This is a genomic window from Geodermatophilus sp. SYSU D00684, assembly GCF_054050455.1.
Map to the genome: position 1 here is coordinate 1 of NZ_JBJGZI010000007.1, position 183,473 is coordinate 183,473.

Sequence of the window (183,473 nt, forward strand, 5' to 3'; positions counted from 1 at the left end):
ACACCCGCCCCCCCCACCCCCCCCCCCACCCCCCCCCCCCCCCCCCCCCCCCCCCCCCCCCCCCCCCCCCCGCCCCCCCCCCCCCCCCCCCCCCCCCCCCCCCCCCACGACTCCGACCTCATCAACCGGGGGCTGGCCGCCGGGCTCGGCTACCGCGGCACCTTCGGGCACGAGGCGGAGGAGTCGCTGGACGACCTGCGGGCGACGTTCACCCGCAAGGCGCACACCGCCGCCATGGAGCGGGCGCTCACCGCCCTGCTCCGCGCCGACCCGGCGGCCGACGTCCGGGCGGTCGCCCTCGGCGACCTCCCGGCCGACGCCGCGGCCGCCCTGCGCCGCCGGCGGGCGGCCCTCGGCCTGCCCGTCGACGACGCCGCCCCGGTGCTGCTGCGCGAGGACGGCACCCGCCTGGGCCCCGACGACGCGCCGACGGTGCTGCGCCGGGCCCGCTCGGTGCGGATCTCCGTCGACGGCAACGCGCACTTCTGCCGCGGCCTGCTCACCACCCGCTACCCCGGCTCCGAGGCCGACCAGACCCCCCGTCCCGACGAGCGTCCGCTCATCCCCCTGGAGGTGCTGCCATGAAGGCCGTCCGCGTCGTCGGCTACCACGAGCCGCTGCAGATGGACGACGTCCCGAAGCCCGAGGTGACCGGCCCGCACGACGTCGTCGTGCGGATCGGCGGGGCCGGGGTGTGCCGGACCGACATCCACATCCTCGAGGGGCAGTGGGCGGAGAAGTCGCAGGTCACGCTGCCGTACACGATCGGCCACGAGAACGCCGGCTGGGTCGACGCGGTGGGGGACGCGGTGACCAACGTGGCCGTCGGGGACAAGGTGATCCTGCACCCGCTGGTCACCTGCGGGCTGTGCCGCGCCTGCCGCGCCGGGGACGACGTGCACTGCGAGGACTCCCGGTTCCCCGGCATCGACACCGACGGCGGGTACGCCGAGTACCTCAAGACCTCGGCGCGCAGCTGCGTGAAGATCGACGAGTCGCTGGAGCCGGCCGACGTCGCCGCGCTCGCCGACGCCGGCCTGACCGCCTACCACGCCGCGGCGAAGGCGGCCCGCCGGCTGCGCCCCGGCGACCGGTGCGTGATCATCGGCGCCGGGGGGCTGGGGCACATCGGCATCCAGGTGATGGTCGCCCTCTCGCCGGCCGAGCTGATCGTCGTCGACCGGAACCCCGAGGCGCTGAAGCTGGCGCAGTCGGTCGGGGCCGACCACACCGTGCACGCCGACGGCGGCCAGGTGGAGCAGGTCCTGTCGCTCACCGGCGTGGCCGGCGCGGAGGTCGTCATCGACTTCGTCGGCGAGGGCGGCTCCACCGCCGAGGGGCTGGCGATGACCCGGCGGGCCGGCGACTACCTGGTGGTCGGCTACGGCGAGAACATCGACGTGCCGACCATCGACCTCATCTCCAGCGAGATCAACATCCTGGGCAACCTGGTCGGCAGCTACAACGACCTGGTCGAGCTCATGGCGCTGGCCGCGCAGCAGAAGGTCACGCTGCACACCCAGCGGTACGCGCTGGACGACTTCCAGACCGCGATCGACGACCTGTCGGCCGGACGGGTACGGGGACGCGCGATCCTCGTGCCGTGAGCGGGCGCGGCCCCCGGCCCGCCCCGGCCGGGGGCCGCGTCCCCACCCGGCGTCCTACCGCCCGGCGTCCTGCCTCTCGATGTCCATCCGCTGCACGAGGTCGCCGGTGAACCGGTAGACGTGGCGCACCGTCTCGCGGGAGAGCAGCGCGCCGCCCGGGTCGCGCACCGTCACGGCCACGGTGACCGCGACCGAGCCGTCCGGGCGCTCCTCGACGCCGGTCGGCCGCACCAGCGGGCGGATCTGCGCCCACTGCCGCTCCCAGTACTCCCGCACGCCGTCGTGGCCGTGCACCCGGCCGCCCTCCCAGCCGTTGGGCCAGTCGACGTCGGGGGCCATGGCGGCCACCACCGCGTCGAGGTCGCGGGCGGTGAAGGCCCGGTAGAGGGAGCGCAGCAGGGCGGGGCGGTCCGGGGTGGTCACGGGGAGCGACGGTGGCACACCGGCCCTCCCTCCGGGGGCAGCGCGCGAACGCGCGATGCTGGTCGTCCGCCCACCCGACAGGAGTGACCATGACGCTCGCCGCCCCGCGGCCCCCCGCCACCGGCTCGGACGACGCCGCGCTGCGCGAGATCGAGCAGCGCGTGCTGTGGCTGGCCACGGCGATCGTCGACCACGCCAACCGGGTGCGCCCCGACCCGAGCGGGCTCAAGGTGGGTGGGCACCAGGCGTCCAGCGCCTCGATGGTCACGATCATGACCGCGCTGTGGCTGGAGCAGCTGGCCGCCGACGACCGGGTGAGCGTCAAGCCGCACGCCAGCCCGGTGCTGCACGCGCTGGAGTTCCTGCTCGGGCAGCTGGACGCCTCGTGGCTGACCACGCTGCGCGCGTTCGGCGGGCTGCAGTCCTACCCGTCGCGGCTGAAGGACCCGGTCCCGGCGGACTACTCGACCGGCTCGGTCGGCATCGGCGCCACCGCGCCGGTCTGGGGCGCGCTGGCCCGCCGCTACGTCAACACCCAGTTCGGCGCCGGCGGCACCGGCCGGCAGTGGTCGCTGGTGGGCGACGCCGAGCTGGACGAGGGCGCCGTGTGGGAGGCGGTGCTCGACCCGATGGTCGCCGAGCTCGGCGAGGTGAACTGGATCGTCGACCTCAACCGGCAGTCGCTGGACCGCGTCGTCCCGACCATGGGCGCCACCCGGCTGCAGGGCATGTTCACCGCCGCCGGCTGGCAGGTGCTCACCGTCAAGTACGGCGCGCTGCTGGAGGAGCTGTTCACCCGGCCCGGCGGGCCCGCGCTGCGCGACCGCATCGACGGGATGAGCAACGCCGAGTACCAGCGGCTGCTGCGCCGCACGCCGGCGGAGGTCCGCCGCGAGCTGCCCGGGGACGGGCCCGGCGCGGCCGCGATCGCCGAGCTGGTCGCCGGGGTGCCCGACGCCGACCTGGTCGCCGCGGTGCGCAACCTCGGCGGGCACGACCTCACCGCGCTGCGGCAGGCGTTCGCGCAGATCGACGACACCCGCCCCACCGTGGTCATCGCCTACACGCTCAAGGGCTACGGGCTGGCCACCGAGGGCCACCCGCAGAACCACTCCGCGCTGCTCACCGAGGCCCAGCTGCACGAGCTGGCCGCCCGGGTCGGCGTCGACCCGGCGCAGCCGTGGGCCGCGTTCCCGGCCGGCGGCCGCCCCGCCGGGCTGCTCGCCGCCGCGGCCGCCCGGCTGGCCCGGCCGCCGGTCGACGACGCCGTCGTCCCGCCCGTGCCGGCCGACCTGGGCCGCACCCCGTCGGGCACCGCCACCACGCAGGCGGCGCTCGGCCGCACGCTGCTCGACCTCAACCGCGCCGCCCCGGAGGTGGGCCGGCGGGTGGTCACGGTCAGCCCCGACGTGTCCAGCTCGACCAACCTCGGCGGCTGGGTGAACAAGGTCGGCGTCTGGTCGCACGAGGACCGCCGCGACTGGTTCGCCGACGACGCCGAGACGATCCTGCACTGGCGGGAGAAGCCCTCGGGTCAGCACGTGGAGCTCGGCATCGCCGAGACCAACCTGGTCGGCGCCATCGGCGAGCTCGGCGCCACCTGGTCCCGGTGGGGGCAGCCGCTGCTGCCGGTCGGCGTCCTCTACGACCCGTTCGTCGAGCGGGCGCTGGAGCCGTGGTCGTTCACCATCTACGCGGGCGGGCAGTCGCTGCTGGTCGGCACGCCGTCGGGGGTGACCCTGGCGCCCGAGGGCGGGGCGCACCAGTCGGTCACCACGCCGTCGATCGGGCTGGAGCAGCCCGGCTGCCTGTCCTACGAGCCGGCGTTCGCCCTGGACACCGAGTGGTGCCTGCTCGCCGTGCTCGGCCAGATGGGCCGCCCCGGCGGCCAGTCGGCGTACGTGCGGCTGTCCACCCGGCCGGTGGACCAGGCGCTGGCCGCGGTGCCCGCCGACCCGGCCGCCCGGGAGCGGCGCCGCCGGCAGGTGGTGGCCGGGGCCTATCCGCTGCGCCGGGTGCCGCGCCCGGCGGTGACGCTGGCCGCGATGGGCGCCGTCGTCCCCGAGGCGCTGGCCGCCGCCGAGCGGCTGGACGGGCTCGGGTTCCCCGCCGACGTCGTCGTGGTGACCAGCCCCGGGCTGCTGTTCCGCGCGGTGCAGGCCCGCCGCGGGCTGGACGACGCCGCGCCGTGGGTGCTCGACGGCGCGTTCCCCGCCGACCGGGCCACGCCGCTGGTCACCGTGCTCGACGGGCACCCGCACACCCTGGCGTTCCTCGCCGGGGTCCGCGGGGTGCCGGCGGCGCACCTGGGCGTCACCCGGTTCGGCCAGAGCGGCGACCTCGACAGCGTGTACCGCCACCACGGCCTCGACGTCGACTCCCTGGTCGGCGCGGCGCTCGACCTCGTGGACTGACGGTGCGCGCGTTCGTCGTCACCGGGCCGGGCGAGGGCGGGGTCACCGAGGTCGCGGAGCCGGTCGCGGCGCCGGGGGAGGTGGTCGTCGATGTCGAGCGGGTCGGCGTGTGCGGCACCGACGTCGAGTTCTGGACCGGCGAGATGGCCTACCTGCACCAGGGCCACGCCGCCTACCCGGTGCGGCTGGGCCACGAGTGGGCCGGCACGGTCGCCGCGGTGGGGGAGGGGGTCGACCCCGGCTGGGTGGGCCGGCGGGTCACCGGCGACACCATGCTCGGCGACGGCACCTGCCGGCGCTGCCGGCGCGGGCAGCAGCACGTGTGCGCGCAGCGGCAGGAGGTCGGGATCCGCGGCGGGCGGCCCGGCGCGCTCGCCGAGCGGCTGGCGGTGCCGGCGCGCTGCCTGCACGCGCTGCCCGGCGCGGTCGACGCCGCCCTCGGCGCGCTGGTCGAGCCCGGCGGCAACGCGCTGCGCGCGGCCCGCGCCACCGCGGCCGGGCCCGGCGACCGGGTGCTGGTGGTCGGGCCGGGCACGATCGGCCTGCTGACGGCGATGTTCGTCCGCGCGGCCGGCGCGGAGGTCCACCTGCTGGGCGTCACACCGGGGTCCCTGGCCTTCGCCCGCGCCCTCGGGTTCGCCGCCGCCGGCACCGTGCCCGGCGGGCCGTTCGACGCCGTCGTCGACGCCTCCACCGACGCCGGCGCCCCTGCCCGGGCGCTGGACCTGGTCGAGCCCGCCGGCCGGGTGGTCTACGTCGGCTTGGCCGGGCGCCCCAGCGCCGTCGACACCCGGGCTCTGGTGCTCGGCGACGTCACCGCCGTCGGCGTCCTCTCCGCCTCGCCCGGGCTCGCCGACACCGTCGCCGCCTACGCCGCCGGCACCGTCGACCCGCGGCCGCTGGTGGCCGCCACCGTGGGGCTCGCGCAGGTCGGCGAGGTGCTCGCCGGGCGGCGGCCGGAGGGGTCCGGGCCCGGCCCCAAGATCCAGGTCGACATGACGTCCTGACGACCGGGGTGCCGCGCGCAGCGGCGGGACCCGTGTGTGGGAGCGTTCCGCGTGTGATCGGACACGAGGACCTCGCCGTGCGGACGCTGGGTCCGTGCCGCATCGACTCGCCGCTGGCGGAGCGGCTGGCCGCGCGGGAGACCACGCAGCACTCGGTGGAGGAGGACGACCGGATCCTCTTCGACGACACCCTGTCGATGGCCGGCACCCGGGGCGTGCCGGTCGACCGGCTGCCCAGCCTGGAGCCGGGCGGCCCGCGCAAGCGCATCTACTTCGACCCGGCCAAGACCCGGGTCGGCATCGTCACCTGCGGCGGGCTGTGCCCCGGCCTCAACGACGTCATCCGCGGGCTGGTCCTCGAGCTGTGCCGCCACTACGGCGTGCGCCGGATCGTCGGGTTCCGCAACGGCTACCGCGGCTTCATCCCGCACTACGGCGAGGACGTCGTCGACCTCACGCCCGAGGTGGTGCAGCACATCGACGACGAGGGCGGCACCATCCTCGGCACCTCCCGCGGCATGCAGGACCCCGAGGAGATCGTCGACGCCCTGGAGCGGCTGGCGATCAACGTGCTGTTCGTCATCGGCGGCGACGGCACGATCCGCGGGGCGATGGAGGTCGTGCGGGTCGTCGAGGAGCGCGGCCTGAAGATCGCCGTCGTCGGGGTGCCCAAGACCATCGACAACGACATCCCCTACATCGACCAGAGCTTCGGCTTCCAGACGGCGATGTCGGAGGCCACCAAGTCGATCCACGCCGCCAGCGTGGAGGCCCGGTCGGCGCCCGGCGGCGTCGGCCTGGTCAAGCTCATGGGCCGGCACTCCGGCTTCATCGCCTGCTACTCGACGCTGGCCAAGGACGACGCCGACTACGTGCTCATCCCCGAGGTGCCGTTCGCGCTGCACGGCGAGCACGGCTTCCTCGAGCACCTGCGCCGCCGGGTGGAGGAGCGCGGGCACGCCGTCGTCGTGGTGGCCGAGGGCGCCGGGCAGGAGCACATCGAGGAGCACGAGCCCGGCCGCGACGCGTCGGGCAACGTCCGGCTCGGCGACATCGGGCGGCTGCTGCGCCGGCTGATCACCGAGCACCTCGACGACGCGAAGGTCGAGAACAACGTCCGCTACTTCGACCCCAGCTACGCCATCCGCAGCGTGCCGGCCAACCCCTACGACAGCGCCTACTGCCTGCGGCTGGCGCACGCCGCCGTGCACGCGGCGATGGCCGGGCGCACGGAGGTGATCGTGGCGCGCCGCCGGCGGCGGTTCGTGCACCTCCCGATGTCCCTGGCGGTCAGCCGGCGCAACCACGTCGACCCGCTGGGCGACCTGTGGATGTCGGTGCTGGAGGCCACCGGGCAGCCGGTGCGCTTCGCGTAGGAGCTCACCCGCCCGGGTGGGATCCCGGCATCCGGCTCCCCGCCGCCCCCGCGTCTGCCGATGGACCCGTGTCAGGTGCAGCTCACCAGCGACACGAGGGACGGCATGGACACGACGGGACGCTCGACGACGCGACGGGGCCGCCTCGCGCGGGGACTCGCGGCCACCGCGGTCGGGGCGGTCGTCGCCCTGACCCCCGGGGTCGCCGGGGCGGCGCCGGACCGCTCGGACCCGCCGGACGTGGTGCCCCTGGTGGACTGCGTCGTCCGGCACGCCGACGGCAGCTGGACAGCGGTGTTCGGCTACGACAACCGCACCGGCGAGACGGTGGACATCCCGGTCGGCCCGGCCAACCAGGTGACGCCGGCCCCGCTGGGGGAGCCGCAGCCGACGACCTTCGAGCCCGGGGTGCGTCACGCCGTGTTCTCCGTGACCGTCGAGAACGGCGGCGGGCCGATGTGGCACCTGGGCAGCACGAACCTGGCCGCCCGGAAGGCCGACGCGGAGTGCCCGCCCTCGACGCAGATGCCGGCCGAGGGCAACGGCACCGGGCTCGCGATCGGCGTCGCCGTGGCCGGCGGGGTCGGCGCGGTGCTGCTGCGGCGGGCCCGCCGCCGCGCCGCCTGACCGGCGGCCTCGTCCGCGCCGGGTGACGAGCCCGGGACGCGACCCGCGGATGCTGGGCGGCGGGACCGAAGGGACGCGGTGGTGCGATGGACCGCACGGTCGGCCGGACCCGGTCCGGCGCGCCGGAGAGCTACACCTGGCCGCTGCTCACCGGCGTGCTGGTCATCCTGCTGCAGGTGCTGATCCCCGCCCGGTACCGGGTGGGCCCGCCGCTGCTCGTCCCGCTGGTGGAGGGGGCCGCGCTGCTGGTGCTGGTGGCCGTCGCGGCCCGGCCCGGTCCGGTGCCCCGCGGCGCCCGGTCGCTGGTGCTCGTGCTGTTCGGCACCCTCGTGGTCGCCAACGCCGCCGCGGCCGCCCGGCTGGTGGTCCTCGTGCTCGGCGACGGCGAGGTCGACCACGTCCCGCTCACCGCCGACCGGCTGCTGATCGCGGCGGGGCTGGTCCTGCTGGTCAACGTGGTCACGTTCGCCCTGCTCTACTGGCAGCTCGACGGCGGCGGGCCGGCCGGCCGGGTCGCGGAGCCGCGGCCCTACCCCGACTTCCAGTTCCCCCAGACCGGCGCGCCCGGCCTCGCGGCACCGGGGTGGCGTCCCCGCTTCGGTGACCACCTGTACGTGGCCTTCACCAACCTCGTCGCCCTCAGCCCGACCGACACGCTGCCGCTGACGCTGCGGGTGAAGGGCCTGATGGCGCTGCAGTCGACGATCTCCCTCGGCGTCCTCGTGGTGGTGCTCGCCCGGGTGGTCAACATCCTGCCCGGCTGACCGCCCCGTTCCGCGGCCGTCGCCGCCGGGCCAGGATCGACCCGCGCCCGGCGCCGCCGGGTGCGGGGAGGAGACCGCCATGGCCAACCACGTGTACCGGCTCACCGAGGTCGTCGGCAGCAGCCCGACCGGCGTCGACGACGCGATCCGCACCGCGATCGGCAAGGCGTCCCAGACCATCCGGCACGTCGAGTGGTTCGAGGTCCAGGAGGTGCGCGGCCAGGTCGTCGACGGCGACGTCGCGCACGTCCAGGTGACGCTGAAGGTGGGGTTCCGCGTCGAGGACTGACCGCCACGGTGGCCGGGTGCGGGGCGGTGGGACACTGGGGACGTCGGCCGGCGCGGGCCGTCGTGCCCCTGCTCCCTGCCCGAGAGACCTGCCGTGACCCTCCCTGCCCCTGACGCCCGGACCGACCTGCGCGCGGTGCTCTTCGACATGGACGGCACGCTGGTGGAGTCCGAGCAGCACTGGGGACACGCCCTGTTCGCCCTCGCCCGGCGCCTGGGCGGCGAGCTCAGCGCCCCCGCCCGCGAGGCCACCGTCGGCACCAGCATGGCGACGTCGATGCGGATCCTGCAGGCCGACCTCGGGATCGAGCGCACCCCCGGGGAGACGAGCGCCGACGTCGCCTGGGTGGAGGAGACCGTCGCCGGCCTGCTCGCCACCGACCTGCACTGGCGGCCCGGCGCGCGCGAGCTGCTGGCCGAGGTGCGCGCCGCCGCGCTGCCCACGGCCCTGGTGACGACGACGTCGCGCCGCCTGGCCGACGTGGTCATCGCGCACATCGGGCGCGCGTTCCCGGACGTGCCGCCGTTCGACCTCACCGTGTGCGGCGACGAGGTGCCCGCCCGCAAGCCCGACCCGGCGCCCTACCTGCAGGCCGCCGCCGCGCTCGGCGTGGACCCGGCCGACTGCGTCGTGGTCGAGGACTCCGCGGTCGGGGTGGCCGCCGGGCTGGCCGCGGGCGCCACCGTCCTCGGCGTGCCCGCGCTGCAGCCGCTGGAGCCCGCGCCGGGCCTGGTGCTGCGCGACACGCTGGCCGGCGTCGGGCTTGCCGACCTGGAGGCGCTGCTGCTCGGGCGGGACGCCGCGCCGCGCGGCTGACCCCTCAGCCGGCCGGCACGACCTCCCGGCCGCGGGAGACCACCAGCCGCACCCGCTCCAGCGCCGTCACGTCGACGGTGGGGTCGCCGTCGACCAGCAGCAGGTCGGCGTCCAGGCCGGGCGCCAGCCGCCCGGTGCGCCCGCCGAGACCGCAGGCGGCGGCCGCCGCGGAGGTCGCCGTCGCCAGCGCCTCCGGGGCCGGCACCCCGCCGCCGGCGAGCGAGGCGACCGCCCGCGGCAGCAGCCCGTGCGGCTTGCCGGGGCCGATGCCGGCGTCGACGCCGCTGACGATCCGGACGCCCGCGCGGTGCATGCGGGCGGCGTCGGCGGCGCGCGCCGGGTCGGTGATGTCCATCCGGGCGAGGAGTTCCTGGATCCGCGGCGGCGGCACCACGCCGTCGGCCAGGCCCAGCGTCGGGCAGACGGCGGTGCCCGCGCGGGCGAGCTGCGCGGCCAGCGCCGGTGGGACGCCCCAGCCGGTGGCGGTCTGGCACGAGCAGTGCTCGATGCCGTCGACGCCGGCGGCCAGCACCTGCCGGACGGCGCTCAGCGCGTGCGCGTGCGCGGTGACCGGCAGGCCCAGCCGGTGCGCCTCGTCGACGACGGCGCGCACCTCGGCGGTGCTGAACTGGCAGGCGGCCATGTCGGTGCCCGGGGTCATGACGCCCCCGCTGGCCATGAGCTTGACGACGTCCGCGCCCCGCTCGGCGCGCTCGCGGACCGCGGCCCGCAGCGCCTCGACGCCCCGGACGACGCCGCCCATGCCCGCGCAGTGGCCGGCGGGGGAGGTGAGCGGCGGGCCGGAGGCGACCACGGTGGGGCCGTCGGCCGGCGCCCGCTCGACGACCGCCCAGCCGACGTCGCCGAGGTCGCGCACCGCGGTCACCCCGGCGGCCAGGTGCTGCTGCAGGGCGGCGGCCACGATCGCGTCCACCTGTGCCGGCTCCAGTTCCGGGAGCTGGTCCAGGGCGCGGGGGCCGTTGTCGCCGCACAGGTGGACGTGCGTGTCGACCAGCCCGGGCAGCAGCGTCGTCCCGGGCAGCGCGGTGACGGGGACGCCGTCGGGCGGGGCGGTCCCGGCGGGCTCGACGGCGACGATCCGGCCGTCGTCGACCAGCACCAGGGCCCCGCCGCGCCGCACCCGCTCGCCGTCGAAGGCCCGGTCGGCCCGGTAGCCGCGCATACCGGTCCTCCCAGGGATGGCGGGGGAGCCGACGCTAGGACCGGCCGCGCCGCCGGGTCGACGGGGACCGGCGCGTCTCGCTCGTCCCCCCTCCGTGACACCGACCGTTATCCCCAACTACCGCGCCGACGTGGTCGGCCGGGGGCGAGCAAGAGGGGGAGCACCTGCCGGGGGACCGGCCGGCGCCGCGGACCGGTGATCACGGGGCCGCGGTGGGGACACGCCGGACGGCGACGGCGCGTCGCCACTGCGGCTCCATGATCGTTCCGGGCGTGCGTCCGCCGGGACGGGGGAGCGGGCGCCGGGGGCGTCAGTCGCGGTCGACGATCGGCAGCGTCGCCCACCCGGCGCGGGCGGCGGCCTCGGCGGGGAACGGAGGGGGAGTGCCGCCGAAGGAGGGGCACAGCGCCTGGTGGTCGCACCAGTCGCACAGCCGCGTGCGGTTGGGCCGGAAGTCACCGGTGGCCACCGCCCGCTCGATCGCCGCCCAGATCGCCAGCAGCGTCCGCTCGAAGCGGACCAGCTCGGCCTCCTCGGGGGCGTAGGTCAGCGCGTCGCCGTCGCCGAGGTAGATGAGCTTGAGCTGGGAGGCCACCACGCCGCGGGTGCGCCACAGCACCAGCGCGTAGAACTTCATCTGGAACAGGGCCTTGGACTCGAACGCCTCGCGCGGCATCGAGCCGGTCTTGTAGTCGACCACCCGCAGCGCGCCGTTGCGGGCGACGTCGAGCCGGTCGACGTACCCGCGCAGCAGCAGCCCGTCGGGCAGGGTCACCTCGACCAGCTGCTCGCGGCCCTCCGGCTGGATGCGGGTGGGGTCCTCGAGCCGGAAATAGGTCTCCACCAGCTTCCCGGCCGAGTCCAGCCAGCTCTCCAGCGACGGCGGCTGCTGCCCCTCCTCGCCGGCGGTGAACAGCGCCTCGACCTCGGGGTCGGCGCGCAGCTCGTCCCACGCCGGCGCCACCAGCCCGCGGGCCGCCTCGACGGTCCGCTCGGCCGGCGGCAGGTCGTACAGCCGCTCCAGGACCGCGTGCACCAGCGTGCCGCGCACCGCCGCGGCGCTCTTCTTCTCCGGCAGCCGGTCGATGGTGCGGAACCGGTAGAGCAGCGGGCAGGTCTTGAAGTCCGCCGCCCGGCTGGGCGACAGCGAGGGCCGGCGCGGGGCCCTGCCCCCGTCGGGAGCCTGCTCGCCGCCGTCGGACGCCGTGTCGGGGATGACCGTGCCGCTGCGCGCCGGGTCCTGCGCCACTGCCGTCATGCACCCGACGCTACGTCGCCCCGCCGACAGTTCCGAGTGCCCGCGCCGGACGGACCCGTCCCGCCGCTCGCCTAGGCTGGCCGCCCGTGGAACCGCAGCCCGAGCCCAGCCAGAACGCGCCGAGCGCCGCCCCCGCCGGCGAACCGGTCCCCGCGGACGTGGACACGGAGGCGGACGCGGTGCAGCCGGCCGCCGTCGCCGCCCGCGTGCCGGGCGCCTTCGCCGTCGGCGACCGCGTGCAGCTCACCGACCCCAAGGGCCGGCTGCACACCGTCGTCCTCGAGCCCGGCAAGCAGTTCCACACCCACCGCGGCGCCATCGCCCACGACGACCTCATCGGCGCGCCGGAGGGCTCGGTCGTGCACTCCACGGCCAACACCGGCTACCTGGCGTTCCGGCCCCTGCTGGCCGACTTCGTGCTGTCCATGCCGCGCGGCGCGCAGGTCATCTACCCCAAGGACGCCGCGCAGATCGTCGGCAGCGGCGACATCGGGCCCGGCATGCGGGTCCTCGAGGCCGGCGCCGGCTCCGGCGCGCTCACCTGCTCGCTGCTGCGCGCCGTCGGGGCGTCGGGCCGGGTCACCAGCTACGAGCGGCGCGAGGACTTCGCCGACGTCGCCCGCGGCAACGTGGCCGCCTTCTTCGGCGGGGTGCCGGACACCTGGGACCTGCGCCTGGGCGACCTCGCCGACCACCCCGCGGACGAGGTCGTCGACCGGGTGGTCCTGGACATGCTCGAGCCGTGGGCGGTGCTGCCCACCGTGGCCGCGGCGCTGCGGCCCGGCGGCGTCCTCGTCGGCTACGTCGCGACGGTCACCCAGCTGTCCACCTACGTCGAGGCCCTGCGCGCGCAGGGCGTGTGGACCGAGCCCTACGCCTGGGAGTCGCTGGTCCGCCCGTGGCACGCCGTCGGCCTCGCCGTCCGCCCCGAGCACCGCATGGTCGCGCACACCGCGTTCCTCGTCACGGCCCGCCGGCTGGCCGAGGGCGTCGTCGCGCCGGTCCGCCAGCGGCGTCCCCAGAAGTAGCCCTGCAGGGGGGAGCCGGCCTCCGGCGAGCGTCGGGCACGGTGTCGGCAGGCGTGTATAGATTTGCCTCCTGGCTCCCCCCGATGTGCGGAGGTGCGCGATGGGCCCCGGTCCTGTCAGCGGTCCCGACGAGTTCCGAGCGCGGCGCGAACGTGACGTCTCCGCCCTGCTCTCCCAGATCTCCTACCTCGAGGAGGAGATCGCTCTCCTGCGCCGCAAGGTGGCCGACAGCCCCCGGCAGGTGCGGGCGCTCGAGGAGCGGATCGCCGAGGCGGAGGGCCGCGCGGCTTTCCTGTCCGAGCGCAACGACAAGCTCGCCGGCACCCTGCGCGACGCCCGCGAGCAGCTGCTCACGCTCAAGGAGGAGATCGACCGGCTCGGCCAGCCGCCGTCGGGCTACGGGGTCTACCTCGGGCAGCACGAGGACGGCACGGTCGACGTCTTCACCGGCGGCCGCAAGCTGCGCGTCTCGGTGTCCCCGGCCGTCGAGGCCGAGGAGCTGCGCCCCGGCCAGGAGGTCATGCTCAACGAGGCGATGAACGTCGTCGAGGCGCTCGGCTTCGAGAAGCAGGGCGACGTCGTCATGCTCAAGGAGCTGCTGGAGCCGATCGACGGCGTCACGCCGCGGGCCCTGGTCATCGGCCACACCGACGAGGAGCGGGTGGTCTACCTGGCCGACTCGCTCACCGACCAGCCGCTGCGGGTCGGCGACTCGCTGCTGCTGGAGTCGCGGTCGGGCTACGTGTACGAGCGGATCCCCAAGAGCGAGGTCGAGGAGCTCGTCCTCGAGGAGGTCCCCGACATCGACTACTCCGACATCGGCGGCCTGGCCCGGCAGATCGAGCAGATCCGCGACGCCGTCGAGTTGCCGTTCCTGCACGCGGACCTGTTCCGCGAGTACCAGCTGCGCCCGCCGAAGGGCATCCTGCTCTACGGCCCGCCCGGCTGCGGCAAGACGCTCATCGCCAAGGCGGTGGCGAACTCGCTGGCCAAGAAGGTCTCCGCGGTGAAGGGGGAGGGGCAGGCCAGGTCCTACTTCCTCAACATCAAGGGCCCGGAGCTGCTCAACAAGTACGTGGGCGAGACCGAGCGGCACATCCGGCTGGTGTTCCAGCGGGCCCGGGAGAAGGCCAGCGAGGGCACCCCGGTCATCGTGTTCTTCGACGAGATGGACTCGATCTTCCGCACCCGCGGGTCGGGCGTGTCCTCCGACGTCGAGTCGACGATCGTCCCGCAGCTGCTCAGCGAGATCGACGGCGTCGAGGGCCTGGAGAACGTCATCGTCATCGGCGCCTCCAACCGCGAGGACATGATCGACCCGGCGATCCTGCGGCCCGGCCGGCTGGACGTGAAGATCAAGATCGAGCGGCCCGACGCCGAGGCCGCGCGCGACATCTTCAGCAAGTACCTGACCCCGACGCTGCCCATCCACGCCGACGACCTCGCCGAGAACGGCGGCAGCACCGAGGCCACCATCCAGGCGATGATCCAGCGCACCGTCGAGCGGATGTACACCGAGAGCGAGGAGAACCGCTTCCTCGAGGTCACCTACGCCAACGGTGACAAGGAGGTCCTCTACTTCAAGGACTTCAACTCCGGCGCCATGCTGCAGAACATCGTCGACCGGGCCAAGAAGATGGCCATCAAGGAGAACCTGGAGACGGGGACGGCGGGCCTGCGGGTCGGCCACCTGATGCAGGCCTGCGTCGACGAGTTCAAGGAGAACGAGGACCTGCCCAACACCACCAACCCCGACGACTGGGCGCGGATCTCGGGCAAGAAGGGCGAGCGGATCGTCTACATCCGCACGCTCATCAGCGGCAAGGGCAACGACTCCGGCCGCGCGATCGACACCGCCACCAACACCGGCCAGTACCTCTAGGCCGGCCCGGCCCCCGCCGGCCCGGCTCCCGCCCCGGGTGCCGGGCCACCGGCGCGGTCAGCCCAGCCGGCCGGCCAGCGCGCGCAGGTGCGCCCCGCCGGCGGTCTCGTAGGCGGCGCCCGGCACCGTGCGCACCGGATAGGGCCGGTCCAGCGGCGGCCGCGGGCCGACGTCGACGTGGACGACGTCGTGGCCCAGGCCGTGCAGGTGGTCGGCCATCGCGTAGTCGGTGGCCGAGTCCCCGACGGTGTGCCAGGCCCGGGGGAGCGGTCCGTCGGCCCCCAGCAGCTCGAGCGCGCGGCGGGCCCCCAGCGCCTTGCCCGAGTGCACCGACTCGACGTCGGTCGCGATCACCGACGGGTCGATCCGCCACGGCGTCCGGCCGTCGGCGTCGGGGTGGGCGCGGTCGCCGAGCCGCACGCCGAGCCCCGCGGTCACCAGGCCGGCGAGCAGGTCGGCGTCGAAGGCCCGCTGCCGCTCGGCGTAGACGGCGGCCGGGACGTCGGTGCGCGCCTCCACCGTGGCCATCGTCCGCTTGGTGTCGTCGACGAACATCGCGTCGCCGTAGCCGTCGCCCACCAGGTCGGCGAGCAGGGCCCGGCACACGGCGGGGACGGCGAGGGCGGGGTCGACGTGCACCTCGCCCGCCCCGTCCGGGCCGGCCGACGTCCAGACGCCGCCCTTCTCGCAGACCGCGTGCAGCCGGGCCCCGCCGGGCAGGCCGGCCGCGGCCAGCGGCGCCAGGACGCGCTCGCCGACGAACGCCGCCGACCGGCCGGTGTTGAGCACCACGGGGACGCCCGCGGCCAGCAGGGCGCGCAGGTCCGCCAGCAGCGCCGGGGCGACCGTGCGGGTCGCGGGGCTCGCGACCGGGCCGTCGACGTCGAGCAGCAGGCCGAGGGGTGGCGGGGTCACCCGGTCATCCTCGCGGCCGGCGACCGCGGCCTAGGCTCGGGGCATGAGCGTGCGGCGGGTCATGGGCACCGAGGTCGAGTACGGCATCTCGGTGCCCGGGCAGCCCACCGCCAACCCGACCACCCTGTCCAGCCAGGTGGTCAACGCCTGGGCGGTCGCCGACGCCCCGACCCGCCGCCGCCCGCGCTGGGACTTCGAGGAGGAGTCGCCGCTGCGCGACGCCCGCGGCTTCGACCTGTCCCCGGCGCAGGCGCTGGACCACACCGACCTCGACGAGGACTCGGGGATGGCCAACGTCATCCTCACCAACGGCGCCCGGCTCTACGTCGACCACGCGCACCCGGAGTACTCCACGCCGGAGGTCACCAACCCGCGCGACGTCGTCCTCTGGGACAAGGCGGGGGAGCGGGTCATGGCCGAGGCGGCCCGGCGGGCCGCCCGCATCCCCGGCACCCAGCCGATCCAGCTGTACAAGAACAACACCGACGGCAAGGGCGCCAGCTACGGCGCGCACGAGAACTACCTGATGGACCGGCGGACGCCGTTCATCGACATCATCCGCGGGCTGATCCCGTTCTTCGTGACCCGGCAGGTGTTCGCCGGCGCCGGCCGGGTCGGCATCGGCACCGAGGGCCGCACCCAGGGCTTCCAGATCTCCTCCCGGGCGGACTTCTTCGAGGTCGAGGTGGGCCTGGAGACGACGCTCAAGCGGCCGATCATCAACACCCGCGACGAGCCGCACGCCAACCCCGACGAGTACCGCCGGCTGCACGTGATCATCGGCGACGCCAACCTCGCCGAGCTGTCGACCTACCTCAAGGTCGGGACGACGTCGCTGGTGCTGGCGATGATCGAGGCGCGGGCGCTGCGCGAGGACCTCTCGCTGGAGGAGCCGGTCGCCACGCTGCAGGCGGTCAGCCACGACCCGTCGCTGGCCACCCAGGTGCGGCTGCGCGACGGGCGGCGGATGGCCGCGCTGGACCTGCAGCGCGTCTACCTCGACCACGCCGAGCGCTTCGTCGACCGGAACGGGGAGGCCGACGAGCAGACCACCGACGTGCTGCGCCGCTGGGCGGAGGTCCTCGACGACCTCGCCACCGACCCGATGCGCCTGGCCGACCGGCTGGACTGGCCGGCCAAGCTCCGGCTGCTGGAGGGCTACCGGTCCCGCGACGGGCTGTCCTGGGGCGACTCGCGGCTGCAGCTGGTGGACCTGCAGTACTCCGACGTCCGCCCGGAGAAGGGGCTCTACCACCGGCTGGTGGCCCGCGGCTCGATGCAGCGGCTGCTCGCCGACGACGAGGTGACCCGGGCGATGGTCACCCCGCCGGCCGACACCCGCGCCTTCTTCCGCGGCGAGTGCCTGCGGCGGTTCCCCGCCCAGGTGGCCGCGGCGTCGTGGGACTCGGTGGTGTTCGACCTCGGCCGGGAGAACCTGGTGCGCATCCCGACGATGGAGCCGCTGCGCGGCACCCGCGACCACGTGGGTCTGCTGTTCGAGTCCACGGCGAGCGCCCAGGAGCTGGTCGACACCATCACCGGCGCCTAGTGGCCTCCCCGGTCGAGGTCGCGCGGGCGCTGGCCGGGGACCTGCTCGCGCCCGCGGCCGCCGCCGTCGACGCCACCGGCGTCCTGCCGCGCGGCCACCTCGACGCGCTCGCCACGGCCGGGCTGTACGGCCTGGTCGGGCCCGCGGACGCCGGCGGCCTGGACGGCGACGGCGCGACGCTGGCGGCCGTGGTCGAGGAGCTCGCGGCCGGCGACCTCGCGACCGCGTTCGTCTGGCTGCAGCACCACGGCGTCGTCGGCCGGCTGGCCGCCTCCGGGGCGCACCCGGAGCTGCTGGCCGACCTGTGCGCCGGGCGCCGGCGGGCCGGGATCGCGCTGCAGGCCGCGACCCGCCCGGACGCGGCGCCGGTGACGCTGCGCCGGGACGGCGGCGACCTCGTGCTCGACGGCGCGGTGCCGTGGGTGACCGGCTGGGGGCTGGTCGACGTGCTGCTGGTGGCCGCCCGCGACGGCGACGACGTCGCGTTCGTGCTCGCCGACGCGGTGGAGGGGCCGACGCTCGCGGCGGTGCCGCAGTCGCTGGTGGCGGTGCAGGCCAGCGCCACGGTGGAGCTGCACCTGCGCGGCCACCGGGTGCCCGCCACCCGGCTGCTGGGCGCGACCCCGCTGGCCCAGGTCCGCGCGGGCGACGCGGCCGGGCTGCGGCTCAACGGCTCGCTGGCGCTGGGGCTGGTCCTCCGGTGCGCCCGGCTGCTCGGCCCCTCACCCCTGGACGACGACCTGGCCGACGCGCGCGCCCGGCTCGACGCGGCCGGGCCGGGGGCGCTGCCCGAGGCGCGGGCCGCCGCCGCGGCCCTGGCGCACCGGGCGGCGGCGGCCCTGGTGGTGGCGACGGGCAGCGGCGCCGCGCGCGCCGGCTCGGTCGCCGAGCGGACGGCGCGCGAGGCGGTGTTCCTGCTCGTGTTCGGCTCGCGCCCGGCGATCCGCGCGTCGCTGCTGGCGCGGCTGGGCGCGGCCCGCTGAGGCCGCCGGGTGTCGGTACCTGCGGGTAGTTTCGGCGGCAGCACGCACTCGGCGCGCACCAGGGGAGGGCACATGGCCACCAGGGACACCGGCGGGCAGCAGCGGACCACGCGCACGCGCGAGGAGGCCGACGAGGTCGAGGCCTCGGTCGACACCGAGGTCGCCGAGCGGCACAAGGAGATGTCCGAGGACGTCGACGCCATTCTGGACGAGATCGACGACGTGCTCGAGGAGAACGCAGAGGAATTTGTGCGCAGTTATGTGCAAAAGGGGGGCCAGTAGACCATTCTCCCGACAGCACTTCTCGTGCAGTAAACAATACCAAGTATTGTCGGGATCGTGGTGAGGAGCGGCCGGTCGGGGAGTTCTCCTCCGACCGGTCGCGCTCGGACGGCCCGAGCTCCTACTGCCGCGTGCACGCTCGCCGTCGCCTCCTCCGCGCCACGGACGCGCGCCGGGGGCCGCCGAAGAGCAGGCACAGACGCGAGATCGCCGTGCCGGACGGCCACACGTGGTGTCCTGAGTGCGGCTCGGTGAAGCCGATCGACGACTTCGTGCGCAGCCGGAGTCAGCCCTCGGGGCGCCACCCTTACTGCAAGCCCTGCCACAACGCCCGCGGCAAGGCGTCGAAGGAGAAGGTCGGCGGGTCACGGACCCATCACCTCAAGAGGCGCTACGGCATCACGGCCGCCGAGGCCGACGTCATGCTCGTTCAGCAGGACGGCCTGTGCGCGATCTGCCGTCGGGCAGCGGCCCAGCACGTGGACCACGACCACGTCACCGGTGCGGTGCGGGCGCTGCTGTGTTTCAGCTGCAACGGTGGTCTCGGACAGTTCAAGGTCGACCCGGAGGTGCTGCGCGCGGCCGCCCGCTACGTCCTCCACCACCGCGCACTGCAGGCCGCTCCGTCGGTGACACCGCAGGCCGGGGAGTGAGCGGTCGGGTCCCCGTCGTCGACCAGCAGCCCGACCGCGGCGAACAGCAGCACCGCGGCTGCCTCCGCGGCGCCGGCGAGCGGGACCGCCACCCCGCCCGGCCGGCTCGCCGGCGCCCGGCCCGCCGCCGGCTCCGCGACGAGCACGAGCAGCGCCCCCGCCCCGGCCAGCGCCCGGCCGCGACGCCGGTCCGGCACCCGCGGTACCACCGGCGCCGGGGGTGTCAGGCGAGCAGGACGCCGGCGGCCACGGCGGCGGCCGAGCCGACGAGGGTCAGCCCGCCGATGGTGCGCTCGCCCCCGTCCCGGCGCACGGGCCCGGGCGCGGGGACCTCGGGCGGCGTGGGGAGGTCCCAGGCGTCGCACACCGCCGGCGGCAGCAGCGCGTCCCGCCGGTGCCGGTCGACGAGCAGCCGGCGCGCCTCCGGCAGGCCGTCCAGCCGCGACCAGGGCACCACCAGGTGCCGGCCGCCGTCGGTGAGCCCGACGCTGACGATCCGGTCCACGTCCACGTCCCGGCCGGCGGACACCGCCGTCAGCCGGGCGAGGTCGACCCCCTGCTCGCCGAGCAGGGTCCGCCCGACCAGCACCGTCCCCTCCAGCCGCAGCCGGCCGGCCTGGTCCTGCCGGACCCGCGACCAGAGGGACCGGGCGGCCAGGAGCCCGGCCAGGACCGCCCCGGCCGCCGTCCACCCGGCCTCGCCCTCGAGCGCCGCGCGGGCCGAGGCCGCGCACAGCCCGCACAGCAGGGCGACCAGCACCCCGGTCACGGCCAGGGCGGCGCGGCGGCGCGCCGCCGGCACCGGGGGCACGTGCGGTGCTCTCCCCGCCTCCTGCAGGTGCGGTCCTTCGGTCACGCCAGCTCCCCTCCGGTCGATCGAGGCCGGCGCACCGTAGACCCCGCGGTCGCGGCGGACCAGGCCCGCCCGCGTCCCGGGTGGCCTGGCAGTCGCGCCGGTAGGGTCGGCGACGAGCCGCCGCGGCACGTCCGCGGCACGTCGACGGCACGTTGAGGAGCACCCCGGGAGGGGCGCGGGAAGGGGAGACGGGTTGACCCAGTCGCACACCGGCCGGAGCGGCTTCCCGCCCGCCTACCTGGACCGGGTGGGCTCCTCGTTCACCGACTTCCTCGCCCAGGCCGCGCCCGACCTGCTGCCCGGGCGGCGCCCCGTGCCGTCGGTGCACGCCGGCGACCTCACCCCGCACGGCACCACGATCGTCTCCGTCACCTACGACGGCGGCGTGCTCATGGGCGGCGACCGCCGGGCCACCATGGGCAACCTGATCTCCAGCCGCGACATCGAGAAGGTGTACCCGGCCGACTCCTGGTCGGTGATCGGCATCGCCGGCGCCGCGGGCATCGCGATCGAGATGGTCCGGCTCTACCAGGTGGAGCTCGAGCACTACGAGAAGATCGAGGGGCTGACCCTCAGCCTCGACGGCAAGGCCAACCGGCTGGCCCAGATGATCCGCGGCAACCTCGGCGCCGCGCTGCAGGGCCTGGCCGTCGTCCCGCTGTTCGCCGGCTTCGACCTCGACGCCGCGCCCGGCACCAGCCCGGGCCGGATCTTCAGCTACGACGTCACCGGCGGGAACTACGAGGAGCGCGGCTACGCCGCCGTCGGCTCCGGCTCGCTGTTCGCCCGGAACTCGCTGAAGAAGACCTGGCGGCCGGGGATGAGCGACGACGACGCCACCCGCAGCCTGGTCGAGGCGCTCTACGACGCCGCCGACGACGACTCGGCCACCGGCGGCCCCGACCCGGTGCGCCGGCTGTACCCGATCGTGTACCGCGTCGACGCCGAGGGCGCGGTCCGCCTGACCGACGACGAGGTCTCCTCCGTCGCGAAGACCATCGTCGACGAGCGGGCCGCCGCCGAGGGGCAGGGCTGAGTGCCATGACCATGCCGTACTACGCCTCGCCCGAGCAGCTCATGCGCGACCGCTCGGAGTACGCCCGCAAGGGCATCTCCCGCGGCCGCAGCGTCGCCGTCCTCACCTACGCCGACGGCGTGCTGTTCATCGCCGAGAACCCCAGCTCCACGCTGCACAAGGTGGGCGAGATCTACGACCGGATCGGCTTCGCCGCGGTCGGCCGGTACAGCGAGTTCGAGAGCCTGCGGGTGGCCGGGGTGCGCCTGGCCGACGTCCGCGGCTACTCCTACAACCGCCGCGACGTCACCGGCCGGGTCATCGCCAACGCCTACGCGCAGACCCTCGGGGCGATCTTCACCGAGCAGATGAAGCCCTACGAGGTGGAGCTCTGCGTCGCCGAGGTCGGCGAGACCGCCGAGCAGGACCAGCTGTACCGGCTGACCTTCGACGGGTCGGTCGTCGACGAGCCGGACTTCGTGGTCATGGGCGGGCAGGCCGAGGCCGTCACCGCCCGGCTGCGGGAGGACTTCCGCCCCGGCCTGGCGCTGCGGGACGCGCTGATGGTCGGCGTCCGGGCGCTGTCGGCGTCCAGCCCGGCGATGTCGGGCAACGGCGCGGGCGGCCTGCTGCCGGCCGGGCAGCTCGAGGTCGCCGTCCTGGACCGCCGCCGGCCCAAGCGGGCCTTCCGCCGGGTGGTCGGCGCGGCGCTGGGCACCCTGCTCGGCGACCGCAGCGCCGGCGAGGCCGCCCCCGAGGGCACCACGCACGCGCACGTCCCGAGCGCGGCGATGCCGGGCACCCCGGCCGGTCTCGGTGACCCCTCGGCGCCGGACACCGCGGGCGGCACGGGCGGGTCGGGTGAGGGCAGCGGCCCCCAGCCGGGCCCGGCCGACGGGGTCGGCGGCGGCACCGACGGGGGCAGCTGAGCGGCGTCGTCGAAGGGACGCCCGGGAACCGGCCGGAGTCGCATCCGGCGCCTAGGCTCGGTCCGTGGACCGACGGATCTTCGGGATCGAGACCGAGTACGGCGTCACGTGCACCTTCCGGGGGCAGCGGCGGCTGTCCCCGGACGAGGTGGCCCGCTACCTGTTCCGGCGGGTCGTGTCGTGGGGGCGCAGCTCCAACGTGTTCCTGCGCAACGGCTCGCGGCTGTACCTCGACGTCGGCAGCCACCCCGAGTACGCCACCGCCGAGTGCGACGACCTGACCGAGCTCGTCGTCCACGACAAGGCCGGCGAGCGGATCCTCGAGGGCCTGCTGGTCGACGCGGAGCAGCGGCTGGCCGAGGAGGGCGTCACCGGTGACATCTACCTGTTCAAGAACAACACCGACTCGGCGGGCAACAGCTACGGCTGCCACGAGAACTACTGCGTCGGCCGGCACGGGGAGTTCTCCCGGCTGGCCGACGTGCTCATCCCGTTCCTGGTCAGCCGGCAGCTGATCGTCGGCGCGGGCAAGGTGCTGCAGACCCCGCGCGGGGCGATCTACTGCGTCAGCCAGCGCGCCGAGCACATCTGGGAGGGCGTGTCCTCGGCGACCACCCGCTCGCGGCCGATCATCAACACCCGCGACGAGCCGCACGCCGACGCCGAGCGGTACCGGCGGCTGCACGTGATCGTCGGCGACTCGAACATGAACGAGACGACGACGCTGCTCAAGGTCACCATCACCGACCTGGTGCTGCGGATGATCGAGGCCGGCGTGCCGATCCGGGACATGGCGCTGGAGAACCCGATCCGCGCGATCCGGGAGATCAGCCACGACGTCACCGGCCGCCGCAAGGTGCGCCTGGCCAACGGCCGGGAGATGAGCGCGCTGGAGATCCAGGGCGAGTACCACTCCCGCGCCGCGGAGTTCGTCGACCGGGAGGGCTTCGGCCCGGTGCACCGGCAGATGCTGGAGCTGTGGGGGCGGGTGCTCAAGGCCGTCGACACCGAGGACCTCTCGCTCATCGACCGGGAGATCGACTGGGCCACCAAGCTGTCGCTGATCGAGCGGTACCGCGGCAAGCGGGGCCTGTCGCTGTCCTCGCCGCGGGTGGCGCAGATGGACCTGGCCTACCACGACATCTCCCGCCGGCGCGGGCTGTACTACCTGCTCGAGCGCAACGGCCAGGTGGAGCGGGTGGCGCACGAGCCGCGGGTGTTCGAGGCCAAGAACGTGCCGCCGCAGACCACCCGGGCCAAGCTGCGCGGGGAGTTCATCCGCAAGGCCCAGGAGAAGCGGCGGGACTTCACCGTCGACTGGGTGCACCTCAAGCTCAACGACCAGGCCCAGCGCACCGTGCTGTGCAAGGACCCGTTCAAGAGCGTCGACGAGCGCGTGGAGAAGCTCATCGCGTCCATGTAGTCCGCGCATCTCCGCGGATGCGCACCGTGCACATCCGCGGAGATGCGCGCGGGTCAGTCGGGCAGGGGCACCCGGACGGCGGCGTAGCGGCCGGCGGCCGCGGCGGCGAGGAAGTAGGCGCGCTCCTCGGGCCAGCCGCGGCCCATCGTCGACAGCGTCACCGGCGACAGCTGCAGCGCCTCGTCCAGCCCCTCGACGTCGACCCACACCACCCGGTTGCGCTCGGGCTGCCCGGCCAGGTCCTCCTCCACCTGCCGGCCGAGCTCCGAGCCCAGCCCGCGCGGGGCCACCAGCGTCACCCCCGCCAGGGCCACCCGCCCGAACGCGGTCAGCGAGTGGTGGGAGACGCCGCGGTGGCGGGGGCGCGGGTCGGCGTCGGAGATCCGCAGCGCGCCGATCGGCTCGCCGCCGAGCACGCTGACGGCGTTGCACGCCTCCCCGGCCGCGACCCCGGAGAAGCCCCACGGGGTGCCGGTGCCCAGGTTGCCCGGCCCCTGGGTGACCACGGCGACGTCCGCGCCGAGCACGTGCCGCGCGGCGAGCAGCCCGGTGTGCAGGGTGACCGCCTCCAGGTCGCCGCCGAAGGCCTGCCCGACGGTGACCACCCCGGCCAGCGACGGCGCCAGGGTGTGCAGCGTCCGGGAGAACCCGGCCACCAGCGCGCCGCCGTCGGTCATCACGTAGGCGACCTTCAGGTCGGGGTCGGTGGCGAACAGGCCGATGAGCACGGCCGGCAGCGCCGAGTGCAGGTCGGCGACGACGACCGGCATCCCGCCCAGGTCCTCGGCCGCGGCGATGGTGTCGTGGTGCTCGGTGCCCTGCTCGTCCACGCCCTGCACGCTCACCTGCAGCGGGGTGTAGCGGGCCTTGACCAGGTGACCGGGGCCGGTGGGGTCCGGCGGCAGCCGGTCGGGCACGGCGACGACGAGCGCGTACCCGCCGGTGCCCAGCCGCTGCGCCCACGCGGTGGTGTTGAGCAGCACCTCGTCGCCGACCTCGGGCACCCCCACCAGCGACGGGTGCGCCAGCGAGCGCACCGCGCCGTCGCCGGGCACCTCCACGGTGAGTTCCAGCGCGTCGCGCCAGCTCCTCCCCGTCGCGGTCACCGTGCCGCGTCGCCACCGGATCCGTTGCTCAGTCGTCCGTTCCCCCACGGGGCGAGCGTAAGGACCCCGGTGCCCCCCGCGCCCCCCGTGGCCCCCTGCAGGGGCCCGCTGCGAGCATGCGAGCAGCGGGGGGCAGGGGGTCCTTTGTCTAGGGTGGGGATGTGTCGGCGAAGCGGGCGGAGCGGCTGGTCAACCTGGTCATCGCGCTGCTGGGCACCCGCCAGTACGTGACGGCGGCGCGGATCCGGGCGACCGTCCCCGGCTACGAGCCCGACGACGGCACCGCCCGCGCCGACGAGGCGTTCAAGCGGATGTTCGAGCGGGACAAGGCCGACCTGCGCGAGATGGGCATCCCGCTGGAGACCGGCCGCACCAGCGTCTTCGACACCGAGGACGGCTACCGCATCGCCCGCGCCGACTACGAGCTGCCCGAGATCACCCTCACCGGCGAGGAGGCCGCCGCGGTCGGCCTGGCGCTGCGGCTGTGGGAGTCCGCGCAGCTGGCCGGGGCCGCGCACAGCGCGCTGGTGAAGCTGCGCGCCGCCGGGGTCGACGTCGACCCGACCCGGCTGCCGATCCAGCCGCGGCTGGACTCCGACGAGCCGGCGTTCGAGCCCTGCTACGCCGCCGCCCGCGACCGCCGGGTGCTGCAGTTCGACTACCGCCGTCCCGACGAGGACGCCCCGGCCCGCCGGCACGTGCAGCCCTGGGGCGTGGTCGCCTGGCACGGCCGCTGGTACCTGGTGGGCCTGGACCTGGACCGGCAGGCGCCGCGGGTGTTCCGGCTGTCCCGGGTGGTCGGCACCCCGAGGGCGACGGGGCCGGAGAACGCGTTCGAGCCGCCGCCGGACCTCGACCTCGCCGGGATCGTCGCCGGCCAGTTCGGCCGGGGCGAGGAGCAGCTGGTGATCGTGCGCGCCCGCCCGGGCACCGCGGTCGGGCTGCGCCGCTGGGCCACCCCGCTGGGCGCCGGCCCGGACGGCGAGGACCGGCTGCAGCTGCGCACCACCGAGCCGGGGCGGCTGGCCGACCAGCTGGCCGCCTACGGGCCCGACGTCGTCGTGGAGTCCCCGGCGGCGGTCCGCGACGCGGTGGTCGAGCGGCTGACCCGCCTGGCCGCGATGGGGGAGCGATGACGAGCCCGGCCACCAACGAGCGGATGACGCGGCTGCTCTCGCTCGTCCCCTACCTCACCGCCCGGCCCGAGGGCGTGCCGCTGGCAGAGGTGGCCCGCGACTTCGGCGTGCCCGAGCGGCAGCTGCGCCGCGACCTCGAGCTGCTGTGGATGTGCGGCCTGCCCGGCTACGGCCCCGGCGACCTCATCGACCTGTCCTTCGAGGGCGACCGGGTGCGGGTCACCTTCACCGCCGGGATGGTCCGCCCGCTGCGGCTGACCACCGACGAGGCGGTCGCGCTGGTGGTGGCGCTGCGCACGCTGCTGGACCTGCCCGGGCTGGCCGAGCAGGAGGCGGTGAGCCGGGCGCTGGCCAAGGTGTCGGCCGCCGCCGGGCACGCCGCCGAGCGGGTCACCCCGGTGGCGCTCAGCGTCGACGCCCGCGAGCAGGCGCTCACCGTCGTCCGGCAGGGGCTCGAGCGCGGCCGGGCGCTGCACCTGCACTACTACGTGCCCACCCGGGACGAGCGCACCGAGCGGACCGTCGACCCGATGCGGCTGCTGCTGGTCGACGGCCGCTGGTACCTGGAGGCGTGGTCGCGGGAGGTGGCCGGGGTGCGGCTGTTCCGGCTGGACCGCATCGACGACGTCGAGGTGCTCGAGGAGCCGGCCGCCCCGCCGCCGCAGGCCGCGCCGCGGGACGTGGAGTCCGGCCTGTACCAGCCGGCGCCCGGCGCGCCGGTGGTGCGGCTGCGGCTGGCCCGCACCGCCCGCTGGGTGGCCGAGTACTACCCGGTGGAGGACGTCCGCGAGGTCGAGGACCCGCCGGGCGGGCTGGCGGTCGCGCTGCGCACCCACGACCTGGCCTGGGCGCGGCGGCTGGTCGCCTCCCTGGGCGGCGCGGCCACGGTCGACGAGCCGGCCGGGCTCGCCGCGGCGGTCGCCGCCGACGCGCGCGCCGCGCTCGCCCGGTACGGCGCCTGACCGCGGGCGCCTAGGCTCGCGGCGTGCTGCTCGTCGTGTGGATCGCCGCTGTGGTCGTGTCGCTGGTCGTCCTCGGCGCGATCGGGTACGGCCTGCTCGGGGCGTTCGCGCGGCTGCGCCGGGAGCTGGAGGCCGCCGAGCGGGAGGTGCGGCCGGTGCTGGAGCAGGCCGCGGCCACCGCCGCCCGCGCCGCCGCGCTGCAGGCCGGTGAACGGCCCGCGGACGGCCGCTGAACCGACGGCGACCGTCCGCCGGGCACCCCGGGGACGAACGCCTCCCGGCGTAGCATCGGCTCCGCCCCCCGCGACCTGGAGGACGCATGAACCTCGGCCCGCTCGAGATCGGCCTGATCATCCTGGCCGTCCTGCTGCTGTTCGGCTACAAGAAGCTCCCCGACGCGTCGCGCTCGCTGGGCCGCTCGCTGCGCATCTTCAAGGGCGAGATGAAGGGCATGAAGGACGACGACCGCGCCGCGGCCCCGTCCGCGCCGACGCCGGCCGCGCTCGACGCCGCCGACCGGGACCGGCGCGCCCAGCTCGAGGCCGAGGCGGCCGCCGCCGAGGCCCGCGCCGCCGAGCTGCGGGCGCGCGCCGCACAGCCCGGCGCCGCCGACGCACGCTGACCGCTCCAAGGGCAGGAACGTGAGCGGTCCCTCCCTGCGCCGCCGGCGGCGGGCCCCGCGGGACCCCGAGGCGACGATGACCCTCGTCGCGCACCTCACCGAGCTGCGCAACCGCGTCGCCAAGGCCCTGCTGGCGCTCGCGCTGGGCACCGTCGCGGGCTTCCTCTGGTACGACCACGGGCTGCTGACCTTCCTCAGCGAGCCCTACTGCTCGCTGCCGGCCGACCTGCGCTTCCAGGGCGACGAGAGCTGCTCGCTGGTGGTCCTCGACGTCTTCGGCGGCGTGCTGCTGCGGCTGAAGATCGGCCTGATCGCCGGGGCGGTGCTGTCCAGCCCGTTCTGGCTCTGGCAGCTGTGGGCGTTCATCACCCCGGGGCTCAAGCGCAACGAGAAGCGCTATGCGATCGCCTTCGTCGCGGTCTCCACGACGCTGTTCGCCCTCGGCGCGGTGCTGGCCTACGTCACCCTCTACAAGGGCCTGGAGCTGCTGCTGGAGCTCGCCGGTGACGAGGTGGCCTTCCAGCTCACCGCGCCGGACTACCTGGGCTTCGTGATCAGCCTGCTGGTCGCCTTCGGGCTGAGCTTCGAGCTGCCGCTGATCGCGGTGGCGCTGAACCTGGTCGGCGTCCTCTCGCACGCCGCGCTGGCGCGCAGCCGGCGGTGGATCTTCTTCCTGACCATCGTGTTCGCCGCGTTCGTCACGCCCACCCAGGACCCGTTCACCATGCTGGCCATGGCGCTGCCGATGGTGGTGCTGTTCGAGCTGGCCATCCAGGTCGCCCGCCTCGTGGACCGGCGGCGGGCCCGCCGGGAGGCCGTGGAGCACTTCCACGACGTGCCCGACGACGAGGCGTCCCCGCTGGACGCGCGGCCCTCCGACCTCGACGCCGGCCCGACCCGGCGCGAGGACCTGCTGCCCGGCGCCCCGGCGGACACCTACCGCGGCTGAGCCGCCCGGGGCCCGGCCGCGGCCAGGGCCTCGACCAGGACCGCCCGCGGGGGCGCCGGCGGGGGGCCGCCGGCGCCGGGGGCGGGGCGCCCGGGCCGCCAGCCGCGGGCGAGCAGCCCGGCCACCCGCGGGTGCACCGCGGCCAGCGCCGCCGGCGGGTCGACCAGCTGGGCGTGCCGCAGCACGGCCCGGCCCACCTCCGGGTCGGCGCCGGCGGCGGCGAACACCAGCCAGCCGGGCAGCGGCGCCCCGTCGCCGGCCGGTCCGGACGGCGGGCCGGCGCCCCACCCGGCGCCGTCGCGGGCGGCCCGCCACATCCGGGCGCGGGCGAGGTCGGTGCGGCAGCCGTCGTCGAACCACTCGCGCAGCTCGCCCTGCACCCAGGCGTCCACCTGCGCGCGCCAGGAGCGGGCGTCCCCGGGCGCCTCGGCGACGGCCCCGGCCAGGCGCAGCGCGTGCGCCACCGCCAGCGCCGAGCCGCGGCCGAAGTGCGGGTTGCTGGTGCTGACGGCGTCGGCCAGCGGGTGCAGCCCCAGCGGCGCGTCGCCGGTGAGCACCCGGAAGGTGCTGCGCAGGCCGCCCATGACCCGCACCGGCGACACCGGGACGGCGCGGGCGGGGTCGGTCCACCGCGCGGCCAGCGGCACCGCCCGGGTGACCGCCTCGAAGCCGGGCAGCTCCTGCGAGCGGGCCAGCTGCGGGTCGTCGGGCAGCCGGGTCAGGCAGACGGTGAACGTGCCGGCGTCGTGCGGGAAGACGAGCACCGCGTACCCGTCGCCCTCGGCCACCGAGACCACGCCCCGCTCGACCGGCGCGAACTCCGCGCCGGGCAGCAGCCGGTAGCGGCGGGAGACGTACACCTCGTCGGCCGGCACGTCGACGGTGTCGCCCACCCACGGGCGGGACAGCCGCCCGCGGCGGCCGGTGGCGTCGACGACCAGGCCGGCGGGGAGCACGCCGCCGCCGGCCAGCCGGACGCCGGAGACCGCGCCACCGGCCACCTCCACGTGCTCGACCCCGGCGCGCCACCGGGTGACGCCCGGCTCGGCGTCGGCGGTGCGCTGCAGCACCCACTCCAGCGTGCTGCGCCGGCACCACAGGGCGGTGAGCCCGTCGGGCAGCCGCACCGGCTCGGCGCCGTGCGCGACCAGCGCGTCGAGCACGTCGGGCAGGCCGGCGGCGAGCTCGGCGTGCAGCCGGGCGAGGAAGGCGTGCGGCTGGTGGAACTGCGCCACCCCGCGGCGCGGCCAGTCCGCCGCGGCGCCGACGTCGCCGGGCGGCTGCGCGCCGTCCCGGTCCACCAGTTGCACCCGGTGGCCCTGGCGGGCCAGCGCGACGGCTGCGGTCAGGCCCGAGATCCCGGCCCCTGCGACGACGACCTGCACGGCGACCTCCGCACGACTCGACGGGGCCAGCGGGGTCGTCCGCGGGAAGGTGTTGCTGGGCAACCGACTGGCGGCGTCATCGAGCCACCGGCGGCGCGGCCGTGTCAAGGTCACCGGGGTCCGAACCCGACCTCCGACCAGGGCGGTCTCCACCGCAGGGAGGGTGCGGCGGCCCCCCGGGGACGCGCCGGGCCGTAGCGTGGGCCGCCGCTCGCCGGAGGTCCAGGGGAGGAGACCGGGTGGACGTCGCCGTCCTCGTCAGCGCCGCTGCCGGGCGGGGCCGCGCCCGCACCGTGTCCGCGGCCGCGCTCGACGCGCTGCGCCGCGGCGGGCTCACGCCCACGGTGCTCCCGGCCGGCACCCGCGCCGAGGCCGAGCGGGCCGCGGCCGGCGCGGTGGCGGCCGGCACCGGCGCCGTCGTCGCGATCGGCGGGGACGGCGCCGTGCACGCCGCGCTGCAGGCGGTCGCCGGCACCGGCACGCCGCTGGCCGTCGTCCCGGCCGGGACCGGCAACGACCTGGCGCTCGCCCTCGGGGTGCCGCCCGAGCCGGTGACCGCGGCCACCGCGGCCGCCGCCGACCTGCGCTCGGGCGCCGTCCGGGTCCTGGACGCCGGCCGCACCGCCGGGCGCTGGTGGGCCACCGTGCTGTGCTGCGGCTTCGACTCCGCGGTCACCGACCGGGCCAACCGGCTGCGCTGGCCGCGCGGGCCGCGCCGCTACGACGTCGCGATCCTCGCCGAGCTGGCCCGGCTGCGGCCCCGCGCGGTCACCCTGACCCTCGACGGGGAGGCGCGGACGCTGCCGGTCACGCTGGTCGCCGTCGGCAACACCGCCTGGTACGGCGGCGGCATGCGGGTCTGCCCGGCCGCCGACCCCGCCGACGGCCGGGTCGACGTCACCGTGGTGGGGCCGGTGTCCCGCCGGGAGCTGGTGCGCACCCGCCCGCGGCTGACCGAGGGCACGCACGTCGACCACCCCGCCGTCACGGTGCACCGCGCCGCGCGGGTGGAGCTCGCCGGCACGGGGCTGACCACCTACGCCGACGGCGAGCCGGTGGCGGCACTGCCGGTGCGCGCCGAGGCCGTGCCCGGCGCGCTGCGGATCGTGGGCTCCGGGCGACCCGCCTGAGCGGGTCGCCACCCCGCAGGGCTCCCGCGGCCGCGGCCACGTGCCAGGGCCACGGCCGTCCTCACCCTCCGTGGCCGGGGTCTCAGGATCTCCGGGGATATATACCGGGGATCTTGACGCTGGGTGACATCGCCGGCCCCCGACCTGCCGGGAGGGCGCGGTGGCCGGGCCATATCCCGCCGCTCCGGAGCACGTGCTCGACCGTTATCCCCAACTCGGGGACCGTTCGACCGGTGCGACGGGCCCCGGGGGAGGGGCAACGACGCGGGGAGGCCCCGTCCGGGCTGAGCGCCGTCCGGGAAGCGCCTAACGTGGGGGCATGTCCAGCCCCGCCGAGCGGTACGCGGCTGCCCGGCGGCGCAGCGCGCACCCCACCCTCGCCGACTTCACCGCCGAGCTCGGCTTCTCCCTGGACCCGTTCCAGGTGGAGGCCTGCGAGGCGCTCGACGAGGGCGCCGGGGTGCTGGTGTGCGCGCCCACCGGGGCCGGCAAGACCGTCGTCGGCGAGTTCGCCGTGCACAAGGCGCTGGCCGAGGGGCGCAAGGCCTTCTACACGACGCCGATCAAGGCGCTGTCCAACCAGAAGTACAACGACCTGGTCGACCGCTACGGCGAGGCGAAGGTCGGGCTGCTCACCGGGGACAACGCGATCAACGGCGACGCCCCCGTGGTGGTGATGACCACCGAGGTGCTGCGCAACATGCTCTACGCGGAGTCCCCGGCCATCGCCGGCCTCGGCTACGTGGTCATGGACGAGGTGCACTACCTCGCCGACCGGTTCCGCGGCGCGGTGTGGGAGGAGGTGATCATCCACCTCCCGGCGTCGGTCACCCTGGTGTCGCTGTCGGCGACGGTGAGCAACGCCGAGGAGTTCGCCGACTGGCTGGTCACCGTCCGCGGGCACACCCGGGTCGTCGTCAGCGAGGTCCGGCCGATCCCGCTGTGGCAGCACATGCTGGTCGGCAACCGGGTGTTCGACCTGTTCAGCCTGCGCCCGGCGGCGCACGCCGCCGAGCAGGGGGACGACCCGCGCGGGCAGTCCACCCGCGACCGGGGCGCCAGCGTCGTCGACCCCGAGCTGGTCCGGTACGTGCGCGAGCACGAGCGGCGGCTGGACACCTGGGGCGGCGGCAACGGCGGCTCGCGCCGGGACCGGGACTGGCACAAGCCGCGGTACCGGCCGCCGGCCCGCCCGGAGGTGGTGGAGCGGCTCGACCGCGCCGGGCTGCTGCCGGCCATCACCTTCGTGTTCAGCCGCAACGGCTGCGACCAGGCCGTGCACCAGTGCCTGATGGCCGGGCTGCGGCTCACCGACGAGGCCGAGCGCGCCGAGATCGCCCGGATCGTCGACGAGCGCACCGGCAGCCTGCCCGACGAGGACCTGCACGTCCTCGGCTTCTGGGAGTGGCGCGAGGGCCTGCTCGCCGGGCTCGCCGCCCACCACGCGGGCCTGGTGCCGGCGTTCAAGGAGACCGTCGAGGAGTGCTTCGTCCGCGGCCTGGTCAAGGCCGTGTTCGCCACCGAGACCCTGGCGCTGGGCATCAACATGCCCGCCCGCACCGTGGTGCTCGAGCGGCTGGTCAAGTGGAACGGCGAGGCGCACGTCGACGTCACGCCGGGGGAGTACACCCAGCTCACCGGGCGGGCCGGGCGGCGCGGCATCGACGTCGAGGGGCACGCCGTCGTCGTCTGGGCGCCGGGCATGGACCCCTCCGTCGTCGCCGGGCTGGCCAGCACCCGCACCTACCCGCTGCGGTCGTCGTTCCGGCCCAGCTACAACATGGCGGTCAACCTGGTCGGCTCCTACGGCCGGGCCCGCGCCCGCGAGCTGCTGGCCTCCTCCTTCGCCCAGTTCCAGGCCGACCGCTCGGTCGTCGGCCTGGCCCGGCAGGCCGCCCGCTCCGAGCGGGACGCGGAGGAGTTCGCCGCCGAGATGGCCAGCGAGGGCGGCGACGTGCTCGCCTACGCCCGGCTGCGGCGGGAGATCGCCGACCGGGAGAAGGAGCTGTCCCGCGACTCGCAGGCCAAGCGGCGCATGGAGGCCGCCGACGCGCTGGCCGCGCTGCGCCCGGGCGACGTCATCCGGGTGCCCTCGGGCCGCCGGCAGGGCCTGGCCGTCGTCCTCGACCCCGGCGTCACCGACCTGTCCGACCCCCGCCCGCTGGTGCTCACCGAGGACAAGTGGGCCGGCCGGCTGGCCAGCGTGGACTTCCCGACGCCGGTCACCGCGCTGGCCCGGGTGCGGGTGCCGAAGAACTTCAACCACCGCAGCCCGCACGCCCGCCGCGACCTGGCCTCCACGCTGCGCACCGCGCGGCTGGAGAACGACCTCGGCGCCCGGCGGGTCAAGCAGCGCTCGGCCGCCGCCGACGACCCGGTGCTGCACGACCTGCGCCGCGCGGTGCGCAACCACCCGGTGCACGCGCTGCCCGACCGGGAGGAGCGGGTGCGCTTCGCCGAGCGCTACCTGCGCGCGGTCGCCGACGCCGAGGCCACCCACCGGAAGATGGCCGAGCGCACCGGCTCGCTGACCCGGCAGTTCGACCGCACCTGCGACGTCCTCGAGGAGCTGGGCTACCTGGTGCCCGAGGCGGTGCCGCTGGTGCCGGCCGACACCGAGGAGCCCACCCCCGTCGACGACGCCCCGCGGGTCACCGAGGAGGGCCGGCGGCTGGCGCGGATCTGGTCGGAGGCCGACCTGCTCGTCGCCGAGTGCCTGCGCGCCGGCGTGTGGCGCGGGCTCACCCCGGCGGAGCTGGCCGCGGCGGTGTCCACGCTGGTGTTCGAGGCCCGGCGGGAGCTGCCCGGCCAGCCGGCGGTGCCCGCGGGGAAGGTGGCCGGGGCGATCGCCGAGATGCGCCGGATCCGCGCGCGGCTGCAGGACGTCGAGCTCGACCGGGGCCTGCCCGCCAGCCGCGACCTGGACCTCGGCTTCGCCTGGGCGGCCTACCGCTGGGCCGACGGGCAGGCGCTGGACCGGGTGCTGGCCGGCGCCGAGCAGGCAGGCACCGAGCTGTCCGGCGGCGACTTCGTCCGTTGGGCGCGGCAGCTGGTGGACCTGCTCGACCAGCTGGCGAAGGTCGCCGACGAGTCCGTGGCCGGCGTCGCGCGGGCCGCGGTGGGGCTGGTGCGGCGCGGGGTGGTCGCCGTGGCGGTCAGCGGCTGAGGTCGCCGCTCCCCGGGCGGGCGGCCGCGCCGCGGACGGGCTGTCAACGGGCCTCCGTGGTGCACAATCTCCCCCGCTCCGGTGACGGACGGTCATCGGAGCGCGGGAACACGACACGGCCCCCGCGGGGCCGCACCGAACGGGAGCGACGATGACCAACCCACCGCAGGGTGGCCAGCCGGGGCAGTACGGGCAGCCGGGGCAGTACGGCCAGCAGCCGGGACAGCCGGGCCCGTACGGGCAGCCCGGCCAGTACGGCCAGCCGGGTGGGCAGTACGGGCAGCCCGCCGCGCAACCCGGGCAGTACGGCCAGCAGCCGGGCCCGTACGGGCAGCCCGGCCAGTACGGGCAACCGGGGCAGTACGGGCAGCCCGGCTACGGCCAGCCGGGCCAGCAGCCCGGCGGCTACGGGCAGCCGGGGCAGTACGGGCAGCAGCCGGGCCAGTACGGCCAGCCCGGCTTCGGGCAGCAGCCGAAGAAGTCCCGGACCGGGCTGGTCATCGGCCTGGTCGCGCTCGCCGTCGTGGTGATCGCCGCGGCGATCGTCCTGCCGATCGTGCTCGGCAAGGACGTGCTCGACGGCGCGCAGGCCGAGAGCGACATCGCGCAGCAGTTCGAGGAGACCTTCGGCATCGCGATCGACGTCTCCTGCGACGACGAGATGGTCGTGGAGGACGGCGCCACCTACGAGTGCACCGGCACCACCGACGACGGCGAGGACGTGACCCTGCAGGTCGCCATCACCGACGCGGACGAGGCCGCCTACACCTGGGAGGTCGCCTCCTGACCGGAGGCCGCTGACCCGGAGGCCGCTGACCCGGGGCCGCGGAGCCCGGGCCGGCCGGCGCCCCGCTCAGTCGAGGGCGTCGGCCGGCCAGCCCAGGGCGGCGCCCAGCCGGCCGAGCGAGGACCGCAACCCGTGCGCGTCGGCCAGCGCGGCCAGCGCCGCGGCGTCGGCCGGCCGGGACGGCAGCGCCCCCTCCACCGGCGGCAGGTCCACGTCGCGGGCCACGGCCACCACCACCGGCGCGGCGTCCAGGTACTCCCCGCCGGCCTGCAGCTTCTCCAGCACGCCGCGGGTGAGCGGCGCCCTCGGCACCGCGGTGCGGGCCGCGGCGGCGCGGATGCCGGCCAGGTCGCCGAACTCGGTGACCAGCGCCGCCGCCGTCTTCGCGCCGATGCCCGCCACGCCGGGCAGGCCGTCGCTGGGGTCCCCGCGCAGCACCGCGAAGTCGGCGTAGGCCCGCCCGGGGATGCCGTACTTCGCCGCCACCGCCGCCTCGTCGACCACCTCGATGTCGGCGATGCCGCGCGCGGTGTACAGCACCCGGACGCCGCGGGCGTCGTCGACCAGCTGGAACAGGTCCCGGTCGCCGGTGACGACGTCGACCGGCCCGCGCGCGCGGGTGGCCAGCGTGCCGATCACGTCGTCGGCCTCGTAGCCGGGCGCGCCGACCCGGGCGATGCCCGCCGCGGCCAGCACGTCCACCAGCACCGGCACCTGCGGCGACAGCTCGTCGGGCGTCTCCTCCCCGCCCTCGGGCGAGAGCCGGTGCGCCTTGTACGACGGCAGCGCCTCGACCCGGAACGCCGGGCGCCAGTCGTCGTCCCAGCAGGCGACCAGCCGGGTCGGGGCGTGCGCGGTGAGCAGCCGGGCGGTCATGTCCAGGAACCCGCGGACGGCGTTGACCGGGCGGCCGTCGGGTGAGGTCACGCTGGTCGGGACGCCGTAGAAGGCCCGGAAGTAGAGGCTCGCGGCGTCGAGCAGCATCGTGGTCACGGGCGGACCGTAGCCGCCGGGGACGACGGGCCGGGGAAACCGGCGCGGGCCCGGCCCGGTCGCGGGGTTAGTGTCCGGGCGTGGCAAGCAGCACGGGGGCCCTCGTCAGCACCGACCGCGTGCACGCGGCGCGCGCCGTCGCCGGGGAGCTCGGCGTCGACGTCCTGGTCCTCACCCCGGGCTCGGACCTGCGCTACCTGTCCGGCTACCACGCCCACGCGATGGAGCGGCTGACCGCGCTGGTGGTCCCGCGCCGCGGGGAGCCGCTGCTGGTCGTCCCGCGGCTGGAGGCGCCGATGGTCGGCGCCTCGCCGGCCGGCGCGCTCGGCCTGGAGCTGCACGCCTGGGACGAGACCGACGACCCGTTCGCCGTCGTCGCCCGGGAGGTGACCGCCCGGCTGGGCGCCGCCCCGACCCGGGTCGCGGTGGGGGCGCGCACCTGGGCCGAGCACGCCCTCGGCGTGCACCGGGCGCTGCCCGGCTCGACCCTGGAGCTGGCCACCCCGGTGCTGGACCGGCTGCGGATGGTGAAGACCCCGGCCGAGGTGGAGGAGCTGGCCCGTGCCGGCGCGGCCATCGACCGGGTGCACGCCCGGATGGGGGAGTGGCTGCGGGTGGGGCGCACCGAGGCCGCGGTCGGCGCGGACGTCGCCGCGGCGATCCTCGCCGAGGGGCACGTGGGCGTGGACTTCACCATCGTCGGCTCCGGCCCCAACGGCGCCAGCCCGCACCACGAGCTCTCCGACCGGGTGGTGCAGGCGGGCGACCTGGTCGTCGTCGACATCGGCGGGGAGACCGCCACCGGCTACCGGTCGGACTGCACCCGCACCTACGTCGTCGGCGGGGAGCCCGGCGCCGAGGTGGCCGAGTGGTACGCGGTCCTGAAGGACGCGCAGGAGGCCGCCGTCGCCGCCGTCCGGCCCGGGGTGACCGCCGAGCAGGTCGACGCGGCCGCCCGCGACCGGATCGCCGCCGCCGGGTGGGGCGAGCACTTCATCCACCGCACCGGGCACGGCATCGGCCTGGACACCCACGAGGCGCCCTACATCGTCGCGGGCAACGACCTGCCGCTGGAGGCCGGGATGGCGTTCTCCGTGGAGCCGGGCATCTACCTGGCCGGCCGCTGCGGCGCGCGGATCGAGGACATCGTGGTCTGCACCGACGACGGCGTCCGCACGCTGAACGAGGGCACCCGTGAGCTCGTCGTCCTCCCCGGCTGACCCGGCCTCCGACGTCGACCGGGCGCTGCTGGCCGCCCTGGTGCGGGACGGGCGGGCCAGCTACACCGAGCTCGCCGAGCGGGTCGGGCTGTCGGTGTCGGCGGTGCACCAGCGGGTGCGCCGGCTCGAGCAGCGCGGGCTGATCACCGGGTACCGGGCGCGGATCGACGCGCGCCGGGTCGGCCTAGGGCTGACCGCGTTCGTCTCGATCACCCCGCTGGACCAGGCCCAGGCCGACGACGCCCCGGCCAAGCTCACCCACCTCGACGCGATCGAGGCCTGCTACTCGGTCGCGGGCATCGAGAGCTACCTGCTCAAGGTGCGGGTGGCCTCGCCCGAGGCGCTGGAGGCGCTGCTGCGGGAGATCCGCACGACGGCGAACGTGAGCACCCGCACCACCGTCGTGCTGTCCACCTTCTACGAGGACCGTCCGCCCGTCTGAGCCCGGAGGACCGGCGTGCCCGACGCCCTGGCCCGCGGGGTGGGGGACCACCTGCCCGGCACGCTGCTGGCGCTGCTCGCGGCGACGCTGTTCGGGCTGGGCTCGGTGCTGCAGCACGAGGCGGCGGTCCGCGCCACCACCGGCGGGCGGCTGCGGATGCGGGAGATGGTGCGCCAGCGCACCTGGCTGCTCGGCCAGGCGGCCACCACCAGCGGCACCGTCGCCCAGGTGGCGGCGCTGGCCCTGGCCCCGGTGGCGATCGTGCAGCCGCTGCTGGCCGGCGCGCTGGTGGCGGCGCTGGCGGTGCGCACCGTCCGCACCGGGCACCCGCCGTCCCGGACCGAGTGGGCCGGAGCGACGCTGACCGTGGGCGGGCTCGTGGTCTTCGTGGTCGCCGCCCGCCCGGGCCGGGGCTCCGGGGACCCGCCGCCGGCCGCGGCCGCCGTGGTGGCCGTCGTGCTGGTGGTGCTGGCCGTCGCGCTCACCGCCCGGCTGCGCGGCGGCAGCGGCGCGGCGCTGGCCTGCGGGGTCACCGGCGGCCTGGCCGCCGGGGTGGCCGCGGTGCTGGTCTCGGCCGGGCTCGCGGTGCTCTCGGCCGACGGGGTGGCCGGCGCGCTCGCCCGGCCCGAGCCGTGGGGCGCGGTGGTGGCCTCGGTGGCCTCCCAGGTGGGCGCGCAGCAGGCCTACGGCCGCGGGGCGCTGTCCTGGTCGCTGCCGGCGCTGGTGGTGTTCGACCCGCTGACGGCGGTGCCGTCGGCCCGGCTGCTGCTCGGGGAGCACCTGGAGCCCGGGCGCGCCGCGGTGTGGGGACCGGCCGCGCTGGTCGCCGTCGTCGGGGTCGTCCTGCTCACCCGCAGCAGCGGGCCGCCGCGGGAGACGGCACCCGCCGTCGGGCCTTGACCACGCACGCCGTTCGACCGTTATCCCCAACATTACGCCGCGACCACCGATAGGGCCCCGCGGAGGGGAGGAGCCGCGACGACGGCGGTGCGACTGGACAACTCCTCGAACACGTGTTCGCATCGGGTGGTGAGGTGGGACGCCCGGCGCCTCGACGCCGACGACGAGACGCTGCTGCCGGGCATGCCGAGTCTGCGCGGGCTGCTGCGCAGCGTGGAGGTGCCCGAGTTCCCGGGTGTGACGATGCACGAGGTGCTGTGCCGATCGGCCCTCAACGCGGTGCCGGAGGGCTCGCGGGTGCCGTTCTCGTACACGATCAACCCGTACCGGGGTTGCCTCCATGCGTGCACCTACTGCTTCGCCCGCTCGACGCACGAGTGGCTGGACCTGGACGCCGGCCGCGACTTCGACACGCAGATCGTCGTCAAGACCAACCTGGTCGAGGTGCTGCGCCGGGAGCTCGCCCGGCCGTCCTGGAGGCGCGAGCACGTGGCGCTGGGCACCAACACCGACCCCTACCAGCGGGCCGAGGGCCGGTACCGGCTGATGCCCGGCGTCATCCGCGCGCTGGCCGACTCCGGCACGCCGTTCTCGATCCTCACCAAGGGCACGCTGGCCCGCCGCGACCTGCCGCTGCTGGCCGACGCCGCCCGCGACGTCCCGGTGGGCTTCGGCGTCTCGATGGCCATCTGGGACGACGACCTGCACGCGAGCCTCGAGCCGGGGGTCCCCTCGCCGCGGGCCCGGCTGGACCTGGTGCGGGCGGTCACCGACGCCGGGCTGCCGTGCGGGGTGTTCCTCGCCCCGGTGCTGCCGGGGCTCACCGACCGCCTCGCCGACCTCGACGCCGCCCTCGGGGCGATCGCCGCCGCCGGCGCCACCGGGGTGACCGTGGTGCCGCTGCACCTGCGCCCCGGGGCCCGCGAGTGGTTCTCCGCCTGGCTGGCGCGCGAGCACCCCTCCCTGGTGGGGCGCTACCGGCAGCTCTACCGCGGCGGGGCGTACGTGCCGCCCGAGTACCGGGCCTGGCTGGCCGGACGGGTCGCGCCGCTGCTGCGCCGGCACGGCCTCGACGGCCGGTCCGGCGGCGCGGTCCGGGGCGCGGAGGCGCCCTCCGGCGTCCCCGGGGACGCCGAGGCCGCCTTCCCCGCGGGCAGCCTGCCCCCGGCCCGTGACCCCGCCGCCCCGCGGGGCCGGGCGTCCCGGGCGCGGCGGTCCCGGGACGACGCCGTGCCGGGCCAGCTGGCGCTGATCTAGAAATGGCCAGGCAAGCCTCCCCTGACCATTGGGTGCCGCAACGACATGGCCGCGGGGAAGGGCAGCCTCTCCTCACCGCGCGCCGCTGACGTGCGGGTTCTCAGGCCAGGCTGACCTGAGAGAATGGTCGGGAAACGACACGCGGAATGCATTCCGGGGTCGAACCCGACGCCATTCTGCGGCACACTGGGGCCAGCAGATCCGTCCGAGCCCGGAGGACCAGAGATGACCGCCGTCGTGCCCCCCGTCGCCGAGTGCACCGTCACCGGCTGCTCCTACAACGACCACCAGCACGGCTGCCACGCCTTCGCGATCACCGTGAGCAGCCACAACGGCAGTGCCGACTGCGGCACCTTCATCCCGCTCACCGTCCGCGGCGGCCTGCCCCGGGCCGAGGCGCTGGTGGGTGCGTGCCAGCGGACCGACTGCGTGCACAACGACGCCCTCGAGTGCCGCGCCGAGGGCATCCGGGTGGGCTTCGACCACGACACCGCCACCTGCATGACCTACTCGCGGGCCTGACGAGCCCCGCGGTACCCCTCCACGTCGACGGCCCGGGCCTCCGCCCGGGCCGTCGCGGCGTTCGGTGGAGGGGCGGTCAGGCGGGGGGTGGAGCCGCGGCCTTGTTGGCGCGGGCGGCCCGCTCGGCCCGGACCGCGCCCCGGGCGGCCACCGGCTCGGCGCCGGCGGCCAGGGCCAGCCGGCGGTAGGAGTCGTAGGACAGCGTCTCGTAGACGGCGGCCAGCGCCTCGGCCCGCTGGCGGCGCGCGCCGGTCGTGGTGGCGCGCAGGTACAGCGCGGTGCGCACGGCGTGCTTGGCGAACGTCACCTGCAGCGCCTGGCTGGACAGCCGGCCGCCCACGTGGGAGGCGAAGCCCGGGCCGCGGCGCAGCGCGGGCAGCACCCACGGGCTGTCGGCCAGCGCGGGGAAGCGGTCGCGCACCGCCTCCCAGGCGTGCCACGCGGTCAGCGCCCCGGGGACCGACCACGCGCCGTCGTCGGTGCTGACCACCAGGCGGCGGGCGGTGGCGCGCACCTGGTCGCGGCGCAGATCGCGGAAGGTGCCCACCGGGGCCGGCCAGCGCAGCGCGATCGCGCACCACACGACCGTGCGCAGGTGCTCGGGCTGCTCGCTGCGCACCTCGGTGAGCGGCCGCAGGTCCAGCGTCCGCGGATCGGGCTCCGGCGTGGGGGGCACCGGCAGGGGGACCCCGCCGTACCGGGCCACCTTGCTGTACAGGGTGACGGTGGCGGGCTTCCAGCCGCGGGCCGCCGCGACGTCGTCCATCCCGCCCTCGGCCAGCTCGTCGGGTCCGAGGCCCAGCTCGAGGGCGGCGTCGATCAGCCGGCGCCACTGCACCGCGTAGCCCTCCGGGGGCTCCAGCCGGGCCCAGGCCTGCGCCGCGGGCGGTGACGGCATCTCCGGGAGCGGCCCCTGCCAGCCCTTCGCCATGCCTCCACCATACCCGTTATCCCCAACTAACTATACATCTTTCCAGGAAGACCCCGAACCCTCAGCAATGCCGGGAGGGGAGCTCCAGGGTCGGTCGAGCCCGTCGAGGGGTCGCCGCCGGGGAGCGCCGCTCGGGACAGGCCGCGACGGCTCGGCGGGCCGGGCGCCCACCGGGGGGAGCGCTCCCCCGGCTGGGCGCCCGGGAGGGACGCTGTTCCGTCACGGACCGGCCGGGGCGGGCGCGGGGCCCTCAGGCGTCCCCGGCGGTCAGCAGGTGCGCCCGCACGTCGCCCTTGAGCGCCTTGCCCACCTTGGAACGCGGCAGGTCGGCCCAGACCAGGACGTCCTGGGGTGCCTTGACGCCGCCGATGCGGGCGCGGACGAACGCGCGGACGGCGGCGGGGTCCAGCGCCTCCCCGGCCCGCGGCTGGACGACGGCGACCACCCGCTCGCCCCACTTCTCGTCGGGCACGCCGACCACCGCGCAGTCCTGCACCGCCGGGTGGGCCAGGACCGCCTGCTCGACCTCGGCCGAGTATACGTTGAAGCCGCCGCTGATGATCATGTCCTTGGCGCGGTCGACGAGGTACAGCCAGCCGTCGGCGTCGAGGTAGCCGACGTCGCCGGTGTGGTGCCAGCCGAACCGGCTCGCCTCGGCGGTGGCCCGCGGGTCCCGGTGGTAGCCGTCCATGACCAGCGAGCCCCGGACGACGACCTCGCCGCGCTCGCCGGCGGGCAGCAGCCGCCCGTCGTCGGCCATGACCGCCACGGTGGTGAGCGGGGTGGGCCGGCCGGCGGAGGCGAACCGCTCCCGGGCGGGGGAGCCGTCGGGGTGCAGGTGCTCGGCCGGCGCCATCGTCGAGATCATCATCGGCGCCTCGGACCGGCCGTACAGCTGCCCGAGGACGGGGCCGATCCGCCGGATCGCCTCCTCGAGGCGGTCGGAGGACGTGGGCGCGGCGCCGTACCAGAGGCGCTGCAGGGCGGAGAGGTCCGTGCCGTCGAGGTGGGGGTGGGCCAGCAGCGGGTAGACCAGCGTCGGCGGCAGGAAGGCGTGGGTGACCCGGTGCCGCTGGGCGAGGGCGAGGAACTGCCCCAGGTCCGGCGCCGGCATGACGACGACCTCGCCGCCGAGGGCCATCACCGGGAAGCACAGCACCCCGGCGGCGTGGGTGAGCGGCGGGAGCGCCAGGTAGGTGGGCCGGCCGGTGAACGGACAGCTCATCAGCGTCAGCGCCGTCATGGTCTCGAGGTTGCGGTCGGTCAGGCGCACGCCCTTGGGCCGGCCGGTGGTGCCGCCGGTGCCGACCAGCATCACCAGCCCGCCGGGCGGCTCGGCGTCGCCGGCCTCCGGCGCCCCGGCCAGCCAGCCGGCCAGCGCCGGGTCGCCGCCGCCGTCGCCGTCGCCGTCGAGGCAGACCAGGGTGGTCAGCCGCGGCAGGCGGTCGCGGATCGCGGCCACCAGCGGCGCGAAGGAGCGCTGGTAGAGCAGCGCGGTGCAGCCGAACAGGTCGAGCAGCTCGCGGTTCTCCGCGGCCTCGTTGCGGGGGTTGACCGGGCACCACACCGCGCCGGCGCGGGCGATGCCGAAGACGGCGGCGAACGCGGTGGGGTCGTTGGCCGACAGGACCGCCACGGGGTCACCGGGTCGCACGCCGGAGCGGGCCAGCGCCCCGGCGACCCGCCGGCTGAACCGCTGCACCTCCCCGTAGCTCAGCGACCCGTCCGGGCCGGTCAGGCACGGCGCGTCCGGGCCGAGGGAGGCGCCCTTGTCCAGATAGGCGGTGAGGCTCACCGATCCGCCCGCCCCTGGCCCGCGCCGCCGGAGACCCTGGCTTCGGTCATGCGGGGACCGTGCCCGAACCGGGTGCCCGGTGCCCGCCCTGCGGCGGCGTCGCCCCGCCCCCAGGATGTGCCGGTGCGCACGGTGGGTGTCGAGGAGGAGCTGCTGGTCGTCGACCCCGCGGGGACGCCGGTGCCGCGCGGTCCCGAGGCGCTGGCGGTGGCCGCCCGCCGCGGGGAGGGGGAGACCCCGGAGCAGCACGAGAGCGCGGCGCGGGCGGACGACGAGGGCTCCCCGGGGCACCTGGTGCCCGAGCTCAAGCGGGAGCAGGTGGAGCTGGGCACCCGGGTGTGCACCGGGCTGGCCGGGGTGGAGCGGGAGCTGCGGTACTGGCGCGGGCGCGCCGACGCCGCCGCCCGGGCGGTCGGGACGCGGGTGGCGGCGCTGGCGACCTCACCGGTCGGCGTCGCGCCGGAGACGACGCCCGGCGAGCGCTACGCGGAGATGACCGACACCTTCGGCCTCATCGCCCGCGACCAGCTCACCTGCGGCTGCCACGTGCACGTGTCGGTGGACGGCGACGAGGAGGGCGTGGCCGTCCTCGACCGGATCCGGGTGTGGCTGCCGGTGCTCACCGCGCTGACCGCCAACTCGCCGTTCTGGCTGGGCGCCGACTCCGGGTACGCCAGCTTCCGGTCCCAGGCGTGGAACCGCTGGCCCTCGGCGGGCCCCACCGAGCCGTTCGGGAACCCGGCGACCTACCACCGGGTGGTCGCCGAGCTGGTCGCGACCCGCACGATCGTCGACGCCGGGATGGTCTACTTCGACGCCCGGCTGTCGCGGACCTGGCCCACGGTCGAGGTGCGCTGCGCCGACGTCGCGCTGCGGGTCGAGGACGCGGTGACCCACGCCGGGTTGGTGCGCGCGCTGGTGGACACCGCCGCCCGCGAGTGGCGCGCGGGCGTCCCCGCGCCGCGGGTGCGCACCGAGCTGCTGCGGGTGGCCGCCTGGCGGGCCGGACGCTCGGGCACCACCGGCGACCTGGTGCACCCGCGCACCGGGGCGCCGGCGCCGGCCGCCGCGGTGGTCGCGGCGCTGCTGGAGCACGTCGGCCCGGCGCTGGACGCCGCCGGCGACCGGCAGCGGGTCGCCGACGGCGTGGCGGCGGTGCTGGAGCGCGGCACCGGCGCGGACCTGCAGCGCCGCGTGCACGCCGACACGGGGGACCTGACCGCCGTCGTCCGCGCGGCGGTGCAGCTCACCACCGGCGGCTGACCGTCCAGGGAGGGCGGATATCGTCCCGCCATGTACACCGCGAGCTGGCACGACGTCGTGCGGCGCGATCTGTTCGGACCGTCCCCCGACCGGCGGGACCGTCCCTACCGGTTCGTCGTGCGGCTGGCGCTGGTGGTCTTCCGGCTGCTGCGGCTGCAGTTCGACGTGCGCGGCTCCGAGCACGTGCCGACGTCGGGCGGCGCGGTGGTCTGCAGCAACCACGTCAGCTTCCTGGACTTCACCTTCCTCGGCCTGGCCGCGCTGCCGCGGCACCGGCTGGTCCGGTTCATGGCCAAGGCCTCGGTGTTCGCGCACTGGTTCGCCGGGCCGTTCATGCGGGCCATGCGGCACATCCCGGTCGACCGCAAGGCCGGCGCGGCCGCGTTCGACGCCGCGGTGCGGGCGCTCAAGGACGGCGAGGTCGTCGGCGTCTTCCCCGAGGCGACGATCAGCCAGAGCTTCACCGTCAAGGACCTCAAGGCCGGCGCCGCCCGGATGGCCCTCGACGCCGGGGTGCCGATCGTCCCGGCCGCGGTGTGGGGCGGGCACCGGGTGGCCACCAAGAAGCACCCCGTGGACCTCACCCGCGGCCGCGCGGTGACCGTGCTGCTCGGCGAGCCGGTCGTCCCCCTGCCCGGCGAGCAGCCCGCCGAGCTGCTGGCCCGCACCCGCGCGGCGATGGAGGCGCTGCTCGACGAGGCGCAGCGCACCTATCCGCAGCAGCCCGCGGGCCCCGAGGACCTGTGGTGGGTGCCGGCGCACCTGGGCGGGACCGCGCCCACCCTGGAGGAGGCCATGGCCCGCGACGCGCAGGACGCCGCCGGGCAGCGGGTGAAGGCGCGGACCTCGCGCCGCGCGCGGCTGGCCCGCCGCCTCCGGCGCCGCGGCTGAGGGCCCGCTACTCCACCACCACCGGCGCCATCAGCCGGAACGCCTCCAGCTCGACGTCGTACCAGCGGCGCAGCCGGCCCAGCGGCTCCATGCCCAGGCGCCGGCACACCGCCAGCGAGGCGGCGTTGCCGGGCCGCACGACGGCGTAGACCTCCGGCACCCCCGCGCCGAAGGCGTGGTCGACCACCGCCCGCGCGGCCTCGGTGGCGTAGCCGTGGCCCCAGCAGTCCGGGTGCAGGTGCCAGCCCACCTCGACCTCCCCGACGCCGTCGGGCAGCGGCTTGAGCAGCACCGTGCCGGCCACCACCGGCTCCGGCCCGCGCACCTCCACCGCCCAGCAGCCGTGCACCGGGTCCGCGCGCCGGATCTCCGCCCACCGGGCCACCAGCTCCACCGGGCCCACCGACGGCGGGCCGCCCAGCCAGCGGGTGACCTCCTCGCGCCGGTAGATGTCGGTGAGCCGGGCCAGGTCGGCACGGCCGGTGGTCCACGGGCGCAGCCGCAGCCGCTCGGTGAGCAGCTCCCCGTCGGGCACCGTCATCGCGACTGCCTACCCGGCGCGTCCCGCGCTACCCGCGGACCCGGCGCCGTTGCGCCCCGGGCGCGCCGTCATGCTCAGGGGCCGTGACGTCCCCGACCGACCTGCTGCTCACCGACGTGACCGTCGGCGACCGTCCCGGCCGCGCCGTGCACGTCGTCGACGGGCGGATCGCCTGGACCGGCGCGGCCGCCGACGCGCCGCGGGCCGGCCGGGTGCTGGCCGGGGAGGGTGCGCTGCTCACCCCGGCGTTCGTGGACGCGCACGTGCACGCCACCGCGACCGGTCTGGCGCTCACCGGTCTCGACCTCCACTCGAGGTCGAGCCTCGCCGCGGTGGTGGCCGCGGTCGCCGAGGCGGTGCGCGGCGCGCCGCCGGGCATCCTGCTGGGCACCGGCTGGGACGAGACCGGCTGGCCCGAGGGGCGGGGGCTCACCCGCGCCGACCTCGACGCCGTCGTCGGGGACCGGCCGGCCTACCTGGCCCGCGTCGACGTGCACTCGGCGACGGTCTCCACCGCGCTGCTCGACCTCGTACCCGGCGTCCGCGACCTGCCCGGCTTCTCACCCGATGGGCAGCTGCGGCTGGACGCCCACCACGCCGCCCGGCAGGCCGCCTACGGGGCGGTGACGGCGCCGCAGCGGGCCGCCGCGCAGGCCGCGACGCTCGCCGAGGCGGCGCGGCTGGGCATCGGCAGCCTGCACGAGATGGCCGGGCCGGAGGTGTCCAGCGCCGCGGACCTGCGCGCGCTGCTGGACCTGGCCCGGCAGCGGCCGGGGCCGCGGGTGACCGGCTACTGGGGGGAGCTGGCCGAGCGCGGCGGGCTGGACCTGGTGCGCGAGCTGGGCCTGGCCGGCGCCGGCGGCGACCTGTTCTGCGACGGCGCGTTCGGCTCGCACACCGCCGCGCTGCACGCCCCCTACGCCGACCGGCCGGGCACCGCCGGGGCGCTGCGGTTCGCCACCGCCTCCCTGGTCGACCACGTGCGCGCCTGCACCGCCGCCGGGATCCAGGCCGGCTTCCACTGCATCGGCGACGCCGCCGTCGACCAGGTGCTGGACGCGGTCGGGACGGTGGTGGCCGAGCTCGGGCTGCCGGCCGTGCGGGCCTGCCGGCACCGACTGGAGCACGTGGAGATGGCGGGCCCGGAGGCGGTCGAGCGGATGCGGGCGTGGGGGATGGTGGCCAGCGTCCAGCCCGCCTTCGACGCCGCCTGGGGCGGCCCGGCGGGCATGTACGCCGAGCGGCTGGGCGCCGGGCGGGCCGCCGGGTGCAATCCGTTCGCCGACCTCGCCGACGCCGGGGTCCCCCTGGCGCTGGGCAGCGACGCCCCGGTGACGCCGATGGACCCCTGGGGCGGCGTGCACGCGGCCGTCGACCACCGCACCGCCGGCGCCGGGCTGCGCCCCTTCGACGCCTTCGACGCGGCCACCCACGGCGGCTGGCACGCCGTCCGCGCCGAGACCGCCGCCGGGCCGCTGGCGCCCGGCGCGCCCGCCGACCTCGCGCTGTGGGCCACCGACGCCGGCCTGTCCGGGGTGCTCGACCGGCGGGAGCGGCCGGCCTGCCGGCGGCTGCTGGTGGCAGGGCGGCCGCTGCCGTCGCTGTAACCACCGGGTGCGGGGACGGCACGGACGGGCGACCCCGCGCAGGTCGCGTCCCGGGGGACGGGGCGCGGGGTGGGATGCTCGTGGGTGGACCACGACCGTGGTCCGCGCGCCGTCCACTCGCGGGCGGCGTGCAGCCGGACGCCCGGGCGCTGCCCGCGGCAGGACGTCGCGGGGAGGTCGTGGGTGCCGCCAGCAGCCGTGACGCAGGAGCGGGACACCGGCTCCGGCGCGCCCGCGGGAGCCGGCCGGCGCCGGGCCCGCCGCCTGCCGTGGCGCACCGCGCTCGCCGCCGCCGGCGGCCTGGCGATGCTGCTGGCCTTCCCCGGCTGGTCGCTGCCCCCGCTGGCGGTGCTCGGCCCCGCGGCGCTGGCGCTGGCCGTGCGCGGGCAGCGGCCCCGGTCCGGCGCGTGGCTGGGCCTGGTGTGCGGCCTGGCGTTCTTCGTGCCGCTGCTGTCGTGGACCGGCACCTTCGTCGGCGCGTTCCCCTGGCTGGCGCTGGCGGTCTCCCAGGCGCTGTTCCTCGCGCTGCTCGGCGCGGCCGGCGCGGCGGTGTCCGGCCTGCGGCTGTGGCCGCTGTGGACCGCGGCGCTGTGGGTGGCCGACGAGGCGCTGCGCGGCCGGCTGCCGCTCGGCGGCTTCCCCTGGGGCCGGCTGGGGCTGAGCCAGACCGACGGCGCGTTCCTCTCCCTCGCCGCCTACGGCGGGGTGCCGCTGGTGTCCTTCGCCGTCGCGCTCACCGGCACCCTGCTGGCCGCGGCGCTGCTCGCGCTGGCCCGGGCCTGGCGCGCGGCCGGCGAGGGTGCGGCCCGCGGGCCGGCGCTGCGCACCGCGGCCGCGCTGGTCGCCGCCGTCCTCGCCGTCCCGCTGCTCGGCGCGCTGGCCTGGACGCCGCTGCCCGGCCCCTCGCTCACCGACGGCGGTCCCACCCGGACCGTCGCCGTCATCCAGGGCGACGTCCCCGAGGCCGGGCTGGAGTTCAACGCCCGCCGCCGGGCGGTGCTGGACAACCACGTGCAGCAGACGGTGCAGCTGGCCGCCGCCGTCGCGGCCGGGGACCGGGCGCAGCCGGACCTGGTCGTCTGGCCGGAGAACAGCTCCGACATCGACCCCTACCGCAACGCCGACGCCGCCCGGCAGATCAGCCGCGCCGCCGAGACGATCGGCGCGCCGATCCTGGTCGGCGCGGTGGTCGAGGGGCCGGGCCGGTACCTGAGCAACACCGGCATCGTGTGGGACCCCGAGACCGGGCCCGGCGACACCTACGTCAAGCGGCACCCCGTCCCGCTGGCCGAGTACGTGCCGGCGCGGGCGTTCTTCCGCTTCTTCAGCGACAAGGTGGACCTGGTCCGCCGCGACTTCACCCACGGCACCGAGGTCGGGGTGCTCGACGTCGGCGGCGCGCCGGTGGGCGACGTCATCTGCTTCGAGGTGGTCTACGACTCCCTCGTCGCCGACACCGTGGAGGCCGGCGCCGGGATGCTCGTCGTGCAGACCAACAACGCCACCTTCGGCTACACCGACGAGAGCGAGCAGCAGCTGGCCGCCAGCCGGCTGCGCGCGGTCGAGTTCGGCCGCACCGTCGTCGTCGCGGCCACCAGCGGCATCTCCGCCGTCGTGGCGCCCGACGGGTCGCTGGCCCGCCGCTCGGAGCTGTTCACCGCCGCGGTGTTCGTCGAGGACGTCGCCCAGCGCGACTCCACCACCGTCGCCGAGCGCCTGGGCGCGGCCCCCGAGTGGGGACTGGCGGCCCTGGGCGCCGGCGCGGTGCTCGCGGTCGCCGCCCCGGCGCTGCGCCGCCGGCAGCGGGCCCGCCGGGCCGCCCGGTGAGCGCGGCGCGGGTCCTCGTCGTCGTCCCCACCTACGACGAGGTGGAGAACCTCGAGCCGATCCTCGACCGGCTGCACGCCGCCGTCCCCACCGCGCACGCCCTGGTCGTCGACGACGGCTCGCCCGACGGCACCGGCGAGCTGGCCGAGAAGCTCGCCGCGCGGGACGACCGGGTGCACGTGCTGCGGCGCGCCGAGAAGGCGGGCCTGGGCCCGGCCTACGTCGCCGGCTTCCGCTGGGGCCGGGAGCGCGGCTACGACGTCCTGGTGGAGATGGACGCCGACGGCTCCCACCACCCCGAGCAGCTGCCGCTGCTGCTGGCCGCCCTCGACGCCGCCGACCTCGCGCTGGGCTCGCGCTACGTGCCCGGTGGCCGCGTCGAGGACTGGCCGCGCCGGCGGCTGCTGCTGTCCCGGCTGGGCAACGTCTACACCCGCCGCGCGCTGCGGCTGCCGCTGGCCGACGCCACCGGCGGGTTCCGCGCCGTCCGCGGGGAGCTGGTGGACCGGCTGCCCTTCGACGAGGTGGCCAGCCAGGGCTACTGCTTCCAGGTCGACTGGGCCTGGCGCGCCTGGCGGGAGGGCGCCCGGGTGGTGGAGGTGCCGATCACCTTCAGCGAACGCGAGTTCGGCAGGAGCAAGATGACGCCCTCGATCGTTGGAGAGGCGTTGGCACGGGTCACCCTCTGGGGCCTGCAGGACCGGCTGGCCGACCGCCTGCCGGGCCGGGTCCCACCGCCCGTGCCGGGACGGGTCCGCGACCGCGGGCGGTCCAGCGAGGTCCGGTAGGCGGACCCGGGCCGCCCGCGGGCCGGGCCGGGGAGTGCCGTGGGACACCGGGTACGGGTGCTGGCGGGGCTGTGGGCCCTCGCCGAGGTCGTCGTCTTCGCGCTGGTCGCCGCGTGGATCGGCGTGGGCTGGACGCTGCTGGCCGCGCTGGCCACCACCGTCCTGGGCTGGGGACTGCTGGCCCGGCAGGGGACCCGGGCGCTGGACGAGCTGCGCGCCCGCGCCCGGGAGCACCGCGCGCCGGGCACCGCGGCCACCGACGCCGGGCTGGTCGCCGTGGGCGGCGCGCTGATGGTGCTGCCGGGCTTCCTCGGCGACGTCGTCGGCCTGCTGTGCCTGCTGCCGCCCACCCGGCCGCTGGTGCGCGCCGTGGTGGGCCGCGGGCTGGCCGCGCGGCTAGGCCTGTCCGCGCCGGTGCGGGTGCGCAGCACCCGGGTGCCCGGCCCGGTGCACGCCCGGCCCGGCGGCGGGGTGCGGGTCATCGAGGGCGAGGTGGTCGAGGGCCCGGTCACCCAGGACCCGGTCGCCGGGGCCGACGTCCCCGGGCGGCGGGTGCCCCGCTAGTCCCGGCGGCGGGGCCGGAAGCGCAGGCAGGTGCGCTCGCCCACCCGCTCGACGTCGATCACCTCGAGCCGGCCGGGGGCGACGCCGTCGAGGGCGCGCAGGCCGCCGCCGAGCAGCACCGGCACGACGTCGACGCGCAGCTCGTCGCACAGGCCGGCGTCGAGCAGCTGGCGGTTGAGGTCCGCGCCGCCGACGACGGTGACCGCCTTGTCGCCGGCGAGCTCGCGGGCGGTGTCCACCGCCTCGCGGAGGTCGCCGCAGAAGGTGACCCACAGCCGGTCGTTGCGCCGCGGCGGGGTCGCCGGCGGGTGCGTGGTCAGGACGACGATCGGCACCTGGTACTCGTAGTCGTCGGCGTAGGAGTCGGGATCGGGCGCGCCGTCGTAGGTGCGCCGGCCCATGAGCACCGCGCCGGTCTCGGCCTGGGACGCCGCCAGGTACCGCTCGCCGGCCGGGGTGCCGAGGTCGGCGTAGAGCATGCCGAAGTCCCCGTCGGGGTCGGCGGTGTAGCCGTCCAGGGACATGGTCATGCCGGCGATCAGGTGCGCCACGGGTCCTCCTCCGGTCGGGTCCTGCGGGGCAGACCGGGGGAGGGGCGGGAACTCATCGGTCCCCGGACGCGCAACGGCCCCGGTGGGGAGTCCCACCGGGGCCGCAGACGTGACCGGAACGGCCCGCCTCCCGGGGTCCGCCGCGAGTCCGCGAGCGGTGGGAGGCGGGTCCTGCCTCAGCTGGCGCGGGTCCGCCGGCCGCGCAGCACCTCGAGGCGCTCGGCGAGGACCTCCTCGAGGTCCTCCACGGAGCGGCGCTCGAGCAGCATGTCCCAGTGCGTCCGCGGCGGCTTGACCTTCTTGGGCGCCGGCTCGGAGCCGCCGACCAGCTTGGCCGAGGAGCCGTCGAACTTGCACTCCCAGGTGTCGGGCACCTCGGCGTCGTCCGCGAAGGGAACGGTGAACTGGTGACCCGAGGTGCACCTGTACTCGACGTACTGCCGCTCGATCGGCGCGGTGTTCCGCTCGGTCTCGTAGCTCACGCTGCCCAGTCGGCTGCCCCGCAGGGAACGCTCGCCCATGGCACACCGTCCTCTCGTGCTGGTGGTGTCGGTCAGGACTCCTCGTCGCGGCAGGGGGTACCCACTGCGGGAGGGTGTCGAAAGAGACCAACGGCGGATTTCGCGGAGAGATTCCGCTGAGTCGGTTCCCCATCATCGCATGGGGTGGTATTGGGCCGTGCGCGGCCCCCTCGGCCGGGGGAGACCGGCCGGCTCAGGGCAGGGCGAGCTGCCCGGGGCCCGCCGCGGTCGGGCCCAGCTGGCCGAGCACGTGGTGCCGCCGGCACAGCACCTGGTAGTGCACCTCCGGGCCGGGCTCGGGATCGGGATCGGGTGCCGGGGTGGGCGCGGTGTCGGCGACGACGACGGTGGCGCCCTCGCGGACCATCTGCCCGTCGACGACCCGGGCGTTGAGCAACCCGGGCAGCCCGCACCAGCACAGCACCTCGACCTGGATCCGCTGCACGTCGTCGGCGACCTCCAGCAGCCGCTGGGTGCCCGGGAACAGCCGGGCGCGGAAGTCGGTGGTCAGCCCGAAGGCGTAGACGTCGACGTGCGAGGCGTCGACGAGCTCGGCGAGCTGGTCCACCTGCCCGGGGGTGAGGAACTGCGCCTCGTCGACGATCAGGTAGTCCACCCGCCGCCCGTCGGCCCAGTGGCTGCGCACCAGGAGCAGCAGGTCGGTGCCCGGGTCCACCTCGACGGCGTCGCGGCACAGCCCCACCCGGGAGCTGATCCGCGGCTGCGCCGACCGGTCGCCCTGGGTGAGCAGCAGCCCCGAGCGGCCCTGCCGGCTCTGGTTGTGGTCGACCTGCAGCGCCAGCGTGGACTTCCCGCAGTCCATCGGCCCGTGGAAGAACCGCAGGTGCGCCGGGGCGGGGGCGCGCCGCCGGTCCCCGGCCGCCGGGACCGCCACCAGCGGGGCGGACGGGTCGCTCACAGCCGCTCCGGCGGGGTGTTGCCCGCGGCCTGCACGGCCCGGCGCATCGGCAGCCGCAGCAGCAGCAGGAACCCGGCGACGAAGAACACCACCAGGCTGATGATCGCGTACCGGTAGGAGCCGGTGAGCTGGTAGGTCAGGCCGAACGCCAGCGGCCCCAGCCAGCTGGTCCCGCGGTCGCTGATCTCGTAGAAGCTGTAGTACTCCGCCTCCCGGCCGGCCGGGATGAGGTGGCTGAACAGCGACCGGGACAGCGCCTGCGTGCCGCCCTGCACCAGCCCGATCACCGCGGCCAGCGCGTAGAACTGCGCGACCGCGCCCTCCTGCAGCCAGTACGCCGCCACCAGCACCGCCGTCCAGGCGACCAGGCAGCCCAGCACGGTCCGCTTGGCGCCGTAGCGGGCGGCCACCCGGCCCAGGCCCAGCGCCCCGAACACCGCGACCACCTGGACCATGAGGATCGCGCCGGTGAGCACCGACTGGGACAGCCCCAGCTCCTCGCTGGCGTAGGTCGCCGACAGCGAGATGACCGTCTGCACGCCGTCGTTGAACAGCAGGTACGCGCCGAGGAACCACAGCGTGAGCGGGAACGCCCGCATCCCGCGCAGCGTGGCGGCCAGCTGCCGGAAGCCGCTGGTGGCGCCGCCGTGCCCGGCCACCGGCGGCCGGTCGCGCAGCAGCGAGACGGTGACCAGGGTGAACAGCCCCCACCACAGCCCCGACGTCGCCAGGCAGATGCGCACCGCCTCGCCGGTGGTCAGCCCCAGGGACTCCGCGCCGAGGAACAGCCCCAGGTGCACGGCCAGCAGCAGCGCCCCGCCGACGTACCCGAACGCCCACCCGCGGCTGGACACCGCGTCGCGCTCGTCGGGGCCGGCGAGGTCGGGCAGCCACGAGTAGTAGACGACCGTCGCCGCGCCGAACGCCACGTTGGCGACGACGAACAGCGCCGCGCCCAGCAGGTAGCGGCCGTCGGCGACGAAGAACAGGCAGGTCGCGGCCAGCGCCCCGAGCAGCGCCAGCCCGCCGAGCAGCTGCCGCTTGCGCCCGGTGCGGTCGGCGACGGCGCCGGTGAGCGGCAGCACCACGACCTGCAGGACCACCGAGAACGACAGCACGTAGGAGAACCAGCTGCCCGGCGGGATGGACAGGCCGAGGAAGGGCAGCCGGCCGTCGGCGCCGGCGGCGTCCTCGGCGACGGTGGTCAGGTACGGGCCCAGGAAGACCGTGGTGACGCTGGTGTTGAACACCGACATCGCCCAGTCGTAGGAGTACCAGCCGAAGCGCTCGCGGCGCAGGGCGCGGTCGACGGGCTGCGCGGCGTCGACGTGGGGGGCGGTCACGGGCGCAGGGTGCCAGCCCGGCGCGACCCGTTCCAGCACCGGGCGGTCACGGGATGCCTCGTCACGGGATGTCCGGGGGGACGACGCCGCCGGGGAACGCCGCGGCGCCGTTGGTCGGGCGGGTGGGGTCCGGGTGCAGCGGCCGGCCGGCCGCGCGCAGCGGCACCAGCCCGCGGGTGATCGCCGCGGCGATCCGCATCCGCGCCCGGTTGGCGTCGCCCACCCGGCCCAGGCGCAGGTCCTCCAGGTACACCGGCGGGCCGACGTGCACCCGCAGCACCGGCCGCTGCACCAGCGAGCGGGCCAAGGTGCGCAGCTTCCCCCAGTCGTTGCCGTACTGCAGCACCTCCTGCGCGCCCCACTGGCTGACCGGGATCACCGGCACCCCGACGCCGAGCGCCAGCCGGGCCATCCCGGTGCGGCCGCGCTCGGGCCACCCGTCGGGCGCCAGCCCGACCCGCCCCTCGGGATAGGCGACGACGTGCCCGCCGTGCACCAGCGCCACCTCGGTGACCCGCACCGCGTGCCGGGCGACCTCGGTGCCGCGCTCCACCCGGATGCCGCCGGCCCGCTCGAGCAGCGGCCCCACCACCGGCGCGGAGATGATCCCGCCGGTGGCCATGATCCGCGGCACCACGCCCAGCCGGTGCAGCGCGACCGCGATCACGAACGGGTCGAAGTCGCCGACGTGGTTGGCCGCCAGCAGCAGCGGCCCGCGGCGCAGCTCCTCGGGGATGCACCCGGTGACCTCCACCCGGCCGAACAGGTCGACCAGCCAGGAGAACCGGCGCAGCAGGAGCAGCCACACGTCCCACGGCGGCGCGGCGGCGATGGCCAGCTCGCGGGCGAACCACTCGGGGTCGCCGTCGTGCAGCACCGCCTCGAGGTGGTCGGGCAGCGGCGGCGGGGCCGGCCGCCACTCCCGCAGGGCCGTGGTCAGCCGCTCGAGCGGTCCGGTCACCGGCCCACCCACTGGCCGCGCGCCTCGAGGATCTCCTTCAGCATGGCCGGGCGGTCGGTCATGATGCCGTCCACGCCGAGGTCGAGCATCGTCCTCGCCTCCTCCGCGGTGTCCACCGTCCACACGTGGACCTGCAGGCCGCGGGCGTGCGCGGCGGCGAGGAACCGCTCGTCGACCAGCGCCCGGCCGCCGAGCTGCAGCGGCACCTGGGCGCAGCCGGCCTGCATGCGCACCAGCCCGGCCGCGCGGGGGGAGTAGGACGACAGCCGCAGCGCCGCCACGCCCCGCGGGCCCAGCGACGTGCACACCGTGGGGCCGAGCAGCCGCCGGGCGGCGGCGACGCGGGCGTCGGAGAACGAGGCGAGGCAGACCCGGTCCAGGACGTCCATCCGGCGCAGCACCCGCACCAGCGGCGCGAGCACCCCGGCGGCCTTGATGTCGAGGTTGAACCGGACGTCGGGCCAGGCGCCGAGCAGGTCCTCCAGCCGCAGGATCGGCTCCCGGCCGCCGATGCGGGCGGCCGCGACCTCGGCCCACGGCAGCTGCTCGATCCGGCCGGTGCGGTCGGTGACCCGGTCCAGCGCCGGGTCGTGGAAGACGACGACGACGCCGTCGGCGGTCACCCGGACGTCGGTCTCGATGTACCGGTAACCCATCTTCACGCAGGCCTCGAAGGCCGGCATGGAGTTCTCCAGGTGCTCGATCGCCCCGCCGCGGTGCGCCATCGCCACCGGCGCCGGCGCGTCGAGGAAGGCGAACCGGGCAGCAGGCACGGGCGACACGCTAACCGGCGGCTCCGACGCGCTCACCAGCCCCTTCTCCCGGCGGGTCGGGCGTGTCCGCCGGGACTGTCGGTGGCGCCGTCTAGCGTGCCCGGCGTGGGCAAGCAGCACGCCGACCGCGTGGTCGGGACCGACGGGACGGCAGGGAAGGCGGACACGACGACGGGACGGCAGGGGAGCGGCACCGAACGGCGCTGCGGCTGGTGCCGGCGGGTGCTGCCGCAGGCGGGCTCGGTCGGCCGCCCGCGGATGTACTGCGGCCAGGCCTGCCGGCAGCGCGCGTACGAGCAGCGCACGGCGGTCGCCAAGGCCGGCCTCTCCGACGACGTCGTCCTGGTGCGCCGCGCCGAGCTCGACGGGCTGCAGGACCGGCTGTTCCAGCTGCGCTGCGCGCTCGAGGACGTCCAGACGCTGCTCGGCGAGCGGCACACCAAGGCCGAGCTCCAGCGGTCGCTGGCCGACCTGGTGCACTCCACGGGCCGGCTCGACAAGCTCTGGGTCTCCGAGCGCGCCGCCGGCTGATCCCGCGTCGCGGGCCGGTCCGTCAGCGGCGGGTCAGTCCGGGTCCTGGGTGTCGTCGTCCTGGTCCTCGGGCGCTTCCTGGTCCGGGTTGCTGTTGTCCGGCAGGTTGTCCTGCGACTCGTCGGCCGGGTCGTTGCCGCCGGTGTTCTCGCTGTCGTCGGTGGTGCCGTCGTTCTGGGTGTCACCGGCCGCGTTGCAGCCGGTGAGCGTCGCGCCGCCTCCGAACAGCGCCAGCGCGGTCATGAGGGCGGCGATCGGGCGGCGGAGTTCCATGTCCTCGACCCTAAGCAGGCACCGCGCCGGGCGCCCGTCGAAGCCGCCGACACCACCGGCATAACGTCACTGTGACGGAATGACGGTGGTGTCGCCGGGTGGGGCGGGAGGGGACCCCGGTCCGAGCGGGGTCCGGATCGGCCGTCGACCAGGACCCGGACGATCACCGGGGACATCGACGGACGCGGCCGGACCGGGTCCCACGGGTGATCGGCCGACGGGTGGTCGACACGTGGCCGGGCGGCGACGGGTGTCGCGGAGTCGTGCGCAAGGTCCGGATCGAGGAACCGGTGGAAACGCGTGGGCACAGCCGGCACGACGTCGCGTGCGCCGACGACACGAGCACGACGACACGAGCACGACGACACGAGCACGACGACACGAGCACGACGACACGAGCACGACGACACGAGCAGCCCGTTGACAACCGGTCACCGACGGGCGGACCGGACACCCGGCTCATGGCGGCCTCCGGGCGTCCCGACAACCCCTCCCGGGCTCCAGGAGCTCCCGCCGATAATGCACATTATGTCAACTAAGGTGGAGCGGACCCGCTCCCCGGGCACCTGATCAGGTCGCCGGACTCAGGCGGACCCGCGGGTCGACCGCCGCCGCGACGACGTCGGCGACCGCGTTCGCCACGATCACCGCACCGATGACGACCGTGGTGAGCCCGACCAGCAGCGCCCGGTCGTGTGCCTCGATCGCGCTTAGGATCGCCGCCCCGACGCCGGGCATGCCGAACACGCCCTCGACCACGATCAGCCCCACGACCAGCTGGCCCAGGTTCGCCGCCACGAACATCACCACCGGCGTCAGCGCCGGCCGCAGCGCGTGCACGCCGACCACCCGGGACGGCGACAGCCCGCGGCCGCGCGCGGCCTGGACGAACGGCGCCCGCAGGGTGTCCCCGACCTCGGCGCGGGTGATCAGCGCGACATAGCCGGTCGACAGCGCCGCCAGGGCGAGCACGGGCAGGACGTAGGCCGCCGGCTCCCCCGTGTGCCCGTTGAACGGCGCCCAGCCGAGCTCGGAGACGAAGACGAAGCGCAGCAGGTAGGCCGCGACGACGACCGGCGTGCCCACCAGCACCGTGGCCACCGCGTAGACGCCCGTGCCTCTCCACCGGCCGCTCGTGGCCAGCGCCCCGGCGACCACGCCGACCACGAACTGCACGACCACCGCGCCGGCGAGCAGCGCCGCGCTCACCGGCGCGGTGGCGGCGACGACGTCGAGCACGGCCGGCCCGGGCACCACGGCGTCGCCCCGGAGGGAGGGCAGCCCGCGCCCCCAGTCGCCGGTCAGCAGGTCGCGCAGGTAGAGGCCGTACTGGACCGGCAGGGGCTCGTCGAGGCGGTACTCGCTGCGGATGCGGGCGTAGAGCGCCGGGGGTGGCGGCTGAAAGCCGAACAGCGCCCGCACCGGGTCCCCGGGGAGTTGCGTCACGGCGACGAACACCAGGGTCACCGCCGCCCACAGGCTGAGCAGCATCTGCCCGGACCGGCGGGCGACGAACGCGACCACGGGCGACATCGTGGCAGGACGGTGATCAGCCCGGTCGACGGCGCGGTCCCCGCTCGGTCAGACTCCGCCGGTGCCGTCCCCGTCCCCCGACCCCCAGGAGGTCCGGCCGGCGGCGGGGCGCTGGAACGCACCGCTGGTCCTCGCCGTCGCCGTGCTGGGGCTGCTCACCGCGACGGCACTGGCGCCCGGCGCCTTCACCGACGCCGACCCCCGCTCCTGCGACCTGGCCGACTCCCTGGCGGCGCCGTCCTGGGACCATCCCTTCGGCTTCGACCTGTTCGGCTGCGACCTGCTCGCCAAGACGATGTACGGCGCGCGGACGTCGCTGCTGCTCGCCCTCGCCGTCATCGTGCTCAGCGGCCTGCTCGCCGTCGTCCTGGGGACGCTGGCCGGCGCGGCCGGGGGCTGGGTCGACGGCGTCGTCTCGCGACTCACCGACGTGTGGTCGGGCATCCCGCTCGTGCTCGGCGGCGTGGTCCTGCTCAGCGCGACCGACCGCCGCGGGCTGTGGCAGGTCGTCGCCGTGCTGACGGTGTTCAGCTGGCCGCCGATGGTGCGCGTCATGCGGGCCGGCACCCGGCAGGTCCTGGTGCTCGAGTACGTCACCGCGGCGCGCGCCCTGGGCACCGGGTCGCTGCGGCTGGTCCTCCGGCACGTGCTGCCCAACGCCGTCCGCCCGCTGCTGGTGTTCGCCAGCGCCTACGCGGGCGTGCTGATCTCCGCCGAGGCGGTGCTGACCTTCGCCGGGGTCGGGCTGCAGCGGCCCACCGAGTCCTGGGGCATCCTGCTGCAGCAGGGCGGCGAGGCGGCGTCCCGGGCGCCGCACGCCCTCGTCGCGCCGAGCCTCGTGCTCGTCGTCGCGGTGGCCGCCTTCGTCCTCCTCGGCGAGGGTCTGCGCGTGGCCGGCCGGACGGGCCGCGGGCACTGAACCCGCTCCCCCGGCCGGCTCCCGGACACCGGTGCGGTCCCCGGGGGCCGCACCGCCCTCCCCCGTCGGAGCGGGAGGCCAGGGTGCTCCACGGCCGAGGGGCACCCCGCGCGGTAACTGGTGTCTTGTGCGTTCGAGCGGCTGAAGTTGCCCACTCGTTGGGGATAACGGATCGAGGTGGCGCTCGAGCAGTGGGGTCCCTGATCCCGCGTCGAGCCGGCCCGTCATGGTCGGCCGGGACGCCTGCCAGGCGGCGCCGGTGTCCTGCCCGACCTGGCAACCGGCGGCGGACAGTCTCACCCGGCCACGGCGGCGGGGCTGCGATCCCCCGACGGTGTGTCGGCCGCCCGCTCGATGCCCGCCCGGCTCGCACGTGGCGGCGGCCCGCGGCCACAGCCGTCGCGGGGGCACTCCCCGGCACCCGCACGGCCGCTCCCCCCTCCCCCTGTCGTTGTCTGCTCGTGACGCCTTCTGTTTCCGATCGCCTGCTGGGGATAACGGGTCAACGGCTGCGGGTCACGGTCCGGTGACGACACCCGACGGTTCCGTTGACGCCTGCAACAGCCCGCCGTTACGTTCCGCGCCGGTGTGCTCCGCGCCACACCGGCGGCCCGTCCGGGGCCGTCTCCTCCCCGTGCTCGGCGCTGCGCCGGGAAGGGACCGCACGTGACCGCTACCGACCTCCGACCGAGCCAGACACCCACACCCTCCGGGGGCGGGGGCCTGCGCCGGTTGTGGGACCGCAAGCTCGACCGCTACCCCGACACCGGTCCCCGGTCGCTGTACCTGGGGATCACCGTGCTGGCCACGGTGGTCCTGTACTACGAGCTCTACGTCGGCGGCGCCGTCGCGACGCAGATCATCGCCGAGCTCGGCTACTCGTTCACCGGCTACGTGTTCGTCTCCGTCATCGGCAACCTGGTCGGCGCGTTCGCCTCGCTGTTCGCCGGCCTCGCCGACCGCTGGGGCCGCGCCAACCTCGTCGTCGGCGGCCTGCTCATCACGGGCCTGATCCTGCTGGTCGGGCTCCCGCACGCGCCGGGCAAGACGACCTTCACCGTGCTGTTCGCGGTGCTGAGCTTCGTCGAGGGCGTCGTGCTGGTGGCCACCCCGGCACTGATCCGCGACTTCTCGCCGCAGGTCGGCCGCGGGGTCGCCATGGGCTTCTGGACCCTCGGCCCGGTGCTGGGCAGCCTCGTGGTCACCACGGTGTCCAGCAACACCCTCGACGACCACCCCGACTGGCGCTTCCAGTTCTACGTCTGCGGCGTCGCCGGCCTGGTCGTCTTCCTCGTCGCGCTGGTCGGGCTGCGCGAGCTCTCCCCCGCCCTGCGCGACCAGCTCATGGTCAGCATGCGCGACCGCGCGCTCATCGAGGCCCGGGCCCGCGGCCTGGACACCGAGCAGGCGCTGAGGGGCCACTGGCGGCAGATGCTGCGCTTCGACGTCGTCGGGTCGGCCTTCGCGATCAGCATCTTCCTGCTGCTCTACTACATCCTGGTCGGCTTCGCGGTCGTCTACTTCGCCACCGTGTTCGGCTACTCCGAGCAGCGCGCCAACGCGCTGGCCAACTGGTACTGGGTGACCAACGCGATCGCCCTGGTGGTCACCGGCGTGCTCACCGACCGGTTCCGGGTGCGCAAGCCGTTCATGGTCGTGGGGACGCTCGTCGGCCTGGTGGGCTCGGTGCTCTTCGCCCTGTCGGCGACGAAGCCGGAGACCGGCTACTACACGATCGCGGTCTACTTCATCCTGTCGGCGGCCGGCGGCGGCATGGCCTACGTCGCCTGGATGGCCTCCTTCACCGAGACCGTCGAGCGGCACAACCCCGCCGCGACGGCGACCGGCCTGGCCATCTGGGGCTGGCTGCTGCGGATCGTGGTGACCGCGTCGCTGGCGGTCTTCACCCTCGTCGTGCCGGCCACCTCGGTGCTGGTCGACCAGGGGTCGCGGGTCGCCGAGATCGTCGAGGCGCACCCGCAGGAGGTCGCCGTCCTGTCGGCCGTCCCGCCGGAGGCGTCCGAGGCGCTGGCCGCGGACCCCACCGACGTCGACGCGCTGGCCACCGCCCTCGGCGCCGTGGCCACCCAGCAGGGCGCCGACGCCGACGAGGCCGCCGCGGTCTCCGAGGCGGTGCGGAACCGGGCGCCGCAGCTGGCCGCCGCCCAGGCGGTCGACCCGGCCACGCTGGCCGCGCTGCAGGAGGACCCGGCCGACGCCGCGGCCGGCGCCGCCGCCGTCGGGCAGATCGCGCAGGCCCTCGGCGTCGACGCCGGCACCGCCACGCAGCTGCTGGTCAGCCTCGGCGACCCGGCGGTGCAGGCCGACCTCGCGCTCGTGCAGCGCTACGCGACGGTGCTCACCGACGCCAACACCGCGATCCCGGCCGACGACCTGGCCTACCTCGCGGCCCACGGCGACGAGGTCGCCACCGCCGCCGAGGAGAACCCGCACCAGTGGCAGCGCTGGTGGTGGGTGTGCGTCGCCGGGCAGGTGCTGTTCCTGCCGTTCGTCTTCGTGATGGCCGGCCGGTGGAGCCCGCGCCGGGCGCGCCAGGACGAGCAGGCGCACGAGGAGATGGTGGCCCGGGAGCTGGCGGCGCTGCAGCGCACGGACGCCTGAGCACTGCCGCACGACGGGCCGGGGGGCGCACGCTCCCCGGCCCGTCCGCGTTCCCGGCTCGTCGGGCTCTCAGCGGGAGGCCGCCGCCACCCGCACACCCAGGCCCACGAGTACCGCGCCGGAGGTCGCGTCGAGGCCGCGACGCACCCGGGGGCGGCGGAACCAGCTGCCGGCCCGGCCGACGCCGGCCGCCAGCCCGAGGTACAGCGCCGTCTCGACGGTCACCTGCAGCAGCCCCAGCAGCGCCGCGGTCGGCAGCGGGGAGCTGCCGGCCGGGACGAACTGCGGATAGAAGGCGATCATGAAGACGGCCAGCTTCGGGTTGGCCAGCTGCACGAGCAGCCCCTCGGCGAACGCGCCGCGCCACCGCCGGCGCACCGGCCCCGCCGCGGTGTCGGGCCCGGGGCCGCCGCGCAGCGCCCGCCACAGCGCCCGGCCGCCCAGCCACAGCAGCACCGCCGCCCCGACGGCCCGCAGGACGAGGAAGCCGGCCTCCGACGCCGCGACCGCGGCCGCGACGCCCGCGCCGGCCAGCAGCGCCCAGACGAACAGCCCGGCCTCGAGCCCCAGCACCGTCGGCACCGCGGCGGCGGCCCCCCGCAGGGCCGCCCGGCGCACGATGAGCGCGACGGCCGGCCCCGGGGTCGCGGCGATCAGCAGCACCGCGCCCAGGAAGGCGGGCAGCGCGAGCAGCAGCGCCGGGACGTCCACCCGACCAGCGTGGCAGGAGCCCCTCCCGGCGTCGTCGGCTTTTCGCCGTCCTGTCGTGCCCAGCCGCCGGTGGTCCGGTAGGTTGGGGATAACGGGCAACCACGGGGCGGCGCGGACCCCGGCCGGTCAGCGCCGGCGGTCGCGCCAGGACCGGCCGTGCAGCCACCACTCGAGCCGGCGGGTGATCCACGGCAGCAGCAGGTAGGTCATCACCGGGGTGAGCACCAGCGTCACGACCAGCACCCGCAGCGCCACGGGCAGGTCGGCCAGCAGCGCCCCGAGGGTGACCGTGGCCAGCAGGTTGAGCGGGTAGAAGACCAGCCAGATCGTCGTCGCCTGCTTCCACCGCGGCGGCGCCGGCGGCCCGGCCGGGGCGGCGACCTCGGTGCTGACCGGCTGGTCGAACCAGCCCTCGATGCCGGTGCGGCGCTCGGTGCGGGTCACCTCGGCCAGCCCCTCCGCCGAGCGCAGCCACCAGGCGCGCTCCGCCGAGGCCTCCCAGGCGTCGAGCGCCTCCTGGTCGGCGAAGCGGCAGAGCATGTGCCACTCGTCCGAGCCGCCGCGCGGGCGCACCCACCCGGCGCCGAGGAAGCCCGGGAAGGTCTCGGCCATCGTCATCCCGGCCCGGATCCACGCCGTCATCTCCCGGGTGTGCGCCGGATCGGCCCGGCGGGTGAAGGAGACGGTGACCGGGAGGCCCGCGCCGGCGACGGGGAGCGACGTCGTCATACCGCCAGGATCGGCGACCCCGGGGGTGCCGCGCAGGCCGCGGCGGCGTGATCTGCCCCGCTCTCGCCGCTCCCCTCCCCTGGCCGGACCACCGCCCCGTACGTCCGATGAGTTGGGGATAACGGGCGACACGACGGTCCGGCGGCCTCCGGGGTCCTCCCGGACACGTGCGGTTGACTCGCCGGGATGGACGCCGTCGACCGCCTGTGGACCCGCGTCACGGCCGAGGCGCCCCTCCCGCCCACCGTCCTGGCCGGCGCCGCCGCCGTCGCGCTGCTCGTCGTGGCCGCCCCCGCGCTGTGGCGCCCGGCGCGCACCGTGGTGACCATCGCCCACGAGGGCGCGCACGGCCTGGCCGCGCTGGCCACCGGCCGCCGGCTGGCCGGCATCCGGCTGCACTCCGACACCTCGGGGCTCACCGTCTCCCGGGGCCGGCCCACCGGCGCCGGGATGGTGCTCACCTGCGCGGCCGGCTACGTCGGGCCGGGGCTGTTCGGGCTGGGCGCCGCGGCGCTGCTGGCGGCCGGGCACGCGGTCGGGGTGCTGTGGGCGCTGCTGGCCCTGCTCGCGCTCCTGCTGCTGCAGATCCGCAACCTCTACGGCCTCTGGGCGGTGCTGGTCACCGGCGCGGGCCTGGCCGCCGTCACCGCGTGGCTGCCGCCGGCCGGGCAGGCCGCCGTCGCCGCGGCGGTCACCTGGTTCCTGCTGCTGGCCGCGCCGCGCACCGTGCTCGAGCTGCAGGGCGCGCGCCGGCGCCGGGCCGCGCCGGACTCCGACGCCGACCAGCTGGCCCGGCTCACCCGGCTGCCCGCGCTGCTGTGGGTGGGGGTGTTCCTGCTGGTCGACCTCGCCGCGCTCGGCCTCGCCGTCCGGTGGCTGCTGCTCTAGCGCCCTCGGGAGGAGTACGGGCTGCGCCGCCGCGGCTCGGCGCCGTGCGGCTGGGTGACCTTCCCGGTGTCCGGCGCCGGCGGGACGTCGACCACCAGGTCCTCGTGGTCGACGGTCACCCGGCGGCCGTGGTGGTGCACGTCGAGCGGGTCGCCCTCGAGCAGCCGGTAGGTGGCCTGCTCCTTGGTCACGGTGACCTGCAGGACGCGGCCCTGGTAGGCCAGCCGGAAGCGCAGCCGGGTGATCCGCTCGGGCAGTCGCGGCGCGAACAGCAGGTGCCCGTCGTGGTCGCGCATCCCGCCGAACCCGGCGACGGCGACCGTCCAGCCGCCGGCCATCGAGGCGATGTGCAGCCCGTGCCCGGAGTTGCCGTGCAGGTTCTGCAGGTCGGTGAGCGCGGCCTCGGCCCAGTAGTCGTAGGCCAGCTCCAGGTGCCCGGTCTCCGCCGCCACCACCGCCTGCTGCGCCGCCGACAGCGAGGAGTCCCGCACCGTGCGGGCCTCGTAGTAGGCGAAGTCGGCGACCTTCTCCTCGAAGGTGAACGCATCCCCGCGCAGGTGCAGGGCCATCACCAGGTCGGCCTGCTTGACCACCTGCTTGCGGTAGATGTCGAAGTACGGGTAGTGCAGCAGCAGCGGGTAGCACTCCCGCGGGGTGTTCGCGAAGTCCCACTCCTCGTGGTGGGTGAACGCGTCGGACTGCATGTGCACGCCCAGCCGGGTGTCGTAGGGCACGGCCATCAGCCGCGCCGCCCGCCGCCAGGTCTCCACCTCGTCCTCGGTGACCTCCAGCCGGCCGGCGACGTCGGGCTGCCGGTCGACCGCCGCGGCCGCCTCGCGCAGGTTCCGCTGCGCCATGAGGTTCGTGTAGACGTTGTTGTCCACCACGGCCGTGTACTCGTCCGGGCCGGTGACGCCGTCGATGCGGAAGCCGTGCTCCTCGTCGAAGTGGCCGAGCGACGCCCACAGCCGGGCGGTCTCGATGAGCAGCTCCGCGCCGAAGTCGCGGTCGAACTCCTCGTCCTCGGTGGCGTGCAGGTAGCGGACGACGGCGTCGGCGATGTCGGCGTTGATGTGGAAGGCCGCCGTCCCCGCCGGCCAGTACCCGGAGGTCTCCTCCCCGCGGATGGTCCGCCACGGGAAGGCCGCGCCGTTCAGGCCCAGCACGCGGGCCCGCGCCCGGGCCTTGTCCAGCGTCGAGTACCGCCAGTGCAGCGCGTCGCGGGCGGCGTGCGGGGCGATGTAGGTGAGCGCCGGCAGCACGTAGGTCTCGGTGTCCCAGAAGGTGTGCCCGTCGTAGCCGGGGCCGGTCAGCCCCTTGGCCGGGATGGGCTGCCGCTCGGCGCGCAGGCCGGCCTGCAGCAGGTGGAAGACGCCGACCCGCACGGCCTGCTGCAGCTCGTCGTCGCCGTCGAGCTCGACGTCGGCCCCCGCCCAGAACTCGTCGAGGACCTGCCGCTGCTCGTCGGCCAGCCGCGCGAACCCGGCCAGCTTGGCGGTGGCCAGCGCGCCCTCCACCTGGTCGCGCAGCGCCGCCGCGGACCGCCGCGAGGACCAGCCGTAGGCGAGGTACTTGACCAGCTTCACGCCGGACCCGTGGCCGGGCAGCCGCGCGGCCAGCGTGTAGCGGGCGAGGTCCTCGCCGGCCTCCATGTCCTCGGTGGCGGTGTCGGGCACGTCGACGACGTGGTCCATCCCCGCGGCCATCCGCAGCCTGCTGCGCCGGGTGGCGTGCACCATGACCGCGCGCTGCCCCCGGGCGACGCTGAGCTCGTTGACCAGCGGCCGGCGCAGCGCCGCCGCCGCGCGCGGGTCGTCGCCCTCGCTGCCGCTGTCGACCGGCTCGTTGGCCAGCAGGTCCGACTGCAGGGCGATGTAGAGGTCGCCCCGGTCGTCGGTGCACTCGACCTGGTACTCGATCGCGGCGATCGAGCGGCGGCGCAGCGACACCAGCCGGGTGCTGGTCACCCGCACCGTGCGGCCGTTGGGCGAGCGCCACTCGGTGACCCGGCGCAGCACGCCGCGGCGCAGGTCCAGGGTCCGGCGGTGCTCGACGATCTCGCCGTAGTCCAGGTCCAGGGGGGTGTCGCCGACCAGCAGCCGGACCAGCTTGCCGTCGGTCACGTTGACGACGGTCTGCCCCTGCTCGGGGAAGCCGTAGCCGGCCTCGGCGTAGGGCAGCGGCCGCTCCTCGAAGAAGCCGTTGAGGTAGGTGCCGGGGACGACGACCGGCTCCCCCTCCTCGAACGAGCCGCGCAGGCCGACGTGCCCGTTGGCGAGCGCGAACACCGACTCGTGCACGCCCAGCGACGAGTGGTCCAGGCCGATCTCGGTCAGCGACCAGGGCTCGACCGGGAAGGTCGCTCTCCCCTCCGTCACGTGCGGTCCTCCAGCAGCTGGTCGAGGTCGGTCACGACGACGTCGGCGCCGTTCTCCTTCAGCGCGTCGGCCTGCCCGACCCGGTCCACGCCGACGACGAACCCGAAGTGCCCCGCCCGCCCGGCCGCGACACCGGCCAGCGCGTCCTCGAAGACCGCGGCGGCCGACGGCTCGACGCCCAGGGCGCGGGCACCGGCCAGGAACGTGTCGGGGGCGGGCTTGCCGCGCAGCCCCTCCCGCGCGGTCACCACGCCGTCGACGCGGGCGTCGATGAGGTCGGCGAAGCCGCCGGCCGCGATGACCTGCTCGCCGTTGGCCGAGGCGGTGACCACCGCGGTGCCCAGGCCCGCGTCCTTGACCGCGCGCAGGTAGGCCAGCGACCCGGGGTAGACGTCGACGCCGTGCTCCTCGAGCTCGGTGAGCAGCAGCTCGTTCTTGCGCCGGCCGAGGCCGTGCACGGTCTCCGCGTCCGGCGGGTCCTGCGGCGAGCCCTCGGGCAGCGTGATGCCGCGGCTGGCGAGGAAGTCGCGGATGCCGTCGGCGCGCGGCTTGCCGTCGACGTAGCGGTTGTAGTCGAGCTGGGTGAACTCCGGCGCCTGCGGCTCCCGGGCGCGGAGGAACTCGTCGAAGGTCCGCTTCCAGGCGGCCATGTGCACGGTGGCGGTGCGGGTGAGCACGCCGTCCATGTCGAAGAGGCACACGCGGATGCCGTCGGGGAGTCCGAGCACGCTGCGGACGCTACCCACGCCCGTCCCCCGCGACCCGTCGAGATCACGCGCGGGATCCGGGGCCGCGCCGTCCGGGGCGCGCGGCGGGGACCGGCTGCCTAGGGTCGGCGCCGGGACGGCACCGGCCGCCCCGCCCGCCCGACGGAAGGACACCGATGGCCGACCGGCCCCAGCCGCCCAGCCCCTACGACTTCCTGCCGCCCGTCCCGTCGTTCACGGTCACCAGCACCGACGTCACCGACGGCGAGGTGCTGCCGGTGCACTGCGTCAGCGGCGTCATGGGCGCCGGCGGGGAGGACCGCTCCCCGCAGCTGTCCTGGTCGGGCTTCCCCGAGGAGACCAAGGGGTTCGCGGTCACCGTCTACGACCCCGACGCGCCCACCGCCTCCGGCTTCTGGCACTGGGTGGTCACCGGCATCCCCGCCGACGTCACCGAGCTGCCCGCCGGCGCCGGCGGGCGGGACGGCGCGGGCCTGCCCCCGGGCGCCCGGCAGCTGCGCAACGACGCCGGCTTCCCCGGCTACGTCGGCGCCGCGCCGCCGGCCGGCCACGGCCCGCACCGCTACTTCACCGTGGTGCACGCCCTCGACGTCGAGGACATGGGCGTGCCCGCCGACGCCAGCCCCGCCTTCCACGGCTTCAACCTCTTCGGCCACACGCTGGCCCGCGCGGTCCTCGTGCCCGTGTACGTCCAGGACTGACCGGCCCGCCGCGGGGGCGTCCGGGGCCCGGGCCGCCCCGGGCGCCCCGCGGCGGCTCAGGCCGGCGGGCGGGCGGCGACGCCGGTCGAGCCGAGCCAGGCGAAGCCGACCCGCTCGTACACCCGGGCGACGTCGTCGTCCCCGGCGGTGAGGAACACCAGCTCCGCGGTCTCCCGGGCCTGCGCGACCAGCGCCGAGGCCAGCGCCGCGCCGACCCCGCGGCCGCGGCGGCGCGGCGAGCTGGCCACCCCGACCACCTCGCTGATCTCGGTGCCGTCGACGTCGACCGGCTGGTGCGAGCCGACGGCGACCGGCTCGCCGTCCTCGACGGCGACCATCACCACGGTGCGCCCGGTGGCCACCCGCTCGCGCAGCACGGCGGTGCGCGCCTCGTCCGGCGGGCCGGGGTCGTCCAGCACCCCCGCGCCGCCCTCCGCGTGCGGGGCGAAGCCGCTCTCCAGCAGGTGCTGGTAGTGGGGCAGCCGCGGGTCCTCGCCGCCGACCAGATACAGCCGCACCCCGTGCGGGAGCAGCAACTCGACCGGCTCGTCGGCGACCAGCAGCGGGAACTCGGTGACCAGCAGCCCGGCCTCGCGGGCGGCGGCGCCCAGCGTCGGCGTCCGCTCGACCACCCACTCGACGGCGGCCGGCAGCCCCGCCTCCTCCTGCAGCGCCACCGCGGCGCGCACGTCGTCGGCGGTCACCCGGCGGGTGCCCGGCCGCGGGCGGGCCGGGAACGGCCAGGCGGGCGGGCCGATCGGGACGTCGAGCGGGCCGGCGGGGACCGGCGGGGCGTCGGGCAGGGACGCGACGGCGGCGTACTGCTCGACGCGGTCCAGCAGCCCGGGACGCGTCGGCACACCGGCACCCTAGACGCGGGCGCCCGCGACGGCGCCGGCCGAGCCCGGCCCGGGCCGGTTCGCCACCCCCGCGGGTGACCCCGGCGGCGAGGGCCCGCGGACCCGGGCGGCACGATGGGAGCCGTGACGGCAGGGACCCGCCCCTCGATCTCGCCCTACGCGGCGTTCGACCGCGACGCGTGGCGGGCGCTCGCCGCCACCCGCACGCTGCCCCTGGACGAGGCCGACCTGCGCGCGCTGCGCAGCCTGGGCGACCGCATCGACCTCGACGAGGTCGCCACCGTCTACCTGCCGCTGGCCGAGCTGCTCAACCTGCACGTCACCGCCAGCCAGCGGCTGTGGGCGGCGCGCAACCGGTTCCTCGGCGACACCACCGCCAAGGTCCCCTACGTCATCGCGGTCGCCGGCAGCGTCGCCGTCGGCAAGAGCACCACCGCCCGGCTGCTGCAGACCCTGCTCGCCGCGGCCCCCGGCTCCCCGCGGGTCGACCTGGTCACCACCGACGGCTTCCTGTGGCCCAACGCCGTCCTCGAGGCCCGCGGCCTCATGGCCCGCAAGGGCTTCCCCGAGAGCTACGACCGGCGCGCGCTCATCCGATTCCTGTCCGACGTGAAGTCCGGCCGCGGCGAGGTCAGCGCGCCGGTCTACTCCCACCAGTCCTACGACGTGCTGCCCGGCCGGCGGCAGGTGGTCGACCGCCCCGACGTCCTGGTGCTCGAGGGGCTCAACGTGCTGCAGGCCGGCCGCCGCGACGACGGCCGGGTGCCCGAGGTGTTCCTCTCGGACTTCTTCGACTTCTCCGTCTACGTCGACGCCGCCGAGGCCGACATCCAGCAGTGGTACGTCGAGCGGTTCCTCGCCCTGCGGCGCACCGCCTTCGCCGACACCTCCGCCTACTTCCACCGCTACGCCGACCTCAGCGACGACGACGCCCGCGCCACCGCGCTGTCGATCTGGGCCGCGGTCAACGGCCCCAACCTGCGGCAGAACATCGCGCCCACCCGCTCCCGTGCCCGGCTGGTGCTGCAGAAGGCGGCCGACCACTCGGTGCGCCGGGTGCTGCTGCGCAAGCTCTGACCCCTCCCCCTCACCGCCGTCCGTCCCGCGCCGCTCCCGCCGGCGGCGGAGTTGGGGATAACGGTCAAGCGGCGACCGCGCGGCGGCCCGGTCCGCCCGTCCGCCGCGGCTACCGTCATGGCGAGGACTGACGACCCGATCGGGTCAGGTGGTGAGGTTCGTCACCTGACACCACCCCCGGCCCGGCGCACACTCGGAGGCGTCCCGTCACCGGGCACTCACCGTCAGTGATGCCGGTGGTCCCGCCACCGGCCCGATCCGGAGTCCTCCCGATGTGCGTACACCCCACCCCCTGCCCCGACGCCGACGCCGACGCGCGTGACCTCGCGGTCGTCGTGCGCAGCCACCCGGAGCAGGGCTGGAGCCTGCTGTGCAACGGCGTCGTCCTCTTCGACGACGACGGCGAGCTGCTCCCCGACGGCAGCGCCGTCGCCGACCACCACCAGTGGCGCACCGCCGGGCTCGTCCCCGCCTAGGAGCGGCCCGCACACGACCGGGCGCCCGCCCCCTCGCCGGAGGGGACGGGCGCCCGGCCGTCCCGGGGCCCACTCACCGGGGGCTCAGTCGAAGGCGGCCGCCCCGGCGTCGCCGAACAGCCCGGCGAAGGCCGCGGCGTCGGGGGCGGGGTCCCCGGGCCCGGCGGTCTGGGTGAGGAACAGCCCGCGCGACCCCTCGACGGCGACGCCGACCAGCATCGTGACGCTGTCGCCCCAGCCCTCCACCGTGACCTGCAGGCCGGCGCTCCCGCCGCCGACCGCGGGCAGGTCCAGCGGCGCCAGCTGCGCGGTGGCGTCCCAGCCGAACGGCGCGGTGACCGTCACCGACGAGCAGGCGCCCAGCATCTGGTCGACCGGCAGGGTCAGCCCCGCGAGCTCCGGCGACTCGGCCACCACCTGGTAGGTGTGCACGTCGTCGCTGCGGGCGGCCTGCGCGGCGACGACCGGGTCGGCGGCGTCCTCGGCGGGCTCCGGCAGCGCCTCCAGCACGTCGGCGCAGGCGGCGGGCTCCACGCTCACCCCGTCGGGCAGCCCGTCGTGCTCGCCGTCGTCGTCGTGGTCGTGCCAGCCGCCCCAACCCCAGCCGCCCCAACCCCAGCCCCAGCCCCAGCCGTCGTGCCACCCGTCGTGGTCGCCGTCGTGGTCGGGGTCGTCGAGCCGGACGACGGACGCGTCGGGGCCGAACGCCTCGGCGGGCAGCAGCCGGTCGCCCAGGTCACCGGAGGCGGGCGTCTCCGCGGGGGTGCCGGGGTCCTCCGCCGGAGCCGGTGCAGGGCTCGGCGTGGGGGCCGGGGCCTCCTCGGTGGCCGCCGCCGGGCTCACGTCCCCCGGGCCGGCCGCCTCCTCCGCGCCGTCCCCGCACGCGGCGAGCAGCGCCGCCCCCGCGGCCAGCACCGCCGCGCCCGCCGTCCGCCGCACCCGTCCCGCCCTCACCGCCATGGGGTGATCGTCCACCCGGGCGGGGAACGGCGTCGACGGGCCAGAGGTCGGAACCGGACCACGCCCAGGGGCGTTGGTCCGCCGTCCGTCCCCGTCGCCGGAGGTGCCCCGTGCCGACAACCCTGCTGTCCCTCCCCGCCCCCGCCGAGCAGGCCGAGCGGCTGGTCGCCGCCGGCGCCCACGAGCGCGCGGGCCTGTCGGCGACGGAGCTGCGCGCGCGGGCGGCGGGCGTCCCGGACGACGGGCTGCTCGTCCTCGCGCCGTCGCTGCTGTCGGCCACCGCCCTGGCGGAGCTGGTCTCCTGGCGGAACCGGCCGGTGTTCGTGGTCGTGGACATGACCGACCTCGACGCCTTCGCCCCGCTCGACGACGCCGCCCCGCCCGCCGACGTCTACGCCCTGTCCGCCCCCGAGCGCGGGGACGCGTACCGCAACTGCACGCCCGACGAGTCGCTGCCCCGCATCCGCGCCGCCGGCCGGACGCCGCTGACGGTGACCGAGGGCCTGACCTGGCTGCTGCAGTGCCCGGACCTGCTCGAGCGCAACGCCTGCACGATGACCGTCGGCTCCCGGCTGCGCCGGGCCAACGGGTCGCTGGACGCCCGCACCCCGGCGTTGTGGATCAGCAACGGCACCGGCCGCGACGGCCCGGGGCGCCGGGGGACGGCGAAGGTCGGCTGGTGCTGGGCGGGCAACCGGCACACCTGGCTGGGCATCGCCTCCGCCGCCGGGCGGAGGCCACTGCCCTGACGCGGCTGCCTTGACCTCACGAGATCGGCGGTGTCGTGGCCGTCAGCCCCTGACCTCACGACACCGCCGATCTGGCGCGGGCTCACGCCTGGGCGCCCACCACGTCGGCGGTGGTGCCGAGGTCGTCCGGGGCGCCCTCGCCGCGGTCGGGCACGTGCGTCCGCGGCGCGTGCGCGGGCTCCGGCTCGGCGAACGCCTCCGGCGGAGGGCAGGAGCAGACCAGGTTGCGGTCGCCGAAGGCCTGGTCGATCCGGCGCACCGGCGACAGGTAGCCGCGGGTGACCAGCGAGGGCACCGGGAACACCGCGGCGCTGCGCGGGTAGGGCCGGTCCCAGTCGCCGGCGAGCATCTTCAGCGTGTGCGGGGCGTTGCGCAGCGGGTTGTCCGCCTCGTCGTACTCCCCGGACGCGACCTTCTCGATCTCGCCGCGGATGGTCACCATCGCCTCGACGAACCGGTCCAGCTCGGCCTTGTCCTCGCTCTCGGTGGGCTCGACCATCAGCGTGCCCGCGACCGGGAAGCTCATCGTCGGCGCGTGGAAGCCGAAGTCCACCAGCCGCTTGGCGATGTCGTCGTTGGTGACGCCGGTGGCCCGGGTCAGCGGCCGGATGTCGAGGATGCACTCGTGGGCGACCAGCCCGCCGGCGCCGGTGTAGAGCACCGGGAAGTGCTCGCGCAGCCGGGCGGCGAGGTAGTTGGCGCCGAGCACCGCGTGCTCGGTGGCCCGCCGCAGCCCGTCGGGGCCCATCAGCCGCAGGTAGGCCCACGAGATCGGCAGGATCCCGGCCGATCCCCACGGCGCGGCGGACACGGCCGGGCCGGAGCCGCCGGTGTCGGCCAGCGGGTGGCCCGGCAGGAACGGCACCAGGTGCTCCCGGACGCCGATCGGGCCGACGCCGGGCCCGCCGCCGCCGTGCGGGATGCAGAAGGTCTTGTGGAGGTTGAGGTGGCTGACGTCGGAGCCGAACCGGCCCGGCCGCGCCAGGCCGACCATCGCGTTGAGGTTGGCGCCGTCGACGTACACCTGCCCGCCGGCGTCGTGCACCGCGGCGCAGATCTCGCGGACCTCGGTCTCGAACACCCCGTGCGTCGACGGGTAGGTGATCATGATCGCGGCCAGCCGCCCGGCGTGCTGGTCGATCTTGGCGCGCAGGTCGGCGACGTCGACGTTGCCGGCCTCGTCGCAGGCCACCACGACCACCCGCATCCCGGCCATGACCGCGCTGGCGGCGTTGGTGCCGTGCGCGGAGCTGGGGATGAGGCAGACGTCGCGGTGCGACTCGCCGCGGGAGGCGTGGTAGCCGCGGATGGCCAGCAGCCCGGCGAACTCGCCCTGCGAGCCGGCGTTGGGCTGCACGCTCACCGCGGCGTACCCGGTGATCTCGGCCAGCCAGGTGCACAGCTCGTCGATCAGCTGCCGGTAGCCGCGGGCCCGCTCGGCCGGGGCGAAGGGGTGCAGCCCGGCGAACTCCGGCCAGGTGACCGCGGCCATCTCGACGGCGGAGTTGAGCTTCATCGTGCACGAGCCCAGCGGGATCATCGTGCGGTCCAGCGCCAGGTCCTTGTCCGACAGCGAGCGCAGGTAGCGCATCATCGCCGTCTCCGAGCGGTGCGCGGAGAAGACCGGGTGGGTGAGGAACGGGGTGCGCCGGCGCAGGGCGGCGGGCAGCGCGTCCGCGCCGTCGTCGTCCAGGGCGGACTCGTCCGCGGCGACGCCGAACGCCTCGGCCACCTGGCGCAGCACCGCAGGCGTCGTCGTCTCGTCGCAGGCGACGGCCACGGTGTCGGCGTCCACCCGGCGCAGGTCGATCCGCCGCGCCGCGGCGGCGGCGACCACCTCGTCGGCCCGGCCGGGCACGCGGGCCTGCACGGTGTCGAAGAACGACCCGTGGACGACGTCGACGCCGCCGGCGCGCAGCCACCCGGCCAGCGCCAGCGCGCTGCGGTGCACCCGGGCGGCGATCGCGGTCAGCCCCTCGGGCCCGTGCCAGACGGCGTAGGCGCCGGCCATGACGGCGAGCAGCACCTGCGCGGTGCAGATGTTGCTCGTCGCCTTCTCCCGGCGGATGTGCTGCTCGCGGGTCTGCAGCGCCAGCCGGTAGGCGACGTCACCGTCGGCGTCGACCGACACCCCGACCAGCCGGCCGGGCAGCTGCCGGGCCAGGCCCTCGCGCACCGACAGGTAGCCGGCGTGCGGGCCGCCGTAGCCCAGCGGGACGCCGAACCGCTGGGTGCTGCCGCAGGCGACGTCGGCGCCCCACTCGCCCGGCGCCTCGAGCAGGGTGAGCGCCAGGACGTCGGCGGCGACGACGACCGCCGCGCCGGCGGCGTGCGCGGCGTCGGCGAGCGCCCGGTGGTCGCGGACCGCGCCGCTGGCACCCGGGTAGGACACCAGCACGCCGAACGCGCCGGCCTCGGGCAGGTCGGCCGGCCAGCCGGCGGACAGGTCGGCCACGTGCAGCCGGATGCCCAGCGGCTCGGCGCGGGTCTGGAGCACCGCGAGGGTCTGCGGCAGCGTGTCGGCGTCGACGACGAACACGGCGTCGGGCTTCGCGCGGCCCGCGCGGCGGACCAGCGTCATCGCCTCGGCCGCGGCGGTGGCCTCGTCGAGCATCGAGGCGCCGGCGACCGGCAGGCCGGTGAGGTCGGCGACCATCGTCTGGAAGTTCAGCAGCGCCTCGAGCCGGCCCTGGCTGATCTCGGGCTGGTAGGGCGTGTAGGCGGTGTACCAGGCCGGGTTCTCCAGCACGTTGCGCTGGATGACCGCCGGGGTGACCGTGCCGGAGTAGCCCAGCCCGATCATCGGGACGGTGACCTGGTTGGCCGCGGCCCGCGCGCGCAGCTCGGCGAGCACGGTGGCCTCGTCGGCGGCCGGGGGGAGCGAGAGCTCGTCGCGGTCGCGCACCGCCTCGGGGACGGTGGCGTCGACCAGGGACTGCAGCGAGTCGTGGCCGACGGCCTCGAGCATCGCGGCGGTCTGGTCCGCCCGGGGGCCGATGTGCCGGCCGGCGAAGGAACCCGCGGGGCTCAGGGAGCGCAACGACGGGAGGGAGTGAGCAGCGTCCGCCACTACGACGACGCTACCAGCGCCTCCCGCCCGCGAACGGTGGACCGTGCGCGGCCGCCGGGCGCGGCGGGTCGCCCGGACGCACGCGAGGGGCGTGCCGCACCCGGCGGGACGCCCCTCGCGGACCTGCGGGTCGGCTACGCGGTCTGGGCGCGGCGACGGCGGCGCAGGGACAGCTCGTCGTCGGCCGCGTGCAGCGGCGCGCCGTCCAGCCGCTCGGCGGGCAGCTCGGCCAGCTCACCGGACAGCTCGCGCAGCGCGCCGGACACCGCGATGCCGAAGACGCCCTGCCCGCCGGCGAGCAGGTCGACGACCTCCTCGGCCGAGGTGCACTCGTAGACCGTCGCCCCGTCGGAGAACAGCGTGACGTTGGCGAGGTCCTTGATCCCGCGGTTGCGCAGGTGGTCGACGGCCTTGCGGATGTTCTGCAGCGACACCCCCGTGTCGAGCAGCCGCTTGACCACCTTCAGCACCAGGATGTCGCGGAACGAGTACAGCCGCTGTGTCCCCGACCCCGTGGCGCTGCGCACCGAGGGGGCGACCAGACCGGTACGGGCCCAGTAGTCCAGCTGGCGGTAGGTGATCCCGGCGGCGGCACACGCCGTAGGGCCGCGGTACCCGACGAGGTCGGTGTCGACCTCGTCGTAGTCCGTCGCCCCCACGGCGGCGTCGCTGAAGAGCTGACCCTGGGAGCCCTCGCTCTGGTCGCTCACGTCAGCGTCCTCCTTCGAGTCCCGCCACGGGCGCGGCGGAGCGTCCCGGAGTGCTCCCGCTTCCCCACGGGTCACACCGGTGTTGTCCGCGACCGTAAGCCGGGCCCCCAGGGCGGTCAACTGACGCGGGCGGCGTGTCGCCCCACTCACCCCGAGAGAGTGGTATCGGCAGCTGCGCGCGGGACTCCAGCGTTCTGTGACTGGTGTGACGAGGGAGACGTGCGGGGTCCCACCCGTCCCGTGCGTGCACGCACGGCAGCGGGACGCCGCCCGCCGGCCGGCGTCCCGCCCCGGGGGGCGGGTCTCAGGCGCCGCCGGAGCCGGAACCGGCGCCGAAGTCCTCGGGCGAGATCTGGTCGAGGAACTCGCGGAACTTCTCGACCTCGTCCTCCTGCTCGTCGGGGATCTCGATCCCGACCTCGTCGAGCAGCTCCTCCGCGCCGTAGATGGGCGCGCCGGTGCGCACGGCCAGGGCCACGGCGTCCGACGGGCGGGCGCTGACCACCCGGTCGTCGCCGAAGTCCAGCTCGGCGATGTAGATGCCGTCGCGCATCTCGGTGATGTTGACCGCCTCGAGGGTGGCGCCGAGGGTGCGCACGACCTCGCGGAGCAGGTCGTGGGTCATCGGCCGCGCCGGCCGCACGCCCTGCTGCTCGAACGCGATGGCGGCGGCCTCGACCGCGCCGATCCAGATCGGCAGGTACCGCTCCCCCTGCGTCTCCTTCAGCAGCAGGATCGGCTGGTTGCCGGGCAGCTCGACCCGGACCCCGACGACTCTGAGTTCCTGCACGGTGTTGCTCCTCAGCTGCGGCGGTACGGGGAGGCGCCGGTGCGCGGTGACGGACGGCCGGTCCGGCGGCTGGGTCCACCGTACGCCGGACTCACGGGCGCAACAGGTCGCGCAGTCGCGCCTCCAGCAGCGCCCGGTGCAACTGCGCCGACAGCCCCGCGAGCTCGGCCAGCTGCTCGGTGGCGCGGGCCCGCGCGTCCTCCGAGCGGGAGCGCAGCACCGGCGCGAGCAGCTGCTCGACCAGCGCCGCCTCCCGCTCCGCGCCGGTGCGGAACACCCGCAGGTGGCGCGGCTCGATGCCGTGCCGGGCCAGCCCCGCGGCCGCCCGCGCGATCGGCAGGTCGCCGGCCGGGTGCCGCCCGTCGGCGTCGGGGACGAGCAGCCCGAACTGGACGTAGTCGCCCAGCTGCGCCGGCGTCAGCCCGGCCGCCGCGGCGAACGCGGCGGCCGGCATCGGCCCGGATGCCGCAGGCGGGTCCCCGTCCGGCCGGAGGTCCTCCGGCACGGCCGGGGCGGCCGGGTCCGGCACCGGCTCCCCGCGGTCGAGCGCGTCCAGGTGCTCCTTGATGACCCGCAGCGGGAGGTAGTGGTCCCGCTGGGCGGTGAGCACGTAGCGCAGCCGGTCGACATCGGCCCGGGAGAACTTCCGGTACCCCGACGGCGTCCGCTCCGGGGAGACCAGGCCCTCGGCCTCGAGGAACCGGATCTTGCTGATGGTCACGTCGGGGAAGTCGTCGCGCAGGGCGCCCAGCACCGCCCCGATGGTCAGGCGGGGGGTGCGGGCGTCGGGCGCGCCGTCCCCGGACGCGCCGGCGGGCGCTCCGGGCACCGGGTCAGCGGGCGGCGGGCTCGCCGGTGCGCGGGCCGGTCAGGTAGACGAGGCGGAACTTGCCGATCTGCACCTCGTCACCGCCGGACAGGGTCGCGACGTCGACCGGCTCGCGGTTGACGTAGGTGCCGTTGAGGCTGCCGACGTCGTGCACCGAGAAGCCGCCGCCCTCGCGGTGGAACTCCACGTGCCGGCGGCTGACGGTCACGTCGTCGAGGAAGATGTCGCTGTCGGGGTGCCGGCCGGCGGTGGTGACGTCCTGGTCGAGCAGGAACCGGCTGCCGGCGTTCGGGCCGCGCTTGACCACGAGCAGCGCGGACCCGGCGGGCAGGGACTCGACCGCCCCGGCGTGCGTGTCGGCCGAGGGCTCGGCGGCCTCCGGGACGTCGCCGGTGTCCTCGCCGCCGACCTTGGGGATGACGCTCGTCGACTCCCCGACGCGCTCCTGGGAGAGGGCGGCGCCGCACTGCGCGCAGAAGCGACTGCCCTCGGGGTTGTCGTGGCCACAACGAGTGCAGTGCACGTCTGTCTCCTCCGGTGCAGGGGGCACCGCCGCGGGCGTGGGGTCCTGCCGCGGGCGGCCGGCGGACGACGGCACCGGACGGTGTCGTCGCGGGTCGGCCGCCGTGCGGGGCACGGCGGGCCGTTGGTCATGGAACCAGCGGTGGTCCCGGGGGTCAACCGGACGCCGGGGCGGTGTCACAGCTGTCCCACGGGGCCGTCGAGAGCCCGTTCCCAGGGGCAGCATAGTGATCGTGCCCGGCCGCCCGAGCGGCCCGGGGGGTGGTCAGGACGCGTCGACCAGCGCCTGGTAGGCGGCCGCGTCGAGCAGGCCGGCGGTGGGGTCGCCACCGTCGCCGGCCACGGTGATCTCGACCAGCCAGCCGGTCCCGTAGGGGTCGGCGTTGATGGTCTCCGGGGCGTCGCCGAGGGCCTCGTTGACCGCCGAGACGGTCCCGGCCACCGGCGAGTAGACGTCGGACACCGACTTGGTCGACTCGACCTCGCCGATCGGGTTGCCGGGGCCGACCTCCTCCCCCACCTCGGGCAGCTGCACGAACACGATGTCGCCGAGCGCGTCCTGGGCGTGGTCGGTGATGCCGACCCGGACGACCGTGCCCGCCTCCCCGCTGCCCTGCACGAGCGCCCACTCGTGCTGGTCGGTGTAGCGGCGGTCGTCGGGCGTGCTCATGCGGTGTCGTCTCCAGGTCGGTCCGTGGCCCTCCTGCAGGGGCCCGCGCCGAGCGTCAGCGAGGCGTGGGGGGCAGGAGGGTCCTCAGTCGGTGTCGGGCTGAGCGTATTGAGGCTCGTCGAGCGGCCGCAACGCGTCCACCACGACCCGGTCGCGCTGCTCGATCTCGACGCTGCCGCCCTGCCGGCCGACCCGGTCGACGACGCCGCCGGGGATGCTCATCGCCGTCTGCAGGTCCTGCGGGGAGCCGATGACGACGACCTCGTAGGGGGCGCTCACCGCCCGCCCGTCGACCTGCAGGGCGCCCGGCACGCCGGTGACGGCGGTGGAGACGCCGATCCGCACGCCGTCGATCTGCATGGTCTCCGCGCCGGCGCCGCGCAGCTCCTGGATGGCGTCGAGGAGGTCGGCCACCCGCACCTGCGCCTCGGGGTCGCGGATGGTCATGACCAGGCCCGGCCCCTCGGCGGCGACGGTGCCGTTGAGGACGGCCAGGGCGTCGGCGCGCTCGTTGGCGTCCTCCAGGGCGGCGGCCGAGCGGCTGTCGGTGTCGGACAGCTCGCGCAGCGCGCTGCGCTGGTCGGCGATCTGCGCGCGCAGCCGCTCCTCCTCGAGGTCGAGGTCGTCGAGGATCGCGACGAGCTCCTCCTCGCGGGCGCCCTCCAGCGCCTGGCCGGTGCCGGTGCTGCGCACCTGCACCGCGATCGCGAAGCCGAGCAGCAGGGTGAGGACGCCGATCAGCAGGCCGGCGACCACCCGCTGGCGGCGGCGCCGTGGGGCGGCCGGCGCCTGCGCGGGGCCGGGGGGCTCCTCCCCGGCGGGCGGGTCCGCGGCGGGCTCGTCGGCGGGCTCGGAGGCGTCGTCGGCGGGTCCGGGGGCGTCGTCGGTGGTCCCGGCGGCCCGGGCCTCGGCGGGGCCGGCGTCGGTGACCTCCGGCCCGGCGTCGTCCGGGTCGGGCGGCAGCGGCTCGGGCGGCAGCGGGTCGTCCCCGGCGGGACGCGGGGTGCCGCTCATGCCCGGAACAGGTGCCGGCGGATGGCCGCGGCGTTGCCGAAGATGCGGATGCCGAGGACGACGACGACCGCCGTGGACAGCTGCGCGCCGACGCCGAGCTGGTCGCCGAGGAAGACGATCAGCCCGGCGACGACGACGTTCGACACGAACGAGATGACGAACACCTTCGCGTCGAAGATCCCGTCGAGGCGGGCGCGGGCGCCGCCGAACACCGCGTCGAGCGCGGCGACCACCGCGATCGGCAGGTAGGGCTGCAGCCACAGCGGGACGGTGGGGTCGAGGACGAGGCCGAGCGCGATGCCGACGGCCAGGCCGATGACGGGGATCACCGCTCAGTCCCCCGTGCCGCCGGTGGCGGCGTCGGCCGGGGTGCCGGCGAAGGGCACGGCGGAACGCAGCTCGGGGACTCCCCCGGCGGGAACGGACAGCTCGTCCTCCTGGGCGAACTCGAAACGCAGGCCGTAGGTCTCCGAGATGACCGCCAGGGCGTTGACCTCGGCACTGGCCAGGAACCGGGCCCGGAGCTCGTCCGGGTCCCCGATGGCGCTGACGCGGTAGGGGTTGGTGACCGGGCGGAAGTCCACGAGGACCGCCTCCCCGGCGAAGCGGATCGCGGTGGTCGGGCCCAGCCGCTGGCCGTTGATCGACACCGCCTCGGCGCCGGCGGACCACAGCGCGTTGACCACCAGCTGCAGGTCGCCGTCGCGGACGTCGCCGCTGCCGTCGTCGTCGGTGCCGCCGACCGGGTCGGCGTCGGCGTCGGGCTCGGCGTCGGCCAGGGTGACCAGCAGCCCGGGGCCGGTGACCGGGTCGAGGCCGGCGGCGAGCTCGGCGGCGTCGAGGGCGTCGATGGCCCGCTGGCCGACGGTGCTGGCGGCCAGCGCGTCGTCGCGGGCGTCGGCGACCCGGCCGCGCAGGTCCTCCAGCTCGGCGGCGAGGTCGTCGGTGCTGGCGGACTGGACGCCGATCTCCTCCACCAGCCGGGCGCGGACCTCGTCCTGCCCGGCCTGTCCGGCGGCGGCCTGGTGGTAGGTCACCGAGAACAGCAGCCCGGCCAGCGCCATGGTCAGCGCGACCGCCGGCGCGCCGAGCCGGCGGCGGGGCGGCGGGGCGTCCCCGGAGCGGGCGGCACGGGCCTCGGCGGCACGGGCGTAGGCGGGGTCGAGGGTCTCCGCGAGCACCTGGTCCAGCAGCGAGGCGCCCATCGAGCGCATCCCGCCGGGGGCCGGCGGGGCCGGCCGGGGAGTCGGTCGGGTGGCGGTCACGGCGCCGGGCGGGCCGGCGCGCCCGCCCCGGACCGGGCCGTTCCCCGGGCCAGCGCCCGCTCGGTGCGCACGATGCCGGCCACCTGGACGACGTAGAGCACGCCGGCCAGCACGTAGAGCACGCCGCCCCAGATGGTGAACGCGTAGGCGAACGGCTGGACCCACGCCAGCCAGGCGCCGGTGGCGTCGTCGGCCAGCAGCAGCAGCGGGAAGGCGTAGAGCAGGTTGAACGTGGCCGCCTTGCCCAGGTAGTGCACCTGCAGCGGCTCGTAGCGGTGGTGGCGCAGGACCAGCAGCATCAGGCCGAGCACCACCTCGCGGCCGACGAGCACCGCCACCACCCACAGCGGGACGACGTCGCGGAGCACGAAGGCGATCAGCGTGGCGATGATGTAGAGCCGGTCGGCGGCCGGGTCCAGCAGCGCGCCGAGGCGGCTGGACTGGCCGAGCACCCGGGCGAGCCAGCCGTCGGCCCAGTCGGTGACGCCGGAGACCATGAGCACGACCACGGCCCAGCCGTCCTCCTGCGGGCCCAGCAGCAGCCAGAGGAACAGCGGCACGCCGAGCAGCCGCAGCACCGACAGGGCGTTGGGGACGGTCCACACCCGGTCGGGCAGCTCGTTGCGGTCGGTCACCCGGCCCACACCCGCGTCCGGCCCCACCACCGCGCCCGCCATCGACCCCGGTCCCGGGGTCGCCGGGACGGCCGACGGCCCCTGCGACGTCGTCACTGCTCCTCCACCCCGCTGCACACCGTGCCCGAGGCTAGTCGACGGACCCCGCCGTTCCCCGCCACGCGCAGGCTCGTGGCGGGGACCTGCGGCGGGGACCTCCAGCGAGGACCTGCAGCGGGGCCGGGCGCTACGCCGGGACGAGCAGCGAGGCGGGGGCCGGCTCGTGGCCGAGCGGGCGCCGGCTGAAGGAGCCGGTGCCGTGGCTGACCGAGCGCAGCGCCCCGGCGTAGCCGAGCAGCTCCATCTCGGGCACCTCGGCGCGGACGGTGGTGCGGTCCCGGTCGGGGTCGGCGTCGCTGCCGGTCACCCGGGCGCGGCGGGAGGACAGGTCGCTCATCACCGCGCCCACGTGCTCCCCGGGCACGACCACCTCGACCTCGCACCACGGCTCGAGCACCTTGGTGCCCGCGGCGGCCGCGAGCTCGCGGACCGCCAGCGCCCCGGCGGACTGGAAGGCGGCGTCGGAGGAGTCGACCGAGTGCGCCTTGCCGTCGACGAGGACGAACGCGACGTCGACCAGCGGCCGGTCCTCGTGCACGCCCTTGGCCGCCTGCGCGCGGATGCCCTTCTCGACGCTGCCGTGGTACTGGCTGGGCACCGCCCCGCCGACCACCCGCTGCTCGAAGGTGATGCCCGACCCCGGCGGCCCGGGCTCGGCCTCCACCACGACGACGGCGTACTGCCCGTGGCCGCCGGACTGCTTGACCAGCCGCCCGGTGGCCTTCGCCGGCGCGGCGAGGGTCTCGACCATCGGCACCCGCACCGGGACGGTGGTCACCGCCACGCCGTGCCGGGTGCGCAGCCGCTCGAGCAGCACCTCCCCGTGCGCCTCCCCCACGCACCACAGCAGCAGCTGCCCGGTGTCGCGGGAGCGCTCGACGCGCACCGTCGGGTCCTCGGCGGCCAGCCGGGCCAGCGCCGGCCCGAGCCGGTCCTCGTCGCCGCGGGAGGCGGCCTCGACCGCGACGGGGTGCTGCGGCACCGGCAGGTCCCAGGGCGGCACCAGCCGCGGGTCGCCGGGCGCGGACAGGGTGTCGCCGGTCTCGGCGGTGCTCAGCCGGGCGACGGCGCACACGTCGCCGGCCGGGCAGGCGGCGACCGGGCGCAGCGCGGACCCGAGCGGGGAGGACACCGCGCCGATGCGCTCGTCGGCGTCGTGGTCGGGGTGGCCGCGGTCGGCGCCGCCGTGCCCGGAGACGTGCACCGGGGTGTCGGGGGTGAGGGTGCCGGAGAACACGCGCAGCAGGGAGACCCGGCCGAGGTAGGGGTCGGTCGTCGTCTTGACCACCTCGGCGACCAGCGGGCCGTCGGGGTCGCAGGTCAGCGCGGGGGCCTTGGAGCCGTCGGGGCGGGTGACCGGCGGGCAGCCGTGCTCGGCGGGGCTGGGGAAGCCGTGCACGATCAGGTAGAGCAGCGCGTCGAGGCCGATGTCCTGCAGCGGGGCGGCGCACAGCACCGGGTGGAAGTGGCCGCGGGCGACCGCGGTGCCCAGGTCGGCCATCAGGTCGCCCTGGACCAGCTCGTCGCCGGCGAGGTAGCGCTCCATGAGCGCCTCGTCCTCGCTCTCGCCGATGATCCCCTCGATCAGCTCGCCGCGGAGCCGCTCGGCGTCGGGGGCCTGCGCGCCGGGCTCGAGCAGGTTGACCACGCCGCGCACGGTCCCGTCGGGCGCCCGGTCGACGAGGTGGACCGGGTACACCCCCTCCCCGAGCGCCGTCTGGCACAGCCGCACGGTCTCCTCGACGTCGGCCCGGGCGCGGTCGAGCTGGGTGACGACGACGGCGCGCGGCATGCCGACCGCGGCGCACTCCTCCCACAGCTGCACGGTGGTCGCGTCGACGCCGCCGACGGCGGAGACGACGAACAGCGCGGCGTCGGCGGCGCGCAGCCCGGCGCGCAGCTCGCCGACGAAGTCGGGGCTGCCCGGGGTGTCGAGCAGGGTGATCCGGGTGCCGTCGTGCTCGACGGTGGCCACGCCGAGGGTCACCGAGCGCTGCTGGCGGACCTCGACGTCGTCGCTGTCCAGGCAGGTGGTGCCGTCCTCGACCCGGCCGGCGCGCACGAGCGCGCCGGTGGCCACGAGCAGCGCCTCGGCGAGGGTCGTCTTGCCGGCGCCGGCGTGGCCGACGAGGGCCACGTTGCGCACCCGGGCCGCCTCCCGCGGCTCCGGCGCCGGGACGACGTCCTTACCCACGGCGGCCGCCGGGCCGGTCGCTGTCCTGGACGGGGATGCGCACGGGGACCTCCCGGGCTCGCGGGATGTGGTGTGCACCACACCCTGCCCCCGGACGCGCGGGCCGGGCAAGTCCCTGCCGGGACTCAGTCGGCGGCGGTCCCGGCGGCCGAGCCGACCGTGACCTGGACGGTGCTCGCGGCCCACCCGGCGGGGGTGACGTCGCCGACGGCGGCGGTCACGTCGTCGCGGGTGCCCGCCGCCAGCGCGGCCATGACCAGCCGGGCGGCGGCGGCCGCGGGGCGCCGCTCGGCGGCGAGGACGCGCCGCAGGGTGGCGGCCGGGACGACGCCGGACAGCCCGTCGGAGCACAGCAGCAGCCGGTCGCCGGGCTCGGCGCGGACGGCGAGCAGGTCGGCCCGGCCGGGGTCGGCCGAGCCGCCCAGGGCGCGCAGCAGCACCGAGCGCATCGGGGAGGCGGCGGCCTCCTCGGGGGTCAGGTCGCCGGAGTCGACCAGCGCCTGCACCAGCGAGTGGTCGGTGGTGAGGCGGGTGAGGACGCCGGCGCGCAGCAGGTGGGCACGGCTGTCGCCGACGTGCGCGACGACGACCCGGCCGTCGCGGGTGAGCACGGCCGCGGTGCAGGTGGTGGCCATGCCGGCCAGCGCGGGGTCGGCCGTGGCGGTCGCGCGCACGGCGGCGTCGGCGGCGGCGAGCGCGTCGGCGAGCCCGGCGTCGGGCGCGGCCTCGGTGCCGTCGGCGCGGGCGGCGGCAGCGCGCGCGACGACCTCCTCCACGGCCAGGCGGGCCGCGGTGGCCCCGCCCCGCCCGCCGCCCACGCCGTCGGCGACCACGAGCAGCGCGGGACCGGCGGACCCGGCGTCCTGGTCGGCGCCGCGCGGGCCGGCCACGGACACCGCGGCGGGGTCCAGGACCAGCCGGTCCCGCCCGGCCCCGTCCGGCGGCGGGACCCGGCGCCCGCCGGGGGCCTCGGCCGCGGGGAACCACGGCAGGGGCGTCGACGGGGCGGTCACGGCCGACAGCATGGACCGCAGCGCGGTTCCGGAGGGTGACGGCGCGCGCCGCCCTCCGGCGCGCCCGCGGCACCGACCGGCCTCGGCCCCGTCCCGCGGTGCCCGTCGTGCCCCCGCAGCGCGAGGTCGGGCACCGCGCGGTGGGGCCGGGCCGGGAGACTGGGGCGGTGACGAGCGCGACGGGCGGGCACGCGGCCGGGCGGGACCAGGAGAGCAGCCGGGCGCACGCGGTGCCGCGGGAGGCCGCCGACGGGCCGCCGCCGTGGGTGGCCGCGTGCGGGACGCCGGTCGCCGTCGTCCAGGGGGCGTGGAACGGCCGGCGCGGGCTGGGCTCCGACGACGTCTGCCCGGAGTGCCGGCGCCTGGTCCCCGCCTGAGGCGTCCTGGCTCACCGCCGCGCGTCCTGGCTCACGGTCGGCGGTGGGCCAGGACGCAGCACGATCAGGCCGGCTGGTCGTGCGCGGACGCCGCCGGCCGGCTCGAGCGCGTCGTCGTCCGCGGGCTCGGCGACGGCGGCGCCGGGCAGCCGCACGGTGAACACCGTCCGCCCGGGCCGGCTGTCCACGCCGACGGTCCCGCCGTGCCCGGCCACCACGGCCGCGACGATCGCCAGCCCGAGGCCGGTGCTGCCGCTCGCCCGCGAGCGCGCCGAGTCGCCGCGGGCGAACCGCTCGAACACCCCGGCCTGCAGGTCGGCGGGCACGCCCGGGCCGTCGTCGGCGACCTCGAGCACCGCGGTGCCGTCCTCGGCGCGCAGCCGGGTGGTCGCCGTCGTCCCGGCCGGGGTGTGCGTGCGGACGTTCGCCAGCAGGGTGGCCAGCACCCGGTGCAGCCGGGCGGCGTCGCCGGGGACGAGCACGGCCGCGCCGGGCAGGTCCACCCGCCAGCGGCGCCCCGGGCCGGCGGCGTGCGCGTCGCTGACGGCGTCCATGACCAGCCCGGTGAGGTCCACGGTGCCGACGGCGAGCTCGCGGCCGGCGTCGAGGCGGGCGAGCAGCAGCAGGTCGTCGACCAGGCCGGACATGCGCACCGCCTCGGCCTCCACCCGGCGCAGCGAGGCGTCGGCGTCCTCGGGCAGCCCGCCGCGGCGGCGCACCAGCTCGGTGTAGCCGCGGATGGAGGTGACCGGGGTGCGCAGCTCGTGGCCGGCGTCGGCGACGAACCGGCGCAGCCGGGTCTCCGACGCCTGCCGCGCGGCGATGCCGGACTCCACCGAGTCCAGCAGCCGGTTGAGCGCCGCGCCCACCCGGCCGACCTCGGTGCGCGGGTCGGTGTCGGCGGCCGGCACCCGGTCGGGCAGCCGCACCTCGCCGCTGGACAGCGGCAGCGCGGCGACCCGCCCGGCGGTGGCGGCGACCCGGTGCAGCGGGCGCAGCGTGCGGCCCACCACCACCGCCCCGGCGACGCCGGCGACCAGCAGCCCCAGCAGCCCGGCGACCACCTCGACGGCGACCAGCCTGGCCGGCGCGGCCTCGGCCGAGGCCAGCGGCAGGCCGGTGACCAGCACCTCGCCGCCGCCGGCGGGCGCGGCGACCACCCGGTAGTCCCCCAGCGGGCCCAGGTCGACGGTGCGCGCGGCCCCGTCGGCGGGGACGCCGGCCAGCGCGGCGGCCTCCCCGGCGCCCAGCGCCTCGCCGTCGCCCGCGGGCCCGATGACGGCGGCCTCGGTGACCGTGCCGTCGACGACGCGCGCGCCGAGCGTGCCGTCGCCCTGGCCGGGGACGAGCAGGAAGTCCGGCCCGCCCCCCGGGTCGCCGTGGCCGGGCGCGCTCGGCCCGCCGTCGGCGTGCGCCGAGCGGGTCACGGCGGCGGCCAGCCGGTCGTCGACCTGGCCGAGCAGCTCGCCGCGGACCGCCGCGGTCGCCGCCACCCCCACCACGGCGAGCACGAGGGCCAGCGGCACGAGGAAGACCCACAGCAGCCGCGCCCGCAGCGAGCGGGGCCGGGCCCGGCCGGGGAGGGCACGCGTCGTCACGGCGACCACGGTCCGCGCCGGAGCTGCGCGTTCCCTGGACGCCGGGCGGGAGTCGGCTGGGTCCTGCGCGCTCCGCCGCGCCGCCCGCCGTCCCGCCTGTCAGGCTCGGGGGTGATGACGACGGGGACCACCGACCTGACCCCTCCCCCGGCGCCGGCGGGCCTGAGCGCGGCCGAGGCGCGGGCGCGGCACCGGCGCGGCGAGGGCAACGTCGCGGTCAGCGCGTCCTCGCGCAGCTACGCGGTCATCCTGCGCACCAACGTCTTCTCCTTCTTCAACGTCATCCTGTTCACCATCGGCGCGGCGCTGCTGGCGCTGGGCCGGTACAGCGACGCGTTCACCAGCGTCGGCCTCGGGCTGGTCAACGCCGCGATCAGCGCGGTGCAGGAGATCCGCGCCAAGCGCAAGCTCGACCGGCTGCAGCTGCTCGCGCGCGGCACGGTGACGGTGGTCCGCGACGGCGCCGACACCGAGGTGCCGCCGGAGGAGGTCGTGCTCGGCGACGTGCTGCGGCTGCGCCCGGGCGGGCAGGTCGTCGTCGACGGGCCGGTCCTCGCCGGGCGGCTGGAGGTGGACGAGTCGCTGCTGACCGGCGAGTCCGAGGCGCTGCCGAAGGAGCCCGGCGACGACCTGCTGTCGGGCTCGTTCGTCGCCGGTGGCGAGGGCACCCAGCTGGCCCGCGAGGTCGGCGCGGCGTCCTACGCCGGCCGGCTGACCGCCGAGGCGCGCCGGGCCTCCACCGACCGCACCCCGCTGCAGCGGCGGATCGACTTCGTCGTCCGGCTGGTCATGCTGCTCGTCCTGCTGATGAGCGTGACGATCCTGGCGCAGGCCGCGCTCGAGGGCTTCACCCTGGTGCGGACCGTGCAGACCACCGCGGTGCTGTCCGGGCTGGTGCCCTACGGGCTGTTCTTCCTCGTCGCGGTCGCCTACACCGTCGGCGCGGCCAAGAGCGCCGGCCGCGGCGCGCTGGTGCAGCAGGTGAACGCGGTGGAGTCGGTGAGCAACGTCGACGTCGTCTGCACCGACAAGACCGGCACGCTCACCACCGGCCGGCTGTCGCTGGCGGAGGTGCGGCCGGCCGGGCCGCTGCCGGCCGCCGAGGTGGAGCGGCTGCTGGGGTCGATGGCCCGCAGCACCGCCGCGGGCAACCTGACGACGGCGGCGCTGGCCGCGGCGCTGCCCGGCGAGCCGGTGCCCGTCGCCGGGGAGGTGCCGTTCTCCTCCGCGCTGCGGTGGAGCGCGCTGCGCACAGCCGACGCCGTGCTGGTGCTCGGCGCCCCCGACACGCTGGCGCCGCGGCTGTCCGGCGAGCCGCTGGGCGTCCCCGTGCGCGAGCTGGCCGGGCGCGGGCTGCGGGTGCTGGTGCTCGCCCGCGCCGAGCCGGACGCACCGCTGCGCGACGGCGCCGGCCGGGCGCGGCTGCCGGCCCTGGAGCCGCTGGCCGTCGTCGCGCTGGCCGACGAGCTGCGCCCCGGCGTCGTGGACACCCTCGCCCGGCTCACCGCGGACGGCATCGCGGTCAAGGTGGTCTCCGGCGACGACCCGGCCACGGTGGCGGCGCTGGCGCGGCAGGCGGGCCTCGAGCCCGGTGAGCCGGTGGCCGGCCCGGCGCTGGCGGGGCTGTCGGAGGCGCAGCTCGACGACGTCGTCGCGCGGACGACGGTGTTCGGGCGGACCGCCCCGGAGCAGAAGGAGCGGCTGGTCGACGCGCTGCGCCGGGCCGGCGGTTACGTGGCCATGGTCGGCGACGGCGTCAACGACGCCCGGGCGCTCAAGCGGGCGCACGTCGGCGTGGCGATGGCCGGCGGCAGCGCGGTCACCCGCGACGTCGCCGACATCGTGCTGACCGGCGACTCGCTGGCCGCGCTGCTGCCGGCGGCGCACGAGGGCCGCCGGATCATCACCGGGATCAGCACCTCGATGCAGGTGTTCCTGGCCCGCGTCGGCACCCAGGGGCTGGTCATCCTCGCCGTCACCATGCTCGGGCTGGGCTTCCCCTACTCCCCGGCGAACGTGGGGCTCACCCTGCTCACCGTCGGCGTCCCGACGCTGTTCCTCACCGCCTGGGCCCGCCCCTCCCCGCCCGACCCGCACCTGCTGACCACGCTGTGGCGGTTCGTCGTGCCGGCGGTGCTGGTGACCGCGGCCGGCGGGGTCGCCGTCTACGCCCGGCACTACACCGACCTGCTGCAGGGGTTCACCGACGACGCCGTCCCCTCCTTCGTCGTCGAGGACTTCGAGGCCTACACCGGTGTGTCCTCCGACGACGTGGGCTTCGCCGAGGCCGCGGCCACGATCGGCGCGCAGACCGCACTGTCGACGTTCGTCTCCTACGCCGCGTTCCTGCTGGTGCTGTTCCTCAAGCCGCCCACCCGGTGGTTCGCCGCCTGGACCCGCCCCGACGGCGACCGCCGCCCGGCGCTGCTGGTCCTCGCGCTGGTGGTGGTGTTCTCCGCCGGGCTGTTCTGGCCGGCGTTCACCACCTACTTCGGGCTCACCGAGGCCGCCGACCCGGTGTTCGAGACCGTGCTCCCGGCGCTGGTGCTCTGGTTCGCGGTGCTCACCGCGGCCTACCGGTTCCGGCTGCTCGAGCGGGCGCTGGGCCTGACCGGGGTGGTCAGCCCGCTGCAGCCGCCGGGGTCACGGGACCCAGGAGCTCGGCGAGGGTGAGCGCGGCCGCCCGCGGCCGGTCGACGACCAGCACCTCCCCGGGCACCGGGTCCGCGGCGCGGTAGCGGTCCCACCGGCCGGCGTGCCGGCGCATCCGGCCCTCGGGGATGCGGCGGCCGCGGATCCGCTGGCCCTCGGCGGCGTCGGCGGCGGAGACGTCGAGCAGCACCAGCCGGACCGCGCGCCCGGCCCGGTGGGCCGCCCGCAGCACCACCGGGCGCCACCAGCGGCTGGTCCACGGGTCGGTGAGGACGACGAGCGGCGCCGGGCCGGCGAGCACCCGGAGGACGCGCAGCCGGTGCGCGGTGTGCACCAGCGGGCGCACCAGGCGGTAGGGCACCCGCGAGCCGGTGCGCCAGCGGGCGGCGACGTCCTCGGAGTCGACCGCGGCCACGCCCGGGACGCCGTCGCCGAGCACGCGCCGCACCAGCGTGGTCTTGCCGCTGCCGGGCAGGCCGCCGACGACGACCAGCGTGCGGGCCGGCGCCGGTGGGCGGTCGTCGGGCCGCGTCGTCGGCAGGGTGGTGGTCACGGGTCTCCTCCTCCGGGCGCCGGCCGTCGCGGGGCGCGCACTCCGGCGGAGCGGCGGACGGTACCGGCGCGGCGTCCCGCGCAGCCGCCCCGCGTGCGCGGGGACCGGGGTGCAGCGCGGCGCCGTCCTCCCCAACGGAGGACGGCGCCGCGGGGTGCCGGGACGGTCAGTCGCCCCCGCCGTCCGGGCCCTCGCCGTCCGGGCCGCCGCGGCCGCCGGGACCGCCGCGGGGGCCGTCGAGGTCGACGTCGGTGCTCTCCACCAGGTCGGTCACGCGGCTCTCCAGGTCGGCCGCGCGCTCGTCGGCCTCCTCCTGGGTGAGCCGGCCGTCGGCGACGGCGTCGTCGAGCCGGTCCTGCCCGGCCTGCACGAGCGCGGCGACGAGGTCGTCGACCGCCACGCCCTGCTCCTCCGCGACCGAGGCGAGGCTGGCGCCGTCGGCCTCCAGCGCGGTGCGCAGGTCGTCCTCGGACAGGCCGAGCGTCCCGGCGGCCACCGACAGGTCCAGGCCGGGGCCGCCGTGGCCGCGGTCGCCCAGGCCCGCCTCGCGCAGCGTGGTGGCCACCTCGTCGGCCTGCGCGGCGGTGATCGACCCGTCGTCGACCAGTCCGGTGAGGGCGTCGCGGATGCGGTCCACGGCCGAGGTCGCGGAGGTGTCGGGAGTCGTGTCGTCGTCGGCCACGGCCGGGGCGGCGAGGGCGAGGCCGCCGACGGCCAGGACGCCTGCCGTGGTGGCGAGCACGATCTTCTTGCGCACGGGGTTCTCCTCGTTCGGGCGGCCGGCAGGTCCGGCCGTCCTCCCGACCGTGCAGGCCGTTCCTGTGGCGGACCTGTCAGGCCGCCGTGGCGGGACTGTGGACCTCGCCGCGGTGGACCCCCGCCGGGCGCGGGGTGTGCGGCAGCACCGCCGCGGCGTCGGCCAGCACCACGACCCCGATGCCGGCCCACTCGTGCTGCTCGAGCACCTGACCGGGCAGCACCGCGCCGGCCGGCGCGGCCCACACCGGGTGCGCGCTGCACGGCACGCCGAACGCGCGCGGCGGGACCACCGGCTGCTGCGCGACGCGCCGCCGGTCGAGGTCCGGCCGGCCTGGTGGGCCGACAGCCCGCCGCCGGGCCCGGCCGAGCTCGTCGAGGTGGTCCGCGCCCGCCTGACCAGCGCCGCGGTCGCCGGCTGATCCGGTAGAGGACACACGGACGTTCCCCACGCGCAACCGATCGGGTCCACCCTGTGCCCGTGCGCGCCGTCCGCCCCTCGCCCGGGCGCCGGCGCCGGGGTCTGCCGGCGCGGCTGGTCCTCGGCGCGCTCGCGGTCCTGCTCGCGTCGGTGCTGGTGGTGACCGCGGCTGGCGTGCTGACGGTGGTGCTCTGGGCCCGGGACGGCGAGGAGCCCGCCGCCGGGCCGGACACCGTGCGGGCCGCCTCGGTCGCGCCGGAGCCGGGCACGCCCGCCGAGATCCGCGGCACGGGCGCCGCCGGGGAGTCCGCCGTCCCCGTCCCGCCGCCGCCCGCCGTCGACGGCGCCGCGGTGCTGGCCGCCGTCGACGCCGCGGCCGGGGAGGCGGACGGCACGGTCACGGTGGCGGTGCTCGACGCGTTCGGCCGGCCGCTGGTCAGCGGTCCCGCCGCCGGGGACGTCCGCCTGTCGGCGTCGCTGGTCAAGCTGCACGTCGTCGGCCGGCTCCTGGCCCTGGACGCGGCGGGCGCGCTCGACCTCTCCGAGGGCGACCTGGCGCTGATGGAGCGGGCGATCGTGACCTCCGACGACGGCGCGATGAGCACCCTGTGGGACCGCTACGACGGCGCCGCCCTGGTCACCGCGACCGCCGCCGACGCCGGCCTGACCGCCACCGCGCCGCCGCGGGTCGCGGGCCAGTGGGGCGAGGCGACGCTCAGCGCGGCCGACGTCGCCGCCCTGCTCGCCGGGCTGGCCGACACGCTCGGCGACGGGCCGGCCGCCACGCTGCTCGGCTGGATGCGGAACACCGCGCCGACCGCGGCCGACGGGTTCGACCAGGCGTTCGGCCTGCTCGCCGGTGGCACCGGCGTGGCGGCCAAGCAGGGCTGGATGTGCTGCGTCGACGGCCGGCGGCAGCTGCACTCGGCCGGCGTGCTGCCGTCGGGCACCGTCGTCGTCCTGCTCGGCGACTTCCCTGCCAGGACGTCGTGGGGGCGCGCCCGCGCCGCCCTGGACTCCGCCGCCGCGGCGGTGCGCGCCACGCTCGGCTGAGGCACCCAGGGAGCTCACAGGCCGGGCCCAGGCCCCCCGGAGGGTGCGGGGGCAGCGTGCCGTCATGGACCGCGACACCGCGCCCTGGCTGTTCGACCCCGCCGCGACCCGCGCCCTCGTGCTGGCCCGGCGCTCCCCCGGCGACGGGCCGGTCGGCGACGTCGTCTCCGACGTGGTCTGGGGCGAGGTGGTGCGCCTGCTGCGCTGGGCGTCCGCCGGGGAGTCCGGGCCCCCGGAGCTGCGGCCGGGCACCCGGTGGCGGCTGGCCGCCGAGAGCGCGGCCCTCCTGCGCCGGCTGCCGGCGCTCAGCGCGGAGATCGACCAGCCCTGGTCGCTCGTCCCGCCGGCTCCCGCCGAGCCCGGCCTGGAGCCGGCCGGGCGGATCGGCCGGGTGGCCGGCCGGCTCACCGGCCTGCTCCGCTCCGGGGAGCCCGTCCCTCTGCGCGTGCTGGCCGCCGAGGTCGACGCGCTCGGCGAGGCGGCCGTCCAGGCGATCGCCGCGGACTCGTTCCCGCCCTAGACGGACGTCCTATCACGATATATCGTTACTGTAATCCGATATGTCAGGAGGCAGTCATGACCCACGATCCACGCTTCGAGGGGTGGCGGCCCGGGGGTCGCGGCCACGGACACCACCCGCACGGCCACCGGCCGCACGGGTTCGGCCCGGGCGGGCCCGGCGCCGGGGGTGCCGGCCCCTTCGGTTTCGGCTTCGGCGGCCCGGGCGGGCCCGGCGCCCGGCCCGGTCCCGGCTTCGGCCCCGGCTTCGGCCCCGGCTTCGGTCCCGGCTTCGGGCCCCGCTTCGACCCGGCGGCGGGGTGGCGGCGCCGCGGCGGCCGCGGGCGGGCCCCGCGCGGCGACGTCCGCGCCGCCGTCCTCCTGCTGCTGGCCGAGCAGCCCATGCACGGGTACCAGCTCATGCAGGCGATCGCCGAGCGCAGCGGCGGCCGCTGGGCACCCAGCCCCGGCGCGATCTACCCGACCCTCAGCCAGCTCGAGGACGAGGGCCTGGTGACGGTGACCGCCGACGCGGGCCGCAAGCTCGCCACGCTCACCGACGCCGGCCGCAGCGCGGTCGAGGAGCTGCGCGGCACGGGGAACGACCCGTTCGCCGGCGGCCCCGAGGGCGCACCCGCCGCCGACCTGCGCGGCCTGCTCGAGCAGTTGCACGGCGCGGTCCGCCAGGTGGCGCGCACCGGCAGCGAGGCCCAGTTCACCGCCGCGGCCGGCGTCCTCGCCGAGGCCCGCCGGGCGCTGTACCTGCTGCTCGCCGAGGGGCCCGACGGGACCCCCGACGCCGGCGCGCCGGGCACCCCGCAGGGCTGACCCGCACCGGACACCGAGGCCCCCGCCGCACCCGCGGCGGGGGCCTCCACGCGCCCGGGACGCGGCGGCTCCCCCACCGCGGCCGCCCGGCCGGGGCGTCGGGGTGTGCACCAGGCGCGGCCGGGGCCCGCCTCGGCGCGTAGTGGGTCACTGTCCGCCCGGTCGTGGCAGGAGTTGGGGATGACGGTCACCCCGGCGTCGCGCCTCTACCGCGCGCGGGCAGGGGCGCGGGGCCGCAGGAGCGGACGCGGTCCGGCGCTGTCGGACCGGAGGGGCACGCCGGACGCACCCTCACCGGTGACCGGGGCCGCCCCTCGGGGGACGGGCCCCCGGGTCAGGTCCCGGCCGGCTCGGGGACGACCGTGCAGGTGCCCGCCGGGTAGAAGACGCCGGTGTGCCCGTCGGCGTCCCACTGGACGACGTACGGCGGCGCCCCGCCCTGTCCGCGGACCTCGAGCACCCGTCCCGTGCGGTCCGGCTCCCCCTGGTGGGTCGAGCGGACGACGATCCTGTCCCCCACGCGCGCTTCCACGGCGACCTCCCGGCGGTGGCTGGCCCTGTTCGCTGCTCGTCCTGGCGGGTCCAGCCTCCCGCTGCCGCCGGGGCGGGACAAGGCCCTCAGGCCGCCCCGTCGAGCACCGCGCGCAGCCGGGCCGCGAACGCCTCGGGCTCCCCGGTCTCGCCGTACTCGCCGCCGAGGAAGCCGGCGTGCCCGCTGGGGAAGACGACCGGCTCGGTCCCCAGCGCCGTGGCCACGCCCAGGCCGCCGCGGTGCGCGAGCTCCCCCTCGGACCCGGCGCCGACGGCGACCACGACCCGGGTGGGCGCGGCCCGCAGCGCGGCGACGTCGTGCTCGTGGTGGGTGCACGTGATCAGGTTCTGGCCGAGCAGGACGTCGTCGCGCGAGCCGTCGTCCCCGGTCGGCAGGCCGAACAGGGCGGGGTCGGGCGCGGGACCGGTGAGCTCGGGCGTCACCGGGCCGCGGTGGGCGACCAGCCGGATGAAGGCCGCCATGCCGGCGCCGAAGCCGGACCGCCGGTAGGCCTCCCCCACGGCGTGGGTGGCGGCCGAGGCCTCCGCGGCGTCGGGCAGGTAGGGCACCGACGGCGGCTCGTGCGCGACGAGCGTGCGCACCTGCTCCGGGTGGCGGGCGACGAGGGTGAGCGCGTTCACCGCCCCGCCGCTGCTGGCGAAGACGTCGACCGGGCCGCCGCCGACCGCGGCGATGACGCGCGACAGGTCGTCGGCGTGCTCCTCGGGCGTGCTCGTGGCGGCGCCGTCGGTGCGGCGGCTGCGCTCGGAGCCGCGCGGGTCGTAGGTGACCACCGTCCGGTCGGCGAAGTACCCGGCCAGCGTGCCGAACCCGGCCGCGCCCATGGGCGAGCCGACCAGCAGCAGCACCGGTGCGCCGGCCGGGCCGGGACGGACGTCGTAGGTGAGGACGGCGCCGGGCACCTCGAGGGTGCGGGTCTCGAGCGCGGGGGCGGTGCTGGTCATCTCGGGCCTCCCGGGGAGAGTGGGGACGACGGGTAGACCCCCGCGGCGGGCCGGAGTCATCGGCGCGCCGCCCCAGTCGATGCGTACAGATGTCCGCATGGATGTGTACGCTCGTCCGCATGACCTCGTCGCCCGCCCCGGACGACACCCGCACCATGCGCGAGCGGATGCTCGCCGGCGACCCCTACATCGCGGACGACCCGGAGCTCGCCGAGGCCAACGCCGCGGCGCTCGACCTGATGGCGGCCTACAACGCCACCTCGGCCCGCCAGCGCCCGCTGCGCCGGGAGCTGCTCGGGCGGCTGCTCGGCGCGGTCGGCGAGGGCACCGAGATCCGCCCGCCGCTGTACGTCGACTACGGCAGCAACCTCCGCGTCGGGGCCCGCTGCTTCGCCAACTTCGGGCTGGTCGCCCTCGACGTCGCGGCGATCACCATCGGCGACGACGTGCAGATCGGCCCGAACGTCCAGCTGCTCACCCCCACCCACCCGGTCGAGCCCGGGCCGCGGCGGGACAAGTGGGAGGCCGCGGAGCCGATCGCCCTCGGCGACAACGTGTGGCTCGGCGGCGGGGTGGTCGTGCTCCCGGGCGTCACGATCGGCGCGGACACCGTCGTCGGCGCCGGATCGGTGGTGACGCGCGACCTGCCGGCCGGCGTGGTCGCCGTCGGCAACCCGGCCCGGGTGGTCCGCGAGCTGGACCGGGGGTGACCGCCCCCGCCCGGCGGCCGCGGCGGCACGACCCCGGCCGCCGCGACCGGCTGGTGGCCACGGCGCTGGACGTCATCGCCGACGTCGGCGTCGCCGGCGCCACGCACCGGGCCATCGCCCGTGCCGCCGACGTGCCGCTGGGGTCGATGACCTACCACTTCGCGAGCCTGGACGAGCTGCACGCCGCGGCGTTCACCCGGCACGTCGAGGAGGTGGCCGCCCGGTTCGACGCGCGGATGCGCGCCGCGCCCGACCGGGCCGCGGCCCTGGACGCGCTGGTCGAGCACCTCACCGGCGACCTCCTGGGGTCCGGCCGGGACCTGGTGCTCGCCGTCGAGCTCTACGTCGCCGCCGCCCGCCGGCCGGCGCTGCGGGCGGTCACCCAGGACTGGATGCAGCGCAGCCGGGCGAGCCTGGAGCGCCACTTCGACCCGGTCACCGCCCGCGAGCTCGACGCCCTGGTCGAGGGGCTGGTGCTGCACAGCGCCCTGTCCACCGACCCGATGGACCGGGCACAGATCCGGGCCGCCATCCTCCGCTTCGCCGCCTGACCCCCCGCCCCTCCAGACAGGACGCCCGTGTCGGACACCCTCCCGGTCACCGCCCCGCCCCGGCTGCGCGCCGCCCGCGCCGCCGTCGCCGCCTGCTTCTTCGTCAACGCGGTGCTCTACGCCGACCTGGTGCCGCGGCTGCCCGAGGTCAAGGACCGGCTGGGCGTCTCCAACGCCGAGCTCGGCGCGGCGCTGGCCGCCCTGCCGCTCGGCGCGCTGGTGTCCGCGCTGGCGTCGGCCGCGCTCATGCGCCGGTTCGGCTCGGCGCGGGTGGCCTCCTGGGGCCTGGTGGCGCTGGCCGCCGCCGTCTGGGGCGCCGCCGTCGCGCCGTCGTGGTGGCTGTTCGCCGGGGCGCTGTTCGTCGCCGGCGCGCTGGACGCCGTCGTCGACGTCGCGCAGAACGCGCACGGGCTGCGGGTGCAGCGGGCCTACGACCGGTCGATCCTCAACGCCTTCCACGGCCTCTGGAGCATCGGCGCGGTGGCGGGCGGGCTGCTGGGCTCCGCCGCGGCGGGCCTGCGCGTCCCGCTCGGGTGGCACCTGGGCGTGGTCGCGGCCGTCTTCGCCGTCGTCGCGCTGGTGGCGCACCGGTCGATGCTGCCGGGCCCGGACCGGGAGGAGGTGCCCGACGACGCCGTGCCCGCCGGCGGGCGGGGGACGGTGCGGGCGGTCGCGCTGCCGCTGGCCGCGCTCGGCGTGCTCGCCGCGTGCGGGGCGTTCGTCGAGGACGCGGGCTCCTCGTGGAGCGCGCTGTGGCTGCGCACCGAGGTCGGGACGGGCGCGGCGGCCGCGGGGCTGGGGTTCGTCGCGCTGTCGCTGGCGATGACCGTCGGCCGGCTGACCGGCGACCGCGTCGTCGACCGGTTCGGGCAGCGCCGGGTGGCCCGCGTCGGCGGCGCGATGGTGGCCGCGGGCACGGGCCTGGCGCTGGCGGTGCCGTCGCTGGCGACGACGCTGGTGGGGTTCGCGCTGGCCGGGCTGGGCGTCGCCACCCTGGTGCCGGCCGTCTACGCCGCGGCCGACGACCTGCCCGGGCTGCGGCACGGCGTGGGGCTGACGCTGGTGAACTGGCTGCTGCGGATCGGCTTCCTGGTGTCCCCGCCGCTGGTGGGTGCGCTCGCCGACGCCACCAGCCTGCGGGTCGGGCTGCTGACCGTCGTCGTCGCCGGGGTGGCCACGGTGGTGTGCGGCCGGGTGCTGAAGGCGTCGGTGACCCGCGCGACCTGAGGGCCCGGCATCCGGTGGTGCACGACCGGCCTGTCCGGAGCCGGGCCAGGGAGCGGTGCTCGGAACCTGGCCCGGTGCCCGGCGGAGGAGTCCCCCTCTACTCGGCCGCGGCAGAGCGTGTGCCCACCCAGGGTGCACGCCCCGTGCACGGTCCGCATCCCGGAGTGTCGGTGGCGGGGGTCAGGATCGGCCGGTGACCGCCTTCTTCCTCCCCCGCGCCACCGACGACGACCAGGCCGAGCGGCTCTACGAGGCCCTCGCCGAGTTCGCCGGCTGCGCGCCCGCGCCGCCGGGGGCGCGGGTGCGCTCGGTCGCCTTCGACCAGGACGGCGCCCGGTGGGTCGCCGAGGTGGGCCGCGAGCTGCGCGGGCGGCGGACGACGCGGCTGCTGCGCCGCGGCGAGTGGCTCGAGCACACCGAGGAGCTCACCGACCCCGCCCGCGTGCTCGCCGTCTACCCGGGCGCCTCCCCCGCGGCGCCCCACCACGTGGTCACCGACGCGCAGCCGATCACCGGCACCGCCTCGGGGTGGGCCAACCCGTTCGAGGTCACGCCCGGCGAGGTGGTCCTGTTCGACCCCCGCTGAGCCGGGGCGGCGCCGCTCCGCCGCGTTCACGACAAGATGTCGCTATGTCCTGACAAAGCCTTGACGCCGTGAGGTGTCCCGGCGCACAGTCGGGTCCCACGGGGCACGACGCACAGGACGGAGCGGACCGTGGACGACACCCCCGACGCGCAGGCGCTGGACGTCGTGGTCATGGGGCGCAGCGGCGTCGACGTCTACCCCCTGCAGGTCGGGGTGGGCCTCGAGGACGTCGAGAGCTTCGGCAAGTACCTGGGCGGCAGCGCGGCCAACGTCGCCGTCGCCGCGGCCCGGCTCGGGCACTCCCCGGCGCTGGTCACCGGCGTCGGCGACGACCCCTTCGGGCGCTTCGTGCGCCGGGCGCTGCGCGAGCTGGGGGTGGACGACCGGTTCGTCGTCGTCGACCCCGACCACCCGACGCCGGTCACCTTCTGCGAGGTCTTCCCGCCCGACGACTTCCCGCTGTACTTCTACCGCCGCCCCACCGCGCCGGACCTGCAGCTGCGTCCCGGGGACCTGGACCTCGACGCGGTCCGCGGCGCGCAGCTGTTCTGGGCGACGGTCACCGGGCTGTCGGAGGAGCCGAGCCGCTCGGCGCACCACGCCGCCTGGCAGGCCCGGGGCCGCCGCCGGCACACCGTGCTCGACCTCGACTACCGGCCGGTGTTCTGGTCCTCCCGGGAGGAGGCCGCCGGGCAGGTCCGCGCCGCCCTCCCCCACGTCACGGTCGCCGTCGGGAACCGGGAGGAGTGCGAGGTCGCGACCGGTGAGACCGACCCCGACCGGGCCGCCGACGCGCTCCTGGCCGCCGGGGTCGAGCTGGCCGTGGTCAAGCAGGGACCGGCGGGCGTCCTCGGCAGGACGCGCACCGAGCGCGTCGTGGTCCCGCCCACCCCGGTCGACGTCGTCAACGGCCTCGGCGCCGGCGACGCCTTCGGCGGGTCCCTCGTCCACGGGCTCCTCACCGGCCTGCCGCTGGAGCAGCTGCTGCGCGAGGCCAACGCCGCCGGCGCGATCGTCGCCTCGCGGCTGGAGTGCTCGACCGCGATGCCCACCGCCGCCGAGGTGGCCGCGCACCTCGCCGCCCACCGCTCGCCCGTCCCCACCCCCCGGCTGGAGGGCACCCGTGTCTGACACCGCCCTGGTCCCCGACGTCGGGACGCCCCGGCCGCTGTGCACGACCTACGCCGAGGTCACCGAGCTGCGCAGCCGCACCCCGCAGGCGATCGGCCGCGCCCTGGCCACCCGCCGCCGGCGGCCCGCCTTCCTCCCCGACGACGGCCGGCTGATGCTCGTTGCCGCCGACCACCCCGCCCGCGGGGCGCTGTCGGCGCAGGGCCGGCCCACCGCGATGCACAGCCGCACCGAGATGCTCGACCGGCTGCGCGCCGCGCTCGCCCGCCCCGGCGTCGACGGGCTGCTGGCCACCGCCGACGTCGCCGAGGACCTGCTGCTGCTCGGCGCGCTGGAGGACAAGGTCGTCGTCGCGTCGATGAACCGGGGCGGCCTGGCCGGCTCGGTGTTCGAGATGGACGACCGGATGACCGGCTACGACGTGCAGGGCGTCGCCGACGCCCGGTTCGACGCGGCCAAGATGCTCAACCGCTTCGACCTCGACGACCCGGCCACGGTCGTGTCGATGGAGGCGGCCGGCCGCGCGGTGACCGCACTGGCCCGCGCCGGGCTGGTGGCGGTGCTCGAGCCGTTCCTGTCGCGGCGGGTCGACGGGCGGGTGGTCAACGACCTGTCCACCGACGCGGTCGTCAAGAGCGTGCACGTCGCCCAGGGACTGGGCGCCACCTCCGCCTACACCTGGCTCAAGCTGCCGGTGGTCGCGGAGATGGAGCGGGTCGCGGACGCGACGACGCTGCCGACCCTGCTGCTCGGCGGCGACCCCTCCCGCCGGCCCGAGGAGACCTACGCCCAGTGGCGCGACGCGCTCGCGCTGCCCCCGGTGCGCGGGCTGGTCGTCGGCCGGACGCTGCTCTACCCACCCGACGACGACGTCGAGGCCGCGGTGGACACCGCCGTCGCGCTCGTCCACGGAGGGAGCCGGCCGTGACCGCCACCACCCCCAGGACCACCGCACCCGACACCCGCTCCCTGCACCTGCCCGCCGGGACGGCCGCCACCGGCCCCTACGCCCTCGAGGTCACCCCCGAGTCGGCCGGCTGGGGCCACTCCGGGCTGCGCGTGCTCGAGCTGCCCGCCGGTGGCCGGCACGTCCTCGACACCGGCCCCGACGAGGTCGTCGTCGTCCCGCTGGAGGGCGGGCTGACCGTCGCCTGCGACGGGGAGGTGCTGACCCTCACCGGCCGCAGCTGCGTCTTCGCCGGGCCGACCGACTTCGCCTACCTGCCCCTCGGGGCCACCGCCGAGCTGTCCAGCCGCAACGGCGGGCGGTTCGCGCTGTGCAGCGCCCGGGCGCGCCGCCGGCTCCCGGTCCGGTACGGCCCGGCCGCCGGCGTGCCGGTCGAGCTGCGCGGCGCCGGACGGTCCAGCCGGCAGGTGCACAACTTCGCCACCGCCGGGGTGTTCGAGGCCGACTCGCTGATCGCCTGCGAGGTGCTCACCCCGGGCGGCAACTGGTCGAGCTGGCCGCCGCACAAGCACGACGAGACCTCCGCCGAGGAGAGCGAGCTCGAGGAGGTCTACTACTTCGAGGTCGCCTCCGGCCCGGAGGGGCAGCCGGGCCTGGCCTACCACCGCGTGTACGGCACCGCCGAGCGGCCGATCGACGTGCTCGCCGAGGTCCGCGACCGCGACGTCGTCCTGGTGCCGCACGGCTGGCACGGCCCCTCGATCGCCGCCCCCGGGCACGACCTCTACTACCTCAACGTCATGGCCGGCCCCGGCCCCGAGCGGGCGTGGCGGATCGTCGACGACCCCGCGCACGCCTGGGTCCGCGGCACGTGGGCCGGCGAGGACGTCGACCCCCGGCTGCCGCTGCCCACCCCCCGCCCCGACCCGGAGGGAGCGTCCCCGTCGTGAGCCAGACCCCGCCGCAGCCCCGCCCCGGGACCGCCCGGATGACCGTCGCCCAGGCGGTCGTGCGGTTCCTCGCCCAGCAGTCCACCGAACGCGACGGGCAACGGCAGCGGCTGTTCGCCGGCTGCCTGGGCATCTTCGGCCACGGCAACGTCGCCGGCCTCGGCCAGGCCCTGCTGCAGGCCGAGGTCGACACCCCGGGGGCGCTGCCCTACGTGCTCGGCCGCAACGAGCAGGCGATGGTGCACACCGCGGTCGCCTACGCCCGCGCGAAGGACCGGCTGCAGACCTGGGCGGTCTCCCCCAGCGTGGGCCCCGGCTCGACCAACATGCTCACCGGCGCCGCCCTGGCGACGATCAACCGGCTCCCGGTGCTGCTGCTGCCGGCCGACACGTTCGCCACCCGCGCGGCCGGCCCGCTGCTGCAGGAGCTCGAGCGCCCCGACAGCGGCGACGTCACGGTCAACGACGCCTTCCGCCCGGTGTCGCGGTACTTCGACCGCGTCTGGCGGCCCGAGCAGCTGCCCGGCGCGCTGCTCGGCGCGATGCGGGTGCTCACCGACCCGGCCGAGACCGGCGCGGTCACCCTCTGCTTCCCGCAGGACGTGCAGGCCGAGGCCTTCGACTGGCCGGTGGAGCTGTTCGCCCCGCGCACCTGGCACGTGGGCCGGCCGGTGCCCGAGCGCGCCGCGCTGCAGCGCGCCGTCGAGGTCGTCCGCTCCGCCCGGCGGCCGCTGGTCGTCGCCGGCGGAGGCGTCATCTACTCCTCCGCCACGGGGGCGCTGGACGCCTTCGCCACCGCCACCGGCATCCCGGTCGCGCAGACCCAGGCCGGCAAGGGCGCGCTGCCCTTCGACCACCCGCAGTCGGTCGGCGCCATCGGGTCCACCGGCACCACCGCCGCCAACGCGCTGGCCCGCGAGGCCGACGTCGTCATCGGCATCGGCACCCGGTACCAGGACTTCACCACCGCCTCCCGCACCGCGTTCGCCGACCCCGGCGTGCGCTTCGTCAACGTCAACGTCGCGGGGATGGACGCCGCCAAGCACGCCGGCGTCACCGTGCAGGCCGACGCCCGCGAGGCGATCACCGCCCTCGGCGAGGCGCTGGCCGGCTGGTCGGTCGACGACGCCTACCGGGCCCGCACCGCCGAACTCGCCGCCGCGTGGGAGGCGACCGTCGAGGCGGCGTACCACCCGGCGGTCCCCAGCGCGGGCGAGGGCGGCCGGCTCACCCAGAACGAGGTCATCGGGATCGTCAACGAGGTGTCCGCGCCGCGCGACGTGGTGGTGTGCGCCGCCGGCTCCATGCCCGGGGACCTGCACAAGATGTGGCGGGTCCGGGACCCCAAGGGCTACCACGTCGAGTACGGCTACTCGTGCATGGGCTACGAGATCCCCGGCGGCATCGGCATCCGGATGGCCGGCCCCGACCGCGACGTCTTCGTGATGGTCGGCGACGGCTCCTACCTGATGATGCCGACCGAGCTGGTCACCGCCGTGCAGGAGGGCGTCAAGATCGTCGTCGTCCTGGTGCAGAACCACGGCTTCGCCTCGATCGGCGCCCTGTCCGAGTCCCTCGGGTCCCAGCGGTTCGGCACCCGGTACCGCTACCGGTCGGACTCCGGCCGGCTCGACGGCGGGGTGCTGCCGGTCGACCTGGCCGCCAACGCCGCCAGCCTCGGCGTCGACGTCCTCTCCGCCCAGGACGGCCCGAGCCTCGAGGCCGCCCTGCGCAAGGCCAAGGCGAGCGACCGGACGACGGTCGTGCACGTCGAGACCGACCCGCTGGTCGACGCCCCCTCCAGCGAGTCGTGGTGGGACGTGCCGGTCAGCGAGGTGTCCACGCTCGAGAGCACCCGGCGCGCCCGCGCCGTCTACGAGGGCCGGAAGGCGCGCCAGCGGTCCCACCTCGTCCCCACCCAGCCCTGACCCCCGAGACCGGAGGAGACCCGATGACACAGCAGCACGGCGGCGCGCGGATCCGGGTGGGCTCGGCTCCCGACTCCTGGGGCGTGTGGTTCCCCGACGACCCCGAGCAGGTGCCCTGGCGGCAGTTCCTCGACGAGGTCAGCGCCTGCGGCTTCGAGTGGATCGAGCTGGGCCCCTACGGCTACCTGCCCACCGACCCCGCGCGGCTGTCCGACGAGCTCGCCGCCCGCGGCCTGCGGGTGTCGGCCGGCACCGTCTTCGAGCACCTGCACCGGCCCGACTCCTGGGACGCGGTGTGGAGCCAGGTGCGCGACGTCGCCGCGCTGACGGAGGCGCTGGGCGGCACGCACGTCGTCGTCATCCCGGACACCTTCCGGGACCAGAAGACCGGCGCCGACGTCGAGTCGCGGCACCTCACCCCCGAGCAGTGGACGGCGAAGACGACCGGCGTGACCCGGCTCGGGAGGGCGGTGCAGGAGGAGTACGGCCTGTCGATCGCCTTCCACCCGCACGCGGAGACCCACGTGGGCCGGCAGCGGGACATCGAGCGGTTCCTCGCCGACACCGACCCGCGGTACGTGCCGCTGTGCCTGGACACCGGGCACGTCAGCTACTACCGCGGCGACAACCTCGGGCTGATCGAGACGTACCCCGACCGGATCGGCTACCTGCACCTCAAGCAGGTCGACCCGGCCGTCGTCGACGAGGTGCTCGCCAAGGACATCGACTGGCCGCAGGCGGTCCGGATGGGCGCGATGACCGAGCCCCCGAACGGCGTCCCGGCCTACCCGCCGCTGTTCGAGGCGATCGAGCGGCACGGGCTGGACGTCTTCGCGATCGTCGAGCACGACCTGTACCCCTGCCCGCCGGACGTGCCGCTGCCGATCGCGCGGCGCACCCACCGCTACATCGGCAGCTGCGGCTCCCCGTCGCTGCGGATCGGCGCCCCGAAGGCACCCGCCGCCGGATCGGAGGCCCGGGCGTGACCACCGCCGAGACCCGCGCCGGGGCGCTCCCGGAGCTCGCCGACGTCCCCGCCCGCGACCTGCGGGTCGCCGTCCTCGGCGTCGGGATGATGGGCGCGGACCACGTCGCCCGGCTGCACAGCCGCATCTCCGGCGCCACGGTGGCCGCGGTCAGCGACGCGTTCCCGGAGAAGGCGGAGCAGGTGGCCGGCACGGTGCCCGGCTGCCGGGTGGTCGGCGACCCGCTGGCCGCCGTCGCCGACGACGACGTCGACGCCGTCCTCGTCGCCACCCCCGGCCAGTTCCACGAGGAGCAGGTGCTCGCCTGCATCGAGCACGGCAAGCCGGTGCTGTGCGAGAAGCCGCTCACCATGGACGCCGGGAGCTCGCTGGCCGTCGTCCGGGCGGAGGACGCGTACACCGCCCGCACCGGCCGGCGGCTGGTGCAGGTCGGCTTCATGCGCCGGTTCGACCCCGAGTACGCCGAGCTCGCGGCGCTGGTCCGCTCCGGCGCGCTCGGCGAGCCGCTGGTGGTGCACTGCGCGCACCGCAACGCGGCCGTCCCGCCGCACTTCACCAGCGAGATGATGGTCAACGACTCGGTGGTGCACGAGGTCGACGTCGCGCGGTTCCTGCTCACCGAGGAGATCGCCGCGGTCACCGTGCTGCGGCCGCGGGCCACCCGGCACGCCGTCCCGGGCCAGTCCGACCCGCTGCTGGTGCTGCTGGAGACCACCGGCGGCCGGCTGGTCGACGTCGAGTGCTTCGTCAGCACCGGCGTCGGCTACGAGGTGCGCACCGAGGTGGTCGGCGAGGACGGCAGCGCCCTGATCGGCCTCGACCTCGGCCTGGTGCGGCAGCGCGGCGGGCCGGCGGGCGCCACCCGGTCGACCGGGGTGGCGCCGGACTTCCGGCAGCGGTTCGGGCGGGCCTACGACATCGAGGTGCAACGCTGGGCCGACGCCGCCCGCCGCGGCGACGTCGACGGCCCCGGCGCGTGGGACGGCTACGCCGCCCAGGCGGTGTGCGCCGCCGGGGTGGAGGCGCTGCGCACCGGGCGGCGCACCGAGGTCCGGCTGGAGCCGCGGTGAGGATCGCCCTGGACCCGCAGATGCTGCGGACCACCCCGCTGCTGGAGCTGCCCGACGTCGTCGCCTCGATGGGCTACGAGTGGATGGAGCTGTCCCCCCGCGAGGACTTCGTCCCGTTCTTCAAGCACCCCCGCGTCGACCTCGCCACCGTGCGGGCGTTCCGGTCGCGGCTGGCCGACGCCGGCGTCGGCGTCACCTCGGTGCTGCCGGTCATGCGCTGGTCGGGCCCGGGCGAGGTCGAGCGGCAGGCCGCCGTCCGGTACTGGAAGCGGGCGGTCGAGATCACCGTCGAGCTCGGGGTGGACACGGTGAACTCCGAGTTCAACGGCCGGCCCGAGGCGCCGGAGCTCGCCGAGGCGATGTTCTGGCGGTCGATGGAGGAGCTGCTGCCGGTCCTCGAGCGCGAGGGCGTCCGGCTCGCCCTCGAACCGCACCCCGACGACTTCATCGAGCTCGGCCACCCGGCGGTCGACATGGTCCGCGCCATCGACTCGCCGTGCGTGTCGTTCCTCTACTGCACGCCGCACACCTTCCACCAGGGCGACGACGCGGCCGGGATCGTCGCGCACGCCGGCGACCTGCTCACCCACGTGCACGTCGCCGACTCGATGGACCACCGCGCCTCCGACGGGCTGCGCTACATCACCAACCCGCCGGGCACCACCACCCGCGTCCACCAGCACATGGAGATCGGCCGCGGCGACGTCGACTTCGACGCGGCCTTCGCCGCGCTGGCCGGGATCGGCTTCGACGGCGTCCTCACCACCTGCGTCTTCGGGTGGGACGACCAGGCCCGCGAGTCCGGCACCCGGATGCTCGCGGCCATCCGCGAGCTGGTCACCAAGCACTTCCCCGACGGCACCCTCCCCTGAGGGGCCCTCCCCCGAGGAGCAGAGACCATGCCCACGCACATCCCCCACTGGATCGACGGCGCCCGCCGCGACGGGACCAGCGGCCGCACCGGCGAGGTGACCGACTCCGCCACCGGCGAGGTCACCGGCGCGGTCGCCCTGGCCTCGGCCGAGGAGGTCGACGCCGCCGTCGCCGCGGCGGCCGCCGCCTTCCCCGCCTGGCGGGACACCTCGCTGGCCAAGCGCACCGCGGTGCTGTTCCGCTTCCGCGAGCTGCTCAACGCCCGCAAGCCCGAGCTCGCCGCGATCATCACCGCCGAGCACGGCAAGGTCCTCGACGACGCCCTCGGCGAGGTGTCCCGCGGCCAGGAGGTCGTCGAGTACGCCTGCGGCGTGCCCTCGCTGGTCCGCGGCGGGTTCACCGAGAACGCCTCGACCGACGTCGACGTGCACTCCGTCCGCCAGCCGCTCGGCCCGGTCGCGGTGATCAGCCCGTTCAACTTCCCGGCGATGGTCCCGATGTGGTTCTTCCCCATCGCGATCGCCACCGGCAACACCGTCGTCCTCAAGCCCAGCGAGCAGGACCCCTCCGCGGCGATCTGGATGGCCGAGCTGTGGAAGGAGGCCGGCCTGCCCGACGGCGTGTTCAACGTCGCCCAGGGCGACAAGGTCGCCGTCGACCGGCTGCTCGAGCACCCCGACGTCAAGGCGGTGTCCTTCGTCGGGTCGACGCCCATCGCCCGCTACGTGTACGAGACCGGCACCCGGCACGGCAAGCGCGTGCAGGCCCTCGGCGGCGCGAAGAACCACATGGTCGTGCTGCCCGACGCCGACCTCGACCTCGCCGCCGACCAGGCGGTGAACTCCGGCTTCGGCTCCGCCGGCGAGCGGTGCATGGCGATCAGCGCCGTGCTCGCCGTCGGCGGGGTCGGCGACGACCTGGTCGCCCGGATCGCCGAGCGCACCCGCACGCTGCGGACCGGGGACGGCCGCAAGGGCTGCGACATGGGCCCGCTGATCAGCAGGCGGCACCGGGACCGCGTCGAGTCCTACGTCGCGGCCGGCGAGCGGGAGGGCGCGAAGGTCGTCGTCGACGGCCGGCAGGTGCAGCCCGACGGCGCCGAGGAGGGCTTCTGGCTCGGCCCGACGCTGGTCGACCACGTCGAGCCGCACATGAGCGTCTACACCGACGAGATCTTCGGGCCCGTGCTGTCGGTGCTGCGGGTGGACACCTACGAGCAAGCCGTCGAGCTGGTCAACCGCAACGAGTACGGCAACGGGACGGCGATCTTCACCAACGACGGCGGGGCGGCCCGGCGGTTCCAGCACGAGGTGGAGGTCGGGATGATCGGCATCAACGTGCCGATCCCGGTGCCGATGGCGTACTACTCCTTCGGCGGGTGGAAGAACAGCCTGTTCGGCGACTCCCACGCCCACGGTGCCGAGGGCGTGCACTTCTACACCCGGGGCAAGGTCATCACCTCCCGCTGGCTGGACCCGAGCCACGGCGGCCTGAACCTGGGCTTCCCGCAGAACGCCTGAGCGGGCGCCCGCCGTCCGGGTCAGTGGTGGGAGGCGCGCCGGCCGAGGGAGTCCACGGGGGTCGCGCCGGGGCGGGTCCACTGCGGCACCGGGCGGCTGGTCGGGCCCCAGGCGGCGTTCCCGTCGGCGTCCGAGCGCCAGTACCAGCAGGTCGGCGCGCCGTGCCCGCCGACCGGTGAGCCGACCTGCGGGGCCGCGGGCCAGCCCTCGGGGACGTCCTCCCACGCCTCGCGGCGGCCGTAGGGGGTCATGTCGAGCAGGCCGAGCGTCCCGTCGGCCGGCTCGTTGCCCCGGCCGGTCGTGGAGTAGGTGAGGAAGACCCGGTCGCCGTCGCGCAGGTAGCAGGACAGGTGCCCCTCCTCCGTGGCGACCCGCTCCTCCACGCCCCGCACCGAGAACCAGGGCTGGGTGTGGCCCATGAACGCGACGAAGGGCGCCACCTCGTCCCAGGCGCCGGAGGTGAGGACGGCGAACGAGACGCCGCGGGCGGTGAGGTAGACGGTGTCGCGCAGGTGCCAGAGGTTGAAGGTGCAGCCCTCGCACTGCCCCTGGTGCGGCGCGCCGTCGTACCACATGGAGTGGTAGACGAGGAGCTCGTCGCGGCCCTGGAACAGCTCCCGGAACGGGACCGGGCCGTCGGGTCCGACGACCTCGGCCGCGCCGTCGACCTCCACCATCGGCAGCCGGCGGCGGGCCGCGGCGATGGCGTCGCCCTCGCGGGTGTGCGCCTTCTCGCGCACCAGGAGCTCGTCCCGCGCGGCCTGCCAGGTGGCCCGGTCGACGACGGGCGGGCGGCCGGGCGGCGCGGGGGCCGGGCGGTCCGGGGTGGTCGTCATGGCGTCCTCCGGGGGATCTCGTCACCGACGCTTCCCAGGGAGGACCCGCGCCCCGGCCGGGACTCATCGCGACGGGAGCCCCCCCTACCGGCGGGCGCGGGCCACCGCCTCGGTGAGGTCGCCGCGCCACGGGTCGCCGTGGCCGGGGACGAGCAGGTCGGCCGGCAGCGCGGCGAGGGCGCCGAGGGAGTCCCGGGCGCGGTCCGGGGAGGCGGTGAAGAACCCCGGCAGCAGCTGCGGCCCGCGCACCCGCGACGTCGGGTGGCCGGTGACCAGCGCGTCGCCGGTCGCCACCACCCCGTGCCGGGGGAACAGGTAGGCGGTGTGGCCCGAGGTGTGGCCGGGCGTGGGCACGGGGACCGGCCCGCCCGGGAGGTCCAGCGGGCCGCCGCCCGGGCCGCCGCCCGTGCCGGCGTCCGGGCCGCCGCCGGGGAACGGCCGCGCCGCGGCCACGACGGGGTGCGCGGTCGCCCCGGCCCGCACGATGGACAGCGCCCACCGGGCGACCCGCGGCCGCCAGGCCCGGACGGCGACGTCGAGCGGCGTGGCCTGCTCGCGGCGCTCCCCGCGGGCGTTCGGCAGCTCGTCCGGGTGCACGAGCACGGGGGTGCCCGGCGCGAGGGCGGACAGCCCGCCGACGTGGTCGACGTGCGCGTGCGTGACCAGGACGGCGCGCACGTCCTCCAGGCGGGAGCCCAGGGCGCGGACGGCGTCGGCGAGGCTCGCGGCGTCGCCCGGGTACCCGGCGTCGACCACGGTCAGGTCGCGGCCGTCGCGGACCAGTACCCGGTTCACCGCGGTGCCCGGCACGCAGAAGACGTCCTCGGTGACCTCGTGCACCGGCGCTCCCTCCCCCGCCCGGACGGTAGCGCCGCAGGGGTTGTCCGGCCGCCCGGCGGGGGTGTCGACTGGCCGGGCCGTCGGAGGGAGGGAGCCGGTGGGACGCCGACCCCGCAACGGGCTGCAGCAGGAGCTGCTGCGGCTGCTGCGCCCGCCGGACCCGCGGCGGGAGCGGCTGCTGAGCGAGCGGGTGGCGCCCACGCTGGCCGCCGTCGCCGACCGGATGTCCGGGCGGCCGGCCGACGAGGTGGCCGCCGCGCTGGAGGCCGCGGTCCGGGACGCCGGCGGCACGCCGGACCGGGCGGCGCTGCGGGAGCTCGCGGTGGAGGTCGAGGCCGGCGACAACCCGTTCGCCTGAGGGGCCGGACGGTGGGACGCTCGATGGCGGAGGGGTGCTCCCCCGTTCTCCGCCCCGGCCGAGGTGAGGCCCGATGTCCGACGCGGCGATCCGCCGGCTGAGCGCGGCCGGCCTGGGGGCCTGCCTCCTGCTGGCCGGCTGCGCCGGCGACCCGGGCGCCGACCCCGCCCCGGCGGCGGCTCCGGCGACGCGCGCCCCCGACTGGCGGAACACCACCTACACCGTGACGTGCGACGGGGTCGTCCCGGACGGGTTCGCGGCGCCCCTGCGGGACGGCTCGGCGCGGGTGGCCGCCGAGGCGGGTCCCTACGACTGGTTCGACGTCTCCCTCGGGGCCGCGGTCAGCGGGGACGTCGACGGCGACGGCCGGCCGGACGCCGTCGTCCTGCTGCGGTGCTCCCCGCAGCCGTCGAACGGGATCGTCGAGGAGGTGCACGTCCTCGACGCCGACGGCCGCCCGCTCGCCGTGCTGCCGAGCCCGCGCACGCTGCCGCGGGCCGACGTCCTGCCCCCCGTCTACGACCCGGACGGGCTCTCGGTCGAGGACGGCCGGGTGGTCGCGGTCATGCGGGTGTACGAGCCGGGTGACACCCACGCCGGCGGGCCGTCGGGGCGGATGACCGTCCGCTGGCAGTGGGACGGCGGGGAGCTCGAGCGGCTCCCCTAGACCCGCCGGTCAGGCGGAGGCGAACAGCGCCCGGTGCGCCTGGCGCCCGAGGAGCTCGGCGGCGAGGCTCTCGCCGGCGCCGCGGCCCTCGATCAGGGCGGCGAGCTCGTCGCGGTCGGCGGTGGTGGCGTAGTCGGCCAGCTCGCGCTCGAGGGCGCGGCGGGACCGCTGCCACACCGAGCCGCGGCGGGAGGGGGTGAGGAGGGTGGTCATGGCGGTTCTCCGTGCTGCGTCTGCGTCGTCGTCTCTCCGTACCGACTCCATCGTCCTCGCGTGCGGCGCGCCGGTCCCCCTCCGGGGCTGTGAGTGTCGGCACCGTGACGGGACGCACCCGCGGGGCCGTCAGCGGCCGACGAGCGTCGTCTCGAAGTCGTAGCGGGACGCGCGGTACACGTGCCGGCCGAGCTCCACCGGCCCGCCCTTGTCGTCGAACGCCGTCCGCTCCATGGTCAGCAGCGCCGCCCGCGGCGGCTCCTCCAGCAGCCGGGCCTCGTCGGCCCGGGCCAGGCGCGCGCCGATCCGCTGGTGGGCGACCCGCAGGTGCACCCCCTGCGCGCGCAGGTACTGGTAGAGGCCCCGCTCGGTGAGGTCCTCCACCGACGGGTCGAACCGGCCGGGCAGGTGGTTGGTCATCAGCGCCAGCGGCTCGCCGTGCGAGCGGCGCAGCCGGCGGACCACCACGATCTCCTCCCCCGGCGCCAGGTCGAGCTCCCCGGCGACGTCGGCCGGCGCGGGCCGCCGCTCCAGGGACAGCACCTCGGTCGTCGGCGCCTCGCCGGCGCGGGACAGGTCGTCGTAGAGGCTGGTGAGCTCCACCGACCGGCGGACGTGCGGCTGGATCACCTGGGTGCCGACGCCGCGCTTGCGGACCAGCAGCCCCTTGTCGACCAGCTCCTGCACCGCGCGGCGGACCGTCGGCCGGGACAGCCCGTAGCGCTGGGCGAGCAGCAGCTCGTTCTCCAGCCGCGAGCCCGGGGGCAGCGAGCCGCCGGTGATCGCCCCCTCGATGGCCTGCGCCAGCTGGAAGTACAGCGGCGTGGGGCTCGACCGGTCGATGTCGAAGGTGAGCACGTCTGCCTCCCGGGAAGCGAGTTCCGCGGGTCGGTCCGGAGGACCCGCCTCCCGCGTCCCCGATGATCGCACCCGACGGGTCACGTCCTGTCGTCCCCTCATCGGGGGAGCCGGACATCAGGACGTCCGGACAAAGACCGTCAGGCGTAGGCGGCGCGGAACGCCGCCAGCGCGTCGTCCGGGTCGCCGGACGCCCAGCCCTCCAGCGCGACGACGCCGTCGTAGCCGAGCCGGACCAGCGCCGCCGCGACCGCCTCGTGGCGGATCTCCCCCGTGCCCGGCTCGCACCGCCCCGGGACGTCGGCCACCTGCACCTCGCCGACCAGCGGCAGCGCCCGCTCCACCAGCGCGACGAGGTTCCCCTCGCCGATCTGCGCGTGGTAGAGGTCGAGGTTGAGCCGCAGGTGCGGGCTGCCCACCGCCTCGACCAGCGCGATCGTGTCCGCCGCCCGGGCGAACGGGGTGCCCGGGTGGTCCACGGCGGTGTTGAGGTTCTCCAGCGTGAACACCCGCCCGGCCCGCTCGCCGAGCTCCGCCAGCCGGGTGAGGGTACGGGCGGCGGTCAGCCACATCGCCGGGGTCACCACGGCCGCGGGGACGACGGGCAGCCCGCGGGCGTCCAGCCCGGTGCCGTGCACGTTCAGCCGCGGGCAGTCCAGCCGCTCGGCGGCGGCCACCGAGCGCCCGGCGGTGCGCAGCAGCTCGGCCGCGCCGTCGTCGTCGGCGAGGGTGCCGGTGACGTAGCCGGTCATCGAGGAGAACGTGGCGCCGGTGGCGGCGAGCGCGCCGAGGTCCTTCGCCGTCCAGTCCCAGATCTCGACCTCGAGGCCGGCGGCGGCGATCCGCCGCACCCGCTCGGGGAACGGCAGGTCGAGGAAGAGCATCTCCGCCGACGCCGCCAGCCGGTACCGGCTCACTTCTCCACCTCGGCGGTCCGCACCGGCCGGCCCGCGCGGACCGACTCCGCGGCGGCCAGCGCGATCGCCAGCGCCGCGCGGGCGTCCTCCCCGGTGACCGGGGGCCGCGTCCTGCCGCGGACGGCGTCGACGAACGCGGCGAGCTCGGCGGTGTACGCGTCGCCGAACAGCTCCTGGTCGCCGCGCACGGTGTCCACGAGCCGGCCGCCGGCGCCGGAGAACACCATGCCGGTGCGGCGGCCGTCGCCCATGGTGGCCATGCCGCCGGAGCCGAGCACCTCGCCGCGGACGTCGTAGCCGTAGGCCGCCTCGAAGCAGGCCTCGGCCACCCCCATCGCGCCGTCGTCGAAGCGGACGACGACGACCGCGGTGTCCAGCAGCCCCCGGTCCCGCCAGGCGGGCTCGACCAGCGCGTCGGCGACGGCGTGCACCTCCACGACCTCCGCGCCCGGGTGCAGGAACCGCAGCGTGTCGAAGTCGTGGATCAGGGTCTCCAGGAAGACGGTGTCCGGCCGCACCCGGGCCGGGACGAAGCCGCCCGGGTCGCGGGTGAGCGAGCGCAGCAGCCGCGGCGCGCCGAGCGTGCCGTCGTCCAGCAGCGCCCGGGCGGCGGCCCAGTCCGCGGCGAAGCGGCGGTTGAAGCCCACCTGCAGCACCACGCCGGCGGCGCGGGCGGCGTCGATCGCGCGGTCGGCGTCGGCCAGCGTCACCGCCATCGGCTTCTCGCAGAACACGTGCCGGCCGGCGGCCGCGGCGGCGACCACGAGGTCGGCGTGCGCGCGGGCCGGCGCGGCGACGACGACGGCGTCGACGTCCGGGTCGTCCCACACCTGCGCCGCATCGGTGTAGGCCCGGCCCGCGCCGAGCACGCCGGTCAGGTACTCGGCCGCGCCCTGGGCGGGGTCGGCCACGGCCACCAGCCGCGCGGACGGCAGCCGCCGGGCCAGGGTCTGCGCGTGGTAGGCGCCCATCCGCCCCGACCCCAGGAGGGCGACGCCCAGCGGGCCGGCGGTCACAGGTCCAGCACCGGACGCGGGCCCGCGGCACGGGAGACGCAGATCATCGTGCAGTCGCCGGCCTGCCGCTCGTCGTCGCTGAGCACCGAGTCGCGGTGGTCGGGGCTGCCCGCGAGCACCGCCGTCTCGCAGGTGCCGCAGGTGCCCTCCGCGCAGGAGGACAGCACCCCGACCCCGGCCGCCTCCACCACCGACAGGATCGAGCGGTCCACCGGCACGGGCAGGGTCGGCTCGCTGCGCTGCAGCACCACCTCGAACGGCTCGCTCCGCACCGGCCCGGTCGGCGGCCGCGGCGCGAACCGCTCCACGCGCAGCGACCGCGCGGGCCAGCCGGCGACCGCCTCGAAGCGGGTGAGCACGTACCAGCCCCAGCGCTCGCTGTGCCACACCGGCGCCTCGTCGCGCATCCGGCGGTACAGGCCGAAGGGGTCGGACGTGTAGAGGTCCGGCCGGAAGGGGTCGTGGTCGATCGCGGTGGCGGTGCGGGTGGGGGTGGTCGTCACGGCGGGCTCCCTGCCTCGTGCGGTGGGCGTCGTACGGGCGGTGCCGTCGCCGGTCCCGCCGGGCCGACGCGGGCGTGCGGCGTCGCCCCGGCGTCCGTCGGGTCCGGCGGCGGGGGGAGGCTGGGCACGGGCCGGCCCTCCCCCGCGCGGGACCGCGCGGAGGGGAGCCGGGGTGCCGTCAGCGCTTGAGCTCGTGCGACAGCTCGGCGAGCTCCTGGCCGCCGGCCATCTCGCCGGTGAGCTCCTCGAGGGTGACCTCGGCGCGCTTCTTGTCCAGCACCCGCCGGCCCAGCTTCAGGATCACGAAGTGGTCCCCGACCATGAAGGCGTGGTGCGGGTTGTGGGTGATGAACACGACCCCGAGGCCGGCGTCGCGGGCCGCGGCCGTGTACTTGAGCACCACGCCGGACTGCTTGACGCCGAGCGCGGCGGTCGGCTCGTCGAGGATGAGCACGCGCGCGCCGAAGTACACCGCCCGGGCGATGGCCACGCACTGGCGCTGACCGCCCGACAGCGTGCCGATCGGCTGGTTGATGTCCTTGACGACGATGCCCATCTTCTGGAGCTCGGTGTCGGCGATCTCCCGCATGGCCTTGATGTCCAGCGGCGCCATCGGGTACTTCCCCTTGCGGATCTCCGAGCCGAGGAAGAAGTTGCGCCAGACCTCCATGAGGCTCACGACCGCGAGGTCCTGGTAGACGGTCGCGATGCCGGCGTCGAGCGCCTCCCGCGGCGAGCTGAAGTGCCGCTCCTGGCCGTCGACCCGCAGCGTGCCCTCGGTGTGCGGGTGCAGCCCCGAGATGATCTTGATGAGCGTCGACTTGCCGGCGCCGTTGTCCCCGAGGACGCAGGCCACCTCCCCGGCGTTGACGGTCAGGTCGATGCCCTCGAGCGCCCGGATGGCGCCGTAGGACTTGCCGACGTCGTGCATCTCGACCAGCGGCGTGCCGGCCTTCAGGTCGGGCGCGGCGTGTTCGGTGATGGTGTCGGTCATCGTCGTCACTTCCTGCGCTCGGCGTAGTTCTTGACGTAGAGGTTGACCATCACGGCGAGCAGGAGCATCACGCCGAGGAAGGTCCGGAACCAGTTCGGGTCCCAGCCGGCGAAGACGATCCCCTGCGTCGTCATGCCGAAGATGAAGGCGCCGAGGGCCGACCCCACCGCCGAGCCGTAGCCGCCGGTGAGCAGCGCCCCGCCGACCACCGCGGCGATGATGTAGATGAACTCGTTGCCGATGCCGAGGCCGGACTGGACCGAGCTGAAGTTGAACAGCAGGTGCATCCCGAGGAACCAGGCCAGGAACGAGACGCCCATGAACAGGCCGATCTTGACCTTGCGCACCGGGACGCCGACCGCGCGGGCGCTGGCCGGGTTGCCGCCCGAGGCGGTGATCCAGTTGCCGGTGCGGGTCCGCAGCAGCAGCCAGGTGCCCACGGCGACGAACAGCAGCCACCACAGCACCGTGATCTTCACCGTCATGAAGCCGAGGTCGACGTCGGCCGCGAAGACCGTCCTCGCGGCGTCGAAGCCGTCGATGTCGCTCACGTTGGGCGTCGCCACGGTGCCCGTGACGATCTTGGTGACGCCGAGGTTGACGCCCTGGAGGATGAAGAAGGTGCTCAGGGTGATGAGGAAGCTGGGTATCCCCGTCCGCACCACCAGGTAGCCGTTGACGAACCCGATGACGAGCGCGACGGCGAGGCTGAAGACGACGCCCACCCACATGTTCAGGCTGTACTGGTAGGAGAGCATCGCCGAGGCGAGCGCGGCCGTGGTCACCGTGACGCCGGACGACAGGTCGAACTCGCCGCCGATCATCAGCAGCGCGACGCCCACCGCGACGATGCCGATGGTCGAGCTGGCGTACAGCACGGTCGCGAAGGCGGGCAGCGTCCGGAAGGGCGGGGCCACCGCGTAGAAGAAGGCGAAGATCGCGATCGCGGCGGCCAGGGCGCCGACCTCGGGGCGCGCCAGCAGGCGGGAGACCAGCGACCGCTGGGGGCGTGCCTGGACGGCGGCCGACGGCGGCGCCGCCGACGGGGGTGTCGCCACGGATGAGCTCATGTCTGCACTCCTGGAGGGAGGGCGGGGGGAGCCGGGCGGCCCCGGCTCCCCCCGAGCGGGGTTACCGGGTGTTGTTCGCCGCGTACTCGACGATCGGGCCGATGTTCTCCTCGTCGACGATCGACGGGCCGGTGAGGACGGGGCCGCCGCCGCCGATGTCGTTGCCGTTGGTGATGTTCAGCCACAGCGCGGTGACGGCCATGTAGCCCTGCACGTAGGGCTGCTGGTCGACCGAGAACGCGATGTCACCGCTCTGGATCGCCTCGGCCACGTCGGAGTTCAGGTCGAAGGTGACGACCTCGGCCTGGCTGCCGGAGTCGGACTTGGCCTGCTGCGCCGCGAGGGCGATCGGGGCGCCCAGCGTGACGATGTGCGTGATCGCCGGGTCCTGCTGCAACTTGGCCCCGATCGTCTGCTGCACCGCGGGCAGGTCGGCGCCGGGGACGTTGATGTTCTCGGTGGTCGGGAAGGTCTTCGCCACGCCGGCGCACCGGGTCTCGAGCGCGACCTGGCCCTGCTCCTGGATGACGCAGAGGGCCTTGCCGCCGCCCTCCTGGCCGATCCGGGTGCCGACGGTCTGGCCGGCGAGGTCCTCGTTGGACCCGAAGTACATCGGCACGCCGTAGTCGGCGTAGTTGTCGATGCCCGAGTTGAAGGCGACGACGGGGATGCCGGCCTCGATCGCCGACCGCGCCGCCGGCCCGACCGCGTCGGGGAAGGCGAGGGTGACCGCGATGCCGTCGACGCCCTGGTCCACGGCGTTCTGGACGAGGGTGGCCTCCTCGCTGGAGTCCGGGTCGTTCGAGTAGTTGAGCGTGAGGCCGTGGGCCTCGGCGGCGGCCTCCGCGCCGGCGCGGATCTTGTCCCAGAAGGTGTCCCCCGGCGTCTCGTGCGTGATCATCGCGATGGTGTAGTCGCCCTGGTCCGCACCGCCGCCCTCGTTCCGGGCGCCGCCCTCGCTGCTGCACGCGCTCGCGACCACGGCCGTCACGCTCACCGCCACCGCCAGCTGCAGCGACCTGCGGGTCCTCCTCATGGGCGTCTCCTCGTCGGGATGGCCACCCTCCCGGCGGCCGTCGGCCGGTCCAGACGCCGGACCCGGTGTCGCGACGACGTCCTTATGTCTGGACATAGTGACATGTGGAATGTGACATGGGGCACCAGGGGCGTCAAGGGTCCGGCGTGCCCCCGACCGGGACCGCCCGGTCCGCGCGGACCGCCACCCGCTCCCCCCGGGCGGCGGACTCCGCGATCGCGTCGAGCACGTCCGCCGCCCGCACCGCGTCGGCCAGGGTCGCGCCGCGCGGCTCGCCGGTCGCGGCCGCCAGCAGCGCGTCGCGGGCCTCGACGACCTTGAGGTCGTCGAAGCCCATCGGGTTGGCGGGCCCGGGCTGGAAGGCCGCGTACTCCCCCGCCCCGGGACCGACCAGCACGGTGGCGACGGGCTGGTCCTGCGCGAGCGGGCCGCGGCTGACCTGCAGCTCGCCCATCCGGCGGAAGTCCCACGCCAGGCGCCCGGCGCTGCCGTGCACCTCGAAGCCGTAGGCGTTCTGCTCCCCCGCCGCCACCCGGCTGGCCTCCAGCGCCACGCGCGCGCCGGACGACAGCCGCAGCAGCGCGGCGACGTGGTCGTCGTTCTCCACCGGCCCCGGGACGCCGCCGGCCGCCAGCGCGTGTCCCGACGTCGGCCCGGCCGGGCGGGGCCGCTGCGGCACGAACACCGCCGTGTCGGCGAGCACGGACTGGACCTCGTCGCCGAGCAGGTGGCGGACCAGGTCGACGGCGTGCGAGCCGAGGTCGGCGAGGACCCCGCTGCCGCCGCGGGCCCGCTCGTAGCGCCAGGTCAGCGCCCCCTCCGGCGCGGCGGCGTAGTCGCTGAGGAAGGCCACGCGGGCGTGGGTCACCCGGCCGATCTCGCCCGCGGCGACCATCTCCCGCGCCAGCGCGACCGCGGGCACGTTCCGGTAGCTGAGCCCGACGACGCCCTGCACCCCCGCCGCGGCGGCCGCGCCGGCCACCGCGCGGGCGTCGTCGGCGGTCAGGCCCACCGGCTTCTCGATCCACAGGTGCCGGCCGGACCCCGCGACCGCGGCGCCGACCTCCCGGTGCAGCCAGTTGGGCGCGGTGACCGACACGAGTTCCACGCGCGGGTCGGCCAGCACCGCCCGCCACTCCGTGGTCGCCGTCGCGAAGCCGTAGCGGGCGGCGGCGGCCTCGGCGCGGCCGGGGACGTCGTCGGCGACGGTCACCAGCCGCGGGACGACGGGCAGGTCGGGGAAGTGGTGCCCGACCCGGGCGTGCGCGCGGGCGTGCACGGTGCCCATCCAGCCGAACCCGACGACCGCGACCCCGACCGGACGCCCGGTCCCCGGCCCGTTCCCGCCCACGGCACGCCCCCTCGGCCCCGTGAGTGGAAGCGAGCGTAGGCCCGGAGCGGCCCGCCGGGGCCCTCGTCGCCGCCGGGTCGGGGCCGCCGGGTCAGGAGCGGAAGAACAGCCGGACCGTGGTGCCGGCCGGCCCGGTGCGGACCGCGGCGTCGTCGGCCAGGCTCCACGCCAGCCACATCCCCCGCGCGCCGCCGGCGGGGTCGGGGGGCACGTAGCCGAGCGTCTCGTCGGCCAGGCCCGGCCCGCCGTCGGCCACCTCGACGACGAACGCGTCGCCGTCGGTCCAGGTCGACAGCTCCGCGAACGGCGCGGCGCGCAGCGCGTTGACCAGCAGCTCGTGGGCGGCCAGGACGACGTCGCCCAGGCGCGCGCGCCGGCCGGCCGGCAGCAGCACGCTCAGCGCGCGGCGGCCCTGGGCCGGCGACGTCACGGGGAGGACGGCGGCGGTCGCGGGACGCCGGGTCCAGGCCGGCTGCACGGTGCGGAGGAAGCCGGCCGGGTCCTCGTACGCCGGCTGGGGCACCGGGGCGCCGCCGTCCCAGGTCATCGGGTGGGTGCGCGCGACGGCCGCGAGGACGTCGGCGGGCAGCCGCTGGGCGTCGTGCAGGCACAGGCTGTAGTACGGCATCGTGTCGTAGCAGCGGTTGGCCACCGCCTCGAAGCGGCTCCACTCCCGCCCGTCCTCGCGGGCCAGCCACACCGGCTCGGCGGCCAGCCGCCAGCGCGGCGCCTCGGCGCGGAGGGCGCGCAGGTCGTGGTCGTAGGCCTGCAGCGTGCCGTGGCCGCCGCGCCACCAGGTCTCGGCGGCGGCGAAGACCGCCAGCCGGCCGAGGTCGGTCCCCAGCTGCCCGGCGAGCAGGCCGCGCACCCGCTCCCCGGCGACCACGAGCACCGGCTCGTCGCGGCGGAAGCCCTCGAGGAGGAACGGCACCACCCGCTCGACCACCTCGGCGTCGGAGGAGAACACGAACCCCTCGTGGGCGAGGCCGGTGCCGTCCCAGTCACCGGTCGGGCGCAGCCAGGTCACGGTTCCTCCGGGACGAGGTCGAACAGCGCCAGGCAGCGGCGCACGTGCCGGCGCGCCGCCACCGGCCGCAGCTCGATCCCGCGGGCGGCGAGCTCCTGCGCCGCGCCGGCCAGGGCCCGGGCGCCCGCGACGTCGAGGAAGTCGAGGTCCGCGAGGTCCAGCACCAGCTCGCCGGGGGTGTCGCCGGCGACGTCGACCAGGGCGGTCGCCACGTGTGCGGCCTCGGTGAGGTCCACCTCCCCGCGCAGCGCCAGCCGGGGGCCGCGGCCGGAGAGGTGCGCCAGCGGCAGCCGGTCGCCGAGGTGCTGCAGCGGGTGGAGCACGGCGACCGGCCCGAGGACCTCCGGGCCCACCGACGCGTCGTAGAGGCACAGCGCGGTCATCGGGACCGCGCCCATGAGCTCGTCGGCGAGCTGCTCGTAGGCGTGCAGCAGGCGGCGGCCGGGCCGCCCGCCGCGGACCAGCTCGGTGACGTCCGCGGCCACCCGCAGGCCGCTGCGCCCCGCGGCGAGCGCCGCCCGCGTCGCGGCGCGGTAGTGCTCCACCTGCCCGGCGGGGGTGAGGCCGCCCGCGGAGGTGTAGCTGTCGCCGGTGGTCTGCAGGTCGAGCCGGCCGTCGGCGAGGAGCTCGTCCCGGTGCGGCAGCCCCGACACCGCGGCGAGCAGGGCGGACCGCGAGGGGCCGACCACGACCAGCTGCTCGCCGCGCCGGCGGCCCTCCTCGAGGAAGGGCACGACCGCCGCGGCCAGGTCGGCGCCGTCCCCGAAGGACCAGCAGGCGTGGTCCCCCGGCCGGAGTCCGGTCGGGGTGTCCAGACCCTGGGGGGCGGTCACGCCCACGACGCTACCCACCCGGGCACCCGCTGTCAGGCCCCCCGGACGGATCCGTTCCGCCGGCGGACACGACGGCGCCCCTCCGGCCGTCGACCGGAGGGGCGCCGTCCCGCGGGCGCCCGGGGTCACGGCGTGGGCACCGGGGGCTCCTCGCGTCCCGGGAGCCGGACGGGGACCACCGGCCGGGGTGTCGTCCAGTCCCGCTGCGGCTGCCGGTACACGCCCGCCCGGTCCTGCGGCTGCCGGACGGCCCGGGTGAGCAGCCGCGCCCCGCCGGCGGTGAGCAGCACGCCGACGACCAGGGCCGCCCACCCGATGCCGCCCAGCACGGGCGCCTCCGCGCCGATCCGGGCCTCGACGTCCACCCCCGGCGAGCCGTCGGCGTTCATCACCACGAACACCCGGTCGCCGCCGGCCGGGTCCCAGGTCACCGCCTGGGTGCCGGTGCCGGAGGCCTGCGCGGTCCAGAGGTCCTGCCCGGCAGGGGGCTCCGCCGGCGTGCCCCCCGGCAGCGGATCGCCGCCGGTCGCGGGTCCGTCGAAGCCCAGCCCGTCGACGACGGTCCGGGCGACGCCGTCGAGGTACCGCTCGGCGTCGTCGGCGGGGGCGATCCCCACGAAGACGTCGGCGGCGCCGGTCGCGGTCACCTCGAGGCGGGCCTCGCCCAGGGACTCCGGCAGCGGCAGCCAGTCCGGCGCGGCGGCCGGGTCGACGCGGTCGCTCACCAGGGCGGAGCCCTCGGAGCGGAACCCCTCCCACGGCGAGACGACGAAGCCGTCGGACCGCTCGTGGGCGTGCGCCCAGACGACGGTCCCGCCCCCGGCGGCCAGGGCGAGGCCGGGGACCAGGAGGAGGGCGCCGGCGACGCCGGCGCCGACGCGCCGGGCCCGGGTCCTCCGGACGGGAGCGTGCCGGTCCTGGGGGGCCGGCCATCCGGGTGCGCGCTGGGTGTCCATGACGTCCCTCGTTCGCTGTCGGGGGGTCCTGCTGTGTGCGGGACGAGCGTCGGCCCGGTGCCGGGGTGCGCACGAGCCCCGCGCGGGGGCGGTCCCGCTCCCGCGGGGGTGGTCCTCCCGGCGGCGCGCCTCCCTCGCGCGAGGGACCGGCACGACTCCCGCGGGTCTCCCGCCCGGACGCCCGCCGGCGGGACGATGGGAGGTGTCGCCGTCGACCGCCGTGCCCCGGTCCGGGGGGCACGCCCGCCGCCCGTGGGCGGGCACCCGCCTGGACGCGGTGCTCGCCGGCTGCGTGGCCGTCGTGACCGTCGCCCTCGCCCTCGCCGTGCCGGCCGAGCCGCCGTACCAGCCGCCGGACGCGCTCACGCTGGCCGCCGCGGCCGCCGGCCCGCTCGCGCTGCTGTGGCGCCAGACGGCGCCGCTGGCGTCCATGGCCGGGACCGCCCTGGCCATCGTCGCGACGGCGGCCGCCGGCTCGCCGATCGACGTCCTGGCCTGGCCGGCGTGGTTCGCCCTGTTCAGCTGCTTCGCCGTCGGCGGCACCCGGCTCCGCGTGGCCGCCACCGTCGTCGCGGGGCTGGGCGTCGCGGGCTACGTGGCCCTCGACCGCGGCGATCCCCTGGACGCGCTGCCCTCGATCGCCCTGAGCTTCCTCGTCGCCACCGTCGCCGGGGTCCTCAGCAGCCGGACGACCCGGGCGGTGGCCGCCGGGGCGTCGCGGGAGGCGGAGAGCCGCCGCCGGGCGCTGGCGGCCGAGCGCCTGCTCGCCGAGGAACGCGGCCGGCTGGCCCGCGAGCTGCACGACTCGCTGGGACACACGGTCAACGTGGTGGTGCTGCAGGCCGGGGTCGGGCGCCGGGTGTTCGCCGCCAACCCCGCCTACGCGCAGGAGGCGCTGGCGTCCATCGAGACGGCCGGGCGGTCGGCCCTCGACGAGCTCGGCCGGCTGCTCCGGGTGCTCGGGCCCGACGGCGGCGGAGCCCCGGAGCCGTCCGCGCCGACGCCCGCCGACCTGGCGGCGATGGCCGAGCGGGTCCGCGCGACCGGCCGCGAGGTGGAGCTGCGCGCCGACGGCGCCGGGCTGCCCGCGGGGACCGCCCGGGCGGTGTACCGCATCGTGCAGGAGGCGCTGACCAACGCCGTCCGTCACACGCCGGGTGGCCGGATCCGGGTGGAGGTGCGGCGCAGCGGCCCGCAGGTCCTGGTCGAGGTCCTCAACGAGTGCGAGCCGGCGGCCGCCCCGGTGCCCGGGCACGGGCTGGTCAACATGCGGGAGCGGGCGCGGCTGGAGGGCGGCGAGCTCGAGGCCGGGCCGGTGGACGGCGGTTTCCGGGTGCGCGCGGTGCTGCCGGTGGGCGCGGAGGTGCCGTCGTGATCCGGGTGCTGCTGGCCGACGACGACGTCCTCGTGCGCAGCGGGCTGCGGGCACTGCTCGACGCCGAGGAGGACCTCACCGTCGTCGGCGAGGCGGCCGACGGCCGGGAGGCGGTCGAGCGGGCCCGCGCGCTGCACCCGGACGTGGTGCTCATGGACGTCCGCATGCCGAGGCTGGACGGCGTCGCGGCGACCCGGGAGATCACCTCCTGGCCGCGGCGGCCCCGGGTGCTCGTCCTGACCACCTTCGACCTCGACGAGGTGGTCGACGACGCCCTGGAGGCCGGCGCCGACGGCTTCCTCCTCAAGCGGGCGACGCCGGAGCAGCTCGTCGACGGCATCCGCACGGTCGCCACGGGGGACGCCCTCGTCGCGCCGGCCGTCACCCGGCGGCTGCTCGCCGCGTACGCCGGCCGGCGCGCGCCCGACCGGGAACGGCTGCGGCTGGCCGCGCAGCTGACCGGGCGGGAGGCCGAGGTGCTGCGCGCCATGGCCGACGGGCTGTCCAACGCCGAGATCGCGCGCCGGGTGTGGCTGTCGCCGGAGACGGTCAAGACGCACGTGAAGGCGATCCTGGCCAAGCTCGGGGTCCGCGACCGCACGCAGGCCGTCGTGTGGGCCTACCGGACGGGGTTCGTCGACCCGTCGGCGGCCGGGGTCCGGTCCGAGGGGCTCTGACCGCGCTCCTCAGGCGGGTGCGGCCAGCCGGACGGCGTCGACGGCGGCCAGCGCGCCGAGCTCGTCGGCGACCATCCAGATGTCGGCGATCCGGCCGCCGTCGAGGGTGAGGACGTCGACCACCCGCAGCCACAGGTCCCGGCCGGTGGGCGGGAGCGGGCCGGCCGCGGTCTGCAGCGGCCCCACCTGCCGGCCGCCCATCCGGAAGGCGAGCGCCACCCGGTCGCCGTCCTCGACCACGGCGACGACCTGCCGCTCCACCCGCTCGAAGGTGTGCTGCACCGCCCGGGCGCGGGCGACCAGGTCGGCGGCGGTCAGCGGCCGGCCGTTGACCGTGACGGGGTCGGTGTAGACGGCGCGGAACGCCTCCTCCGCGGCGGGTCCCCCGGGCAGCGGCTCGGTCCACAGCCGCAGCAGCCGGTCGACGTCGAAGGCCATCGGGCCGTCACCGCCGGGAGCGCAGGATCATCCCCAGGAGCACGCCGATCAGCAGCACGATCGTGAGGATCAGCCACAACGGCGACGAGACGTCGACGGTGAACAGGTCGACCGTGACCCGGTCCCGGTTCTGCACGATGAACGCGACCGTCACGACGGCGAGGACGAGCGCGAGGACCTGCCCCGACCGGATCCGGCGCCGGGCCGGCCGGGACGAGGGGGCCGCGGGCGGGGTGCTGGCGGGTGACGTCTTGGCCATGGGGGTCCTCCGCCGGTCGGGAGTCGCACGGACGAGGCCGGACGCGCCACCGTCCCGCCGCGGCGGCGGGCGCCGCCTCACCCCGGACGGACGAGGCGGCACCCGCCGGAGCGGCGCCCGACCGTCCCGCCGGGATGACCCCGGGGGCCCGGCCCCGCGGGGCCGGCACCGACCCGCCGATGCCGGGTCGCCGGGCCCGGCAGCCCGGCCAGGGCCACGCGGCGGGGACACCCACCACGCCGGCGACCACGGGGGCGAGGGCGGCGGCGTCCACCCCGCCACGGTGGGCGGCGCGACCGGCGACCGGGCGGCGGCGCGCGACCTCGCGACCTCCGCCCGGCGGCCCGGGACGTCCGCCCCTGACCCGGCGACCGGGAGGAGCCGACGGTGGGACCGTGACCGCCTCGAGGAACGCCCGGCGCCGGCACGCCCTGCTCGCGGCGGGGGGAGCCGGGTACGCGGCCCTGCAGTGGCTGGGCCGGACCGCCGGCACCCACCGCGCCGAGCGCCACCGGCTGCTGCCCGGGGACGGCCTCTGTCGCGATCCGCAGATCGTGACCACGCACGCGACGACCGTCGACGCGCCTCCGGAGCACGTGTGGCCCTGGCTGGTGCAGATGGGCTGGGGTCGCGGACAGTGGTACACCGCCCGCTGGGTGGACCGGCTGCTGTTCCCGCGCAACGGCCCCTCCGCCGACCGGCTCGTCCCGGCGTGGCAGCACCTCGCCGTCGGCGACCGGGTGCTCGACGGCCCGCCGGAGGCGCACTGCGCCTTCACCGTCGCCGAGCTCGCACCGCCCCGGCACCTGGTGCTGCACTCCCGTGAGCACCTGCCGCCCGGGTGGGCGGAGCGGTTCGGTGCCGGGATCGACTGGTCCTGGGCGTTCGTGCTGGACCCCCTCGAGGGTGGGCGCACCCGGTTCCTGTTCCGGACCCGCGCGCGGCTGCGGCCGTGGTGGGTCGCCGCGGCGTACCGGCTCGCCGTCGTACCCGCCGACCTCGTCATGTCGCGGCAGATGCTGCGCGGGGTGCGGTCCCGCGCGGAGCGGACCACGCCGGCCGACCTCGTGGCGGCCGGAGTGGCGGCCGGCGCGGCGGCGGGGCGGGCATGAGGAGCGCGCCGGTCGCGCGGGAGGTCGCCCCGGGCGTCCACCTGCTGCGCGTGGGACGGGGTGCCCTCGCCTCGAACGTCTACCTGGTCCGCTCCGGACCGGCCTGGGTGCTCGTCGACGCCGGGTGGCCCGGCAGCGCGCGGGCCGTCCGGACCGCCGCGGGGTCGCTGTTCGGGCCGGGCACGCGGCCGGCGGCGATCCTGCTCACCCACGTCCACCCCGACCACTCCGGCTCCGCCGGCGTGCTGGCGCGGTCCTGGCGGGTGCCGGTCTACGCGCACCCGGCCGACCTGCCGCTGGCGCGGGGCGCGTACGTGCCCGGCTTCGACATGCCGCTCGACCACTGGGTCGTCGTCCCGCTGCTGCGCCTGCTGCCGCGGGCGGTGCGGGAGCGGATCACCGCGGCCGGTGACATCAGCGACGTCACGCGGCCCCTCGACCCCGCGGCCGGGGTGCCCGGCCTGCCCGGCTGGCGGGTGGTCCCCGCGCCCGGGCACACCCCCGGGTCCGTGGCCTACCTGCGCCCCGCCGACGGCGTCCTCGTCACCGGCGACGCCGTCGTCACCGTCGACCTGGGCTCACCCGCCGGGCTCCTGCTCGGCCGGCGCCGGCCGGCCGGCCCGCCGTGGTACACGACCTGGGACCGCCCGGCGGCGCGGCGCTCGATCGCCGCGCTGGCCGCGCTGGGCCCCCGCGTCGTCGCCCCCGGGCACGGCGAGCCGCTGACCGGGGACGCGGCCGGGGTCCTGGCCGCGCTGGCCGGGGAGGACGCGGAGCCGGTCAGCCGGCGGCCCGGCGCGGCCCGCGCGCGTACGCCTCGGCCGTGAGGAGGACGCCGGCCCCGAACGCGACCGCCGTCCCGGCGCGGGCGCCGGGACCCGCCTCCGAGCGGTCGGGACGGGGCGCGAACATCCGGAGCAGGCCGCCGAGCAGGGCCGTCCAGCCGGTGAGCGTGAGCACGACCGGCCAGCCGGCCACCCAGCGGTCGTGGGCGCGCACGAGGGACAGCCCGGCGACGAACACCAGCGAGCCGTCGAGGTAGCTGACCGAGCGGTACTGCTCCCGCACCAGGTCGAGGTTCACCGCCTCCGACGCGGAGATCGCGAGCAGCGCCGGACCCACCAGCCCGGCCAGGCGCCGGGACCGCTCGTCGGCCTCGGCGTCGGCCGGACGGCGCCCGGCCCGGGTGCGGGCGGACACCGCGTCCTCCCCGCCGGGGTCAGGTCCGGACGACGAGGGTGTGCGCGGCCATGTCCCCGAGCCGCTGCCGGCGGGGGTTGGAGAGGACGACGACGAAGGCCACCAGGTAGCCGAGGAGGCCGTCGACCACCCGCAGCACGGTGCGGATGGCCGCGGCCGCGTAGCCCGGCGGCGTGGCGCCGGTCCGCTCGTCGATCACCCGGATCCCGGTCGCCATCTTGCCCAGCGTCTGCCCGAGCCCGCCCTCCATGAGGACGAAGTAGGCGAGGGCCGCCACGGCGTAGAGCGCGCTGGCCCACGGTGGGGCGTCGGACACCCACTCCCACGGGCCGATCTGCTCGATGGAGTCGGTGCCCGCGGCCAGCAGGGTGAAGGCGGCGCCGACGATCACGCTGTCGATGAGCGTGGCGACGACGCGCCGGCCGGTGACGTGGACGTCGGTGGTCGCGGCGTACGGGGGGTGGAGCGCCGTCATGGCTGCCTCCTGCGGGGTGCGGGACGGACCGCCCCAGCCTCGCGGGGCGGCCCGGCCCGGCCCCACGCCCGGACGGCCCGGGCGCGCGGGGCCCTTGGGCCCCGGATCAGTCCCGCACGCGCAGCAGGACCTTGCCGGTGGCGCGGCGCTCGTCGAGCTCGGCGACCGCGGCCGCGGCGTCGGCGAGGTCGTGCACCGTGCCGAGCACCGGCTGCAGGCGGCCCTGCTCGAGCAGCGGCAGCAGGTCGGCCCACTGCTCGCGCACGAAGCCGGGGTCGCCCGCCCAGAACGCACCCCAGCCGACGCCGACCACCGAGACGTTGTTGAGCAGCAGCCGGTTGACCTTGACGGTGGGGATCTCGCCGCCGGTGAAGCCGAGCACCAGCAGCCGGCCCTCGCGGCCGAGGCTGCGCAGCGAGTCGGTGAACCGGTCCCCGCCGACCGGGTCGGCGACGACGTCGACGCCGCGGCCGCCGGTCAGCTCCTTCACCCGCTCGCGGAACCCGTCGGCGAGCACGACCTCGTCGGCGCCGGCGGCGCGGGCCGCCTCGCCCTTGGCCTCGCTGGAGACCACGCCGATGACGCGGGCGCCGTACGCCTTGGCCAGCTGGACGCCCGCGGTCCCGAGGCCGCCGGCGGCGCCGTGCACGAGCACCGTCTCGCCCTCGCGCAGCTGCCCGCGGCGGCGCAGCGCGAAGTGCATGGTCAGGTAGTTCATCGGCAGCGCGGCGCCCTGCTCGAAGGAGACCGCGTCGGGCAGCGGGAAGACGAAGCCCGGGTCGGCCGCGGCCACCTCGGCGAAGCCGCCGAACCCGGGGAACGCGGCGACCCGCTGGCCGGCGGTGAGCCCGCTGCCCTCCGGGGCGCTGCGCACCACGCCGGCCACCTCGCTGCCGGGCACGAACGGCACCGGCGGCTTGAGCTGGTACTCGCCGCGGCTGAGCAGCACCTCGGGGAAGGTCACGCCGGCGACGTGCACGTCGATCACGACCCTGCCGTCGGCGTCGGGCTCGGGGACGTCGACGACGGAGATGGCCGAGGGGCCGTCGAGGCGGGTGATCTGCGCGGCGCGCACGGGTCCTCCTGGGGGCTCGGGAGACGGTGCGGCGAGTGTGTCAGAGCACGCCCGCGGCCCCGCCGGCCCGGGGCGGGTGCCCCCGCGGTGGCTACGTGCCCGCCGTCCCGACGGGCACGTCGAGCTGCACCTGCCCGGCCACCTGGAAGGCGAACGTGACCTGCACCGTGTCCGAGGTGGTGATGTCGGCGGTCACGTCGTCGAGCCGCATCCGCGCCTGGCCCTGCGTCGCGTCGACCGAGCCGTCGGCGGGCAGGTCGATGCCGTCGGGGCTGCTGTCGCCCTGCTCGTCGAGGAGCGCGACCGACCCGGCCGCGGGGGTGCTCACCGAGACCAGCCGGTCGTCGGTGTCCCCGTCGTTGGTCAGCGCGCCGCGCAGGGTGACCGAGTCGCCCGCCGCGACCGTCGCGTCGGCGTCGAGGTACACGTCGCTCAGCGCGACCTGCCCGACCGAGCCGTCGACGCCCGGGGTGTCCGGCGTCTCCTGGGCCGTCTCCGCGTCCTGCCCCGTGCCGCACGCGGCCGCGAGGAGGACGAGGACCGCCGCGCCGGTCGCCGTCCCGAGGGGGGCGCGTGCTCCGGTCCGCTGCTCCACGGTCTCCTCCTGACGTCGGGGCGGAGCGGTCGCCGTGCTCCCCGCGGCCGGTGGCGCGCCGGGTCCGGGCTCAGGCTCCGGGGGTGGCCTGCAGGTCCTCCCGCCGCCGGACGCGCACCGCGCGGAACGGCCGCCCGTGCGCCGGCTCCTCGACCCAGTCGACGGTGACCACCTGCCCGGCGCGCAGCACGGCGCCGGCCGGGTCGACGGCGGCGGCGTCGGCCCAGCAGTCACCGGCCAGCCCGGGCACCTCGACGACGGCGCCGCGCGCCTGCTCGTCCCAGCGGACCACGGTGCCGGTGGACGTCCCCCTGCGCGTCATGCAGCGAGGGTGCGGGCTGCGGCGCCCCGTGGCAACGACGTGCTCCCGCGCACATCCCGGACGCCTGGGGCCCCGGCGGGCGTTGCACCCTCCATGAGCACCCCGAGCACGACCACCGAGCGAGCCGTCGGCGCGGCCGGCCCGCTGACGGAGGCCGTCCTCGCCGACGGCACGCCCGCGCTGATCTGGCCGCTGCTGGACACCGACGGCGAGGCGCTGCGGGCCGGTTACGCCGAGCTCTCACCCCGGTCGCGGCGCTCCCGCTTCCTCACCGACCTGCCCGAGCTGTCCGACTCCCTGCTGCGGCTGCTGGTCGACGGCGTGGACGGCGTCGACCACGTCGCCGTCGTCCTCACCGCCTTCCCGGCCGGGGGCGGCGCCCGCCCGGTCGGCGTGGCGCGGCTGGTGCGCTGGCCGGGCGAGCCGGGGACGGCGGACGTCGCGGTCACCGTGCTCGACGCCTGGCAGGGCCGCGGCGTGGGCCGGGCGCTGCTGGACGCCGTGCTCGCCCGCCGCCCCCGCGACGTCGTCCGGCTGCGCACCAGCGTGGCCGCGCACAACCGCTCCTCGCTGGGGATGCTGCGCCGGGCCGGGTCGATGACCGTGCGGCACGAGGGCGGCGGCGAGCTCACCGTCGAGGTCACCGACCTGCCCCCGGTCCCCTGACCCCGGGTGTGCCGCCGGCGGGGGCCCGCCGGTCCTCGCCCAGCGCCCCCTGGGCCGCGAGCCGCCCGCTGCGCCCTCCCCCGGCGCCGCGCAGCACGACCGCGAGGCCCACGGCGGCCACCGCGCCGGTGGCGGGCCCGAGCAGGTAGGCCCACCACGCCGTCCAGTCGCCGAGGACGAGGGCCGGCCCCAGCGACCGGGCGGGGTTCATGGAGGCGCCGCTCACCGGCGCGCCCCACAGCCCGGCCAGGGCGATGTAGCTGCCGACGCCGACCGCCGCGATCGGCCCCAGGTTCTGCGCCCCCGAGGACACGCCGAGGATCACGCTGACCAGGCCGACGGTGAGGACGACCTCCCACAGCATCGCCGTGGTGACCGGGATCCCCGGGCCGGGCAGGGTGAGCCCGGCGCTCCCCTGCCGGCCGACCAGGGCCCACAGCAGCAGGGTCGCGAGGACGGCGCCGAGGAACTGGGCGACGACGTAGGCGGGCACCCGCCGGAACGGGAAGTCGCCGCGCAGCGCGAACGCGATGCTCACCGCCGGGTTCAGGTGCGCCCCCGAGACGGCGCCCATGGACAGGATGACCGCCGTGACCGTGAGCGCCGGGGCGACGACCAGCGCGCCGTAGGGCACGGCCGAGCCGCCGAAGCGGGCGTCGACCATCCCCCCGCCGACGGCCGCGAGCACCAGGAGGAAGGTGCCGAACAGCTCGGCGAACAGGCGCCGTCCCTCCTGGCGGCGGTCCCAGAAGTCGAACTCGTCGAGCATCGAGTCGGGCGTGCCCAGGGCGCGCAGCAGGCGCCGCTCCGGCTGTGCCGTCGTGCCGCCGGTCATCGCCCACCTCCGCGCACCGGTCCGCCGACGACCGTGGCCGCGCCCACGCCCCCGGACACCGTCCGCGCGGGACGATCCTGCGGCCGCGACTCATCCGGTCCGGGCGACGTGCGGGCGGGCGCACCGGACGAGGCTGCGCCTGCCGGGACTCCCGTCCCGGCGGCGCGCCGCGGTTCCGTGCGCGGCCGCCGCCGCCCGTCGACCGAACAGGTGGTGGCCATGACGACGACCGACCGTCCCGTCGTCCCCGACGGGCTCCCCCGGCTCCGGGCGGGGTGGCACGCGTCGCCGGAGCAGGGCGCGTGCCTCATGGAGTACGTCTCGGTGCTCGCCGGGGCCTCCTTCGACGACCACCCCCGCTGCACCGACCCCACGCTGGCCGCGCTGGCCCGGCTGGTGAACGACGCCTCCACCGACGACGGGCGGCCGCTGCTCGCCGCCTTCGCCCCCACGCTGGCCGGCACCGCCCGGTTCCGGGACGCCCGCCGCACCGCCGCCGTCGTCCACGCCGCGGTGCGGGCCGCCGGCGCCGCGGCGGAGCACCCGGCCGTGCTGCGCCGGCACCTCGCCCGCGCCGGGCGCCGGTGCGTCCGGGTCGCCGGCACCGGGCCGTGGGCCGACCTCGCCCGGCGGCTGGACCCGCTGTACCGGCAGGGGCCGGGGCGCCACCTCCTGGAGGCGGCGGTCGCCGCGCTGCGGGACCTGCCCGGACCGCGGCGGGACGCCGCCCTGCGGGCCACGCTCGGCGCGGCGATCGCGGCCGCCCGCGCCCCGGTCGACGACGGGCGGCAGGCGCCGGTTCAGGCGCCGGTTCAGGCGCCGGTTCAGGCGCCGGGGCCCCGCCCCGACCAGGTCCAGGCGTAGCGGCCGTCGTCGGAGGCGGTGCCGGCCTCGCCCAGCTCGAGCGGGCGGAACGTGTCGACCATGACCGCCAGCTCGTCGAAGCGCTCCGCGCCGAGCGACCGCTCGACCGCGCCCGGCTGCGGGCCGTGGGAGTGCCCGCCCGGGTGCAGGCTGACCGACCCCCTGCCGATCCCGGAGCCCCGGCGCGCCTCGTAGTCGCCGTCGACGTAGAACATGACCTCGTCGGAGTCGACGTTGGAGTGGTAGTAGGGCACCGGCACGGCCAGCGGGTGGTAGTCGACCTTCCGGGGCACGAAGTTGCAGATGACGAAGTTGGTGCCCTCGAACACCTGGTGCACCGGCGGCGGCTGGTGCACCCGGCCGGTGATCGGCTCGAAGTCGGCGACGTTGAAGGCGTAGGGGTACAGGCAGCCGTCCCAGCCGACGACGTCGAAGGGGTGCTCCGGCGTGACGTGGACGGTGCCGGCCAGCCCGCCGGGCCCGGGGCCGCGGTGCTTGACGTACACCTCGACGTCGCTGCCGTCGGCCAGCAGCGGCCCGTCCGGGCCGCGCAGGTCGCGCTCGCAGTAGGGCGCGTGCTCGAGGAACTGCCCGTACCGCGACAGGTACCGCTTGGGCGGCGCGACGTGCGAGTTGGCCTCGATCGCGTAGGTGCGCAGCGGCTCGTCGCCGGTGGGCACCCAGCGGTGGGTGGTGGCCCGCGGGACGACCACGTAGTCGCCCGGGCCGGCCTGCAGCGCGCCGAACACCGTCTCCACGGTGGCGGTGCCGCCCTCGACGAACACGCACTCGTCGCCGACCGCGTTGCGGTAGCACGGGCTGGGCAGCGACGAGACCGCGTAGGAGATGCGGACGTCGGCGTTGCCCAGCACCAGCCGCCGGCCGGTGACCGGGTCGACCCCCTTGTGCTCCTCCCCGGGGAACAGGTCGTGCAACCTGAGGTGCCGCGGCACCAGCGGCGCGTTCGGCGTCAGCGTCTGGTCGGGCAGCTCCCAGGGGCGGGCGTCGACCAGCGCCGAGGGCAGGCCGCGGTGGTAGAGCAGCGAGGAGTCGCTGGAGAAGCCCTCCTCCCCCATCAGCTCCTCGGCGTACAGGCCGCCGTCGGGACGCCGGAACTGCGTGTGCCGCTTGGGCGGGACCTCGCCCACCCGCCGGTAGTGCGCCACCTCGCCTCCTTCCGGCGGCAGAAATGGCCATTTCTGCCGCTCGACGTTCAGAAGTTGCCGCGCTTCTCCTGCTCGCGCTCGATGGCCTCGAAGAGTGCCTTGAAGTTGCCCTTGCCGAAGCCGAGCGAGCCGTGCCGCTCGATGAGCTCGAAGAACACCGTCGGCCGGTCGCCGGTGGGCGTGGTGAAGATCTGCAGCAGGTAGCCGTCCTCGTCGCGGTCGACGAGGATCCCGCGGGCCTGCAGCTCCTCGATCGGCACGCGCACCTCGCCGATGCGGGCGCGCAGCTGCGGGTCCTCGTAGTAGGAGTCCGGCGTCGCGAGGAACTCCACGCCCTCGGCGCGCATCGCGTCGACGGTGGCGACGATGTCGTTGGTCGCCAGCGCGACGTGCTGGGCGCCGGGGCCGCGGTAGAACTCGAGGAACTCGTCGATCTGCGACTTCTTCCTCCCCACCGCCGGCTCGTTGAGCGGGAACTTCACCCGGTGGTTGCCGTTGGCGACGACCTTGCTCATCAGGGCGGAGTAGTCGGTGGCGATGTCGTCGCCGATGAACTCCGCCATGTTGGTGAAGCCCATGACCCGGTTGTAGAAGTCGACCCAGCGGTCCATGGCACCGAGCTCCACGTTGCCGACGACGTGGTCGACGGCCTGGAACAGCCGCTTCGGACGGTCCGGCCGCGGCCGGTGGGACGAGGTCCGGGCGACGTAGCCGGGCAGGTAGGGGCCGGTGTAGCGGGAGCGGTCGACGAGGGTGTGCACGGTGTCGCCGTAGGCGCCGATGGTGGCCAGCCGGACGGTGCCGTGCTCGTCGGTGAGGTCGTGCGGCTCGGCGACGACGGTCGCGCCCTGGGCGCGGGCGTGGGCGACGCACCGGTCGACGTCGGGCACGGCGAGGGCGATGTCGACGATGCCGTCGCCGTGCGCGCGGTGGTGGTCGGCGCGGGGGCTGGCCGGGTCGTAGGCGCCGGTGACGACGAAGCGGGCGGCGCCGGAGCGCAGCACGTACGCGCGGTGGTCGCGGTTGCCGGTCTCGGGGCCGGAGTAGGCGACCAGCTCCATGCCGAAGGCGGACTGGAGGAAGTGCGCGGTCTGCACGGCGTTGCCGACGACCCACACCAGCGCGTCCCAGCCCGTGACCGGGAACGGGTCGGCCGACTCGTCGTACTGCACCAGGCCGACCAGCTGCTCCAGCTGCCGCAGGTCGAGGCCGGCCAGGCGCTCCTCGTCGTTGAGGGTCTGCTCGATCGACACGGGAGGCTCCTCTGCGCGGGGACGTGGGGGAAGCCCACTGCGGACGGCCGTCCTGTGCAACCCTGACCGCTGGTGCTGGTCCGGCTGCACCGCTGGCCCAGCGGACCGGCCCGTCGGCTGGGCAGACTGCACAGCTCGCACCCCGGGAGGACGCATGCCGCTCGACGCGCTGGACGTCGCGGTGCTGGAGGCGCTGCGCGCGCACCCGCGCGCCGGCGCGCTGGAGCTGTCCCGGCTGCTCGGGGTGGCCCGGGCGACGGTCACCGCCCGCATCGCGCGCCTCGAGCAGTCCGGCGTGGTCACCGGCTACGGCCCGGACGTCGACGTCGCGACGGCCGGGTTCGGCGTCCAGGCGTTCGTGACGCTGGAGATCGCGCAGGGCGCGATCGAGGCGGTCCGCGCGGACCTCGAGGCCATCCCCGGCGTGCTGGAGGCGCACGCGACGACGGGCAGCGGCGACGTGCTGTGCCGGGTGGGCGCGGCGTCGCACGAGGCGCTGCAGCAGGTGCTGGTCGACCTCAACCGGTCGCCGTCGGTGGTCCGGTCGACCAGCGTCGTCGCGCTGTCGGAGCTGGTGCCGCGGCGGACCCTGCCGCTGCTGCGGACCGGGGCGGCGCCGGACGCCGGCCGCTCCCGGATGCCCCGCGCCTGACCGCCGCCCCGGCGCCGGCGCGGCGTCAGGCGGTGACCTCCCCGGCCGCCGCGGCCCAGGTGTGCCGGCGTCCGGTGCCGGTGCGGACCACCGTGACCGGGCACGGCGCGTGGTGGACCAGCTGGTCGCTGGTCGACCCCAGCAGCAGCCCGGCGAACCCGCCGCCGCCGCGGGCGCCGACGACGAGCAGGTCCGCCCCGCCGGCCGCCTGCACCAGGGCCGCGGCCACCGGGCCGTGCACCGTGTGCGTGCGCACCCGCACCGCCGGGTCCAGGCCGGCCGCGGCGACGCAGCGCTCCAGGTCGTCGCGGACGGCCCGCTCGGAGTCCTCGAGCGGCGGCACGTAGCCCGGCTCCCAGGTCGCCGGCCGCGGCGCGGTGGTCAGGCTCCACGCCCGCAGCACGTGCAGCGGGAGGCCGGTCCGCCCGGCAAGGCCGGCGGCCCACACCAGCGCCTCCTGGGCGCCGGCGGAGCCGTCGTGCCCGACGAGCACCCCTCCGTCGATGGTCACGGACTCGCACACCTCGGCCACCGGCCCGGTCCTCCTCGCGATCGGCACCCCGCACCCGCCCGCCGGTCGCGGGCAGGGCAGCGGCGCCGGGCGGGGCTGTCGCGGCGCCGTCACACGGGCAACTGCCCGCCGGCCCGCGGAGTTCCGCGGACGGGGGCCGCGGACGTCCCGCGGCCCCCCGTCGCGTCGCGGCGGGGCTCAGGCGGCCAGGCCGGTGGAGCTCGGCGTCGCCTCCTCGCCGTCCCGGTCCACGCGGGAGGAGAGGCCTCCTCCAGCGCCGCCAGGTACCGGTCGGCCTCGTCCTGGGTGAGGGTGCCGTCGGCGAGCAGGGTGTCACCGAGGGTCTGCGGGGCGATGGCGAGGTCCTCGGCGACGGCGGCCAGGTGCCGCACGGGACGAGGTGCCGGTCCCGTCGGTTCCCTGACGTCGTCCCGCTCGCCGTGTGGGCGCGCCGCGGTGTGGGTAGGCGGCACCCGCACGGAGCCGGGACGACGCGGGTTCCGGCCGTGCCCGGCGCCGCGGGCGGGCGCCGGACACGGCCCGGCCCCGGGGGACGGGACACATGGACGGGACGACGTGGGCGCACCGGCCGCCGCCCGCCCCGAGCGCCCGGGCCGCCACGGTGTGGCGCGGGCAGGTGCGCACTGCCGCCGAGCTGACGCGGATGCGGATGCGGCTGCGCGGTGCGCTGGCCGCCGACGGGCTGCCCGAGGCCACCGGGGAGCAGCTGCTGCTCGCGGTCGAGGAGCTCGTGTCCAACGGCCTGCGGCACGGGCGGCCGCCGGTGACCGCCGCCGTGACCGCCGACGGCGGCTGGCTGCTCGAGGTGTCCGACGCGGCCCGCGACTGCCCGCCGGTCCCGGCGGTCGACCGGGACGCGGCCGCCGGCGGCATGGGCCTGCCGATGGTGGCCCGGCTGTCGGCCGCGCACGGCTGGCACGCCGACGGCGACGGGAAGACCGTCTGGGCGTGGCTCGGCTCCCCGGCGCCGCCGGCGCTCCTGCTGCCCGAGCGGGTGGCGCGGGCCTCCCAGCGGGCCCGCGAGCTCGGCCGGCTCCTGGCCGACACCGACACCCGGCTGGCCGCGACCTTCGACCGGCTGACCGCCGAGGCGGCGGAGCGCGGCCGGGCCGACCGCGCCGACACCTACCGCACGGCCGCCCGGCGCTTCCGGCGCGACGCGGCGCAGGGCCGGCGGGCCGCGCGCCGGCCCTGATCCTCCGCCCGCGCGCGGTCAGGCCGGCGACGGGCGGCGCTTCTCCGGCCTCGTCCGGGTCTCCGGGGCGCTCCGCGGCGCGGGAGGAGCAGGCTCCGCCCAGCTCTCCGCGGCGGTCGGCACCTCCTCGTCCGCGCGGTCCTGCTGCGACGCGGAGGCCGCGCCGCGCGAGGTCGGCCACTTCAGCTCGAGCTCCAGCTCGATCTCGTCCCCGTCGACCTCCACCTCCAGCTCGCAGCGGAGCCGGTCCCCGACCGACAGCTCGACGGTGCTGGTCCCCAGCCGGACGGCGACCTCGCCGTCGTCGGAGTCCAGCCCCTCCGCGAGCGACCGGAGGAGGCGGGCGACCTCCGGGCGGCTGAGTGTCAGTTGCTGCTCGATCTTCACGTCGGCCACGGCCCTCTCCGTCCTCCCGGGCGCGCCGCACGGTGCACCGCACCTGACGACCACGGTGGCACGCCGGGCCGGTGGCGTCGACGGTCCCGGGACCCGGGGCACGGGTCACCGGGGAGGCGTCGCGCGTGTCACCGGGCCCCGTGCAGCGACCGCAGCAGCGCGTGCTGGCGGCGCACCTGGTCGGCACCGCGGTAGGGCTCCCGGCGCCCCTCGTACTCGCTGGACAGCCAGCCCGACCAGCCGTGCTCGAGCAGCGTCGGGACGATCTCGCCCCACGGCACGTGCAGGTCGCGCAGGTCGTCGTCGACCTCGGCGAACTTGGCCTGGATGAAGTGCACGTGCGGCAGCACCTCGACCAGGTCGGCCATCGGCACGGCCAGCGGCCGCAGGTGCGCCGGGACCTCCTCGCCCTCCTCCACCTCGACCTCCTCGGAGAGCTCGAGGACCGGTGCGGTGTTGAAGATGCCGGTGTCGATGAGCAGCTTGAAGTGCTTGCTGCCGGTGCGCTCGATCAGGTCGAGGTAGCCCTGGGTGACCGGGTGCCGGATCGGCGTCGGGGCGTGGATCTCCGGGCAGACGACGACGTCGAGGTCGGCGGCGAGGTCCAGCGAGCGCAGCACCGCCTCCTCCCACACCGGGTGCGGGTCCAGCTCCCACGAGGTGACGCCGAACTTCGGGCGGACCGAGGTGAAGCCGAGGCGGTGCGCCAGCCGCAGGTCCAGCTGCAGCTGCGCGGCGGCCTCCTCCGCGGTGAGCGCTCGGTCCCGCCACATCTCGGTGTCCACCCAGGACCCGTAGTTGGTGGCGGTGAGCCCGTACCGCTCGAGCAGGCCGTGCCAGGAGTCGAGCCACGCCGGGTCCGGCTCCGGGTAGCCCGGCACGTTGCCCTCGCCGAGGACCTCGATGCCGGTGGCGCCGAGGTCGGCGACGTCGGCGAGCACGTCCTCCAGCGTCATGAGCGTGTAGACGTCGCCGGTGTAGCTGTAGGTGGAGACGCCGTAGCGCAGGCCGCCCTCCGGCGCCGGCGGCACGATGACGCCCGAGCCCGCGGCGGTGAACGTCGTCCGCGACACCATCGGCGGGAAGTACGGCCGGCGCAGGTACACGAGCACCTCGAGGGCGTGCACCCCGGTCGCCAGCCCGCCCGGCCGGGGCACGGTGATGACTGCGGGCTCGTCGAGCTGCCAGCGGACGTCGGTGGAGCCGCGCAGCTCGTCGAGGGTGTACGTGCGGCCCTGCAGGGTCCACAGCGGCACGTGGTCGGGGACCCGCTCGCCGTCGACGACGACCTCGACGCCGTCGAGCAGGCTGCCGGAGACGCCGCGGTAGTTGGGGTTGCGCAGCACGAGCTGGAAGCCGGTGACCCGGCCGTCCTCGACGACGTTGCGGAACCCGCGGCCCTGGATGACGTTGCGGTCGAGCACGGTCAGACCTCCTGCGGGGACAGACGGGCGGCGATGTCGCGGGCCCCGCCGACGGCGAGGGCGACCGCGGTGAGGGTCGGGTTGCAGGCGATGGGGGTCGGGATGACGCCGTTGCCGGCGACGTACAGGCCGTCGACGTCCCAGACCTGCGAGGTGGGCGAGCAGACCGAGGTGCCGTCGTCGGTCTCCCCCATCCGGACGGTGCCCTGGTAGTGCAGCGAGGCGCCGGGCGGGAAGGTCAGCGGCGGGCGGTCGTCGAGCGGGTCGCCCAGCGCGGCGGCGGCGCGCAGCACCGCCTCGCGGGAGGCGGCGATCGAGGCGTGGTCGGCCTCGGTGAGCCGGTAGTGGATGCGCATCGCCGGCATGCCGTAGGGGTCGGTCTCGGTGTCGGAGAACTCGACCCGGTCGGACTCCTGCAGGTCCTTGGCGCAGAACCAGCCCAGCCCCACGATCGTGCCGGGCTCCGGGGCGTCGTCGCCGGCCAGCGGCACCGGGGAGGCGTCGAGCTGCATCACCTGCCCGTGGAACGGGTCCTCGTCGGTGTAGGGCACCCAGCTGACCCCGCTCTGCGCGACGATCCGCGGCTCGTCCCGGGGGTCCACCTCGGCCTCCGGCCCCGGGGACACGTCGCGCAGCCGGACGGCGTAGACGCTCTGCGGCTGGTCGTTGAGCCAGCGGCCCAGCGCCCGCGGCCGCACGCCCGAGGCCCACAGCAGCTGCGGCGTGCGCAGGCTGTCGGCGGCGACGACGACGAACCGGGCGTCGACCGTGTGCTCGGCGCCGTCCTGCAGGTCGCGCACCCGCACGCCGCGCGCCCGGCCGTCGACGACCACGACCTCGGTGACCAGCGCCTCCGGCACCAGGGTGGCGTTCGGGTTGGCGCGGGTGGCGTCGCCGAACACGACGTCGGAGCCCGACCAGGTCACCCGCCCGTCCTCGTGCCGGACGACGGCCAGCGGCATCGGCGCCACCCGGCGGGCCTCGGCGCGCGCGTCGTCGAGGGCGGTGCCGAGGCGCTTGCGGACCTCGCCGGCGAACGGGGCGTCGTCGAAGGCGTGCGCGTCCACGCTCAGCAGCCGCTCCCCCTCGGTCAGCAGCTCGTCGAGGTCGGGCAGGAAGCCGATCCGCTCGCGGCCGCCGGGCCGTGGGCAGGCGCCGGTCCAGTGCGCGCCCATCCCGCCGACGTTGCTGGACATGGCCGCGCCGGGCAGCCCGTCCTCGCCCGGCTGGCGGTAGCCGGACGCGAGCAGGAAGGTGCCCGGCCGGACCAGCCGCGGCTCGGGCGTGGCGTAGCCCTCCATGGTGTCGGGAGGGGTGTCCGCGCCCAGCGGCGCCGGGCCCTCGGAGCGCCGCTGCGCCCGGGCCCGCTCGGCCGGGTCGGCGATGTTCTTCACGTGCACGCCGGGCGGGTCGGCCAGCAGCGGGCCGACCTCGAACACCGCGATCGTGGCGTCCGGGCACCGCTCGCTGAGGATGCGCGCGTACGCCGCCCCGCAGGGTCCGCTGCCGACGACGGCGACGTCGAGGCGCTCGGGGAAGGTCCTGGTCATCTCTGCTCTCTCCGGGGTGCGGGGCTCAGGCGGCGGTGGTCGAGGGGACGTCGACCCACCGCGCGGACGCGGCGGACTCGAGGACGGCGGCGGTGACGCGCGCGGCGCGCACGCCGTCGGCGAAGGTGGGCAGCCCGTCGGGCGCCTGGCCGCCGACGGCGGCGTACGTGTCGGCGACGAAGGCGTCGAAGCAGTCCTGGTAGCCCTGCGGGTGCCCGGCGGGGACGACGGAGTAGCGGCCGGCGGCCGGGGAGTCGGCGGCGCCGCGCATCAGCTGCCGGTTGACCTCGCGGCCGCCGATCCACAGCGCGTCCGGGTTCTCCTGGTCGAAGCACAGGCTCTCGGCCGCACCGTCGACGGAGAACCACAGCCGGTTCTTCCGGCCCTGGGTCACCTGGCTGACCGTGAGGTTGCCGACCGCGCCGCGGTCGGTCTCGAACAGCACGACGGCGGCGTCCTCGGTGCTCACCGGCCGCCCCCCGCGCTCCGGGTGCACGGTCAGCGTGCGCGCGGCCAGCCGGGTGATCCGGTGGCCGGAGACGAACTCGACCAGGTCGCACCAGTGCACGCCGATGTCGGCGAAGGCCCGCGAGGCACCGCCGGTGGCGGCGTCGACCCGCCAGTCGTCGTCGGTGCCGTCGGCCAGCCAGTCCTGCAGGTAGGAACCGTGCAGCAGGCGCACCGGGCCGGCGGTGCCGTCGGCGACCCGCGCCCGGGCCTCGCGCACGGTCGGGTAGAAGCGGTAGACGAAGGGAACGGTGGCAGTCACCCCGGCCGCGGCCGCCAGCGCGAGCAGCTCCTCGGCCTCGGCGGGGTCGACGGCCAGCGGCTTCTCGCAGACGACGTGCTTGCCGGCCGCGACCGCCGCCCGCACCAGCGGCGCGTGCGAGGCGTTGGGCGTGCACACGTGCACCACGTCGACGTCGTCGGCGGCCAGCAGCTCCTCGACGGTGTCGCAGGCCGACTCCGCGCCGATCCGCTCCCGTCCGGCGCGGGACGACTCCGGCGTCGACCCGGCGACGCGGGCGACCACGCCCCCGCCGCGGCGGACCGCGCGGGCGTGCACGGTCCCCATGAAGCCGACGCCGATGATGCCGGCCCGGATGCGATCGGTCACGTGTCCGTCCTCCTGTGCGTGCCGCGCGCCCGGTCGAGGGCGCAGCGGGGTGTGCGGGCGGCCCTCGGCCGCTCGCCTCGTCTGGTGTGTGGTGGTCTCGGGTGTGGCGGGGGGTGCGGCCGGTCAGCCGGTGGCCGCTGCCTGCGCGGCGGCGAAGCGGTGCCGTTCGGCGCGGCGCTCGGCCTGCCGGGCGGGGTCGGGCACCGGCGCCGCCAGCAGCAGGCGCCGGGTGTAGGGGTGGTCGGGGGCCGTGGTCACCGCGGCGGCGTCGCCGGTCTCGACGAGCTCGCCCCGGTACATCACCGCGACGCGGTGGCTCATGTGCCGGACGACGGACAGGTCGTGGGTGACGAAGAGGTAGGCCACCCCGGTCCGCTCCTGGATCTCGATGAACAGGTCGAGGACGCGCGCCTGCGTGGACAGGTCCAGCGCGCTCACCGGCTCGTCGCAGACGACCAGCTTCGGGTCGCGGGTCAGGGCGCGGGCGATCGCGATCCGCTGCCGCTGGCCGCCGGAGAACTCGCGCGGCAGCCGGGACACCGCGTCGGCCGGCAGGTGCACCTGGTCGAGCAGGTCGCGCACCCGCCGCTGCGCGTCCGCCCGCGACGAGCCGGTGACCAGCAGCGGCTCGGTGAGGATGTCGCCGACGGTCATGGCGGGGTTCAGCGACGTGTACGGGTCCTGGAAGACCACCTGCACGTCGCGGCTGAGCGCCCGCCGCTCGCGCTTGCCCAGGCCGGAGACCACGCGGCCGCCGAGCCGGATCTCGCCCCCGGTGACCGGCGCGAGCCCGAGGATCGCCCGGCCGAGCGTGGTCTTGCCCGAGCCGGACTCCCCCACCAGGCCGAGGGTCTCGCCGGCGGCGATCTCCAGCGAGATGCCCTTGAGCACCCGCACCGGCGGCTGCCGCCAGCCCCTCACCGGGTAGTCGACGACGAGCCGGTCGACGGTCAGCAACGGCTCCGCGGGGACGGGCCCCAGGGGGGACACGGCGCTCATCGGGGGCCTCCGGCGGACGGCAGCGGCTGGGCCGCGATCTCCTCGGCCTGCAGGTCGGCCGCGGTCAGGGCGCCCCGGGCGGGGGTGTCCTCGAGCGTGGAGCCGAGCAGCATCCGCGTGTACTCGTGCTGCGGGGCGGCGAACAGCCGCTCCGCGGGCGCGGCCTCGACGACCCGGCCGTCGCGCATGACCGCGACCGTGTCGCAGACGTCGGCGACCACGCCGAAGTCGTGGGTGACCAGGACGACGCCCAGCCGCCGCTCGGCCTGCAGCTCCCGGATCAGGTCGAGCACCTCGGCCTGCACGGTGACGTCGAGGGCCGTCGTCGGCTCGTCGGCGATGAGCAGGTCGGGGTCGCAGGAGACGGCGCCGGCGACGAGGACCCGCTGCGCCATGCCCCCGGAGACCTGGTGCGGGTAGGAGGCGAACACCCGAGCCGGGTCGGGGATGCCCACCCGGTCGAGCAGCGCCAGCGCCCGGGTCCGCGCCTCGGCCTTCGAGATGCCGAGGTGGTGGCGCATCGGCTCGGTGAGCTGGGAGCCGATCGTGAACGACGGGTCGAGGTTGGACATCGGCTCCTGCGGGATGTAGCCGATGCGGCGGCCGCGCAGCCGGTTCATCGCCGACGGGGACAGCCCCCGGAGGTCGGTGCCGTCGAAGGTCATCCGCGCCGCCGAGGTGCGGGCCTGCGGCGGCAGGAGGCCCAGCACGGCGAAGGCGGTCTGCGACTTGCCCGACCCGGACTCCCCGACCAGGCCGAGGACCTCGCCGCGCCGGACGGTCAGCGACACCCCGTGCACGACCTCCCGCTCGGCGCCGTCCGGCGTGGGGTACGCGACCCGCAGGTCGTCGAGGACCAGCAGGGCGTCCGGCTCGTCGGCGAGCGGCTGCCGGTCACCGGCGGGGAGCACCGGGGACGGCGTCGTCGCGCGCCGGCGGCGGACCCGCGGGACCCGGCCGGAGACCCCGAGGGCGTCGCGCAGCGCGTTGCCCAGCAGGCTGAACGCGGTGACGGTCAGCACGATCGCCAGCCCCGGCCACAGCAGCAGCCGCGGCTCGGCGTAGATGTTCTGGAAGGCGTCGCTGAGCATGCCGCCCCAGCTGGCCTGGTTCGCCGAGCCGAGCCCGAGGAACTCCAGCCCGGCCTGGATGACGATCGCGATGCCGAGCAGCTGCGAGACCTGGATGACCGTCGGCGGGATCACCACCGGCAGCACGTGCCGGCGCATGATCCGCGGGTCGGAGAGCCCGGAGACCCGGGCCGCGTCGACGAACAGCTCCTCGCGGACGGCGATCACCGAGGAGCGGACCAGCCGGAAGACGCCCGGCGCGATGATCAGCCCGAACACCGCCATCGCCAGGTTCGTGCTGCGGCCGAACTGGGCCAGCACCACCAGCAGCACGATGATCGCCGGCAGCGCCATGAGCAGGTTCGCCACCCAGCCGGCCACCGCGTCGAACCGGCCGCGGTAGTAGCCGGCCAGCACGCCGGCCGGGAGGCCGAGCAGCACCGCGACCGCGACGACGATCAGCGAGCCGACGAGGCTGGTGCGCGCGCCGTACACCAGCTGCGCCCAGACGTCGCGGCCGACGCCGTCGGTGCCCAGCGGGTGGTCCCCGCCGAGCGGGGCGAGCGCCTCGGTGATCTTCGACGCCGTCGGGCTCTGCGACGTGAGCAGCGGGGCCAGGAGGGCCAGCACGGCGACGGCGACCAGCCAGGCGAGCGCGACGACGGCGACCGGGTTGCGCAGCAGCCGGCGGAACGCCCCGGCCCGGGCGGGCGCGGCGACGGCCCGGACATCGACGGCGTCGACCGGAGCGGGACCGGGGTCGGACAGGATGGTCATGCGATCCGCACCTTCGGGTTGAGCCAGCCCAGGGCGACGTCGACCAGCAGGTTGACGACCACCACGATCAGGACGGCGACGACGACGATCCCGAGCACGAGCGGCACGTCGCCCTGTCCGGCGGCGGCCGTCGCCCGCTCGCCGAGGCCGTTGAGGCCGAACACCTTCTCGATGACGACCGCGCCGCTGATGAGGGCGATGAACTGCAGGGACAGGACGGTGAGCGACGCCGGGGCGGCGTTGCGCAGCGCGTGCTTGAGCAGCACGCTGCGGGCCGGCAGGCCCCGGCTGCGCAGCGTCCGGACGTAGTCCTGCTGGAGGACGTCGATCATCGAGCCGCGGGTCTGCGTGGCCACGGTGGCGATCGCCCCGATGGCCAGAGCGACCGCCGGGAGGGTGATCGAGGCCAGCCACGCCCCCGGGTCCTCGGCCAGCGGCGTGTAGCCCAGGGCCGGCAGCAGGCCCAGCTGGACGGCGAAGACCAGCGAGAGCACCAGTCCGACGAGGAAGTTCGGCACGGCGAAGGCCACCGTGGAGATGCCCTGCAGCAGGCCGTCGAGCCAGCCGCCCCGCACCGCCGCGACGACGCCCAGCACGATGCTCACCACCGCGGTCAGGACCGTCGCGGCGACGACCAGCGACAGGGACACCGGCAGCGCGTCGGCGATCAGCCGGCCGACGGGCTGGTTGGTGAACCACGACGACCCGAGGTCCCCGCGCACCGCCCCGGTCAGCCAGTCCCAGTACCGCACGACCACCGGCCGGTCCAGCCCGAGCTCGGCGCGCTCGGCGGCGATCTGCTCCGGGCCGGCGGTCGGGCCGAGGATGCGGCGGGCCGGGTCGGCGCCGGTGAGGTTGGTCAGGAAGAAGGTCAGGGTCGCGATGACCCAGACCAGCGCGACGCCTGCGCCGATGCGGCGGAGGAGGAAGAGCAGCACGGTCGGCCTCCGGGAGGGGCGGGGTCGGGCTCGCCCGGTCCGGGCCCGCGGGGCGGCCCGCGGGCCCGGACCGGCGGTCAGCTGCCGGCCGGGGTGAAGCCCGACAGCGGCGGCACGCTCACGCCGGGCACCGGGGCGACCTCGACGTCGGTGGTGGTGACGTAGGCGCCCTCGGCCGCGAGCCAGGGCGCGAACCAGGCCTGGTCGACGAGGTGGGCGTTGAGCTCCTGCAGCGCCGCCGTCTGCTCGTCCCCGGACGTCGTCTGCGCCTGCTGGACCAGGCGGTCCACCTCGGGGTCGGCCGTCTTGAAGGGGTTGAACGGCGACTGCTGGGTCAGGGTGAGGGCGATCATCTCGAACGGCGACCCGGCGGTGAGGGTGAGGTAGTTGGCCGGCCACTGGCCGCCGATGATGCTGCCGATGAACTGGTCGCCGGTGATCGGCGCGTAGGTGACGTCGATGTCGATGGAGGCGAGCGCCTCGGTCATCGCCGCCTGCTCGTCCGGGAACACCGGGGAGGCGTCCGGCATCGTCAGGGTGAAGCCGTCGGCGTAGCCGGCCTCGGCCATGAGCTCCTCGGCCCGCTCGAGGTCGAAGGCGTAGGTGTCGTCGAGGGACTCGTCGTAGGCGTCCGAGCCCGGGGTGAAGACCTGGTCGGTCGGCGTCCCGAGGCCGCCCTTCACCACCTCGACGATCGACTCGCGGTCCATGGCGAGGTTGATGGCCCGGCGCACCCGGACGTCGGCCAGTTCCGGCGCGAGCGCGCCGCCGCGGTCCCAGAGGAAGACACCCTCGATGCCGCCGTTGGTGTAGGTGGTGACGCTCAGGCCGGCCTGCTCGGCGCCGGAGACGGTGTCGCTGGTGGGGGCGTAGAGCCCGCCGAGCTCCCCGGAGCGCAGGCCGTTGAGGCCGGCCGTCGCGTCGTCGAGGAAGCGGATCTCGAGGGAGTCGTAGGGGAAGCGGTCGGCGTCCCAGTAGTCCTCGTTGCGGGTGAAGACGTAGGTGCTGCCCGCGGTCGAGGCGTCCTGGTCGAACACGTAGGGGCCGGAGCCCACCGGTGCGGTGGCGGCGTCCGCGCTGCTCAGGGAGGCGGGGCTGGCCACGTAGCCGGAGCTGCGCGCCAGGCTCTGCACCAGCGACGGGTCCGGCCGGCTGAGCACGACGTCGGCGTGCGTGGCGTCGACGACCTCGACCGAGGCGACGGAGCCCAGCGCCGAGCCGGCCTCGCCCTGCTTGGTCCTCGCCGACTCGAGGTTGGCCTTGACCGCCTCGGCGTCGAACGGGGTCCCGTCGGTGAACGTGACGTCGTCGCGCAGGGTCAGGCTCAGCCGCGTGTTGGTCTCGTCGAAGGACCACTCGGTCACCAGGTTGGCGGCCGGCTCACCGTTCTCGTCGAGCCGCAGGAGCGTGTCGTAGACCGCCTGGTAGTAGTGGTCCTCCGGGCCGCTCTGCGCCATCTCACCGATGGCGAACGAGCTGGGCGGCGTGATCGTGGCCAGCGTCAGGGTGCTGTCGCCCCCGCCGGAGCCGGAGCCCGCGTCGGACGACCCGCCGCAGGCGGCGGTGAGGAGCAGGACGGACGCGGCCGTGGCCGCGACGAGGGACCTTCGCATGGGTTCTCCAGTGGGGGCGGGACCGGCGGTGGTCCCGGGCGGCGGTGCGCCGCAGTGGCAGAGGAGTCGGTGACACGGAGGCGGAGCGAGGCGGCGGTCCGGTCGGGTCCACCGAGGTGACCTGTGGGGCGGGTCACGCCCTGCCGCAGACTTTAGTGCCGCTGGCACATATGTCAACCCTCACATGGCGGCGGCGCGCTGCAGCGGCGCGGCGTGGCCGATCGGCGACCCGTTCTCCACCCACAGCCCCACCGACGCCGGGTCGAAGAGCTGCTCGACGGCGAGCAGGGCCGCGCCGGTGACGCCCTCGCGGAAGTCCAGGGACGCCGGCCGCACGGTGAGCCGCTGCCCGGCCAGCCGGGTGGCCCGGCGGCGCACCGTCTCCTCGAGCGTCCGGACGACCTGGTCCCCGACGCGCAGCACCCCGCCGCCGACGACCACCGTGCCGGGGTTCACGAAGTTGACGAGGTTGGCGACGGTGACGCCGATGACCCGGGCGCCGCGCTGCACCAGTTCGTCGGCCAGCGGGTCGCCGTCCCGGGCGGCCAGCCCGACGTCCTGGGCGGTCAGGTGCCCGCGCTCGGCCAGCCGCGCGGAGAGCACCGGGCTCTCGGCGGCGCGCGCGGTGGCCTGCCGGACCAGCCCCCACCCGCCGGTGACCGCCTCGAGGCAGCCGGTCTGCCCGCAGCGGCACAGCACCGACGGGTCGTCGGTGACCTGCACGTGCCCGATGTCGCCGGCCGCGCCGGTGTCCCCCCGGAACACCGCACCGCGGGAGACCAGCCCGGCCCCCACGCCCTCGTCGGCGAGGATGTACAGCAGGTCGCGCCCGTCGCGGGGCTCGCCGCGGTGCCACTCGCCGAGGGCCATGAGGTTCACGTCGTTGTCCACCCACACGGGCGCGTCGTAGCGCTCGCGGAGCCAGGACCGGACGCTGAAGCCGTCCCAGCCGGGCATGATCGGCGGGTCCACCAGCCGGCCGGTGCCGAAGTCGACCGGGCCCGCCACGCCGATGCCGAAGGCCCACGGCTCGGTGCGGGTGCGCCGGGCCAGCCGGGCGAAGAGCCCGTCGAGGACCCCGAGCGTCTCCTCGGGCCGGTTCGCCGCATCCCAGTCCTCGTGCAGCGAGCCCAGCAGCGTGCCGTCGAGCGTGGCGACCGCGGCCGTCATCTCCGTGGCCCCGACCATGCCGGCGAAGACGTGCCCCGCCTCGGACCGGAACCGGAGCAGGCGGGACGGGCGGCCACCCCCGGACGGCGCCAGGTCCCCGTCCTCGAGCAGCCCGACGTCGATCGCCTGTGCCACCCGCTGGGTGACGACCTTGCGGCCCAGGCCGGTCTCCTGCTCCAGGGCGGGCCGGGTCAGCGCCCGGCCGGTGCGCACGAGGTTGATCAGCCTCCCGTGGACGTAGGCGTCCTGGGGTGACGGGGACGAACTGCTCACGGGCGACCTCCTGGAGCCGTCACGCCGGAGGACATATGCTCCGACGGGACAAAACTACGCCGTGCCGGTGCCGCCCGGGAACCGCAGCGCCGGGGACATCCTCCCGGCCGGGAGGCCGGGACCGCCGGACCGCCGGACCACCGGCCCGGTCGGCCGGGCCGACACCCAGGGAGCCCCGTGACGACCTCCTCCGTGACCGACCTCCGCGCCGGCCGTCGCCGGGACGGCGCCCCGTGGACCGACTCGGCCACGCCCCTCCTGTCCTGGCGGACCGAGACGGCGGCCCCCGGCTGGGACCAGGCCGCGGCGTCGGTCACCGTCACGTGGGCCGACCGCGGCGGCGGCCGCGAGACCGTCGCGCTGGCCGGCCCGGACTGCGTCGGCGTCCCCTGGCCGTTCGCGCCGCTGCGCTCGCGCGAGCGGGTCGTGGTCGAGGTGGCCACCACCGGCACGGACGGGGTCCCCTCCGCACCGGCGCGGATCGACGTCGAGGCGCCGCTGCTCGACGACGCCGACTGGTCGGCGCGGTGGATCGCCCTGCCCGGCGCGGCCGAGGACACCCCGGGGCAGCTGCGGACGCGGTTCACGGCGGACGGCGCACCGGTCCGCGCCCGGCTGTACGTGACCGCGCTCGGCTCCTACGAGGTCGAGGTCAACGGCGTCCGGGTCGGCGACGAGGTGCTGGCACCGGGCTGGACGAGCTACCGCGACCGCGTGCTGGTGCAGGCCCACGACGTCACGGGCCTGCTGCACGCCGGCCCCAACGTGGTCGGCGCCTGGCTGGCCGGGGCCTGGTTCACCGAGCGGTACGGCTTCTTCGGCCGCGCCACCCGCGCCTACGGGGGGCCGGCGGCGTTCCTGGCCCAGCTCGAGCTCACGTACGCCGACGGGACCCGGCGGACGGTGGCCACCGGGCCCGGCTGGGAGGGCAGCACCGCCGGGCCGCTGCGCGCCAGCGGCATCTACGCGGGCGAGGAGTTCGACGCCACCCGGTCCGACCCGGCCTGGTCGACGGCGGACGGCGGGTCCACGGGCTGGGCGCCGGCCGCCGTCCGCGACCTCGACCCCGGGCTCCTCTCCCCCGCCGCCGCCGAGCCGGTGCGGCGCGTGGCCGAGGTGGCCCCGGCCGCGGTGCTCACCTCGCCGTCGGGGCGGACCGTCGTCGACTTCGGGCAGAACCTGGTGGGCCGGGTGCGCATCCGGGTCCGCGGCCCCCGCGGGCACACGGTGACGCTGCGGCACGCCGAGGTGCTCGAGGACGGCGAGCTCGCCACCCGGCAGCTGCGCTACGCCTGGTCGGTCGACCGCTACACGCTCGCCGGCGACGGCGAGGAGGTGTGGGAGCCGCGGTTCACCTTCCACGGCTTCCGCTACCTGCAGGTCGACGACTGGCCCGGCGCGTTCGACCCGGCGGGCGTGACCGCCGTCGTCTGCTCGTCGGACACGCGGCGCACCGGCCGGTTCGCCAGCTCCTCGCCGCTGCTCGACCGGCTGCACGAGAACGTCGTGTGGAGCACCCGCGGCAACTTCCTGTCCGTCCCCACCGACTGCCCGCAGCGCGACGAGCGGCTGGGCTGGACCGGCGACCTCCAGGTGTTCTCCGGCGCCGCGGCCACGCTGGTCGACTGCGACGCCTTCCTCGCGTCCTGGCTCGCCGACGTGGCACTCGAGCAGCGCCGCAACGGCGGCGTCGTGCCGATCATCGTGCCGACGGTGATGGCCGAGGACTCCGAGGGCGTCGTCGCCGTGTGGGGGGACGTGGCCACCGTCGTCCCCTGGACGCTGTACGAGCGCTTCGGCGACCGCGACCTGCTCGCCCGGCAGTACCCGAGCATGCGCGCCTGGGTGGCGGCCGAGCTCGCGCAGGCCGACCCGGACGGGCTGTGGACCCGCGGCTACCAGCTCGGCGACTGGCTCGACCCACGGGCACCCGCCGAGCGGCCGCGGGAGGGCCGCACGCACCCCTCGCTCGTGGCGTCGGCGTACCTGTACCGGTCCCTGGACCTGGTCGCCCGCGCCGCCGGCGTGCTGGGCCGGGACGACGACGCGCGGCGCTACGCCGGCCTGGCCGAGCGGACGCGGCGCGCGTTCCGCGACACCTGGGTCACCCCGCGCGGCCGCATGGTGTCCGAGGGGCCGACGACGTACGCGATGGCGCTGGTCTTCGGCCTCGTGACCGAGCCCGGCCTGCGCGCCGCGCTCGGCCGGCGGCTCGCGGAGGTCGTCCGGGAGGACGGGTACCGCATCGGCACCGGCTTCGTCGGCACCCCGCTGGTCATGGACGCGCTGTGCGCCACCGGGCAGCTGCACGCGGCCGGTCGCCTGCTGCTGCAGACCGAGGCGCCGTCGTGGCTGTACCCGGTCACGGTCGGCGCGACGACGGTGTGGGAGCGGTGGGACGCGCTGCTGCCCGACGGCTCGGTCAACGCGCACGAGATGACCTCGTTCAACCACTACGCCTTCGGCGCCGTCGTCGACTGGCTGCACCGCGGGCTGGCCGGCCTCGCCCCGGCAGCGCCGGGCTACCGGCGGATCCGGGTCGCGCCGACCGTCCTCGAGGGGCTCACCTCGGCGCGCAGCGAGCTCCTCACCCCCTACGGCCCCGCGTCGGCCGGCTGGGCGCTCGACGGCGACCGGGTCACCGTGACCGCCGTCGTCCCCCCGGGGGCGACCGCGGAGGTCGTCCTGCCCGACCGCTCCACCGACGGCGTGGGCTCGGGCAGCCACACGTGGGTGGTGCCGTGGTCGCCGCGCCGGCCGGAGACGGTGCTGGCCGGGCTGGACACCGACCTGGCCCACCTCGTCGACGACCCGGAGGCGCTGTCCCGGGTGCGCGAGACGCTGGCCGTGCACGACCCGGGCCGCGCCCGGGCGTTCGACGGCGGACTGCGCTACGAGGCCGGCTCGCCCCTGCGCACCGCCCTGCTGTTCGCCGCACCCGAGGCGCTGGCCGCGGTCGAGGCCGTCCTCGCGGAGCTCGGCGCGCGGCGGGCGGGCGCGGGTCAGGCGACGGCGAGCAGGTAGCGCACCGCCGTCTCCCCCAGGTCGGCGACGAAGGCGTCGTCGTCCACCGGCGCGGGGGTGGCGAAGCCCGGCCCGTAGGCGACCCGGATGACCGAGGTGGCGAAGACCGTGCCGAAGCAGGCACGGACGGCGGCCTCCGGGTCCTCGTGCCGGACGGCGTCGCGCACCCGCAGCACCACGCCGGCGAAGCCCTCCCCCAGCTCCCGGCTGTAGCGGGAGCCGCGCCGGCGGACCTCCGGGTGCGCCGCCGAGACGAGGACCACCGCGCGCAGGAAGGGGGCGTGGCGCAGCGAGATGCCCACCGTCTCGGCCACGGCCGCGCGCACCAGCTCGCCGGGCGGGAGGCCGGCCCAGCGCCCCTCCTCGGCGAACACCGCCTGCTCCCGCCGGAGCCGGGCGATGCCGTGCTCGTAGACCGCGAGGAAGAGCGCGTCCTTGGTGTCGACCCGGGCGTAGAGCGCCCGCGGTGCCACGCCGGCGCGCTCGCAGACCGCCGCGATGGTGAACGCGTCGTAGCCGCCGTCCTCGAGCAGCGCGACGCCGGCGTCGAGCACACGGCCCCAGGCCTCCCGGCTGCGCCGCTGCAGGGGCGGCCGCACCTCGAGCGAGCCCTCCGGAGCCTCGCCCCCGGCTGCAGCTGTGGTCACAGACCCATCCTCCCCGGGCGGCCCGGACCCGACCGGCCGCGGCGCTTGACACGGCGGTGAGCCGGGCCACATCCTCTCCCCACGACTAACCGTAGCGCACACTACGGTCTGAGTCCTCACCGCGAGGAGGGATCCGCGGTCCCCGACCGGACCGCGCCCGCCCCGCCCCGCCCGAGCCCCTGGAGACCCGGAATGACCACTCCCCCGCCCGGCCGCGTCGCCGTCCTCGGTGCCGGCCCGGCCGGCATGGCCGCCGCCCTGGGCGCCCTGAAGGCCGGCCACGACGTCGTCGTCCACGAGCGCTACCGGGAGGCCCGCCCGGCCGGGAACATCCTCAACCTGTGGCCGCCGCCGCTGAAGGCGCTGCGCTCGCTCGGCGTCGACACCGACGACCTCGGCGCACCCACCGACTCCGAGTTCCACAACCTGCGCGGGCACGTCCGGGTGCGGGTGCGGCTGGACGAGGACGTCAAGCGCGAGTACGGCGGGGGCTTCATCGGCCTGCTGCGTCCCGAGCTGTACGAGCGGATGCTCGCCGCCATCCCGCCCGGGGTGATCCGGTTCGGCTCGCAGGTCGAGCGCATCGAGCAGGACGACCGCGCGGTCACCCTGACCTTCGCCGACGGCAGCACCGCCGAGCACGACGTGCTGGTCGGCGCCGACGGCATCGACTCCCTCGTCCGCCGCACGCTGTGGGGCGACGCACCCAAGCGCGAGCACCGGCTGCACATCTTCGGCGGGTTCACCTTCGCCGAGGTCGCCGGCACCCGGCCGAACGCCTGCGTGCTCACCCACAGCCCGGTTACGCAGGGCAGCTGGACCTCGATCCGGCACCGGGGGCGCGACGGCCACCAGTGGTGGGTGCTCACCGCGACCGACCCCGACGCCCCGGTGCCGGCCGACCTCAAGGCGGCGGCGACCGAGCTCGCCGCGGGCTTCCCCGCCCCGCTGCCCGGTCTCGTCGCGGCCACCGCGGCCGGGGACGTGCAGCGCTGGGTGCTGCGGGACCGTCCCGCACTGCGCCAGTGGTCGAGGGGCCGGATCACCCTCGTCGGCGACGCGGCCCACCCCACCTCGCCGTACGCCGCCTACGGCGCGGGCATGTCCATCGAGGACGGCTGGTTCCTCGGCCGCGCGCTGACCGGCGTCGACCTCACCGACCCGGCCGCCGTCTCCCGCGCGCTGCAGGCCTACGAGGACCCGCGCAAGCCGCACACCGCGCGCCAGGTGCAGCAGGCGTACCTGCTCGGCAAGGTGTTCCACCACTGCCCCGCCCCGCTGCGGCCGATCCGCGACCTCGTCTTCGACCGCACGCCGTTCCTGCAGAAGGTCGCCGGCGACACCAACCCGCGCGAGATCACCAGGCAGCTCGCGCTCATGACCGACTGAGCAGCACCCGTCCCGGCATCCGGACGGTCCGGTCCCCCATCCCGGCGGGATGAGTCCGCCACGGCGAAGCGGCGGGACCGTGTCGGCCATGGACGACGCAGCAGTGCGTGTGACCCCTCGCAGGAGCGACTCCAGGATCACGGGGTGGCACCGGGACGCGGCACGCTTCCTCGCCGGCTGCATCGGCACCGGGGCCGTGCTGGGGGCCGCGGTGGCGGTCGCGCGAGGACCGCACGACTGAGCCCGGGGCGACCCCGCCGTTCACAGGCCGGCCGGCCCGTCGTCGTGCGGCCGCGTCCCGGCCCGCCCCTGGGGGTCGTCCCCGGCGGACGAGGCGCCGCCGACAGGCCGGGCGGCTACCCGGCCAGCAACCGGTCGGCGTACTCGGGGAACCACTGCCCGGCCGGCGGCTCACCCCGTCCGCACTCGCCGTCGGAGTCACCGGGCTGCTTGATCCACAGCAGCGCGTCGACCCGCTCGATGCCGCTGTCGGTCGTGGGCGGCTCCCCCAGCCGCATCCCCGAGGGGTTGCACCAGGCGGAGTGGTCGCCGTCGCCGCCGCCCGGCGGGGGGCCGGCGCCGTTGCGGCTGGTGTCGACGACGAAGTGCGCGCCGCCGACCCGGTCGGAGAGCTCCGTGCCGTACGCCGCCGTCGCCTCGGTGGTCTCGAAGTTGCTGGTGTTCAGCGCGAAGCCGTCGGCCTCCTCGATCCCGGAGGCGAGCAGCGCGTCGGCGAGGGCGTCCTGGTCGTCGATCCAGCTGGCGTTGCCCGCGTCGACGTAGACGGCGGTCTCCGGCTGGCGCCCGAGGATGCGCACGGCCTCGCGCAGCATGCTGTAGCGCTCGTCGGCGGACTGGGAGCCGGCGCACCCCTCCAGCGCGTGCGGGATGGCGTCGGGCTCGAGGACGACGACGGCGGGGGCGTCGCCGATGCCCGCCGCGAGCGAGCCCAGCCAGTCCAGGTACTCGTCGACGTCGGCGGCACCGCCGGAGCTGTACTGGCCGCAGTCCCGCTGGGGCAGGTTGTAGGCCACCAGCAGCGGCACCCGCTCGACCTCCTGGGCCGCGGCGGTGAGCTCCCGCGCCGTGCGGTAGGGGTCCACCCCGCCGGCGAGCCAGGTGCCCGTCGGCCGGTCGGCGATGCGCCGCAGCCGCTCCGCCGTGGCCTCGTCGCCCCGCTCGGAGGCGGCCGCGACCGCCTGCGCGGCGGTGCTCCCCGGGTTGGCGTAGAGGACGTTCCAGGCCAGGGGGTTGCCCTCGCCGCCGGGCTGGTCCAGCCCGGCGGAGCTGTCGGCGGGGGCGCCGGCGGGGGCCGGCGGGTCGCCCGCGCCGCAGCCGGCCAGCACGGCGACGGCGGCCAGCGCGGCCGCGACCCGGCTGCGCGTCGTCCGGTCCCGCCTCATCGGACGTGCACCCAGCGGGCCACCGACGGCACGCCGTCGGCGTCGACCAGGAAGAGCATGTACCAGCCCGCCGGGGTGAGCCCCTCGGCCGGGTCCAGCGACAGCTGCAGGTCGCACGCCGCCCCGTCGCCGGGACAGGCACCGGACACGTCCAGCGCGACCGACCGCTGCTCCACGTCGGTGACGTGCGTGACCGCCGACGGGCGCATCAGCCGGGCCGCGGTCACCGCACCGGTCGCCCGCACCGGGAAGGTCGCGCCCCGGTCGACCTCGGCCGGCGCCTCGGTGACCCGCGGGCGCTCGCCGCCGGTGTGCAGGTACGGCGGGGTGTAGATCTCCACCCGGGTCTCGAACGTCCCCGGGCGCGTGTTCTCCGCGTCGGCGTACAGCGGGTCCGAGCCGAGCGTGACCACCCGGCCGTCGGGCAGCAGGAGCGCCTCGGAGTGGTAGTTCCGGCCGACCTCGTTGGGCGCGGCGCCGGCCATGGTGTTGGTGCCGGCGTCGTAGAGGACCGGGGCGTGGGTGTCGCTGTGCCCGTTGCCGCGGTAGCCGGTGCTGCCGCCGGTGAGCAGCACCCGGTCGTCGGGCAGGACCACCGTGGAGACGTACCGCGCCGGTGCGGGCAGGTCCGGCGCCGGGGTCCAGTGGGCGTCGTGGGTGTCCGTGTCGATGACGTCGACCCGCGCGGTGCTTCCCTCGCCCTCCCCGACCGCGCCGCCGCCGGCGATGAGCACCTGCTGCTCCTGCGCGGGCGGGAGCAGCACCGACGACGACGTCTCGTTCATGTGCGGGTCGCGCAGCCCGGGCACCGGGTCGAAGGAGTTGTCCGTCAGGTCCCAGTAGCCGGGCGTGCGGCCCTCCGTGGCCGGGCCGTAGCCGGCGTTGGACGAGGTGTAGAACAGCCGGTCGTCGGCCAGCCGCAGCAGCGCGGGGTAGGTCGGGAAGTAGCGGAACAGCTCGGGCCGCTCGCGCCACTGCCCGGTGGCCCGGTCGAACACCTCGACCTCGCCGGCCGAGGGGCGGCCGTGCTCGTCGAGCCCGCTGACCGCCATGACGTCGCCGCCGGCCACCGGGACGAGCGTCGGGTACCAGCGGGAGTGGTTGAGGTCGCCCACCCGCTCGTAGCGCTCGGTGGTGACGTCGAAGACGTAGGAGTCGGGGATGCCGCGGTACTCCTGCTTGTCCAGCGTGATCGTGTCCGCGATCCCGTAGACGTCCTGGGCCTGCCGGCCGGGCAGCCCCTCGACGGCGAACTGCGCGCCGCCGCGGACGACGGGGTCCTCGCCCTCCTGCAGCGCCTCGACCCACACCGTCGTCTCCGACGCCATGTTCATCGGCTCGCCGTCCATCACGTGCTGGACGGCGGGGGTGACCAGCGCCTGCGCCGTGGCGCGGTAGCGCTGCCCGTCCTCCCCGACGAAGACGGTGCCCTCCTCGAGGGTCGCCGTCAGGGTCGGGTCCTCGTTCTTGACGGTCATGACCCCGGCGGCGTGCGTGACGTCGTCGGCGAGCACCTCGTACCGGCTGGTGCCGCCGGCGATCAGGACGTTGCCGTCGGGCAGCTGCGCGTGGCCGCCGCAGAAGAGGTCCTCCGGCGTCTCGACGTGCTCGTAGGTGTCCGCCGCCGGGTCCCACAGGACCGTCTCGAAGGTCCCGGCGTCGAAGGAGGCCCGGTCGTTGCCGGACCCGGCCACGATGAGGACCTTGCCGGTGCGCAGCAGGACGGCGTGGACGGCCCGCACGCGGAACTCCTCCGGCAGCTCGACGGTCTCCCACGAGCCGTACTGCGCCGTGTAGTCGGGCCGGCCCTGCTGGTAGCCGGTGACCAGGTCGTCCACGGCCGCCCCGGCCACCTGCGCGTTCACCGTGCCGACGGCCAGTGCCGCGGTCGTGACGATCGCGACGTTGCGTGCGCGCCGGCGCCGGGGCGCCCTCCCACCGAAGCCCTTCACCGCTGCTCTCCCCGGGTGCCTGTGGTGACCAGCTGCTGCTCGGCGGGCAGCGGTGGTGCGGGTGCGACGGTGTTGCCGCTGAAGCGGACGGTCCGCGGTGCGGTGGCGGGACGCGGCGCGGCGGCGGCCGGACGCGGCCGGCGGCGCTGCGCGGCCCAGATGAGGACGGGCAGGAGGCAGGTGAACAGCGCGAGCAGCGCCCAGCCGCGCATCGCCGGGTGGTCGTGGCCCAGCGGCACGGAGGCGAGCAGCGCCGCGGCCAGCACCCCGCCCCAGGCGAGGTTCTTGCGGAACGTCGCCAGCCGGTCCGGGTTGCTGTCGTCGCCCTTCGGCGTGACCGCGAAGGGCACGTTGCGTCCCCGGACGGCGTCGGCCAGGGCCGTGACGTACACGGGCGCGGAGAGCACCGACACGAACATGCCCGCCAGCCCCGAGGAGCCCTCCTCCTCGTGCGGCGACACGTTGTAGCGCCGGTTCCAGAAGTAGACGCCGACCTGCAGGGCGGCCGCGTTGACGTAGAGGACCGCCCAGAGGTTCGCCGCCACGACCACGCCGCCCACCCCGGTGACGAGGTACAGGCAGAGGTTGGCCGACCCGAGCACCCAGCTGACGGCCGCCGACGGGTAGTAGGACATCAGCAGTCCGTAGTGCAGGGCCCGCGCCGGGGACAGCCGGCGGACCCGCCGCCAGAACTGCCGCAGCAGCACCTCGTCGGTGCCCCGGGCCCACCGGTTCTGCTGGACGAAGTAGTCGCTCCAGCTCGTCGGGCCCTCGCCCACGGCGAGCACGTCGGGGGTGTAGACGCTCTTCCAGCGCCGTCCGGTGTCGGGGTTGCGCGAGGAGTGGAGGACCAGCGACGTCGCGGCGTCCTCGGTGATGCTGTCGGCCAGGCCTCCGACGTCGGCGAGGGCCGAGAGCCGCACCGCGTTGTTGGTGCCCACGAACATCGCCGAGGTGCTGCGGTTGCCCGCCCGCTGCAGGACCGCGTGGAACAGGTACTGCTGCGACTCCGCGGCGCGGGTCGTGAAGTTGTCGTAGTTGCCGTAGACCTGCGGGCCGACGACGAAGGCGACGTCCGGGTCGCGGAAGTAGCCCATGAGCCGCTCGGCGATGTTCGGCAGCGGCGCGTGGTCGGTGTCGACGCTGATCCAGAAGTCGTACTCCTCGCCGTGTCGGGCGAGCCACGCGTTGTAGTTGCCGTGCTTGGTCCGGCGCTTGTGCGTGCCGGACTCGGTGTTCCACGCGGCCACCCCGCGACGGCTGAAGTGCCGCACGCCCAGGCGGGCGCACATGGCCCGGATCCCGTCGTCGTCGCCCTCGTCGAGCAGCCACACGTCGAGCGGGCCGTCGTGCCGCACGCGCAGCGCGGCCCGCAGGGTGGTCTCCACCATCTCCACCGGCTCCTTGCCGGGGACGATCGTGGTGAGCAGCGCGAGCCGGGTGCCGGTCTCGGGCCGCACCGGGAGGGGGTCGTGCGCGTTCCAGGTGGCCAGCGCCAGCGTCACCACGTTGACCAGCCGCAGGACCTCGATGAGCCCGATGGTGACGACCATCGTGAGGCTCAGGTACCAGGTCCAGCCGCCGGTGTCGGCCGGCCAGTGCGCGGGCCGGAGCAGCCACACCAGGAACAGCAGCTCCAGGACGATGGCGGCCGCGCTGATGACCAGGGCGCGCCCGCGCCGGCGGTCGCGCCGCACCAGCCGCTCGAACTGCACGGTGTAGCCCTCACCGGCCTCCCCGAGGGGCCCGGCCAGCGTGCTGTAGGCGTCGTACGGGTACTGCGGCGGCGCGCTGGCGCCGTCTCGGATTGCCACCGATCACTCCCACCGGCTCACCTGTCACCGGCGGCCTCGCTGTGGTGCGCCCCGGGCCCGGTCGGGCCTCCGGCGCTGCACCACGTGGATCGGGAGGGGTCTCTCCCGCCGGAGCGACGGTACGGACCGATCCGCCCTCCGCGAGCGGCCTCCGCGGCTCCCGGACCGGAGCCGGGACGGCGCGGTCTCCCGGTGTGCCCGACCGCTGACGAGGTGTGACGCGGCGCCGCGGGAACGGCTGTCCGGCCCTCCCAAACACCGCTGCCGCATGGGCAGGAACACAGCCCCGGCCGACCCGACCGGCGTGTCGGCCCCCGCAGCGAGCGACGGCTCCGGGGCCGGGGCGGTCAGCCGCGGCCGCGCCGCCTCCGGACCGTTCGCCACACCACGTAGCGGACCAGCCAGACGAGGGCCACGGCACCGGTGACCAGCAGGCCGGCGATCACCAGCAGGCGGGCGCTCGGGGGCGGCTCGGGCAGGGCCATGGAAGGAGCCTCCTCCCGCCCGGGCGGATCCGCCGGGGTCGCCGGCGCGGCGCCCGCGGGCCTGGGGCCCCCGGGGGCGGACCGCCGTCAGCCCTCGCCGTCCTCCCCGCGGTCGCCGGCGGGTGCGCCCAGGGCGGCGCGCAGGTCCGCGACGGCGGCGCCCAGCGCGGCGGCGCCGTCCCCCGTGAGGCGGTCGCGGCGCCGGAGGTCGTCGAGGCGGCGCTCGAGGTCGTCGACCTCCCGCGCCACCCGGTCGGGGTCCGCCCGGTCCAGCGCGCGCTCGACGTCGGCCACCCGGCGGTCGACGTCGCGCCGTCCCCCGCCGGTCAGCGCACCCCCCGCCTCGGCCTGCTCGACGGCCGCGCGCAGCCCGGCCAGCGCCGACCGCACCGGGTCCGCGGCGGGCGCCGGGGCCGCGGGCGGGGTGGTCACCGGGGAGGTCGGGACGGCCGCCGGCGGCGGCACGGGCGACGGGCTCGGGGCCGGCGCCGACGACGGGGTGGCCGCCGCGCCGCCCTCCGGGGCCGCCGCGCCGCCCGTGGCCGTCCCGCTCCCCCCGCCGGTCAGCAGGGCGGCGGCCACGGCCAGGGCCCCGGCGCCCGCCCCCACGGCGGCCGGCAGGCGCACCGGGCGCCGTCGCCGGGGGGTGCCGTCCGCCGGGGGGAGGTGCTCGGAGAGCGCGGGCCGCGGGAGCACCAGCGTCGGCGCGGGTGCGTCCGGCGCTCCCGCGAGCGCCGCGGCCGCCTCCGCGGCCGTCGGCCGGGCGGCGGGGTCCTTGGCGAGCATCCGGCCGAGCAGCCGGTCCACCGCGGCCGGGGTGTCCGGCCGCAGGGGCACGGCCGAGGGGACCGGCGCGTGCAGGTGCTGGGCGAGGACCGCGACGCCGTCGGCCTGGAACGGCGGGCGGCCGGTCAGCAGGGTGAACAGCGTCGCGCCCAGGCCGTAGACGTCGGCCTCCGGGCCGGCCGGCGCCCCGGCGACGACCTCCGGCGCGAGGAACGGCGTGCTGCCCAGCACGAGCCCGGTGCCGGTCAGCGGAGCGGCACCGGGGCCGCCGTCGGCCAGCCGGGCGATGCCCAGGTCCACCAGCACGCAGGAGCCGTCCGCGGCGAGCACGAGGTTGGCCGGCTTGACGTCCCGGTGCACGATGCCCGCGGCGTGGGCGGCGGCCAGGGCCCCCGCGGCCTGCCGGCCGTACCGGGTGACGTCGGCGATGGGGAGGGGCCCGTCGCGGCCGAGGAGGGACTGCAGGTCGGGGCCGGGCAGCAGCGGCATGACCAGCCAGGCGGCCGCCGCGTCGACGCCGACGTCGAAGACGCTCACCACGTGCGGGTGCTCGAGCGCGGCCAGCGCCCGGGCCTCGCGGCGGAAGCGGGACGTCCCGGCGCGGTCGGCGACGGCGGGGTCGAGCACCTTGACCGCGACCCGGCGGCCGAGGGCGACGTCGGTGGCCGCGTGGACGGTGCCCATCCCGCCGCGGCCCAGCACGCCGTCCAGCCGGTACCGGCCGCCCAGCGTCGTCCCCTCCACCCGCACCTCCCTCGTCGCCGCGGGCCGGGACCGGCCCCGTCCGAGGATGCCCGGCGGGGGCGGCGGGTGGGCGGCGCAGCGCCGGTCGGTGCCCTCAGCGCCCACGTCCGGCGTTGAGCCGGGCGGCCTGGCGCAGCAGGTGGTCGCGCTCGGCGCGGTCGGTCGCCCTCGCGGCCGCCTCGGCGTACAGCCGCGCCGCCGTCGCGAGGTCGCCGTCGCGCTCGTGCAGGTACGCCGCGACCGCGGTGTGGCGGGGCAGGTCGTCGTCCAGGCCCGCGAGCGCCGCCAGGCCGGCGCGGGGCCCGTCGGCCTCGCCGACGGCCACCGCCCGGTTGAGCCGGACGACCGGGCTGCCGGTCAGGCGGACGAGCTCGTCGTACCACTCGACGATCTGCACCCAGTCGGTCTCCGCGGCGGTGGGCGCGTCCGCGTGCAGGGCCGCGATGGCGGCCTGGGCCTGGTACTCCCCGAGCCGGTCCCGGGCGAGGGCCGCCTGGAGGATCGCGACGCCCTCGGCGACCATCCCGGTGTCCCACCGGCTCCGGTCCTGCTCGGCGAGCGGCACCAGGCTGCCGTCGGGCGCGGTGCGGGCGGGGCGCCGGGCGGAGTGGAGCAGCATGAGGGCCAGCAGCCCCGCCACCTCGGGGTGGTCGACCACGGCCGCGAGCTGCCGGGTGAGCCGGACGGCCTCGGCGGCGAGGTCGACGTCGCCGGAGTAGCCCTCGTTGAAGACCAGGTAGAGGACGCGCAGCACGGTGGCGACGTCGCCGGGCCGGTCGAACCGCACGCTGGAGACGGTGCGCTTGGCCCGGCTGATGCGCTGCGCCATCGTCGCCTCGGGCACCAGGTAGGCCTGCGCGATCTGGCGGGTGGTCAGCCCGCCGACGGCGCGCAGCGTGAGCGCGACCGCCGACGACGGCGTCAGCGACGGGTGGGCGCACAGGAAGTAGAGGTGCAGCGTGTCGTCCGCGCCGGGCACGGGCCCGGGCGGGGGCTCCTCGTCGACGACGTCCTCGCGCCGGCGGCGGGCGGCGTCGGCCCGCGTCGCGTCGAGGAACCGGCGCCAGGCCACGGTGACCAGCCAGCCCTTCGGGTCCCGCGGCGGGTCGGCCGGCCAGGTGCGGACCGCCTCCACCAGCGCGTCCTGCACGGCGTCCTCGGCCGCCGCGAAGTCGGCGCCGCGGCGGACGAGGACGCCGAGCACGCTGGGGGTGAGGCTGCGCAGCAGGACCTCGTCCAGCGGGGCGGTCATCCCTCGATGGTGGGCGGCGCGCCGAGGAAGGGGCGCACCTCGAGCCACTCGTGGATCGGCTCCCCGCCCGCCCCGGGGGCGGCCGACAGCTCCCCGGCCAGCTCGACGGCGCGCTCCTGGCTGTCGACGTCGATCACGATCCAGCCGGCGATGAGGTCCTTGGTCTCGGCGAAGGGGCCGTCGGTGACCGGCGGGCGCCCCTCGCCGTCGTACCGGACCCACATCCCCTCCGGGGACAGCGCCTGCCCGTCGACGAACTCACCGGTCCCCTCCAGCCGGGCCGCGAAGTCCTCCATGTACCGCACGTGGGCGGAGATCTCCTCCGGCGTCCACTTCTCCATCGGGACGTCGTTCACCGCCGCCGGGGCGCCGCGGTAGTGCTTGAGCAGCAGGTACTTGGCCATCGTGGTCCCTCCTCGGTGGTGCGGCCCATCCTGGCCGCTCGCACCCCGGGGACGGAGCCGGTCCCGCGTTCTCGACATCGCCCTGCCGATCCGGCGCCGGGACGGGGCGATGGTGCGGCGGGTCACGCGCCGACGAACTCCCGGAGCGCGACGCCGTGCTCGCGCGCGATCAGCTCGGCCGCCTTCTCGCCGATCATGATCGCGGCGGCGTTCGTGTTGCCGCTGACCACGTTCGGCATGACGCTCGCGTCCGCGACGCGCAGCCCGTCGACGCCGAGGACGTGCAGCCGCGGGTCGACGACCGACCCGATCCGGCAGGTGCTCGTCAGGTGGTAGACGGTGAACGCGTAGTGGCGCGCCAGGTCGGCGATCAGCTCGTCGCTCGGGACGTCGCCGCGGGTGTGGCCGTGCGCCTCGGCCAGCCGCCGCGGCACCAGGAGGTCGCCGATCTCGTGCTCCTCCCGCATCCGGTCCACGACGTCGAGCGCGCGGCGCACCACCGCGGTCATCACGGCGACGTCGTGCGGGTCGGTGAGGTAGTTCATCCGGATGTCGGGCGGGGCCAGCGGATCGGCACTGGCCAGGCGGATCTCGCCCTCGCTGTGCGGCTGCACCGGGTTGGCGAGCACGAAGACGTTCTCGGCGGTCGGCGACAGGTCGACGGCCGGGTCGTCGAAGTACTCCGCCGCGTCGACGTGCAGGCAGGAGTCCCAGATGCCGACGTCGTAGCCGCACACGAAGACCGCGAGCTGCGCGTCGTGGGTGTGCTCGTCCCCGAGGCCCGTCGAGAACCAGGCCCCCGCGTCGTAGAGCGACGAGGACGCCAGCCCGCTGCCGGTCGTGAACCACTCGGTGAGCCGGCGCTCCGCCTCCGCCTCGAGCTCCTGCAGCTCCGGCGGCAGGGACGCGTCGTCGGCCGGGTCGGCCGGCAGCGGACCGGCCGGCGCCCGCAGCGCGTCCGGCCCCAGGGCCACGCGCACGGTGGCCATCGGGACGCCCAGCCCCGGCGCCGGGAACATCAGCCCCACCTGCAGGTGGTCCTTGAGGTGGCGGCCCACCTCGGGGGCGTCGGCCAGGCACCGGACGCCGAGGGACTCCAGCTGCTCGCGCGGCCCGACGCCCGAGAGCAGGAGCAGGTGCGGTGACCCGACCGCGCCGGCGCTGAGGACCACCTCGCGGCCGGCCTCGACCACCTCGGTGGTGCCGGCGGCGGTGACGTACTCGACCCCGGTGGCCCGCAGGGCACCCGGCTCGCCCGAGAGGAGCACCCGGGTGGCCCGGGCGTGCGGGATCACCGTCAGGTTCGGCCGCTGCTCGGCCTCGCCCTCGAGGAACGCGTGGTAGGTGCTCGAGCGCATGCCGTGCTTCGTGGTCGTCTGGAACAGCGAGACGACGCCGGCCGGGCCGCCCCGGTCGCGGCCGTTGTAGTCACCGCGCGGGATGCCGGCGGCCACCGCGGCGTCGACGAACGCCTGCGCCCCTGGCAGCACCGGGCTGCGCACCGACACGCCGAGCGGCCCCTGCGTGCCGTGGGCGGGCAGGTCGAGCGGGACGGCCTCGCTCGGCACCAGCCCCTCGCTCCTCCGGAAGTAGGGCAGGACGTCCGCGAAGCCCCAGCCGTCGGCACCCCCGGCGGCCCAGGCGTCGAAGTCCCCCGGGTGGCCGCGCACGTAGGCCATGTAGTTGATGCCCGACGAGCCGCCGAGCATCCGGCCGCGGGGCACCATCATCCGGCCGCCCCGCAGCCCCTTGCCGCACGCGCCCGCGTCGGCGGTGAGCATCCAGTCGGTCTCGGGGTCCGCCTGCAGCACCGGGCAGGCGGCCGGCACCAGCTCGGCCGCCGGCGGCCGCCCCCCGGCCTCGACCAGTGCCACCCGGACGTCCGGGTCCTCCGACAGCCGGGCGGCGACCACCGCCCCGGCCGAGCCACCGCCCACGACGACGAAGTCCACGCTGCCCGCCATCGCGCGACGGTAGTCCCGGCACCCGGGCGACGACAGGGCGTCCGGCCGCGGGACCCCCGGCACCCGCCACGGGCCCACGTCGGCCGGCCGGTCCGGTCGTAGGTCCCTGCCCGGCACCTGCCGGGATCCCTACCCTCCGGGACGGGCCGACCGTCGAGGGGAACGACCGGGGAGGTCGGGACATGGCCGAGGAGCGGACCGTCGCGGAGCCCCCGCGGCCCGGCGACGGCGCCCTGCCCACCGGCACCGTCACCTTCCTGTTCACCGACATCGCGGGCTCGACGGCGCTCCTGCGGCAGGACCGGGACGGCTACGCGGCGGCGCTCGCCGACCACCGGTGCCTCCTGCGGGCGGCGTTCGCGGCGCACGAGGGCTGCGTGGTCGACACCCAGGGCGACGCGTTCTTCGTGGCCTTCCCGACCGCCGGCCAGGCGGTGGCCGCCGCGGCGGAGGCGCAGCGGGCCCTGGCCACCCACCCCTGGCCCGGCCGGACGCCGGTCCGCGTGCGGATGGGCCTGCACGCCGGTGAGGCGCGCCTGTACGCCGGGAGCTACGTCGGGCTGGCCGTGCACCGGGCCGCCCGCATCGCCGCGCTCGCCGCCGGCGGCCAGGTCCTGCTCTCCGAGTCGGTCGTGGCGCTGCTCGACGAGCACCTGCCGGCCGGGCTCGCGCTGCGGTCCCTCGGCGAGCACCGGCTCAAGGACTTCCCCCGGCCGACGCCGCTGCACCAGCTTGACGTCGCCGGCCTGCCGACGGGCTTCCCCCCGCTGCCGACGGGGGTGGTGGGCTCCCCGCCCGTGCGCCCGGCCGGCGACCGGGTGTGGAACCTGCCGGCCCGCAACCCCCACTTCACCGGCCGCGACGAGCAGCTGGCGGAGCTGCGGCGCCGGCTCCGGGCGGGTGAGGCCACGCTCGTGGTGCAGACGCTGTACGGACTGGGTGGCGTGGGCAAGACCCAGCTGGCGCTCGAGTACGCCCACCGGTACGCCGCCGACTACGACGTCGTGTGGTGGATCGACGCCGAGCAGGCCGTGCTGGTCCCGGACCAGCTCGCCGGCCTCGCCACCCGGCTCGGGCTGCCGGCCGGGGCCACCGTCGCCGACACCGTGGACCGCCTGCTGGCGGAGCTGCGCGGCCGGGACCGGTGGCTGCTGGTCTTCGACAACGCCGAGCGGCCCGCCGACGTCGCCGGCTACCGGCCCGACGGCCCCGGCCACGTGCTGATCACGTCCCGCTTCCCCGCCTGGGGGACCCTCGGCGGCCGGCTCGAGGTCGACGTCCTCACCCGGCCGGAGACCGTCGCGCTGCTCCGTGCCCGGATGCCCGGCCTGGGAGCCGGGACCGCCGACGCGCTCGCCGCGGAGCTCGGCGACCTGCCGCTCGCGGCGGCCCAGGCCGCCGCCTACCTGGAGCAGACCGACCTGCCGCCCGAGGACTACCTGCGCCGGTTCCGCACCCGGCGCGCCACCCTGCTGACCCGCGGCGACGTGCTCGGTTACCACGGGCGGATCGACACCACCTGGGCGCTGTCGCTGGAGCGGCTGCGCGCCGAGGACCCGGCGGCGGTGCAGCTGCTGGAGCTGGCCGCCTCCCTCGCCCCCGAGCCCGTCCCGTCGAGCCTGTTCGTCGAGCACCCCGAGCTGCTGGAGGGGCCGCTGCGGGACGCCGCGGCCGATCCGGACACCCTGGACGACGCCATCGGGGCGGCGGTCGCCTACTCGCTGGCCCGCCGCCACCGCGACGGCTTCCAGGTCCACCGGCTGGTGCAGTCGGTGATCCGCCTCCAGCTGCCGGCCGACCGCGAGCAGGCCGTCGCCGACCGGGTGGTGGCCCTGCTGGCCGCCGCCTCCCCCGGCCACCCCCAGGACCCGGCCGGCTGGCCGGCGTTCGCCCGGCTCGCCCCGCACGTGCTCGCCACCGCCCCGCTCGGCGACCGCTCGCCCGCCGGCCGCCGGCTGGTCCTGGACACCGCCCGCTACCTGCAGGCCCGCGGCGACACCGCGGCCAGCCGCTCGGTGGGCGAGGCGCTGCTCGACCGCTGGCGGGCGGTCCTCGGCCCCGACCACCCCGACACCCTGACCGCGGCGAGCGGTCTCGCCCTCGCCCTGAACCAGCTGGGCGACGCGGGGGCGGCGGCCGCGCTCGCCGAGGACACGCTGCAGCGCTGCCACCGGGTGTTCGGGCCCGACCACGTCCGGACCCTCTGGACGGCGACCACCCTGGCCCTGGACTTCCTCCAGCTGGGGCGGGTGCACGCCTCCCGCGGGCTGACGCACGACGTCCTGCGGCGCAGCCTCCGCCTCTACGGCCCGGACCGGGCGACCACGCTTCTGGCCGCGGGCGGCCTGACCATCGCCCTGGCCGAGCTGGGCGACGTCGGGCAGGCCCGGGAACTGGGGCAGGACACCCTGCGGCGCTGCCGGCGGGTGTACGGCGAGGACCACGCCACCACGCTGCTGGCGGGGACCGCCCTGACCATGGCGCTGGTCTCGGTCGGCGACGTCGGGCAGGCCCGGGAACTGGGGCAGGACACCCTGGAGCGCTGCCGGCGGGTGCTGAGCCCCGACAACGCCGTCACCCTGCTGGACGCCGGCGCCGTGGTCCTCGCCCTGGCCCTGTCCGACGAGGCGGAGGCCGCCCGCGCGCTGGGCCGGGACGTGCTGCAGCGCAGCCGCGGCGTGTACGGCCCGGACAACGTCATCACCCTGTACGCGGCCGCGCCCCTGGCCGTCGCCCTGGTGCGGCTGGGCGAGGCCGGGGAGGCCCGGGCCCTCGCCGAGGACACCCTCCGCCGCTGCCGGCGGGCACTGGACCCCGACCACGGCGTGACCGCGCTGGCGGCCGCGGCGCTGGTCCTCGCCGGCACCCGGCCGGGTGGGGCACCGCCGCCCGGAGCGGTGGACGACGCGCTGCAGCGGTGCCGCCGCGCCCTCGGCCCCGGCCACCCGCTCACGCGGTCGGTCGAGGAGGCCGCCGGCGGGGAGGCACCCCCGGGCCCGTCCGCGGAGGCCGGGGCCGGGTGACGCGCGTCGGACGGGCGCCCGGGGCGGGGGTCAGCGGGCCGGGTCGACCACGGTGATCCCGGCGACCGTCGTCCGGTCGAACACCGGCAGCAGGGCCGCCGCCTCGTCGAGGCCGATGGTCCGCTCGACCAGCCGCTGCGGCTGCAGCGAGCCCTGCTCGACGAGCGCCATCATGGCCGGGTAGTCGGCCGCGGCCATGCCGTGGCTGCCCAGCAGGTCCAGCTCCCAGCCGATCACCCGCGCCATCGGGACCCGCGGGTGGCCGTCCACCGGCGGCAGCAGCCCCACCTGCACGTGGCGCCCCCGCCGGCGCAGGCTCAGGACCGAGTCCGCGCAGGTCTGCTCGCTGCCCACGGCGTCGACGGCGACGTGGCTGCCGCCGGAGGTCAGCTCCGCGACGGCGGCCGGGACGTCGCGGCCGTCGGCCCGCACCGTGTGCTCCGCGCCGAGATCGGCGGCCACGGCGAGGGCCTCGGGGTTGCGGTCCACCGCGACCACCCGGGCCCCCAGCGCGCGGGCGACCGCCACCGCGCTCAGGCCGACGCCGCCCGCGCCCACCACGGTGACCCACTCCCCCTCGCCGACCCGCGCGCGGGCGACCAGGGCGCGGTAGGCCGTGGCGAAGCGGCACCCCAGGCTCGCCGCGCTCGCGACGTCGACCCCGTCGGGGACGCGCACCAGGTTGGTGTCCGCGGCGTGCAGGGCGACGTACTCGGCGAAGGACCCCCAGTGGGTGAAGCCCGGCTGCTGCTGGTCCGGGCAGACCTGCGCCTCCCCGGCCCGGCACCACGCGCAGCGACCGCAGCCGCAGACGAACGGGACGGTCACCCGGTCCCCGGCCCGCCAGCGGGTGACCTCCGCCCCGACCTGGGCCACCACCCCGGCGAGTTCGTGCCCGGGCACGTGCGGGAACACGACCTCGTCGTCGTGCCCGGCCCAGGCGTGCCAGTCGCTGCGGCACATCCCGGTGGCCAGCACCCGCAGCACCACCCCGCCGGGCGGGGCGGTGGGCTCGGGCACCTCCCGCACCTGGGGCCGGGCCCGGACCGAGTCGACGACGACGGCGCGCACCGGCACATGCTGTCAGGCGTCAGCGCCACGACCCGGTGAGCCGCCCGGCGAGGGCCCTGCCCTGGTCGTGGCCGGCCCGGGCCGCGGGCGGGCGCAGCGCCGGGTCCATCGCGTGCGCACCGAACAGGTGCTCCGCGGCGCCGTCCGGGACGACCGTCTCGCCCCTGCTGCCGCCGGCGCGCAGCGCCTCGACCTGTGCCGCCAGGTGGGTCCCCCACTCCCGCGGGTGCCGCGACTCGCCGCCGAGCGGTGCCAGGACCAGCACCCGCCCGTGTCCGGCGGCCAGGTCGGCGTTCTCGACGGACCGGTGGCCGCCGTCGATGTACCGGCGGTCGCCGATGCGGTAGTGCGGGCCGCCGGCAGTGCTCGCGGCGACGGCGTCCACCAGGTCGACGCCGCTGTGGCGGTCGGACATGACCGGTGCACCGGTGTGGGCGTCGACCGCCGTGACGAGCCCCGCTCGCTCCGGCCGGCGCCCGCTCGGCAGCCGGGCGGCGACGGTGGCGCGCCACCGCGCCGACCCGGAGCCGTCCGACGCCGCGTCCACCTCGAGCGCCGCCGCACCCATCCGGCGGCGCATGCCGGTCGCGTCCTCGGCGGCGGCGACGACCCGGGCCGTCCTCGCCAGGTGGTCGGCCACCGGCCCGAGGAGGACGCGCCCGGCGTCGGGCCCGGCCGGACCGGTCCGGAGCGGGGGCGCCGCGGCGAGGACGGCGGCGACCGCCTGCGCCACCGACTTCCCGCTGCGGTGCCCGACCGACGGCCGGCGCGCCGGTCACGCGGGGACGTCGTCCCGCCTTCGGTGCGGGGCGCGGACGACGTCGACGCTCAGCCCTGCGCCGGCCGCCGCCACCAGGCCGGCGAGGAGGAACGGGACGACGAAGCCGCCCGTCGTCTCGGCGAGCCAGCCGCCGAGCGGAGGGCCGGCCAGCTGCGCCAGGCCGAAGGCGAGGGTGCAGCGGCCGAAGGCCCCGGCGAACTCCCGCGGGGTCAGGGAGTCCGACAGGTGGGCCGCGATGACCGCCGGCAGCCCGGACATCGTCAGCCCGAACAGCAGCGCCGACGCCGAGGCCGGCGGCTCGGCACCCAGCGGCACGAGCAGGATCGCCGCGGACATGAGGAGGTAGCCGCCGACGAGCGTGGGACCGCGGCCCCACCGGTCCGACAGCGGCCCGAGCACGATCCCACCGGCGACCAGCCCGACGCCGACGAGCGTGTAGACCGCCGACGCGTGACCGGCGGAGAAGCCCGCGTCGTCCTCGAGGGCGGTCACCAGGTAGCTGGTGTAGACGGAGTAGGCCAGGCCGTACGCGGCGTAGCCGCCGGCCAGGCCGATCCACCCGGGGACCCGGCGCAGGGCGCCCGCGCGCACGGGGACGTCGTCGTCGCGGCGGGGCGCCGGGCGCAGCAGCAGCAGGCACAGTCCGAGGACGACGACGGCGATCGCGGCCTCCACCAGGTACACGGTGCGCCAGGAGGCGTCCCCGCCCCAGGACCGCAGGGTCCAGGTCAGGGCGCTGGCCAGCACGATCCCGCCGCCGATGCCCGAGCCGGCGACGCCGATCGCCGCGCCCCGGCGGGAGGGGCGGACGACAGAGCCGGCGAGCCCGGGGGCCGGCACCCAGATGAAGGCCCCGCCGACGCCGGTCAGGGTGAGCCCCACCGCGAGGCCGCCGGCGCCCCCGGCGACGGAGAGCAGGCCCAGCCCCGCCGCGCTGCAGGCGAGGCCGGCCTTGATCAGCGCCGCCGGCCGGGCGCGGCGGGACAGCGCGCTGACCGCGACGGTGCCGAGCAGGTAGGCGGTGACGTTGGCCGTGGCGACCAGCCCGGCGACGGCGTAGGACCCGAGCAGGTCCCGGTCGATCGCCGGCAGCAGCAGCGCGTAGGAGAACCGGCCGAAGGCCTGGGCGACGGCGGAGGCCAGCGCCACCAGCAGGACCAGCCCGCGTGGACGCACCCGCACGCCCCCACCTCCGCACCCGCCGGCCGGCGACGCCGGGGCGCGTCACCGCGCCGAGTCCACCACTCCGCCGGCAGGAGGGCGAGCCGCTCGGGACCGGCTCACCGCCGGCCGGCGCCGTGCGCGCGGCGGTCCCCGCCCGGCCGAGGGAGGGACCGGCGGTCCGTGGATGACCGCTGCCGGCGACGGTAGGAACGACGCAGCACCGACGAGGGAGGCGACGTGATCGACCGGGCCGGGCTGGCCGAGTTCCTCCGCCGCCGTCGGGAGGCGCTGCAGCCGGAGGACGTGGGCCTCCCCCGCGGGCCGCGCCGCCGGACGAGCGGGCTGCGGCGCGAGGAGCTCGCCGCCCTCTCCCACATGTCCACCGACTACTACGCGCGGCTGGAGCAGGAACGCGGGCCGCAGCCGTCGGAGCAGATGGTGGCCGCGATCGCGCAGGGCCTGCACCTCTCGCTCGACGAGCGCGACCACCTGTTCCGGCTGGCCGGCCACCGGCCACCCGCCCGCGGCGCCGACGGCGAGCACGTCGGCCCCGGCCTGCTGCGGATCCTGGACCGGCTCGGCGACACGCCGGCGGAGATCGTCACCGAGCTCGGCGAGACGCTGCGGCAGACCCCGCTCGCCGTCGCGCTCACCGGCGACGCGACCCTGCGCACCGGGCCGGCGCGCAGCCTCGGCTACCGGTGGTTCACCGACCCGGCCACGCGGGCGCTGTACGCCCCGGAGGAGCACGCGTTCCTGTCCCGGCTGTACGCCTCGGGCCTGCGTGAGCTGGTCACCCTGCGCGGCCCCGGCTCGCGGGCCGCGCGCCTCGCCGAGCTGGCGCTGGCCCGCAGCGAGGAGCTGCGGCGGCTGTGGGACGCGCACGAGGTCGGCATCCGCCCGCGCGAGGTCAAGCGGTTCGTCCACCCCGTCGTCGGACCGCTGGAGCTGGCCTGCCAGTCGCTCGTCGACCCCGACCAGTCGCACCGGCTGCTCGTGTACACCGCCGTCCCGGGCAGCGAGAGCGCCGAGCGGCTGCAGCTGCTGGCCGTCCTCGGCACCTCGGCGTCGCCCGCCGACCGGGCCGTCCCCGGCTGAGCGGGGACGGCCCGGGACGGTCAGCGCGGGAGGGGGTGCACCCCGTCGCGCGCGGCCGCGGGGAAGGCCACCCCCGTCAGCTGCTCGGACAGGCGCCACATCCGCTCGGCGTCCCCGGGACCGCGCACCGGGCGGTAGGGCTCCTGCTCCGCGGGGGCGCCCCCGGCGGAGCCCGGACCGTCCGGGCCGTAGAACCGGCCGCCGCCGTCCGGCGCGGTCGCGGCGAGCAGGGCCGGCAGCGCCGCGCTCTCCGCGGTGCCGGTGAGGCCCAGCCGCGCCAGCACGCGGATGAGCCGCACGGCGGTGGTGTCCCGGGCGCGGCCGACCTCGGGGCGGGCCGCGAGCAGGCTGGTCGGCGCGATCCCGGGGTGGGCCAGGTCGCTGGTGATCCCCCAGCCCCCGGCGGCGCTGCGCCGCTGCAGCTCCAGGGCGAACAGGCCGACGGCGACCTTCGACTGGGCGTAGGCGCGCTGCCCGTCGTAGGACCGCTCCCAGTTCGGGTCGTCCCAGTTCACCGCCCCCCGGCGCGCCGCGACGCTGGTCTGCGAGGTGACCCGCGCCCGGCCGGCCCGCAGCAGCGGCAGCAGGGCGGCGACGAGCGCGACGTGCCCCAGGTGGTTGGTGCCGAACTGCAGCTCGAAGCCGTCGGCCGTCGTCTGCCGGTCCGGCGGCCGCATGACGCCGGCGTTGGCGACGAGCAGGTGCACCGGCCGCTCCTCGGCGCGCAGCGTCTCGCCGAGCGCCGCGACGGAGGCGAGGGAGGACAGGTCGAGGTCGCGCAGGGAGACGTCGGCGTCCGGGACCTGGGCGCGGATCCGGGCGACCGCGGCCTCGCCCTTGCGCGGGTTGCGGACCGGCAGGACCACCTCGGCGCCGGCCGCGGCGAGCCGGCGGGCCAGCACGAGGCCGACGCCGTCGCTGCCTCCCGTGACGACGGCGCGGCGGCCGGTGAGGTCGGGGACGGGGACGTCGGGTCGGGTGCGCGGCATCGGGTGCTCCTCGGGTCGTGGGGACCCCAGCCTCACCGCGCGGCGCGCCCGTGTTCAGGGACGGCCGATCCGCGGATCGCCGGTCCCCGGCTGCGGCGGCGCCCGCCGGGACGCACGGCACCTCGGCGGGCCGGCGCGGCCGCCGTCCCTGCGCCGGGGCGGGAGCCGCCGCCGCGGCCCGGACGCTACGGCTGCTCCTCCACGGGACCGAAGAGGGTCAGCAGGAGCCGTTCCGGGCCGTGGAGCCGGGAGTTGAGCGTGTCCCACGGGGTGACGGTCGGCTCGGCGACCAGCTCCGCGCCGGCCTCGACCAGGTCCGCGGTCGCGGCGCGGGTGTCGGGTACCTCGAACGCGACGCGGATCCGGCCCGGGACGCGGTGTCCCACCTCGACCTCGTCGATGAACTCGGCGTAGGGCGGATCGTTGATCTCCAGCGTCGCCCGGCCGGCGTCGAGGATGACGACGTGGCCGCCGCGGGCCTCGTAGGCCTCCTGCTCCGGCAGCCCCAGCACGTCGCGGAAGAAGCGGACCGCGGCCTCGTGGTCCGTCGCGGTGACCACGAGGCGGAGTTCGGTGACCCGCTGCCGTCGCTGCGTCATGGGGGACTCCTCGGCCGCGGTGGGGGGCGTGCCGCGCGAGGTCATCGTGTCGCACGCGCGCAGGTCGGACCGGACGCCGGCTCCCGTCGGACGATCGGGACCACCGGACACCCTCGTCGGCCCGCGCACCGGCGACCAGCGGCGGACCGCCCCGGTGCAGGCCGCCGGCGCGCATCCGGCGGGGGCGGTCATCCCTCCCCACCCGGCGGCCCGGCCGGCAGCTCCCCCGTCCGCACCAGGACGTGGGCGACGTCGCGGACCCGGCGGGCCGCGCCCGCCGACGCCCGGACCAGCGCCCGGATCGCCTGGTCGGCGGTCAGCCCGAACCGCTGCATCAGCACGCCCGTGGCCTGGTCGATCACCGCGCGGGCCTCCAGGGCGATCCGCAGGTCGTCGGCCATCGCGCGGGCGCTCCGCATCGCGTGCAGGTCGCCGGCCGCCGCCGCGGCGTGCGGGCCCAGGCGGGTGGCGGCGGCCCGGGCGTCCTCGTCGAAGGCGTGGGCCTCGCGGGCGTAGATGTTCAGCGCGCCGGCGACGCCGCGGTCGGCGTCGATCACCAGCGGGACGGACAGCGAGCTCAGGGCGCCGTGGGCGACCGCCCGCGGCACGTAGTCCGGCCACCGGCTGTCGGTGCGGGTGTCGGCGACCTCGACCAGCTCGCCGGTGCGCGCGGCGTGCAGGCAGGGCCCGTGGTCACGCTCGTACTGCGCCTCGTCGACGTCGACGGCCAGCCGGCCGGTGGCGGCCACCGTGGTGGGCACGTCGTCGACGAGCAGCGACACCGACGTCTCGGTGTCGCCGGGCACCACCGTCCTGGCCAGCGCGGCCACGGTGTGCAGCAGGTCCTCCATCGACAGCTCCGGAGCAGGCAAGCGCCCCCGGCGCCGGGGTGCGCCGGCGACGCCGTCGAGGCGGGGATCCTGGCTCCTGTCCACGGCACGGCTCCGGTCTGCTGCACCGGGGCGGGCACCTCGGTTGCGGACTCCGCCTCGGAGCCCGCGCTGGCGTGGCACGCCGGGGTCGGACGCACGGTCGGCGCAGGGTGGCTCCCGCGACCGGACCCGAGCGTACGCAGCTCTCCGTCGCGGCGGGCGCATCGCCGCGTCGAGGACGTCACCACCGGCGGTCACCGCCCGCCGCCGGGTGGCCGCCGTCCCCGACGGCGGGGCTAGAGGTCGCCGCCGCGGTCGAGCAGGCCGCTCAGGGGGACCTCTCCCTCGACGATGCGCCGGGCGAGCTCGTCGAGGTCCCCGCCGCGGGTGTAGGCATGCGCCCGGAGCAGCGCCAGCGCGTCGGTGCTGCTGACGTGGAGGCCGGCGTTGACGAAGCCCATGGCCCGCCACACGACCGAGCGCCGTCCGGCGGCCGGCGCGTCCAGCCACACCGGCCCGCCGCTCTCACCGCGCGTCGCCTCGCTGTTCTGCTGGAACGCCGAGGTCACCTCGGCACTGATCGCCAGCGCGTGCGCCAGGCTCAAGGCGGTCACGTCGTTCGGCGGGACCGTGTACAGGTCCAGCGCCCCGATGCCGCGCAGCCCCCCGTGCAGCGGCAGCGAGACGACCCCGCGGATCGGGGTGCTGGTGACCAGGCCGTCGTGGAACGCCGGCCACCGGGACCGGATCGTCACCTCGTCGGCCACCACGGGGCCGCCCTCGGCGTGCGCCGTCAGGCACGGCCCGGCCCCGATCGTGAACTGCAGCCGCTCCGCCGTCGCCGCCGCCGCGTCACTCGAGCCGAGCGGCAGCCGTTGGCCGTCGACGAAGAAGAGCCCGATGCCCGCACCGTCGACCGGCAGCACCCGGGCGCACGCACGGGCCAGCCGCTCGGGCAGCAGCTCGGGGCCGGCCATCTCCCCCGCCAACTCGGCGAGCACGGCACGGAACTCCGCGACGACCGTCACGATCCTCCCGTCCCGACCCGTCGGTGGCGCCGGCACCGTCCGCCGGGGCCGGGCGGCGAACCGCCCCGGGCATCGGACGTCGGCACGGTGGGACCGCCTGCGGTCACTTCCTCCCGCAAACGACCGGTGCCCAAACTCCGGACGTCGGGTGGGCCCCTGTGCACGCGAGTGTGGGCCGGGACGGCGGGAGGGGCCGGGCCGGCGTCCGGCCGGGTGCCCGACCCGGCCGGCGCGTGGGTCCTCGGACTCCCGCACCGTCTCATCGCGGGTTTGCGACGTGGTGGCGCGGGCACGGATGGACATCGGCTGCGCATCCGCTCGTGCCCGCGGCTCCCTACCTGCAGGACCGTGAAGGGCCAGCCGTGGACATCGCGACGCGCACCACCGGGACGACGCCCGCCGAAGGGCACGCCGGCCGCGGGCCGGGTCTGCCCACCGCCCGGGCCGCGGCTCCCCGGGTGACCCACCTCCCCCACGCGTCCGGACGGGAGGCCACCGCCCGGCCGGCGACCGTGCGTGACCGGGGGCCGGACGGCGGAGGACCGGCAGCCCCGTGCGTCGTCCGGACCGTCTCTCGGCCGCTGCGGCCACGGACGGGTGGCCCGCCCACGCCACCGGTCCCTCGTCGCCACCTGACCGGTGCCCGCAGGACCACGCGGGGCCCGCTCCGGCTGCGCGCCGGGCAGGTGGCATGACCGTCAGCCGGCCGGGCCACGGGGGCCGCCCTGCCAGGACCGGTCCGACGGTGCACTACGACGCGCGGCGCGCGGTGTCCTACGCCAAGCCCCTCCTGCGCGGCTGGCTGCACCTGGTGTGGTTCGCCGCGTCGCTCGTCGCCGGCCCGCTGCTGTGGGCCGCCGTCCACGGCCGGGGGCCGGTGATCGGCGTCGGGATCTACACCGGCTGCCTCAGCGGGCTGTTCGGCGTCAGTGCCCTGTACCACCGGGGCAGCTGGGGGCCGGTCGCCCGCCGGGTCCTGCAGCGGGCCGACCACGTGATGATCTTCCTGTTGATCGCCGGGACGGCGACTCCGGTGTTCCTCCACGCCGTGCCCGGCACCTACGGGCGGCTGTGCCTGGTCCTGCTGTGGGCCCTCACCGCCCTGGGGATCCGGGCCCGCCTGGCCCGCATGGACGCGCCGGAGTGGCTCGTCGGAGGAGCGTTCATCGCGCTGGGAGCCGTCAACGCGCTCGCGGTGCCGGCGCTGTGGGCCGCGGCCGGCGGCCTCGCCGCGGCCCTCGTCGTCGCGGGCGGGCTGCTCTACATCACCGGCGCCGTCGCCTACCACTTCCGCCGCCCCGACCCGCTCCCGTCGGTCTTCGGGTACCACGAGGTCTTCCACGCGTTCGTGTGTGCCGCCGCCACCTGCCACTACGCCGCCATCGCGCTGCTGGTCGGGTGAGGCCGCGTGGTGGGCCGGCGCACCAGCACCGGGACACCGGCCGGCCGAGCCGGCCACGGTCGGCGGTGGCGCGGGGTTCAGCGGGAGCGGACGGGGCGCGGCAGAGCCGAGGGGTGCTCGGCGGCGCGCGCCACGGCCCGGGCGACTGCTCGCTCGGCTTCCTCCCGTTGGGCGGCGGCCTCCAGGTCACGCTCGACGGCGCGGCGGGCGTTGGCCAGGGCACCGCGGGTCGGTGCTCCCCCGAGGACGGTCCGCACGCGCTGCCGGATCCGCCACCACCGGGACAGCAGGCTCATGACGATGATCATCGATTCAGGGGTGGGGTCCGTCGTCGGCCCCGTGGGTGAGGGCCAGGCAGGTCCAGCACAGCGGGTGGACGCGATCGGCGGAGTCGGGCCAGGTCCAGGTCCGGGGATCCAGGGGAACGACCGGGGTCGCGCAGATCGCCCGGCCGGCCTGTCCGATCGCGTGCAACCGGCCGACCGCCGTCGCTCCGGCGATCGGGGACCCGTCGGCCGGGCGGGGGCTGGGGAGCACACCGTCGGCACCGACCGCCCAGCCGGCCGAGCGGGAGCAGGCGGCGGCTCGCTGACAGCCGGCGCGCCGGCCGTGCGGGGCTCGCGCGCAGCTCATCGGGCGCCGTCGGCGGGAGCGTGCCCGGCCAGGTCGAGCACGGCGGGGCAGGCGTCCGCCGACGTCGGGAGGTGTCCGGCAGGGGCGACCGTGGTCTCAGCCATGCCGCCACCGTGGCCGAGCGGTCCTGTCGGATACAGGGACCTACGCCTCTGTATCGGAACGAGGCGATCCGTATCGGCCCCCCGGTCCCGACGAGTCGCGCAAGGCGATGGACGCCAACGGCGCCACCTTCGGTCGGTGAGGGTGGCCTGATGGTGGTCGACCGCCCCCGGAGAGCGGTCAGGGGCCGTTCCGGATCCCTCGAGGCGCGCACCGCAGCGGACGACACCCCACGATCCACGACGGGGTCGAGATCGTGGTCGAACGGCACCGCACAGACCTCCCCGGGGCCTTCGCCCGGTGTCGAGTGGGTGCCCGCCGCGGCACCGACTGCGCCGGTGGGCGAGGGGCTTCGCACATCGGGTACCGGCGGCTACCGTCGGTCGGGCCGGCGCTGCCGGTGGCGGCCCAGCCACGGCCCCGGGAACGCGCACCCCGGAGGCGCGTCATGCCGGTCGAGGTCGTCGAGTTGTCCATTCGGGAGCCGGACGTCGCCGAGGCCGTGCTCACCGATCTCTACCGCTCGGAGCGCCCGCTCGCGTTCTCCGGCGTCCGCGGGTCGTTCACCTGCGAGCTCCGGTCGGCAACGGCCGGTCACCTGACCGCGGACCGGCTGCGGTTCACCGCGGGCATGCGCTGCGCGGTCGCTCCGCTGAGCGACCTGGTGGTGGCCAGTCCGGTGAGCGGTGGGTGCCGGTACGTGGCGGGCCGGGACCAGGTCACCACGCGACCGGGCGTGGTGTTCCGGTGCCCGACCGGCGTGCCGTTCACGAACGAGTGGGACGACGTGGACGTGGGCATCGTGCGGCTGCCGCAGGCGGTGATCGAGCGGGTGGCCGAGGAGCGGCTGGGCGTGCCCGGGACCGATGTGCGGTTCGACGGGATGAGCCCGGTGTCCGAGCCGATGCGCCGCACGTGGCTGGGGCTGATGCGGTTCGTGCACCAGCAGATGGCCGACCCCGGCAGCGGGCTGGCCGAGCCGCTGGTCGCCGCGCACCTGGCCGAGCTGTCGGCGGCGACCGCGCTGGCGGCGTTCCCGAACACCACGATGACGTCCGGCTACCTGCCCGGGGCGGGTGCGGTGGCGCCGGCGGTGGTGCGCCGGGCGGTGGCCTTCATCGACGCGCACGCCTCGCTGCCGATCACCGTCACCGACGTCGCGCGCGCCGCCGGGGTCGGGCCGCGGGCGCTGCAGCTGGCCTTCGCCCGCCACGTCGGGCTGACCCCCATGGGCTACGCGCGGCGGGTGCGGCTGGAGGGTGCGCACCGGGAGCTGCAGGCCGGCGACCCGACCGCCGGGGACACGGTCGCGGCGATCGCGCTGCGCTGGGGGTTCGCCAAGCCCGACCGGTTCGCCGCCGCCTACCGCGCCGCCTACGGGGTGACCCCCGCCCACACCCTGCGCACCTGATGGTCCGGGGACTGGTATCGCCCTGCGATTTGACATCGCCTCACGAGCGGGCGAGGAGGGCGGCATGGGAACCCCCACACCGGGAGCACTACGGCGGCAGGAGTACGCCACGTCTGACCCGGGCGAGGCGCGAGAGCTCCTCGACAACCTCTTCGGCGGCCGGCTGCAGCTGAAGGCTTCCCCGGACACCAGATGGGAGGCCAGCGTCAGGATGCTGGACGCGGGTGCATTCAGCATCAGCGATGTCATGGTGCCCGCCGACCTCACGTTCGACCTGGCCGGCCAGGACGACGTCCTCATCTCCGTAGCCGTCGCCGGTGCCATCGGGTACGACCGCGGGCACGACCTCGAGCGGTACGTGCCCGGGGACGTGTTCATCGCCAATCACCCCGACACCCGAGCCGTCGCCGACAGTCATGAAGCTCGGACCCTCAGCGTCGCCCTCCCCCAGTCACTGCTCACGGACGTCGCCCGGGGCACTCCCGCCACGAACGAGCCGTGGCGGTTCACCGCCTCGCAGGCCACTCCCGGCGGAGTTGCTCGATGGCGGCAGGTCACCCGCTTCGTCGACGACCTGCTCGCCGACCCCGAGGCCGCAGACTCACCGCTGCTGCACGGGCCGGCCGCGCGGCTGCTGGCCGCCACCGCACTCGCGGTCTTCCCGAACACCGCCGTCGCACCGCCGGTCCCCGCGGACCGCGTCGACGCCCACCCCGCCACGCTGCGCCGCGCGATCGCGTTCATCGACGCCAACTACGACCGCGACATCGGGCTCGCCGACATCGCCCGCGCCACCTACGTCACCCCCCGCGCGGTGCAGCTGGCCTTCCGCCGGCACCTGGACACCACCCCGACCGCCCACCTTCGCCAGGTGCGGCTGGCCGAGGCGCACCGGCAGCTGCGCGACGCCACCCCCGGCGACGGAGTCACCGTGACCGCCGTCGCCGCCCGCTGGGGCTTCACGCCCAGCCGGTTCACCGAGCGCTACCGCGCCGCCTACGGCGTGCTGCCCAGCGCCACCCTGCGCACCTGACCCGCCGCCCGCGGCGGCCCGCAGCCGCCGGGCCTCCAGTCCCCGGCGCAGCTCCTCCGCCCGCTGCCGGCAGGTGCCGGCCTCGGCGACGAGCTCCACCGCGGAGCGCCGGGCCCGCTCGGCCGCGGCGCGACGCGCCGCCACCCCGGACCGGCTCGTCGGCCCCGCGCGCTGCGCGTGCCCCCGGCTGTCGGCCATCGCGCCCCACCCGTGCCCCGGCTGCCTGCTCGTGGGGCGCCGCGCGCGGAGGCACCCCGCCTGGGCTCAGCGGCGTCCTGCTCGTCCGAGAAGCCGATCGCGCGCGGCCACCCGCGGTCAGCAGACGCGCCGGCCGCGGGCCCCGCCGGACGAGCGGGCACGCGGCTGCGCATCGTGGGGGTGTCGGTTCGCGTGTCCGGGAACTACCGGTCAGTGCGCGGCGGACTCGAGCGCGTCGGCCAGCGCCCACATCCGCACCGCCTCGCGCCGCTCCTCCCCTGCACGCCGGCGCATGCGGGCTGCCCGGTCGCGGTGCGGCCCGGACGGGTCGGCGCTGCAGGCGGCCTCCGCGGCGGACGCGACGTCGTCGTAGGTCAGCGCCGCCTCCGCGGCGGCCGCGGCAGCCGCACGGATCGCTGCGACAGTGCTGCGCGAGGCCTCGGCCCACCGGTGGTCCAGCGGCCGCTGCGCCGGTGACGCGGTCACGATGCGAGCGTGACCGGCGGATCACCCGTCGGCTACGACCGCAGGCGAACGGTCGCCCTGCGGATCCGCCCGCAGGCGAAGCCCCGCCCCAGGGCTTCCAGGGGTCCTCCGGAGGTGCGCAGGTGGGCCTCCCCAGGGGGTTGCTGCGTCGGGTACGCGCCGAGTCGGCCGCCGCGGCCGGCGACGGGGCCGAGGAGCTGTCCGGCTCGGACCGGGCGCGCCTACCGGCGCCCCCCGAGACCTGTCCATCGCCATCCGGGATGGGCATGCTCTCCGGACATGAGCATCGACACGGGTCGTCGGTCTCCGCCCTGCGCACTGGTGATCTTCGGCGCCTCGGGTGACCTCACCGCCCGCAAGCTCCTGCCCGCCCTCGCCCGGCTGGCCGGCTACGGGGCGCTCCCTCCGGAGGTGACGCTCGTCGGCGTCGCCCGCACGCCGATGACCGACGCCGAGTTCGCGGACGCCTGCCGCCGCGACGCCCCCACCGCGGGGAACCCGCGGTGGCAGGACATGACGGCGACGGCCCGCTACGTGAGCGGCCACTACGACGACCCGGCCACCTACCAGCGCCTGGCCGAGGTCCTCGCGACGTGCGACGGCCGGCACGGGACCGCCGGGAACCGGGTGTACTACCTCGCCACGCCCCCGCGCCTGTTCGGGCCGATCGCGGTCAACCTCGGCAAGGCGGGGCTCTCCGTGCCCGCCGGCGACAGCTCCATCCGCGTGGTCGTCGAGAAGCCGTTCGGCTGGGACGAGGCCAGCGCCCGGGAGCTGTACGCCGACCTCGCGTCGGCGTTCGTCGAGGAACAGATCTTCCGGATCGACCACTACCTGGCCAAGGAGACGGTGCAGAACCTGCTGGCGCTGCGGTTCGCCAACTCGATCTTCGAGCCGATCTGGAACCGGACGTGGGTCGACAACGTGCAGATCACCGTCGCCGAGACCCTGGGCGTCGGCGAGCGGGGCGGTTTCTACGAGACCACCGGCGCGATGCGCGACATCGTGCAGAACCACGTCCTCCAGGTGCTCTCGCTGTTCCTCATGGAGCCACCCACGTCGTTCCACCCGGAGGCGATCCGCGACGAGAAGGTGAAACTGCTGCGCGCGATCCGGACGCTGGACGGCGACGCGGAGATCGCCGAGAACGCGGTGCGGGGGCAGTACACCCGCGGCGGCACCCGGGAGGAGCTGATGCCGGGGTACCGGGAGGAGCCGGGTGTCGATCCGCTGAGCGCGACCGAGACCTTCGTCGCGATGCGACTGGAGGTCCGGAACTGGCGCTGGACCGGCGTCCCGGTCTACGTGCGCACCGGCAAGCGGCTGCCTGCCCGGATCACCGACGTCGCCATCGAGTTCCGCCGCCCACCGCAGCTCCCGCTGTTCCCCGGGACGGCGGCGGGCCTCGAGCCCGACGCCCTCATCGTGCGCGTGCAGCCCGACGAGGGTCTGAGCCTGCGCTTCGGCGCCAAGGTGCCCGGCCACGCCTTCCGCGTGCAGAAGGCCTCGATGGACTTCTCCTACGAGAGCTTCGAGGAGCAGTCGCCCGACGCCTACGAGCGGGTCATCCTCGACGCCCTGATCGGCGACCCCACCCTGTTCATCCGCGCCGACGAGGTCGGCCGGTCCTGGCGCATCGTCGACCCGGTGATGCAGTTCTGGGCCCGGGACGAGCGCCCCATCCCGCTGTACCAGGCAGCCACGTGGGGTCCGCCCGAGGCGGCCTCCCTGATCGCCCGGGACGGCCGGAGCTGGCGCCACTCGTCCTGACCGGCGCCGACGCGGCGGGTGCGACCACGCGCAGTCGCGCAGGCCCTCCGCGGCCCGGCGCAGGTCCGCGTCGTCGATGCAGTGGTGCGGCGCGAACCGCAGGCCGTCGCCGCGCAGCGAGCACCGGACGCCCCGGGACAGCAGCCGGTCGTGCAGCAGCTGGGGAGGCGGCAGACGGTACGAGGGCCGGCCCCCGTCGGAACGACTGCGACCCGAGCCGTGGCTTCCCGCGTCGCTGCGGGAGGCCTCCCACGTCCGCTCGCACCCGGGAAGGGGAACCCACATCGGGGCCGAGCTGGCCGTGCGCACGGGATCGGCCGTGCGACTCCCCACTTCTTCTCCAGGCGATCCACCTGCACTGGAGCGGAACCGCGAGGGAGGAGTTGGACGACGCCGGCGACGTGGGTGAAGCCACAGCGACGCACGAGCCGATGGCCGGTCAGACGATGCGCAGATCGATGTGCACGTCCCGGCGGGCGGCGTGGGTCACGGCGACGACCAGCTCGAGGGCCATCTCCTCGATGTCCTCGAAGCTGTCGGCCTCGGTCGTACCGACACCCGGCACGTCGATCACCCAGTGGTCGCCCTCGCTGATGGCGGTCGCGGTGAAGTCGGCCATCCGTCCTCCCGATTGCTGCCGGCGGCGGGTGCGACCGAGGTGTCGCGTCAGCCGACTGCCAAGTGTCCACGTCGTCCGGGCAGCCGGAGCCCGGTCGGGCCGAGCTCGTGTCGAGGCGGAACCTGGCCGCCGACCCCGCCTGCCCAGTGGACAGCGCGACGACCCGCGGCCGGAACCCAGCCGGCCACCGGACGGCGGTGATCCCTGGCGTCAGGGTTTCACCGACCGACCCACGGACACCGAAGAACCTGCAGGAGCGGATCCTTCGGCGAGGGAGCGGGCGATGATGACCGTGCTCACCACCAGCACGCTGCGGCCTGGAGGGCAGCAGGAGTGGGACGCAGTGATGCGGGACCGATTCGAGGCAGCACGACGCATGCCGGGGTGGATCTCCGGCCAGGTGCTGACCCCCGAGGACGACCCGCTGTCGCGGGTGATCGTCGGCACCTGGAACAGCCGCGAGGACTGGATGGCCTGGCACGACGATCCGGCGTTCCTCGACAAGCGCACGGTGCTCGAGGGCCTGGAGTCAGCACCCAACGTGACCCGGTGGTTCTCCGTCGTGGCCGATGCCGGGGTGGGCGGCTGACCGACCTGCCCCTGAGCTCGAGATCGGTCCGCCTCCCGCTGGGTCGAGCTGCCCGTCTCGGCGGCAGCTGCGCCCGCGCCCGTCATCGACGACGGCCGCTCCGCCTCTCGGCGCGAGGCCGGGCCGGCCAGACGAGGAGCGCCTCGCCTCCCCAGGCGACGACCACCGCAGGACCGGCGGGCCCCTCATGGGCCTTCATCGCGGCCACCACGCCAGGGCCGCTGGAGCCCCCGAGGTGGCGTGGCCTCCACACGGTGTCGGTGCTCAGCTGCTGCGGGGAGGAGCCGGTGCGGCTGGGCGGGCGGTGAACCTGTCGAACAGCGAGCCGGCGTCGAGGGTCTCGACGTACTCGAGCATGTACTCCTGGCCGACGTCGACCGGGCCCAGCTTCGGGAACTTGACCCGTCCCTGGGTCTCCTCCCTGGTCCAGCCGGCGGCCACGGCCTCGGCGACGGCCGCCTTCCAGCTGAGCAGCGCCGCCCGCTGCTCGTCGACGTCACTGGTCATCAGCCGCGTCTGGCACTCGCAGAAGACGCTGTCCCCGGGGAAGACCATCCGCTCCTGCGGCACGTACACGGCGAGCTGGCCGGGCGTGTGCCCGGGCGTGTGCAGGAGGTGGAAGTCGTGGTCGTCGACGCGCAGTGACAGGTCGCCGGTGAAGACGACCTGCCCCTTGTTCGGGTCCTCGTAGTACTCGTCCCGGTCCGGGAACAGGCCAACGGCCTCGTGGCGAAGGGCGCACCGCGCGTTGCCGAGATGTCCGGGTGGGTCAACGCCCAGTGCGCCCGCGAGGTGCTGAGCGACGACGGGCTCGGCGCGGCGATCTGGGCCGCCGCCGACCGCGGCGACATCACCCCGGCCCAGGCGCCGCTCGTCGTCCGGTCCCTGCTGTCGGCCGGGGTGGACACCACCGTGCACGGGCTCTCCGCCATCCTCTACGCCTTCGCCACGAACCCGACCAGTGGGCGCGGCTGCGTGCCGAGCCGGGCCTGGCGCGGGTGGCCTTCGACGAGGCGGTGCGCTGGGAGTCCCCGGTGCAGACCTCCTTCCGGACAGCCACGGCGGACGTACAGGTCGGCGACGTCGTCGTCCCCGACGGCCGCAAGATCCTGATGTTCCTCATCCTGATGTTCCTCGCCGCGGCCAACCGCGACCCGCGCCGCTTGACCGATCCGGACCGCTTCGACCTCTCCCGCGACGGGGACGGCCCCGGACGTGCACTGTCGGGCTGACGGGATGTGAACCTGCGACCCCTTGATCCCAGCCGTGCGGTGCACGTCCGTCTCCGTCCGCTCAGGTGCGTCCGCGCAGGTCAGGCGGCTGATGGACCGACCGCGGACCGGGGTGGACCCCGTCGTGCGCCTCCACGGCAGGCGGCCACACCGGCGCGGAACCGGCAGGTGCAGCACAGTGGAGCCATGAGCGCCCTCGGCGTCGTCGACCTGCACCGGCTCGCCGGTGAACTGCTCGAGCGAGCGGCCGCGGCCTCCGCCGGGCGCGCCGCCCGCACCTTGCCGCACCCGGTCGACGGGTTGCGGCAGACGGTCATCGCCCTGCGCGGTGGCGCCGTCCTGGACGAGCACGACAGCCCGGGTGCGGCCAGCCTCCTGGTCCTGCGCGGCCGGGTCCGTCTGATCGCCGGCGACGACGTGGCCGAACTCGCGACGCACCAGGCCGCGCCGATCCCCGACCGGCGGCACAGCGTGGCGGCCGACGAGGACAGCGTCCTCCTGCTCAGCGTCGCCGTTCCGGCGCACCCCTGATCAGCACCTCGCGGGGCAGCCACAGACCCGTACCCCCGGCCGGCTCCCCCGTGATGCGCTCGCTCATGGCCGGCTCCTCGGCTCGGCGCCTGCCGCAGCGGCCGAGGACCGACTCCAGGCGTACTCGACGCCCTCGATGAGACGTGGGGACCGCGAGCACCGTGGCACCTCGGCCACACGGGCTGCCGACGCCGTCTCGGTCCAGGCGTCGCGGCGAGTGCGCCCGTCGGTGTGCCGGCCGTTCCCGACCGCCTCGTTGCGGATACCCCCAGGGGTATGCATGATGGAGGACGTGGACATCCCCCAGGGCGAGCTCGCCGACGTCGTCAAGCGCCTCCGCCGGATCGAGGGACAGATCGGCGGCATCGTGAGGATGATCGAGGACGGCCGGGACTGCTCGGCCGTGGTCACCCAGCTGGCAGCGGCGTCGAAGGCGCTGAGCAAGGCCGGCTTCGCGGTCATCTCCACCGGGATGCGCCACTGCTCGACCACCGAGGACGGCGAGACCCGCGAGGTCGACCTGCGCGAGCTCGAGCGCCTGTTCCTGACCCTCGCCTGACCATCGACACCGGAGCGGCTACGACGTCGCCGACCGCGCCGGCGGCGTGGCCGCCTGGACCGCCGACGGCCGGCCGGTCGCGACCCGCTGACCGGTCTCTCGCGTCACCCGCAGATACCCCTGCCCCGTACCGTACCGAGGAGCTCTCCGTGCAGATCGACGTCATCGAGACCACCG

181 protein-coding genes and 1 pseudogene are annotated in these 183,473 nt (G+C 76.5%); 85 read left to right on the top strand and 97 right to left on the bottom strand.

Annotated features, from left to right (window positions below; genetic code table 11):
• Positions 1-234: 234 nt before the first annotated feature.
• Both ACI79L_RS06270 and ACI79L_RS06275 read left to right on the top strand, forming a co-directional pair.
• On the top strand, positions 235-585 hold the full coding sequence (locus tag ACI79L_RS06270) for a hypothetical protein (RefSeq protein ID WP_456935941.1): 351 nt from the start codon (positions 235-237) through the stop codon (positions 583-585).
• Positions 582-1,607, top strand: coding sequence for an NAD(P)-dependent alcohol dehydrogenase (locus tag ACI79L_RS06275; protein WP_456935942.1), 1,026 nt, complete (start codon positions 582-584; stop codon positions 1,605-1,607). The genes ACI79L_RS06270 and ACI79L_RS06275 overlap by 4 nt, the downstream gene beginning before the upstream one ends.
• 54 nt (positions 1,608-1,661) lie before the next feature.
• Here the strand turns inward: ACI79L_RS06275 and ACI79L_RS06280 are convergent, their stop codons facing one another.
• On the bottom strand, positions 1,662-2,030 hold the full coding sequence (locus ACI79L_RS06280) for a nuclear transport factor 2 family protein (protein ID WP_456935943.1): 369 nt from the start codon (positions 2,028-2,030) through the stop codon (positions 1,662-1,664).
• Positions 2,031-2,119: 89 nt separating this feature from the next.
• Here ACI79L_RS06280 and ACI79L_RS06285 point away from each other — a divergent pair, with 89 nt between their 5' ends.
• The 7 genes from ACI79L_RS06285 to ACI79L_RS06315 all read left to right on the top strand — a co-directional run bounded on the left by ACI79L_RS06285 (position 2,120) and on the right by ACI79L_RS06315 (position 9,323).
• Complete coding sequence (locus tag ACI79L_RS06285; protein WP_456935944.1) at positions 2,120-4,444, top strand: transketolase-like TK C-terminal-containing protein; 2,325 nt, start codon at positions 2,120-2,122, stop codon at positions 4,442-4,444.
• Positions 4,445-4,446: 2 nt separating this feature from the next.
• The gene (locus tag ACI79L_RS06290) at positions 4,447-5,451 is read left to right on the top strand and encodes a zinc-dependent alcohol dehydrogenase (RefSeq protein ID WP_456935945.1); all 1,005 of its coding nucleotides are present in this window, start codon (positions 4,447-4,449) and stop codon (positions 5,449-5,451) included.
• Between the two features lie 53 nt (positions 5,452-5,504).
• Positions 5,505-6,827, top strand: a complete 1,323-nt coding sequence (locus ACI79L_RS06295) for an ATP-dependent 6-phosphofructokinase (protein ID WP_456935946.1) — start codon at positions 5,505-5,507, stop codon at positions 6,825-6,827.
• A 105-nt stretch (positions 6,828-6,932) separates the two neighbouring features.
• Positions 6,933-7,454, top strand: a complete 522-nt coding sequence (locus tag ACI79L_RS06300) for a hypothetical protein (protein WP_456935947.1) — start codon at positions 6,933-6,935, stop codon at positions 7,452-7,454.
• 86 nt (positions 7,455-7,540) lie between these two features.
• Positions 7,541-8,218: a hypothetical protein gene (locus ACI79L_RS06305; protein ID WP_456935948.1), complete on the top strand. Its 678-nt coding sequence runs from the start codon at positions 7,541-7,543 to the stop codon at positions 8,216-8,218.
• Positions 8,219-8,297: 79 nt separating this feature from the next.
• Positions 8,298-8,507, top strand: a complete 210-nt coding sequence (locus ACI79L_RS06310; protein ID WP_456935949.1) for a dodecin — start codon at positions 8,298-8,300, stop codon at positions 8,505-8,507.
• Positions 8,508-8,600: 93 nt separating this feature from the next.
• Positions 8,601-9,323, top strand: coding sequence for an HAD family hydrolase (locus tag ACI79L_RS06315; RefSeq protein WP_456935950.1), 723 nt, complete (start codon positions 8,601-8,603; stop codon positions 9,321-9,323).
• Between the two features lie 4 nt (positions 9,324-9,327).
• Here ACI79L_RS06315 and ACI79L_RS06320 read toward each other — a convergent pair whose 3' ends face one another.
• On the bottom strand, positions 9,328-10,506 hold the full coding sequence (locus tag ACI79L_RS06320) for an amidohydrolase family protein (protein WP_456935951.1): 1,179 nt from the start codon (positions 10,504-10,506) through the stop codon (positions 9,328-9,330).
• A 310-nt stretch (positions 10,507-10,816) separates the two neighbouring features.
• Positions 10,817-11,764, bottom strand: a complete 948-nt coding sequence (locus ACI79L_RS06325) for a RecB family exonuclease (protein WP_456935952.1) — start codon at positions 11,762-11,764, stop codon at positions 10,817-10,819.
• Positions 11,765-11,850: 86 nt separating this feature from the next.
• Between ACI79L_RS06325 and ACI79L_RS06330 the strand changes: the two genes are divergently transcribed.
• Entirely contained in the window at positions 11,851-12,792 is a 942-nt protein-coding gene (locus ACI79L_RS06330; RefSeq protein WP_456935953.1) for a tRNA (adenine-N1)-methyltransferase, read from the top strand.
• A gap of 100 nt (positions 12,793-12,892) precedes the next feature.
• Positions 12,893-14,674, top strand: coding sequence for a proteasome ATPase (gene arc / locus ACI79L_RS06335; RefSeq protein ID WP_456935954.1), 1,782 nt, complete (start codon positions 12,893-12,895; stop codon positions 14,672-14,674).
• A 57-nt stretch (positions 14,675-14,731) separates the two neighbouring features.
• Here arc and ACI79L_RS06340 read toward each other — a convergent pair whose 3' ends face one another.
• On the bottom strand, positions 14,732-15,589 hold the full coding sequence (locus ACI79L_RS06340) for a hypothetical protein (RefSeq protein ID WP_456935955.1): 858 nt from the start codon (positions 15,587-15,589) through the stop codon (positions 14,732-14,734).
• 43 nt (positions 15,590-15,632) lie between these two features.
• Here ACI79L_RS06340 and dop point away from each other — a divergent pair, with 43 nt between their 5' ends.
• From dop to ACI79L_RS06360, 4 genes are all read left to right on the top strand, one after another.
• Positions 15,633-17,138, top strand: coding sequence for a depupylase/deamidase Dop (dop, locus tag ACI79L_RS06345; protein WP_456935956.1), 1,506 nt, complete (start codon positions 15,633-15,635; stop codon positions 17,136-17,138).
• Positions 17,138-18,121 carry an acyl-CoA dehydrogenase family protein gene (locus ACI79L_RS06350; RefSeq protein ID WP_456935957.1) on the top strand — a complete coding sequence of 328 codons (984 nt, stop codon included), beginning with the start codon at positions 17,138-17,140 and terminating at the stop codon, positions 18,119-18,121. Before dop ends, ACI79L_RS06350 begins: the two co-directional genes overlap by 1 nt.
• Before the next feature lie 72 nt (positions 18,122-18,193).
• Positions 18,194-18,403, top strand: a complete 210-nt coding sequence (locus tag ACI79L_RS06355) for a ubiquitin-like protein Pup (RefSeq protein ID WP_456935958.1) — start codon at positions 18,194-18,196, stop codon at positions 18,401-18,403.
• A gap of 251 nt (positions 18,404-18,654) precedes the next feature.
• Complete coding sequence (locus ACI79L_RS06360) at positions 18,655-19,056, top strand: endonuclease VII domain-containing protein (protein WP_456935959.1); 402 nt, start codon at positions 18,655-18,657, stop codon at positions 19,054-19,056.
• Between the two features lie 223 nt (positions 19,057-19,279).
• Here the strand turns inward: ACI79L_RS06360 and ACI79L_RS06365 are convergent, their stop codons facing one another.
• Entirely contained in the window at positions 19,280-19,912 is a 633-nt protein-coding gene (locus tag ACI79L_RS06365; RefSeq protein ID WP_456935960.1) for a PRC-barrel domain-containing protein, read from the bottom strand.
• Between the two features lie 193 nt (positions 19,913-20,105).
• On the opposite strand from ACI79L_RS06365, the gene prcB reads away from it, so the two are divergent.
• From prcB to pafA, 3 genes are all read left to right on the top strand, one after another.
• Complete coding sequence (gene prcB, locus ACI79L_RS06370; protein WP_456935961.1) at positions 20,106-20,948, top strand: proteasome subunit beta; 843 nt, start codon at positions 20,106-20,108, stop codon at positions 20,946-20,948.
• 5 nt (positions 20,949-20,953) lie between these two features.
• The gene (prcA, locus tag ACI79L_RS06375) at positions 20,954-21,856 is read left to right on the top strand and encodes a proteasome subunit alpha (RefSeq protein WP_456935962.1); all 903 of its coding nucleotides are present in this window, start codon (positions 20,954-20,956) and stop codon (positions 21,854-21,856) included.
• Between the two features lie 64 nt (positions 21,857-21,920).
• Complete coding sequence (pafA, locus tag ACI79L_RS06380; protein ID WP_387989687.1) at positions 21,921-23,279, top strand: Pup--protein ligase; 1,359 nt, start codon at positions 21,921-21,923, stop codon at positions 23,277-23,279.
• Between the two features lie 53 nt (positions 23,280-23,332).
• Here the strand turns inward: pafA and ACI79L_RS06385 are convergent, their stop codons facing one another.
• The gene (locus tag ACI79L_RS06385) at positions 23,333-24,385 is read right to left on the bottom strand and encodes a DUF3866 family protein (RefSeq protein ID WP_456935963.1); all 1,053 of its coding nucleotides are present in this window, start codon (positions 24,383-24,385) and stop codon (positions 23,333-23,335) included.
• Positions 24,386-24,546: 161 nt separating this feature from the next.
• Here ACI79L_RS06385 and ACI79L_RS06390 point away from each other — a divergent pair, with 161 nt between their 5' ends.
• From ACI79L_RS06390 to tatC, 5 genes are all read left to right on the top strand, one after another.
• Entirely contained in the window at positions 24,547-25,521 is a 975-nt protein-coding gene (locus ACI79L_RS06390) for a helix-turn-helix transcriptional regulator (protein WP_456935964.1), read from the top strand.
• Positions 25,518-26,483 carry a helix-turn-helix transcriptional regulator gene (locus ACI79L_RS06395; protein WP_456935965.1) on the top strand — a complete coding sequence of 322 codons (966 nt, stop codon included), beginning with the start codon at positions 25,518-25,520 and terminating at the stop codon, positions 26,481-26,483. Before ACI79L_RS06390 ends, ACI79L_RS06395 begins: the two co-directional genes overlap by 4 nt.
• A 23-nt stretch (positions 26,484-26,506) precedes the next feature.
• A complete protein-coding gene (locus ACI79L_RS06400) occupies positions 26,507-26,716 on the top strand; it encodes a hypothetical protein (RefSeq protein WP_456935966.1) in 210 nt (69 codons plus the stop codon).
• Between the two features lie 86 nt (positions 26,717-26,802).
• Positions 26,803-27,105 carry a Sec-independent protein translocase subunit TatA gene (gene tatA, locus ACI79L_RS06405; protein WP_456935967.1) on the top strand — a complete coding sequence of 101 codons (303 nt, stop codon included), beginning with the start codon at positions 26,803-26,805 and terminating at the stop codon, positions 27,103-27,105.
• 19 nt (positions 27,106-27,124) lie between these two features.
• Entirely contained in the window at positions 27,125-28,054 is a 930-nt protein-coding gene (tatC, locus tag ACI79L_RS06410; RefSeq protein ID WP_456935968.1) for a twin-arginine translocase subunit TatC, read from the top strand.
• Here tatC and ACI79L_RS06415 read toward each other — a convergent pair.
• Positions 28,042-29,439, bottom strand: a complete 1,398-nt coding sequence (locus ACI79L_RS06415; RefSeq protein WP_456935969.1) for an FAD-dependent oxidoreductase — start codon at positions 29,437-29,439, stop codon at positions 28,042-28,044. The genes tatC and ACI79L_RS06415 overlap by 13 nt on opposite strands.
• A 239-nt stretch (positions 29,440-29,678) precedes the next feature.
• Here ACI79L_RS06415 and ACI79L_RS06420 point away from each other — a divergent pair, with 239 nt between their 5' ends.
• From ACI79L_RS06420 to ACI79L_RS06430, 3 genes are all read left to right on the top strand, one after another.
• A complete protein-coding gene (locus tag ACI79L_RS06420) occupies positions 29,679-30,569 on the top strand; it encodes a diacylglycerol kinase family protein (protein ID WP_456935970.1) in 891 nt (296 codons plus the stop codon).
• A gap of 319 nt (positions 30,570-30,888) precedes the next feature.
• Positions 30,889-33,735 (top strand): DEAD/DEAH box helicase, encoded by a 2,847-nt coding sequence (locus ACI79L_RS06425; RefSeq protein WP_456935971.1) that lies wholly within the window; start codon positions 30,889-30,891, stop codon positions 33,733-33,735.
• A 151-nt stretch (positions 33,736-33,886) separates the two neighbouring features.
• Positions 33,887-34,522, top strand: a complete 636-nt coding sequence (locus ACI79L_RS06430) for a DUF4333 domain-containing protein (protein WP_456935972.1) — start codon at positions 33,887-33,889, stop codon at positions 34,520-34,522.
• Between the two features lie 66 nt (positions 34,523-34,588).
• Here ACI79L_RS06430 and ACI79L_RS06435 read toward each other — a convergent pair whose 3' ends face one another.
• The gene (locus ACI79L_RS06435; protein WP_456936110.1) at positions 34,589-35,506 is read right to left on the bottom strand and encodes a 5'-3' exonuclease; all 918 of its coding nucleotides are present in this window, start codon (positions 35,504-35,506) and stop codon (positions 34,589-34,591) included.
• 89 nt (positions 35,507-35,595) lie between these two features.
• Here ACI79L_RS06435 and ACI79L_RS06440 point away from each other — a divergent pair, with 89 nt between their 5' ends.
• The 5 genes from ACI79L_RS06440 (at position 35,596) to ACI79L_RS06460 (ending at position 39,856) form a co-directional block, all read left to right on the top strand.
• Positions 35,596-36,735 (top strand): M24 family metallopeptidase, encoded by a 1,140-nt coding sequence (locus ACI79L_RS06440; protein ID WP_456935973.1) that lies wholly within the window; start codon positions 35,596-35,598, stop codon positions 36,733-36,735.
• Entirely contained in the window at positions 36,710-37,177 is a 468-nt protein-coding gene (locus ACI79L_RS06445; RefSeq protein WP_456935974.1) for an Lrp/AsnC family transcriptional regulator, read from the top strand. The genes ACI79L_RS06440 and ACI79L_RS06445 overlap by 26 nt, the downstream gene beginning before the upstream one ends.
• A 15-nt stretch (positions 37,178-37,192) precedes the next feature.
• The gene (locus ACI79L_RS06450; protein ID WP_456935975.1) at positions 37,193-38,077 is read left to right on the top strand and encodes a DMT family transporter; all 885 of its coding nucleotides are present in this window, start codon (positions 37,193-37,195) and stop codon (positions 38,075-38,077) included.
• 129 nt (positions 38,078-38,206) lie between these two features.
• Positions 38,207-39,334, top strand: coding sequence for an Rv2578c family radical SAM protein (locus tag ACI79L_RS06455; RefSeq protein WP_456935976.1), 1,128 nt, complete (start codon positions 38,207-38,209; stop codon positions 39,332-39,334).
• A 225-nt stretch (positions 39,335-39,559) separates the two neighbouring features.
• Positions 39,560-39,856, top strand: coding sequence for a DUF1540 domain-containing protein (locus ACI79L_RS06460; protein WP_456935977.1), 297 nt, complete (start codon positions 39,560-39,562; stop codon positions 39,854-39,856).
• A 76-nt stretch (positions 39,857-39,932) separates the two neighbouring features.
• Here the strand turns inward: ACI79L_RS06460 and ACI79L_RS06465 are convergent, their stop codons facing one another.
• Positions 39,933-40,787: a hypothetical protein gene (locus tag ACI79L_RS06465; RefSeq protein ID WP_456935978.1), complete on the bottom strand. Its 855-nt coding sequence runs from the start codon at positions 40,785-40,787 to the stop codon at positions 39,933-39,935.
• A gap of 250 nt (positions 40,788-41,037) precedes the next feature.
• A complete protein-coding gene (locus ACI79L_RS06470; RefSeq protein WP_456935979.1) occupies positions 41,038-42,582 on the bottom strand; it encodes an AMP-binding protein in 1,545 nt (514 codons plus the stop codon).
• Positions 42,583-42,705: 123 nt separating this feature from the next.
• Between ACI79L_RS06470 and ACI79L_RS06475 the strand changes: the two genes are divergently transcribed.
• A complete protein-coding gene (locus tag ACI79L_RS06475) occupies positions 42,706-43,845 on the top strand; it encodes a carboxylate-amine ligase (protein WP_456935980.1) in 1,140 nt (379 codons plus the stop codon).
• 30 nt (positions 43,846-43,875) lie between these two features.
• Positions 43,876-44,736 (top strand): lysophospholipid acyltransferase family protein, encoded by an 861-nt coding sequence (locus tag ACI79L_RS06480; RefSeq protein ID WP_456935981.1) that lies wholly within the window; start codon positions 43,876-43,878, stop codon positions 44,734-44,736.
• Positions 44,737-44,743: 7 nt separating this feature from the next.
• Here the strand turns inward: ACI79L_RS06480 and ACI79L_RS06485 are convergent, their stop codons facing one another.
• On the bottom strand, positions 44,744-45,277 hold the full coding sequence (locus tag ACI79L_RS06485; protein WP_456935982.1) for a GNAT family N-acetyltransferase: 534 nt from the start codon (positions 45,275-45,277) through the stop codon (positions 44,744-44,746).
• Between the two features lie 83 nt (positions 45,278-45,360).
• Here ACI79L_RS06485 and ACI79L_RS06490 point away from each other — a divergent pair, with 83 nt between their 5' ends.
• From ACI79L_RS06490 to ACI79L_RS06505, 4 genes are all read left to right on the top strand, one after another.
• Positions 45,361-46,884: an amidohydrolase gene (locus ACI79L_RS06490; RefSeq protein ID WP_456935983.1), complete on the top strand. Its 1,524-nt coding sequence runs from the start codon at positions 45,361-45,363 to the stop codon at positions 46,882-46,884.
• Positions 46,885-47,067: 183 nt separating this feature from the next.
• Positions 47,068-48,711, top strand: coding sequence for an apolipoprotein N-acyltransferase (gene lnt, locus ACI79L_RS06495; RefSeq protein WP_456935984.1), 1,644 nt, complete (start codon positions 47,068-47,070; stop codon positions 48,709-48,711).
• Positions 48,708-49,499: a polyprenol monophosphomannose synthase gene (locus tag ACI79L_RS06500; RefSeq protein WP_456935985.1), complete on the top strand. Its 792-nt coding sequence runs from the start codon at positions 48,708-48,710 to the stop codon at positions 49,497-49,499. Before lnt ends, ACI79L_RS06500 begins: the two co-directional genes overlap by 4 nt.
• A gap of 39 nt (positions 49,500-49,538) precedes the next feature.
• Complete coding sequence (locus ACI79L_RS06505; protein ID WP_456935986.1) at positions 49,539-50,063, top strand: FxsA family protein; 525 nt, start codon at positions 49,539-49,541, stop codon at positions 50,061-50,063.
• Here the strand turns inward: ACI79L_RS06505 and ACI79L_RS06510 are convergent.
• The 6 genes from ACI79L_RS06510 to ACI79L_RS06535 form a co-directional block, all read right to left on the bottom strand.
• Positions 50,060-50,614 carry a dihydrofolate reductase family protein gene (locus ACI79L_RS06510; protein WP_456935987.1) on the bottom strand — a complete coding sequence of 185 codons (555 nt, stop codon included), beginning with the start codon at positions 50,612-50,614 and terminating at the stop codon, positions 50,060-50,062. The genes ACI79L_RS06505 and ACI79L_RS06510 overlap by 4 nt on opposite strands.
• 176 nt (positions 50,615-50,790) lie before the next feature.
• A complete protein-coding gene (locus ACI79L_RS06515; RefSeq protein ID WP_456929647.1) occupies positions 50,791-51,135 on the bottom strand; it encodes an RNA polymerase-binding protein RbpA in 345 nt (114 codons plus the stop codon).
• 193 nt (positions 51,136-51,328) lie between these two features.
• Positions 51,329-52,054, bottom strand: a complete 726-nt coding sequence (locus ACI79L_RS06520) for a thymidine kinase (RefSeq protein WP_456929646.1) — start codon at positions 52,052-52,054, stop codon at positions 51,329-51,331.
• Positions 52,051-53,397, bottom strand: coding sequence for an MFS transporter (locus tag ACI79L_RS06525; protein WP_456935988.1), 1,347 nt, complete (start codon positions 53,395-53,397; stop codon positions 52,051-52,053). Before ACI79L_RS06525 ends, ACI79L_RS06520 begins: the two co-directional genes overlap by 4 nt.
• Positions 53,398-53,458: 61 nt before the next feature.
• Positions 53,459-54,358, bottom strand: coding sequence for a lysophospholipid acyltransferase family protein (locus ACI79L_RS06530; RefSeq protein WP_456935989.1), 900 nt, complete (start codon positions 54,356-54,358; stop codon positions 53,459-53,461).
• A complete protein-coding gene (locus ACI79L_RS06535; protein ID WP_456935990.1) occupies positions 54,355-55,131 on the bottom strand; it encodes a glycerophosphodiester phosphodiesterase in 777 nt (258 codons plus the stop codon). The genes ACI79L_RS06530 and ACI79L_RS06535 overlap by 4 nt, the downstream gene beginning before the upstream one ends.
• A gap of 105 nt (positions 55,132-55,236) precedes the next feature.
• On the opposite strand from ACI79L_RS06535, the gene ACI79L_RS06540 reads away from it, so the two are divergent.
• Positions 55,237-55,662 carry a hypothetical protein gene (locus ACI79L_RS06540; RefSeq protein ID WP_456935991.1) on the top strand — a complete coding sequence of 142 codons (426 nt, stop codon included), beginning with the start codon at positions 55,237-55,239 and terminating at the stop codon, positions 55,660-55,662.
• A 33-nt stretch (positions 55,663-55,695) separates the two neighbouring features.
• Here the strand turns inward: ACI79L_RS06540 and ACI79L_RS06545 are convergent, their stop codons facing one another.
• Positions 55,696-55,935 (bottom strand): hypothetical protein, encoded by a 240-nt coding sequence (locus tag ACI79L_RS06545; protein WP_456935992.1) that lies wholly within the window; start codon positions 55,933-55,935, stop codon positions 55,696-55,698.
• A gap of 570 nt (positions 55,936-56,505) precedes the next feature.
• Positions 56,506-57,459: an ABC transporter permease gene (locus tag ACI79L_RS06550; protein WP_456935993.1), complete on the bottom strand. Its 954-nt coding sequence runs from the start codon at positions 57,457-57,459 to the stop codon at positions 56,506-56,508.
• Positions 57,460-57,529: 70 nt separating this feature from the next.
• On the opposite strand from ACI79L_RS06550, the gene ACI79L_RS06555 reads away from it, so the two are divergent.
• Together ACI79L_RS06555 and ACI79L_RS06560 are read left to right on the top strand one after the other, a co-directional pair.
• Positions 57,530-58,387 carry an ABC transporter permease gene (locus ACI79L_RS06555; protein ID WP_456935994.1) on the top strand — a complete coding sequence of 286 codons (858 nt, stop codon included), beginning with the start codon at positions 57,530-57,532 and terminating at the stop codon, positions 58,385-58,387.
• A gap of 666 nt (positions 58,388-59,053) precedes the next feature.
• A complete protein-coding gene (locus ACI79L_RS06560) occupies positions 59,054-61,009 on the top strand; it encodes an MFS transporter (RefSeq protein WP_456935995.1) in 1,956 nt (651 codons plus the stop codon).
• A gap of 69 nt (positions 61,010-61,078) precedes the next feature.
• Here the strand turns inward: ACI79L_RS06560 and ACI79L_RS06565 are convergent, their stop codons facing one another.
• On the bottom strand, positions 61,079-61,720 hold the full coding sequence (locus ACI79L_RS06565; protein WP_456935996.1) for a LysE family translocator: 642 nt from the start codon (positions 61,718-61,720) through the stop codon (positions 61,079-61,081).
• 126 nt (positions 61,721-61,846) lie between these two features.
• Entirely contained in the window at positions 61,847-62,449 is a 603-nt protein-coding gene (locus ACI79L_RS06570) for an antibiotic biosynthesis monooxygenase (protein ID WP_456935997.1), read from the bottom strand.
• Positions 62,450-62,635: 186 nt separating this feature from the next.
• Between ACI79L_RS06570 and ACI79L_RS06575 the strand changes: the two genes are divergently transcribed.
• A complete protein-coding gene (locus tag ACI79L_RS06575) occupies positions 62,636-63,337 on the top strand; it encodes a M50 family metallopeptidase (RefSeq protein WP_387988187.1) in 702 nt (233 codons plus the stop codon).
• Here the strand turns inward: ACI79L_RS06575 and ACI79L_RS06580 are convergent.
• Positions 63,334-65,715, bottom strand: coding sequence for a glycoside hydrolase family 65 protein (locus tag ACI79L_RS06580; protein ID WP_456935998.1), 2,382 nt, complete (start codon positions 65,713-65,715; stop codon positions 63,334-63,336). The genes ACI79L_RS06575 and ACI79L_RS06580 overlap by 4 nt on opposite strands.
• Positions 65,712-66,443 (bottom strand): HAD family hydrolase, encoded by a 732-nt coding sequence (locus tag ACI79L_RS06585; protein ID WP_456935999.1) that lies wholly within the window; start codon positions 66,441-66,443, stop codon positions 65,712-65,714. The genes ACI79L_RS06580 and ACI79L_RS06585 overlap by 4 nt, the downstream gene beginning before the upstream one ends.
• Before the next feature lie 155 nt (positions 66,444-66,598).
• Between ACI79L_RS06585 and ACI79L_RS06590 the strand changes: the two genes are divergently transcribed.
• Entirely contained in the window at positions 66,599-67,144 is a 546-nt protein-coding gene (locus ACI79L_RS06590; RefSeq protein ID WP_456936000.1) for a YbhB/YbcL family Raf kinase inhibitor-like protein, read from the top strand.
• Between the two features lie 56 nt (positions 67,145-67,200).
• Here ACI79L_RS06590 and ACI79L_RS06595 read toward each other — a convergent pair whose 3' ends face one another.
• Positions 67,201-68,004, bottom strand: coding sequence for a GNAT family N-acetyltransferase (locus tag ACI79L_RS06595; protein WP_456936001.1), 804 nt, complete (start codon positions 68,002-68,004; stop codon positions 67,201-67,203).
• Positions 68,005-68,118: 114 nt separating this feature from the next.
• Here ACI79L_RS06595 and coaA point away from each other — a divergent pair, with 114 nt between their 5' ends.
• Positions 68,119-69,081 carry a type I pantothenate kinase gene (gene coaA, locus ACI79L_RS06600; RefSeq protein ID WP_456936002.1) on the top strand — a complete coding sequence of 321 codons (963 nt, stop codon included), beginning with the start codon at positions 68,119-68,121 and terminating at the stop codon, positions 69,079-69,081.
• Positions 69,082-69,353: 272 nt separating this feature from the next.
• The gene (locus ACI79L_RS06605) at positions 69,354-69,557 is read left to right on the top strand and encodes a DUF5999 family protein (protein ID WP_456936003.1); all 204 of its coding nucleotides are present in this window, start codon (positions 69,354-69,356) and stop codon (positions 69,555-69,557) included.
• 84 nt (positions 69,558-69,641) lie between these two features.
• On the opposite strand, the gene ACI79L_RS06610 is transcribed toward ACI79L_RS06605, so the two are convergent.
• Positions 69,642-70,517: a hypothetical protein gene (locus tag ACI79L_RS06610; protein WP_456936004.1), complete on the bottom strand. Its 876-nt coding sequence runs from the start codon at positions 70,515-70,517 to the stop codon at positions 69,642-69,644.
• A 110-nt stretch (positions 70,518-70,627) separates the two neighbouring features.
• On the opposite strand from ACI79L_RS06610, the gene ACI79L_RS06615 reads away from it, so the two are divergent.
• Positions 70,628-71,266: a DUF5701 family protein gene (locus ACI79L_RS06615; RefSeq protein WP_456936005.1), complete on the top strand. Its 639-nt coding sequence runs from the start codon at positions 70,628-70,630 to the stop codon at positions 71,264-71,266.
• Between the two features lie 82 nt (positions 71,267-71,348).
• Here ACI79L_RS06615 and gcvP read toward each other — a convergent pair whose 3' ends face one another.
• From gcvP to ACI79L_RS06675, 12 genes are all read right to left on the bottom strand, one after another.
• Complete coding sequence (gcvP, locus tag ACI79L_RS06620) at positions 71,349-74,336, bottom strand: aminomethyl-transferring glycine dehydrogenase (RefSeq protein ID WP_456936006.1); 2,988 nt, start codon at positions 74,334-74,336, stop codon at positions 71,349-71,351.
• A gap of 134 nt (positions 74,337-74,470) precedes the next feature.
• Positions 74,471-75,046: a MerR family transcriptional regulator gene (locus ACI79L_RS06625; RefSeq protein ID WP_456936007.1), complete on the bottom strand. Its 576-nt coding sequence runs from the start codon at positions 75,044-75,046 to the stop codon at positions 74,471-74,473.
• A gap of 304 nt (positions 75,047-75,350) precedes the next feature.
• The gene (locus tag ACI79L_RS06630; RefSeq protein WP_387988177.1) at positions 75,351-75,836 is read right to left on the bottom strand and encodes a bifunctional nuclease family protein; all 486 of its coding nucleotides are present in this window, start codon (positions 75,834-75,836) and stop codon (positions 75,351-75,353) included.
• Between the two features lie 91 nt (positions 75,837-75,927).
• Positions 75,928-76,665, bottom strand: a complete 738-nt coding sequence (gene ftsR, locus ACI79L_RS06635) for a transcriptional regulator FtsR (RefSeq protein WP_456936008.1) — start codon at positions 76,663-76,665, stop codon at positions 75,928-75,930.
• A 4-nt stretch (positions 76,666-76,669) separates the two neighbouring features.
• On the bottom strand, positions 76,670-77,188 hold the full coding sequence (gene odhI / locus ACI79L_RS06640) for an oxoglutarate dehydrogenase inhibitor Odhl (protein WP_456936009.1): 519 nt from the start codon (positions 77,186-77,188) through the stop codon (positions 76,670-76,672).
• 264 nt (positions 77,189-77,452) lie between these two features.
• A complete protein-coding gene (gene gcvH / locus ACI79L_RS06645; RefSeq protein ID WP_456929622.1) occupies positions 77,453-77,857 on the bottom strand; it encodes a glycine cleavage system protein GcvH in 405 nt (134 codons plus the stop codon).
• An 84-nt stretch (positions 77,858-77,941) separates the two neighbouring features.
• Complete coding sequence (locus ACI79L_RS06650; protein ID WP_456936010.1) at positions 77,942-78,871, bottom strand: DUF881 domain-containing protein; 930 nt, start codon at positions 78,869-78,871, stop codon at positions 77,942-77,944.
• Entirely contained in the window at positions 78,868-79,200 is a 333-nt protein-coding gene (locus tag ACI79L_RS06655; RefSeq protein WP_387988172.1) for a small basic family protein, read from the bottom strand. Before ACI79L_RS06655 ends, ACI79L_RS06650 begins: the two co-directional genes overlap by 4 nt.
• Positions 79,201-79,203: 3 nt before the next feature.
• Entirely contained in the window at positions 79,204-80,076 is an 873-nt protein-coding gene (locus ACI79L_RS06660) for a DUF881 domain-containing protein (RefSeq protein ID WP_456936011.1), read from the bottom strand.
• A 56-nt stretch (positions 80,077-80,132) separates the two neighbouring features.
• Positions 80,133-80,867 (bottom strand): CDP-alcohol phosphatidyltransferase family protein, encoded by a 735-nt coding sequence (locus tag ACI79L_RS06665; protein ID WP_456936012.1) that lies wholly within the window; start codon positions 80,865-80,867, stop codon positions 80,133-80,135.
• Positions 80,868-80,997: 130 nt separating this feature from the next.
• Positions 80,998-83,064 (bottom strand): elongation factor G-like protein EF-G2, encoded by a 2,067-nt coding sequence (locus ACI79L_RS06670; protein ID WP_456936013.1) that lies wholly within the window; start codon positions 83,062-83,064, stop codon positions 80,998-81,000.
• A 125-nt stretch (positions 83,065-83,189) separates the two neighbouring features.
• On the bottom strand, positions 83,190-84,077 hold the full coding sequence (locus ACI79L_RS06675; RefSeq protein WP_456936014.1) for a PP2C family protein-serine/threonine phosphatase: 888 nt from the start codon (positions 84,075-84,077) through the stop codon (positions 83,190-83,192).
• Between the two features lie 167 nt (positions 84,078-84,244).
• Between ACI79L_RS06675 and ACI79L_RS06680 the strand changes: the two genes are divergently transcribed.
• The gene (locus tag ACI79L_RS06680; protein WP_456929616.1) at positions 84,245-84,454 is read left to right on the top strand and encodes a hypothetical protein; all 210 of its coding nucleotides are present in this window, start codon (positions 84,245-84,247) and stop codon (positions 84,452-84,454) included.
• Positions 84,455-84,465: 11 nt separating this feature from the next.
• On the opposite strand, the gene ACI79L_RS06685 is transcribed toward ACI79L_RS06680, so the two are convergent.
• Complete coding sequence (locus ACI79L_RS06685; RefSeq protein WP_456936015.1) at positions 84,466-86,052, bottom strand: sensor histidine kinase; 1,587 nt, start codon at positions 86,050-86,052, stop codon at positions 84,466-84,468.
• A 114-nt stretch (positions 86,053-86,166) separates the two neighbouring features.
• Here ACI79L_RS06685 and ACI79L_RS06690 point away from each other — a divergent pair, with 114 nt between their 5' ends.
• Positions 86,167-88,725, top strand: coding sequence for an HAD-IC family P-type ATPase (locus tag ACI79L_RS06690; protein ID WP_456936016.1), 2,559 nt, complete (start codon positions 86,167-86,169; stop codon positions 88,723-88,725).
• Here ACI79L_RS06690 and ACI79L_RS06695 read toward each other — a convergent pair.
• The 3 genes from ACI79L_RS06695 to ACI79L_RS06705 all read right to left on the bottom strand — a co-directional run bounded on the left by ACI79L_RS06695 (position 88,673) and on the right by ACI79L_RS06705 (position 90,261).
• A complete protein-coding gene (locus ACI79L_RS06695; protein WP_456936017.1) occupies positions 88,673-89,257 on the bottom strand; it encodes an AAA family ATPase in 585 nt (194 codons plus the stop codon). The two genes, ACI79L_RS06690 and ACI79L_RS06695, sit on opposite strands and share 53 nt — an antisense overlap.
• A gap of 166 nt (positions 89,258-89,423) precedes the next feature.
• Positions 89,424-90,014, bottom strand: coding sequence for a hypothetical protein (locus tag ACI79L_RS06700; RefSeq protein WP_456936018.1), 591 nt, complete (start codon positions 90,012-90,014; stop codon positions 89,424-89,426).
• A gap of 76 nt (positions 90,015-90,090) precedes the next feature.
• Positions 90,091-90,261, bottom strand: coding sequence for a hypothetical protein (locus ACI79L_RS06705; RefSeq protein ID WP_456936019.1), 171 nt, complete (start codon positions 90,259-90,261; stop codon positions 90,091-90,093).
• 3 nt (positions 90,262-90,264) lie between these two features.
• Between ACI79L_RS06705 and ACI79L_RS06710 the strand changes: the two genes are divergently transcribed.
• From ACI79L_RS06710 to ACI79L_RS06725, 4 genes are all read left to right on the top strand, one after another.
• Positions 90,265-90,435, top strand: coding sequence for a hypothetical protein (locus tag ACI79L_RS06710; protein ID WP_456936020.1), 171 nt, complete (start codon positions 90,265-90,267; stop codon positions 90,433-90,435).
• A gap of 59 nt (positions 90,436-90,494) precedes the next feature.
• Positions 90,495-91,487, top strand: a complete 993-nt coding sequence (locus ACI79L_RS06715; protein WP_456936021.1) for a serine hydrolase — start codon at positions 90,495-90,497, stop codon at positions 91,485-91,487.
• A 64-nt stretch (positions 91,488-91,551) separates the two neighbouring features.
• Positions 91,552-92,007: a hypothetical protein gene (locus tag ACI79L_RS06720; protein ID WP_456936022.1), complete on the top strand. Its 456-nt coding sequence runs from the start codon at positions 91,552-91,554 to the stop codon at positions 92,005-92,007.
• 56 nt (positions 92,008-92,063) lie between these two features.
• On the top strand, positions 92,064-92,813 hold the full coding sequence (locus tag ACI79L_RS06725) for a PadR family transcriptional regulator (protein WP_456936023.1): 750 nt from the start codon (positions 92,064-92,066) through the stop codon (positions 92,811-92,813).
• Between the two features lie 334 nt (positions 92,814-93,147).
• Here the strand turns inward: ACI79L_RS06725 and ACI79L_RS06730 are convergent, their stop codons facing one another.
• Together ACI79L_RS06730 and ACI79L_RS06735 are read right to left on the bottom strand one after the other, a co-directional pair.
• The gene (locus ACI79L_RS06730) at positions 93,148-93,333 is read right to left on the bottom strand and encodes a DUF1918 domain-containing protein (protein ID WP_456936024.1); all 186 of its coding nucleotides are present in this window, start codon (positions 93,331-93,333) and stop codon (positions 93,148-93,150) included.
• Positions 93,334-93,431: 98 nt separating this feature from the next.
• Positions 93,432-94,310 (bottom strand): alpha/beta fold hydrolase, encoded by an 879-nt coding sequence (locus ACI79L_RS06735; protein WP_456936025.1) that lies wholly within the window; start codon positions 94,308-94,310, stop codon positions 93,432-93,434.
• 119 nt (positions 94,311-94,429) lie between these two features.
• Here ACI79L_RS06735 and ACI79L_RS06740 point away from each other — a divergent pair, with 119 nt between their 5' ends.
• From ACI79L_RS06740 to ACI79L_RS06795, 12 genes are all read left to right on the top strand, one after another.
• Positions 94,430-95,020 carry a sugar O-acetyltransferase gene (locus ACI79L_RS06740; RefSeq protein WP_456936026.1) on the top strand — a complete coding sequence of 197 codons (591 nt, stop codon included), beginning with the start codon at positions 94,430-94,432 and terminating at the stop codon, positions 95,018-95,020.
• Positions 95,017-95,571: a TetR/AcrR family transcriptional regulator gene (locus tag ACI79L_RS06745; protein WP_456936027.1), complete on the top strand. Its 555-nt coding sequence runs from the start codon at positions 95,017-95,019 to the stop codon at positions 95,569-95,571. The genes ACI79L_RS06740 and ACI79L_RS06745 overlap by 4 nt, the downstream gene beginning before the upstream one ends.
• 27 nt (positions 95,572-95,598) lie before the next feature.
• Positions 95,599-96,798 carry an MFS transporter gene (locus ACI79L_RS06750; RefSeq protein WP_456936028.1) on the top strand — a complete coding sequence of 400 codons (1,200 nt, stop codon included), beginning with the start codon at positions 95,599-95,601 and terminating at the stop codon, positions 96,796-96,798.
• 193 nt (positions 96,799-96,991) lie between these two features.
• On the top strand, positions 96,992-97,384 hold the full coding sequence (locus ACI79L_RS06755) for a hypothetical protein (protein WP_456928844.1): 393 nt from the start codon (positions 96,992-96,994) through the stop codon (positions 97,382-97,384).
• A gap of 129 nt (positions 97,385-97,513) precedes the next feature.
• On the top strand, positions 97,514-98,515 hold the full coding sequence (gene iolC, locus ACI79L_RS06760; RefSeq protein WP_456936029.1) for a 5-dehydro-2-deoxygluconokinase: 1,002 nt from the start codon (positions 97,514-97,516) through the stop codon (positions 98,513-98,515).
• Complete coding sequence (locus tag ACI79L_RS06765) at positions 98,508-99,443, top strand: class I fructose-bisphosphate aldolase (RefSeq protein WP_456936030.1); 936 nt, start codon at positions 98,508-98,510, stop codon at positions 99,441-99,443. The genes iolC and ACI79L_RS06765 overlap by 8 nt, the downstream gene beginning before the upstream one ends.
• The gene (gene iolB / locus ACI79L_RS06770; RefSeq protein ID WP_456936031.1) at positions 99,440-100,372 is read left to right on the top strand and encodes a 5-deoxy-glucuronate isomerase; all 933 of its coding nucleotides are present in this window, start codon (positions 99,440-99,442) and stop codon (positions 100,370-100,372) included. The genes ACI79L_RS06765 and iolB overlap by 4 nt, the downstream gene beginning before the upstream one ends.
• A complete protein-coding gene (gene iolD / locus ACI79L_RS06775; RefSeq protein ID WP_456936032.1) occupies positions 100,369-102,300 on the top strand; it encodes a 3D-(3,5/4)-trihydroxycyclohexane-1,2-dione acylhydrolase (decyclizing) in 1,932 nt (643 codons plus the stop codon). The genes iolB and iolD overlap by 4 nt, the downstream gene beginning before the upstream one ends.
• A gap of 23 nt (positions 102,301-102,323) precedes the next feature.
• A complete protein-coding gene (locus tag ACI79L_RS06780) occupies positions 102,324-103,286 on the top strand; it encodes a sugar phosphate isomerase/epimerase family protein (RefSeq protein WP_456936033.1) in 963 nt (320 codons plus the stop codon).
• On the top strand, positions 103,283-104,356 hold the full coding sequence (locus ACI79L_RS06785; protein ID WP_456936034.1) for a Gfo/Idh/MocA family protein: 1,074 nt from the start codon (positions 103,283-103,285) through the stop codon (positions 104,354-104,356). The genes ACI79L_RS06780 and ACI79L_RS06785 overlap by 4 nt, the downstream gene beginning before the upstream one ends.
• Positions 104,353-105,228 carry a sugar phosphate isomerase/epimerase family protein gene (locus ACI79L_RS06790; RefSeq protein WP_456936035.1) on the top strand — a complete coding sequence of 292 codons (876 nt, stop codon included), beginning with the start codon at positions 104,353-104,355 and terminating at the stop codon, positions 105,226-105,228. Before ACI79L_RS06785 ends, ACI79L_RS06790 begins: the two co-directional genes overlap by 4 nt.
• A 27-nt stretch (positions 105,229-105,255) precedes the next feature.
• On the top strand, positions 105,256-106,749 hold the full coding sequence (locus ACI79L_RS06795; protein WP_456936036.1) for a CoA-acylating methylmalonate-semialdehyde dehydrogenase: 1,494 nt from the start codon (positions 105,256-105,258) through the stop codon (positions 106,747-106,749).
• 20 nt (positions 106,750-106,769) lie between these two features.
• Here ACI79L_RS06795 and ACI79L_RS06800 read toward each other — a convergent pair whose 3' ends face one another.
• Both ACI79L_RS06800 and ACI79L_RS06805 read right to left on the bottom strand, forming a co-directional pair.
• The gene (locus tag ACI79L_RS06800; RefSeq protein ID WP_456936037.1) at positions 106,770-107,585 is read right to left on the bottom strand and encodes a DUF899 family protein; all 816 of its coding nucleotides are present in this window, start codon (positions 107,583-107,585) and stop codon (positions 106,770-106,772) included.
• An 84-nt stretch (positions 107,586-107,669) separates the two neighbouring features.
• Positions 107,670-108,425, bottom strand: coding sequence for an MBL fold metallo-hydrolase (locus ACI79L_RS06805; protein WP_456936038.1), 756 nt, complete (start codon positions 108,423-108,425; stop codon positions 107,670-107,672).
• Between the two features lie 97 nt (positions 108,426-108,522).
• Between ACI79L_RS06805 and ACI79L_RS06810 the strand changes: the two genes are divergently transcribed.
• Both ACI79L_RS06810 and ACI79L_RS06815 read left to right on the top strand, forming a co-directional pair.
• Positions 108,523-108,783: a hypothetical protein gene (locus ACI79L_RS06810; protein WP_456936039.1), complete on the top strand. Its 261-nt coding sequence runs from the start codon at positions 108,523-108,525 to the stop codon at positions 108,781-108,783.
• Positions 108,784-108,856: 73 nt separating this feature from the next.
• Complete coding sequence (locus ACI79L_RS06815) at positions 108,857-109,450, top strand: hypothetical protein (RefSeq protein WP_456936040.1); 594 nt, start codon at positions 108,857-108,859, stop codon at positions 109,448-109,450.
• 9 nt (positions 109,451-109,459) lie between these two features.
• Here the strand turns inward: ACI79L_RS06815 and ACI79L_RS06820 are convergent, their stop codons facing one another.
• From ACI79L_RS06820 to ACI79L_RS06875, 12 genes and pseudogenes are all read right to left on the bottom strand, one after another.
• Positions 109,460-109,663 (bottom strand): hypothetical protein, encoded by a 204-nt coding sequence (locus tag ACI79L_RS06820; protein ID WP_456936041.1) that lies wholly within the window; start codon positions 109,661-109,663, stop codon positions 109,460-109,462.
• A gap of 129 nt (positions 109,664-109,792) precedes the next feature.
• Positions 109,793-110,521: a GntR family transcriptional regulator gene (locus ACI79L_RS06825; RefSeq protein WP_456936042.1), complete on the bottom strand. Its 729-nt coding sequence runs from the start codon at positions 110,519-110,521 to the stop codon at positions 109,793-109,795.
• Between the two features lie 140 nt (positions 110,522-110,661).
• Positions 110,662-111,438, bottom strand: a complete 777-nt coding sequence (locus ACI79L_RS06830; protein ID WP_456936043.1) for a TIM barrel protein — start codon at positions 111,436-111,438, stop codon at positions 110,662-110,664.
• Positions 111,435-112,454 carry a Gfo/Idh/MocA family oxidoreductase gene (locus ACI79L_RS06835; RefSeq protein ID WP_456936044.1) on the bottom strand — a complete coding sequence of 340 codons (1,020 nt, stop codon included), beginning with the start codon at positions 112,452-112,454 and terminating at the stop codon, positions 111,435-111,437. Before ACI79L_RS06835 ends, ACI79L_RS06830 begins: the two co-directional genes overlap by 4 nt.
• Positions 112,451-112,789, bottom strand: a pseudogene (locus tag ACI79L_RS06840) (2Fe-2S iron-sulfur cluster-binding protein); the annotation flags it as partial. The gene ACI79L_RS06835 and the pseudogene ACI79L_RS06840, both read right to left, overlap by 4 nt.
• A 346-nt stretch (positions 112,790-113,135) precedes the next feature.
• The gene (locus ACI79L_RS06845) at positions 113,136-113,951 is read right to left on the bottom strand and encodes an ATP-binding cassette domain-containing protein (protein ID WP_456928826.1); all 816 of its coding nucleotides are present in this window, start codon (positions 113,949-113,951) and stop codon (positions 113,136-113,138) included.
• A 5-nt stretch (positions 113,952-113,956) separates the two neighbouring features.
• Positions 113,957-115,021, bottom strand: coding sequence for an ABC transporter permease (locus ACI79L_RS06850; protein WP_456936045.1), 1,065 nt, complete (start codon positions 115,019-115,021; stop codon positions 113,957-113,959).
• 61 nt (positions 115,022-115,082) lie between these two features.
• Positions 115,083-116,057 (bottom strand): substrate-binding domain-containing protein, encoded by a 975-nt coding sequence (locus ACI79L_RS06855; RefSeq protein ID WP_456936046.1) that lies wholly within the window; start codon positions 116,055-116,057, stop codon positions 115,083-115,085.
• A gap of 133 nt (positions 116,058-116,190) precedes the next feature.
• The gene (locus tag ACI79L_RS06860) at positions 116,191-117,408 is read right to left on the bottom strand and encodes a Gfo/Idh/MocA family protein (RefSeq protein WP_456936047.1); all 1,218 of its coding nucleotides are present in this window, start codon (positions 117,406-117,408) and stop codon (positions 116,191-116,193) included.
• 91 nt (positions 117,409-117,499) lie between these two features.
• Positions 117,500-118,435, bottom strand: coding sequence for an anti-sigma factor RsbA family regulatory protein (locus tag ACI79L_RS06865; protein WP_456936048.1), 936 nt, complete (start codon positions 118,433-118,435; stop codon positions 117,500-117,502).
• Entirely contained in the window at positions 118,432-119,268 is an 837-nt protein-coding gene (locus tag ACI79L_RS06870) for an MEDS domain-containing protein (protein ID WP_456936049.1), read from the bottom strand. Before ACI79L_RS06870 ends, ACI79L_RS06865 begins: the two co-directional genes overlap by 4 nt.
• Positions 119,269-119,393: 125 nt before the next feature.
• Positions 119,394-120,224, bottom strand: a complete 831-nt coding sequence (locus ACI79L_RS06875) for a hypothetical protein (RefSeq protein ID WP_456936050.1) — start codon at positions 120,222-120,224, stop codon at positions 119,394-119,396.
• A 220-nt stretch (positions 120,225-120,444) separates the two neighbouring features.
• Here ACI79L_RS06875 and ACI79L_RS06880 point away from each other — a divergent pair, with 220 nt between their 5' ends.
• Both ACI79L_RS06880 and ACI79L_RS06885 read left to right on the top strand, forming a co-directional pair.
• Entirely contained in the window at positions 120,445-121,599 is a 1,155-nt protein-coding gene (locus ACI79L_RS06880) for a sensor histidine kinase (protein ID WP_456936051.1), read from the top strand.
• A complete protein-coding gene (locus ACI79L_RS06885; protein ID WP_456936052.1) occupies positions 121,596-122,276 on the top strand; it encodes a response regulator in 681 nt (226 codons plus the stop codon). Before ACI79L_RS06880 ends, ACI79L_RS06885 begins: the two co-directional genes overlap by 4 nt.
• A 9-nt stretch (positions 122,277-122,285) precedes the next feature.
• Here the strand turns inward: ACI79L_RS06885 and ACI79L_RS06890 are convergent, their stop codons facing one another.
• Entirely contained in the window at positions 122,286-122,714 is a 429-nt protein-coding gene (locus tag ACI79L_RS06890) for an ester cyclase (RefSeq protein ID WP_456936053.1), read from the bottom strand.
• Positions 122,715-122,721: 7 nt separating this feature from the next.
• Positions 122,722-122,973 (bottom strand): lipopolysaccharide assembly protein LapA domain-containing protein, encoded by a 252-nt coding sequence (locus ACI79L_RS06895; protein ID WP_456936054.1) that lies wholly within the window; start codon positions 122,971-122,973, stop codon positions 122,722-122,724.
• Between the two features lie 395 nt (positions 122,974-123,368).
• On the opposite strand from ACI79L_RS06895, the gene ACI79L_RS06900 reads away from it, so the two are divergent.
• On the top strand, positions 123,369-124,085 hold the full coding sequence (locus ACI79L_RS06900) for a hypothetical protein (protein ID WP_456936055.1): 717 nt from the start codon (positions 123,369-123,371) through the stop codon (positions 124,083-124,085).
• The gene (locus tag ACI79L_RS06905) at positions 124,082-124,912 is read left to right on the top strand and encodes an MBL fold metallo-hydrolase (protein WP_456936056.1); all 831 of its coding nucleotides are present in this window, start codon (positions 124,082-124,084) and stop codon (positions 124,910-124,912) included. Before ACI79L_RS06900 ends, ACI79L_RS06905 begins: the two co-directional genes overlap by 4 nt.
• Here ACI79L_RS06905 and ACI79L_RS06910 read toward each other — a convergent pair.
• The 5 genes from ACI79L_RS06910 to ACI79L_RS06930 all read right to left on the bottom strand — a co-directional run bounded on the left by ACI79L_RS06910 (position 124,866) and on the right by ACI79L_RS06930 (position 127,752).
• The gene (locus ACI79L_RS06910; RefSeq protein WP_456936057.1) at positions 124,866-125,285 is read right to left on the bottom strand and encodes a hypothetical protein; all 420 of its coding nucleotides are present in this window, start codon (positions 125,283-125,285) and stop codon (positions 124,866-124,868) included. The two genes, ACI79L_RS06905 and ACI79L_RS06910, sit on opposite strands and share 47 nt — an antisense overlap.
• A gap of 19 nt (positions 125,286-125,304) precedes the next feature.
• Entirely contained in the window at positions 125,305-125,760 is a 456-nt protein-coding gene (locus tag ACI79L_RS06915) for an RDD family protein (RefSeq protein ID WP_456936058.1), read from the bottom strand.
• 106 nt (positions 125,761-125,866) lie between these two features.
• Complete coding sequence (locus tag ACI79L_RS06920; RefSeq protein WP_456936059.1) at positions 125,867-126,835, bottom strand: NADPH:quinone oxidoreductase family protein; 969 nt, start codon at positions 126,833-126,835, stop codon at positions 125,867-125,869.
• A 91-nt stretch (positions 126,836-126,926) separates the two neighbouring features.
• Complete coding sequence (locus ACI79L_RS06925) at positions 126,927-127,430, bottom strand: copper chaperone PCu(A)C (RefSeq protein ID WP_456936060.1); 504 nt, start codon at positions 127,428-127,430, stop codon at positions 126,927-126,929.
• Positions 127,431-127,500: 70 nt separating this feature from the next.
• Positions 127,501-127,752: a hypothetical protein gene (locus ACI79L_RS06930; RefSeq protein ID WP_456936061.1), complete on the bottom strand. Its 252-nt coding sequence runs from the start codon at positions 127,750-127,752 to the stop codon at positions 127,501-127,503.
• 93 nt (positions 127,753-127,845) lie between these two features.
• Between ACI79L_RS06930 and ACI79L_RS06935 the strand changes: the two genes are divergently transcribed.
• Positions 127,846-128,418, top strand: a complete 573-nt coding sequence (locus ACI79L_RS06935; protein ID WP_456936062.1) for an N-acetyltransferase family protein — start codon at positions 127,846-127,848, stop codon at positions 128,416-128,418.
• On the opposite strand, the gene ACI79L_RS06940 is transcribed toward ACI79L_RS06935, so the two are convergent.
• Entirely contained in the window at positions 128,393-129,253 is an 861-nt protein-coding gene (locus ACI79L_RS06940) for an MIP/aquaporin family protein (RefSeq protein ID WP_456936063.1), read from the bottom strand. The two genes, ACI79L_RS06935 and ACI79L_RS06940, sit on opposite strands and share 26 nt — an antisense overlap.
• Positions 129,254-129,472: 219 nt before the next feature.
• On the opposite strand from ACI79L_RS06940, the gene ACI79L_RS06945 reads away from it, so the two are divergent.
• Positions 129,473-130,117 (top strand): hypothetical protein, encoded by a 645-nt coding sequence (locus ACI79L_RS06945; RefSeq protein ID WP_456936064.1) that lies wholly within the window; start codon positions 129,473-129,475, stop codon positions 130,115-130,117.
• Here the strand turns inward: ACI79L_RS06945 and ACI79L_RS06950 are convergent.
• The gene (locus tag ACI79L_RS06950; RefSeq protein WP_456936065.1) at positions 130,078-131,283 is read right to left on the bottom strand and encodes a homogentisate 1,2-dioxygenase; all 1,206 of its coding nucleotides are present in this window, start codon (positions 131,281-131,283) and stop codon (positions 130,078-130,080) included. The genes ACI79L_RS06945 and ACI79L_RS06950 overlap by 40 nt on opposite strands.
• 47 nt (positions 131,284-131,330) lie before the next feature.
• Positions 131,331-132,536 carry a 4-hydroxyphenylpyruvate dioxygenase gene (hppD, locus tag ACI79L_RS06955; protein WP_456936066.1) on the bottom strand — a complete coding sequence of 402 codons (1,206 nt, stop codon included), beginning with the start codon at positions 132,534-132,536 and terminating at the stop codon, positions 131,331-131,333.
• Between the two features lie 154 nt (positions 132,537-132,690).
• Here hppD and ACI79L_RS06960 point away from each other — a divergent pair, with 154 nt between their 5' ends.
• Positions 132,691-133,188 carry an Lrp/AsnC family transcriptional regulator gene (locus ACI79L_RS06960; protein ID WP_456936067.1) on the top strand — a complete coding sequence of 166 codons (498 nt, stop codon included), beginning with the start codon at positions 132,691-132,693 and terminating at the stop codon, positions 133,186-133,188.
• A 25-nt stretch (positions 133,189-133,213) separates the two neighbouring features.
• Here the strand turns inward: ACI79L_RS06960 and ACI79L_RS06965 are convergent, their stop codons facing one another.
• A complete protein-coding gene (locus tag ACI79L_RS06965) occupies positions 133,214-133,699 on the bottom strand; it encodes a universal stress protein (RefSeq protein ID WP_456936068.1) in 486 nt (161 codons plus the stop codon).
• Positions 133,700-134,261: 562 nt separating this feature from the next.
• On the opposite strand from ACI79L_RS06965, the gene ACI79L_RS06970 reads away from it, so the two are divergent.
• Positions 134,262-134,915 (top strand): ATP-binding protein, encoded by a 654-nt coding sequence (locus ACI79L_RS06970; RefSeq protein ID WP_456936069.1) that lies wholly within the window; start codon positions 134,262-134,264, stop codon positions 134,913-134,915.
• Positions 134,916-134,933: 18 nt separating this feature from the next.
• Here ACI79L_RS06970 and ACI79L_RS06975 read toward each other — a convergent pair whose 3' ends face one another.
• The 9 genes from ACI79L_RS06975 to ACI79L_RS07015 all read right to left on the bottom strand — a co-directional run bounded on the left by ACI79L_RS06975 (position 134,934) and on the right by ACI79L_RS07015 (position 146,242).
• Complete coding sequence (locus ACI79L_RS06975) at positions 134,934-135,311, bottom strand: amphi-Trp domain-containing protein (protein WP_456936070.1); 378 nt, start codon at positions 135,309-135,311, stop codon at positions 134,934-134,936.
• Between the two features lie 128 nt (positions 135,312-135,439).
• Entirely contained in the window at positions 135,440-136,735 is a 1,296-nt protein-coding gene (locus tag ACI79L_RS06980; RefSeq protein WP_456936071.1) for a C-glycoside deglycosidase beta subunit domain-containing protein, read from the bottom strand.
• A gap of 2 nt (positions 136,736-136,737) precedes the next feature.
• The gene (locus ACI79L_RS06985; RefSeq protein WP_456936072.1) at positions 136,738-138,285 is read right to left on the bottom strand and encodes a GMC oxidoreductase; all 1,548 of its coding nucleotides are present in this window, start codon (positions 138,283-138,285) and stop codon (positions 136,738-136,740) included.
• A gap of 25 nt (positions 138,286-138,310) precedes the next feature.
• A complete protein-coding gene (locus ACI79L_RS06990; protein ID WP_456936073.1) occupies positions 138,311-139,402 on the bottom strand; it encodes a Gfo/Idh/MocA family protein in 1,092 nt (363 codons plus the stop codon).
• A gap of 123 nt (positions 139,403-139,525) precedes the next feature.
• Entirely contained in the window at positions 139,526-140,401 is an 876-nt protein-coding gene (locus tag ACI79L_RS06995) for an ATP-binding cassette domain-containing protein (RefSeq protein WP_456936074.1), read from the bottom strand.
• Positions 140,398-142,248, bottom strand: a complete 1,851-nt coding sequence (locus tag ACI79L_RS07000; protein ID WP_456936075.1) for a dipeptide/oligopeptide/nickel ABC transporter permease/ATP-binding protein — start codon at positions 142,246-142,248, stop codon at positions 140,398-140,400. Before ACI79L_RS07000 ends, ACI79L_RS06995 begins: the two co-directional genes overlap by 4 nt.
• The gene (locus ACI79L_RS07005; protein WP_456936076.1) at positions 142,245-143,186 is read right to left on the bottom strand and encodes an ABC transporter permease; all 942 of its coding nucleotides are present in this window, start codon (positions 143,184-143,186) and stop codon (positions 142,245-142,247) included. The genes ACI79L_RS07000 and ACI79L_RS07005 overlap by 4 nt, the downstream gene beginning before the upstream one ends.
• A gap of 77 nt (positions 143,187-143,263) precedes the next feature.
• Positions 143,264-144,799, bottom strand: a complete 1,536-nt coding sequence (locus ACI79L_RS07010) for an ABC transporter substrate-binding protein (protein WP_456936077.1) — start codon at positions 144,797-144,799, stop codon at positions 143,264-143,266.
• A 180-nt stretch (positions 144,800-144,979) separates the two neighbouring features.
• On the bottom strand, positions 144,980-146,242 hold the full coding sequence (locus ACI79L_RS07015) for an ROK family protein (protein ID WP_456936078.1): 1,263 nt from the start codon (positions 146,240-146,242) through the stop codon (positions 144,980-144,982).
• Positions 146,243-146,419: 177 nt separating this feature from the next.
• On the opposite strand from ACI79L_RS07015, the gene ACI79L_RS07020 reads away from it, so the two are divergent.
• Complete coding sequence (locus ACI79L_RS07020; RefSeq protein ID WP_456936079.1) at positions 146,420-149,266, top strand: family 78 glycoside hydrolase catalytic domain; 2,847 nt, start codon at positions 146,420-146,422, stop codon at positions 149,264-149,266.
• On the opposite strand, the gene ACI79L_RS07025 is transcribed toward ACI79L_RS07020, so the two are convergent.
• On the bottom strand, positions 149,245-149,913 hold the full coding sequence (locus ACI79L_RS07025; protein WP_456936080.1) for a TetR/AcrR family transcriptional regulator: 669 nt from the start codon (positions 149,911-149,913) through the stop codon (positions 149,245-149,247). The genes ACI79L_RS07020 and ACI79L_RS07025 overlap by 22 nt on opposite strands.
• 192 nt (positions 149,914-150,105) lie before the next feature.
• On the opposite strand from ACI79L_RS07025, the gene ACI79L_RS07030 reads away from it, so the two are divergent.
• Entirely contained in the window at positions 150,106-151,302 is a 1,197-nt protein-coding gene (locus tag ACI79L_RS07030; RefSeq protein WP_456936081.1) for an FAD-dependent oxidoreductase, read from the top strand.
• A gap of 356 nt (positions 151,303-151,658) precedes the next feature.
• Here the strand turns inward: ACI79L_RS07030 and ACI79L_RS07035 are convergent, their stop codons facing one another.
• The 8 genes from ACI79L_RS07035 to ACI79L_RS07070 form a co-directional block, all read right to left on the bottom strand.
• On the bottom strand, positions 151,659-152,705 hold the full coding sequence (locus tag ACI79L_RS07035) for a glycoside hydrolase family 6 protein (RefSeq protein ID WP_456936082.1): 1,047 nt from the start codon (positions 152,703-152,705) through the stop codon (positions 151,659-151,661).
• Positions 152,702-154,657, bottom strand: a complete 1,956-nt coding sequence (glxA, locus tag ACI79L_RS07040) for a radical copper oxidase GlxA (protein ID WP_456936083.1) — start codon at positions 154,655-154,657, stop codon at positions 152,702-152,704. Before glxA ends, ACI79L_RS07035 begins: the two co-directional genes overlap by 4 nt.
• The gene (locus tag ACI79L_RS07045) at positions 154,654-156,471 is read right to left on the bottom strand and encodes a glycosyltransferase family 2 protein (RefSeq protein WP_456936084.1); all 1,818 of its coding nucleotides are present in this window, start codon (positions 156,469-156,471) and stop codon (positions 154,654-154,656) included. Before ACI79L_RS07045 ends, glxA begins: the two co-directional genes overlap by 4 nt.
• Positions 156,472-156,818: 347 nt before the next feature.
• Positions 156,819-156,956 carry a hypothetical protein gene (locus ACI79L_RS07050; protein ID WP_456936085.1) on the bottom strand — a complete coding sequence of 46 codons (138 nt, stop codon included), beginning with the start codon at positions 156,954-156,956 and terminating at the stop codon, positions 156,819-156,821.
• 87 nt (positions 156,957-157,043) lie between these two features.
• Positions 157,044-158,486 carry a serine/threonine-protein kinase gene (locus ACI79L_RS07055; protein ID WP_456936086.1) on the bottom strand — a complete coding sequence of 481 codons (1,443 nt, stop codon included), beginning with the start codon at positions 158,484-158,486 and terminating at the stop codon, positions 157,044-157,046.
• 94 nt (positions 158,487-158,580) lie between these two features.
• Positions 158,581-159,738 (bottom strand): RNA polymerase sigma factor, encoded by a 1,158-nt coding sequence (locus tag ACI79L_RS07060; RefSeq protein ID WP_456936087.1) that lies wholly within the window; start codon positions 159,736-159,738, stop codon positions 158,581-158,583.
• Complete coding sequence (locus ACI79L_RS07065; RefSeq protein ID WP_456936088.1) at positions 159,735-160,142, bottom strand: YciI family protein; 408 nt, start codon at positions 160,140-160,142, stop codon at positions 159,735-159,737. The genes ACI79L_RS07060 and ACI79L_RS07065 overlap by 4 nt, the downstream gene beginning before the upstream one ends.
• A 122-nt stretch (positions 160,143-160,264) precedes the next feature.
• The gene (locus tag ACI79L_RS07070) at positions 160,265-162,106 is read right to left on the bottom strand and encodes a GMC family oxidoreductase (RefSeq protein WP_456936089.1); all 1,842 of its coding nucleotides are present in this window, start codon (positions 162,104-162,106) and stop codon (positions 160,265-160,267) included.
• Positions 162,107-162,288: 182 nt separating this feature from the next.
• Here ACI79L_RS07070 and fxsT point away from each other — a divergent pair, with 182 nt between their 5' ends.
• Complete coding sequence (fxsT, locus tag ACI79L_RS07075; RefSeq protein WP_456936090.1) at positions 162,289-165,129, top strand: FxSxx-COOH system tetratricopeptide repeat protein; 2,841 nt, start codon at positions 162,289-162,291, stop codon at positions 165,127-165,129.
• Positions 165,130-165,159: 30 nt separating this feature from the next.
• Here fxsT and ACI79L_RS07080 read toward each other — a convergent pair whose 3' ends face one another.
• Genes ACI79L_RS07080 through ACI79L_RS07090 form a run of 3 tightly spaced genes read right to left on the bottom strand, consistent with a single transcriptional unit; the run spans position 165,160 to position 168,163 of the window.
• Complete coding sequence (locus tag ACI79L_RS07080) at positions 165,160-166,200, bottom strand: zinc-dependent alcohol dehydrogenase family protein (RefSeq protein WP_456936091.1); 1,041 nt, start codon at positions 166,198-166,200, stop codon at positions 165,160-165,162.
• Positions 166,201-166,219: 19 nt separating this feature from the next.
• The gene (locus tag ACI79L_RS07085; protein WP_456936092.1) at positions 166,220-166,933 is read right to left on the bottom strand and encodes a hypothetical protein; all 714 of its coding nucleotides are present in this window, start codon (positions 166,931-166,933) and stop codon (positions 166,220-166,222) included.
• 42 nt (positions 166,934-166,975) lie between these two features.
• On the bottom strand, positions 166,976-168,163 hold the full coding sequence (locus ACI79L_RS07090) for an MFS transporter (protein ID WP_456936093.1): 1,188 nt from the start codon (positions 168,161-168,163) through the stop codon (positions 166,976-166,978).
• A 219-nt stretch (positions 168,164-168,382) separates the two neighbouring features.
• Between ACI79L_RS07090 and ACI79L_RS07095 the strand changes: the two genes are divergently transcribed.
• Complete coding sequence (locus ACI79L_RS07095) at positions 168,383-169,243, top strand: helix-turn-helix transcriptional regulator (RefSeq protein ID WP_456936094.1); 861 nt, start codon at positions 168,383-168,385, stop codon at positions 169,241-169,243.
• Between the two features lie 20 nt (positions 169,244-169,263).
• On the opposite strand, the gene ACI79L_RS07100 is transcribed toward ACI79L_RS07095, so the two are convergent.
• From ACI79L_RS07100 to ACI79L_RS07115, 4 genes are all read right to left on the bottom strand, one after another.
• A complete protein-coding gene (locus tag ACI79L_RS07100; RefSeq protein ID WP_456936095.1) occupies positions 169,264-170,232 on the bottom strand; it encodes an SDR family oxidoreductase in 969 nt (322 codons plus the stop codon).
• A gap of 185 nt (positions 170,233-170,417) precedes the next feature.
• Positions 170,418-170,831 carry a VOC family protein gene (locus ACI79L_RS07105; protein WP_456936096.1) on the bottom strand — a complete coding sequence of 138 codons (414 nt, stop codon included), beginning with the start codon at positions 170,829-170,831 and terminating at the stop codon, positions 170,418-170,420.
• Positions 170,832-171,019: 188 nt separating this feature from the next.
• A complete protein-coding gene (locus ACI79L_RS07110) occupies positions 171,020-171,682 on the bottom strand; it encodes a GAF domain-containing protein (protein ID WP_456936097.1) in 663 nt (220 codons plus the stop codon).
• A gap of 317 nt (positions 171,683-171,999) precedes the next feature.
• Complete coding sequence (locus ACI79L_RS07115) at positions 172,000-172,731, bottom strand: GAF and ANTAR domain-containing protein (protein WP_456936098.1); 732 nt, start codon at positions 172,729-172,731, stop codon at positions 172,000-172,002.
• Between the two features lie 745 nt (positions 172,732-173,476).
• Here ACI79L_RS07115 and trhA point away from each other — a divergent pair.
• The gene (gene trhA / locus ACI79L_RS07120) at positions 173,477-174,133 is read left to right on the top strand and encodes a PAQR family membrane homeostasis protein TrhA (protein WP_456936099.1); all 657 of its coding nucleotides are present in this window, start codon (positions 173,477-173,479) and stop codon (positions 174,131-174,133) included.
• A 77-nt stretch (positions 174,134-174,210) separates the two neighbouring features.
• On the opposite strand, the gene ACI79L_RS07125 is transcribed toward trhA, so the two are convergent.
• Positions 174,211-174,441, bottom strand: coding sequence for a hypothetical protein (locus ACI79L_RS07125; RefSeq protein WP_456936100.1), 231 nt, complete (start codon positions 174,439-174,441; stop codon positions 174,211-174,213).
• 875 nt (positions 174,442-175,316) lie between these two features.
• On the opposite strand from ACI79L_RS07125, the gene ACI79L_RS07130 reads away from it, so the two are divergent.
• Entirely contained in the window at positions 175,317-176,279 is a 963-nt protein-coding gene (locus ACI79L_RS07130; protein ID WP_456936101.1) for an AraC family transcriptional regulator, read from the top strand.
• A gap of 64 nt (positions 176,280-176,343) precedes the next feature.
• Complete coding sequence (locus ACI79L_RS07135) at positions 176,344-177,312, top strand: helix-turn-helix transcriptional regulator (RefSeq protein WP_456936102.1); 969 nt, start codon at positions 176,344-176,346, stop codon at positions 177,310-177,312.
• Between the two features lie 408 nt (positions 177,313-177,720).
• Here ACI79L_RS07135 and ACI79L_RS07140 read toward each other — a convergent pair whose 3' ends face one another.
• The gene (locus tag ACI79L_RS07140; RefSeq protein ID WP_456936103.1) at positions 177,721-177,996 is read right to left on the bottom strand and encodes a hypothetical protein; all 276 of its coding nucleotides are present in this window, start codon (positions 177,994-177,996) and stop codon (positions 177,721-177,723) included.
• A gap of 279 nt (positions 177,997-178,275) precedes the next feature.
• Here ACI79L_RS07140 and zwf point away from each other — a divergent pair, with 279 nt between their 5' ends.
• On the top strand, positions 178,276-179,766 hold the full coding sequence (gene zwf / locus ACI79L_RS07145) for a glucose-6-phosphate dehydrogenase (protein WP_456936104.1): 1,491 nt from the start codon (positions 178,276-178,278) through the stop codon (positions 179,764-179,766).
• Positions 179,767-180,205: 439 nt separating this feature from the next.
• Here the strand turns inward: zwf and ACI79L_RS07150 are convergent, their stop codons facing one another.
• Positions 180,206-180,385 (bottom strand): hypothetical protein, encoded by a 180-nt coding sequence (locus tag ACI79L_RS07150; protein ID WP_456936105.1) that lies wholly within the window; start codon positions 180,383-180,385, stop codon positions 180,206-180,208.
• 283 nt (positions 180,386-180,668) lie between these two features.
• On the opposite strand from ACI79L_RS07150, the gene ACI79L_RS07155 reads away from it, so the two are divergent.
• A complete protein-coding gene (locus tag ACI79L_RS07155; protein ID WP_456936106.1) occupies positions 180,669-180,974 on the top strand; it encodes an antibiotic biosynthesis monooxygenase family protein in 306 nt (101 codons plus the stop codon).
• A 264-nt stretch (positions 180,975-181,238) separates the two neighbouring features.
• Here the strand turns inward: ACI79L_RS07155 and ACI79L_RS07160 are convergent, their stop codons facing one another.
• A complete protein-coding gene (locus ACI79L_RS07160; protein WP_456936107.1) occupies positions 181,239-181,892 on the bottom strand; it encodes an MBL fold metallo-hydrolase in 654 nt (217 codons plus the stop codon).
• 80 nt (positions 181,893-181,972) lie between these two features.
• Here ACI79L_RS07160 and ACI79L_RS07165 point away from each other — a divergent pair, with 80 nt between their 5' ends.
• The 3 genes from ACI79L_RS07165 (at position 181,973) to ACI79L_RS07175 (ending at position 183,296) form a co-directional block, all read left to right on the top strand.
• Entirely contained in the window at positions 181,973-182,206 is a 234-nt protein-coding gene (locus ACI79L_RS07165) for a hypothetical protein (protein WP_456936108.1), read from the top strand.
• Positions 182,207-182,392: 186 nt separating this feature from the next.
• Positions 182,393-182,737 carry a LuxR family transcriptional regulator gene (locus tag ACI79L_RS07170; RefSeq protein WP_456936109.1) on the top strand — a complete coding sequence of 115 codons (345 nt, stop codon included), beginning with the start codon at positions 182,393-182,395 and terminating at the stop codon, positions 182,735-182,737.
• A gap of 283 nt (positions 182,738-183,020) precedes the next feature.
• A complete protein-coding gene (locus ACI79L_RS07175; RefSeq protein ID WP_456936111.1) occupies positions 183,021-183,296 on the top strand; it encodes a metal-sensitive transcriptional regulator in 276 nt (91 codons plus the stop codon).
• Positions 183,297-183,473 lie beyond the last annotated feature (177 nt).

What these genes read in the sequence shown, in the direction of transcription:
- ACI79L_RS07035 (WP_456936082.1), bottom strand. Translation starts at nt 152,705, where the DNA reads ATGAGGCGGGACCGGACGACGCGCAGCCGGGTCGCGGCCGCGCTGGCC.
- ACI79L_RS06890 (WP_456936053.1), bottom strand. Translation starts at nt 122,714, where the DNA reads ATGGCCTTCGACGTCGACCGGCTGCTGCGGCTGTGGACCGAGCCGCTG.
- ACI79L_RS06960 (WP_456936067.1), top strand. Translation starts at nt 132,691, where the DNA reads ATGCCGCTCGACGCGCTGGACGTCGCGGTGCTGGAGGCGCTGCGCGCG.
- ACI79L_RS06430 (WP_456935972.1), top strand. Translation starts at nt 33,887, where the DNA reads ATGACCAACCCACCGCAGGGTGGCCAGCCGGGGCAGTACGGGCAGCCG.
- ACI79L_RS06800 (WP_456936037.1), bottom strand. Translation starts at nt 107,585, where the DNA reads ATGACGACCACCCCGGACCGCCCGGCCCCCGCGCCGCCCGGCCGCCCG.
- ACI79L_RS07100 (WP_456936095.1), bottom strand. Translation starts at nt 170,232, where the DNA reads ATGCCGCGCACCCGACCCGACGTCCCCGTCCCCGACCTCACCGGCCGC.
- ACI79L_RS07060 (WP_456936087.1), bottom strand. Translation starts at nt 159,738, where the DNA reads ATGACCGCCCCGCTGGACGAGGTCCTGCTGCGCAGCCTCACCCCCAGC.
- ACI79L_RS06895 (WP_456936054.1), bottom strand. Translation starts at nt 122,973, where the DNA reads ATGGCCAAGACGTCACCCGCCAGCACCCCGCCCGCGGCCCCCTCGTCC.
- ACI79L_RS06780 (WP_456936033.1), top strand. Translation starts at nt 102,324, where the DNA reads ATGACACAGCAGCACGGCGGCGCGCGGATCCGGGTGGGCTCGGCTCCC.
- ACI79L_RS06575 (WP_387988187.1), top strand. Translation starts at nt 62,636, where the DNA reads ATGGACGCCGTCGACCGCCTGTGGACCCGCGTCACGGCCGAGGCGCCC.
- ACI79L_RS07135 (WP_456936102.1), top strand. Translation starts at nt 176,344, where the DNA reads ATGGGAACCCCCACACCGGGAGCACTACGGCGGCAGGAGTACGCCACG.
- ACI79L_RS06480 (WP_456935981.1), top strand. Translation starts at nt 43,876, where the DNA reads ATGTACACCGCGAGCTGGCACGACGTCGTGCGGCGCGATCTGTTCGGA.
- ACI79L_RS06305 (WP_456935948.1), top strand. Translation starts at nt 7,541, where the DNA reads ATGGACCGCACGGTCGGCCGGACCCGGTCCGGCGCGCCGGAGAGCTAC.
- ACI79L_RS06300 (WP_456935947.1), top strand. Translation starts at nt 6,933, where the DNA reads ATGGACACGACGGGACGCTCGACGACGCGACGGGGCCGCCTCGCGCGG.
- ACI79L_RS06545 (WP_456935992.1), bottom strand. Translation starts at nt 55,935, where the DNA reads ATGGAACTCCGCCGCCCGATCGCCGCCCTCATGACCGCGCTGGCGCTG.
- ACI79L_RS06795 (WP_456936036.1), top strand. Translation starts at nt 105,256, where the DNA reads ATGCCCACGCACATCCCCCACTGGATCGACGGCGCCCGCCGCGACGGG.
- ACI79L_RS06460 (WP_456935977.1), top strand. Translation starts at nt 39,560, where the DNA reads ATGACCGCCGTCGTGCCCCCCGTCGCCGAGTGCACCGTCACCGGCTGC.
- ACI79L_RS06875 (WP_456936050.1), bottom strand. Translation starts at nt 120,224, where the DNA reads ATGGACACCCAGCGCGCACCCGGATGGCCGGCCCCCCAGGACCGGCAC.
- ACI79L_RS06850 (WP_456936045.1), bottom strand. Translation starts at nt 115,021, where the DNA reads ATGAGCTCATCCGTGGCGACACCCCCGTCGGCGGCGCCGCCGTCGGCC.
- ACI79L_RS06995 (WP_456936074.1), bottom strand. Translation starts at nt 140,401, where the DNA reads ATGAGCGCCGTGTCCCCCCTGGGGCCCGTCCCCGCGGAGCCGTTGCTG.
- ACI79L_RS06610 (WP_456936004.1), bottom strand. Translation starts at nt 70,517, where the DNA reads ATGGCGGTGAGGGCGGGACGGGTGCGGCGGACGGCGGGCGCGGCGGTG.
- ACI79L_RS06905 (WP_456936056.1), top strand. Translation starts at nt 124,082, where the DNA reads ATGAGGAGCGCGCCGGTCGCGCGGGAGGTCGCCCCGGGCGTCCACCTG.
- ACI79L_RS06285 (WP_456935944.1), top strand. Translation starts at nt 2,120, where the DNA reads ATGACGCTCGCCGCCCCGCGGCCCCCCGCCACCGGCTCGGACGACGCC.
- ACI79L_RS07110 (WP_456936097.1), bottom strand. Translation starts at nt 171,682, where the DNA reads ATGGAGGACCTGCTGCACACCGTGGCCGCGCTGGCCAGGACGGTGGTG.
- ACI79L_RS06740 (WP_456936026.1), top strand. Translation starts at nt 94,430, where the DNA reads ATGACCTCGTCGCCCGCCCCGGACGACACCCGCACCATGCGCGAGCGG.
- arc (WP_456935954.1), top strand. Translation starts at nt 12,893, where the DNA reads ATGGGCCCCGGTCCTGTCAGCGGTCCCGACGAGTTCCGAGCGCGGCGC.
- ACI79L_RS07105 (WP_456936096.1), bottom strand. Translation starts at nt 170,831, where the DNA reads ATGACGCAGCGACGGCAGCGGGTCACCGAACTCCGCCTCGTGGTCACC.
- coaA (WP_456936002.1), top strand. Translation starts at nt 68,119, where the DNA reads ATGGGAGCCGTGACGGCAGGGACCCGCCCCTCGATCTCGCCCTACGCG.
- zwf (WP_456936104.1), top strand. Translation starts at nt 178,276, where the DNA reads ATGAGCATCGACACGGGTCGTCGGTCTCCGCCCTGCGCACTGGTGATC.
- ACI79L_RS07175 (WP_456936111.1), top strand. Translation starts at nt 183,021, where the DNA reads ATGGAGGACGTGGACATCCCCCAGGGCGAGCTCGCCGACGTCGTCAAG.
- ACI79L_RS06275 (WP_456935942.1), top strand. Translation starts at nt 582, where the DNA reads ATGAAGGCCGTCCGCGTCGTCGGCTACCACGAGCCGCTGCAGATGGAC.
- ACI79L_RS06310 (WP_456935949.1), top strand. Translation starts at nt 8,298, where the DNA reads ATGGCCAACCACGTGTACCGGCTCACCGAGGTCGTCGGCAGCAGCCCG.
- ACI79L_RS06395 (WP_456935965.1), top strand. Translation starts at nt 25,518, where the DNA reads ATGACGAGCCCGGCCACCAACGAGCGGATGACGCGGCTGCTCTCGCTC.
- ACI79L_RS06985 (WP_456936072.1), bottom strand. Translation starts at nt 138,285, where the DNA reads ATGACCAGGACCTTCCCCGAGCGCCTCGACGTCGCCGTCGTCGGCAGC.
- ACI79L_RS06650 (WP_456936010.1), bottom strand. Translation starts at nt 78,871, where the DNA reads ATGAGCGGCACCCCGCGTCCCGCCGGGGACGACCCGCTGCCGCCCGAG.
- ACI79L_RS06355 (WP_456935958.1), top strand. Translation starts at nt 18,194, where the DNA reads ATGGCCACCAGGGACACCGGCGGGCAGCAGCGGACCACGCGCACGCGC.
- ACI79L_RS07000 (WP_456936075.1), bottom strand. Translation starts at nt 142,248, where the DNA reads ATGACCATCCTGTCCGACCCCGGTCCCGCTCCGGTCGACGCCGTCGAT.
- ACI79L_RS06725 (WP_456936023.1), top strand. Translation starts at nt 92,064, where the DNA reads ATGACCCACGATCCACGCTTCGAGGGGTGGCGGCCCGGGGGTCGCGGC.
- ACI79L_RS07170 (WP_456936109.1), top strand. Translation starts at nt 182,393, where the DNA reads ATGAGCGCCCTCGGCGTCGTCGACCTGCACCGGCTCGCCGGTGAACTG.
- ACI79L_RS06690 (WP_456936016.1), top strand. Translation starts at nt 86,167, where the DNA reads ATGACGACGGGGACCACCGACCTGACCCCTCCCCCGGCGCCGGCGGGC.
- ACI79L_RS06720 (WP_456936022.1), top strand. Translation starts at nt 91,552, where the DNA reads ATGGACCGCGACACCGCGCCCTGGCTGTTCGACCCCGCCGCGACCCGC.
- ACI79L_RS06940 (WP_456936063.1), bottom strand. Translation starts at nt 129,253, where the DNA reads ATGACCGGCGGCACGACGGCACAGCCGGAGCGGCGCCTGCTGCGCGCC.
- ACI79L_RS06855 (WP_456936046.1), bottom strand. Translation starts at nt 116,057, where the DNA reads ATGAGGAGGACCCGCAGGTCGCTGCAGCTGGCGGTGGCGGTGAGCGTG.
- ACI79L_RS06970 (WP_456936069.1), top strand. Translation starts at nt 134,262, where the DNA reads ATGGACGGGACGACGTGGGCGCACCGGCCGCCGCCCGCCCCGAGCGCC.
- ACI79L_RS06435 (WP_456936110.1), bottom strand. Translation starts at nt 35,506, where the DNA reads ATGCTGCTCGACGCCGCGAGCCTCTACTTCCGGGCCTTCTACGGCGTC.
- ACI79L_RS07150 (WP_456936105.1), bottom strand. Translation starts at nt 180,385, where the DNA reads ATGGCCGACTTCACCGCGACCGCCATCAGCGAGGGCGACCACTGGGTG.
- ACI79L_RS06820 (WP_456936041.1), bottom strand. Translation starts at nt 109,663, where the DNA reads ATGACCACCCTCCTCACCCCCTCCCGCCGCGGCTCGGTGTGGCAGCGG.
- ACI79L_RS07125 (WP_456936100.1), bottom strand. Translation starts at nt 174,441, where the DNA reads ATGATCATCGTCATGAGCCTGCTGTCCCGGTGGTGGCGGATCCGGCAG.
- ACI79L_RS06465 (WP_456935978.1), bottom strand. Translation starts at nt 40,787, where the DNA reads ATGGCGAAGGGCTGGCAGGGGCCGCTCCCGGAGATGCCGTCACCGCCC.
- ACI79L_RS07130 (WP_456936101.1), top strand. Translation starts at nt 175,317, where the DNA reads ATGCCGGTCGAGGTCGTCGAGTTGTCCATTCGGGAGCCGGACGTCGCC.
- ACI79L_RS06325 (WP_456935952.1), bottom strand. Translation starts at nt 11,764, where the DNA reads ATGACGGCAGTGGCGCAGGACCCGGCGCGCAGCGGCACGGTCATCCCC.
- ACI79L_RS07065 (WP_456936088.1), bottom strand. Translation starts at nt 160,142, where the DNA reads ATGGCCAAGTACCTGCTGCTCAAGCACTACCGCGGCGCCCCGGCGGCG.
- gcvH (WP_456929622.1), bottom strand. Translation starts at nt 77,857, where the DNA reads ATGAGCACGCCCGACGACCGCCGCTACACCGACCAGCACGAGTGGGCG.
- ACI79L_RS07050 (WP_456936085.1), bottom strand. Translation starts at nt 156,956, where the DNA reads ATGGCCCTGCCCGAGCCGCCCCCGAGCGCCCGCCTGCTGGTGATCGCC.
- ACI79L_RS06515 (WP_456929647.1), bottom strand. Translation starts at nt 51,135, where the DNA reads ATGGGCGAGCGTTCCCTGCGGGGCAGCCGACTGGGCAGCGTGAGCTAC.
- ACI79L_RS07155 (WP_456936106.1), top strand. Translation starts at nt 180,669, where the DNA reads ATGATGACCGTGCTCACCACCAGCACGCTGCGGCCTGGAGGGCAGCAG.
- ACI79L_RS06570 (WP_456935997.1), bottom strand. Translation starts at nt 62,449, where the DNA reads ATGACGACGTCGCTCCCCGTCGCCGGCGCGGGCCTCCCGGTCACCGTC.
- ACI79L_RS07030 (WP_456936081.1), top strand. Translation starts at nt 150,106, where the DNA reads ATGACCACTCCCCCGCCCGGCCGCGTCGCCGTCCTCGGTGCCGGCCCG.
- ACI79L_RS07070 (WP_456936089.1), bottom strand. Translation starts at nt 162,106, where the DNA reads ATGGCGGGCAGCGTGGACTTCGTCGTCGTGGGCGGTGGCTCGGCCGGG.
- ACI79L_RS06930 (WP_456936061.1), bottom strand. Translation starts at nt 127,752, where the DNA reads ATGACGCGCAGGGGGACGTCCACCGGCACCGTGGTCCGCTGGGACGAG.
- ACI79L_RS06845 (WP_456928826.1), bottom strand. Translation starts at nt 113,951, where the DNA reads ATGACCGACACCATCACCGAACACGCCGCGCCCGACCTGAAGGCCGGC.
- ACI79L_RS06590 (WP_456936000.1), top strand. Translation starts at nt 66,599, where the DNA reads ATGGCCGACCGGCCCCAGCCGCCCAGCCCCTACGACTTCCTGCCGCCC.
- dop (WP_456935956.1), top strand. Translation starts at nt 15,633, where the DNA reads ATGAGCGTGCGGCGGGTCATGGGCACCGAGGTCGAGTACGGCATCTCG.
- ACI79L_RS06605 (WP_456936003.1), top strand. Translation starts at nt 69,354, where the DNA reads ATGTGCGTACACCCCACCCCCTGCCCCGACGCCGACGCCGACGCGCGT.
- ACI79L_RS06320 (WP_456935951.1), bottom strand. Translation starts at nt 10,506, where the DNA reads ATGCGCGGCTACCGGGCCGACCGGGCCTTCGACGGCGAGCGGGTGCGG.
- ACI79L_RS07010 (WP_456936077.1), bottom strand. Translation starts at nt 144,799, where the DNA reads ATGCGAAGGTCCCTCGTCGCGGCCACGGCCGCGTCCGTCCTGCTCCTC.
- ACI79L_RS06815 (WP_456936040.1), top strand. Translation starts at nt 108,857, where the DNA reads ATGTCCGACGCGGCGATCCGCCGGCTGAGCGCGGCCGGCCTGGGGGCC.
- ACI79L_RS06485 (WP_456935982.1), bottom strand. Translation starts at nt 45,277, where the DNA reads ATGACGGTGCCCGACGGGGAGCTGCTCACCGAGCGGCTGCGGCTGCGC.
- ACI79L_RS06935 (WP_456936062.1), top strand. Translation starts at nt 127,846, where the DNA reads ATGAGCACCCCGAGCACGACCACCGAGCGAGCCGTCGGCGCGGCCGGC.
- ACI79L_RS06425 (WP_456935971.1), top strand. Translation starts at nt 30,889, where the DNA reads ATGTCCAGCCCCGCCGAGCGGTACGCGGCTGCCCGGCGGCGCAGCGCG.
- fxsT (WP_456936090.1), top strand. Translation starts at nt 162,289, where the DNA reads ATGGCCGAGGAGCGGACCGTCGCGGAGCCCCCGCGGCCCGGCGACGGC.
- ACI79L_RS06945 (WP_456936064.1), top strand. Translation starts at nt 129,473, where the DNA reads ATGACGACGACCGACCGTCCCGTCGTCCCCGACGGGCTCCCCCGGCTC.
- tatA (WP_456935967.1), top strand. Translation starts at nt 26,803, where the DNA reads ATGAACCTCGGCCCGCTCGAGATCGGCCTGATCATCCTGGCCGTCCTG.
- prcA (WP_456935962.1), top strand. Translation starts at nt 20,954, where the DNA reads ATGACCATGCCGTACTACGCCTCGCCCGAGCAGCTCATGCGCGACCGC.
- ACI79L_RS06735 (WP_456936025.1), bottom strand. Translation starts at nt 94,310, where the DNA reads ATGACCAGCACCGCCCCCGCGCTCGAGACCCGCACCCTCGAGGTGCCC.
- ACI79L_RS06270 (WP_456935941.1), top strand. Translation starts at nt 235, where the DNA reads ATGGAGCGGGCGCTCACCGCCCTGCTCCGCGCCGACCCGGCGGCCGAC.
- ACI79L_RS06915 (WP_456936058.1), bottom strand. Translation starts at nt 125,760, where the DNA reads ATGACGGCGCTCCACCCCCCGTACGCCGCGACCACCGACGTCCACGTC.
- ACI79L_RS06660 (WP_456936011.1), bottom strand. Translation starts at nt 80,076, where the DNA reads ATGGGCGCCTCGCTGCTGGACCAGGTGCTCGCGGAGACCCTCGACCCC.